183 protein-coding genes, 3 tRNA genes and 9 pseudogenes (2 of these 195 running past the window's edge) are annotated in these 230,686 nt (G+C 65.8%); 114 read left to right on the plus strand and 81 right to left on the minus strand.

Annotated elements, in window-relative coordinates; all coding sequences use genetic code 11:
* Positions 1-1,002: the 5' portion of a WS/DGAT/MGAT family O-acyltransferase gene (locus tag AADZ55_RS06635; protein ID WP_085323478.1), read on the minus strand. The gene continues 471 nt to the left of window position 1, outside the view; the window shows 1,002 of its 1,473 coding nt (coding positions 1-1,002); the start codon lies at positions 1,000-1,002; the stop codon falls past the left edge of the window.
* Positions 1,003-1,117: 115 nt separating this feature from the next.
* Here AADZ55_RS06635 and AADZ55_RS06640 point away from each other — a divergent pair, with 115 nt between their 5' ends.
* Positions 1,118-2,410 carry a PucR family transcriptional regulator gene (locus tag AADZ55_RS06640; protein ID WP_085323388.1) on the plus strand — a complete coding sequence of 431 codons (1,293 nt, stop codon included), beginning with the start codon at positions 1,118-1,120 and terminating at the stop codon, positions 2,408-2,410.
* 13 nt (positions 2,411-2,423) lie between these two features.
* Here AADZ55_RS06640 and AADZ55_RS06645 read toward each other — a convergent pair whose 3' ends face one another.
* On the minus strand, positions 2,424-4,010 hold the full coding sequence (locus AADZ55_RS06645) for an HNH endonuclease signature motif containing protein (RefSeq protein WP_085323389.1): 1,587 nt from the start codon (positions 4,008-4,010) through the stop codon (positions 2,424-2,426).
* Positions 4,011-4,159: 149 nt separating this feature from the next.
* Here AADZ55_RS06645 and AADZ55_RS06650 point away from each other — a divergent pair, with 149 nt between their 5' ends.
* Positions 4,160-5,035: an LLM class F420-dependent oxidoreductase gene (locus AADZ55_RS06650; protein ID WP_085323390.1), complete on the plus strand. Its 876-nt coding sequence runs from the start codon at positions 4,160-4,162 to the stop codon at positions 5,033-5,035.
* On the opposite strand, the gene AADZ55_RS06655 is transcribed toward AADZ55_RS06650, so the two are convergent.
* The 4 genes from AADZ55_RS06655 to AADZ55_RS06670 all read right to left on the minus strand — a co-directional run bounded on the left by AADZ55_RS06655 (position 5,032) and on the right by AADZ55_RS06670 (position 9,867).
* Positions 5,032-6,492 (minus strand): protein adenylyltransferase SelO, encoded by a 1,461-nt coding sequence (locus tag AADZ55_RS06655; RefSeq protein WP_085323479.1) that lies wholly within the window; start codon positions 6,490-6,492, stop codon positions 5,032-5,034. The two genes, AADZ55_RS06650 and AADZ55_RS06655, sit on opposite strands and share 4 nt — an antisense overlap.
* A gap of 57 nt (positions 6,493-6,549) precedes the next feature.
* Positions 6,550-7,107 carry a hemerythrin domain-containing protein gene (locus tag AADZ55_RS06660; RefSeq protein WP_423202390.1) on the minus strand — a complete coding sequence of 186 codons (558 nt, stop codon included), beginning with the start codon at positions 7,105-7,107 and terminating at the stop codon, positions 6,550-6,552.
* A 144-nt stretch (positions 7,108-7,251) separates the two neighbouring features.
* A complete protein-coding gene (locus AADZ55_RS06665; RefSeq protein WP_085323392.1) occupies positions 7,252-8,961 on the minus strand; it encodes a patatin-like phospholipase family protein in 1,710 nt (569 codons plus the stop codon).
* 18 nt (positions 8,962-8,979) lie between these two features.
* Positions 8,980-9,867 (minus strand): SPFH domain-containing protein, encoded by an 888-nt coding sequence (locus tag AADZ55_RS06670; protein WP_085323393.1) that lies wholly within the window; start codon positions 9,865-9,867, stop codon positions 8,980-8,982.
* A gap of 49 nt (positions 9,868-9,916) precedes the next feature.
* Here AADZ55_RS06670 and AADZ55_RS06675 point away from each other — a divergent pair, with 49 nt between their 5' ends.
* Positions 9,917-10,318 (plus strand): DUF4267 domain-containing protein, encoded by a 402-nt coding sequence (locus AADZ55_RS06675; RefSeq protein WP_085323394.1) that lies wholly within the window; start codon positions 9,917-9,919, stop codon positions 10,316-10,318.
* A gap of 23 nt (positions 10,319-10,341) precedes the next feature.
* Here the strand turns inward: AADZ55_RS06675 and AADZ55_RS06680 are convergent, their stop codons facing one another.
* Positions 10,342-10,938: a TetR/AcrR family transcriptional regulator gene (locus tag AADZ55_RS06680; RefSeq protein WP_085323480.1), complete on the minus strand. Its 597-nt coding sequence runs from the start codon at positions 10,936-10,938 to the stop codon at positions 10,342-10,344.
* A 91-nt stretch (positions 10,939-11,029) separates the two neighbouring features.
* On the opposite strand from AADZ55_RS06680, the gene AADZ55_RS06685 reads away from it, so the two are divergent.
* The 3 genes from AADZ55_RS06685 (at position 11,030) to AADZ55_RS06695 (ending at position 13,258) form a co-directional block, all read left to right on the plus strand.
* Positions 11,030-11,899, plus strand: coding sequence for an oxidoreductase (locus AADZ55_RS06685; protein ID WP_085323395.1), 870 nt, complete (start codon positions 11,030-11,032; stop codon positions 11,897-11,899).
* 89 nt (positions 11,900-11,988) lie between these two features.
* Positions 11,989-12,813 carry an LLM class F420-dependent oxidoreductase gene (locus AADZ55_RS06690; RefSeq protein WP_085323481.1) on the plus strand — a complete coding sequence of 275 codons (825 nt, stop codon included), beginning with the start codon at positions 11,989-11,991 and terminating at the stop codon, positions 12,811-12,813.
* Positions 12,814-12,871: 58 nt separating this feature from the next.
* Positions 12,872-13,258: a DUF2750 domain-containing protein gene (locus tag AADZ55_RS06695; protein ID WP_119184869.1), complete on the plus strand. Its 387-nt coding sequence runs from the start codon at positions 12,872-12,874 to the stop codon at positions 13,256-13,258.
* A 14-nt stretch (positions 13,259-13,272) separates the two neighbouring features.
* Here the strand turns inward: AADZ55_RS06695 and AADZ55_RS06700 are convergent, their stop codons facing one another.
* Genes AADZ55_RS06700 through AADZ55_RS06710 form a run of 3 tightly spaced genes read right to left on the minus strand, consistent with a single transcriptional unit; the run spans position 13,273 to position 16,818 of the window.
* Positions 13,273-15,105 carry a sulfatase-like hydrolase/transferase gene (locus AADZ55_RS06700; protein ID WP_085323397.1) on the minus strand — a complete coding sequence of 611 codons (1,833 nt, stop codon included), beginning with the start codon at positions 15,103-15,105 and terminating at the stop codon, positions 13,273-13,275.
* A complete protein-coding gene (locus AADZ55_RS06705; protein ID WP_085323398.1) occupies positions 15,098-15,574 on the minus strand; it encodes an SRPBCC family protein in 477 nt (158 codons plus the stop codon). The genes AADZ55_RS06700 and AADZ55_RS06705 overlap by 8 nt, the downstream gene beginning before the upstream one ends.
* 29 nt (positions 15,575-15,603) lie before the next feature.
* Entirely contained in the window at positions 15,604-16,818 is a 1,215-nt protein-coding gene (locus tag AADZ55_RS06710) for a cytochrome P450 (protein WP_085323399.1), read from the minus strand.
* Between the two features lie 108 nt (positions 16,819-16,926).
* Between AADZ55_RS06710 and AADZ55_RS06715 the strand changes: the two genes are divergently transcribed.
* Positions 16,927-17,556, plus strand: a complete 630-nt coding sequence (locus tag AADZ55_RS06715) for a TetR family transcriptional regulator (protein ID WP_119184870.1) — start codon at positions 16,927-16,929, stop codon at positions 17,554-17,556.
* On the opposite strand, the gene AADZ55_RS06720 is transcribed toward AADZ55_RS06715, so the two are convergent.
* Positions 17,507-18,223, minus strand: coding sequence for a hypothetical protein (locus AADZ55_RS06720; RefSeq protein ID WP_133056394.1), 717 nt, complete (start codon positions 18,221-18,223; stop codon positions 17,507-17,509). The genes AADZ55_RS06715 and AADZ55_RS06720 overlap by 50 nt on opposite strands.
* 177 nt (positions 18,224-18,400) lie before the next feature.
* Here AADZ55_RS06720 and AADZ55_RS06725 point away from each other — a divergent pair, with 177 nt between their 5' ends.
* The 3 genes from AADZ55_RS06725 to AADZ55_RS06735 are packed head-to-tail and all read left to right on the plus strand — an operon-like array spanning position 18,401 to position 20,881.
* Positions 18,401-19,324 (plus strand): HpcH/HpaI aldolase/citrate lyase family protein, encoded by a 924-nt coding sequence (locus tag AADZ55_RS06725; protein ID WP_085323402.1) that lies wholly within the window; start codon positions 18,401-18,403, stop codon positions 19,322-19,324.
* A gap of 38 nt (positions 19,325-19,362) precedes the next feature.
* A complete protein-coding gene (locus AADZ55_RS06730; RefSeq protein WP_085323403.1) occupies positions 19,363-20,229 on the plus strand; it encodes an LLM class F420-dependent oxidoreductase in 867 nt (288 codons plus the stop codon).
* A 25-nt stretch (positions 20,230-20,254) separates the two neighbouring features.
* Positions 20,255-20,881, plus strand: coding sequence for a GNAT family N-acetyltransferase (locus AADZ55_RS06735; RefSeq protein WP_085323404.1), 627 nt, complete (start codon positions 20,255-20,257; stop codon positions 20,879-20,881).
* On the opposite strand, the gene AADZ55_RS06740 is transcribed toward AADZ55_RS06735, so the two are convergent.
* Genes AADZ55_RS06740 through crcB (AADZ55_RS06750) form a run of 3 tightly spaced genes read right to left on the minus strand, consistent with a single transcriptional unit; the run spans position 20,882 to position 22,766 of the window.
* On the minus strand, positions 20,882-21,991 hold the full coding sequence (locus tag AADZ55_RS06740; RefSeq protein ID WP_085323405.1) for a DUF190 domain-containing protein: 1,110 nt from the start codon (positions 21,989-21,991) through the stop codon (positions 20,882-20,884). It abuts the gene before it with no gap.
* A complete protein-coding gene (crcB, locus tag AADZ55_RS06745; RefSeq protein WP_085323406.1) occupies positions 21,988-22,371 on the minus strand; it encodes a fluoride efflux transporter CrcB in 384 nt (127 codons plus the stop codon). Before crcB (AADZ55_RS06745) ends, AADZ55_RS06740 begins: the two co-directional genes overlap by 4 nt.
* Positions 22,368-22,766, minus strand: coding sequence for a fluoride efflux transporter CrcB (crcB, locus tag AADZ55_RS06750; RefSeq protein ID WP_085323407.1), 399 nt, complete (start codon positions 22,764-22,766; stop codon positions 22,368-22,370). Before crcB (AADZ55_RS06750) ends, crcB (AADZ55_RS06745) begins: the two co-directional genes overlap by 4 nt.
* 104 nt (positions 22,767-22,870) lie before the next feature.
* Here crcB (AADZ55_RS06750) and pgm point away from each other — a divergent pair, with 104 nt between their 5' ends.
* Together pgm and AADZ55_RS06760 are read left to right on the plus strand one after the other, a co-directional pair.
* Positions 22,871-24,514, plus strand: a complete 1,644-nt coding sequence (pgm, locus tag AADZ55_RS06755; RefSeq protein ID WP_085323408.1) for a phosphoglucomutase (alpha-D-glucose-1,6-bisphosphate-dependent) — start codon at positions 22,871-22,873, stop codon at positions 24,512-24,514.
* Positions 24,515-24,580: 66 nt separating this feature from the next.
* A tRNA-Ala gene (locus tag AADZ55_RS06760) sits at positions 24,581-24,653 on the plus strand.
* Between the two features lie 35 nt (positions 24,654-24,688).
* On the opposite strand, the gene AADZ55_RS06765 is transcribed toward AADZ55_RS06760, so the two are convergent.
* The 7 genes and pseudogenes from AADZ55_RS06765 to mmr form a co-directional block, all read right to left on the minus strand.
* Positions 24,689-25,501, minus strand: a complete 813-nt coding sequence (locus tag AADZ55_RS06765) for a DUF1906 domain-containing protein (RefSeq protein WP_085323409.1) — start codon at positions 25,499-25,501, stop codon at positions 24,689-24,691.
* 163 nt (positions 25,502-25,664) lie between these two features.
* Positions 25,665-26,408: a PAQR family membrane homeostasis protein TrhA gene (gene trhA / locus AADZ55_RS06770; RefSeq protein ID WP_165759326.1), complete on the minus strand. Its 744-nt coding sequence runs from the start codon at positions 26,406-26,408 to the stop codon at positions 25,665-25,667.
* Positions 26,409-26,720: 312 nt separating this feature from the next.
* A complete protein-coding gene (locus AADZ55_RS06775; protein WP_341286270.1) occupies positions 26,721-28,436 on the minus strand; it encodes a PPE family protein in 1,716 nt (571 codons plus the stop codon).
* 12 nt (positions 28,437-28,448) lie between these two features.
* Positions 28,449-29,006 (minus strand): DUF7676 family protein, encoded by a 558-nt coding sequence (locus tag AADZ55_RS06780; protein ID WP_085326655.1) that lies wholly within the window; start codon positions 29,004-29,006, stop codon positions 28,449-28,451.
* A 71-nt stretch (positions 29,007-29,077) separates the two neighbouring features.
* A complete protein-coding gene (locus AADZ55_RS06785) occupies positions 29,078-29,722 on the minus strand; it encodes a DUF732 domain-containing protein (protein ID WP_207569135.1) in 645 nt (214 codons plus the stop codon).
* A pseudogene (locus AADZ55_RS06790) lies at positions 29,664-30,306 on the minus strand (TetR/AcrR family transcriptional regulator). Before AADZ55_RS06790 ends, AADZ55_RS06785 begins: the two are co-directional and overlap by 59 nt.
* Positions 30,303-30,626, minus strand: coding sequence for a multidrug efflux SMR transporter Mmr (gene mmr / locus AADZ55_RS06795; RefSeq protein WP_085326643.1), 324 nt, complete (start codon positions 30,624-30,626; stop codon positions 30,303-30,305). Before mmr ends, AADZ55_RS06790 begins: the two are co-directional and overlap by 4 nt.
* A 112-nt stretch (positions 30,627-30,738) precedes the next feature.
* Between mmr and AADZ55_RS06800 the strand changes: the two genes are divergently transcribed.
* Positions 30,739-31,173 (plus strand): DoxX family protein, encoded by a 435-nt coding sequence (locus tag AADZ55_RS06800; protein WP_085326642.1) that lies wholly within the window; start codon positions 30,739-30,741, stop codon positions 31,171-31,173.
* A gap of 23 nt (positions 31,174-31,196) precedes the next feature.
* Here AADZ55_RS06800 and AADZ55_RS06805 read toward each other — a convergent pair whose 3' ends face one another.
* Positions 31,197-31,475 (minus strand): hypothetical protein, encoded by a 279-nt coding sequence (locus tag AADZ55_RS06805; RefSeq protein WP_085326641.1) that lies wholly within the window; start codon positions 31,473-31,475, stop codon positions 31,197-31,199.
* Positions 31,476-31,650: 175 nt separating this feature from the next.
* Between AADZ55_RS06805 and AADZ55_RS06810 the strand changes: the two genes are divergently transcribed.
* Positions 31,651-32,346 (plus strand): MspA family porin, encoded by a 696-nt coding sequence (locus AADZ55_RS06810; protein ID WP_085326640.1) that lies wholly within the window; start codon positions 31,651-31,653, stop codon positions 32,344-32,346.
* On the opposite strand, the gene AADZ55_RS06815 is transcribed toward AADZ55_RS06810, so the two are convergent.
* Together AADZ55_RS06815 and AADZ55_RS06820 are read right to left on the minus strand one after the other, a co-directional pair.
* Positions 32,319-34,619 (minus strand): carbon starvation CstA family protein, encoded by a 2,301-nt coding sequence (locus AADZ55_RS06815; RefSeq protein WP_085326639.1) that lies wholly within the window; start codon positions 34,617-34,619, stop codon positions 32,319-32,321. The two genes, AADZ55_RS06810 and AADZ55_RS06815, sit on opposite strands and share 28 nt — an antisense overlap.
* A gap of 38 nt (positions 34,620-34,657) precedes the next feature.
* Positions 34,658-36,190 (minus strand): ATP-dependent DNA ligase, encoded by a 1,533-nt coding sequence (locus AADZ55_RS06820; RefSeq protein ID WP_085326638.1) that lies wholly within the window; start codon positions 36,188-36,190, stop codon positions 34,658-34,660.
* Between the two features lie 91 nt (positions 36,191-36,281).
* Between AADZ55_RS06820 and AADZ55_RS06825 the strand changes: the two genes are divergently transcribed.
* Together AADZ55_RS06825 and AADZ55_RS06830 are read left to right on the plus strand one after the other, a co-directional pair.
* On the plus strand, positions 36,282-37,061 hold the full coding sequence (locus AADZ55_RS06825) for an SDR family NAD(P)-dependent oxidoreductase (protein ID WP_085326637.1): 780 nt from the start codon (positions 36,282-36,284) through the stop codon (positions 37,059-37,061).
* Between the two features lie 92 nt (positions 37,062-37,153).
* Positions 37,154-39,319: an acyl-CoA dehydrogenase gene (locus AADZ55_RS06830; protein WP_085326636.1), complete on the plus strand. Its 2,166-nt coding sequence runs from the start codon at positions 37,154-37,156 to the stop codon at positions 39,317-39,319.
* 74 nt (positions 39,320-39,393) lie between these two features.
* On the opposite strand, the gene AADZ55_RS06835 is transcribed toward AADZ55_RS06830, so the two are convergent.
* Positions 39,394-39,738, minus strand: coding sequence for a Zn-ribbon domain-containing OB-fold protein (locus tag AADZ55_RS06835; RefSeq protein WP_085326635.1), 345 nt, complete (start codon positions 39,736-39,738; stop codon positions 39,394-39,396).
* A 65-nt stretch (positions 39,739-39,803) separates the two neighbouring features.
* Between AADZ55_RS06835 and AADZ55_RS06840 the strand changes: the two genes are divergently transcribed.
* The 3 genes from AADZ55_RS06840 (at position 39,804) to AADZ55_RS06850 (ending at position 43,560) form a co-directional block, all read left to right on the plus strand.
* Positions 39,804-41,000: a thiolase family protein gene (locus AADZ55_RS06840; RefSeq protein ID WP_085326653.1), complete on the plus strand. Its 1,197-nt coding sequence runs from the start codon at positions 39,804-39,806 to the stop codon at positions 40,998-41,000.
* A gap of 10 nt (positions 41,001-41,010) precedes the next feature.
* Positions 41,011-42,462 carry a FadR/GntR family transcriptional regulator gene (locus AADZ55_RS06845; RefSeq protein ID WP_085326634.1) on the plus strand — a complete coding sequence of 484 codons (1,452 nt, stop codon included), beginning with the start codon at positions 41,011-41,013 and terminating at the stop codon, positions 42,460-42,462.
* A 126-nt stretch (positions 42,463-42,588) separates the two neighbouring features.
* Entirely contained in the window at positions 42,589-43,560 is a 972-nt protein-coding gene (locus tag AADZ55_RS06850) for a sensor histidine kinase (protein WP_085326633.1), read from the plus strand.
* 4 nt (positions 43,561-43,564) lie between these two features.
* Here AADZ55_RS06850 and AADZ55_RS06855 read toward each other — a convergent pair whose 3' ends face one another.
* Together AADZ55_RS06855 and AADZ55_RS06860 are read right to left on the minus strand one after the other, a co-directional pair.
* Positions 43,565-43,735 carry a hypothetical protein gene (locus AADZ55_RS06855; RefSeq protein WP_165759440.1) on the minus strand — a complete coding sequence of 57 codons (171 nt, stop codon included), beginning with the start codon at positions 43,733-43,735 and terminating at the stop codon, positions 43,565-43,567.
* 499 nt (positions 43,736-44,234) lie between these two features.
* Positions 44,235-44,387 carry a hypothetical protein gene (locus tag AADZ55_RS06860; RefSeq protein WP_165759439.1) on the minus strand — a complete coding sequence of 51 codons (153 nt, stop codon included), beginning with the start codon at positions 44,385-44,387 and terminating at the stop codon, positions 44,235-44,237.
* A gap of 322 nt (positions 44,388-44,709) precedes the next feature.
* On the opposite strand from AADZ55_RS06860, the gene AADZ55_RS06865 reads away from it, so the two are divergent.
* Positions 44,710-45,237, plus strand: a complete 528-nt coding sequence (locus AADZ55_RS06865; protein WP_085326631.1) for a homocitrate synthase — start codon at positions 44,710-44,712, stop codon at positions 45,235-45,237.
* Between the two features lie 23 nt (positions 45,238-45,260).
* Here AADZ55_RS06865 and AADZ55_RS06870 read toward each other — a convergent pair whose 3' ends face one another.
* The gene (locus AADZ55_RS06870) at positions 45,261-46,739 is read right to left on the minus strand and encodes a cytochrome P450 (RefSeq protein ID WP_085326630.1); all 1,479 of its coding nucleotides are present in this window, start codon (positions 46,737-46,739) and stop codon (positions 45,261-45,263) included.
* 114 nt (positions 46,740-46,853) lie between these two features.
* On the opposite strand from AADZ55_RS06870, the gene AADZ55_RS06875 reads away from it, so the two are divergent.
* Positions 46,854-47,501: a TetR/AcrR family transcriptional regulator gene (locus tag AADZ55_RS06875; RefSeq protein ID WP_085326629.1), complete on the plus strand. Its 648-nt coding sequence runs from the start codon at positions 46,854-46,856 to the stop codon at positions 47,499-47,501.
* 48 nt (positions 47,502-47,549) lie between these two features.
* Complete coding sequence (locus tag AADZ55_RS06880) at positions 47,550-48,413, plus strand: SDR family oxidoreductase (protein WP_085326628.1); 864 nt, start codon at positions 47,550-47,552, stop codon at positions 48,411-48,413.
* Here AADZ55_RS06880 and AADZ55_RS06885 read toward each other — a convergent pair.
* Both AADZ55_RS06885 and AADZ55_RS06890 read right to left on the minus strand, forming a co-directional pair.
* Positions 48,410-49,486 carry a DNA polymerase IV gene (locus tag AADZ55_RS06885; protein ID WP_085326627.1) on the minus strand — a complete coding sequence of 359 codons (1,077 nt, stop codon included), beginning with the start codon at positions 49,484-49,486 and terminating at the stop codon, positions 48,410-48,412. The genes AADZ55_RS06880 and AADZ55_RS06885 overlap by 4 nt on opposite strands.
* Positions 49,487-49,495: 9 nt before the next feature.
* Positions 49,496-50,098, minus strand: a complete 603-nt coding sequence (locus tag AADZ55_RS06890; protein ID WP_085326626.1) for a TetR/AcrR family transcriptional regulator — start codon at positions 50,096-50,098, stop codon at positions 49,496-49,498.
* 91 nt (positions 50,099-50,189) lie between these two features.
* Between AADZ55_RS06890 and AADZ55_RS06895 the strand changes: the two genes are divergently transcribed.
* The 8 genes from AADZ55_RS06895 to AADZ55_RS06930 all read left to right on the plus strand — a co-directional run bounded on the left by AADZ55_RS06895 (position 50,190) and on the right by AADZ55_RS06930 (position 58,200).
* A complete protein-coding gene (locus AADZ55_RS06895; protein WP_085326625.1) occupies positions 50,190-50,744 on the plus strand; it encodes an NAD(P)H-dependent oxidoreductase in 555 nt (184 codons plus the stop codon).
* Positions 50,745-51,200: 456 nt separating this feature from the next.
* The gene (locus AADZ55_RS06900) at positions 51,201-51,440 is read left to right on the plus strand and encodes a redoxin NrdH (protein WP_085326624.1); all 240 of its coding nucleotides are present in this window, start codon (positions 51,201-51,203) and stop codon (positions 51,438-51,440) included.
* 33 nt (positions 51,441-51,473) lie between these two features.
* The gene (gene nrdI / locus AADZ55_RS06905) at positions 51,474-51,926 is read left to right on the plus strand and encodes a class Ib ribonucleoside-diphosphate reductase assembly flavoprotein NrdI (protein ID WP_085326623.1); all 453 of its coding nucleotides are present in this window, start codon (positions 51,474-51,476) and stop codon (positions 51,924-51,926) included.
* Positions 51,896-54,061: a class 1b ribonucleoside-diphosphate reductase subunit alpha gene (gene nrdE / locus AADZ55_RS06910; protein ID WP_085326622.1), complete on the plus strand. Its 2,166-nt coding sequence runs from the start codon at positions 51,896-51,898 to the stop codon at positions 54,059-54,061. Before nrdI ends, nrdE begins: the two co-directional genes overlap by 31 nt.
* Before the next feature lie 116 nt (positions 54,062-54,177).
* Positions 54,178-54,918 carry a TetR/AcrR family transcriptional regulator gene (locus tag AADZ55_RS06915; RefSeq protein WP_085326652.1) on the plus strand — a complete coding sequence of 247 codons (741 nt, stop codon included), beginning with the start codon at positions 54,178-54,180 and terminating at the stop codon, positions 54,916-54,918.
* A 140-nt stretch (positions 54,919-55,058) separates the two neighbouring features.
* Entirely contained in the window at positions 55,059-56,636 is a 1,578-nt protein-coding gene (locus tag AADZ55_RS06920) for a flavin-containing monooxygenase (protein ID WP_085326621.1), read from the plus strand.
* A gap of 120 nt (positions 56,637-56,756) precedes the next feature.
* Positions 56,757-57,731 (plus strand): class 1b ribonucleoside-diphosphate reductase subunit beta, encoded by a 975-nt coding sequence (nrdF, locus tag AADZ55_RS06925; protein ID WP_085326620.1) that lies wholly within the window; start codon positions 56,757-56,759, stop codon positions 57,729-57,731.
* Positions 57,732-57,825: 94 nt separating this feature from the next.
* Positions 57,826-58,200 (plus strand): DUF3349 domain-containing protein, encoded by a 375-nt coding sequence (locus AADZ55_RS06930; protein WP_085326619.1) that lies wholly within the window; start codon positions 57,826-57,828, stop codon positions 58,198-58,200.
* Here AADZ55_RS06930 and AADZ55_RS06935 read toward each other — a convergent pair.
* A complete protein-coding gene (locus tag AADZ55_RS06935) occupies positions 58,189-59,229 on the minus strand; it encodes an NAD(P)-dependent alcohol dehydrogenase (protein ID WP_085326618.1) in 1,041 nt (346 codons plus the stop codon). The genes AADZ55_RS06930 and AADZ55_RS06935 overlap by 12 nt on opposite strands.
* A 68-nt stretch (positions 59,230-59,297) precedes the next feature.
* The gene (locus tag AADZ55_RS06940) at positions 59,298-60,377 is read right to left on the minus strand and encodes an iron-siderophore ABC transporter substrate-binding protein (RefSeq protein WP_085326650.1); all 1,080 of its coding nucleotides are present in this window, start codon (positions 60,375-60,377) and stop codon (positions 59,298-59,300) included.
* Between the two features lie 227 nt (positions 60,378-60,604).
* On the opposite strand from AADZ55_RS06940, the gene ctaD reads away from it, so the two are divergent.
* The 8 genes from ctaD to AADZ55_RS06980 all read left to right on the plus strand — a co-directional run bounded on the left by ctaD (position 60,605) and on the right by AADZ55_RS06980 (position 69,177).
* Positions 60,605-62,326, plus strand: coding sequence for a cytochrome c oxidase subunit I (gene ctaD / locus AADZ55_RS06945; protein ID WP_085326617.1), 1,722 nt, complete (start codon positions 60,605-60,607; stop codon positions 62,324-62,326).
* Positions 62,327-62,357: 31 nt separating this feature from the next.
* A complete protein-coding gene (gene serB / locus AADZ55_RS06950) occupies positions 62,358-63,593 on the plus strand; it encodes a phosphoserine phosphatase SerB (RefSeq protein ID WP_085326616.1) in 1,236 nt (411 codons plus the stop codon).
* Between the two features lie 142 nt (positions 63,594-63,735).
* Complete coding sequence (locus AADZ55_RS06955) at positions 63,736-64,590, plus strand: ABC transporter ATP-binding protein (protein ID WP_085326615.1); 855 nt, start codon at positions 63,736-63,738, stop codon at positions 64,588-64,590.
* Positions 64,587-65,438, plus strand: coding sequence for an NUDIX hydrolase (locus tag AADZ55_RS06960; RefSeq protein WP_085326614.1), 852 nt, complete (start codon positions 64,587-64,589; stop codon positions 65,436-65,438). The genes AADZ55_RS06955 and AADZ55_RS06960 overlap by 4 nt, the downstream gene beginning before the upstream one ends.
* Positions 65,439-65,446: 8 nt before the next feature.
* Positions 65,447-66,223: an enoyl-CoA hydratase gene (locus tag AADZ55_RS06965; RefSeq protein ID WP_085326649.1), complete on the plus strand. Its 777-nt coding sequence runs from the start codon at positions 65,447-65,449 to the stop codon at positions 66,221-66,223.
* Positions 66,224-66,233: 10 nt separating this feature from the next.
* Entirely contained in the window at positions 66,234-67,217 is a 984-nt protein-coding gene (locus AADZ55_RS06970) for a class I SAM-dependent methyltransferase (protein ID WP_085326613.1), read from the plus strand.
* Entirely contained in the window at positions 67,175-68,419 is a 1,245-nt protein-coding gene (locus tag AADZ55_RS06975; RefSeq protein ID WP_242670259.1) for a class I SAM-dependent methyltransferase, read from the plus strand. The genes AADZ55_RS06970 and AADZ55_RS06975 overlap by 43 nt, the downstream gene beginning before the upstream one ends.
* Positions 68,420-68,493: 74 nt before the next feature.
* Positions 68,494-69,177 (plus strand): esterase, encoded by a 684-nt coding sequence (locus AADZ55_RS06980; protein ID WP_085326612.1) that lies wholly within the window; start codon positions 68,494-68,496, stop codon positions 69,175-69,177.
* Positions 69,178-69,181: 4 nt separating this feature from the next.
* Here the strand turns inward: AADZ55_RS06980 and AADZ55_RS06985 are convergent, their stop codons facing one another.
* Entirely contained in the window at positions 69,182-70,474 is a 1,293-nt protein-coding gene (locus AADZ55_RS06985) for a PQQ-binding-like beta-propeller repeat protein (protein ID WP_207569133.1), read from the minus strand.
* Between the two features lie 194 nt (positions 70,475-70,668).
* On the opposite strand from AADZ55_RS06985, the gene AADZ55_RS06990 reads away from it, so the two are divergent.
* Entirely contained in the window at positions 70,669-71,406 is a 738-nt protein-coding gene (locus AADZ55_RS06990; protein ID WP_085326611.1) for an acyltransferase, read from the plus strand.
* 13 nt (positions 71,407-71,419) lie between these two features.
* Here AADZ55_RS06990 and AADZ55_RS06995 read toward each other — a convergent pair whose 3' ends face one another.
* The 5 genes from AADZ55_RS06995 to AADZ55_RS07015 all read right to left on the minus strand — a co-directional run bounded on the left by AADZ55_RS06995 (position 71,420) and on the right by AADZ55_RS07015 (position 76,399).
* Positions 71,420-71,800: a hypothetical protein gene (locus tag AADZ55_RS06995; protein ID WP_133056445.1), complete on the minus strand. Its 381-nt coding sequence runs from the start codon at positions 71,798-71,800 to the stop codon at positions 71,420-71,422.
* A 78-nt stretch (positions 71,801-71,878) separates the two neighbouring features.
* On the minus strand, positions 71,879-72,427 hold the full coding sequence (locus tag AADZ55_RS07000) for a DUF4333 domain-containing protein (RefSeq protein ID WP_085326609.1): 549 nt from the start codon (positions 72,425-72,427) through the stop codon (positions 71,879-71,881).
* Positions 72,428-72,524: 97 nt separating this feature from the next.
* Positions 72,525-73,868, minus strand: a complete 1,344-nt coding sequence (locus tag AADZ55_RS07005; protein WP_085326608.1) for a cryptochrome/photolyase family protein — start codon at positions 73,866-73,868, stop codon at positions 72,525-72,527.
* A gap of 3 nt (positions 73,869-73,871) precedes the next feature.
* On the minus strand, positions 73,872-74,351 hold the full coding sequence (locus AADZ55_RS07010; RefSeq protein WP_085326607.1) for a TspO/MBR family protein: 480 nt from the start codon (positions 74,349-74,351) through the stop codon (positions 73,872-73,874).
* On the minus strand, positions 74,348-76,399 hold the full coding sequence (locus tag AADZ55_RS07015; RefSeq protein ID WP_085326606.1) for an MMPL family transporter: 2,052 nt from the start codon (positions 76,397-76,399) through the stop codon (positions 74,348-74,350). The genes AADZ55_RS07010 and AADZ55_RS07015 overlap by 4 nt, the downstream gene beginning before the upstream one ends.
* 45 nt (positions 76,400-76,444) lie before the next feature.
* On the opposite strand from AADZ55_RS07015, the gene AADZ55_RS07020 reads away from it, so the two are divergent.
* The gene (locus AADZ55_RS07020; protein WP_119185047.1) at positions 76,445-76,966 is read left to right on the plus strand and encodes a MarR family winged helix-turn-helix transcriptional regulator; all 522 of its coding nucleotides are present in this window, start codon (positions 76,445-76,447) and stop codon (positions 76,964-76,966) included.
* A gap of 14 nt (positions 76,967-76,980) precedes the next feature.
* Here the strand turns inward: AADZ55_RS07020 and AADZ55_RS07025 are convergent, their stop codons facing one another.
* Positions 76,981-77,370 carry a hypothetical protein gene (locus AADZ55_RS07025; protein ID WP_085326605.1) on the minus strand — a complete coding sequence of 130 codons (390 nt, stop codon included), beginning with the start codon at positions 77,368-77,370 and terminating at the stop codon, positions 76,981-76,983.
* Positions 77,371-77,441: 71 nt separating this feature from the next.
* Complete coding sequence (locus AADZ55_RS07030; protein WP_085326604.1) at positions 77,442-78,818, minus strand: TIGR01777 family oxidoreductase; 1,377 nt, start codon at positions 78,816-78,818, stop codon at positions 77,442-77,444.
* Between the two features lie 60 nt (positions 78,819-78,878).
* On the opposite strand from AADZ55_RS07030, the gene AADZ55_RS07035 reads away from it, so the two are divergent.
* Positions 78,879-79,844 (plus strand): SDR family NAD(P)-dependent oxidoreductase, encoded by a 966-nt coding sequence (locus AADZ55_RS07035; RefSeq protein ID WP_085326603.1) that lies wholly within the window; start codon positions 78,879-78,881, stop codon positions 79,842-79,844.
* Here AADZ55_RS07035 and AADZ55_RS07040 read toward each other — a convergent pair.
* The 3 genes from AADZ55_RS07040 to AADZ55_RS07050 all read right to left on the minus strand — a co-directional run bounded on the left by AADZ55_RS07040 (position 79,841) and on the right by AADZ55_RS07050 (position 83,575).
* Positions 79,841-81,085, minus strand: coding sequence for a glycogen synthase (locus tag AADZ55_RS07040; RefSeq protein WP_085326602.1), 1,245 nt, complete (start codon positions 81,083-81,085; stop codon positions 79,841-79,843). The genes AADZ55_RS07035 and AADZ55_RS07040 overlap by 4 nt on opposite strands.
* A gap of 88 nt (positions 81,086-81,173) precedes the next feature.
* The gene (locus tag AADZ55_RS07045; protein WP_085326601.1) at positions 81,174-82,769 is read right to left on the minus strand and encodes a glycoside hydrolase family 57 protein; all 1,596 of its coding nucleotides are present in this window, start codon (positions 82,767-82,769) and stop codon (positions 81,174-81,176) included.
* Positions 82,766-83,575 carry a class I SAM-dependent methyltransferase gene (locus AADZ55_RS07050; protein WP_085326600.1) on the minus strand — a complete coding sequence of 270 codons (810 nt, stop codon included), beginning with the start codon at positions 83,573-83,575 and terminating at the stop codon, positions 82,766-82,768. Before AADZ55_RS07050 ends, AADZ55_RS07045 begins: the two co-directional genes overlap by 4 nt.
* 284 nt (positions 83,576-83,859) lie before the next feature.
* Here AADZ55_RS07050 and AADZ55_RS07055 point away from each other — a divergent pair, with 284 nt between their 5' ends.
* The 18 genes and pseudogenes from AADZ55_RS07055 to AADZ55_RS07140 all read left to right on the plus strand — a co-directional run bounded on the left by AADZ55_RS07055 (position 83,860) and on the right by AADZ55_RS07140 (position 97,659).
* On the plus strand, positions 83,860-84,660 hold the full coding sequence (locus AADZ55_RS07055; RefSeq protein ID WP_085326599.1) for an electron transfer flavoprotein subunit beta/FixA family protein: 801 nt from the start codon (positions 83,860-83,862) through the stop codon (positions 84,658-84,660).
* Between the two features lie 35 nt (positions 84,661-84,695).
* The gene (locus AADZ55_RS07060) at positions 84,696-85,652 is read left to right on the plus strand and encodes an electron transfer flavoprotein subunit alpha/FixB family protein (protein ID WP_085326598.1); all 957 of its coding nucleotides are present in this window, start codon (positions 84,696-84,698) and stop codon (positions 85,650-85,652) included.
* Positions 85,653-85,824: 172 nt separating this feature from the next.
* On the plus strand, positions 85,825-86,694 hold the full coding sequence (locus AADZ55_RS07065) for a GNAT family N-acetyltransferase (RefSeq protein ID WP_085326597.1): 870 nt from the start codon (positions 85,825-85,827) through the stop codon (positions 86,692-86,694).
* Positions 86,691-87,560 carry a lysophospholipid acyltransferase family protein gene (locus AADZ55_RS07070; RefSeq protein WP_085326596.1) on the plus strand — a complete coding sequence of 290 codons (870 nt, stop codon included), beginning with the start codon at positions 86,691-86,693 and terminating at the stop codon, positions 87,558-87,560. The genes AADZ55_RS07065 and AADZ55_RS07070 overlap by 4 nt, the downstream gene beginning before the upstream one ends.
* A gap of 89 nt (positions 87,561-87,649) precedes the next feature.
* The gene (locus AADZ55_RS07075; RefSeq protein WP_341286271.1) at positions 87,650-88,828 is read left to right on the plus strand and encodes a cysteine desulfurase family protein; all 1,179 of its coding nucleotides are present in this window, start codon (positions 87,650-87,652) and stop codon (positions 88,826-88,828) included.
* Entirely contained in the window at positions 88,829-89,908 is a 1,080-nt protein-coding gene (gene mnmA, locus AADZ55_RS07080; protein WP_085327635.1) for a tRNA 2-thiouridine(34) synthase MnmA, read from the plus strand. It begins immediately after the preceding gene.
* Positions 89,909-90,197: 289 nt separating this feature from the next.
* The gene (locus tag AADZ55_RS07085) at positions 90,198-90,509 is read left to right on the plus strand and encodes a PE family protein (RefSeq protein ID WP_341286272.1); all 312 of its coding nucleotides are present in this window, start codon (positions 90,198-90,200) and stop codon (positions 90,507-90,509) included.
* Positions 90,506-90,601 (plus strand): annotated as a pseudogene (locus tag AADZ55_RS23480) (PPE domain-containing protein); the annotation flags it as partial. The gene AADZ55_RS07085 and the pseudogene AADZ55_RS23480, both read left to right, overlap by 4 nt.
* A gap of 210 nt (positions 90,602-90,811) precedes the next feature.
* A complete protein-coding gene (locus AADZ55_RS07095) occupies positions 90,812-91,123 on the plus strand; it encodes a PE family protein (protein WP_341286272.1) in 312 nt (103 codons plus the stop codon).
* Complete coding sequence (locus AADZ55_RS07100) at positions 91,120-92,382, plus strand: PPE family protein (RefSeq protein WP_341286273.1); 1,263 nt, start codon at positions 91,120-91,122, stop codon at positions 92,380-92,382. Before AADZ55_RS07095 ends, AADZ55_RS07100 begins: the two co-directional genes overlap by 4 nt.
* Positions 92,383-92,447: 65 nt before the next feature.
* Complete coding sequence (esxG, locus tag AADZ55_RS07105) at positions 92,448-92,741, plus strand: type VII secretion system protein EsxG (RefSeq protein WP_341286274.1); 294 nt, start codon at positions 92,448-92,450, stop codon at positions 92,739-92,741.
* An 11-nt stretch (positions 92,742-92,752) separates the two neighbouring features.
* Positions 92,753-93,043, plus strand: coding sequence for a WXG100 family type VII secretion target (locus tag AADZ55_RS07110; protein WP_341286275.1), 291 nt, complete (start codon positions 92,753-92,755; stop codon positions 93,041-93,043).
* A gap of 413 nt (positions 93,044-93,456) precedes the next feature.
* Positions 93,457-93,585 (plus strand): annotated as a pseudogene (locus tag AADZ55_RS07115) (PE family protein); the annotation flags it as partial.
* The gene (locus AADZ55_RS07120; protein WP_341286276.1) at positions 93,582-94,829 is read left to right on the plus strand and encodes a PPE family protein; all 1,248 of its coding nucleotides are present in this window, start codon (positions 93,582-93,584) and stop codon (positions 94,827-94,829) included. The pseudogene AADZ55_RS07115 and the gene AADZ55_RS07120, both read left to right, overlap by 4 nt.
* 625 nt (positions 94,830-95,454) lie before the next feature.
* The gene (locus AADZ55_RS07125; RefSeq protein ID WP_341286277.1) at positions 95,455-95,766 is read left to right on the plus strand and encodes a PE family protein; all 312 of its coding nucleotides are present in this window, start codon (positions 95,455-95,457) and stop codon (positions 95,764-95,766) included.
* Positions 95,763-96,998 carry a PPE family protein gene (locus AADZ55_RS07130; protein WP_341286278.1) on the plus strand — a complete coding sequence of 412 codons (1,236 nt, stop codon included), beginning with the start codon at positions 95,763-95,765 and terminating at the stop codon, positions 96,996-96,998. The genes AADZ55_RS07125 and AADZ55_RS07130 overlap by 4 nt, the downstream gene beginning before the upstream one ends.
* Positions 96,999-97,063: 65 nt before the next feature.
* Positions 97,064-97,357 carry a type VII secretion system protein EsxG gene (gene esxG / locus AADZ55_RS07135; RefSeq protein ID WP_341286274.1) on the plus strand — a complete coding sequence of 98 codons (294 nt, stop codon included), beginning with the start codon at positions 97,064-97,066 and terminating at the stop codon, positions 97,355-97,357.
* Between the two features lie 11 nt (positions 97,358-97,368).
* Positions 97,369-97,659, plus strand: a complete 291-nt coding sequence (locus AADZ55_RS07140) for a WXG100 family type VII secretion target (protein WP_341286279.1) — start codon at positions 97,369-97,371, stop codon at positions 97,657-97,659.
* Between the two features lie 22 nt (positions 97,660-97,681).
* Here the strand turns inward: AADZ55_RS07140 and AADZ55_RS07145 are convergent, their stop codons facing one another.
* On the minus strand, positions 97,682-98,311 hold the full coding sequence (locus AADZ55_RS07145; RefSeq protein WP_085327603.1) for a sensor domain-containing protein: 630 nt from the start codon (positions 98,309-98,311) through the stop codon (positions 97,682-97,684).
* A gap of 94 nt (positions 98,312-98,405) precedes the next feature.
* Between AADZ55_RS07145 and AADZ55_RS07150 the strand changes: the two genes are divergently transcribed.
* The 3 genes from AADZ55_RS07150 to AADZ55_RS07160 all read left to right on the plus strand — a co-directional run bounded on the left by AADZ55_RS07150 (position 98,406) and on the right by AADZ55_RS07160 (position 102,049).
* Positions 98,406-99,419 carry a methionine synthase gene (locus AADZ55_RS07150; RefSeq protein ID WP_085327606.1) on the plus strand — a complete coding sequence of 338 codons (1,014 nt, stop codon included), beginning with the start codon at positions 98,406-98,408 and terminating at the stop codon, positions 99,417-99,419.
* A gap of 95 nt (positions 99,420-99,514) precedes the next feature.
* Positions 99,515-101,614, plus strand: coding sequence for an NAD-dependent DNA ligase LigA (gene ligA, locus AADZ55_RS07155; protein ID WP_085327602.1), 2,100 nt, complete (start codon positions 99,515-99,517; stop codon positions 101,612-101,614).
* Positions 101,615-101,620: 6 nt separating this feature from the next.
* Positions 101,621-102,049 carry a tautomerase family protein gene (locus tag AADZ55_RS07160; protein WP_085327601.1) on the plus strand — a complete coding sequence of 143 codons (429 nt, stop codon included), beginning with the start codon at positions 101,621-101,623 and terminating at the stop codon, positions 102,047-102,049.
* Between the two features lie 6 nt (positions 102,050-102,055).
* Here the strand turns inward: AADZ55_RS07160 and AADZ55_RS07165 are convergent, their stop codons facing one another.
* Positions 102,056-102,712, minus strand: coding sequence for an amino acid-binding protein (locus tag AADZ55_RS07165; RefSeq protein ID WP_085327605.1), 657 nt, complete (start codon positions 102,710-102,712; stop codon positions 102,056-102,058).
* Positions 102,713-102,825: 113 nt separating this feature from the next.
* Here AADZ55_RS07165 and gatC point away from each other — a divergent pair, with 113 nt between their 5' ends.
* The 5 genes from gatC to AADZ55_RS07190 all read left to right on the plus strand — a co-directional run bounded on the left by gatC (position 102,826) and on the right by AADZ55_RS07190 (position 107,958).
* Positions 102,826-103,125 (plus strand): Asp-tRNA(Asn)/Glu-tRNA(Gln) amidotransferase subunit GatC, encoded by a 300-nt coding sequence (gene gatC / locus AADZ55_RS07170; RefSeq protein WP_085327600.1) that lies wholly within the window; start codon positions 102,826-102,828, stop codon positions 103,123-103,125.
* Positions 103,122-104,603, plus strand: coding sequence for an Asp-tRNA(Asn)/Glu-tRNA(Gln) amidotransferase subunit GatA (gene gatA / locus AADZ55_RS07175; protein WP_085327599.1), 1,482 nt, complete (start codon positions 103,122-103,124; stop codon positions 104,601-104,603). The genes gatC and gatA overlap by 4 nt, the downstream gene beginning before the upstream one ends.
* A 53-nt stretch (positions 104,604-104,656) precedes the next feature.
* Entirely contained in the window at positions 104,657-105,688 is a 1,032-nt protein-coding gene (locus tag AADZ55_RS07180; RefSeq protein WP_085327598.1) for an ATP-dependent 6-phosphofructokinase, read from the plus strand.
* 45 nt (positions 105,689-105,733) lie between these two features.
* Entirely contained in the window at positions 105,734-107,263 is a 1,530-nt protein-coding gene (gatB, locus tag AADZ55_RS07185; protein WP_085327597.1) for an Asp-tRNA(Asn)/Glu-tRNA(Gln) amidotransferase subunit GatB, read from the plus strand.
* A gap of 83 nt (positions 107,264-107,346) precedes the next feature.
* Complete coding sequence (locus AADZ55_RS07190; RefSeq protein WP_119185110.1) at positions 107,347-107,958, plus strand: flavin reductase family protein; 612 nt, start codon at positions 107,347-107,349, stop codon at positions 107,956-107,958.
* A gap of 210 nt (positions 107,959-108,168) precedes the next feature.
* Here the strand turns inward: AADZ55_RS07190 and AADZ55_RS07195 are convergent, their stop codons facing one another.
* On the minus strand, positions 108,169-109,290 hold the full coding sequence (locus AADZ55_RS07195) for a sorbosone dehydrogenase family protein (protein WP_341286280.1): 1,122 nt from the start codon (positions 109,288-109,290) through the stop codon (positions 108,169-108,171).
* A gap of 210 nt (positions 109,291-109,500) precedes the next feature.
* On the opposite strand from AADZ55_RS07195, the gene AADZ55_RS07200 reads away from it, so the two are divergent.
* The gene (locus AADZ55_RS07200; RefSeq protein ID WP_085325462.1) at positions 109,501-110,340 is read left to right on the plus strand and encodes a DoxX family protein; all 840 of its coding nucleotides are present in this window, start codon (positions 109,501-109,503) and stop codon (positions 110,338-110,340) included.
* Between the two features lie 6 nt (positions 110,341-110,346).
* Here AADZ55_RS07200 and AADZ55_RS07205 read toward each other — a convergent pair whose 3' ends face one another.
* Positions 110,347-110,685 (minus strand): PH domain-containing protein, encoded by a 339-nt coding sequence (locus tag AADZ55_RS07205; protein ID WP_085325470.1) that lies wholly within the window; start codon positions 110,683-110,685, stop codon positions 110,347-110,349.
* Between the two features lie 348 nt (positions 110,686-111,033).
* Here AADZ55_RS07205 and AADZ55_RS07210 point away from each other — a divergent pair, with 348 nt between their 5' ends.
* From AADZ55_RS07210 to ilvC, 3 genes are read left to right on the plus strand one after another with little or no spacing between them, the layout of a single operon-like run.
* Positions 111,034-112,926, plus strand: a complete 1,893-nt coding sequence (locus tag AADZ55_RS07210) for an acetolactate synthase large subunit (protein ID WP_085325461.1) — start codon at positions 111,034-111,036, stop codon at positions 112,924-112,926.
* A 25-nt stretch (positions 112,927-112,951) separates the two neighbouring features.
* Positions 112,952-113,464, plus strand: a complete 513-nt coding sequence (gene ilvN, locus AADZ55_RS07215; protein ID WP_085325460.1) for an acetolactate synthase small subunit — start codon at positions 112,952-112,954, stop codon at positions 113,462-113,464.
* Between the two features lie 44 nt (positions 113,465-113,508).
* Complete coding sequence (gene ilvC / locus AADZ55_RS07220) at positions 113,509-114,510, plus strand: ketol-acid reductoisomerase (protein WP_119184982.1); 1,002 nt, start codon at positions 113,509-113,511, stop codon at positions 114,508-114,510.
* A 142-nt stretch (positions 114,511-114,652) separates the two neighbouring features.
* On the opposite strand, the gene AADZ55_RS07225 is transcribed toward ilvC, so the two are convergent.
* From AADZ55_RS07225 to AADZ55_RS07235, 3 genes are all read right to left on the minus strand, one after another.
* A complete protein-coding gene (locus AADZ55_RS07225) occupies positions 114,653-115,192 on the minus strand; it encodes an SHOCT domain-containing protein (protein ID WP_119184981.1) in 540 nt (179 codons plus the stop codon).
* 134 nt (positions 115,193-115,326) lie between these two features.
* Positions 115,327-115,929: an NAD(P)H:quinone oxidoreductase gene (gene wrbA, locus AADZ55_RS07230; RefSeq protein WP_085325458.1), complete on the minus strand. Its 603-nt coding sequence runs from the start codon at positions 115,927-115,929 to the stop codon at positions 115,327-115,329.
* The gene (locus AADZ55_RS07235) at positions 115,926-117,356 is read right to left on the minus strand and encodes a phytoene desaturase family protein (protein WP_085325457.1); all 1,431 of its coding nucleotides are present in this window, start codon (positions 117,354-117,356) and stop codon (positions 115,926-115,928) included. The genes wrbA and AADZ55_RS07235 overlap by 4 nt, the downstream gene beginning before the upstream one ends.
* Before the next feature lie 85 nt (positions 117,357-117,441).
* On the opposite strand from AADZ55_RS07235, the gene serA reads away from it, so the two are divergent.
* Both serA and AADZ55_RS07245 read left to right on the plus strand, forming a co-directional pair.
* The gene (gene serA, locus AADZ55_RS07240; protein WP_085325456.1) at positions 117,442-119,028 is read left to right on the plus strand and encodes a phosphoglycerate dehydrogenase; all 1,587 of its coding nucleotides are present in this window, start codon (positions 117,442-117,444) and stop codon (positions 119,026-119,028) included.
* Positions 119,029-119,077: 49 nt separating this feature from the next.
* Positions 119,078-120,088 carry a 3-isopropylmalate dehydrogenase gene (locus AADZ55_RS07245; protein WP_085325455.1) on the plus strand — a complete coding sequence of 337 codons (1,011 nt, stop codon included), beginning with the start codon at positions 119,078-119,080 and terminating at the stop codon, positions 120,086-120,088.
* Between the two features lie 133 nt (positions 120,089-120,221).
* On the opposite strand, the pseudogene AADZ55_RS07250 reads toward AADZ55_RS07245, so the two are convergent.
* A pseudogene (locus AADZ55_RS07250) lies at positions 120,222-121,292 on the minus strand (MFS transporter); the annotation flags it as partial.
* A 211-nt stretch (positions 121,293-121,503) separates the two neighbouring features.
* Between AADZ55_RS07250 and AADZ55_RS07255 the strand changes: the two are divergent.
* The 5 genes from AADZ55_RS07255 to AADZ55_RS07275 all read left to right on the plus strand — a co-directional run bounded on the left by AADZ55_RS07255 (position 121,504) and on the right by AADZ55_RS07275 (position 125,503).
* A complete protein-coding gene (locus AADZ55_RS07255; RefSeq protein ID WP_085325454.1) occupies positions 121,504-122,334 on the plus strand; it encodes a fumarylacetoacetate hydrolase family protein in 831 nt (276 codons plus the stop codon).
* A complete protein-coding gene (gene gltX / locus AADZ55_RS07260; RefSeq protein ID WP_085325453.1) occupies positions 122,331-123,803 on the plus strand; it encodes a glutamate--tRNA ligase in 1,473 nt (490 codons plus the stop codon). Before AADZ55_RS07255 ends, gltX begins: the two co-directional genes overlap by 4 nt.
* 150 nt (positions 123,804-123,953) lie before the next feature.
* Positions 123,954-124,025 (plus strand) — tRNA-Gln (locus AADZ55_RS07265).
* 72 nt (positions 124,026-124,097) lie between these two features.
* Positions 124,098-124,170: transfer RNA gene (locus AADZ55_RS07270), tRNA-Glu, on the plus strand.
* A 355-nt stretch (positions 124,171-124,525) separates the two neighbouring features.
* Positions 124,526-125,503 (plus strand): alpha/beta fold hydrolase, encoded by a 978-nt coding sequence (locus tag AADZ55_RS07275; RefSeq protein ID WP_119184980.1) that lies wholly within the window; start codon positions 124,526-124,528, stop codon positions 125,501-125,503.
* 123 nt (positions 125,504-125,626) lie between these two features.
* Here the strand turns inward: AADZ55_RS07275 and AADZ55_RS07280 are convergent, their stop codons facing one another.
* Together AADZ55_RS07280 and AADZ55_RS07285 are read right to left on the minus strand one after the other, a co-directional pair.
* Positions 125,627-126,139: a PPOX class F420-dependent oxidoreductase gene (locus AADZ55_RS07280; protein ID WP_085325451.1), complete on the minus strand. Its 513-nt coding sequence runs from the start codon at positions 126,137-126,139 to the stop codon at positions 125,627-125,629.
* 53 nt (positions 126,140-126,192) lie between these two features.
* Positions 126,193-126,894 carry an IclR family transcriptional regulator gene (locus AADZ55_RS07285; protein WP_085325450.1) on the minus strand — a complete coding sequence of 234 codons (702 nt, stop codon included), beginning with the start codon at positions 126,892-126,894 and terminating at the stop codon, positions 126,193-126,195.
* Between the two features lie 83 nt (positions 126,895-126,977).
* Between AADZ55_RS07285 and leuC the strand changes: the two genes are divergently transcribed.
* The 3 genes from leuC to AADZ55_RS07300 all read left to right on the plus strand — a co-directional run bounded on the left by leuC (position 126,978) and on the right by AADZ55_RS07300 (position 129,910).
* Entirely contained in the window at positions 126,978-128,408 is a 1,431-nt protein-coding gene (gene leuC, locus AADZ55_RS07290; RefSeq protein ID WP_085325449.1) for a 3-isopropylmalate dehydratase large subunit, read from the plus strand.
* 19 nt (positions 128,409-128,427) lie between these two features.
* Positions 128,428-129,024: a 3-isopropylmalate dehydratase small subunit gene (leuD, locus tag AADZ55_RS07295; protein WP_085325448.1), complete on the plus strand. Its 597-nt coding sequence runs from the start codon at positions 128,428-128,430 to the stop codon at positions 129,022-129,024.
* A 211-nt stretch (positions 129,025-129,235) separates the two neighbouring features.
* Positions 129,236-129,910, plus strand: a complete 675-nt coding sequence (locus AADZ55_RS07300) for an HU family DNA-binding protein (protein ID WP_085325447.1) — start codon at positions 129,236-129,238, stop codon at positions 129,908-129,910.
* A 57-nt stretch (positions 129,911-129,967) separates the two neighbouring features.
* On the opposite strand, the gene AADZ55_RS07305 is transcribed toward AADZ55_RS07300, so the two are convergent.
* The 3 genes from AADZ55_RS07305 to cofC all read right to left on the minus strand — a co-directional run bounded on the left by AADZ55_RS07305 (position 129,968) and on the right by cofC (position 133,962).
* A complete protein-coding gene (locus AADZ55_RS07305) occupies positions 129,968-130,921 on the minus strand; it encodes an NUDIX hydrolase (protein WP_085325446.1) in 954 nt (317 codons plus the stop codon).
* 83 nt (positions 130,922-131,004) lie between these two features.
* Complete coding sequence (locus tag AADZ55_RS07310) at positions 131,005-133,221, minus strand: RNA degradosome polyphosphate kinase (protein ID WP_085325445.1); 2,217 nt, start codon at positions 133,219-133,221, stop codon at positions 131,005-131,007.
* A gap of 90 nt (positions 133,222-133,311) precedes the next feature.
* A complete protein-coding gene (gene cofC / locus AADZ55_RS07315; RefSeq protein ID WP_085325468.1) occupies positions 133,312-133,962 on the minus strand; it encodes a 2-phospho-L-lactate guanylyltransferase in 651 nt (216 codons plus the stop codon).
* Between the two features lie 156 nt (positions 133,963-134,118).
* On the opposite strand from cofC, the gene AADZ55_RS07320 reads away from it, so the two are divergent.
* Both AADZ55_RS07320 and AADZ55_RS07325 read left to right on the plus strand, forming a co-directional pair.
* Positions 134,119-135,141: an NAD(P)H-dependent glycerol-3-phosphate dehydrogenase gene (locus tag AADZ55_RS07320; RefSeq protein WP_085325444.1), complete on the plus strand. Its 1,023-nt coding sequence runs from the start codon at positions 134,119-134,121 to the stop codon at positions 135,139-135,141.
* A gap of 55 nt (positions 135,142-135,196) precedes the next feature.
* On the plus strand, positions 135,197-136,339 hold the full coding sequence (locus tag AADZ55_RS07325; RefSeq protein ID WP_085325443.1) for a D-alanine--D-alanine ligase family protein: 1,143 nt from the start codon (positions 135,197-135,199) through the stop codon (positions 136,337-136,339).
* 7 nt (positions 136,340-136,346) lie between these two features.
* On the opposite strand, the gene AADZ55_RS07330 is transcribed toward AADZ55_RS07325, so the two are convergent.
* Complete coding sequence (locus tag AADZ55_RS07330) at positions 136,347-136,901, minus strand: DUF3515 domain-containing protein (RefSeq protein WP_341286281.1); 555 nt, start codon at positions 136,899-136,901, stop codon at positions 136,347-136,349.
* A 128-nt stretch (positions 136,902-137,029) separates the two neighbouring features.
* Here AADZ55_RS07330 and AADZ55_RS07335 point away from each other — a divergent pair, with 128 nt between their 5' ends.
* Positions 137,030-137,995, plus strand: a complete 966-nt coding sequence (locus AADZ55_RS07335) for a thiamine-phosphate kinase (protein WP_085325442.1) — start codon at positions 137,030-137,032, stop codon at positions 137,993-137,995.
* A gap of 54 nt (positions 137,996-138,049) precedes the next feature.
* Positions 138,050-138,733 (plus strand): uracil-DNA glycosylase, encoded by a 684-nt coding sequence (locus AADZ55_RS07340; RefSeq protein ID WP_085325441.1) that lies wholly within the window; start codon positions 138,050-138,052, stop codon positions 138,731-138,733.
* A 6-nt stretch (positions 138,734-138,739) separates the two neighbouring features.
* Here the strand turns inward: AADZ55_RS07340 and rpmB are convergent, their stop codons facing one another.
* A complete protein-coding gene (gene rpmB / locus AADZ55_RS07345) occupies positions 138,740-138,934 on the minus strand; it encodes a 50S ribosomal protein L28 (protein ID WP_085325440.1) in 195 nt (64 codons plus the stop codon).
* 248 nt (positions 138,935-139,182) lie between these two features.
* On the opposite strand from rpmB, the gene AADZ55_RS07350 reads away from it, so the two are divergent.
* The 3 genes from AADZ55_RS07350 to AADZ55_RS07360 are packed head-to-tail and all read left to right on the plus strand — an operon-like array spanning position 139,183 to position 143,812.
* Positions 139,183-140,868: a DAK2 domain-containing protein gene (locus tag AADZ55_RS07350; protein ID WP_085325439.1), complete on the plus strand. Its 1,686-nt coding sequence runs from the start codon at positions 139,183-139,185 to the stop codon at positions 140,866-140,868.
* 2 nt (positions 140,869-140,870) lie between these two features.
* The gene (recG, locus tag AADZ55_RS07355) at positions 140,871-143,102 is read left to right on the plus strand and encodes an ATP-dependent DNA helicase RecG (RefSeq protein WP_085325438.1); all 2,232 of its coding nucleotides are present in this window, start codon (positions 140,871-140,873) and stop codon (positions 143,100-143,102) included.
* Positions 143,099-143,812: an HNH endonuclease family protein gene (locus AADZ55_RS07360; protein WP_085325437.1), complete on the plus strand. Its 714-nt coding sequence runs from the start codon at positions 143,099-143,101 to the stop codon at positions 143,810-143,812. Before recG ends, AADZ55_RS07360 begins: the two co-directional genes overlap by 4 nt.
* On the opposite strand, the gene AADZ55_RS07365 is transcribed toward AADZ55_RS07360, so the two are convergent.
* Both AADZ55_RS07365 and AADZ55_RS07370 read right to left on the minus strand, forming a co-directional pair.
* A complete protein-coding gene (locus AADZ55_RS07365; RefSeq protein ID WP_119184979.1) occupies positions 143,782-143,937 on the minus strand; it encodes an MbtH family NRPS accessory protein in 156 nt (51 codons plus the stop codon). The genes AADZ55_RS07360 and AADZ55_RS07365 overlap by 31 nt on opposite strands.
* A 215-nt stretch (positions 143,938-144,152) precedes the next feature.
* Positions 144,153-144,998, minus strand: a complete 846-nt coding sequence (locus tag AADZ55_RS07370; protein ID WP_085325436.1) for an aldo/keto reductase — start codon at positions 144,996-144,998, stop codon at positions 144,153-144,155.
* 396 nt (positions 144,999-145,394) lie between these two features.
* Here AADZ55_RS07370 and AADZ55_RS07380 point away from each other — a divergent pair, with 396 nt between their 5' ends.
* The 6 genes from AADZ55_RS07380 to coaD all read left to right on the plus strand — a co-directional run bounded on the left by AADZ55_RS07380 (position 145,395) and on the right by coaD (position 152,723).
* Complete coding sequence (locus AADZ55_RS07380) at positions 145,395-146,528, plus strand: alpha/beta hydrolase (protein WP_085325435.1); 1,134 nt, start codon at positions 145,395-145,397, stop codon at positions 146,526-146,528.
* A 129-nt stretch (positions 146,529-146,657) separates the two neighbouring features.
* A complete protein-coding gene (locus AADZ55_RS07385; RefSeq protein WP_085325434.1) occupies positions 146,658-147,422 on the plus strand; it encodes a DsbA family protein in 765 nt (254 codons plus the stop codon).
* Positions 147,423-147,427: 5 nt separating this feature from the next.
* Positions 147,428-148,066 (plus strand): vitamin K epoxide reductase family protein, encoded by a 639-nt coding sequence (locus AADZ55_RS07390; protein WP_085325433.1) that lies wholly within the window; start codon positions 147,428-147,430, stop codon positions 148,064-148,066.
* Positions 148,067-148,090: 24 nt separating this feature from the next.
* Positions 148,091-151,486, plus strand: a complete 3,396-nt coding sequence (locus AADZ55_RS07395; RefSeq protein ID WP_085325432.1) for a pyruvate carboxylase — start codon at positions 148,091-148,093, stop codon at positions 151,484-151,486.
* A 48-nt stretch (positions 151,487-151,534) separates the two neighbouring features.
* Positions 151,535-152,089 (plus strand): 16S rRNA (guanine(966)-N(2))-methyltransferase RsmD, encoded by a 555-nt coding sequence (gene rsmD / locus AADZ55_RS07400; RefSeq protein ID WP_085325431.1) that lies wholly within the window; start codon positions 151,535-151,537, stop codon positions 152,087-152,089.
* Between the two features lie 148 nt (positions 152,090-152,237).
* Positions 152,238-152,723: a pantetheine-phosphate adenylyltransferase gene (gene coaD, locus AADZ55_RS07410; RefSeq protein WP_085325430.1), complete on the plus strand. Its 486-nt coding sequence runs from the start codon at positions 152,238-152,240 to the stop codon at positions 152,721-152,723.
* Positions 152,724-152,763: 40 nt separating this feature from the next.
* On the opposite strand, the gene AADZ55_RS07415 is transcribed toward coaD, so the two are convergent.
* Both AADZ55_RS07415 and purU read right to left on the minus strand, forming a co-directional pair.
* Positions 152,764-152,949 carry a hypothetical protein gene (locus tag AADZ55_RS07415; RefSeq protein ID WP_085325429.1) on the minus strand — a complete coding sequence of 62 codons (186 nt, stop codon included), beginning with the start codon at positions 152,947-152,949 and terminating at the stop codon, positions 152,764-152,766.
* Positions 152,950-153,193: 244 nt separating this feature from the next.
* Positions 153,194-154,120, minus strand: a complete 927-nt coding sequence (purU, locus tag AADZ55_RS07420) for a formyltetrahydrofolate deformylase (RefSeq protein ID WP_085325428.1) — start codon at positions 154,118-154,120, stop codon at positions 153,194-153,196.
* 194 nt (positions 154,121-154,314) lie between these two features.
* Between purU and AADZ55_RS07425 the strand changes: the two genes are divergently transcribed.
* Complete coding sequence (locus AADZ55_RS07425) at positions 154,315-155,250, plus strand: CDP-diacylglycerol diphosphatase (protein ID WP_085325427.1); 936 nt, start codon at positions 154,315-154,317, stop codon at positions 155,248-155,250.
* Between the two features lie 38 nt (positions 155,251-155,288).
* On the opposite strand, the gene AADZ55_RS07430 is transcribed toward AADZ55_RS07425, so the two are convergent.
* Positions 155,289-156,521: a permease gene (locus tag AADZ55_RS07430; RefSeq protein ID WP_085325426.1), complete on the minus strand. Its 1,233-nt coding sequence runs from the start codon at positions 156,519-156,521 to the stop codon at positions 155,289-155,291.
* 239 nt (positions 156,522-156,760) lie between these two features.
* On the opposite strand from AADZ55_RS07430, the pseudogene AADZ55_RS07435 reads away from it, so the two are divergent.
* Both AADZ55_RS07435 and AADZ55_RS07440 read left to right on the plus strand, forming a co-directional pair.
* Positions 156,761-158,096: pseudogene (locus tag AADZ55_RS07435) on the plus strand (nucleotide disphospho-sugar-binding domain-containing protein).
* 42 nt (positions 158,097-158,138) lie between these two features.
* A pseudogene (locus AADZ55_RS07440) lies at positions 158,139-159,507 on the plus strand (glycosyltransferase).
* Positions 159,508-159,527: 20 nt separating this feature from the next.
* Here the strand turns inward: AADZ55_RS07440 and AADZ55_RS07445 are convergent.
* Positions 159,528-160,361 carry a glycosyltransferase family 2 protein gene (locus AADZ55_RS07445; protein ID WP_085325423.1) on the minus strand — a complete coding sequence of 278 codons (834 nt, stop codon included), beginning with the start codon at positions 160,359-160,361 and terminating at the stop codon, positions 159,528-159,530.
* A 79-nt stretch (positions 160,362-160,440) separates the two neighbouring features.
* Positions 160,441-161,172 carry an FkbM family methyltransferase gene (locus AADZ55_RS07450; RefSeq protein WP_085325422.1) on the minus strand — a complete coding sequence of 244 codons (732 nt, stop codon included), beginning with the start codon at positions 161,170-161,172 and terminating at the stop codon, positions 160,441-160,443.
* 121 nt (positions 161,173-161,293) lie between these two features.
* Here AADZ55_RS07450 and AADZ55_RS07455 point away from each other — a divergent pair, with 121 nt between their 5' ends.
* The 3 genes from AADZ55_RS07455 to AADZ55_RS07465 are packed head-to-tail and all read left to right on the plus strand — an operon-like array spanning position 161,294 to position 163,186.
* Positions 161,294-162,262, plus strand: coding sequence for a [2-O-methyl-alpha-L-fucopyranosyl-(1->3)-alpha-L-rhamnopyranosyl-(1->3)-2-O-methyl-alpha-L-rhamnopyranosyl] dimycocerosyl phenol-phthiocerol 4'''-O-methyltransferase (locus tag AADZ55_RS07455; protein ID WP_085325421.1), 969 nt, complete (start codon positions 161,294-161,296; stop codon positions 162,260-162,262).
* A 43-nt stretch (positions 162,263-162,305) separates the two neighbouring features.
* On the plus strand, positions 162,306-162,461 hold the full coding sequence (locus tag AADZ55_RS07460) for a hypothetical protein (RefSeq protein WP_165759392.1): 156 nt from the start codon (positions 162,306-162,308) through the stop codon (positions 162,459-162,461).
* Positions 162,461-163,186, plus strand: a complete 726-nt coding sequence (locus AADZ55_RS07465; RefSeq protein WP_085325466.1) for a [2,4-di-O-methyl-alpha-L-fucopyranosyl-(1->3)-alpha-L-rhamnopyranosyl-(1->3)-2-O-methyl-alpha-L-rhamnopyranosyl] dimycocerosyl phenol-phthiocerol 3'''-O-methyltransferase — start codon at positions 162,461-162,463, stop codon at positions 163,184-163,186. The genes AADZ55_RS07460 and AADZ55_RS07465 overlap by 1 nt, the downstream gene beginning before the upstream one ends.
* A 154-nt stretch (positions 163,187-163,340) precedes the next feature.
* On the opposite strand, the gene AADZ55_RS07470 is transcribed toward AADZ55_RS07465, so the two are convergent.
* Together AADZ55_RS07470 and AADZ55_RS07475 are read right to left on the minus strand one after the other, a co-directional pair.
* Positions 163,341-164,597 (minus strand): saccharopine dehydrogenase family protein, encoded by a 1,257-nt coding sequence (locus tag AADZ55_RS07470; RefSeq protein ID WP_085325420.1) that lies wholly within the window; start codon positions 164,595-164,597, stop codon positions 163,341-163,343.
* Between the two features lie 25 nt (positions 164,598-164,622).
* A pseudogene (locus tag AADZ55_RS07475) lies at positions 164,623-164,879 on the minus strand (SAM-dependent methyltransferase); the annotation flags it as partial.
* A 1,103-nt stretch (positions 164,880-165,982) separates the two neighbouring features.
* On the opposite strand from AADZ55_RS07475, the gene AADZ55_RS07485 reads away from it, so the two are divergent.
* The 5 genes from AADZ55_RS07485 (at position 165,983) to AADZ55_RS07505 (ending at position 177,845) form a co-directional block, all read left to right on the plus strand.
* Positions 165,983-167,731, plus strand: a complete 1,749-nt coding sequence (locus AADZ55_RS07485) for an AMP-binding protein (RefSeq protein ID WP_207569096.1) — start codon at positions 165,983-165,985, stop codon at positions 167,729-167,731.
* Entirely contained in the window at positions 167,728-168,381 is a 654-nt protein-coding gene (locus tag AADZ55_RS07490) for a chorismate--pyruvate lyase family protein (RefSeq protein ID WP_085325419.1), read from the plus strand. Before AADZ55_RS07485 ends, AADZ55_RS07490 begins: the two co-directional genes overlap by 4 nt.
* Complete coding sequence (locus tag AADZ55_RS07495; RefSeq protein ID WP_085325418.1) at positions 168,381-170,507, plus strand: p-hydroxybenzoic acid--AMP ligase FadD22; 2,127 nt, start codon at positions 168,381-168,383, stop codon at positions 170,505-170,507. The genes AADZ55_RS07490 and AADZ55_RS07495 overlap by 1 nt, the downstream gene beginning before the upstream one ends.
* Before the next feature lie 16 nt (positions 170,508-170,523).
* On the plus strand, positions 170,524-176,895 hold the full coding sequence (locus tag AADZ55_RS07500) for a type I polyketide synthase (protein WP_119184978.1): 6,372 nt from the start codon (positions 170,524-170,526) through the stop codon (positions 176,893-176,895).
* A gap of 254 nt (positions 176,896-177,149) precedes the next feature.
* The gene (locus AADZ55_RS07505) at positions 177,150-177,845 is read left to right on the plus strand and encodes an LppX_LprAFG lipoprotein (RefSeq protein ID WP_085325416.1); all 696 of its coding nucleotides are present in this window, start codon (positions 177,150-177,152) and stop codon (positions 177,843-177,845) included.
* Between the two features lie 20 nt (positions 177,846-177,865).
* Here the strand turns inward: AADZ55_RS07505 and AADZ55_RS07510 are convergent, their stop codons facing one another.
* Complete coding sequence (locus tag AADZ55_RS07510) at positions 177,866-180,592, minus strand: MMPL family transporter (protein ID WP_278248612.1); 2,727 nt, start codon at positions 180,590-180,592, stop codon at positions 177,866-177,868.
* An 82-nt stretch (positions 180,593-180,674) separates the two neighbouring features.
* The gene (gene fadD28 / locus AADZ55_RS07515; protein ID WP_085325414.1) at positions 180,675-182,414 is read right to left on the minus strand and encodes a fatty-acid--AMP ligase FAAL28/FadD28; all 1,740 of its coding nucleotides are present in this window, start codon (positions 182,412-182,414) and stop codon (positions 180,675-180,677) included.
* Positions 182,415-183,347: 933 nt separating this feature from the next.
* Here fadD28 and pks2 point away from each other — a divergent pair.
* Entirely contained in the window at positions 183,348-189,683 is a 6,336-nt protein-coding gene (gene pks2 / locus AADZ55_RS07520; RefSeq protein WP_085325413.1) for a sulfolipid-1 biosynthesis phthioceranic/hydroxyphthioceranic acid synthase, read from the plus strand.
* 137 nt (positions 189,684-189,820) lie between these two features.
* Positions 189,821-189,949 carry a hypothetical protein gene (locus AADZ55_RS07525; protein ID WP_278248611.1) on the plus strand — a complete coding sequence of 43 codons (129 nt, stop codon included), beginning with the start codon at positions 189,821-189,823 and terminating at the stop codon, positions 189,947-189,949.
* Positions 189,950-189,958: 9 nt separating this feature from the next.
* Here AADZ55_RS07525 and AADZ55_RS07530 read toward each other — a convergent pair whose 3' ends face one another.
* The 11 genes and pseudogenes from AADZ55_RS07530 to AADZ55_RS07585 form a co-directional block, all read right to left on the minus strand.
* Positions 189,959-190,672 carry a rhamnosyl O-methyltransferase gene (locus tag AADZ55_RS07530; RefSeq protein WP_423202391.1) on the minus strand — a complete coding sequence of 238 codons (714 nt, stop codon included), beginning with the start codon at positions 190,670-190,672 and terminating at the stop codon, positions 189,959-189,961.
* Between the two features lie 219 nt (positions 190,673-190,891).
* The gene (locus AADZ55_RS07535) at positions 190,892-192,163 is read right to left on the minus strand and encodes a phthiocerol/phthiodiolone dimycocerosyl transferase (protein ID WP_085325411.1); all 1,272 of its coding nucleotides are present in this window, start codon (positions 192,161-192,163) and stop codon (positions 190,892-190,894) included.
* Between the two features lie 48 nt (positions 192,164-192,211).
* On the minus strand, positions 192,212-193,042 hold the full coding sequence (locus AADZ55_RS07540; RefSeq protein WP_085325410.1) for an ABC transporter permease: 831 nt from the start codon (positions 193,040-193,042) through the stop codon (positions 192,212-192,214).
* Positions 193,039-193,905 carry an ABC transporter permease gene (locus tag AADZ55_RS07545; RefSeq protein WP_085325409.1) on the minus strand — a complete coding sequence of 289 codons (867 nt, stop codon included), beginning with the start codon at positions 193,903-193,905 and terminating at the stop codon, positions 193,039-193,041. The genes AADZ55_RS07540 and AADZ55_RS07545 overlap by 4 nt, the downstream gene beginning before the upstream one ends.
* A complete protein-coding gene (locus AADZ55_RS07550) occupies positions 193,902-194,897 on the minus strand; it encodes an ATP-binding cassette domain-containing protein (protein WP_085325464.1) in 996 nt (331 codons plus the stop codon). The genes AADZ55_RS07545 and AADZ55_RS07550 overlap by 4 nt, the downstream gene beginning before the upstream one ends.
* Positions 194,898-194,907: 10 nt before the next feature.
* Positions 194,908-199,392, minus strand: a complete 4,485-nt coding sequence (locus AADZ55_RS07555; RefSeq protein WP_085325408.1) for a type I polyketide synthase — start codon at positions 199,390-199,392, stop codon at positions 194,908-194,910.
* A complete protein-coding gene (locus tag AADZ55_RS07560) occupies positions 199,389-204,926 on the minus strand; it encodes a type I polyketide synthase (protein ID WP_085325407.1) in 5,538 nt (1,845 codons plus the stop codon). Before AADZ55_RS07560 ends, AADZ55_RS07555 begins: the two co-directional genes overlap by 4 nt.
* A complete protein-coding gene (locus AADZ55_RS07565) occupies positions 204,923-211,558 on the minus strand; it encodes a type I polyketide synthase (RefSeq protein ID WP_085325406.1) in 6,636 nt (2,211 codons plus the stop codon). The genes AADZ55_RS07560 and AADZ55_RS07565 overlap by 4 nt, the downstream gene beginning before the upstream one ends.
* Positions 211,555-221,744: pseudogene (locus AADZ55_RS23485) on the minus strand (SDR family NAD(P)-dependent oxidoreductase). Before AADZ55_RS23485 ends, AADZ55_RS07565 begins: the two are co-directional and overlap by 4 nt.
* Positions 221,741-223,492 (minus strand): long-chain-fatty-acid--AMP ligase FAAL26/FadD26, encoded by a 1,752-nt coding sequence (gene fadD26 / locus AADZ55_RS07580; RefSeq protein ID WP_085323962.1) that lies wholly within the window; start codon positions 223,490-223,492, stop codon positions 221,741-221,743. The pseudogene AADZ55_RS23485 and the gene fadD26 overlap by 4 nt, the downstream one beginning before the upstream one ends.
* Before the next feature lie 680 nt (positions 223,493-224,172).
* Positions 224,173-224,958: a thioesterase II family protein gene (locus tag AADZ55_RS07585; RefSeq protein WP_085323994.1), complete on the minus strand. Its 786-nt coding sequence runs from the start codon at positions 224,956-224,958 to the stop codon at positions 224,173-224,175.
* A 236-nt stretch (positions 224,959-225,194) separates the two neighbouring features.
* Between AADZ55_RS07585 and sepIVA the strand changes: the two genes are divergently transcribed.
* The 4 genes from sepIVA to mutM all read left to right on the plus strand — a co-directional run bounded on the left by sepIVA (position 225,195) and on the right by mutM (position 228,271).
* Positions 225,195-225,932 (plus strand): cell division protein SepIVA, encoded by a 738-nt coding sequence (sepIVA, locus tag AADZ55_RS07590; protein ID WP_085323993.1) that lies wholly within the window; start codon positions 225,195-225,197, stop codon positions 225,930-225,932.
* 86 nt (positions 225,933-226,018) lie between these two features.
* Positions 226,019-226,630, plus strand: a complete 612-nt coding sequence (locus AADZ55_RS07595) for a YceD family protein (protein ID WP_207569030.1) — start codon at positions 226,019-226,021, stop codon at positions 226,628-226,630.
* Entirely contained in the window at positions 226,627-227,349 is a 723-nt protein-coding gene (gene rnc, locus AADZ55_RS07600; protein WP_085323960.1) for a ribonuclease III, read from the plus strand. Before AADZ55_RS07595 ends, rnc begins: the two co-directional genes overlap by 4 nt.
* Before the next feature lie 55 nt (positions 227,350-227,404).
* Positions 227,405-228,271, plus strand: a complete 867-nt coding sequence (mutM, locus tag AADZ55_RS07605) for a DNA-formamidopyrimidine glycosylase (protein WP_085323959.1) — start codon at positions 227,405-227,407, stop codon at positions 228,269-228,271.
* A gap of 89 nt (positions 228,272-228,360) precedes the next feature.
* Here mutM and AADZ55_RS07610 read toward each other — a convergent pair.
* Positions 228,361-229,081, minus strand: a pseudogene (locus AADZ55_RS07610) (IS110 family transposase); the annotation flags it as partial.
* A 288-nt stretch (positions 229,082-229,369) separates the two neighbouring features.
* Between AADZ55_RS07610 and AADZ55_RS07615 the strand changes: the two are divergent.
* The 3 genes in view from AADZ55_RS07615 to smc are tightly spaced (at most 23 nt apart) and all read left to right on the plus strand, a layout consistent with a single transcriptional unit that may run on beyond the window.
* A complete protein-coding gene (locus AADZ55_RS07615; protein ID WP_085323958.1) occupies positions 229,370-229,777 on the plus strand; it encodes an OsmC family protein in 408 nt (135 codons plus the stop codon).
* Positions 229,770-230,063, plus strand: coding sequence for an acylphosphatase (locus AADZ55_RS07620; protein ID WP_085323957.1), 294 nt, complete (start codon positions 229,770-229,772; stop codon positions 230,061-230,063). Before AADZ55_RS07615 ends, AADZ55_RS07620 begins: the two co-directional genes overlap by 8 nt.
* Before the next feature lie 23 nt (positions 230,064-230,086).
* A protein-coding gene (gene smc / locus AADZ55_RS07625) for a chromosome segregation protein SMC (protein ID WP_085323956.1) crosses the window boundary here: on the plus strand, positions 230,087-230,686 show its 5' portion. The gene runs 3,003 nt beyond the window's last position; the window shows 600 of its 3,603 coding nt (coding positions 1-600); the start codon lies at positions 230,087-230,089; its stop codon lies beyond the right edge, outside the window.

Consider the following 230,686-nt stretch of genomic DNA (forward strand, 5'->3'; position numbering starts at 1 on the left):
CGACACCCGATTGCCGAATGTGCCCATCTGTTCGGCAGTTCGGACCGACATCGGGATGAAACCCGCAAGGGGTTCGGTCGGCAGTTCGCCCCGCTCGTCAAGCCAAGCGCGCAAGCCGGCGGTGCAGATCGCAAGGACAACGTCATTCACGGTGCACCCGAACGTGTTCTTGATCGTCTTGACCTCCGCCAGTGACAGCGAACCGAAAGCAACGCGCCGGTGCGGGGACACCCGCGCCTGGAATCGAGTGCGCGGGGCCACGACGTTGCGGCCCCGCACGGCGGCGCCGTTCGACCCGGTCGGCAGCGCTCGCTTGAGCAGCCGGCTGCTGCGGGCGATCGCCTTGACTCCGGGCAGATGTCCAATCGTCGGTACGTCGTCGAGATGCGGCAATGTCGTGGGGCCGGCACGCAGCACCCGCAGCGGCTGGCGCAGCAGGCCGGCCAGACCGCGGCCAAGCATTTCCACCTCGGACGGGAAGGTCTCCGCGGCGACCGTGGGCGTCGAATCCCGTTGCCCTGTGGTGGTGTCATCGAGCAGGATGCTCATCACCTCGGCGCCCGAGACTCCATCGACGGCGGCGTGATGCATTTTCGTCAGAACCGCGACCGCACCGTCGGCAAGACCGTGGATCACGTACACCTCCCAGAGCGGGCGTGCCCGGTCGAGCTGCCGGCCGATGATGCGCGCCACCTGCTCGGCGAGTTGCCGCTGGTCGCCCGGAGAAGGCAACGCGAGCTCCCGGACGTGGTACTCGACGTCGAACGTGCCGTCGTCAACCCAATACGGATAGTCGAGCGCGAACGGCACCTGCGCGAGCCGCCAACGGAAGGTGGGCAACAGATGCAATCGATCGCTGATCAGCTCGCGGACCAGCGCCGCATCCAGCGGCCGTCCCGAAGTGGTCATGGGATCATATGTCCCCAGCACGCTGACGTGCCCTTGGACGCGGGCGTTTTCCATCGCGAGGAACTGGGTGTCGAGGCTGGTGAGTTGTCGCATGCCACGATCGTCCGTCGCGCCCGCCGCCGTGCGCTTGTCTGCAACCGCCAATGCGCTACCCCACCGTTGTCGAATATCCGCACCACTGGGCTAACCACGGCGTTACCGTGCAGACATGGAGCCGGAGTGGAGCGCTGCGCGGGGCGATGACGAGCGGCGGGTTTGGTCGACCGTGCTGCGGCCGGCCGCGGCCGAATTGTCCGAACGCGCCAGTGATATCGCGGCCGCGGTGACCAGTTACACCAGTGAGCGGTTGCCAGACCTGCTGGCCAGCGCGGAGGCGCTCGAAGTAAACCGGGCCAGCACCGAAGCCAGCATTCGCGACTTCGCCGAGGTATTGCTGGCCGGAGCCGACCCATACGAGGCGGCACGCCTTGGCTCACCGACCCTCGCGTACGCGCAAGACGGTGCGCAACAAGGCATACCGCTGACCACCTTGATGCGCAGCTATCGGCTCGCCCACGCCGCAACAGCTCGGCACTTCAACGCGACCTTGGATGTCCACGCACGCAACGCGGACGAGCTAAGACTGGCGTCGGAGCTCGGTTCGGCTTGGATGTTCGCTTATGTGGACGCCGCGCTGTGTTTGGTCGAGGAGGTTTATGCCGCCGAGCGCGACCGATGGCTGCGCAGCGCCGCCGCGAATCAGGCCGAGACGATCCGTACCATCCTTGCCGGACAACCCATCGACGCCGATGTTGCGAGCCGGCGGCTTCGCTACGAGGTTGGCCGGGTACACGTCGCCGCCATAGCCTGGCTCGAATCTCACGAAGAAGGGCGTAACACCCAGGCGATTCTGGAAGCCGCCATCCGCGACGTCGCCGCGATGATCGGCAACCGGAAACCTCTGGTGCATTCCCTTGGTATCCTGTCGGTGGCGGCCTGGATCAGCTCCCACGGCGATGTGCCGTCAAAAGTCCTCGACGAGTTGCGGTTTGCGACCGCGACCGCGCCCGGCGTCCGGGTCGCCATTGGCGAACCCGCGCGCGGCATCGCGGGATTTCGCGCCAGCCACGTCGAGGCGCTCGAGGCGCAACGAGTCGCAGTGCTAGCCGCGCGCCCCGTAGGGGGCGTCACCCGCTACCACAACGCCTCGCTGGGCGCCATCGCCACAGTTGACATCGAACAAGCGCGGACCTTCGTGCGACGGGAATTGGGCCGCTTGGGATCCGACGATGAAACCACCCGCCGCCTCGCCGCGACGTTACGGACCTATCTTGATGAGAACTGTAGCCGTGGGCGAACCGCCAAGCGACTACACGTCCATGAGAACACCGTCGCCTACCGCATCCGTCAAGCAGAGCAGACCTTGGGGAGATCGTTGGAGAAGCGCACTCTCGAGTTACGCGTCGCACTTTCCCTTGTCGATCTCGTCGCCGAGCCAGCCGATGTGGGGGTGTCTCCCTAGGCCCGGAGCAGTGCTAGAACGGTGGTTCGGCCGGGAGGGGTGCCGGGAAGGGTTTGTCGGGCTCCCAGTCTGGGGGTAGTTCTTCGGGTTCGCGGGGATCGTTGATCCAAGCGCAGAACGGGCTGGTGCTGTGTTTGCCTTTGAACAGAAACAGCATGTCGCGCATGTGATTACGGAACCGACGGTCCGCGATCTCCTGCTTGCGGGCTGCCTCCAGCCAGCGCAGCTGCTCGTTGATCGGGCGCTGTTCCCGGTTGTGCTTGCGCTGCTGAGCAATACGGCTAGCACGCTGTTTGGAGCGGCTGCGCCGGTTGGGGATTGGTGGGGCGCACGCCGGCCTGCCGGCACCGGGGAACAGATCCACCCCGGCCGGTGCGGTGCGATAGGTCTGCCCGGTCGGTGAGGTCCAGATCACCGTGCCATCGGCTAGCTGCTGATCGCGCCACCCACCAAACGTTTTCAGCAAATGGTGTTGGCGACAAAGGCATTTCAGGTTCTCAAACACCGTCCACCCACCCGCGGCGGGATCCTGGTGATTGAACGGTACGGTGTGGTCGACATCGCAGCGCATGGCCGGGCGGCCACAGCCGGGAAAGCGGCACGTCAGGTCCCGGCACCGCACCGCGCGTTCCAGAGCCGCGGAGGGCTGATACCGCAAAGCGTCCACCCGGCTGCTGTAGGGATTGATGACATGCTGGGCCGCGGCGGCCACCAACTGGCGCACTTGGTCGGCGTCGATCACCCCGTAGCCCTCCAGATAGCCCGGCGCCGTACTGGTGCCCTCGACGGTGTGCTGGCTGGCGACCACATTGATCACCACCCGCGCACCAACCGGCTCTGCGACGGTGTCGGACTCGGCGGGGCAGTCGGGTTGCCCACACGTACACGCCAAGTTGCGGCCTTGGGCCAGGGCGGCCAATGCGTCAGCGCGGCGCTGATCCATCGTCCGCGGATCGGCCGTGCAGACCTGCGTGGCCAGCTGGGACAACCGTTTGTCGAACGCCGTGGCGGCCGTAGCGGCCACCGTGCCGTAGATTTCGGCCAACCCGTCGGCCAATGCGGTGATGCCGATATAGCGGTTGTTCTCCTGGGTCTTCCGGCGCTCCCGGATCGCGTCGGCGTCGACGGCGCGCACGGCGGCATCCACGGCGTTGCTGATCCGCTGCTTGGACCAGCTGTGCCAACGGCCGATCCGCGCGGCCAGCGACCGATCCAGCGCCGCGATCAGCGCCGCATCGCTCACCAGCTCGGTGCGGGTGATGATCAACCGCACCGTGCGCCAATCGGTGCGCCCCTCAGCCAACAGCGCGGCGATCTCGGGCAGCCGCTTATCGAGGGTCTCGGCATACAGCACCACATAGCTGGCCGCCGTCGGCGACAGGTTCATCGCCGCGGCCACCTCGGCCGCCGTCTGGTCATGCCCATCAAGGGAGGCATAGCCGCGCTCCTGCTCGGCGCGCTGGGCCGCGGCCAACCGATGCCGCAGCAACCCCGCCACCGCCGCCATCCGCCGCGCCACCAGCACCGACTCCGCACGATGGGTCGACTCGACCACCCCCACCAGGGCGGCAGGGTCGAGATGTCTGATAGTATCGAACATATGTTCGATACTATCAGACTCCACTGCCTCGCGCTTGTTGGCAGGGTCGCCGGGTTCAATGGAAGGCGCATGTGGAACGGGCGTGACTGCGATGGCCAGGTCGCGAAATCTTGACGCAAGACATTCTCCGACAGATTGGTACGAACTTGATGCAGATCGGTGTGGTCTTCCCGCAGACCGAGCTCGGCGGTGACGTCGGCGCGGCGCGCGCCTACGCCCAAGGGGTCGAGCAACTCGGCTATGCGCACTTGCTTGCCTATGACCATGTGGTTGGCGCCGATCCGGCGATCCATCGGGGCTGGGCCGGCCCGTACGACATCGATACGACGTTTCACGAACCCTTTGTGCTCTTCGGTTACATCGCCGCGATCACCGCGCTCGAGCTGGTCACCGGCATCATCATTCTTCCGCAGCGTCAGACGGTGTTGGTGGCCAAACAAGCGGCCGAGGTGGATCTGCTCACGAATGGCCGGTTCCGCCTGGGCGTCGGATTGGGTTGGAACCCAGTCGAGTACGAAGCACTGGGCGAGGACTTTTCCAACCGCGGCGCACGAAGCGAAGAGCAGGTCGCACTGATGCGGCGGTTGTGGACCGAACGGACCGTCACCCACGACGGGCCGAGTGAACGAGTGACCGGTGCCGGATTAGCTCCGTTGCCGGTTCAGCGTCCCATCCCGATCTGGTTTGGAGCCGCGTCACCGCGCGCCTTTCGGCGCGCCGGGCGTCTCGGCGACGGATGGTTTCCGATGGTATCGCCGGGCGCGGACCTCGAGGCGGCCAAGGCCATGGTCGACGCCGCGGCGGCGGAAGCCGGACGGGACCCAGCGGCAGTCGGTATGCAGGGTCGAGCGTCCTGCGGCCCGGCGGGCGTGGACGCACTGCTCGACGAGGTCGGGCGGTGGCGGGATGCCGGCGCGACGCACGTGTCGATCAACACGATGCGTGCGGGATTCGCGTCGGTCGATGAGCATCTCGCGGCGTTGGCCGCCGCCGCTGACGGACTGGGTCTGCGCCAGCCGTCTTAAGTGCCGCAGAAGGTTCGGTAGGCGCCGAAATCCGCTGGGGCGGGGCTGGCGTAGCGCGCCAGATCCGCTCGTTCCGCATAGGGGGCGGTGACCGCATCAGTCAGCCGCGTGACCGGATCGAGATCGCCGGCCGTCGCCGCGGTCAGCGCCTCCTCGATCAGGTGATTGCGGGGAATGTAGATCGGGTTGACTCGGTCCATCAATTCGGCGTCCGGACCCAGCTCTCGCCAGCGCGACAGCCAATCATCGAACGGCGCGAGGTCGACGAATCGCTCATCGCCACGGGCCGCTTGACCGAGGCGACGGAAGAACGAGGTGTAGTCGGCGCGGCTGTCCTGCAGCAGCCGGAGCAACTCGTCGATCAGCGGCGTGACGACCTTGTCGGCTAGGTCTACGGACAGACCAAGCTTGGCGCGCATGCCTGATGCCCAGGCGGCCTGGTACTGGCGGAATCCACCAAATGCCTGCTCCGCGAGCGCGATCCCTTCCTGGACATCATCGGAGAACAACGGCAGCAGCGTCTCGGCGAACCGGGCGAGGTTCCACTGGGCAATCGTTGGCTGATTGCCGTAGGCGTAGCGTCCCCAGAAATCGATTGAGCTGAAGACGGTTTCGGGGTGGTAGGCCTCCATGAAGGCGCAGGGCCCATAGTCGATGGTTTCGCCGGAGATCGTCATGTTGTCGGTGTTCATCACCCCGTGTACGAACCCGATCAGCATCCATTCGGCAACCAACGACGCCTGGACGGCAACCACCGCTTCGAACAGTGCCAGATATGGGCGCTCGGACTCGGCGGCGCTGGGATGGTGGCGGGCGATCGCATGGTCGGCGAGGCGGCGTAACAGATCGATATCGCCAGTCGCGGAGGCATATTGGAAGCTCCCCACGCGCAGATGACTGCTCGCGACACGCACCAGCAAGGCGCCGGGCAGTTGCCGTTCCTCCCGCTGAACCGGGCGCCCCGTGCCCAGCACGGCCAGGGAGCGCGTCGTCGGGATGCCCAAAGCGTGCATCGCCTCGCTGACGACGTATTCGCGCAGCATCGGACCCACCACGGCCAGGCCGTCACCACCGCGCGCGAATGGGGTACGCCCGGAACCCTTGAGGTGGATGTCATGAGCGCGTCCCTCGGCGTCGACGAGCTCGCCCAGGAGCAACGCTCGCCCGTCGCCCAACCGCGGGACAAAGCCGCCGAACTGGTGCCCGCTGTAGGCCTGGGCTATCGGAGCGGCACCAGCGGGAAGCAGGTTGCCCGCCAGGAACCGCAGCCCGTCGGCACTGCGCAGCCAGGTAGCGTCGAGGCCGAGCTGCGCGGCCAGCGGCTCGTTGAGCACCAGCAGCTTTGCTTCGGGTGGTACCTCGGCTTGCCAACGCACGCCCAGCTCGGGCAGCTCGCGGGCGAACCGGTCCTGCAATGCGACGGCGATATCCGGTGTCGTATTCGTTGCACGGCTCACCTCACCCACATTACGGAGCGCCGAATTCGGTCAGTCGGCCCAAACCGAGATGCGCTGCTAGCCGATGGCTTTTTGGATCAAATCGCGGGCGCGGTCGAGCATCGAGGCGAACGGTCCAATGGCCAAGTTCAGCTTCGCCGATTCCACACCGGCATGTGGCCGGGTTGGGGCGATCGCCTCAGCGACTCGCACGGCGGTTCCCATCCGCTTGAGGTCGTCGGGCTCGACCTCTTTTTGCAACTTGGGGAACTCCTCGAGCTCCTCATGTTCGGCATGGGTCAGCACCGCTTGGCGCAGGTTGGTTAGTTCGTCGATGAACTGCGGTGAGGTGATGTCGAGCCCCTCGATCCTTGAGAGGTGCTCCTTCGCGGCATGCTCTTCCTGCAAAAAGGAATCAACAATCGCGTCGCCCGCCTTGAACTCGCGACGCACCCGGGGATGCACCAACATTTCTTCGGCTGTTTCGTGTACGGCAAGCAATTGGCGCAACCGGATGAACGGCTTCTCGCGCGCTTGCGGATCGGACGCATACAGCACCTCATCGAACATGTCCTCGATGAGGTTGTGCTGTGCTTTGAGAAATGCGATGACTTCGTCGGGTGATTGAATGATCATTTCGGACACGCCGATACACCTCCTATGGAGGGACTGTTGACATGCGGGCTGTGGGCGCTGCGCCGCTAACGTCGCATACCCCGACCGGGCCGCCCCAAAACGCTCGTGGCAGCGTCCTCGCGACGGCCATTGCCGAAGTTCGGGTCAGGTCAGGTGGCGACTTCGCCATCGGGCGAAGCGGCCCGTCGGCAACTGAATCGCGGCCATCACCGCGCTCATCGAGGATGCCACCGACTTCGCCCGCGCCTTGGGCTCGGCGACCGGAGGGCGATCGCCTTCCCACCACGTCGGCTCCAACAGCGCCGACACCACCGGAATCGCTCGGTCAACGCTGCTGTGCCCCCACTCGCATGCGCGGTCGATCGCCGCGACGGAGGGAGCCAGGTTCGCCGGCGACAGTGTCGGCGCGAAGCGGACGAGGTGGTCGGCGTAGGGCGCGTTGCGTAGCATCTGCAGCTGGATTGCCTGGGTGATCGGGACCAGCCAGAGGTGTCGCGGGTCCCATTGTGGGTGGAAGCAGTCGAACGCCAGATAGCACGCGTTGCGGCTGCCGAGCTTGCCATCGCGGACGCGTTTCCACGCCAGTTCGACCGGGACGTTGCTGGCCGCACCGCCGTCGACGAGCGCCGCGATGTCGTTGTCGTCGCACAGGGCGTCCAGGAGCGGGACCATAGCGGGGTCGCTCGTCTCGTGGTGCAGCACACCGGGGATTGCGGACGAGAATGACACCGCGTCGACCAGATTGAGGTCGCGCGTTGGGTCGTCCCCGCCGAGGACGACCGCCTTGACCACCCGCGAGTCGATAAACGCGGCGGCCTGCCAGAGGCGGGCCGCCACCTGTGGGCCGATGCCGATCGGTAAGTGCGGGATGAACCGCAATCGCAGTGCCGCTAGCTCTTCGCGGCGAAACCTTGAGGGCAAGGCATCAAAAGACCGCTTGCGCACACCGGCGACCACCGCCTCGAAGGGGATGGCCAGGTCCGACATGCGCATCGGTTCCCCGTCCTCGCGACCGAACATGGCATGGGCGAACTGATTGAAGCGCAGCGAGAACATGCCGGCGAGGCCGTGGCGGCGGCGCAGCCGTTCGGGCCCGAGGATGGCTCGGTAGGACACTGTTTTCGCCCAGTCGACGTATTCCTCGATGGGCACCGGCAGGGTGCGGCCGACAACGGCGGCGATGATCCCCCCGAACGACGAACCGAGCATGTAGTCGGGCACCTGGCCAGCCTCTAGCACCCGTTGCATGCCACCGATGTAGACGAAACCCGCACCGCCGCCGCCGCCGAGGACCGTGACGAGTTTCTTGTAGCCGACCTCCGCGTCCAGTTCGGCCGGGGAGAGGTCGTTCCGGTGGCGCTCGATCAGTACCTGGCGTTGCTCGTCTTGATCGTCGACCAGACGCTCCAGCACGTCTCGGGCCGTAGTCAGGGCGGTGACCGGATCTCGCTGCGCGCGCAGTGGTTCGTGCAGGGCATCGGTGACCCTGGATCGCCACGGCGCGATTTCGGCGCCGACCGAGAGGTCCCCGCGCCCGCGGCTCCCGCCCGGACCCGCGGCCCCCGGTTCGAAGTCGGCGAGTCTGGCGAAATTCAGGATGTACCGCAGCCTGCGCAGCTGCTCGCCGCTCAGTAGGTCCGGCGCGGCCAGGTGGTGCCGGACCAGCCGGTTCTCCATTTTTTGCAGCAACAGCGCCGGCTCGGCCGATGGCAGCTCGACCGTGTCGATGGACGCATCGGCGGCTTCGCCGTCGAGAGCCGCATCCTCGAACCCCTCGATTTCCCCGGCGAGGTCGAGCGCGGCCCCGCTGCGCCCGAAGCGGGTGCGCACCGCGTCGGCGAAGGGGATCTGCATGAGGACCAATCTTGGCGGCTACCGCCCAGTCACCGGAACGGTGGGTAGCGCCGAGCTGCCCGGCCAGCAACCCAGCGGGCTGATGCCCTTGTTGATCGCCGCCGTAATGCAGTTCTGCACCACAACGTTCGGGTCGTTGCTGATCGAGCGGGACAGGATCTCGTTGGCCCTGGCCTGGGCCTCGGCGGTCCGCTGGGCCTCAAGCGCGATCGAGGTCTGCGCGCGTTGCTGGTTGAGCTGGTTGATCTTGTCCTCGGTGCTCTGGTCGTACTGGATGGTGGGCACGTTGACGTCGAAGATGTCGACCTGGCCACCCACGTCCTGGCGCAGGATATCGGCGGCGCGCTTGGCGAGCGAAGGTAGCGGGGAGACGTCGAGGTTTCGCGGGTCCAGCGGGTTGAAGCCGGCGAACACCTCGTTGAGCGCCACCGACAGGTTGCGTTCGATCAAGTTGACGCGCACGTTGTCGAACGTCTTGTACTGCTGGAACAGTTCGGGGGCAGCGGCCTGCTTGAGTTGCCAGCGGATGCTCACGTCGGCCAGGGCGGTGGATTGGTTGCCCAGCCGCACGGTGATGCGGTGGTCGCTGTTGCCTTCCTTGACGTACTTGTCGATCTGCACCGCGCCGTCCATTTGGTGGGTCATCTGCCAGGGCCATTTTCCGTGGAAGCCGTTGTTCAGGCTCACTCCGGTGGGGCGGCCGAAGGTGGTCACGATCGCGAACTGGCGGGTGCCGACGATGGTGAAGCAGCCCCAGAAGAAGAACACGGCGGCTGCTGCCAGGGCGGCTATCGTCACCATTTTGCCGCGGCCGCGCGCAGTGTCATCGGAGGTGAGTTGCCAGACCAACGCGGCGACACCGGCGATGATCAAGCACATCACGATAAACACGATCTGCCATGTCATTCCTGGACTCCTTCTGCTGGCTTGTTTAGAGGAAGATTAGGCTGCGGCCATGTCAATCGACCGTGCCGCGCTCGTCGCGGGCAGTGTTCGACTTGCGTCGGGCATCTCGTTTCTCGTCGATCCCGTCCGCGCGAACCGGCTGTGGGGAGGGGACCGGAATGAGTCGTCGGCGACCGCGCGACTGTTGTTGCGGTCCATGGGTTACCGCGACGCACTGATCGGTGGATTGCTTGCGGCGGCGGCGCTGCGCGGCAAGAATACCCGCGGCTGGTTCCTCGCCTCGGCTGGCGCCGATGCGGCCGACCTGCTCGGCGGACTCAGCGTCCACCGCGAGATGCGGCCGTCACAACTCATCGGCCTCGGCGGCGCCGTGATCGGGATCGGCGTTGGACTCTGGGGCGCGGCGCGCCCGACCACCCGAGCGGGCTCGCCGGACCTCGAGGTCGGTTGACGCTCGCGCGCCGAACAACGGCACTACCGCCGTGGCCAGGGGAGCGCTTGGTCGATCAGCGTCTCAGCTGCCGCGTGAGCCCGCGCCCATGGCCATGATTCGGCCATCGACGTGGTTAGTGCGGCCGCACCTTCGTAAAGAACGGCGAGCTGGGTGGCCAGAGAGTGCGGATCGGCCGCGCCGGCCTGCTTGGCCAGTTCGGTGAGTGCATCGATGAAGTTCCGCTTGTTGGCAAGAACGATCTGTTGAATGTTTGGCATGGATCCCGCTGCCTCCACGGCTGCGTTGTGGAACGGGCAGCCCCGCGTTGGCGATCCACCCGCACCAGGAACCTCGAAGAGGGCCAGTAGCCGCTCGCGCGGGGTTTGGTCGGTGACCGGGACCCCGGATTGGATCGGATTCCCGACGCGTTGCTCGATGCTGCGCAGGTACGCCTCCACCACCGCCGCTTTGCTCGGAAAGTGTTGGTAAAGAGTACGTTTGGATACCGAGGATTCGGCTGCAAGTCGTTCAACGCCGGTAGCGTTGATGCCCTCCCGATAGAACAACTCGGCCGCGGCGTCCAGGATGCGCTGGCGGGCACCACGGCCGCCCTTGCCGCTCGTGCGCTGCCTGATCACCACCAAAGTATACCGGCCGGTTTACATCGGGCGTCAAGTGGCGTACCGTCGCCTGTGCAGATGTACACCGTTCGGTTTACTAGGAGTGGACATGAAGCAACGACCGCCCGTGGTAGTGGTTACCGGCGTCTCGTCAGGAATCGGCCGGGCCATTGCGAACACCTTCGCGGCCAGGGGCTTTGAGGTGTTCGGGACCAGCCGCAATCCGCAACGGACGAAACCCATCCCCGGGGTGGAGTTGGTGGCGCTCGATGTGACCGACGCCGCGTCGGTAGCCGAGGCTGTCGCTACGGTCCTGCAACGCGCGGGTCGCATCGACATCCTGGTCAACAACGCCGGAGTCGGGGTCCTCGGTGCCGCCGAGGAGAGTTCGATCACCCAGGCGCGAGGGCTCTTCGACACAAACTTCTTCGGGCTGGTGCGGCTGACCCGCGAGGTGCTGCCGTATCTGCGGGCGCAGCGCAGCGGTCGGATCATCAACATCGGCTCGGTGTTGGGTATCTTGCCGGCGCCGTACGCCGCGTTGTATGCGGCCTCAAAGCATGCGGTCGAGGGCTATTCGGAATCACTGGATCATGAAACCCGCGAATTCGGCGTGCGGGTCTCGGTCGTCGAACCCGCCTACACCAACACCTCTTTCGAAACCAACGCTACCGATGCGGATTCACCGATCGACAGCTACGCGACCACTCGTGAGCGCATTCGACACGTCCTCACCGAGGCGGTGCGCGTTGGGGACGATCCGGAGGTGGTCGCACAGGTCGTCGTCAAGGCGGCGACCAGTCGTGCGCCGAGGTTGCGCTATCCGGCCGGACCACTGGCGCGCCGGCTGTCGCTGCTGCGCAGGTTCGCTCCCTCCGCGCTGGTAGACAAGGGAATTCGCAAAGCCAACAAGTTGACAACGACGTCGAGACCGCTCCATGCCCGTTCATCGGAGGTGGGTTCGGTAGGGGTGTCATGACACCCGCGCCCGCATGCGGTTGACTGTGATCGTCACGTATTGACCTGCCCGGCAGAGTCGGGCTGGCCACAACCGCGATGGGAGGAAGCGTGCGTTTCGGTGTCCTGACGTTTGTTACCGACGAGGGCATTGGCCCAGCCGAACTGGGTGTGGAACTTGAGCAGCGCGGGTTTGAGTCGCTGTTCGTGGCCGAGCACACTCACATCCCGGTAGACACGCAGAGCCCCTTTCCCGGTGGTGGCCCGATTCCGCCGAAGTACTACCGTCCGCTGGATCCGTTCGTGGCGTTGACCGCGGCGGCGGTCGCCACGCAGACACTGATCCTGGGCACCGGTATCGCGTTGATCCCGGAGCGGGATCCCATCGTGACGGCCAAGGAGGTTGCGTCGCTGGATTTGGTGTCAGCCGGACGGTTTCGCTTCGGCGTGGGTGTGGGATGGCTGCGCGAAGAAGTCGCCAACCATGGCGTTGATCCCGCGGTGCGCGGACGGGTGGCTGATGAGCGGCTGCGCGCAATGATCGCGATCTGGACGCAGGAAAAGGCGGAGTTCCACGGGAAATACGTGGACTTTGACCCGATCTATTGCTGGCCGAAGCCGGTGACAAAGCCGTATCCGCCGCTGTACGTGGGCGGGGGACCGGCGAACTTTACCCGCATCAGCCAGCTGGAAGCCGGGTGGATTGCGATCACCTCGTCGCCGGAGTTGCTGTCGGGTCCGCTCGAGCGGCTGCGCGCCGTTGCCGGCCGGAACGTGCCGGTGACGGTCTGCCACTGGGGGGAAGCGACGGTGAGAGGTGTTGAGGGCTACCGGCCGCTGGGGGTGGAGCGGGTCTTGCTGGAGCTGCCGACCGAGCCGCGCGATCAGACGCGGCGGCGACTGGACGAGATAGCGTCCGAGCTAGCGCTCAATTGACGGCATCGACAACGCCGGTGGCCGAAAGTCGTTCGCGTTCTGCGGGTTACATTGGGGCGTGGCCTTTCACTTGAATGCTGACCTCCAGGCGCGCTATCGGCGCTTTGTCGGACGTGTGCGCATGACTAGCGAGATCTGGCTGCTTGTCGGCCCCGACTTGCAGGGAGCGTGGGTCGAGTCGAACGAGTACTGCACAGGAGACGACGAGCCCATTCCCGTGCATCTGGTGTACTCCGCCGCCGCCTATGCGCGGCAGCACGCCACCGCGGAGTGGGCGTTTATGCAGCCGGCTTCGTATGATCTCCGCAAGTTCATCGACGGGCCATTGACGGGCATTCACGAGCGCGGTGATTTGTTGGGTCCGGACTTCAACGCCGACCTGGCTGGCCTTGAGATCGAGCCCATCGACCTAGTCCGTGTCCTCCTCGGCGAGGTGGAGCCATAACTACAGGCGCGCAACTAGCACGATCGTCGCGCCAACCTCCCAAAGACTGCACGCACCACACCGATTGACGCGTCGGCCGGCGGCGGTTGTCGATTGGCGTACGGCCACGGCTGATTGCGTTCCGGCACGGATGCCGCACGCTGCTGTTTGAGCTGCATGCGCAGGTGCTGTCGTAGCTCGTGCAGTTCGGGGTCGGTCCACCGGTTTTCGGCCTCGATGGGGTCGGCGGTCAGGTCGTAGAGCTCCCACTGGTCGTCAAGCGGATCGGTGCGATAGGACTCGCCGCCCATCCCGTTTGTGGCAAGGTGGCGCACACCGGGTTCGGTCCAGGTGGCCGGGTCGTCGAAGGTGCGCACCAGTTTCCACAGGTGCCCCGCCCCGCCGATGGCATCGGAATCGTCGACCCGTGCGACCAGCCCCTCGAAGTTGGCCGCCACGTGGGAGGGCACCTTGATGCGTAGCGGCGCAGGCGGATTGACGGTTCGGCCCAATTGCCGAGCCGCTGCCGATGCTCCGGTGTCGCCTTCGAGCACGTTGTCGCGGGTCATCAGATAGATGGCCCGGCCCGCAACCGACTCGTCGGCCCCATCCCCGGTTACGACCGGCATCAGGTCACGGCCGGGCAGCGGATGCACCTCGGAGAACGATTCGGCCAGGGTTGCCGCCACGACATCTACGTCAATGCCGGCCGCGCCGAGCAGCGTCGGCACCAGGTCGACGTGTGAGGTGGGCGCCGCGACCGTGCGCGGTTGTGTGGCCCGCTTGCCGATGCGGGCAATGACGAACGGCACCCTGGTCGCCTCGTCGTACAGGTTGAACCACTTCTGGTGCAGTCCGCCGTGCGCCCCAAGCAGATCGCCGTGATCGGCGGTACGGACCAGAACGGCATCGTCGGATCCGCCGTCGGTGACGGCGCGTCGCACCCGGTCGATCGGCCCATCGACCTCGGCGTGCAGCCGGTAATAGAGATCGCGGTAGCGCTGCAGGTTGCGTTCGTAGCCGCGCCTGATCGCGCGGGCCGGACCATATCCGGAGTAGTAGGCCTCCCGGAAGGCGATCTGTGCGGCCGGCTTCGTCGACAGGTCCTCGCCGGCGGTGGGCGCCGCCGGCACCGGCGGAGGGTCCAGATGGGACGGCCGTAGTGGGCTGCGCCGCACCCACGCGGGGAACAGCACGATGTCGTGCGGGTTGACGAAGCTGGCCACTAGCAAGAACGGGCGCTTCGCTGCGGCGTCACCGGCGCGACGGCGCGCGTAGCGGTCGATCAGCCAGGCCACGACGCGATCGGCGATGAGCGGGTCGCGACGAAAACCGCTGTTGGCCAACCCCGCTCCATGCGGCTCGGGACCCACCCACCCGGAGAAGCCGTATGGCCCAAGCGGATCGGCGTCGAGGTAGCGCTGCACGGCGGACTGGTCGATGACGCCGTCGTTGTCGTTAGTGGCCAGCGACTTGCCGGTCACCGGGTCCTGCAGGTCGGCGTGCGAGATGTGCCACTTGCCGTCGTAGTGCGTGTCGTACCCGGCCGCGCGAAACCAGTTACCCAACGTCGGCACCTCGCCGGCCCGCAGCCATCGCAGCCGCGAATCGTCGAACCGCTTGCCGATGCCGTCGGTCTGGGTGACGCCGTGCAGATCCGGATAGTGGCCGGTGAAGATCGTCGGGCGGCTGGGCACGCACGCCAGCGAACCGGTGTAGTGCCGGGTGAAACTGACCCCGTGCTCGTCGAACCAGCGGCGACCAGCCAGGGTGCGCTGCCGCCAGGCCAGCACATCGGCCGACTCGTACGGCGGCACCGCGCGCTCCTCGTCGGTCATCACGATGACGATGTCGGGACGGTCAGGCATGCTGGTTCTCCAATCGGTGTGCCAGCCCGGCGAGCAGCGCGTCGGACTGCTTGGCCATGGCGCGGCCGACAACAAGTTCCGCCAGCCGAGCCAGCGGGTGGCCGCCGATTTCGACCGTGCTGGTCAAGGTGACCACGGTCACCGCGTCGGCGGGACCCGCCGGCCGCAGTGTCCAGCGGTTGGTGACCTTGCGCAGCCGGGTGGGTAGGCCCTCGATGCGGTAGGCCAGCGCCGCCGGTGGGTCGAACTCGGTGACGCGCTCCACCAGCGCGTTGCGGCCCACCTGCACGCGCCGAGTGGTGCCCAATTGCCCGCCGTCCGGGCCATGGGTCAACACGCACGAGTGGTCAACGCGCGCGGCCCATGAACTCAGGGCATCGAAGTCGGCCAGGACGTCCCAGATGGCTTGTGGCCGGGACGCTATCGTCCGGCTGCGGCTGATGTCGGACACCACGCCATCCAACACCATGGCCGGGGGTATTGCGGCGAGATTTGGCCTCACGGTAGGACGATGCGCAGCCGCTCCCAGCCGCGAACGGTGGACGTCGGCGCGAGCTGCAGGCTGTCGTAGTCGATGTCCCAGTCCGGCCACCGGTTGAGCAATTCGTCGAGCGCCACCCGGCCTTCCAGGCGGGCCAGATTCGCGCCGAGACAGTAGTGCACACCCTTGCCGAAGGTGAGATGGGAGATGTTGTCGCGATGGATGTTGTATGTGTCGGGATCCGGGTAGCGGGCGGGGTCGCGATTGGCGGCGCCGAAAAGCAGCAACACCGCGCTGCCGGCCGGCACACCGGTGTCGTAGCACTCGAAATCGCGCACGGTGTAACGCGCGACATGCGGGCCGGTCGGCTCGTAGCGCAGCGTTTCGTCGACCGCGCGCGTCAGCAGCGACCGATCTGCCGCGAGTTGGCGGCGCTGGTCGGGATGCTCAGCGAGCACCTTGGCCAGCCAGCCGATGAGTCTGCCGGTCGTTTCGTTTCCCGCGCCGGCGACGACCTGCGTGTAGTGCAGCACCTCTGGGCGGGTGAGCTTTCTGGTCCGGCCCGTCTTGTCCTGGAATTCGACGTTAAGCAGCGCGGTCATCAGGTCGTCGGAGGGGTTGCGGGCACGCCAGTCGATGTAGTCGGCGTAGATGCGGCCATCGGCGATCGCATCGGGGTTGGTCACCCGCATCGGGGTACCGGGCCTGGTGCGCAGGTTCGCGTCGTTGGCGTCGCGGACGCCGATCTGGTCGTGTTCGGGAATGCCGAGCAGCATCCCGATGACGCGCATCGGCATCATCGACGCGAGTTCGGCGATGATGTCGAAACCCGGTGAGCCGATGAGCGGGTCGAGGCAACGGACGCAGTAGCGCCGGATCTGGTCCTCGATCTCGGCCATGCGACGCGGCGTGAAAACGCGCGACATCACCCCGCGCAACATGGTGTGCGTTGGCGGATCTTCGAACATCATCACGCCCGGAGGCATGTCGAACTTGGACTGGACCAGTTCGAGGATGTCACTCCTGCTACTGGAGAAGGTCTCCCAATCGGACAACGCGTTCTCGACGTCGGCGTGGCGCGACAAAGCCCAGAAATCGTGGCGCTCGTTGTAGTAGATCGGCGCCTCGTCGCGGAGGCGGGCGTAGGTGGGATATGGGTTGGCCGCGATGTTGACGTCGTAGGGGTCGTAGTAGACCCCGGTGTGGTGTGGGGTGTCGGGCGCGATCGCCATGCTGGGCCGGTCCTTCCGTACAAGGCAACCCCGCCGGAGACCTGAGTAACCTCGTTACACCCGGTACCGTAACCTTGTTACTCGTCTGACGGCAAGGGTCAGCTGGAAATGGCTAGCGCTGAAGTGATGACCGGCGACGCGAATCGCCGCTACGATCGCATCCTCGACATTGTCGTGGACATGCTGGAAACCGACGGCTACGACGCCGTGCAACTGCGGGAGGTCGCACGGCGCGCCCGGACGTCATTGAGCACCATCTACAAGCGCTATCCGACCCGAGACGAGCTGATCCTGGCGGCGCTGGAGTGCTGGATGGACGTGCACCGGTACGCCGGTTTGGCCGCGCAGACCCACGATCCGGACGAATCCAGCTATGCCGGCCTGATGCGGGTGTTCAGGACGATCTTCGAACCTTGGGAGCGGCACCCGGACATGCTCAGAGCGTATTTTCGCGCCCGGTCAGCCCCCGGTGGTCAGCGGCTGGTGAGCCGGGGTCTAGACGCCGTCGTGCCGGCCGCCATGGCCGTTCTCGGCGACGCTGACGCCGGCCTGGTCGAAGACCTCCCGCCAATCGTGTCGAACCTGGCCTACGGCCTCGTGGCGCGGTTCGCGGCGGGTGAGATTGCCATCACCGAGATCTTGCCGACGCTGGACCGTGCCTTGTTCCGCTTGACGTCGGGCGCGAGCACTAGTCGGGGTACCGAAACACCGGCCGGAAGCTGGTCGCGTCCTCGTTGAGGATGGCCGGGTCGACGCCCTCATCCCAGTCATTCCACGATGCGTTCTCGGCCAGCCGATATGGCGCGCGCATTTGCTCGAGTGCGCCGGCAAGCGACGCGGTATCGGCGGCCCCATAGAGGGTGAGTTGACGGCCCGGCGAACGACCGACGCTCTCGTATCGCCGACAACCGGACCAAAGCGGAACATCTGCGACATTGCGCGGCAGGTAGGTCTGTTCATACCACCGGTCGAACCGTTCCCTCGACTCCGGCTTGGTCTCGACGCTGACCATGAAGAACGGTCCGTCAAAGAAGGTGCCGTGTCGCGGCGTGCGCCGATGTTCGTAGCGTTTGCGGTACAGGCAAGCGGACTCGAGGCCGCGCAACCGGTCTTCCGCCCAAGCCGCCCATTCAATCTTCTCGGCGTCGTCCGCCGCCCGGGTCGCGAACTCGGCCACGCACCGCGCTCCGTCCACGTCCGGCGCCAGCTCATAGAACGTGAGCTGCTGCTTAGTGTAGTAGCGCAGGGTGCCCTCGACATTGTGCTCCACATATCGTCGCGCCGAAACGATCTCCGGGAATCGGGCCAGGAGCCTGGGGAGGTAGCGGTGGTGGTAGAAGCGGGTGAACTCCGCGTCGTCCTCGGGGGCGACGGTGAGGCTGATCACGATCATCTCGTTCGTCATCGACGTGCGGTCCTTCGCTTGAAACGGACGACTGGCTGCCCGCTCGGCGACGAGCAGGCCCAACAGCGTCAATATTGGGCTATGCCGTCGATACGGGGCATCCCGACGATCCGTTTTGTGATGTCGCTACCGTTTAAGGAGCACAATCTCGACATCGACATAGCGAAGAGACGATAGATGACCTCAATGTATGAACAGGTCAACACCAACGAGGCGGATCCGGTGCCCGGCTCCCGTATCGATCCGGTTCTGGCCCGGAGTTGGTTACTGGTCAACGGCGCGCATGGCGACCGGTTCCAGTCCGCGGCGCACTCACCCGCCGACATCGTGGTGCTCGACATCGAGGATGCGGTCGCGCCCAAAGACAAGCACGCCGCCCGGGACAACGTCGTGCGTTGGCTTGGCGATGGAAACGCTGAGTGGGTTCGGATCAACGGCTTCGGCACGCCCTGGTGGGCGGACGATCTAGCGATGCTGGCCGAGAACCCCGTTGGCGGCGTGATGCTGGCGATGGTCGAGTCGGTGGACCATGTCACCGAGACCGCGAAACGACTGCCCAATGTGCCGATCGTCGCGCTGGTCGAAACGGCGCGGGGTCTGGAGCGCATCAACGAGATCGCCGCGGCCAAGGGCACCTTCCGGCTGGCCTTCGGTATCGGCGATTTCCGCCGTGACACCGGCTTCGGAGAAGACTCGGCCACCTTGGCCTATGCGCGGTCACGCTTCACCATCGCGGCACGGGCCGCCGGTCTGCCCAGCGCGATCGACGGGCCGACCATCGGCTCCAACGCGCTCAAGCTCATCGAGGCCACGGCCGTCTCCGCCGAGTTCGGGATGACCGGCAAGATCTGCCTATCGCCGGACCAGTGTTCGGTGGTGAATGAGGGACTATCCCCGTCGCACGACGAAATCGCCTGGGCGAAAGAATTTTTCGCCGAGTTCGCCCGCGACGGGGGAGAGATCCGCAACGGGTCCGACCTGCCGCGCATTGCTCGGGCCACCAAGATCCTCGATCTGGCTCGGGCCTACGGCATCGAAGTGTCCGACTTCGAGGACGAACCGGTTCACATGCCTGCCCCGACGGACACTTATCACTACTGAACCTGGTTCGGCTATGTGCGCCGTGAGACGATCGTGCGGTGCGACTGGGATTGCATGCGTTGGGCATCGGTGCCGGGGCCGACCGGGCCGTAATCGATGCCGTCGCGGCGGCGGCGGACGACTGCGGCTTCGCCACCCTGTGGGTGGGTGAACATGTCGTGATGGTGGACCGGTCCGCGTCGCGTTACCCATACTCCGAGGACGGCGTCATCGCGGTCCCGGCGCAGGCGGATTGGCTTGACCCGATGATCGCGCTGAGCTTCGCGGCCGCCGCCTCGTCCCGGATCGGCGTCGCGACCGGCGTGCTGCTGCTGCCCGAGCACAACCCGGTGATTGTGGCCAAACAAGCGGCGAGTCTGGATCGGTGCAGCGGTGGGCGGCTGACGCTGGGCGTGGGCGTCGGATGGTCGAAGGAGGAGTTCGACGCGCTCGGAGTGCCATTCGAGCGGCGCGGGGCGCGTACCGCCGAACATGTCGACGCGATGCGCACGTTATGGCGCGACGACGTCGCATCGTTCGAGGGGACGTTCGCCGGATTCGACTCGATCCGGGTCAACCCCAAGCCGGTTCGCGATCGTCGTATCCCGGTCGTGGTCGGGGGCAACAGCGATCCGGCAATGCGGCGGGTGGCGGCCTGGGGAGATGGTTGGTACGGGTTCAACCTCGACGGCGTTGCCGCGGTGCGGGAGCGGGTCGACAAGCTGGACCAGCTGTGTGCCGCGTCGGGTCGGGATCGGGCCGAGCTGCGTCTGGCCGTGGCCCTGCGTAGCCCTCAAGTTGGCGACATCGATGCGCTCGCCGAACTGGGCGTTGACGAGTTGGTGTTGGTCGCGGCGCCACCGGACAATGCTGCGGCCGTGGCGGGCTGGGTTTCGGCGCTGGCCGGCAAATGGATGTCCGCGTAGTTGGTTAGGAGGCTGCCCGGTCGAGATGACTGAAGCCGAAGCACTTTTCCCGCGGGAACTGACCGAGCTGGCCGACGAGGTCCGTCGTGTCCCGCCGCCACCCATGCCAGAGGTGCCCGCACCGTACGCATTTCGCCTGGTCGATCCGGATGCTGACGCCGAGTTGATCGCCGAATGGATGAGCCGGCCGCACCTGGTCGAAACGTGGGCGTCCGCATGGCCGGCGTCGCGATGGCAACGGTACCTGCGCGCGCAACTCGATGGCAGCTATTCGCGGCCGTTCGTCGGCAGCGTGAAAGGACAAGATCACGGATACCTCGAGTTATACCGGGCCGCAAAGGATTCCGTCACCAGCCGATATGAATGCCATCCCTACGATCTTGGTATCCGCGCCGCCGCCGCCGATCCGGCCATCGTCGGGCGAGGAACCGCTCAGTTCCTGTTGCCGCATTTCGTGGCCAGCGTGTTCAATGCCGAACCGCAGTGTCGCCGCATCTTTTTCGATCCGGACCACCGCAACAACGGTGCGCGTCGATTCTGTGAGCTCGGTGGTTGCGTCTTTCTCTGCGAATGCGATGTGGCGAATCGACGGTTGGCGCTCTACGTGCTACCCCGCACGCTCGACGACGTGCCTCGCCTTCGCGGGGCCTGATCAGTAGTCGTACTGCGCGAGCGGGGTTTCACCGGTCTTTCGAGTCCCATCGGGTGACCCGGTGAGCGACACCGCGGCCGGGACCATCTCACTGGTTACCAGCCCATGCCGCGTCGTCAGCTCATCGACGATGTCGAAACTGCGCGCGATGGCCTCGGGCGTATCGACGATGATCGTGGTCACCGGAACCCTGCGCGCCAGCTGAAATAGCTTGTCCCCGTGCGGCTTATGGTCGCCGTGAAAGCCCCAGATGCCGCGCAGCGCGGTAGCGCCCCGAGCCGTTTGGGACTGCATCAGTTGTTGGACGAGCGCGCGGTGGATCGGCAGTCCCTCGTGATGGGTTGCCTCGGCGGTATGCACCATCAGCTTCTGCCAGAGGGTGCGTCCCTGGTCATCTGTCTGCGGCAACTGTTGGGGTCGGGCCAGCAGGTCGCCTTCGCGCTTGCACAGCCGCACCCGTTCGACGGTCAGCAGCGGATTGGGCAGCTGTGTGGCGAGTTCCCGCGCGGCATCGGCGACCTGTGCGGGCGTTCCGATCGCGATGATCATCAGCGGAACATCGACGTTGCGGGCAAAGAACCGGGCCCGGCAGCGCCGACCGTAGGCCGTGCCGTCAACGCCGAGCAGCACGGTGGCACCCGCAAATCCACGTCGATGCAACAGCTCGCAGATGGCGTAGTGGGCAGGCGCGCCGGTGACCCGCACCTGGCGGCCGGCGTAGACGGTGAGCTTGGCGGCATCGCCGGTTCGGCTGTCGATGCTACCGACTGTCTCGGCGCCACTGTGTCGGGTGAGAAATCGTGCCCGTTCCAGGGTCACCAGTCCGCGGTCGGTGATCGCGGTGACGTCGTCGACCAGGCGGCGGATCTTCGACTCCACGTCGACGGCGGCGACGGTCACCGGCGGGTCCTCGGACAGGCTCAGCGATTGGTCGCAGCGAAACTCGTGCTTGGGCCCGAAACTGGTGGTCCCGCGCAGCATCACACTGGTGGCGACGTTATGGGAGCCGAACAGATCCAACATCGCGTCGGCCAGAAATCCCCCGGCCGTGCCGACCCCGCGTTGCCGCTCGCCGAAATACGCGGTCAGCTTCAAGCATTGCTCGTTCATATCTGCTCCGCGATCCACTGCCCGAGTAGTGCCGCGGCGAGACCGAGCACAACGCTGACGACGATATTGGCCATCGCCGAAACCAGCTGGCGGTCCTCGGTCAACCGTTGGGTTTCCAGCATCCAGGTGGAAAAGGTGGTGTAGGCGCCGACGAACGCGGTGCCGGCCAGCAAGGCTACGTCTTTCGGCAACGCCAGGCCGGCGAGGAACCCCAGCAGCGCGGCTCCGGTGATGTTCACCGTGAGTGTGCCGTAGGGAAATGCCCGGGCCGCTCGGCGGGCCACCGAGCGATCGATGAGAAAACGCAACACCGACCCAATGCCGCCGATGAGCATCACGCCGATCCAGACTGCGACCGTCATGGCCGTCACCGATGTCATCCGCGTACCCGCACCCGGCGTACCACGATCGTGGCCAGGTGTACCGCCAGCAACCCGAGGGTGATGCTGACGACGGTGTAGGCGGTGGCCAAACCCCAATGGCCGTGTTCGATCATCTTGATGGTCTCGACCTGCATCGTCGAGAAGGTGGTCAGTCCGCCGCACAATCCGGTGCCGAGCAGCGGGCGTCGATAACTCGACAGCGGCAATCGCTCCAACAGCCGGGTGGTGAAGTAACCCACCAGAAAGGCGCCCACGATGTTGACCGTGAAGGTCGGCCAGGGCCAGCGAGCCGGGTCGGATTTGGCGAGCGCGCCCAGCGCCACCCGGGCGAGAGCACCCAACGCTCCGCCGGCGAAAACCGCGGCCAACTCCCGATAGTCGTGGTTCGCCACTCGTCGGTTCCCTTCGCTGTGCCATTGGTGCGCTTTCGCAGCGTAGGGCGAGACCGGCGAGTGGGGGAAGCCGCAGCGGTGGTAGGTGGGCAGAATTGGTAGCCATGGTGGCCAACCCGCGAGCCGGTCAGCCGGCCCAGCCCGAGGACCTCGTCGACCTGCCCCACTTGGTGACCGCGTACTACTCGATCGAACCCGACCCCGACGACGTCGATCATCAGGTGGCTTTCGGCACCTCAGGACACCGGGGTTCGGCGCTGACCGGAGCGTTCAACGAGGCACACATTCTGGCCATCACCCAGGCCATCGTCGAGTACCGCGCCGCTTCGGGCACCACCGGGCCGCTGTTCATCGGCCGTGACACGCATGGCCTTTCCGAACCGGCATGGGTGTCGGCGTTGGAGGTACTCGCCGCCAATCAGGTGGTGGCCGTGGTCGACTCCCGCGATCGCTACACGCCGACGCCGGCGATCAGCCACGCCATCCTGACCCACAACCGCGGCCGGACCGAGGCATTGGCCGACGGGATCGTCGTGACGCCGTCGCACAACCCGCCGTCCGACGGCGGCTTCAAGTACAACCCGCCCAACGGCGGCCCGGCCGACACCACCGCGACCAACGCAATAGCCAAGCGCGCCAACGAGATTCTGCGCAGTGGGTCGGGGGTGAAGCGGGTACCTTTTGCGCGCGCGATGCAGGCGATTCAGCGCCACGACTACCTGGGCAACTATGTCGACGACCTGCCGAACGTGGTCGATGTGGCCGCCATTCGCGAGGCCGGGGTGCGGATCGGCGCCGACCCGCTCGGCGGGGCCAGCGTGGATTACTGGGCCGAGATCGCGCACCGGCATGGCCTGGACCTGAGGGTGGTCAATCCGCTGGTCGACGCCACGTGGCGGTTCATGACGTTGGACACCGACGGCAAAATCCGGATGGACTGCAGCTCACCGGACGCGATGGCTGGGCTCATCCGAACGATGTTCGCCAACCCGGACCACTACCAGATCGCCACCGGCAACGACGCCGACGCCGACCGGCACGGCATCGTCACCCCCGACGCAGGGCTGCTGAACCCGAACCACTATCTGGCCGTGGCCATCGACTATCTCTACACCCACCGCCCGTCCTGGCCGGCCGGCATCGCCGTCGGCAAGACGGCGGTCAGCTCGTCGATCATCGACCGGGTGGTCGCCGGCGCCGGCCGTCCGCTCATCGAGGTGCCGGTCGGGTTCAAATGGTTCGTCGACGGTCTGATCGGTGCCACCCTCGGCTTCGGCGGCGAGGAGTCGGCGGGGGCATCGTTTCTGCGGCGGGATGGATCGGTGTGGACCACCGACAAGGACGGCATCATCATGGCGTTGCTGGCCGCCGAGATCCTGGCCGTCACCGGCAGCACGCCGTCGCAGCGATATCACGCGCTGGCCGGCGAATACGGGGCGCCGGCCTATGCGCGGGTGGACGCGCCCGCCGACCGGGAGCAGAAGGCCCGGCTGGCCAAGCTGTCGGCCGAGCAGGTCAGCGCCACCGAGCTGGCGGGTGAGCCGATCACCGCCAAGCTGACGACCGCGCCCGGTAACGGCGCGCCGCTGGGTGGGCTCAAGGTGACGACGGCCAACGCGTGGTTTGCCGCGCGGCCGTCGGGCACCGAGGATGTCTATAAGATCTATGCAGAGTCCTTCCGCGGACCGCTGCATCTGGCCGAGGTCCAACAAACCGCGCGGGAGTTGGTCAATCAGGTCATCGAGTGAGCGGGCTTGAGCAGGGACTTTGAACGCATCTGGACAGTGGTGTAGCTTCGATGGGCACCACTACATGGGGCTATGGCGCAGCTGGTAGCGCACCACACTGGCAGTGTGGGGGTCAGGGGTTCGAGTCCCCTTAGCTCCACTCGTATAACTGCATTCACCGCATGAATGCACGGCTCATGGATGCAGGCTCCACTGACCGTAATCCTGGGCAAGGACGTCGTTGACGTCGACTTCGTGTCCCCCGACGACTGGGCCTGGATTCGACGCCGTACTCACCACGCGTTGGTAGAGAACTGCGGCGGGGTCGATCCGACCGTGCGACCAGGCCTTGGTCTGCCACGCCCACCGGTGGCCGGGGGTGCGCGAACTTCCGATAACACCGGCGGCGGCCGCCCACTGGCACACATCGATACCGCCGTAGACGCCGGTGCGTTGCACTCCCAACACCGAATTGATTCCGCGAAACCACTTCAACGCCAGGGTGTTCCAGGTCTCGTGGTTTATGTCTTCGTCGATGGTAAAGAAGATTGGGGCACTATGACCGCCACCCGCTGCGGTATGCAACTTCCAGGCGGTGCGAGCGTCGGCGACGCCGCCGTTGAACCCGCGCTTGAAGTCCGATGATGCTGTCCCGCCTGGCTTGCCGTATTGGTAGTTGCTGACGATCATCAGCCCGGCTGCTTTCAGTTGGTCGGCGTAGGGCCGGGTGATCGGTTTGGCGCCAAAGGACGCACCGGGCCGCGACAGCGAGACGTAGTTGATGACGCCGGAATAGCCAGCAGCTCGAATGTGCTCCGCTGGAATTTGGCTCTGGGCGAAGTCGATCAGTTTGGGAGTCGCAGCAGCCGCCGCTGGGGCGGCGGCAGACGCCATAGCCGATGCCGCAGACAACGCTGGCATTGCGGACACAGCGATGGTGTAGCGCAATACGTCACGCCGGGAAATTGGGCGCGACCGCCGGAGGTTTAGACACGCCGACATGTCCATCGCGTGATGTTAACAATGTGACTGCTGTGAAAAGATGGTGTGTTTAAGCTGATATCAAATCGGGTCCGTGTCGTTCACCGGACAGAGTCAGTGGGCTAACTCGCGGACCCAAGGGCTGAGCAAATAGCTCGCGAAGAGTCGGCCTGGCCGTTCGCGACGCCAACTATGGGACGACGAACCAAACCGCGACGTAGTGGCTCACCGCCGCAGCTGCGGTGAAGGCGTGAAAAAACTCGTGATAGCCGAACGTGTGCGGCCACGGGTTCGGCCAGCGAACGCCGTAGAGGATGGCGCCGATGTTATAGAGGACGCCGCCTAGGACGAGCAGGCCGACGACCATCGGGCCCCCGCCGTCGAGCAGGCTGCCGGCGAAGGAGATCGCCACCCAGCCTAGTAAGAGGTACAGCGGTATGCCGACCCATCGCGGGGCGGACGGCCACCACATCTTGAGTGCCACCCCGGCCAGCGCGCCGGACCACACGATCGTCAGCACTTCTGCTCCGGTGCGCTGCGGCATCGCCAAGAGCGCGAAGGGAGTGTAACTGCCGGCAATGAACACGAAGATCGCCGAGTGATCGAGCCGCTTCATCCACTTCAGCGCAACCGGATTGTGCCAGTGCTTGCGGTGATAAATGGCGCTGACGCTGAACATCGCGACAATGGTGACGGTGTAGATCACCGACGCCAGGACCGCTTTCCGCGACGACGCGATCCCTGCAACCGACACCAGTGCCAATCCGCCCATGGTGGCGGTGACCGCCGAACAGAGGTGGATCCAGCCGCGAGCACGTGGCTTCCCGATGAGGTCGGCAACGGTGTCGGCCAGTCCCTGGGGCAGGTCGTCCACGACTGGGGCCACCGGCTCGCGGACCGAAGTAGCTTCCGTCGGGTCTGGCCGGCGGGATATCACTTTGTACTCGTCGCTGATGAGCGCGTTCAACGTGTCTCCCTGTTCGGGCGAGCCGATGACGGCGCGCGACTGAGCGCGACTGAGCCTACCTCCCTCGGCGGGCCGCCCCGGCAGCTCCCAAACCGCTGACCACAGCTCTGACGACAACCCTGACGACAGTCGCTCCCCGCGCTGGGCCGGCGACACCGCCTCATCGGTCCTATTCCGACTGCTCAAAGGGTCCGCCTGGTCCTGGCAGCGTCGGGGTCAGGGGGTTCGAGCCAGCTCCACCAGGCGAGACACGGTCCTGAGCAGCCTATTCTGAGCCGCTTATGGTTCGGAGGACGGCGCGGAGTCGGCGCCCCAGGTCCCCGGCATCATCGGCAGGTGCGGGCCGCCGCCGAATGCATCGTCGGCCAGTGTGGTCAGGCCCGCCGCCGCGGTGGTGGTCTGCTTGCGTGCGGTTCCGGCATAGCCCAGGGTGCGCGCGCCCCGATCCGAGGTGAGGAGTGCGACCCGGTGCTCGTCCGACGAACCGTTCGGGTCTTGGTCGGTATCGGGCTCTAGGTCCGCGTATTCGTAACCGCGGCTGATCATTTTGAGCTTGGTCGCCCGGCGCCGCTGCGATCGGGCTGGTTGCTGGGCCGCCGCCGCGGCCGCCGGGGCCTCGGCGCGATCGGGCTCCGGCGCCTTCTTTCGGGCGCTGGTGCCGGCCGCCTTCCGGGCGGTCGAGGGCAAGCCGCCCGCCAGGTAGGCGTGGCTTTCCATACCCACACCGGTCACCGAGGGTGGTGCGGTGCTCGGCGGCGGTGGTGGCCCGGGGGCGGGGGCCGGCGCGGTCGCGGTCGCGGGAGTCGGCGGCGGAGTTGGGGTGGCGGTGGGGGCCGGGGGCGGGGGCGGAGCAAGCGCCGCGACGGGCGTCGGGACGGGCAGCGCGGGTGGCGGGCCGACCAGGCCCGCCAGCCCCGCCAAGCCCGCGAGGCCGCCAACCGCACCCACGGGGGCGAGGGCCAACGGCACCAACGGGACGGTCAGCAGGGGCAACACGCTCGTGAGCAGCACGATGGTCTGCTCGAGCAGAGTCCTCAGCAGCGCGATGGTGTCGGTGATGATCGTGCCGATGGCTTCGACGGTGGTGAACATCAGCGTGAAAGCGATGGTCGCGGGATTGCCCGTGGCAAACGCCGCGGCCAGGTCCGCCGCGATAAACGCGAAGGTTTGGGACAGGAAAGCGACATAGGAGCCGATGTCCATCGGGTAGCCGAGGGCGAACGCGATGTTGAGCGGGCTAAAGAAGGACAGCGGATTGCCGAGCAGGAGCAGGTACGGATTTATTCCGGAGAACATCGTTTGGAAGAAGGGGATGTTCGCCAGCCAGGTTATGAAGGGTTGGATGACGTTGTTGTAGAAGGCGGTGTACCCGATCTGCTGCAGCCATTGCATGATCTGGTTCTGCCCGTCGGGGATTGGCGGTAACGACCCGTCGGCAGCGGCCGGCAGCGCGTCGGCTTCCACAATCTGCGGCGCCGGCGAGGTCTGCGGTGCGTCGGCCACCGCCGCCATCGAGACCTCTTGGTAGCTGCCCATCACCGTGGCCGCCTCAATCCACATCCGCGTGTAGTCGGACTCGTTGACCGTGATCGGGATGGTGTTGATGCCAAAGAAATTCGTCGCCACCAGCACCACGTGCGTGGCGTGGTTGTCGGCCAGCTCGGCCAGGGTCGGCATGGCCGCCAGTGCGCTGGTGTAGGCGGTGGCCGCGGTGTCCTGTTGGGCGGCCATGGCCGCGCTGTCGGCGCTGGCTTGTATCAGCCACACCAGATACGGCGCATGGGCGGCCACATACGCTTGCGCGCTCGGGCCGTCCCAGGTCCCGCCCCGCACCGCCGCCAACAGCTCGGCGAGTTCCTCGGCCGTCTCGGCGTAGGCGGTGCTCAGCAAGCGCCATGTTGTCCCGGAGGCCAGCAACGGGCCCGGGCCCGGGCCGCTGCTCAGCAGCGCCGAGTGCACCTCCGGTGGTGAGCCCATCCAGATCGGGGCGGTCATCGGCCCACCGCGTCAGCCATGACGAAAACCCTTGCCGGCGCGGTCCAGGGCGTCCGGATCCAGCCCGAGATAGCGGGCCCGCAACCGGTCCCACAGTTCCAGCTGTCCCCAGGCGGGCCGCTCGCGGATCTGTTGATCGTTGGTCAAAAACGGGTTCGGCAGCAGTAGCGTCATCATTTGTTCGTCGCGCCCGTTGTAGAGGCGCACGCCCCACGACGTCGGGCACCCGTCTGCGCCGATCCGGCGGTACAGCTCGGCGCGCGAACATCTGCGGATTCGGCCCAGCTCGGGTCCGCTCAGCTTGTGGTCGCCGATACATAAGTGAAAATGCCAGCGGCCGAAATCGACGGTGGCGTAGCCGTCGTGCATCGAGATGCGCTTGGGCCGGTTTGGTGCCGCCACTTCCCAGGCCGCGCCCTCCACGATGATCCCGAACCAGATCTCGTCCCAGTACTCGTCAAAGCACAGATGGATCAGGTCGAGCAGGCTTCGTTGGTCGGCGGGCAACGGCCAGCAGTGCTCGCGGCCGCCGTCTTCGGTATCGACGATGGCCGGGTTGGTGACGGTCACGGCGCCACCTTTCTGTGCTGGCGGGGCCTTGCGGGACACCCAACGACGCCACGGCGATCCGTTGGCCCCAGTCAGGATCCCGGCGGTAACAGAGCATCGTACGTCGGGCAGTACGTCCGAACCGAGATGGTCACGTAGGCGGTCGTCTTCTCGCCCAGTGCCGGGCTGCTATTCCGCAACGCCTCGACCACCTGCTGCACGGTCATGCCGCTAGAGAGATTGGTGCACACCATCTTGCCGTTGTAGACGGCGGCATCGGGGTTGGTGAACCCGATGCCGCGATCATGCAGGCTGTCAAGAAAGACGCCATCCCGCTCTGGGTTTTGCGAGGTGGACGGCGGCGCAGCGGGGGGCGCCGACTGCGTCGGCGGGACGGCGGAACGGGTCGCCGTGGGCCGCACGGTGGGCGGCGTCGCGGCGTCGGGCTGGTCGGTGTTCCGGTTTGCGAACGCGTACCGCCCCAAGACGATGGCCGCCGCCAACCCGACACCGACCATCAGCAGTGCTGCCGCACTTCCCCACACGGTGAGCCAGGATTGGTATTCGGCGGCTTGCGCGGTTTCGGCTTCCTCGCTTTCGTCGGCCGCGCCAACGTCTGACTCATCGGAGTAGGCAGTCGGAACCTCGGGCGCGGCGAAGGTTTGGTTGCTCGCGGTTTCAGGTTCCACACTGGTTGTCGGAGCCGCTGCGGTCTCGGTCGAGGGTTCGTCCCGCATGGGTAGATTGTCCCATCGCGCTATTGCGGGCCGTCCGCAACCAGTCTGGCGATGGCATCGGCGAGTTCATCGGTGCTCATCGGGGCACCGGTGACAAGCGCGTGCAGCGTGGCGCCGTCGAAAAACACCGTGACGGCGGTGGCGGCGCGTCGACCGATACGCGGTTCCAACAACGCGAGCAGACCGTCCGGCCACAGCCGGGCCAGCCGCTGCAACTCCGGTCGATGGGTGGCCGCCATGTACAACTCGTTGAGCGTGCGGTGCCGATCCGGGTCGGCCAGGTACACGGCGGTGAGCCGGGCCAGCGTGGCGGCCAGGTCGGGGTCTTTGTCGAGGTCGCGGCGCCACTGCTCCAACAGGTCGGCCGAGGCGGTCGCCGCATGTGCGAGCGCGGCTTCCCGCAGCGCGTCGAGGTCGCTGAAGTAGTAGGTGGTCGACCCGACCGGTACATCCGCCTCCGCGGCGACCCGGCGGTGGGTCAGCCCACCGAGGCCTCGGCGGGCGATCACGCGTCCGGCCGCCTCCACGATCGCTAGCCGGCGACCTGCGGGGTCGCGCGGACGGCGGTCCGAGCGTGCGGTCAATGGGCGCCGGCCAGATTCAATGTGACCACGCCGACGACAATCAGGCCGACGCCGACGACCTTGGTCACAGATATCGGCGAGCCGAGGAACAGCACGGCGATGAGCACAATGGCGGCCGTGCCGATCGCCGACCACAGCGCATAGGCCACGTCGGTCTGCATGCCGCGCGATATCGACAGGGCCAGCAGCGCGAAAGCGATGGAATAACCCACCAGACAGCCCACCGTGGGCCACAGCCGAGTGAAGCCTTCCGTGCTCTTGAGCAGGCTGGTCGCCACCACCTCCGCGAAGATCGCGCACAAGAGGTACAGATAGATCAAGACGCCTCCTTTGTGTACAAAAGTACATGTACAAATGTACATGAGCGAGTGTCACCGCAACGCGGCGAGGAAATCAGGCCGAACGGGCGGCTGTCGGCCTTAGCGTTGTGTTGTGATGAAGGATCTCAACCGCCGCCTGGCCCGGCATGCGCCCGCTGTGCTCAGCCTGTTCCGATTGGTCTACGGACTGCTCTTTGCCGGATATGGCTCGATGCTCCTCTTCGGCTGGCCAGTGCCCGCGCAGCGTCCCGTCGAGTTCGCATCCTGGCCAGGCTGGTATGCCGGGGTGATCGAGTTGGTGACGGGTCTGCTGATCGCAACGGGGTTGTACACTCGCGCCGCGGCGTTCGTTGCCTCGGGCGAAATGGCCGTCGCCTACTTCTGGATGCATCAACCGCACGCGCTGTGGCCGATCGGTCCTCCACCGGGTGGCAACGGCGGAACCCCGGCGATACTCTTCTGCTTCGGGTTTTTCCTATTGGTCTTCGCGGGCGGGGGGACCTACTCGATCGACGCCCGGCGCAGGGCTAGCGCTGCAGGCCAATAAGGCCGCTAGGCCGCGGCGAGACGTCAGGGCCCGGTGTCATAGGTTCGTTCGAACCCGTGGATCTGGCAGCGCACAAACTGATTGAGGCAATACATTCCGACATGAGCCGGGTCGGTCGGTGGGCGGTTTCTGTCGCGCGGATCCAGCGTCAGTGCCGGAATGAGCGCAATGAAATCATCGATTATCGGCGGTGCGGTATCTGGGTCTAATGGGTCAGCGCGGGCAACGCCGGTGCCACCCACCAGGGCCAGCACGCCCAGCAAACCGGCAATGAGTCCCGCAGCGAACCTGTGTCGTTTCATTGGTCGCCCTGTTCAGCCGTCTGCCCCGAAGTCATTGCCAGACCTCAAGCCTACTCGGTCGGCACACCCTGCCTCGCACTTGTCGCAAACCAGCTACGAACGCACAACAACTTCAAACGGGGCGACCGGCGAAAGCCGTGAGCCGAGTGCGGCAACGCATACCGTTTGGGCTGTGATGCGGATTTCCGCGGTCGTTCGTCGTGCTGCGGTTCTCGCCTGGTGCCTCGTCATATCGGTGACGGCGCCCTCGGCAAATGCTGAACCCGACGCTGACCCCCCTCCCGGTGCGGCGCCACCGGGCGACGGGCTATTGCCCCCCGGCGCACCGGCGCGGGTGAACACCCCGGACGGCTGGATCCTGGCCCTCGGCGCGAAGGACGAGAGGCAAGTTCCTGTGCCGCCGTTGACCACCGCGGTGTCCTCGCGCGAATACCTCTCAAGCGGAACATTCGTCGGCTCGCTGGCCGGACCGGAAACGCCGCGAGGTGTCCTCGAGGTGGGTTACGAAATCGGCTGCGGAATCGACATGAGCACATCCAACGGCATCATTACGGCGAATAGCGCCGGGGTCAGCCCCACCATCGGCGCCGAGATACCACTGGCCGGTGCGCCACCGGTTCTGCTTCCGCTGGTTTCGGCGCAATACAACGGCGTGGTCAGCGTGGGGCTCAAGCCCGGCCTGATAATCGTGGTGCCGGTGGTCAGGAAACAGTTCAGGGGTGCGGATCCCTGGGTCATGATCAACGACTTCCATGTCAAGATCGACGGGTGCGTGGGGCAGTCGTTCATCCGCTCCTATGCGACGCTGACCCGAGTGACCGATCAATCCGACGTGGTGCTGTCCTACGTCGGCGTCACCAAATCCGTCTGATCGTGGTCTGGCTGATCGGGCGCCGCGACGGAAGCCGAAGCCGGTGCGTCCCATCGTCGTTGCAGCTTTCGCTCTGCGGCTGTTGGAATCAGGCCGGCGGGCGCGAACAACCTCGATGGCACCGGGTCATCCTCCGTCAACGGTATGCCGTTGCCACGAATTGCCTTGAGCGCAACCATGGCTCCGGCGACAACCACGATGACGACGACCATCACAAAGACGATTGACAGGGTGCCCTGGACGAAAGTATTCCTGATGACGTCATTGACCTCATCGGCGTTGGTAGCCGAGCCGAAAACGGTCTTGCCCGCTTGTTTGGCTGCCACGTACTGAGCATGCTGAGTCCAGTAGCCGACGGCGGGATCAGCGGAGAAGATCTTCTGCCACGACGCGGTCAAGGTGACGGCCAGATCCCACAGCAGCGGAATACCCGGTATCCAAGCCCATTTCAGGCGACCCTTCTTGATGACGATGACGGTGATGACCGTCAGAGCGATTCCGGCGAGCAACTGGTTGGCGATGCCGAACAGAGGAAAAAGTGTGTTGATGCCGCCCAGCGGGTCGGTCACACCGAGCAGCAGGATGCCGCCCCACGCCGCGACCACTACCAGGCTGCATGCCCAAACACCTGGACGCCAGCTCGGATTCCGCAGTCTGCGCAGCGCAGGGCCCAAGTTGCCCAGCGCATCGGAGACCATGAAGCGCGCGGCCCTGGTGCCGGCGTCGACGGTGGTGAGGATGAACAGCGCCTCGAACATGATCGCGAAGTGGTACCAGAACGCCTTGAGGCCCGCACCGCCGAACACTCTTTGCAGCATCTCCGACATGCCGAACGCCAGCGTCGGCGCGCCGCCGGTCCGCGACACGATCGTCTGTTCGCCCACGCTGGCGGCGGCCTGGTTGATCTGGTCTGGGGTCACCGGGTCGCCCGTCAAGCCCAGCCCGTTGACATAGGCGGCGGCGGTGGCGGCGGTGTCGTGAGTACGCGCCGACGGCGCGTTGAGGGTGAAGTACAGGTGCTGGTCGAGGATCGCCGCGGTGAGCAGCGCGATTACGGCGACGAACGACTCGGTGATCATGCCGCCGTAGCCGATCAGGCGCATCTGGCCTTCCTTCTCCAGCATCTTCGGCGTCGTTCCCGAGGAGATGAGCGCGTGGAATCCAGACAGCGCCCCACACGCGATGGTGATGAACAGGAATGGAAACAGTGAGCCGGCGAACACCGGCCCGTCGCCGCGGCCGGCGAACGTCGATATCGCGGGCGCCTCGATGATCGGGTGGGCGGCGCACACACCGATCGCCAGCAGCGTGATGGTGCCGACCTTCATGAACGTCGACAGGTAGTCGCGCGGGGCGAGCAACAGCCACACCGGCAGCACCGATGCCGCGAAGCCGTAGCTGATCAGAAGCCAGCACAGTGTCACCGGAGACAGGCTGAACCACGCCGCGCCCCAGGACGTATGGGCGACCCAATCACCGGAGACAACGGCGAGCAGCAGCAGCCCCACCCCGATCAGTGAGACTTCCGACACCCGTCCGGGGCGCAGGAACCGCAGGTAACAGCCCATGAAGAGGGCGATGGGGATGGTCATGGCGATCGAAAACACACCCCATGGGCTTTTTGCCAGGGCCCGCACGACAACGAGCGCCAGTACCGCGATCAGGATTGTGATGATGACCGGGATGCCGATGAGAGCGGCCACTCCGGCGGCCGCGCCGAGTTCGTCGCGAACCATCTGACCCAGGGAGCGGCCACGGCGCCGGGCGGAGATCCACAACACCAGGTAGTCCTGGACGCATCCGGCAAGCACGGCACCGACGACGATCCAGATGCTGCTGGGCAGGTAACCCATCTGGGTGGCCAGGACCGGTCCGACCAGCGGCCCGGCTCCGGCGATCGCGGCGAAGTGGTGGCCGAACACCACCCGCCGGTCGGTCGGCACGTAGTCGGTACCGTCGTCGAGGATTTCAGCCGGGGTGGCGTGATCGTCGCGGGGGCGGACGATCTTCATTTCGATCAGCCGCGCATAGAACCGGAACCCGATGATGTAGGTGCAGCCCGCGGCGACGACGATCCAGACCGCGTTGACCGGCTCTCCGCGGGCGAACGCGACGATCGCCCAAGCGATGGCGCCGACCACCGCGATGGCCGCAAAGAAGATCTTGTGCCGACGGGTGATGGGGGATTGGTCGATGATCGCGACGGGTGGCAGCTCGGCGTCGGTGCGGATATAGCTGACGTCTCCGTCGCGCTCTTGTAGGCGCTCGTGCACGGCGAAAACCCTACGCGAGCTCGAATGTTGGCGACCGATTAGTACAGCGCGCGCACGGCATCGATGGTGTCCGCTTCGGCCGGGCCTTTGTCGTCGCGGTAGCGCACCACCCGGGCGAACCGCAGCGCCAGCCCGCCCGGGTAGCGCGGCGAGGCCTGCACCCCGTCGATGGCCACCTCGACCACCTGCTCGGGTCGCAACCGGACGACATAATCGTCGGTGCTGCCGACGGCAAGCTCACTGAACCGGATGGTCTGCCAGTCCAGCATGGCGTCGGTCATCCCTTTGAAGGTTTTGCCCACCATGACGAATCCGCCGCTGGCCGGATCCCGCGCGCCCAGGTGAATATTGGAGAGTTTTCCGCGCCGGCGCCCCGAGCCCCACTCCACCGCGAGCACCACCAGGTCGAGGGTGTGCACCGGTTTGACCTTCAGCCAGCCCGCTCCGCGGCGACCGGCAAGGTAGGGCGCGGCCGGTGACTTGGCCATCACCCCCTCGTGGCCGGCGGCCAGCGTGGCGTCCAGGAAGCCGGCGGCGGCCGTTGGATCGGACGTAACCAACCGATCCACCCGGTGTTGGGCCGGCACCAGCGCGTCCAGGGCATCCAGTCGCTCGGTGGTCGGCGCGTCGAGCAAGTCGGTGCCGTCACGATGCAGAATGTCGAAGAAGAACACCGAAAGAGGCTCGGCCATCTGGGCCGAAAGGGCCCCGGCAACATCGACCGATCGGCCGAACCGTGATGCGGTGACCTGGAATCGCTGCGGCCGATTGTCCGGGCGCAGCGCGATGGCCTCACCGTCGGCCACCAGGTCTCGCACCGGCAGTGCCAGCGTCGCATCCACCACCTCGGGCAGCCGGGCAGTCACGTCGTCCAGGCTGCGGGTGTAGATCCGGACCCGATCGCCTGCACGGTGGATCTGCACTCGCACCCCGTCTAGTTTGGCCTCGAAAATTGTTGTGCCGCCGTGACGTTCGAGGGCATCGGTGACGCTGGTCGCGGTCTGTGCCAGCATCGGCCCGACCGGCCTGCCTACCCGTAGGGTGAAGGTGTCCAGCGTCGCGCCGGACAGACCGGCGGCCGCCACTGCCGGCAGATCGCCGCCCAGCATCGCGGCGCGTTGGACCGCTGCAGCCGGGAGCCCGGCGGCTTGGGCGACCGCGTCGGCCATGATCCCGCCAAGTGCGCCCTGGCGCAGTTCACCGCCGAGCAGCCGCAGCAGAAAGGTTTGCTCGGCTTCGGTTGCGGCGGAGAACAATTCCGCGACGAGTGTGGCGCGCCGCGCCTGAGACCCTTTGCCCGATGCGGCGCCGATCTGGGAGAAGGTCGCATCGACACCAGCGACGGTCAGCGCCGGATGCGGCGCGGGCGGCGGTAGCGACCGCAATGCCGCCCACCCGACACCGATATGGCGTTGCGGCAGCTCGCCGGAGAGCCACGACACGATGATCGCGACCAGCCGTGTATCGGGCGCGGCGCGGCGTAACAGGTCGGCGATGCGCGCGACCTTGGCCAGCCGGGACGAGGTGGCGGCCACGTCCACAGACGTGGTCGCCACCTCGAGAAGGAGCACGGTTCAGCTTGGCATGGCTCGCCGACATCGTTGGCGACGGGCGCGCTAGCGTGCAAGCAAAGATGGTAGAGGTTGCCAACGGGAGGTCCGAATGGAGATAGGCGGGAAGAAGGTTGTCGTTATCGGCGGCGCGTCGGGGATGGGTCGTGCCACCGCCGAACTGCTGGCCGAACGTGGCGCGCGGGTTGCCGTGCTCGATCGTGAGGGTTCCGACGGCCAGGCCGTCGCCGATGGCCTAAGTGGTGGGGGCGGCGCGTTCTATCCGGTCGACGTCACCGACTTCACCGGCACCGAGGAAGCGTTGCGGACCGCGGTCGAGCACCTCGGTGGTCTACACGTTGCGGTGACCACCGCCGGCGGCGGCATCGCCAAGCGGACGATGACCAAGTCGGGTCCCCACGATCTCGAATCATTCCGATCCGTGGTGGATCTCAATCTCATTGCCACGTTCAACATCAGTCGGCTGGCCGCGGCGCACATGAGCACGAACGAACCCGAGGATCCCGAAACAACGGGCGAGCGGGGCGTCATCATCAACACCGCGTCGATCGCCGCGTTCGAGGGTCAGATCGGGCAGGTCGCCTACACCGCCGCCAAGGCTGGAATCGCGGGCGTGTGCTTGACGATGGCACGCGACCTCGGGTCGCTGGGGATCCGGGTGCTGGCAATCGCCCCGAGCCTCTTCCTGACCGGGCTGACCGCGATGGTGCCCGATGAGATGGCGGCCGCGCTGACCCGCGATGCGGCGTTCCCCAAGCGGATGGGCCGGCCCGTTGAGTACGCCAAGCTGGTGGCGGCCATTGTCGACAACCCGATGCTCAACGGCCAGTGCCTGCGGCTGGACGCGGGACAGCGCTTCGCGCCCAAGTAGCCACCCCCGGGCCGCGCCCGACTCAATTAGTATACTCTTTATGGAGAACGGCCCGGCGACCGTACGGGCTGGCAGCGCGCGAGGAGGCCCTGATGGGTATTGCACTGACCGACGACCATCGTGAACTCGCCGAGGTGGCCCGCGCGTTCTTGACTTCGCAGAAGGCGCGCTGGGCGGCGCGGTCACTGCTCGATGCGTCGGCCGAGGCCCGCCCGCCCTTCTGGCAGAACCTGGTCGAGCTGGGCTGGCTCGGTCTGCACATCGACGAAGAACACGGCGGCTCTGGTTACGGGCTGCCCGAACTCGTGGTGGTGATCGAAGAGCTCGGCCGCGCGGTCGCGCCGGGGCCGTTCGTGCCGACCGTGATCGCTTCTGCGGTGATCGCCAATGAGGCCACCGATGAGCAAAAAGCCCGGCTACTGCCGGGGTTGATCGACGGAACCGTGACGGCCGGCGTCGGCCTGGACGGGCAGGTGCGGGTCACCGACGGGGTCGCCGAGGGTGAGGCGGGAATCGTACTGGGCGCCGAGCTCGCCGAGCTGCTGCTGGTCGCCGCCGGTGACGACGTGCTGATGCTGGAACGCGACCGCGAGGGCGTGTCGGTTGAGGTGCCGAAAAACTTTGATCCGACCCGGCGGTCCGGACGTGTGCTCCTGCACAACGTGCGGGTCACGGCCGACGACATCCTGACCGGTGCGCGCGACTCGGCCTTGGCCCGCGCGCGAACGTTGCTGGCCGCCGAGGCCGTAGGCGGCGCGGCCGACTGCGTCGACACCGCGGTCGCCTATGCCAAGGTGCGCCAGCAGTTCGGCCGCACCATCGCCACTTTCCAAGCGGTGAAACATCATTGCGCGAACATGTTGGTTGCCGCTGAGTCGGCGATTGTCGCGGTCTGGGACGCCTCGCGCGCGGCAACAGAGGATGAGGAGCAGTTCCGGCTGACCGCCGCAGTTGCGGCGGCGCTGGCGTTTCCGGCGTATGCGCGCAATGCCGAGCTGAATATTCAGGTGCACGGCGGTATTGGCTTCACCTGGGAGCACGACGCGCATCTGCATTTGCGCCGCGCGTTGGTGCTCGCGGGATTGTTCGGTGGCGACGCACCGGCCCGAGACGTTTTCGACCGCACCGCGGCCGGTGTTACCCGGGCAAGCAGCCTGGACCTGCCCGCGGAGGCCGAGCAGTTGCGCACTCGCATTCGTTCCGACGCCGCCGAGATCGCCGCCCTGGACGAGGATGCACAGCGCGAGAAGCTGATCGAGACCGGCTACGTGATGCCGCACTGGCCGAAGCCGTGGGGTCGTGCCGCCGACGCGGTGGAGCAGCTAGTGATCGAGGAAGAGTTCCAGGCGGCGGGCATCAAGCGCCCGGACTACGCGATCACCGGGTGGGTGATCCTGACCCTGATCCAGCACGGAACGGCTTGGCAGATTGAGAGATTCGTCGAAAAGGCACTGCGTCAGGAGGAGATCTGGTGCCAGCTGTTCTCCGAACCCGAGGCTGGTTCTGATGCGGCCTCGGTCAAAACCCGCGCCACCCGGGTGGACGGGGGATACAAGATCAACGGGCAGAAGGTGTGGACCAGCATGGCGCAGCATTGCGCGCGTGGCCTGGCCACCGTGCGCACCGACCCGGCTGCCCCCAAGCACGCCGGCATCACCACGGTGATCATCGATATGAAGGCCCCCGGAGTCGAGGTCCGGCCCCTGCGCCAGATCACCGGCAGCTCGGAGTTCAACGAGGTGTTCTTCAACGACGTGTTCGTCCCCGACGAGGACGTCGTCGGAGACCCGAACTCCGGGTGGACGGTGGCTCGGGCGACGCTGGGCAACGAACGGGTCAGCATTGGCGGCAGCGGGTCGTACTACGAGGGAATGGCGGCGACATTGGTGAAGCTGGTGGCTGAGCGGGCAGGCGCAGTGGCGGGTGCCCCAATCCGGGTCGGCGCATATCTCGCCGAGGACCGCGCGCTGCGGTTGCTGAACCTGCGCCGCGCCGCTCGTAGCGTGGAAGGAGCGGGCCCCGGTCCGGAGGGCAATGTCACCAAACTCAAGCTTGCCGAGCACATGATCGAGGGAGCCGCCATCTCGGCGGCACTGCTGGGGCCCGAGATCTCGCTGCGGGACGGACCCGGCGCCCTCGTCGGCCGATTGGTGATGGGCGCGCGTGGCATGGCGATCGCCGGCGGCACCTCGGAGGTGACCCGCAACCAGATTGCCGAGCGGATCCTGGGCATGCCGCGCGACCCTCTGATCAATTAAAGCGGTTGCGCGAGCAGACGCAGAATCGCATCAAAATCTGTGATTTTGGGCGATTCTGCGTCTGCTCGCGCCCACTAGATTGGTGCGAATAGTGGTGCGCCGCCACTGCCCTTCTCGGCTCGGATCTCGACCGGCATCCCACAGGCCACTGAATCAGGTTCGCAGTCAATGATATTGGCAGCCACCCGCAGCCCGCCTTGTTCACTGAGTTCGACGATGGCGATCACATAGGGTGTCGGGACGTCGGGGTGGTATGGGTGGTAGTTGACCGTGTAGGTGAACACCGTGCCGTGTCCGGACACCCGCCGTGCCACCAGCGGGCCCCCGCAGCCGGGGCAGTCGCCGGCCGGGGGATGTACCCAGCGTGCGCAATGATCACAGTGCTCGATGAGCAGCTGGGCTGTCGGCTCGGCTGGCACGAACTAATACAGTACACTCTATTGGTTCGGTGCGTTTCGGCACGTTTGGACTACGGACGGTGCGGGTGAGGTATTTCGAGAAGGGCGCGATCCTGTCCGGCCTCGGCATCTCGCGAATCGGCCGTCGCACCGGCATTCCTGGGCTGGCGCTGACCATGCAGGCGGTGCGGGCCGCCATCGATGACGCCGGCTTGGTCCCCGCCGATATCGACGGCATCGCCACGCTGGGCGACACCCCCGCCGCCGAGGTCAACCGCGCGCTGCAGATCGACGCCGCGGACTGTGGCGCCGGATTCGCCAGCGGCGGGTTGCTGAGTCCGGTGATGTCGGCGTGCCGCGCGGTCGCCGAGCGACGCGCCCGGCATGTAGTGGTCTACCGGACCATCCAAATGCTGGGCGGCACGGTCCCCATATCGCCGCAACCAGAGGATGCGCCCGCCCCACCGCTCGCGCGGATGATGGAAGTGCCTCCGGACGCACCGCGCCCCCCGGTGGGGCCGATGGACGACATCACCGATCTGGTTGCGGCACATGCGTATTCTGCTGCCAACTGGCTGGCGCTGAACTGTCGTCGGCACATGGAGTTGTACGGAACCACTAAGGAGCAGTTAGGCTGGCTGGCCCTCAATGGCCGGCGCAACGCGGCGTTGAATCCCCTTGCGGTATACCGCGAACCGATGACGATGGCCGACTATCTGGGCGCACGGCTGGTGTCGACGCCGTTCGGGCTACTGGATTGCGATGTGCCCGTTGACGGATCGATTGCGGTGGTGGTTTCGGGCGCCCAGTACGCGCGCGACTGTCCACACCGCGCAGTGGCGGTGGAGGCGATCGGCGGGTCCGACGGTGCCGGTGGCTGGTTCCACCGCGATGACTATCCGAAGATGGCGTCGTCGGACGCCGCGGCGCAGATGTGGTCGCGCACCGAATTGAAGCCCGCCGACCTCGACCTCGCCCAGTTGTACGACGGTTTCACGTTCCTTGCCATCGCATGGTTGGAAGCCCTCGGAATATGCGATGACGGCGCGGCCGGCCCGTTCGTCGAGGGTGGTGGGCGGATCGCCCGCGACGGCGAACTGCCACTGAATACCTACGGTGGCCAACTCTCGGCCGGGCGCATGCACGGCTATTGGGCGCTACATGAGGGGTGCCTGCAACTGCGCGGTGAAGCGGGGGAGCGGCAAGTGTCGGACCGCCCGGAGGTCGGTGTGATCTCCGTGGGTGGCGGCCCGGTCGCGGGATGCATGTTGCTTACATGTTGAGGTCCCTCCAATGAGCACCGAGCCGGACACGATCGCGGACAAGCGTGCTTCCAAGATTGCCCGCCGCATCGAGGCTGACATCGTCCGCCGCGGCTGGCGGGTCGGAGAATCGCTGGGTTCGGAGAGTGCCCTGCAACAACGCTTTGGGGTGAGTCGATCGGTGCTGCGCGAGGCCATTCGCCTGGTTGAGCACCATCAGGTGGCCCGAATGCGTCGCGGACCCAACGGTGGGCTGTTTATCTGTGAGCCCGACGCCGGGCCCGCAACCCGCGCCGTCGTCATCTATCTCGAGTATCTGGGCACCACGATCGCTGACCTGCTCAACGCGCGTCTGGTGCTCGAGCCCTTGGCGGCCTCCCTGGCCGCGGAGCATATCGACGAAGCCGGCATCGAAAGGTTGCGAGCCGTTTTGCGCGCCGAGGAGCAGCGGCGCCCCGGTCTGCCGCCACCGCCCGAGGAGTTCCACGTCGTGCTCGCGGAGCAGTCCAAAAACCCTGTGCTACAACTGTTTATCGATGTCGTGATGAGGCTGACCAGGCGCTACGTCGCCGCATCACGGACCGACTCCGCCGATGAAGCGGTCGACCGAGTGCACAACGAACATTCGGATATTGTCGCGGCGGTCACCGCGGGTGATTCCGCGCGGGCCAAAACCCTAACCGAGCGACACGTTGAGGCGGTGACCGCCTGGCTGCAGCAGCACCGGCGCGACGATGCGGCGGCCCGAAGCGGGGGACGGGAGCCGCGCCGGGCGCAACGGCTCATCCTCGACGCGCCTCGCGGCAAGCTCGCTGAGGTGTTGGCCGCCACCATCGGCGACGATATCGCCGCCAGCGGCTGGCAGGTCGGGTCGGTCTTCGGGACGGAGACGGCGCTGCTGGAACGCTATCGAGTGAGCCGCGCGGTGCTTCGAGAAGCGGTGCGGCTGCTCGAGTATCACGCGATCGCGCATATGCGCCGCGGCCCCGGCGGCGGCTTGGTCGTCACCACACCCCAGGCGCAGGCCAGCATTGACACCATCGCGCTTTACCTGCAGTACCGCAAGCCGAGCCGCGAAGATTTGCGGTGCGTCCGGGATGCCATCGAGATCGACAATGTCGCAAAGGTTGTCAAACGCCGCAGCGAACCCGAGGTGGCGGCCTTCCTCGACACGCTGGGTCGGCCGAGGTTCGACGACGCTGCCGACGATGTGCGCACGGCCGCAGTGGAGGAGTTTCGGTTTCACGTTGGGTTGGCGCGACTGGCCGGCAATGCGCTGCTGGACCTGTTCCTCCGGATACTCGTCGAGTTGTTCCGCCGGCACCTGTCTAGCACCGAGCAGGCGCTGCCGACGTGGAGCGACGTCGTCGCCGTCGACCACGCCCACGCGCGGATCCTCGAGGCGATCGGCTCCGGCGACGACAGCCTGGCCCGCTTCCGCACCCGTCGCCATCTGGACGCCGCCGCTTCCTGGTGGCTGTAAGCACCGCATTCGGCATCAATGTTGGGCAATGTGCGCATATCGGGGGCCGGCACGGGGTATGCGGGTACTAACCGCGGCCGGTCCCGTGGCGGTGCCGGCGGAGTGACCAATTGCGGGAGCGGGCAGATGACCACGAGCACGGCAACCGAGCAACGAGACTTCCTACATTCCGCGGTGTTCTATCACTCCCAGCGGGAGTATCGGGACTTCGTGGTGCGCTTCGTGGTCGAGGGCTTGGCGATGGACGAACCGGTGCTGGTCGCGGTACCCGCCGCCAGGCTGGCTTCGCTGCTTGCGGATTTGCGTGACGCGTCCGCGGGGTCTACCGCCGAATTGCGGATGGCCGACATGACCGAGGTCGGCCGAAACCCGAGTCGGTTTCTGGCTATCGAAAGCTCCTTCGTCGCGAAGTACCCCGATCGACGGGTGCGGATTGTCAGCGAACTCGTCTGGCCCGGGCGCACCGCGGATGAGTGTCTGGCCTGCGTGCAGCATGAGGCGTTGGTGAACACGGCGTTGGCAAACCAGAGCGTGAGCGGGTTGTGCCTCTATGACGCAAGCCGGCTGGAGGAGGATGTTCTCGCGGCCGCCCGCAACACTCATCCCTTGTTGTGGAAGTGCGGTTCGGCCTACCGTAACTCGGAGTACGCGCCGGAGGACACGCTGGCGCGGTGCAACCAGCCGTTGCCCCCTAATGCGGGCGCCGTCACGTATACGGTGCGCAACAGCGCGGACCTGCGTCCCGCGCGGTCGTTCGCCGTCGACTACGCCGGCTGGGTTGGTCTATCGCGGGATGGCATCGAGAGTCTGCAGGTGATCGCCAACGAGCTGGCGACCAACAGCTTGCAGTACACCGGTGGCGCCTGCCGGCTGGCCTTTTGGCGGCACGATGATCATCTGGTCTGCGAGGCGCGCGACGGTGGATGCCTCGATGATCCATTGGCCGGACGCCGGCTGCCGGGCGCTGCCGGCAACGCCAGCCGCGGACTCTTTCTGGTCAACGCGATGGCCGATCTGGTACGCAGTCACACCACGGCAAGCGGCACGACCATCCAGGCATACGTTCGGCTTGATCGGTGGCATGGTCCGACCGGGTAGCTGGTCAGCATTCTGTTATGACGCCGCATCCGTCCGGGGGCGGGGGCGGGGGCGGCATCCCCGGGTCGGGCATCCACTCGGTGGCGCAGCCCGCTGCTAGCAGCGCGAATACCGCGGCCAGTACCGCGACCATTGTCTGAAACGCCCGCATTCCCTTGATTTTCGTCGCGCTCATCGATTGCGCCTTTCGTTGCTGGGCACCCGTAGTCGGTGCTTACCACACCGTCAATAGATGCTATCGCCATGGCTGAGTGCGCCGAGGCTTTTTGCACTTTGTGCGGCGAGGACGGCGAATGCGACCCGGTCCAGGTGCGCAGTCGCACGGCCTCGTTTGGACCCGATCGGCATTCCAAGGCCAGGCCTACCGCCTTAACTGCTGCTCCGGGACGGGTGGCGCGGGCATTTGGGTAGAGCAGCCCACCGCTATCAGTGCGAAAGCGGCGACTATTGTCGCGCCCAGCAATTGCACTGCCCGCATCCTTGTGTTGCGTTTCGCGACCATCGGTGCTGCCTTTCTTGCCTATTTGTCTTGCGTTGTTGTTTTTGCAATGACCGGCGTGTGCTGGCGGTATTGCCGTGATCGCGAGCGATGCATCGACTCGCAGCGTTGGACAAGCCCCATGCCGTTGACGCCGATGTGTAGGTCGTGGGAACGCACCGGCGAGGTGGCAGAGCTAACCGACGCTCGCGGGAACCACTGTCAAATCCGGCGGGGTCGACGGCACGTGCTGGGTGGCGCAGCCCGCTGCTAGCACCGCGAACACCGCGGCCAGTACCGCGACCATTGTCTGAAACGCCCGCATTCCCTTGCTATTCGTCGCGCTCATCGATTGCGCCTTTCGTTGCTGGGCACACCCGTAGTCGGTGCTTACCACACCGTCAATAGATGCTATCGCCATGGCCCAGTGCGCCGAGGCCTTTTGCGCTTTGCGCGCGAGGACCCGATCTCGATGAGCGAAGGTGGGTCCTGACCAAAGCGAAACGAACTTGCGCTACCGATCCACGGCGTCTAATGTCACGGCTCGTGCGTCTTCTTGAGCGTGCCGTAGTAGCCAGCACCCGCAGCGGGGTCTGATCCAGACCGACCCCCCGCTGTGGGTCGGAAGCTACTACCGTCGGTCGCTCCACTGACCAAAGAAGACGGGCACAATGACAACTCCCGCTCGGGATCCCTCCCCGAATCTGGAACTGCGCCCCGGCTCGGCGCGCCACTGTATCGCCAACGCGTGGTTCGGAGATCAATTCGGTGCCGCGTTGCCACGCGGTCTGCGCGAGCGGGCCAACGCGATGTCGTGGGAGAGCTTCGTCGCCACCTACGGCCACACCGCCGGCCCAGTGCGGCTGGGGCACTGGGCCTGCACCGACGCGGAGCGGCCTGTCGGGCGATTAGGCCCGCAGGCCCGCAATTTCCGGGCCATGATCGCCGCGGGTGATCACATCAGCACGTCGACCGCCGCCGCTAGCGGGCCGATCGCCGCGCTAACCGCGATGCTGCACGACCGCGGGATCATGGTGGAAACACTGAAGTTCCATCAGTTGCGATCAGGCGGGCGCACGGCCACCTTCATATACGGCACTAACGGATTTCGCGCGGAGTGGGCGATGGGCTGGTCGGCCGATCCCACCCAGTCGGCGTTGCGCGCGGTGATCGCGTGCGCCAACCGGCTGATCGCCTGAATCCGCCGAGCCGAAGCGGGGCGTTATCTGGGGCACAGCAGGATCGGCATCCCGTCCATCGGGACCGGCATGCCGCTGTAGTCCCAGCGGGGCTGGTAGCCGGGACGGGAAAGCTGCAGCCGGTAGCGGCGCAGCAACCGGTGCAGGATCGTCTTGATCTCCAACTGGCCGAACACCATCCCGATGCATTTGTGCGCGCCGCCGCCGAACGGCGTGAACGCGTAGCGGTGCCGCTTGTGCTCATTGCGCGGCTCGGTGAACCGTTCCGGGTCGAAGTTCAGCGGGTCCGTCCAGATTTCCGGTAGGCGATGATTCATCCCGGGATACGCGACGACGTTGGTGCCCTTGGGTAGGTAGTAGCCCAGCAATTCGGTGTCACGCACCGTCTGCCGCATCGCCCACTGCACGGGTGTTGTCAACCGGATCGACTCGTTCATCACCAGGTCCAGCGACTCCAGCCGCTCCAGCGATTCGATGTCCAGCGGGCCGTCGCCGAGGCGGTCCGATTCGTCGCGGCAGCGCTGCTGCCACTGCGGGTGGGCGGCCAGCTGGTAGGCCATCGTGGTGGCCGTCGACGTCGACGTGTCGTGGGCGGCCATCATCAAGAAGATCATGTGATTGACGATGTCGTCGTCGGAGAACCGGTTGCCGTCCTCGTCTTCGGTCTGGCACAACACCGTCAGCAGGTCGTTGCCTTCCTGGCCGCGGCACTCCTTGACCCGGGCGGCGAAGTAGTTCTCCAGCAGTTCTCGTGCCCGCAGTCCTCGCCACCAGGTGAACGGCGGCACCCTGGCGCGGATCACCGCGTTGCCGGCACGGGTGGTGATCGTGAAGGCCTTGTTCACCTTGGTGACCAGCTCGTGGTCGGTGCCGGGCTGGTGGCCCATGAACACCATCGAGGCGATGTCAAGCGTGAGCTCCTTCATTGCCGGATAGAGAAGGAAGCGCGCGTCGTTGATCACCCAGTCGTCGGCGACCACCTGCGACACGACCTTGTCCATCTGCTCCACATAGCCGACCAGCCGGGACCGGACGAACGCCTCTTGCATGATCCGCCGATGGAACATGTGCTCTTCGAAGTCGAGCAACATCAGCCCGCGGCGAAAGAACGGTCCGATCACCGGGACCCAGCCCTGCTGCGAGTAGTCCTTGTTGCGGTTGGAGTAGATGATCTGCGCCGCGTCCGGGCCTAGCGCCGCAACGGCCGGCAGAATCGGCGAGTCCCCGAAGATGACCGGACCCTTGGTCTTGTACAGGAACATCAGATAGTCCGGTCCGCCGCGCAACATCTCGATCATGTGGCCAAGAATCGGCAGCCCTGCGTCACCAACGACCGGCTTCAGCCCACTGCCCGGCGGCGGCTCGGCCAGCTTCCGCTCCGGGAATTCAGTGTTCAGCAGCTTGCGTTCGACAAGACCCATGCCGGGAAAGTTGTTGAACGACGGCGTGAAGCGACGCTTGGCTTGGTCGAACAAATATGCCGGGGGACTGATCGTCGCCATTGACGCTCCTTATAGGTGGCAGCATCACTGCCACCTATCCTTCGGGCAAACTTGACGGCTGTCAAGTTTGTCGTTTTCGGACGCCGTGGTGCAAGGTCAGGGGGTGATCAAAAGGTGAACGGCCAACCCGCAGACGAGAAGCAGGGTGCGCCGCCGATCCGACGGCGTGGTGACAAACAACGACAAGCGATCCTGCAGGCCGTACGTGAACTGGTGCAGGAGCGACCGTTTGCGGAGCTATCGGTCAGCACCATCAGTCTCCGGGCCGGGGTAGCCCGCTCCGGTTTCTACTTCTACTTCGATTCCAAGTACGCGGTGCTCGCCCAGATCCTGGCCGAGGCGGCTGAAGAACTAGAAGAACGCACGCACTATTTCGCCCCCCGTCAGCCGGGTGAGTCGCCGGAGCAGTTCGCCAAGCGGATGGTCGGCAGTGCCGCCGCCGTCTACGCGCACAACGACCCGGTGATGAACGCCTGTAATGCGGCACGCCACAGCGATATTGAGATCCGCGACATTCTCGATCAGCAGTTCGAAGTGGTGCTGCGCCAGATTGTGGGTGTCATCGAGGCCGAAGTGAAGGCCGGAACCGCCCATCCGATCAGCGACGACCTCCCAACGCTGATTCGCACCCTGGCGGCCACCACCGCGTTGGGGCTGACCGGCGACCCCTTGCTTGCCGGCCGTGACAGTGACCTAAAGCGCCGGGTTCGGGTGCTCGAACAAATGTGGCTCAACGCGCTTTGGGGCGGCAAGGCCGAATAACCAGCGCAGCGGGGCCGCCATGTCGCTACCGCCGGTATCGTCACGGCCATGGCGCCGAAGGGATCCGGGCGGTACTTCGCGGGTAAGCGGTGCTTTGTCACCGGTGCGGCCAGCGGCATCGGCCGCGCGACCACCTTGCGCCTTGCCGCGCAAGGTGCCGAGCTCTATCTGACCGACCGGAACTTTGATGGATTGGCGCAAACCGTGTCCGACGCCCGTGCGTTGGGCGCACAGGTGCCCGAGCATCGGGTTCTGGATGTCTCCGATTATGAGGATGTGGCGGCATTCGCGGCTGACATCCACGCCAGCCATCCGAGCATGGATGTCGTACTGAACATCGCCGGTGTGTCGGCCTGGGGCACGGTTGACCAGCTCACGCACGATCAGTGGAGCAGGATAATCGCGATCAATCTCATGGGGCCAATCCACGTCATCGAGACCTTCGTCCCGCCGATGGTTGCGGCCGGCCGGGGTGGGCACCTGGTCAATGTGTCCTCGGCGGCCGGGCTGGTCGGTTTGCCATGGCATGCCGCCTATAGCGCCAGCAAGTACGGATTGCGGGGACTTTCTGAGGTGCTGCGCTTCGATCTGGCCCGGCACCGCATCGGGGTATCCGTCGTGGTGCCCGGCGCGGTCAAGACCCCGCTGGTCAATACCGTCGAGATCGCCGGAGTGGACCGCGACGACCCGAGGGTCAACCGCTGGGTCGACCGGTTCAGCGGTCACGCCGTGTCCCCGGAAATAGCGGCCGAGAAAATTCTGGCCGGGGTCGCAAAAAACAGATACCTGATCTACACGTCGGCTGACATCCGGGCGCTGTACGCGTTCAAGCGGTTTGCGTGGTGGCCATACACCCTGGTGATGCGGCGGGTCAACGTTTTCTTCACGCGCGCGCTTCGGCCCGGGCCCTAGCGGTCGGTGCGCTTAGGACTCGGTGCCAGCTCCAGCCGCACCCCCAGCAGCCGGACGGGCCGATCCAGCTCGAAAAGGTCAAGGACGTGCAGGGCGGCGGCAGTGATGACATCGGGGTCGGTACTGGGAGCTTCCAGCTTTCGGATTTTGGTGCGGGTATAGAACGTCGCGGTGCGCACGGTGACCGCCACTCGGGTGACGATTCGTGACGAAGCCACCACGTCGTCCAGCGTTTGTTGAGCCAATTCCGTTACCGCCGAGTTCATTTCGGATCGGGAGGTCAGGTCGCGTGGAAAGGTCACGACGTGGCTGCGCGAGCGTGGAACCCAAGGTTCGACGCTGACTTCGGCATCGCCTCCGCCCCTGGCGAGCAGCAGCAGCCACAGCGCGGTTCGCGGACCGAACGTCGATATCAATTGCTCGGAATCGGCGTGCGCAAGTTGGTAGACGGTGTTGATCTGAAGGTTTGCAAGCCTTTTCGCAGTCTTAGGCCCCACGCCCCACAGCGCGTCGACCCTACGGTCACCCATCGTGGGCATCCAGTTGGCATTGGTGAGTTGATAGACGCCCGCTGGTTTGGCGAAGCCGGTGGCGACCTTGGCGCGCTGCTTATTGTCGCTGATACCTATCGAGCAAGACAGCCCGGTTCGCGACAGTATGAGGTTGCGGAGCTCTTCGGCGACTTTGATGGGATCGACGGGATGGTCGGCAGGCCCGGCCGCCAGCCCGAGGTAGGCCTCGTCCCAACCCCACACCTCGACCGGGTATCCCTGGTCGCGCAACAACCCCATCACCTCGTCGGACGCCGCGTCGTAGGCGGCTGGGTCCGACGGCAAGAATGTGGCGTCGGGGCATCGTCGGGCGGCGATGCGTAGCGGCATGCCCGCGCGCACGCCGAACTCGCGGGCCTCGTATGACGCGCAGGTGACGACCTTTCGCGGTTCGGTCGGATCGCCACTGCCGCCGACGATGACCGGCAGACCGCCCAGTTCGGGGTGGCGGCGTAGTTCGACCGACGCCAAAAACTGGTCGAGGTCTACGTGCAGGATCCATTGCGGTGCTGGTACCGGCATGGTGGGTGATCACCGTCCGCACAGTTTTCGCGCCAGGCTCTCCCATGCGTCGCCCAAGCTTTGCAGGGTGTGGCCGCCGGTATTGAGTTGGTGCTCGACATAGTCGGCATCGAGCAGCGCTAGCAGGGCGTCCGTCTGGGCATCCAGGTCGCCGGTGGTCTGCGCCGAGGCGAGCAGCATCCGCACATGGGTGCGGTGCACCGATGTCGCCGCGCTGTGCCGGGTCTGCGGATCTCGGTTGGCTTGCGACAGCAGCACGTGATGGGCACGAACGAAGCGCATCCGCTCCCGGCCGAACGCGATCACGCGATCCAGCGGCGGCGCCTCCGGGCCCAGTGGCGGCGGACCGAACAGGAAAGCCTGCTGGCTGGCTCGTTCGTCCTCATCGAGGAGCACCATCATCAGGCCGGCTCGGCTGCCGAAGCGGCGAAACAGGGTGCCTTTGCCGACGCCGGCGGCCGCGGCGACGTCGTCCATGGTGATCGCGTCCGCGCCGCGTCGGGTGACCAGCCGGCGCGCCGCCGCCAATAGCAGTGCGCGATTGCGTGCCGCGTCGCCGCGCTCTTGTCTAGCGGACACCGGCAAGTCACTCAACCGCTCGACCCCGCCCACCCCTGAACTGTAACGTGATCGGAAATAAATCGGACCATGGTCCGGTTGGCTCGTGGGAGGATGTTGACCAACGATCGAAGGGAACTCAGCAGTGTCAGATGGCAAGTCCGACATCAAAGTCTTGGCGTTGGTGGGCAGCCTGCGTGCGGCGTCACTCAATCGCCAGATCGCTGAGCTGGCCGCGACGGTCGCGCCGGACGGTGTCACCGTGGCCGTGTTTGAGGGGCTAGCTGACCTGCCGTTCTACAACGAAGACATCGACACGGCTATCCGCGTGCCGGCATCGGTGACCGCGTTGCGGGAGGCCGCGGCTGACGCGCACGCCACCTTGGTCGTCACGCCGGAGTACAACGGCAGCATTCCCGCGGTGATCAAGAACGCGATCGACTGGCTGTCCAGGCCGTTTGGCAACGGCGCGTTGAAGGATAAGCCGTTGGCCGTTATCGGCGGGGCCGCGGGCCGCTACGGCGGGGTGTGGGCGCACGACGAGACCCGCAAGTCCTTCGGAATCGCCGGCACCCGCGTGGTCGACGCGATCAAGCTCTCGGTGCCGTTCCAAACCCTGGACAAACCGCCCGCGGACGACGCCGAGCTTGCGGCGAACGTTCGTGACGTCGTCGGCAAGCTCGCCGCCGAGGTCAGCTGACCCCGTCGCCCTGGGTCGCCGTTGAAGAGCAACTTTGCTGGTAGTGGGCCGCCGGGTTGCTCAGGCCGAGGTGTCGGTGGTCGGTGATATACCGGGCGAGTGGGTAGGGCGGCGGCGGCATGGTGTGATCTGCGACACGCCGAGATGGCGCCGTCGACAGGGGTGCGACCAGGGAATTTCAAAAATGTGATTCAGAACATCTTGTATCTCTTCTCCTTGTCACCCCCTAGGTGTAGTGTTTCGGGGGCCGGCAGATCCCAGGTTCACCAGCTCCCATCAGATTCATGGGGCCCGATGAATTTCCCGGCATCGGCATCACCAGATCGACGGACCTGGTGGCCGTGTGACGGGAATCTGGGGCCTTGTTGGGACGCGGAACCTATCGAAGATGCACCACCTGAGCCGTTGCCAGATTCTGTAAAAGATTCCCGAATTCCGCAAAGGAGCGGTACGCCCATGACCATCACCGTCTATACCAAGCCCGCATGCGTGCAGTGCAGCGCCACGTCCAAGGCGCTGGACAAGCAGGGCATCACCTACCAGAAGGTCGATATCAGCCTGGATTCCGAAGCGCGGGACTACGTGATGGCATTGGGTTATCTACAGGCACCCGTGGTGGTCGCCGGAAGCGACCATTGGTCGGGCTTCCGGCCCGATCGGATCAAGGCGCTCGCCGGCTCGGCGCTGAGCGCGTAGCGCGGCAGACGTAGGTAAGGAGGTTGCGGTGCCATGGATGTCAGGGGGCGCAGCCTGGTCTATTTCTCTTCCGTGTCGGAGAACACCCACCGCTTCGTGCAGAAGCTGGGTGTTCCCGCCACACGGATACCCTTGCATGGCCGGATCGAGGTCGACGTCCCGTACGTATTGATACTGCCCACCTACGGTGGCGGCCGGGCAACTCCGGATGTCAATGCCGGCGGATATGTCCCCAAACAGGTCATCGCCTTTTTGAATAACGACCACAATCGAGAGTTGCTGCGCGGGGTCATCGCGGCCGGCAACACCAACTTCGGTGCGGAGTTCTGCTACGCCGGCGACGTCGTCGCCCGCAAGTGCGGCGTTCCCTACCTCTACCGCTTCGAACTGATGGGTACCGAGGACGACGTCGCCGCCGTCCGCGTCGGTCTCGCTGAATTCTGGAAGGAACAGACGTGCCACCAACCGTCATTGCAGAGCCTGTAGCCTCCGGCGCGAACGTGTTGCCGGACGAAACGGACTATCACGCGCTGAACGCGATGCTGAACCTGTACGACGCGGACGGCAAGATCCAGTTCGACAAGGATCGGGAAGCCGCCCACCAGTACTTCCTGCAGCACGTCAACCAGAACACGGTCTTCTTTCACAATCAGGACGAGAAGCTCGACTACCTGATCCGCGAAAATTACTACGAGCGTGAGGTTCTCGATCAGTATTCGCGCAACTTCGTCAAGACGCTGACCGACCGTGCCTACGCCAAGAAGTTCCGCTTTCCGACGTTTTTGGGCGCGTTCAAGTACTACACCTCCTACACGCTGAAGACTTTCGACGGCAAGCGGTATCTGGAGCGCTTCGAAGACCGGGTCGTGATGGTGGCGCTTACCCTGGCCGCGGGCGACACCGCACTGGCGGAGAAGCTGGTCGACGAGATCATCGACGGCCGGTTCCAGCCGGCCACTCCGACGTTTTTGAACTCGGGAAAGAAGCAGCGCGGCGAGCCGGTGAGCTGCTTTTTGCTGCGCATTGAGGACAACATGGAGTCGATCGGGCGATCGATCAACTCCGCGCTGCAGCTGTCCAAGCGTGGCGGGGGAGTTGCGTTGCTGCTGAGCAACATTCGCGAGCACGGGGCGCCAATCAAGAACATCGAGAACCAGTCGTCGGGTGTCATCCCGATCATGAAGCTGCTCGAGGACTCGTTCTCCTACGCCAACCAGCTGGGTGCGCGCCAGGGCGCCGGTGCGGTATACCTGAACGCCCATCACCCCGACATCTACCGCTTCCTGGACACCAAGCGGGAGAACGCCGACGAGAAGATCCGGATCAAGACGCTGAGCCTGGGGGTGGTGCTCCCCGACATCACCTTCGAGCTGGCCAAGCGTAACGACGACATGTATCTGTTCTCGCCCTACGATGTTGAACGGGTTTACGGTGTGGCGTTCGCCGATATCTCGGTGACCGAGAAGTACTACGAGATGGTCGACGATGCCCGCATCCGCAAGACCAAGATCAAGGCGCGCGAGTTCTTCCAGACGTTGGCCGAGTTGCAGTTCGAGTCCGGCTATCCCTACATCATGTTCGAGGACACGGTGAACCGGGCCAATCCCATTGAAGGCAAGATCACGCACTCGAACCTCTGCTCGGAGATCCTGCAGGTCTCCACGCCGTCGTTATACAACGACGATTTGTCGTATGCCAAAGTGGGCAAAGACATTTCGTGCAACCTGGGGTCGCTGAACATCGCCAAGACGATGGACTCGCCGGACTTCGCCCAGACGATCGAGGTGGCGATCCGCGCGCTGACCGCAGTGAGCGACCAGACCCAGATCAAGTCGGTGCCCTCGATCGAGCAGGGCAACAACGACTCTCACGCGATCGGGCTGGGGCAGATGAACCTGCACGGCTATCTGGCTCGTGAAAGCGTCTTCTACGGTTCCGAAGAGGGCATCGACTTCACCAACATCTACTTCTATACCGTGCTCTACCACGCATTGCGGGCGTCGAACCGCATTTCGATAGAGAGAGGCACCCGGTTCGTTGGTTTCGAGCGCTCCAAGTACGCGTCGGGGGAGTTCTTCGACAAGTACACCGAGCAGATTTGGGAGCCGAAGACCGAGAAGGTACGTCGGCTTTTCGCCGATGCGGGGATCCGCATCCCGACGCAGGACGACTGGCGGCGGCTCAAGGAATCGGTGCAGGTGCACGGCATCTACAACCAGAACCTGCAGGCGGTGCCGCCGACCGGGTCGATCTCCTACATCAACCATTCGACGTCGTCGATCCACCCCATCGTGTCGAAGGTCGAGATCCGCAAGGAAGGCAAGATCGGACGGGTTTACTACCCGGCGCCCTACATGACCAACGACAACCTGGAGTACTACTCCGACGCCTACGAGATCGGCTACGAGAAGATCATCGACACCTACGCCGCGGCCACTCAGCATGTGGATCAAGGGCTTTCGCTGACGCTGTTCTTCAAGGACACCGCCACCACCCGTGACGTGAACAAGGCGCAGATCTACGCCTGGCGCAAGGGGATCAAGACCCTGTACTACATCCGGCTGCGCCAGATGGCGCTGGAAGGCACCGAAGTCGAGGGCTGTGTGTCCTGCATGCTGTAGATCAAGCGCCGGGCGTGCATCTCACGACGCCCGCCCGGCGGGTCGCGTCGTGAAATTCCCGCTCGGTGAGGACAGTCTAGGCTGGTCAGCGGCGGCAACGCGGTATGGTGCTTGACGTGGTGAGAATCCCGCGAGCCCACCCGAGCGTGAAGCCCGGGGTGAAAGTTGACGCGCGCAGCGAACGTTGGCGCGAACACCGCAAGAAGGTGCGCAACGAGATCGTCGAAGCCGCCTTCCGCGCCATCGACCGCCTGGGGCCTGAGCTAAGTGTGCGGGAGATCGCCGAAGAGGCCGGCACCGCCAAGCCGAAGATCTACCGGCATTTCACCGACAAGTCCGACCTGTTCATTGCGATCGGGGAACGTCTGCGCGACATGTTGTGGGCGGCGATCTTCCCGTCGATCAACCTCGCCACCGACTCGGCCCGCGAGGTTATCCGGCGCAGCGTCGAGGAGTACGTCAACCTCGTCGACCAGCATCCCAATGTGCTGCGGGTCTTTATTCAGGGCCGCTCCGCAAAGCAGTCCGAGGCGACGGTCCGCACCCTCAACGAGGGCCGAGAGATCACCCTGACCTTTGCTGAGATGTTCAACAACGAGCTGCGCGAGATGGACTTGAACGGCGCGGCGATCGAACTTGCCGCATTCGCCGCCTTCGGGGCGGCGGCATCAGCCACCGAATGGTGGTTGGGTCCCGAGCCGGACAGCCCACGCCGCATGTCGCGTGACCAGTTCGTTGCGCATTTGACGACGATCATGATGGGAGTGATCGTCGGCACCGCCGAGCTGCTCGGCATCGCTATGGATCCAGACCAACCGATCCAAGAGGCGGTACCCAGCAACCCGGCAGTGCGCTGAGTCGCCGTTGACATCGTTGCGGTGATCGATAACACTCGTCATATCCGATACCCTGGGTACTGGGTATTTGCGTGAGTTGGGCGCCCACCGCCATGGATGCGCCAGCTAATACGGACCACAACAGGAAAGACCCATTCAACATGACCAATGTCGTGACCCCGGCTACCACAGCAGCCGAGAACGGTCAGGCCGGCAAGCCGCCGACACATACCCGCGCCGTCATCATCGGGACCGGATTCTCCGGTCTGGGGATGGCCATCGCGCTGCAGCGGCAGGGTGTTGACTTCGTGATCCTGGAGAAAGCCGACGACGTCGGCGGCACCTGGCGCGACAACAGCTACCCCGGCTGCGCCTGCGACATCCCGTCGCATCTGTACTCGTTCTCGTTCGAACCCAAGCCGGACTGGAAGCATCTGTTCTCCTATCAGCCCGAGATCTGGGACTACCTCAAAGGGGTCACCGAGAAGTACGGGCTGCGCCGCTATATCAAGTTCAATTCCCTGGTCGATCGCGGCTACTGGGACGATGACGAATGCCGGTGGCACGTGTTCACCACCGATGGTCGCGAATACGTCGCGCAGTTCCTGGTCTCGGGGGCGGGCGCGTTGCACATCCCGGCCTTCCCCGACATCGATGGCCGGGACGAATTTTCCGGTGCCGCTTTCCATTCCGCGCAGTGGGACCACAGCGTCGACCTGACCGGCAAGCGGGTGGCGATCATCGGGACCGGCGCCAGCGCAATCCAGATCGTGCCGGAGATCATCGGGCAGGTCGCCGAACTGCAGCTCTACCAACGCACGCCGCCGTGGGTGGTCCCACGCACCAACGAACAGCTCCCGGTGGCGTTGCGCCGGGCATTGGAGAACGTCCCAGGACTACGGGCACTGCTGCGCCTCGCCATCTATTGGGCGCAAGAGGTGCTGGCCTACGGCATGACCAAGCGGCCCAACCTGCTGAAGGTCATCGAGGCCTATGCGAAGTGGAACATTCGCCGCTCGGTGAAGGATCGCGCGCTGCGTCGCAAGCTGATCCCGCGGTATCGCATCGGCTGCAAACGCATCCTGAACTCCTCCACCTACTACCCGGCCGTGGCGGACCCGAAAACCGACGTGATCACCGAGCCCATCACCCGCATCACGCGCGACGGGATCGTCACCACCGACGGCACCGGCCGTGAGGCCGTGCGCGAAGCGGACGTGATTGTGTACGCGACTGGCTTCCACGTCACCGACTCCTATACCTACGTGCAGATCAAAGGGCAGCAGGGCGAAGACCTGGTCGACCGTTGGAACCGCGAGGGTATCGGTGCTCATCGCGGGATCACCGTCGCCGACGTACCCAACCTGTTCTTCCTGCTGGGCCCCAACACCGGCCTGGGACACAACTCGGTGGTGTTCATGATCGAATCCCAGATCCACTATGTGGCGGACGCGATCGCCAAGTGTGACCGGATGGGTGCGCAGGCGCTGGCTCCCACCCGCGCGGCGCAGGACCGATTCAACGAGGAGCTGCAACGCAAGCTGGCTCACTCGGTGTGGAGCACCGGCGGCTGCAGCAGCTGGTATCTCGACGAGCACGGCAAGAACACGGTGCTGTGGAGCGGCTACACCTGGCAGTACTGGTTGGCCACCCGCTCGGTCAACCCCGCGGAGTACCGGTTCTTCGGGGTCGGCAAGGACTCGTCGCACGACCGCGAGCCGGTTGCTGCGACGAACTAGGTCACCCGGATCCACGACACGCAAACCACAACCCCTTGTGTTGCACCGGCTTGTCGGCCGCTAGGGGTAGTGTTTGAGGTCGAATAAGGCAGCCTATTGTCCGGGTGAAGTGGGGTTCTGGTGAGTGGTAATGCGAAGCTGATCGACCGTGTCTCAGCGATCAACTGGAACCGGCTGCACGATGAGAAGGATGCCGAGGTCTGGGATCGGCTGACCGGAAACTTCTGGCTGCCCGAGAAGGTGCCGGTGTCCAACGACATCCCGTCGTGGGGCACCCTTACCGCCGGCGAGAAGCAACTCACCATGCGGGTCTTCACCGGTCTGACCATGCTGGACACCATTCAGGGCACCGTGGGTGCGGTCAGCCTGATCCCCGACGCGCTGACCCCGCATGAGGAAGCGGTGTACACCAACATCGCGTTCATGGAGTCGGTGCACGCCAAGAGCTACAGCCAGATCTTTTCCACGCTGTGCTCCACGGCCGAGATCGACGACGCGTTCCGCTGGTCGGAGGAGAACCCCAACCTGCAGCGCAAGGCCGAGATCGTGCTCGAGTACTACCGCGGCGACGAACCACTCAAGCGCAAGGTGGCCTCCACGCTGCTGGAGAGCTTCCTGTTCTACTCGGGTTTCTACCTGCCGATGTACTGGTCGAGCCGGGCCAAGCTGACCAACACCGCCGACATGATCCGGCTGATCATCCGCGACGAGGCCGTGCACGGCTACTACATCGGCTACAAGTTCCAGCGCGGCCTGGCGCTGGTCGACGACGCCAAGCGCACCGAACTCAAGGACTACACCTACGAACTGCTTTTCGAGCTGTACGACAACGAGGTCGAGTACACCCAGGATCTTTACGACGAGGTCGGACTGACCGAGGACGTCAAGAAATTCCTGCGCTACAACGCGAACAAGGCGCTGATGAATCTCGGCTATGAGGCGCTGTTCCCCCGCGACGAGACCGACGTGAACCCCGCGATCCTGTCGGCGCTATCACCCAACGCCGACGAGAACCACGACTTCTTCTCCGGCTCCGGATCCAGCTACGTGATCGGCAAGGCGGTCGTCACGCAGGACGACGACTGGGACTTCTAGCACCACGTGTTCAGGCCGTGAACGGCCTATGAATTGTGGGGATACCACAACTTCACACTGGCGCGGGCTTCCCGCCTGCCGCGAAACTGGTGGGGTGACGAAAACTTTCTCGCACCCCCATTTCTTGCGATCAGTGCTGAGCTGGCTGCAGGTCGGCTACCCCGACGGCGTCCCCGGGCCGGACCGAGTGGCGCTGCTGTCGCTGTTGCGCAGCACCCCATTGACCGAGGAGCAGGTCAGGGAGGTGGTGCGCCACCTCACCGAGAAGGGTTCGCCGGCCATCGCCGACGGCGTGATCAACACTGACGAGATCGCCGAGTTCATCTCCGAGGTGACCCACCACGACGCCGGACCGGAGAACGTCCAACGGGTGGCGGGCATCCTGGCCGCCGCGGGATGGCCGTTAGCCGGCGTCGAAGTCAGCGAGGCCGAATCCGAAGGGGGCCACGCAGCCGCCTCACAAGGCTGAGATGTCGATGACGAAGCGGTAGCGCACGTCGCTGGCGAGCACGCGCTCATACGCTTCGTTGATGTAATCCGGTGCGATGAGCTCGATTTCGGGTGTCACGCCGTGTTCGGCGCAGAAGTTCAGCATCTCTTGGGTCTCGGCGATCCCGCCGATGTTGGACCCGGACAGGCTGCGTCGCATCTGCGCCAACGCCATTGCCGGCACCGCCATGGGGTGCTCGGGGATGCCCAGTTCCACGAGGGTGCCGTCCACGTCCAGCAGGTTCAGGTACTGGCCGAGATCCAGGTTCGCCGAGACGGTATTCAGGATCAGATCGAAGCCGCTGCGCAGTTTGCGGAAGGTGTCGGGGTCGGCGGTGGCGTGGTAGCTGCTGGCACCCAGGCGCAGGCCGTCCTCCATCTTCTTGAGCGACTGGGACAGCACCGTCACGTCGGCGCCCAGTGCCGCGCCCAACTTGACGCCCATATGTCCGAGCCCGCCCAGGCCGATCACCGCGACCCGCTTGCCAGGTCCCGCGTCCCAGTGCCGCAGCGGCGAGTAGAGCGTGACGCCCGCGCACAGCAGCGGCGCCGCCGCGTCCAGCGGCAGCGCGTCGGGTATGCGCAACACGTAGCTTTCGTCGACGACGATCGCTTCGCTGTAGCCGCCGTACGTCGGCTGGCCGTCTTTGCCGATCGAGTTGTAGGTGAACGTCGCGCCCGGTTTGCAGTACTGCTCGATGCCGCGTGTGCAGCTGCTGCAATCCCGGCAGGAGTCCACGAAACAGCCCACCCCGACGCGGTCGCCCTCCTGATACTTGGTCACCTCAGAGCCCACGGCGGTGACCACGCCGGCGATCTCGTGGCCGGGGACCACAGGGTAATTCGGTTGGCCCCATTCGGCTTTGACGGTATGGATGTCGGAGTGACAGATTCCGGCGAACTTGATGTCCATCGCCACGTCGTGCGGGCCCGGGTCGCGACGGGGGATCGTGATCTTGGTTAGTGGTTCGGTCGCCGACGTGGCGGCGTATGCGGCAACAGTGCTCATGGCAACCTTCTTCGTTTCTTTGGTTAACTTTTTAGCTGTGGTATCCCAAAGCCTAGCGCTGCGCTCGACTAGTTGATCGGTGCGTTGACCCAGCGCAGGTCGTCGACGATGCCGCGGGCCGCGACGATGCCCTCGCCGGTTTGCCACACCTCGTCGTTGACCATGAAGACCCGGTTGTCGCGGTTGGCGGACAGCTTGCGCCACGAGTCGCTGTCCAAGACGACGGCCGCACGCTGCGTGGCCGCTTCGGACGCGCACGACACGTAGACGATGTCGGCGTCGGCGGCCGAGAGGTTCGGTGATTTCGCCAGGTCGGCGTCGGTGATACCGATCTCGATGTAGGGCTTGTCGGTGAACCGCTGAGACGCCGGCCGGGCCACTCCCACCGCTCGCAGCACGCTGGCCGGGAAGTTGTTGGCCCCGTATACCTGCATGGTGTTGGTGGTCAGCCGGACGATCGACGCCTGGAAGTGGGGCGCGTCATGCTTGGTGCCGACCTGGGTGGCGCGTTGGGCGAACCCGGTGATCAGCGCGTCGGCCGCGGCGCTACGGGCCGTCGCGGCGCCGACACCACGCAGGTTGTCCTCCCAGGCCGCGCCGGGCGCCGCGGTGAACACCGTCGGGGCGATCGCCGCCAATTGCGGATACAACTTCGGTGTCAAACCTTGCGATCCCAGGATCAGATCCGGGTGAGCGGCCGCGATCGCGCCCAGATCAGGGGAGCTGCGAGTACCGACACCGGGCAGGCCGTGCACGGTCTTACCCAGGTAGGAAGGTTGACTCGCGGAACCGTCCGGCAGTGCGGCGGCGACCACCCGAGATTGCAGGCCCAGCGCGCACAGTGCGTCGAGCTGGTCGCCGGAGAGCACCACGACGCGCTGCGCCTCCGCCGGCACCTGGACCACGTCCGGGCTGACTCCGCCCGCGTTGTGCACCGGCCGGGTCGCGGGTCCCGGATCGGCAGCGGCCGCCTCAGGCGCGCACGACTGATCCGGCTTTCTGTCGTTTCCGAGCACCCCGGCCCCGGCGATCTGGGTGGTCGGGGTGACCACCGATCGCGACGCGGTGCGCGACGGCGGATCGGAACCGCAACCGCTGCACGTCGCGAGCACGGCTGCCACTGCGGCGATTGCAACAGTGGGTCGCATCCCGCCGAACAGCACGCGTTCGACGGTAACACCCGGCCAGCCGTCGACCCCGATGCGAGCGGGCCGAAAGCGATGGTCCGCGACGGCCACCGGCGACGGTCAGGCATTTACGACGGTTTGTAGGACCAGACCTGCCGCCGGCCTGATCGCGGGCTAAGATGCCTCTCAATACTGGTTTTGGGACTGGGTTTTGGGCCCCGACGGGGCTGGATGTTTGGAGGAGTGCGTTGACAGCCGAAGCGCCCCCGGTGGGACAACTTGAGGCCATCCGTCCGTATCCGGCGCGTACCGGTCCTAAAGGGAACCTCGTCTACAAGCTGATCACCACCACCGATCACAAGTTGATCGGCATCATGTACTGCGTCGCGTGCATCAGCTTCTTCTTCATCGGTGGCCTGCTGGCGCTGTTAATGCGTACCGAGCTGGCCGCACCCGGGCTGCAGTTCTTGTCGAATGAGCAGTTCAACCAGCTGTTCACCATGCACGGCACGATCATGCTGCTGTTCTACGCCACCCCGATCGTGTTCGGCTTCGCCAACTTGGTGATGCCGCTGCAGATCGGCGCACCCGACGTGGCCTTCCCCCGGCTGAATGCCTTCTCGTTCTGGCTGTTCCTGTTCGGAGCCACGATGGGGGCGGCCGGTTTCATCACGCCGGGCGGGGCCGCCGACTTCGGGTGGACCGCCTACACCCCGTTGACCGACGCCATCCACTCGCCCGGTGCCGGCGGCGACCTGTGGATCATGGGTTTGATCGTCGCGGGTCTGGGCACCATCCTCGGTGCGGTCAACATGATCACCACCGTGGTGTGTATGCGCGCACCCGGGATGACGATGTTTAGGATGCCGATCTTCACCTGGAACATCCTGGTGACGTCCATCCTGGTGTTGATCGCCTTCCCGCTGCTCACCGCGGCGCTGTTCGGGCTGGCCGCCGACCGGCACCTGGGGGCCCACATCTACGACGCCGCCAACGGCGGAGTCCTGTTGTGGCAGCACCTGTTCTGGTTCTTCGGTCACCCCGAGGTCTACATCATCGCGCTGCCGTTCTTCGGGATCGTCTCGGAGATCTTCCCGGTGTTTTCCCGCAAGCCGATCTTCGGTTACACCACGCTGGTCTATGCGACCCTGTCGATCGCCGCGTTGTCGGTCGCGGTGTGGGCGCACCACATGTTCGCTACCGGCGCCGTACTGCTGCCATTCTTCTCCTTCATGACCTACCTGATCGCGGTACCGACCGGGATCAAGTTCTTCAACTGGGTCGGCACCATGTGGAAGGGCCAATTGACCTTTGAAACGCCGATGCTGTTTTCGGTCGGCTTCATGGTCACCTTCCTGCTGGGCGGACTCACCGGTGTGCTGCTGGCCAGCCCGCCGCTGGACTTCCACGTGACCGATAGCTATTTCGTGGTCGCGCACTTCCACTACGTGCTGTTTGGCACGATCGTGTTCGCCACGTTCGCCGGTATCTACTTCTGGTTCCCGAAGATGACCGGTCGGTTGCTCGACGAGCGGCTGGGCAAGCTGCACTTCTGGTTGACGTTCATCGGTTTCCACACCACGTTTTTGGTGCAGCACTGGCTGGGTGACGAGGGCATGCCCCGCCGCTATGCCGACTACCTGCCCACCGACGGCTTCCAGGCGCTGAACGTCGTCTCGACGATCGGCGCGTTCATTCTGGGTGCGTCGATGTTCCCGTTCGTGTGGAACGTCTTCAAGAGCTGGCGCTACGGCGAGGTGGTAACCGTCGACGACCCGTGGGGGTATGGCAATTCGCTGGAGTGGGCGACCAGTTGCCCGCCGCCGCGGCACAACTTCACCGAGCTGCCCCGTATCCGCTCGGAGCGTCCGGCGTTCGAACTGCATTACCCGCACATGGTGGAAAGGCTTCGCGCCGAGGCCCATGTCGGGCGCCATCCCGCCGAGCCCGCCAAGGTGACCGCGAGCTGATGGAGCCGTACCGGTTGGGCGGCACCTGAGGGTGAGCAGGCCACCCAAGGTTTCGGTGCTGATCACGGTCACCGGCATGGATCAGCCCGGCGTGACGTCCGCGCTGTTCGAGGTGCTCGCGCAGCACGGAGTCGAGCTTCTCAACGTCGAACAGGTGGTGATCCGGGGCCGGCTCACGCTGGGTGTGTTGGTGTCCTGCACACAGGAGGTTGCCGACGGTACCCCGTTGCGGGACGGCGTCGAGGCGGCCATCCACGGGGTGGGTCTCGACGTCACGATCGAGCGCAGCGCGGACCTGCCGATCATCCGGGACCCGTCGACCCACACAATTTTCGTGCTGGGTAGGCCGATTACCGCTGGAGCGTTCAGCGCGGTGGCCAGGGAGGTGGCCGCCATGGGCGTCAACATCGACTTCATCCGGGGCATTTCCGACTATCCGGTAACCGGCCTGGAGTTGCGGGTTTCGGTGCCGCCCGGCGTTGGCGATCCGCTGCAGATCGCCCTGACCAAGGTGGCCGTAGAAGAGCATGTCGATGTTGCCGTCGAGGACTACGGCTTGGCTTGGCGAACCAAACGTCTGATCGTCTTCGACGTCGACTCCACGCTGGTCCAAGGCGAGGTCATTGAGATGTTGGCGGCCCGCGCGGGCGCCCAGGGACAGGTCGCGGCGATCACCGAGGCCGCGATGCGCGGCGAGCTGGACTTCGCGGAGTCGCTGCAGCAGCGGGTAGCCACCCTGGCGGGCCTGCCCGCGACGGTGATCGATGACGTCGCCGACCAGCTCGAACTGATGCCCGGTGCCCGGACCACGATCCGCACCCTGCGCCGGCTGGGTTTTCGCTGCGGCGTGGTCTCCGGCGGCTTCCGGCGGATCATCGAACCGCTAGCCCGCGAGTTGATGCTGGATTTCGTCGCCTCCAACGAGTTGGAGATCGTCGACGGCATGCTCACCGGCCGGGTGGTCGGGCCGATCGTCGATCGGCCCGGTAAGGCCAGGGCGCTTCGGGACTTCGCCAGCCAGTACGGAGTGCCGATGGAGCAGACCGTCGCGGTCGGCGACGGCGCCAACGACATCGACATGCTGGGCGCGGCCGGGCTGGGAATCGCGTTCAACGCCAAGCCGGCGTTGCGTGAGGTCGCCGATGCGTCGTTGAGCCATCCCTACCTGGACACGGTGTTGTTCCTGTTGGGCGTGACACGCGGTGAGATCGAAGCCGCCGACGCCGGCGACTGTGGGGTGCGCCGCGTCGAGATTCCCCCCGCATAGGGCCGCGCGCCGCGGGCGCCTCCCGCGAGCAGACGCAGAATCGCGCAATATCACGGATATTGCGCGATTCTGCGTCTGCTGACCGGGCCGGAGGGGATGACCCGGCAGCCGTGGCGGCCTCGCGGTACGGCACGATGGTCGAGTGCTCGAAGCGGGCCCCGAAAACGGTATCGACGCGGCCGACCCCGATCTGCTTATCGACTTGCGAAGTGTTTCGCTACGTCGCGATGGGCGGGTTTTGGTCGGGCCGCTGGATTGGGCGGTCGAACTCGACGAACGCTGGGTGATCATCGGCCCCAACGGGGCCGGCAAGACGTCGTTGCTGCGCATTGCCGCGGCGGCGGAGCATCCGTCGTCGGGCGTGGCCATTGTGCTCGGTGAGCGGCTGGGCCGGGTTGACGTTTCGGAGCTGCGCGCCCGGATCGGGCTGAGTTCCTCGGCGCTGGCGGAGCGGGTGCCCGGCGACGAACTGGTCCGCGATCTCGTCGTCTCCGCCGGCTACGCGGTGTTGGGCCGGTGGCGCGAGCGCTACGAGGACGTCGACTACCACCGCGCGATCGACATGCTGGAGAGCCTGGGAGCCGAGCATCTGGCCGACCGCACCTACGGAACGCTGTCGGAGGGCGAGCGCAAGCGGGTGCTGATTGCCCGGGCCTTGATGACCGATCCAGAGCTGCTGTTGCTCGACGAACCCGCCGCCGGCCTGGACCTGGGCGGCCGGGAGGAATTGGTGGCCCGGCTGGCCGACCTGGCCGCCGACCCCGACGCACCCGCGCTGGTTCTGGTCACCCACCACGTGGAGGAGGTTCCGCCCGGCTTCAGCCATTGCCTGCTGCTGTCGGAGGCGCGGGTGGTCGCCGCGGGCTTGCTGCCCGACGTGCTGACCGCCGAGAACCTGTCCACCGCGTTTGGCCAGGAGATCACTTTGGACCAGGCCGACGGGCGATATTTCGCCCGTCGGGTTCGCACCCGAGCAGCCCACCGGAGGCGGTCATGAATACACCTCGCGAGCCATTGGCACCCCCGCTAGCACCGCGGCCGGCGGCGACGGTGATGCTGGTCCGCGACACCGCGGACAGTTCGGCGGGCCTGGCCGTCTTCCTGATGCGCAGGCACTCCGCGATGGATTTCGCCGCCGGGGTGATGGTGTTTCCCGGCGGGGGAGTCGATGACCGCGACCGCAATGCAGACCTGGGTCGGCTGGGGGCCTGGGCCGGTCCGCCACCGCAGTGGTGGGCGCAGCGGTTCGGCATCGAGCCCGATCTCGCCGAAGCGTTGGTCTGCGCCGCGGCCCGCGAGACGTTCGAGGAATCCGGGGTGCTGTTCGCCGGCCCGGTCGACGACCCGGGCGGCATCGTCGGCGATGCCTCCGTGTACGCCGACGCCCGCCACGCCCTGGCCGACCGCACGCTGTCGTTCGCGGACTTCCTGCAACGGGAAAACCTGGTGCTGCGATCCGACCTGCTACGTCCCTGGGCCAATTGGGTCACCCCGGAGGCCGAACTGACCCGCCGCTACGACACCTATTTCTTTGTGGGGGCGCTACCCGAAGGCCAGCGCGCCGACGGCGAGAACACCGAATCCGACCGCGCCGACTGGATGTTGCCGGCCGACGCCATCGACGACTTCGCGGCGGGGCGCAACTTCCTGCTGCCGCCGACCTGGACGCAGCTGGACGCGCTGGCCGGCCGCACCGTCGCCGATGTGCTGGCCGTCGAGCGCCGGATCGTTGCGGTGCAGCCGCACCTGGCGCGCCACGGCGACAACTGGGAGATCGAGTTCTTCGATTCCGACCGCTACAACCAGGCACGGATATCCGGCGGTTCCACCGGGTGGCCGTTATGACGGCTTCGGTGAGTGAATTCGTCCGCGTCGTGGTTAGTGACGGCTCGCAGGATCCCGGCCTGGCCATGCTGCTCCTGTCGCGACCACCCACCAACGCGATGACCCGCCAGGTGTACCGGGAAATCATCGCTGCGGCCGACGAGCTGGGGCGACGTGACGATGTCGCCGCGGTGATCCTGTTCGGCGGCCACGAAATCTTTTCCGCCGGCGACGACATGCCCGAACTGCGCACCCTGACCCCGCCGGAGGCCGACACCGCTGCCCGGGTCCGGCGCGAGGCCGTTGACGCCGTCGCGGCCATCCCGAAGCCAACCGTGGCCGCCATCACCGGGTACGCGCTGGGTGCTGGCCTCACATTGGCTCTGGCTGCCGACTGGCGGGTCGGCGGCGACAACGTGAAATTCGGTGCGACCGAGATCCTGGCCGGCCTGATCCCCAGCGGCGGCGGAATGGCCCGGCTGACCCGGGCGGCCGGGCCGAGCAGAGCCAAGGAACTGGTGTTCAGCGGGCGCTTCTTCGACGCCGAGGAGGCCTTGGCGCTGGGCCTAATCGACGACATGGTCGCCCCCGACGACGTCTACGATGCCGCGCTGGCGTGGGCGAGACGCTTCCTGGACGCACCGCGGCATGCGCTGGCCGCGGCAAAGGCCGGTATCAACGCCGTTTTCGAAGACGTATCCGAGCTGGAACCGGCCGAGCGCATCGCCGCCGAGCGTCGGCGCTATATCGAAGTGTTCGCCGCTGGTCACGGAGCTGGCGGCGAAGGTGATTGGGCCGGTCGTTAGGCTGCCCTGCATGACGAGGAGTCCGAACATCCCCGCTGACGCCGTTCCCAATCCACACGCCACGGCCGAACAGGTGGCCGCGGCTCGGCATGACAGCAAGCTCGCCCAGGTGCTCTACCACGACTGGGAAGCCGAGAGCTACGACGAGAAGTGGTCGATCTCCTACGACCAGCGTTGCGTCGACTACGCCCGCGGCCGGTTCGACGCAATCGTGCCCGATGAGGTGATCGCCGAGCTGCCCTACGACCGCGCCCTGGAACTGGGCTGTGGAACCGGATTCTTCCTGCTCAACCTGATCCAGGCCGGCGTTGCCCGGCGCGGGTCGGTCACCGATCTTTCACCCGGCATGGTCAAGGTTGCCACCCGCAACGGGCAGTCATTGGGGCTGGACATCGACGGTCGAGTCGCCGATGCCGAGGGCATCCCCTACGACGACAACACTTTCGACCTGGTGGTCGGACATGCGGTTCTGCATCACATTCCGGACGTCGAGTTGTCGCTGCGGGAGGTGATCCGGGTGCTGCGGCCGGGCGGCCGGTTCGTCTTCGCCGGCGAGCCGACCACCGTCGGCAACGGTTATGCGCGCGCGCTGGCGGACCTGACCTGGAACCTCACCATCCGGGCGGTGAAGCTGCCGGGGCTGGGCAGCTGGCGCCGACCGCAGGCCGAGATCGACGAAAACTCGCGGGCGGCGGCACTGGAGTGGGTGGTCGACCTGCATACCTTCTCGCCGCGCGACCTGGAGCGGATGGCCACCAATGCGGGCGCGGTACAGGTTGAGACCGCCAGCGAAGAGTTCACCGCCGCGATGCTTGGCTGGCCGCTTCGCACCTTCGAGTCGACGGTGCCGCCAGGAAAGCTCGGCTGGGGCTGGGCGCGGTTCGCGTTTACCAGCTGGAAGACGCTGGGCTGGGTGGACGCCAACGTGTGGCGTCACGTGGTGCCGAAGGGCTGGTTTTACAACGTGATTGTCACCGGGGTCAAGCCGTCCTGAGTGTCGGCCTCACTTTTACCACCGACGACGTCGGTTATCTGCGCTCGGAATCGGGTGCCGCCGCGCTCGCGGCGGTCGCAGCATTCGAGCTGACGGATGCCACTCGCATCGCCGATATCGCCGCGGTGCGTGCTCGGTTCGGCGATCGGGCGCCGTGGCTGGTGGAGACGACGCTGCTGCGCCGCCGCGCGTCCGGCAAGCTGGGCGAGCTGTGCCCGAACCTTGAGGTGGCGCAGTGGCTGTTCACCGATGAGGCGCTGCAGCAAGCTACCGCGGCGCCGGTTGCCTTGCACCGGGCCGGGCGACTGGCCGGTCGGGTGGTGCACGACGCGACCTGTTCCATCGGCACCGAGATGGCCGCACTGCGCGGCTCGGCGGCCCGAACGATCGGCAGCGATATCGACCCGGTGCGGCTGGCCATGGCGCGGCACAACCTGGGCGCCCTGGGAATGGAAGCCGACCTGTGCCGCGCCGATGCGCTGCATCCGGTGACCCGTGACGCGGCCGTCGTCGTCGACCCCGCGCGTCGCAGCAGCGGGCGACGACGCTTCCGTCCGGCCGATTACCAGCCCGGCCTGGGCCCACTACTGGACTGCTATCGCGGCCGTGATCTGGTCGTCAAGTGCGCGCCAGGAATCGATTTCGAGCAGGTAGGCCGGCTCGGTTTCGATGGCGAGATCGAGGTGGTCTCATACCGCGGTGCGGTTCGGGAAGCGTGTCTGTGGTCGGCCGGGTTGGCCGGGTCGGGTGTGCGCCGTCGGGCCAGCATTCTGGACTCCGGTGAACAAATCAGCGATGCCGAGCCCGACGGCTGCCCGGTGCGGCCCGCCGGGCGCTGGATCGTCGACCCCGATGGCGCCGTCGTGCGGGCCGGCCTGGTCCGCCACTACGGTGCCCGGCACGGGCTGTGGCAGCTCGATCCCGACATCGCCTACCTGTCCGGTGACCGGCTGCCGCCGGCGGTGCGCGGCTTCGAGGTGCTCGAGCAACTGGCCTTCGACGAGCGCAGGCTGCGTCAGGTGCTGGCGGCGCTGGATTGCGGGGCGGCCGAAATTCTGGTGCGCGGCGTAGGAGTCGACCCCGATGTCCTGCGGCGACGGCTCCGGCCGCGGGGCAGCCGGTCGCTGTCGGTGGTTATCACCCGCATCGGTTCCGGGTCATCCAGCCGCGCGACGGCCTATGTGTGTCGGTCGTCGCGGTAGCGACACGGGTACGCTGGCGGCGGTCACCAATTCCCCCGCCCCGCCTTTCTTCGGTCTGCGAGGACGATTAGACGATGCGCTATCTGATAGCGACCGCTGTGCTCAGCGCTGCGGTCCTGGTGGGCTGGCCGGCGTACGCCGCGCCGCCGACATGCGACAGCCTGGGCGGCAGTCTCGAGGCCGCCCAGATCTGCCATATACACGCCTCTGGCCCCAAGTACACGCTGGATATAGCGTTTCCGGTCGACTATCCCGACCAGCAGGCGCTGACCGACTACATCACCCGAAACCGAGACGGGTTCGTCACCGTTGCGAAGGGGTCCCCGCAGCGTGACCAGCCGTACCAAATGGATGCCACCGTTGAACAGCACAGTGCCGGCCAGCCGCCCCACAACACCCGCAGCGTGGTGCTCAAGCTTTTCCAGGACCTCGGTGGGGCCCATCCGTCCACCTGGTACAAGGCCTTCAACTACAACCTCGGCACCAAGCAGCCCATCACCTTCGACACGCTGTTCGCACCCGGGACCACGCCGCTGGACACCATCTACCCGATCGTCCAGCGCGACCTGGAACGTCAGACCGGGTTGGGTATCACGATATTGCCGTCGAGCGGGCTCGACCCGTCCCACTACCAGAACTTTGCCATCACCGACGACAATCTGATCTTCTACTTCGCCCAGGGTGAGCTGCTGCCGTCGTTCGCCGGCGCGTGCCAAGCCCAGGTGCCGCGTAGCGCCATCCCGCCCCTGGCGCTGTGAGCCGCTACGCCGGCGCGAACCCGTAGACCTGGCCGTCGCTGGTGGCGGTCACCACCCGGCGCTCGGTGCCGACCGACACCCCGAGGGGATATCCGGTCGCCCCGGGTAGCGGATAGCTGTTGACCGTGTGGCCGTTGGCCGGATCGAAGATCAGCAACGACAAACCGGGCCCGCCGTCGTGGGGTGGACCGCCGATTACCGTGTAGCCCACGCCTGCGCCGGCCAGACTCGACGTCGACAGCGCGGTGACATCGTCGCGTCGCCAGGCCACCTCGGCGTGATCACCGGCATCCCGGAACGCCGCCAGCCGGGTGTCGGGGCCCCCACCGGACACGATCAGTCCATGTGGGGTGACCGCGGGCGGCGTCTGCGCCAGGAAACCCAGCGGCTGTGACCATTTCACTTTTCCGTCGGCGGCGTTGAGTGCCCACAGCCGTCGGTCGCGGCCATTGACATAGACGGTCGTTCCGTCGGCGGACAGCACCGGGCTGGCCAGCACGCCGTCGCCGACCGCGTCGCTGGTCCACTCGCGGGCCAGCTGCTCCCCGTGGTAGTTCAGCCCGACCAGCTCTGCGGCCGGCGCCCCTGGCTGCCAGACGCCGACCACCAGCGTCCCGTTGACCGCCGAGAAGGCCGGGGCGGCCGCGACCGGGCAGCCCGGCCGGGCCGGCGCGCAGTCGGCCAGCCCGCGCGTCGCATCGGTGGGATCGATACCGCTCACCAGGTCCACCGGGCTGCCGACCACCATGCCGCGGTGGGTGTCGAACACCAGCAGCTGCCCCAGGTGCGTACTCACGAGCAGGTGGCCGTGCCCCAGAAACCGCGGGGTGGAGGGCATCCCGATCACCGGCTGGCGCCAGCGCGTCCACTGGGTCGGCGGAAAGGAGACTATTGCTCCGGGCTGGCCCACGTAGAGGTTGTCGAAGCCGTCGAACAACGGGCCGGCGAAACCGCCGCCCTGAACCAGTCGCACGCACCAACGCTGCCGGCCGTTGTTGTCGTTCTCCCACTCCATCAGCGAACAGCCGGCCGGGGTCTGCCCGTTCAGTGCGAGGTAGCCGCGTGAGCTCAGCGCCGGCCCGGCTGCCAAGCTCCCTTGGACCGAACGCGTCCATTGCAACGTGAGGTTGGTGGCGCCGCTCGTGCCGGTGTAGCTGCTGTTGGCGGCGTCGCCATATTGCGCGGGCCAGCCTGGCGCGGGGGCCGCCTCAACCCATGAGTCGGTATTGCCGCAGCCGCCGAGCCCGACCGTGAGCACAGCTGCCGCAGCGGCGGCAAGGAGACGTCGGGCACGCACCTTATCCTTTCGCAGGGTTCCAAAGTTCCTTCCGCTACGCGGGTTCGCTCATGAGCAGCGATCGAGTACAGGTGAGGGTAACCCGTGCGGCTCGCGGGTTGTTGATTGCCCGACTCTCTCCCGCAAGCGGGCAGCACCCCCAGCGTGGGACGCTGTGCGTCCCACGCTGGGGGTGCACGTTAGGCTTTCGGCCCATGACGACCATGTGGGGTGCTCCGCTCCATCGCCGGTGGCGGGGATCGCGGCTGCGCGACCCACGCCAGGCCAGATTTCTTACGTTGGCATCGCTGAGGTGGGTGCTGGCCAACCGCGCCTACACCCCGTGGTATCTAGTGCGGTACTGGCGACTGCTGAAGTTCAAGCTGTGCAACCCGCACATCATCACGCGCGGCATGGTGTTTCTCGGCAAGGGTGTCGAGATTCACGCGACACCGGAGCTGGCGCAGCTGGAGATCGGCCGCTGGGTGCATATCGGGGACAAGAACACGATCCGCGCCCATGAGGGCTCGCTGCGGTTCGGCGACAAGGTGGTGCTCGGCCGGGACAACGTCATCAACACCTATCTCGACATCGAGATCGGGGATTCGGTGCTGATGGCCGATTGGTGCTACATCTGCGATTTCGACCACCGGATGGACGACATCACGATGCCGATCAAGGACCAGGGCATCGTCAAGAGCCCGGTGCGAATCGGACCCGACACCTGGGTCGGAGTGAAGGTGACTGTGCTGCGTGGCACCTCCATCGGCCGGGGTTGCGTGCTGGGCTCGCATGCGGTGGTCCGCGGCGTTATTCCCGACTATTCGATCGCGGTGGGCGCGCCGGCCAAAGTGATCAAGAACCGGGAGCTTTCTTGGGAGGCGTCGGCCGCACAGCGCGCCGAGCTGGCCGCCGCCCTGGCCGACATCGAACGCAAGAAGGCGGCCCACTAGCGGCGGCTACCGACTATTTCTGTTCGCTTGCGGCGCGGCCGGCCGGCCGGTTCTTTCTCGTCCAGACGTGCGGCAACTTGCGGAGCAACCAGATGATGAAGCACAGCGGGTAGTAGGCGGCCGCCGATAGCACTCCGGCGATCATCCACACCGGGTACACGAGAATCAAGCAGAGCTGCAAGACCTGTTTGATAAGCACCGGGGCACCCTCGGCATGGGACAGAAAGAACCGTGGGCTGGCGATGGCCAGCGGTCTGGTCTGGGTTCGCGTCTCGGCTGCGGCGTGGGCGGCGGTGCCATCGACGGACACCGGGGCGAGGGTGAGCCGGCGCGGCGACGGTGGGGTCGCGCCGGGGCCCGCCGGTCCGGTCACGGACGATTCGTCGGTGCTCATCCGGTGCTCCTCGGGATGTGCGAGTGGGTGCGGCAAGTTCCGGCGTCCGGCTGCCGGGTACCACATTCCAGTGTGGGCCTACTGCGGGTGTTCATCGACCTTGAAATCGAAGTTGACATCGCCGGCGTCGACGGTGGTGACGATCACCGAGATCCCGTACGTTTTGCTGCCGTCGGTCAGTTGACACCGCAGGGTGGCTCCCTCGACGCCCTTCAGGTTGTCGGGGCAGGTCACCGAATCGGGCCTGGCGCCCACCCGCTGGAACAGTTTGTCGCTGATGATGTTGGCAACCTGATTCTTGTCGACGGTCTCTACCATGTCGAACTTGACGTCACTGCCCTCGACACTGGTCACGGTGACGTTGACGTTGAACGTCTGGTCCTTGACCTTCATCTCGCAATTCAGCTCGGCCCCGACCTTCGCCGGCAGATCGCTCGGGCACGCCACCGAATCGGGCTTGTTGCCGGCGGCATCTGTCATCTTGGCAGTGATCTGGCTGGCGACATCGGCCTTGCTCACCGAGTGCGAGCGCGACGTTCCGATTGAACACGAGCAGGCTGTGGCACTGGCGATCAGGGCCGCGGCGGCACCCGAGAACAGCAGCGTGCGAACGATCGAGTAAGCCATGTCGCCCTCCTGGCATCTGCGACTGCGAACTGGCTGATAATTGCATGACAAACAGCTTCGCCGAAAGCGAATCGATAAACAGTGTCGCACCGCACGCTCAGCCGATGCTGCGGTAGCGGCGCAGCGCTTCGGCGCGCTCGGTACGGTGGTCGACCACCGGTGGTGGATATCCCGGCGGCCGCTTGCCTTTTCGCAACCCGGCCTCGTCTACTGCGCGCAGTTCGGGGACCCAGCGCCGAATGTAATCACCTGTGGGGTCGAACTTCTCGCCCTGCTTGGCCGGGTTGAACACCCGGAAGTACGGCGCGGCATCGGTGCCAGTGCCCGCGCACCACTGCCACCCGTGCTGGTTGCTGGCCAGGTCGCCGTCGGTGAGCTGGTCGAGGAACCAGCGAGCTCCCCACTGCCACGGCAGGTGAAGGTCCTTGACCAGAAACGATGCCACGATCATCCGCACCCGGTTATGCATGAAGCCGGTCTCGCGCAGTTGACGCATCCCGGCGTCGACGAACGGAAACCCGGTTTGACCGGTTTTCCAGCATTCGAAGCGGCGTTTCGCGTCCGCATCCGTATCGATCTGAATCCCGTCGAAGTCGGTGTTCCAGTTGCGCCATGCGCTGGCCGGCCAGTGATACAGCACCGCGGCATAGAAATCGCGGAACGCCAACTCCCGCAGATAACTTCGGGCCCCGGCGGGGTTCGGGTCCAGGCTGGCGACCATGGTCCGGGGGTGGATGGTGCCGAATTTCAGGTGCGCTGACATGCGACTGGTGCCGTCGAGATCCGGCCGGTCACGGTCCTGCGAGTAGCGGGCTAGGCCGTCGCCGCAGAACGCCGCCCACTGCGAACGTGCCGCCGCCTCACCCGCCGGGAGGTCAAGTGTGACGCCGGGGTCGGGGATCTCGCACTGTTGGAGAGCCGTCTGAGCCGGGTCGAGCCAACACGCCGAGTCGGCACCTGACTGCGCCGGTGCCCGCCATCCGGTATCCGACCATTTGCGATAGAACGGGGTGAACACCCGGTAGGGGGTGTCGTCGTCCTTGGTGACGCGGCCGGGTGATACCAGATACGGTGACCCGGTCGCCACCAGCGGCACCGAACCCAGCGCGACACGCACCCGTTCGTCGCGCCACCGCCCGAACGGCGCGAAATCCTGCGAGATGTGCACCGACGATGCGCCGATCCTTCGGGCGATGTCGGCAATCCGCTCCTCGGGCCGCCCGCGGACGACTAGCAGCCGGCCACCCAGGTCGCTCTTCAGCTGCCGCAGCGAATCGCCCAGAAACTGCAGGCGCCGCCGGCCCGAGGAAGCTTCGAGGCGCGGATCCAGGACGAAGCAGGCGAGCACGTCGCTGCTACTGGGGTCGCTGGCGGCCGCGGCGGCCAGTGCCGGGTGATCACCCAACCGCAGGTCGCGGCGAAACCACAACAACGCAGGCATCGCTCAGCGGTTGAGCTGCCAGATGTGGGTGGCCAGCAAGGTGGCGAAGCCGCACCACAGCGGGTAGGGAACCAGCGCCGATCCGGCCCGTGGGTCGGCGGCGGCGGCCCGCCGGGCAAGGTCGGCGCTGCTAGCGGTCAATGCCGCGGCGCCCAGCGCGGACGCGCCGAGTTTGTGATAACCGAAGAACAGCCAACTCCATCCGGCGTTGAGCAGCAGGTTAAGGCTCAACGCGCCGACGTAGCGGCGCGCCTTGTCGTGGCGTCCCGTTGCGCGAAATTGGTCGATGGCCGCAGCGGAGGTGGCGGCGATGTCCGCGTAGAGCGCGGTCCAGACCACGGGGAACGCAACGCTGGGTGGCTGATACGGCGGCTTGCGCAACCGCGCGTACCAGACGGGGTTGCGCCGTGGGCTGGCGAGGCTTCCACCGATCGACGCCGCCGCGACGGACAGCGTGGTGGCAGCCAATGTCGATTTGTTCATGTGATCCTCCTGATGGGGTGGGTGGGCCACCAGACGCGGTCGCCGATCAGGACGAACAGCGCCGGAATTACCAGGGTGCGCACGACAAAGGTGTCCAGCAGAATTCCCAGGCCGACGATGATGCCAAGCTGGGTGAGCACGATGAGGGGCAACACACCCAATACGCAGAAGACGGCCGCCAAAACGATTCCCGCGCTGGTGATGACGCCGCCGGTAGCCGATACGGCGCGGATCATGCCGTCGCGCGCGCCGTAGCGCGCAGCCTCCTCACGGGCGCGAGTGACCAGAAAGATGGTGTAGTCCACCCCGAGGGCAGCCAGGAACAGGAAGGCGAACAGTCCAGTGTTGTTGTCCAGGGCTGCGAACCCGAACACGTGGATGCTCGCCCAGCCGCCCACGCCGAGCGCGGCGAGCGCGCCAAGAATCGTGGCGGCCAGCAGGATCGGCGGCGCCAGCAAGGATCGCAGCAGTCCATACAGCACGAGCACGATAACGGCCAGGATCGCCGGGATCAGCACCAGCCGATCGTGCTGCGCCGCGTCACGGACGTCGAGTGCCTGCGCGTCTGGGCCGCCAACCAGGGTGCCGGAGGCGACGGACCGGGTTGACTGGCGTAGCGCCGCAACGATGGTGAATGCTCGTTCCGATGATGGCGGGGCGTCAATCACCACCGACCACATTGTCAGCCCGGTGGCCGATTGGCCGGATTTGGCAGCCGAGACCACACCGGGTGTCGCGGTGATAGCCTGCTGCACCGCAGCCGCCTGCGCGGTGGGCGCAACGACCTGAGTCGGGTTGGCCAGGCCGGCCGGGAAGTGCTGGGCCAGCATCTCGAACCCGGACACCGAATCGGCCTTGACCCGGAATTGCTCGGTCTGCGACAAGCCGATTCGGGTGCCCAGCAGTCCGGCGGCCAGCGTCGCGAGCAATGCGATGGCGACGACCGCGACCAGGGCGGGGCGCCGGGCCACCCGTTCGGCGATGCGGTGCCACGGCCCGGAATCCAGGGGCTCCCCTGCACCGGGGTGCGGTATGACGGGCCAGAACAGCCGGCGGCCGCACAACACCAGCGCCGGTGGCAGCACCACCAACACCGACACCGCCGCGACAACCAGTCCGCACGCCGCCAGCGCACCCAGACTGCGGGTACTGGGAGTCGAGGCGAAGGTCAGCGTCAACAGCGCCAGCACCACGGTGGCATTGCTAGCGACGATCGCCGGTCCGGCCATGCGCACCGCGCGGCGCAATGCGTCGCGGTGGTCGCCGTGTTGCCGAAGTTCCTGCCGATAGCGAGAAATCAGCAGCAGCGCGTAGTTGGTGCCCGCACCGAACACCAGCACGCTGGTGATCCCGGAGGTGGACCCGTCGAAGCTCAGCCCGGTCAGCGACGCGACCGCCGTGCCAATCGAATTCGCGACTCGATCGGCGAACCCGATTACCAAGAGGGGCGCCAACCACAGCACCGGTGAGCGATAGGTGGCGATCAGCAGCAGCGCCACCACCGACGCTGTGACCGCGAGCAGAGCGATGTTGGCGCCGGTGAAAGCGTTGGCGATATCGGCTCCGAACGCGGGTCCGCCTGTCACATGGAGCCCCACGCCAGCAGGCAGGCCGGTACTGGCGGCGGCGCGCAGGGCGCTGACGGTGTCGTTGAGGGCCAAACCCGAAAGATCCGCGCTGATCGGCACCATCGCGACCGACGCCTGGCCGTCTGCCGACAACACCGCCGGTACCGGGGCCGCCCCGGGCTGGGCAATTGCCACCATCCGATCGCGGGCTTGTTCCGCCGTCTGCCTCAGATCCGGCTTGGCGGGGTCGGTAGCGGTGACCACGACGATCACCGAAGCCCTGGCACCGCCGGGGAACTGGCGAGTCAGCGCCTCGACCCTGGCTGAATCCGAGTCGGTGGGGACCGACAGCGGCGCCTGGCTGGCTGCCGTGTTCGCACCGATCAACACCACAAGGGAGATACCCACCAGCACGACGCCCAACCCAAGAAGCCACGAGCGTCGGCCCGCCACGGCCGCAGCGATACCGGCCCACCCCACAACCCCAAGTATTTCAGCTATTTAATAATTAATCAACTGAAGCGTATGGGCCCGGATAAGCTACACATCGCCATGGATCCTGATGAACAACCCGAACGTCTCGCACTGGAATCGCTGATCTCGGCGGACCTGCGTGAGCTGACGGCCGAGTCCGACCAGATCGGCCGGCTATTCGCGGCGCTACACGACGTGCGGCCGACCGATTTCCGCGCCCTGCTGCACATCATGGTCGCCGAAACCGCCGGGCAGCCCATGACATCGGGCGACCTGAGCCATCGGATGGGCCTGTCGGGTGCGGCGATCACCTACCTGGTGGACCGGCTGATCGAATCCGGCCACCTCCGGCGCGACTCCCACCCCGCCGATCGCCGCAAGGTCGTGTTGCGTTACTCCGAACCCGGCCTTGACACCGCGCGGGCGTTCTTCAACCCGCTGGGGGTCCATACCCACACGGCGCTGAGTGATCTACCCGCTGCCGACCTGGCGGCCGCGCATCGGGTCTTCACCGCGCTGATCGTGGCGATGCGGCGGTTCCAGACCGAATTGAGTTCTGCCCCACCCAGATAGGTGCGCTGGGTGAACTAACTCTTCAGCGCGTCGACCAGCCCATCGGGGTCGGCGACGGTCACCGTCAGCGCCGAGTGGTCGCGCAGTCCAATCACACGGTGGATCGGTGGCTCGAAGTGGATGCAGACACCGGCATTTGCGTTGGTTCCGAAGGTGAGTCCGTCATCGACCATCGACAGTCGGGGGCCGACAGCCGTCCACCATCGGTAAGGGCCGGTGATATGGGCGTCGCGCACCCTGGACAAGGGCGCCTCGACACGAAACGGCCCATAGCGTGCGACGAAATGGCCGTCGCGAGTCAGGGTTACGCCCTGCCCGCCCGGCCACCGAAACGGGAGCCACATCGGGGCGAGTCGAAGATCGTAGCGATAGGGGAAATGGCGCCCATCATCCGACGGTTTCATTGCAGAGCTCCGATCTGTCAGGAAAAGGCTACCGGTATCGCATCATTACGCGGCCCACCCCAGCGTGGCGCCTATCCGGTCGCGATGTCCGGTGATCGGGTACGCCCGAACAGGTGGCGCAACGCCGAATCGAGGTCAGGCTGGCGAAACCGGTGGTCCGACTGGCCAAGGCGAGCCGGAGCCACGCGCTGACTGGCGAGTGCGAGTTCGCGGGCGCCCTGTTCGCCGAGCAACAGTCGCGGCGCCAGCGGCGGCACCGGCAACAGCGCGGGCCGACGCAACACCTGAGCGAGGGTGCGGGTGTAGTCGGCATTGCGAACCGGTTGTGGGGCAACGGCGTTCACCGGCCCGCACAGCGCGTTGTCCCACAGCGCCCGGTGGTAGACGTCGACCAGGTCATCGATCCCAATCCAGGACAGCCACTGCCGACCATCGCCGAGCCGGCCACCCAGCCCGGCGCTGAACAGCGGACGCAGTAGCCGAAGCGTGCCGCCGAGCGGCGATTGCACAATGCCGGTGCGCACCCGCACCACCCGCGCACCGCCCCGCTCGGCCGGTGTGGTCGCATCCTCCCACTCGGCGACCACGTCGGCCAGGAATCCGTCACCGCGGTCGCAATCCTCGGTGAGCGTCTCGTCGCCGCGGTCGTAGCCGTAGTACCCGATCGCCGAAGCCGAGATGAATACCGCGGGCCCGTCGGCAGCGCGTGCTACCAGCTCGGCCAGTCGGCGAGTCGGGCCAATTCGGCTGTCGCGGATCGCATTCCGGCGATCGGCAGTGAACCGGCCGGCGATCGAGGCGCCGGCCAGGTGGACTACGGCGTCGACCCCGGTGAGCAGGTCCGGATGAGGGTCGTCCGGGTGCCATTGTCTCTCGTCCGCGGCGTGCGGGGTGCCGCGGACCAGCCGGATCACGCGATGCCCGCCAGCGCTGAGAAATGCGGTCAACGCCGAACCGACCAGTCCCGACGATCCCGTCACGGCGACGGTCGTCGGGGTCAGACCGCGCTCGGCGGCCAGCCGGTGGGCGGCGAGATCGGCGGCCAATTGACGGTGCCGGTAGGCGAACATCGCGCGCAGCGCCCAGCCGGGCACCGTCGTTTCCACCCGGTCGATGACCCGGGTCCGGGTCTCACCGACCGCTTCGAAGTCGTGGGTGTGCCGCCAGCGGCCGACGATCCGCGGGGGCAACGAGGCCAGCCCCTCGGTGCCGATGGTGTCAACGAAACGCCTTGGGGGATCGTAGGAATCGGGCTGATGTTCGGCCACCCAGCGCAGGCCGCCGGGTAGCGCGAGCCGGGAGCGCCCGTCTTTGAGCGAATCGGCCTGGCTGACCACCCGCAGGGGCTGCCACGGCGGCGACAGCCGGAGAAACGCGCCCGGTCGGGTGTGCCAGGCGAACACTTCGGTAGGCGGGGAGTCGACTACGCTCGAGTATTCCAACCCCATTTCTCCACGTTACGACGTGCGCGACGACGTGCCGTCAGCCATCCGAGGATAGTGATTGGTATGCGGGTTCTCGACGAAATGCGATCGCTTCTGGACACCGCCTTGGATCGGGCGGTCGTCCCCGGTTACACCAATGTGGGTTATCGGCTGCGGCAATGGGGTTGGGCGGACGACCCGGCGCCGGGCGCCCTGCGCGGTAGGACCGCGATGGTCACCGGCGCCAATCGTGGCCTCGGCAAGGCGATTGCCGCGGGCCTGGCCCGGCTGGAGGCGACGGTGTTGTTGGCCGTCCGCGACCGAGATCGCGGTGCACTGGCTCGCGAGGAGATCGTGGCCGAATCGGGCGCCGATGTACGGGTGGAGGTGTGCGACGTGTCCGACCTGGCCGCCGTTCGCGCCTTCGCCGCCGAGGTGTCTACCCGGGTGCCCGCGTTGGACGTACTCATCCACAACGCCGGGGTACTGCCGTCGGACCGCACCGAGACCGGCGATGGCCACGAGATCACCTTGACCACCCATGTGCTGGGGCCGGTGCTGATGACCGAGCGTCTCATCCCGATCCTTGCCAAATCCGGCGACCCCCGCGTGATCCTGATGTCCTCGGGCGGGATGTACACCCAGTCACTGCCGACCGAGGACCCCGAATACCGCGTCGGTCGATATCGCGGTGCCGTCGCGTATGCGCGCACCAAGCGAATGCAGGTGGCGTTCACCCCGATCCTGGCCCGACGGTGGGACGACCACCGTATCCGCGTCTACTCGGTGCACCCCGGATGGGCCGACACTCCCGGGGTGGCGGCCGCGTTGCCCGGGTTTCGCTCCCTCACCGGCCCGATGTTGCGCACCGCCGAGCAGGGTGCCGACACCGCGGTCTGGCTTGCCGCAACCAGGCCGGCGCCGCCAACCGGGCGCTTCTGGCACGACCGGCGGCCCCGCCCGGAACACTATCTGCCCTGGACTCGATACAGCGACGACGATCTTGAGCTGCTGTGGCGGTATTGCGCAGACGCGATCGGCATCGGCTAGCGATCAGGAAGAGCGTGCTCGACGATCGGCAGTCGTGGCAGCGCTTGCCGTTCGCCGCGCTTGGCCGCGAGATATACCTGTGCGGTCTCGTTGGCCACCGTCTGCCAATCGAAGTCGGAGGTGAGCCGTTGCCGGGCGGCTTGTGCGCGCCGCTGCGCCGCAGCCGGATCGTCGAGCACGGTGCGCACCGCGGCGGCTAGCCCCGCTACGTCGCGGGGTGCACACGACACCCCCGTCTGTCCGTCGATCACCGCTTCGCCCAGGCCGCCGATGTTCGACGTCACGAGCGGGGTGCCGGCCGCGGCGGCCTCCAGTGCGACCAGCCCGAACGGCTCGTAGTGGCTGGGCAGCACCGCGGCGTCGGCCCGGTGCAGCAACGCCAGTAGCTCGGCCCGGTCGAGATGTCCGACGAACCTGATTGCTTTGAGCACTCGGTGCTTGCGGGCCTGGTCGACGAGCCAATCCTGTTGGGTACCGTCGCCGGCGATGGTCAGCGTGGTACCCGGGTGAGTGCGCCTGATGCGCGGCAGTGCGGCGATGGCGTCGTGTACACCCTTCTCGTACTCCAGCCGCCCCACGTAGAGCAGTTCGGCAGGCCCGATACGCGGGCGGCGGGCGGCGAACGGCCAGCGCGCCGCGTCAATACCGTTGCGGATCACGGTGACTTCGGCCAGCCCGGGCCCGAACAGCTCGGTGATTTCGTCGCTCATCGACACCGAACATGTGATCAGCGAATCGGATTCGCGCACCAGCCACGACTCGACCGCGTGCACCTGACGGCTGAGAGCTCCCGAAACCCAGCCGGAATGCCGACCGGCCTCCGTCGCGTGAATCGTGGAAACCATTGGCACGTCGTAGAACTGGGCAAGGGCGATGGCCGGATGGGCGACCAACCAGTCATGGGCGTGCACGACATCGGGACACCACGAGCGGTCGGTGCCCTGCTTCTTCAACCGCAGCCCGGCGCGGATCATGGCGTGGCCCATCGCCAGGGTCCAGGCCATCATGTCGTCACCGAACGTGAACTCGTGCGGGTCCTGTGCGGCCGCGATCACCCGGACCCGCTCGGTGACCTCATCGGAGGACGGGTGCGTGCTGGGATCGGTGCCCGACGGACACCGGGACAGCACGACGACATCGTGACCGGCTGCTGCCAGCGCGGTCGACAGGTGATGCACGTGCCGGCCGAGCCCGCCGATCACCACCGGCGGGTACTCCCACGACACCATAAGGATTTTCACTAGCGTGGCCCCTTCCGCGAGCGCGCGCAGAATGCCGGTCCAAGCGGCGTGTCGGTGTGCACACACGCGCGCTCGCGGGAAAAGCGGGTCATTTGGGCAGCCTTCTCGCGTCCAGGGCACCGAACAGACCGTCGGCGCGGTTCCACCCCTCGGCGAGCCGCCGTGCGCTGTCGCGCCGGCCGGAGGCCAGCGCACCGGCGATCTCCCGGGTGGCGTGTGCGTGCAGGTGCGCACGATAGCGGGCGTAGTCGGCCGCGGAGTCCTTACTCACCATGAACGGCCAGTCGCTGGACACGGTGAGCAGCGTCTCCCGCAGGATCTGATCGGCAACCTGATCGCGGGGTAGAGGTCCGTCCAGCGACGCCGTCTGGGCCAGCGCCTTGTCGACCGTGGTCAGCGCGGTGTCGACCACTTCGCTATTGAGCTGGACCAGATCGGCGACCTTCTCGCCGTTCCACACCTGCCAGTCCTTACCGGAACCCCAAGAGCTGGGCGGCAATTCGACCGCATCGCCGACGAGCCCGTCGGTTAGTGCGTCGCTCAGCGTGCCCACCCGAACGCCGGCGTCGGGCAAGGCACGCAGCACGCGAGCCAGCCAGGTCGGCCCCTCGTACCACCAGTGGCCGAACAACTCGGTGTCGAAGGCCGCGACCACATGAGCGGGCCGCCCGATCCGCTCGGACTCGGCGAGCAGTCGGTTGCGTACCACGTCGACGAAGTCGGCGACATGGACGTCGATCGCCCGGTCGGCGCGCTGCGGGTCGTAGGGAGCCTTGGCCGCCGAAGCCACATTGCGGCCGGTGACCCGGGCCGGCTTGAGACCGGTGAGGTGGTCGTAGGTGTGGAAGTCGCGGTAGGCGGCGTGCCCCGGGTAACCGGATTTCGGCGACCACACCCGGTAGCTGACCTGCAAGTCGCGCCCGAACGCGACCACGTCGGTCTCGCTCACCGGCCGGCCCAGCGCGGTGTCGCCGTGCAGCGACGGGCCGTCGACCATGAAGTGGCTGACCCCCGCGGCGGCGTAGTCGACCTCCATCCCCGGGGCGTAGGCGCACTCGGGCGCCCAGATCCCCCTCGGGCGGTGCGCCAGCCGCAGCTGAGCATCGGCGAGGCCTTCGCGCAGTGCGAACGCACGCAGCCGCGGTGCCAGCAGTGGCTGGAACGGGTGGGCCAATGGGCCCCCGAGCAATTCCACCGTGCCGGCGTCGACCAAGTCACGCAGCAGCGGGCTACCGCCGTGCCGCCACAGCGTGGCGAAGTCGTCGAGGGCTCGATCCGCATCGGCACACTCGCGAATCCCCAAGGACCGCAAAGCCTCCGGTGTACACGACAGGTAATTCGCCGATTTCGACCGGGGCGCCGACCCCGCGCTGGTGGCTTCGGTCGCGCGCAGCCGCCAGTTGGACAGCCAGTGGTGCATGCCGTCGAGGCAATACGGGTCGTCGAGCTGGGCATTGACTACCGGTGTCATCCCGAGCGTGATCAGCCGGTGCCGGTCCTCGGCGGCCAGCTCGCGCAGCACCCGCAGCAGCGGCAGGTAGGCCGCCGCCCACGACTGGTAGAGCCATTCCTCGCCGACCGGCCAGCGGCCGTGGTGGGCCAGCCAGGGCAGGTGAGTATGCAGAACGAGCGTGAACAGGCCGGGCACCGGGCTTGCGGACGTGGTCTTGGCGAAATCGGTCAATGCCGCACCGCGATCGCTACGAGATCCAGGCTGTCAGCTATGTCACGGCCGTCCCGCTCGATGATGTCGAAGTCGGCGGTGGTGACCGCCGCGACGTCGGCGGCCAGCTCCGGCGGCCACGGTGCGTCAGCCACCGCCCGCGCAATCTGCGCGTCGATGATCGAGCCGCCGTGGCGAGCGTCCATGTCCCGCAGGCGCGGCCCATGAAACAGCCCGTACATGGCCACCTCGGCGAAGCCGGCGTCGTCCAACAGCCCGGCGAGCTCGTCGGCGTTGAGCTCGCGGGTGTGAAAGGGGTTGATCGGGGTATCGCGGCCGGGGGAGAAGGTGATCCGGTTGGGAGTGGACACCATCAGCAATCCCGTGGGACGAAGCACCCGAGCGCACTCGCGAACGAACTGGGCCTGATCCCACAAATGCTCGATGACCTGGAAGTTGACCACGACGTCCACCGACGCGTCGGGCAGTGGCAGCTCGGCCAGGTTCGCCTGCAGCGCTTCCACCCGAGGATAGCGGCCACGGACATGGGCCACGGCGGCCTCGTCGTAGTCCACCGCGATGACCCGGCGGGCGACGTTGGCGATCAGGTCGGCTCCGTATCCTTCGCCACACCCGGCTTCCAGCACGTCGCGGTCCACGCAGCGCGGTGCTAGCCGCTCGTACACCACCTCGTGGCGGCGAAACCAGTAGTTCTCGATGTCCAGATCGGGGATGGTGCGCTCGCCGGTCAGCATCAACACGGCATCCACCGCCGGCGGGTTGTCATCGCGGCAGTCGCGGGGAACGTCGGGGACGAATGCGCTCATTGCTAAGGCAGGCTAACCCGTGCCGTCGGATTCGCGAACCGGGCACCGGGGTGTTCGCGCTCGCGGGCGAGGCACAGGCCCGGGAACGTGGCGCCCGGCGACGATGCGGTCCGCGGTACCGGACGGGGAGGAGCGGGCAATCGGGCCAGTACCACCCGCTATGGTGTGGGGGCGTACCGCACGAAGTTACCGAGTAGTAACATGCCCGTGCGGTTACCAGCCGCGTGACCGAGGTCCCGCAGTCGAGGACTGCGGGCCGCCTTCGAGGAGGACGAACCACTCTCATGACGAACATCGTGGTCCTGATCAAGCAGGTCCCAGACACCTGGTCGGAGCGCAAGCTGACCGACGGCGATTTCACGCTGGACCGCGAGGCCGCCGACGCGGTGCTGGACGAGATCAACGAGCGCGCCGTGGAAGAGGCGCTGCAGATCCGGGAGAAGGAGGCCGCCGACGGCGTCGAGGGATCGGTGACCGTGCTGACCGCGGGCCCCGAGCGCGCCACCGAGGCGATCCGCAAGGCGCTGTCAATGGGTGCCGATAAGGCCGTCCACCTCAAAGACGACGGCCTGCACGGCTCGGACGTCATTCAGACCGGGTGGGCGTTGGCGCGGGCGTTGGGCACGATCGAAGGCACCGAGCTGGTGATCGCCGGCAACGAATCCACCGACGGGGTGGGCGGCGCAGTGCCGGCCATCATCGCCGAATACCTGGGTCTGCCGCAGCTCACCCACCTGCGCAAGGTGTCGGTTGAGGGCGGCAAGATCACCGGTGAGCGGGAGACCGACGAGGGCGTGTTCACCATCGAGGCCGCACTGCCCGCGGTGATCAGCGTCAACGAGAAGATCAACGAGCCGCGCTTCCCGTCTTTCAAAGGGATCATGGCCGCCAAGAAGAAGGAAGTCACCGTGCTGACCCTGCCCGAGATCGGTGTCGAGGGCGACGAGGTCGGGCTGGCCAACGCCGGATCCACGGTGCTGGCGTCGACGCCCAAGCCGCCCAAGACCGCTGGTGAGAAGGTCACCGACGAGGGCGAAGGTGGCAACCAGATCGTGCAGTACCTGGTTGGCCAGAAGATCATCTAAGACCAGCGCACATTTGAGACGGAGCGAAATAACCCATGGCTGAAGCACTGGTGCTCGTTGAGCACGCCGAAGGCGCGTTGAAGAAGGTCAGCGCCGAGTTGATCACCGCAGCCCGCGCGCTGGGCGCGCCGGCTGCCGTCGTGGTCGGTGCGCCCGGCACGGCCGCGCCGCTTCTCGACGGACTGAAAGCGGCCGGTGCCGCCAAGATCTACGTCGCCGAATCCGATGTGGTGGACAAGTACCTGATCACCCCGGTGGTCGACGTACTGGCGGGGCTGGCCGAGTCTTCGGCCCCGGCCGCTGTGCTGGTGGCCGCTACCGCCGACGGCAAGGAGATTGCCGGTCGGCTCGCGGCCCGGATCGGATCCGGTCTGCTGGTCGATGTCGTTGACGTGAAAGAAGGTGGGGTGGGCGTCCATAGCATCTTCGGCGGCGCGTTCACCGTCGAAGCGCGGGCCAACGGCGATACCCCGGTGATCACGGTGCGCGCCGGGGCCATCGAGGCGGAGCCGGCTGACGGTGCGGGCGAGCAGGTCAGCGTGGAAGTGCCGGCTCCGGCGGAGAACGCCGCCAAGATCACCGCCCGTGAGCCCGCGGTCGCCGGCGACCGGCCGGAGCTCACGGAGGCCACCATCGTGGTGGCCGGTGGGCGCGGTGTCGGCAGTGCGGAGAACTTCAGCGTGGTCGAGGCGCTGGCCGACTCGCTGGGTGCGGCGGTCGGAGCATCGCGCGCGGCGGTCGACTCCGGCTACTACCCGGGCCAGTTCCAGGTGGGCCAGACCGGCAAGACGGTGTCGCCCCAGCTCTACGTCGCGCTGGGCATCTCAGGGGCGATCCAGCACCGTGCGGGCATGCAGACCTCGAAGACCATCGTCGCGGTCAACAAGGACGAAGAGGCGCCGATCTTCGAGATCGCCGACTACGGCGTGGTCGGCGATCTCTTCAAGGTCGCTCCGCAGCTCACCGAGGCGGTCAAGGCCCGCAAGGGCTAAGTCAGCACCGGCAAACGCAGCAGCCCCCGACGCTTCGGCGTGTCGGGGGCTGCTGCGTCTGCAGACCGAACGATCGCGGGCCCAATTTGTTGCGACAGTTCGTCATCTGACGTGCACCGACATGTCAGCGCGCCGATGCCGGTTAGCTGAACGATTACGCCACGTTGGTGGCATGAGTATCGCTTCTGTCCTGATACCCAGCGACAAATCGCATGGTTCGGCGACAAGCTCGTCCGCCGGACCGCGGTATTCCCTGTTGCTGTCCACCGATCCCAGCCTCATCGAGGCGGCACAGCGGCTTCGCTATGACGTGTTCACCAGCACGCCCGGCTTCGCGCTGCCGGCCACGCGCGAGGCGCACCGCGGCGGTCTTGACATGGATCGGTTCGACGAATACTGCGACCACCTGCTGGTCCGAGACGACGACAGCGGCGAGCTGGTGGGTTGCTACCGGATGCTGGCTCCGGCGGGTGCCATCGCCGCCGGAGGCCTCTACACTGCAACGGAATTCGACGTACGCGCATTCGATCCGCTGCGGCCGTCGTTGGTGGAGATGGGCCGCGCAGTAGTGCGCGAGGGTCACCGCAACGGTGGGGTAGTGCTGCTGATGTGGGCCGGCATCCTGGCCTACCTGGACCGGTACGGCTACGACTACGTGACCGGATGTGTGTCGGTACCGATCGGCGGGGACGGTGAAACACCGGGCAGCCAGCTCCGCGGCGTACGCGACTTCATCCAGAACCGTCATGCCGCGCCGCCGCAGCGTCGGGTGTACCCCTACCGGCCGGTACGGGTAAACGGCACGGCCATCGATGACATTCCCCCGCCGCGACGGCCGGCACTTCCGCCGCTGATGCGCGGTTATCTGCGGCTGGGCGCGCGGGTATGCGGCGAGCCGGCGCACGACCCGGACTTCGGCGTGGGCGACTTCTGCCTGCTATTGGACAAGGGCGACGCCGATACCCGATACCTGCGCAGACTGCGGTCGGTGTCGGCGGCCGCCGAGATGGCAGATGCGACGGCGGGTGGCGCGGCCCGGTGAACGGCCCGACGCGCGCCCCCGCGGCCACCGGACATTCCTGGCTACCCCGCGCGTCGTGCGACGTCAGCTGTGTGGGTATCGGCGCCACCGCTCGGTCGCGGCGGCCGTGGGTGGCGTTGCGGGTCGCGCTACGCGTCATGTTGGCCCTGGCCTTGGCGCCGGGCGTGCCGCTGCTGGTGGTGCCGCTACCGGGCCGAACGCGGGTGCAACGCATCTATTGCCGGTTGGTACTGCGCTGTTTCGGTGTCCGGATCTCGGTATCGGGCAATCCGATTCGCAACCTGCGCGGGGTCCTCGTTGTCAGCAGCCATATGTCTTGGCTAGACGTGTTCGCCGTCGGGGCGGTGATGCCGGGGTCTTTCGTCGCCCGTGCCGACATGTTCACCGGGGGCGCGGTCGGGCTGGTTGCTCGCATCCTGAAGATCATTCCGATCGAGCGGACGAGTCTGCGGCGGCTGCCCGGTGTGGTGGACACCGTCGCGCGCCGCCTGCGCGCTGGCCAGACGGTGGTGGCCTTCCCGGAGGGCACCACCTGGTGCGGTCTGGCGTGCGGGTCTTTCTATCCGGCAATGTTTCAGGCGGCAATCGATGCCGGGCGCCCGGTGCAGCCGCTCCGGCTGACATATCACCACGCCGACGGCACACTCTCGACCGCTCCGGCCTTTGTGGGCGATGACACCCTGTTGCGCTCGGTTCGCCGGCTGCTCACCGTGCGCCGCACGCTGGCCTGGGTGCGCGTCGAGTCCTTGCAGCTGCCGGGTACCGATCGTCGGGACCTGGCCCGGCGCTGCCAGTCGGCAGTCTTTGCGGGAGCGTCGCGGCGGTCGGGACGGCATCCACATCACCGGCACGTGCTGGTGGCCTGAGCCCTCTGGCCTTAGTCAGATTGCCCAGGGACGTTCCGGCCTGCTCGAAAGTTCTGGGTCGTCGGCGCGACCAGTATCCTGGGTGCGTCATGGCCTACCTGGATCACGCTGCCACCACCCCGATGCACCCCGCCGCCGTCGAGGCGATGACGGCCGTGCTGGGCACCGTCGCCAACGCGTCGTCGCTGCACACCAGCGGGCGTTCGGCGCGTCGGCGGATCGAGGAGTCTCGTGAGCTGATCGCGGACAAACTGGGCGCGCGTCCATCGGAGGTGATCTTCACCGCGGGTGGTACCGAAAGTGACAACCTGGCCGTCAAAGGGATCTATTGGGCCCGCCGCGATGCGGAGCCGAGCCGCCGGCGCATCGTCACCACCGAGGTGGAACACCACGCCGTATTGGACTCGGTGAACTGGCTGGTCGATCATGAAGGCGCCCAGGTGACCTGGTTGCCGACCGCCACCGACGGCTCGGTGTCGGCAGCCGCGCTGCGCGAGGCGCTGCAAAGCCACGACGACGTCGCGTTGGTATCGGTGATGTGGGCCAACAACGAGGTCGGCACCATCATGCCGACCGCCGAACTGGGCGCTGTCGCCGCCGAATTTGGGGTCCCCATGCACAGTGATGCCATTCAGGCGGTGGGGCAGCTTCCGGTTGACTTCGGCGCCAGCGGGCTATCCGCGATGAGCGTGGCCGCGCACAAGTTCGGCGGTCCGCCGGGCGTGGGCGCATTGTTGCTGCGCCGGGAAGTTGCGTGCGTGCCGCTGTTGCATGGTGGAGGGCAGGAGCGCGATATTCGTTCCGGTACTCCCGATGTCGCGGGTGTTGTTGGAATGGCTGCGGCCGCGCGGATCGCGGTGGACGGCCTTCAGGCCAACAGCGCGCGGCTGCGGGTGTTGCGGGATCGTCTGGTCGAGGGTGTGCTGGCCGAGATTGACGATGTCCGGCTCAACGGTGCCGGCGACCCGCTGCGGCTTCCGGGCAACGCGCACTTCACCTTCCGTGGCTGCGAAGGTGATGCGCTGCTGATGCTGTTGGATGCCAACGGAATCGAGTGCTCGACCGGCTCGGCGTGTACTGCCGGTGTCGCGCAGCCGTCGCACGTGTTGGTCGCGATGGGTGCTGACCCCGCCAGCGCGCGCGGGTCGCTGCGACTTTCCTTGGGGCACGACAGTGTTGACGCCGATGTCGATGCGGCGCTGCAGGTGCTGCCGTCGGCGGTGGCTCGCGCCCGGCGGGCCGCCCTGGCCGCTGCGGGGGCGTCCTAGGTGAGAGTTCTTGCCGCGATGAGCGGTGGTGTCGACTCGTCTGTCGCCGCCGCCCGTATGGTCGATGCCGGACACGACGTGGTCGGCGTGCACCTGGCGTTGTCGGAAGCACCCGGCACGCTGCGCACCGGCTCGCGGGGCTGCTGCTCCAAAGAGGACGCTGCAGATGCGCGCCGCGTCGCCGATATACTCGGAATCCCGTTCTATGTATGGGATTTCGCCGAGAAGTTCAAGGAAGACGTGATCGACGACTTCGTGTCGTCGTACGCGCGCGGCGAAACACCCAACCCCTGCGTGCGGTGTAATCAGCAGATCAAGTTTTCCGCCTTGTCGGCACGAGCCATTGCGCTGGGCTTCGACACGGTGGTCACCGGCCACTATGCCCGGCTGTCGGATGGGCGGCTGCGCCGCGCCGTAGACCGGGACAAGGATCAGTCCTACGTGCTGGCCGTGCTGACCGCCGAGCAGCTACGCCACGCCGCGTTCCCGATCGGGGATACTCCCAAGCCGCAGATCCGCGCGGAGGCGGCCCGTCGCGGCCTGGCGGTCGCCGACAAGCCGGACAGCCACGACATCTGCTTCATTCCGTCCGGCAATACCAAGGCATTTTTGGGTGAGCGCATCGGAGTTCGCCGCGGTACCGTCGTCGACACCGATGGCGCGATGCTGGCCACCCATGATGGGGTGCATGGTTTCACCATCGGCCAGCGTAAAGGCCTGGGCATTGCCGGGCCGGGCCCGGATGGTCGGCCGCGCTATGTCACCGCGATCGACGCCGACACCGGCACCGTCCACGTCGGCGACGTGACCGATCTCGATGTGCACACACTGACCGGACGCCAGCCCGTCTTCACCGCTGGAGCCGCGCCGTCAGGTCCCATAGAGTGCGCGGTTCAAGTGCGTGCGCACGGTGAAAACGCCAGGGCGGTAGCCGAATTGATCGGCAGCGAACTATCCGTGCAGTTGTGTTCCCCGTTGCGCGGTGTGGCGCGGGGTCAGACGCTGGTGCTTTACCGCCCCGATCCCGACGGCGACGAAGTACTCGGCAGCGCCACCATCGCCCGCACGGCGACGTTATAGCCCTACCACCGGTCTGAGGGCTTTGCTCGGGACCGATGGTTGGGCAAGGACCGGTCCTACCAGCTGCCCAGGCGGGCGAGATGGTGCCGAAACTTACGTAACCGTCGCCTATACCTACGTAACCGTCGCCTATACCTACGTAACCGTAATGTGTTGCCACCAGCCACATTTGACAACTGCAACAGTCCGTGAGATGTATGGTTTGGAGTATTTGCGTTCTGCTGCTCCGTGATTGGGCATGAGCGTCGGCGGTGCGGATCGGCCAGACGCGTCGGAAGGAGTATCGGTAGTGACGTTGCGCGTGGTTCCGGAGGGTTTGGCGGCGGCGAGTGCGGCGGTGGAGGCGCTGACGGCTCGGTTGGCGGCCGCGCATGCTGCCGCCGCGCCGGTGATTACGGCGGTGGTGGCGCCGGGGGCGGATCCGGTGTCGGTGCAAAGCGCGGTGGGGTTTAGTGCGCTGGGCAGCGAGCGTGCGGCGATCGCGGCTGAAGGGGTTGAGGAGCTGGGTCGGTCGGGGGTGGGTGTGGCGGAGTCCGGTGTCAGTTATGCCGTTGGTGATGCCGTGGCGGCGTCGACGTATGCGGGCTGGGGTGGCTTGTGACGGCGCCGGTGTGGTTTGCCTTGCCGCCGGAGCTGCATTCGGCGTTGCTCAGCGGTGGCCCGGGGCCGGGTTCGTTGCAGGCGGCCGCGGCGCGGGTATCGCTGCGGGCCGTGGCAGGTCAAACCGCACGAGATCGGAGCGAGCATCGCCGAGAACGGCCGCTAAGGCACGCCTGGAGGGAACGGGCGATATATAACCAAGCGATTGATTTATTAACCGGAACGTGCGATGGTTGACCCTAGGTTTGAGCTCGGTCGTGCAGCGCTGCCCGATGAAACACCTCGGAAGAAAGAGTGCGGGCAGTGACGTTGCGCGTGGTTCCGGAGGGTTTGGCGGCGGCGAGTGCGGCGGTGGAGGCGCTGACGGCTCGGTTGGCGGCCGCGCATGCTGCCGCCGCGCCGGTGATTACGGCGGTGGTGGCGCCGGGGGCGGATCCGGTGTCGGTGCAAAGCGCGGTGGGGTTTAGTGCGCTGGGCAGCGAGCGTGCGGCGATCGCGGCTGAAGGGGTTGAGGAGCTGGGTCGGTCGGGGGTGGGTGTGGCGGAGTCCGGTGTCAGTTATGCCGTTGGTGATGCCGTGGCGGCGTCGACGTATGCGGGCTGGGGTGGCTTGTGACGGCGCCGGTGTGGTTTGCCTTGCCGCCGGAGCTGCATTCGGCGTTGCTCAGTGGTGGCCCGGGGCCGGGTTCGTTGCAGGCGGCCGCGGTGGGCTGGGCGTCGTTGAGTGCTCAGTACGCTGCGGCGGCCGAAGAGCTGACCGAGATAGTGGCTGCGGTGCAGGCCGGGGCGTGGTTGGGGCCCAGTGCTGAGTTGTTTGTGGCCGCCTATGTGCCGTATGTGGCGTGGTTGATCCAGGCCAGTGCTGACAGTGCGGCTACGGCGGCTGAGCATGAGGCCACCGCGGCGGCCTATGTCAGTGCGTTGGCGGCGATGCCGACGTTGCCGGAGTTGGCGGCCAATCATGCCGCGCACGCGGTGTTGGTGGGGACGAATTTCTTTGGGATCAACACGATTCCGATCGTGGTCAATGAGGCCGACTATGTGCGGATGTGGATTCAGGCCGCCACCACGATGAGTGTGTATGAGACCGTGGCGGGTGCGGCGTTGGTTTCTGCGCCGCATGCTGGCCCGGCGCCGGTGATCGTCAAGCCCGGTGCCAATGAAGTCAGCAACGCGTTGGCCGCCGCAACCTACATCCCATTCCCATGGCAGGCCATTATGCAGCTATTGACTGATCAACTTGTCATGTTGGGATTGATCGGCAAATACTTGTTAATGGCTATCAAATTGTCCTTTGAGGCACTGAAAGATATGGTCTTGAGTCTTCTGTCTTTGCAGTTTGGACTTTTCATCGAGGCCCTGGAGGCGTTCGTTACCGTACAGACAGCTATTGCAATGCTTTTGTTTCTCGGTCTTCCGATCGCACTTATCGCTTTTCCGGTATTTGTTGCGTTCGAAGTTGTTTTGTGGATCTCTTTTAATGTTCTTGAGTGGATTGTCGGTGGTGGTGCGCTTTTGACGGGTCCGTTGTTGGGGGCGTTGGGCGCCGCTGTTGTTCCGGGTGTGGCTGGGTTGGCCGGTGTGGCGGGTCTGGCCGCTGTGCCGGCGGCGGGTGTGGGCGCCGCGCCGGCGGCGCTGGTTAGCAGCGTGGAGCCGGCCTCGGGTGCGGTGTCGGCGCGGGTGCGGTTGGTGTCGGCGGTGGCTTCGGATCGGGGTGCTGGGTCGTTGGGGTTTGCCGGGACCGCGGGCACGCAGTCCGTTGGGCAGCCCGCGGGGTTGACCGTGTTGGCCGGTGATGAGTTTGGTGGCGGTGATCCGCGGGTGCCGATGCTGCCGGGTAGCTGGGACGCGGGTTTGGTCGGCGCGGTGAGTTAAGGAGGCAGGTGAGCTTCACGCAGTGATGGTCGAGCAGTTGGTAACCCGAATCGAAAGGAATCACGATGAGTTTGTTGGATGCCCATATTCCGCAGTTGATCGCCTCGCACACGGCGTTTGCCGCCAACGCGGGGTTGATGCGGCACACGATTAGTCAGGCCGAGCAGTCGGCGATGTCGGCGCAGGCGTTTCACCAAGGGGAGTCCGCGGCGGCGTTTCAGGCCGCCCATGCCCGGTTTGTGGTCGCGGCCGCCAAGGTGAATGAACTGCTGGAAGTCGCGCAGGCCAACATGGGTGAGGCCGCGGGCACCTATGTGGCCGCCGATGTCGCCGCCGCGTCCAGTTACACGGGTTTCTGAAAGGGTTTGTGATGTCGCAGATTATGTACAACTACCCGGCGATGATGGCCCATGCCGGGGACATGTCGGGTTATGCGGGCACGCTGCAGAGCTTGGGGGCCGATATCGCCAGCGAGCAGGCGGTGCTGTCGGGTGCCTGGCAGGGGGATACCGGGTTGACCTATCAGGGTTGGCAGGCGCAGTGGAATCAGGCGATGGAGGATCTGATGCGGGCCTATCATTCGATGGCCGGCACGCATGAGTCCAACACCATGGCCATGCTGGCCCGCGACGGGGCCGAAGCCGCCAAGTGGGGCGGTTAACCGGCGACGAGGCCTCCCCGGCGGTGGCGTACGTCGTGGTCGTGATAGCCGGGCTGGCTGTGGGTTCGTCCTGGGCTCACGACCTGCCTGCCGATGTAGCGCATGACGTTCAGAGTGGTGAATCTGCCACAGATTTCGCGAGCAGTGGGACATCTTGCACACGTCACATTGAAATGCAGACGATGCGCAGGGCGACATGTTTCAGCTCGTCGCAAAAGTGGGGTGATTTTAGCTCTGGTGGCTTGGTGTGCAGCCGGTCAATATTGCGGCTGAAGCGTCATCCAGCGCCGCCGCGGGACGTGATACCTGACAACTGGTTTCCCGGTCGGTCGCAGTCTGCATCACCGCCCGGCGATAGCCCATATTCGTAGGAGATGCGCGTGGCGCTACGAGTGATTCCTGAAAGTTTGGTGGCGGCGATCGCGGCTGAAGGGGTTGAGGAGCTGGGTCGGTCGGGGGTGGGTGTGGCGGAGTCCGGTGTCAGTTATGCCGTTGGTGATGCCGTGGCGGCGTCGACGTATGCGGGCTGGGGTGGCTTGTGACGGCGCCGGTGTGGTTTGCCTTGCCGCCGGAGCTGCATTCGGCGTTGCTCAGTGGTGGCCCGGGGCCGGGTTCGTTGCAGGCGGCCGCGGTGGGCTGGGCGTCGTTGAGTGCTCAGTACGCTGCGGCGGCCGAAGAGCTGACCGAGATAGTGGCTGCGGTGCAGGCCGGGGCGTGGTTGGGGCCCAGTGCTGAGTTGTTTGTGGCCGCCTATGTGCCGTATGTGGCGTGGTTGATCCAGGCCAGTGCTGACAGTGCGGCTACGGCGGCTGAGCATGAGGCCACCGCGGCGGCCTATGTCAGTGCGTTGGCGGCGATGCCGACGTTGCCGGAGTTGGCGGCCAATCATGCCGCGCACGCGGTGTTGGTGGGGACGAATTTCTTTGGGATCAACACGATTCCGATCGTGGTCAATGAGGCCGACTATGTGCGGATGTGGATTCAGGCCGCCACCACGATGAGTGTGTATGAGACCGTGGCGGGTGCGGCGTTGGTTTCTGCGCCGCATGCTGGCCCGGCGCCGGTGATCGTCAAGCCCGGTGCCAATGAAGTCAGCAACGCGTTGGCCGCCGCAACCCTCACCCCTTTCCCGTGGCAACAAATTATAGCGTTCTTAGAAGGGGTTCTGGCCGAATACCAGCAATTTCTGAACGCGTTGCTTTCCGAGCTCCCTAGCGTGGCTTGGGTTGGGTTGCAGCTGTTTTTGGATATCTTGGGTTTGAACCCTATTGGTCTCATTATTACGTTGGTAACCAATGCTCAACTGCTGATCGATTTTGGTTATAATGTCGCTGTTGTCGTGGGCGGATTATTGTATGCTATGGCTGGTGTTATAGAGATTATCTATAACTGGATTATCGGGAATTTGTTTGGCGCTGTTCCGCTTTTGACGGGTCCGTTGTTGGGGGCGTTGGGCGCCGCTGTTGTTCCGGGTGTGGCTGGGTTGGCCGGTGTGGCGGGTCTGGCCGCTGTGCCGGTGGCGGGTGTGGGCGCCGCGCCGGCGGCGCTGGTTAGCAGCGTGGAGCCGGCCTCGGGTGCGGTGTCGGCGCGGGTGCGGTTGGTGTCGGCGGTGGCTTCGGATCAGGGTGCTGGGTCGTTGGGGTTTGCCGGGACCGCGGGCACGCAGTCCGTTGGGCAGCCCGCGGGGTTGACCGTGTTGGCCGGTGATGAGTTTGGTGGCGGTGATCCGCGGGTGCCGCTGCTGCCGGGTAGCTGGGACGCGGGTTTGGTCGGCGCGGTGAGTTAAAGGGCATCGCGAATCCATCGATGCGCACCTCGCGATCGTGTTCGGCGCTGGCCCGCAGTCACTACATGGAGCACCAAACCGGTTAGAGCATAAAGAAATTCGTCGGTAGGACAACCCGCCGTGCCGGCGGGCGGACCGCACTGCAGCCGCCCCGCTACCCGACGCCCTCCGCGAAGCAATCGCCGATATCGACGGTGATCTTGCACACTAATAGGTCCCAACTCGCGCAATCGGGCGGTTAGGCCCGGCGGCGAGGCCTGGCCCGGGCGGTGAAGTAGGTCGTGGTCGGGATAGCCGGGCTGGCTGTGGATTTCGTCCTGGGCTCACGACCTGCCTGCCGACATGGCGCATGCCATTTAGCTGGTGAACTTGTCACAGTTCTTGGCGGGCCGTGGGACATCTTGTACACGACACATTGAATGCAGACGATGTGTGGGGCGATGTGTTTCAGCTCGTCGCAAAGGTTGGGGTGATTTGACCCTAGTGGCTTGGCGTTGCAGCCGGTGAAAATTGCGGCTGAAGCGTCACCCAGCGCCGCGGGACGTGATACCTGACAACTGGTTTCCCGGTCGGTCGCAGCCTGCATTATCGCCCGGCGATAGCCCTTACTCGTAGGGAGAAGCGCGTGGCGCTCCGGGTGATTCCTGAAGGTTTGGCGGCGGCGAGTGCGGCGGTGGAGGCGCTGACGGCTCGGTTGGCGGCCGCGCATGCTGCCGCCGCGCCGGTGATTACGGCGGTGGTGGCGCCGGGGGCGGATCCGGTGTCGGTGCAAAGCGCGGTGGGGTTTAGTGCGCTGGGCAGCGAGCGTGCGGCGATCGCGGCTGAAGGGGTTGAGGAGCTGGGTCGGTCGGGGGTGGGTGTGGCGGAGTCCGGTGTCAGTTATGCCGTTGGTGATGCCGTGGCGGCGTCGACGTATGCGGGCTGGGGTGGCTTGTGACGGCGCCGGTGTGGTTTGCCTTGCCGCCGGAGCTGCATTCGGCGTTGCTCAGTGGTGGCCCGGGGCCGGGTTCGTTGCAGGCGGCCGCGGTGGGCTGGGCGTCGTTGAGTGCTCAGTACGCTGCGGCGGCCGAAGAGCTGACCGAGATAGTGGCTGCGGTGCAGGCCGGGGCGTGGTTGGGGCCCAGTGCTGAGTTGTTTGTGGCCGCCTATGTGCCGTATGTGGCGTGGTTGATCCAGGCCAGTGCTGACAGTGCGGCTACGGCGGCTGAGCATGAGGCCACCGCGGCGGCCTATGTCAGTGCGTTGGCGGCGATGCCGACGTTGCCGGAGTTGGCGGCCAATCATGCCGCGCACGCGGTGTTGGTGGGGACGAATTTCTTTGGGATCAACACGATTCCGATCGTGGTCAATGAGGCCGACTATGTGCGGATGTGGATTCAGGCCGCCACCACGATGAGTGTGTATGAGACCGTGGCGGGTGCGGCGTTGGTTTCTGCGCCGCATGCTGGCCCGGCGCCGGTGATCGTCAAGCCCGGTGCCAATGAAGTCAGCAACGCGTTGGCCGCCGCAACCTACATCCCATTCCCATGGAAAGTGTTGGAGCCGCTATTACAGGCCTGGTATGAGCTATTTGTAGCTTATCTAGACGCTATCAATATGATTCTCAATGCGTTCGTACAGGCAATTAATGATCTCTTGAATTTGCAATTTGGCGCGTTCCTCATGGAGATGGTAAGGATCGTTCTTGTCGAGGTAATTATGGTTATTTGGTCATTTGTCATTATTCCGGTACTCGCCTTCTTTAGTGTCTCGCTGATTGCATTTACAGTTGTAGTGTGGATTGTGGAGAATGTTATTGGTGGTGCGCTTTTGACGGGTCCGTTGTTGGGGGCGTTGGGCGCCGCTGTTGTTCCGGGTGTGGCTGGGTTGGCCGGTGTGGCGGGTCTGGCCGCTGTGCCGGCGGCGGGTGTGGGCGCCGCGCCGGCGGCGCTGGTTAGCAGCGTGGAGCCGGCCTCGGGTGCGGTGTCGGCGCGGGTGCGGTTGGTGTCGGCGGTGGCTTCGGATCGGGGTGCTGGGTCGTTGGGGTTTGCCGGGACCGCGGGCACGCAGTCCGTTGGGCAGCCCGCGGGGTTGACCGTGTTGGCCGGTGATGAGTTTGGTGGCGGTGATCCGCGGGTGCCGATGCTGCCGGGTAGCTGGGACGCGGGTTTGGTCGGCGCGGTGAGTTAAGGAGGCAGGTGAGCTTCACGCAGTGATGGTCGAGCAGTTGGTAACCCGAATCGAAAGGAATCACGATGAGTTTGTTGGATGCCCATATTCCGCAGTTGATCGCCTCGCACACGGCGTTTGCCGCCAACGCGGGGTTGATGCGGCACACGATTAGTCAGGCCGAGCAGTCGGCGATGTCGGCGCAGGCGTTTCACCAAGGGGAGTCCGCGGCGGCGTTTCAGGCCGCCCATGCCCGGTTTGTGGTCGCGGCCGCCAAGGTGAATGAACTGCTGGAAGTCGCGCAGGCCAACATGGGTGAGGCCGCGGGCACCTATGTGGCCGCCGATGTCGCCGCCGCGTCCAGTTACACGGGTTTCTGAAAGGGTTTGTGATGTCGCAGATTATGTACAACTACCCGGCGATGATGGCCCATGCCGGGGACATGTCGGGTTATGCGGGCACGCTGCAGAGCTTGGGGGCCGATATCGCCAGCGAGCAGGCGGTGCTGTCGGGTGCGTGGCAGGGGGATACCGGGTTGACCTATCAGGGTTGGCAGGCGCAGTGGAATCAGGCGATGGAGGATCTGATGCGGGCCTATCATTCGATGGCCGGCACGCATGAGTCCAACACCATGGCCATGCTGGCCCGCGACGGGGCCGAAGCCGCCAAGTGGGGCGCCTAGCAGCCGGCGGGGGCGAAGTCAGTTAACCCGGAATGTTGGCGGCGATGTTCGTCATCACGATGTCGGACACCGATTCCGGAAAGCCGCAGAAGGTCACCTCGAGCAAGGCCGCCGACAGGACCCGGTAGTCACGGCCGCAGTCGCCCGGCCGGATGTGCAGCGAGTCGCCGTCGGCCTGCCATGTTCTGACGAACAGCCGGCCGGCCGAACTGTTTGCGCATTTTCCGACGGTGTCCACCAGGGCGTCGAAGGCGTGCCGGGCGGTGTCGGCATCGTGATAGGCAGCCGCGGCCTCGGAGATCAGAGCGCTATCCGGCGGGTCCTGGAAGGTGGTCTTGTGGAACGCTTCGACATCGGGCCCGAACGTTGCGGTCTCGGCGAAAAAGAACCGGCATTCCCGCGGTGCGGTGTCGGCGAGGTCGTCGATGTCAATCAGGTACTTGCCATCCATCGTGGGGATGATCGTCAGGTCGTCGCCCGCGCCGGTGATCGCTTGCATCCGCGGCTGGTCCAACAGCAACGCGTCGACGTCGAGCACGCGCGTCGGGGCGGCACCAAATGCTGGCAGCGCTGTGCCATTCACCACCCGTGTGCACGCCGCTGTTAGAAACATCACGCAGAACAACAACAGCGGCCGCAGCAATCCCGCCATCTGCCACCCTTCTGTGCTCGAACCTACCCGTACGGGCCGGCGGTAAACACCCCTGCCGGCCGGCGTGCCGGGTCAGGTCGAATACGGTTGCCGGGTGAGTGTTTTCGCAACGGCCACCGGGATCGGATCGTGGCCCGGCACCCGCGCGCGTGAGGCCGCAGAGGTCGTTGTCGGTGAGTTGGGGGGTGCGCTGGCCCACCTCGTCGAGCTGCCCGCCAGGGGAGTGGGCGCCGACATGCTGGGGAGGGCCGGCGGGTTGCTGGTCGACGTGGCCATCGACACGGTGCCGCGCGGCTACCGGATCGCCGCTCGGCCCGGCGCGGTGACACGCCGGGCCGTCAGTTTGCTCGACGAGGATATGGACGCCCTGGAAGAGGCCTGGGAGACCGCGGGCCTCCGCGGCGGCGGGCGACCGGTCAAGGTGCAGGCGACCGGTCCGGTCTCATTGGCCGCGGGGTTAGAGCTGGCCAATGGCCATCGGGCGATCACCGACCCCGGAGCCGTGCGTGACCTGGCTGCGTCGCTGGCCGAAGGTGTCGCCGCGCACCGCGCGGCGTTGGCGCGTCGACTTGACACACCGGTGGTCGTGCAATTCGATGAGCCGTCGCTGCCGGCGGCGTTGGGCGGACGACTGACCGGCGTGACCGCGCTAAGCCCGGTTGCCCCGCTCGACGAGGCGGTCGCCGGCACGCTGCTCGACACCTGCGTCAAGGCCGTAGACACCGACGTGTTGCTGCACAGCTGCTCTTCGGATTTGCCATGGGATCTGTTGCGGCGCAGCGGTATTAGTGCACTGTCGGTGGATGCCGGCACGTTGCGGGCCGCGGACTTAGACGGTCTCGCGGCGTTCATTGAGGACGGCCGCACCGTTATGCTCGGCGTGGTTGCGGTCAGCGCCCCCGAGCGCCGCCGCTCGACCGAAGAGGCGGCAGCCGCGGTGGTCGCGGTCACCGATCGACTCGGGTTCGGTCGCTCGACACTGCGCGATCGCGTCGGCGTCACCCCCGCTTGCGGTCTCGCGGGCGCGACGCAGCAGTGGGCGCGTGCCGCGATCGGGTTTGTCCGACAAGCCGCAGACGCCTTCGCTCAAGATCCGGACGCGATCTAACGGTGCATACGCAACGATTCGCCGAGATCGCGGCTGGCCCGGGACGACCACTGGGGCAATCTCGGCGTGTCGGTGTCCTCCGTTAGCCTGCCAGGGTGAGCTCCCCAGCGGCCGATCAGACCGCTTCCGAGGTGTTGCGGCAGTGGCGGGACCTGGCCGAGGAGGTACGCGAACACCAGTTCCGCTACTACGTACGTGACGCGCCGATCATCACCGACGCGGAATTCGATGACCTATTGCGCAGACTCCAAGCCCTCGAGGAGCAATACCCCGAGCTGCGCACCCCCGACTCACCCACGCAGCTGGTCGGCGGGGCCGGTTTCGCGACCGAATTCGAGCCGGTTGGTCATCTGGAAAGGATGCTGAGCCTCGACAACGCGTTCAGCGCCGACGAACTCGGCGCCTGGGCTACCCGGATCCACGCCGAGGTCGGCGACTCCAGTGTGCAGCCACATTACCTCTGCGAACTCAAGATCGACGGCGTCGCACTGTCGTTGGTCTACCGGGATGGCCGATTGACCCGGGCGGCTACCCGGGGCGATGGCCGCACCGGCGAGGACGTCACACTCAACGCCCGCACCATCGACGACGTGCCCGAACGGCTCGCGGCCAGCGACGATTACCCGGTGCCCGAGGTTCTCGAGGTCCGCGGCGAGGTGTTTTTTCGACTGGAGGACTTCCAGGCGCTCAATGCCAGCCTCGTCGAAACGGGGAAGGCGCCGTTTGCCAACCCGCGCAACAGTGCGGCGGGTTCGCTGCGCCAGAAGGATCCGGCGGTCACCGCGCGCCGCAAGCTGCGGATGATCTGCCACGGGCTGGGGCACGCCGAAGGTTTCCGCCCGACCAGCCAGCACCACGCATACCTGGCGCTGCGGGCCTGGGGGCTGCCGGTTTCCGAGCACACCACCCTGGTCGACGACATGATCGGCGTTCGCGAGCGCATCGACTACTGGGGCGAGCATCGCCACGAGGTGGACCACGAAATCGACGGCGTGGTCGTCAAAGTCGACGAGGTGGCGCTGCAGCGCAGGCTGGGTTCCACCTCACGCGCCCCGCGGTGGGCCATCGCCTACAAGTACCCGCCCGAGGAAGCGCAGACCAAGCTGCTCGACATCCGGGTGAACGTCGGTCGCACCGGGCGGATCACGCCGTTCGCGTTCATGACGCCGGTGAAGGTCGCCGGCTCGACGGTGGGCCAGGCCACGCTGCACAACGCCGCGGAGGTCAAGCGCAAGGGCGTGCTGATCGGCGACACCGTAGTGATCCGCAAGGCCGGTGACGTGATCCCGGAGGTGCTAGGACCCGTCGTCGATCTGCGCGACGGGTCGCAGCGGGAGTTCGTCATGCCCACGACATGTCCCGAGTGCGGCACTTCGCTGGCGCCGGAGAAGGAAGGCGATGCCGACATCCGTTGCCCCAACGCGCGCGGTTGCCCGGGGCAACTGCGGGAGCGGGTGTTTCACGTCGCGAGCCGAAACGCCCTGGACATCGAGGTGCTGGGTTACGAGGCCGGCGTCGCGCTGCTGCAAGCGGGAGTGATCGCCAGCGAGGGTGATCTGTTCGACCTCACCGAGGAAGAGCTGTTGCGCACCGAGCTGTTTCGGACCAAGGCCGGCGCATTGTCGGCCAACGGCAAACGGCTGCTGGCCAACCTGGACAAGGCCAAGGCCGCGCCCCTGTGGCGAGTGCTGGTGGCATTGTCGATCCGCCATGTCGGGCCGACGGCCGCGCGCGCGCTGGCCACCGAGTTCGGCGGCCTGGACGCGATCGTGGGCGCGACCACCGAGCAGCTGGCCGCGGTAGAGGGCGTGGGAGCGACCATCGCCGCAGCGGTCACCGAGTGGTTCACCGTGGACTGGCATCGCGAGATCGTCGACAAGTGGCGGGCGGCCGGGGTGCGGATGGCCGACGAGCGCGACGCAAGCGTGCCGCGCACGCTGTCCGGGCTGACCATCGTGGTCACCGGCTCGCTGACCGGCTTTTCCCGCGACGAGGCCAAGGAGGCCATCCTGATACGCGGCGGCAAGGCGGCCGGCTCAGTGTCAAAAAAGACCGCCTTCGTCGTCGCCGGTGATTCGCCGGGATCCAAATTCGACAAGGCGGTGGAGCTAGGGGTGCCGATCCTCGACGAGGACGGCTTCCGAGACCTGCTGGCCGAGGGGCCCCCGAAGACCGGGGACGAAGCGGTGACATAGTGGTTAATGCCCTTCTATCAGTGCCTCGTTCCGGCAGGATCGCTCAGCGTGGATACCCGTGCCGCGCTGGCCGAAGCCATCACTGACGTTCATTCCACGGTCACGGGCGCGCCCCGCGGATTCGTCAATGTCTTGTTCGTTGAGTACGACCCGGCGGCTTACTTCACGGCGGGCAAGCCCAACGCGTGTTCGGTGATCAACGGAAACATTCGTGCCGGGCGAGATCGCGAGACCCGGGCGCGGCTGCTCACCGAACTATCGCGGTCGTGGTTGTCGATCACCGGCCAGGACGCTCGCTCTCTGCTGATCGGCCTGAACGATGTCGACCCAACCTCGATCATGGAGGCCGGGTTGATCATGCCGGCTCCCGGTGAGGAGGCCGAGTGGCTCGAGCGAAACCGACACGTGCTCGGGGAACTGCTCTGTAGCCAGTAGGCGTCCTCAGCGCAGCATCGTCGCCACGATTCCGGCCAGATAGCCCAGCCGGGCCACCTCCGACGGCCGGAATTCCGGGCCGGGCCGGCCCAGCACCACCGCGGTATGCGGGTCGCCCAACGGGGCCGCGACCATGGTGGTGTCCATGTCGCGCCAGGCTTGGGGCACCCAATCGGCGCCGCCGTCCAGCGGCGCGGCTCGCTCAATCGGCAGCCAGGGCGCCGAATCCGCCCGGGTTTCCGGCGCACCGGGGCTGCCCGCGAGACGATGCAGCTCACCCCCCGAACCGCGCAACACAGTGCACCAGCTCACCCGCAGCACCCGGGGGGCCTCGTCCACCAGAACCTGCAGCCGCGACGTCGTGCCGTCAGCCGCGGCGACATGATCGAGCAGTTCCAGCTCGCGGTGGGCTTCCAGCAGCCCGGTGTGCGGGCGGACGCTGTCCACCCGGACACCGGAAAGCGACTCGGCGGCGGTAATCAACGTGTCGGGCATCGCTCCCGGGGGCAGTTCGATCACCAGATCGTCGATCGCGTATCCAGCGTTGCGCTCGACGACGTCGAGCGACAGGATGTCGGCACCCACCGAACCGAGCGCGACCGCCAGCGACCCCAGGCTGCCCGGTTGGTCGACTAGCACGATTCGCAGCAGATACGAAGGCACGGCCAACACTGTTGCACAGCGATGTATCCGCGGCATTTCGGCAGGGGCCGGCGTGTTCGGCGCTCGACGGGCCGGGTGGGCCGGCTTCAAGCTCGCGGTTAGGCTTTTCGCTCGTGTCCCAGATCTCCCGCGACGAGGTCGCGCACCTGGCCCGGCTCGCCCGTCTGGCGTTGACCGAGACCGAGCTGGACAGCTTCGCCAGCCAACTCGACGCCATCCTGAACCACGTCAGCCAGATCCAGGCCGTCGACGTCACCGGCGTCGAAGCTACCGACAATCCGCTCAAGGACGTCAACGTCACCCGTGCGGACGAAATCGCGCCCTGCCTCACCCAGCAGGACGCGCTCGCCGCCGCACCCGAAGCCGTCGACGGTCGCTTCGCCGTCCCGCAGATCCTCGGGGAGAGCCAGTGACGGACGTCATCCGGGCCGACGCTGCGACGCTGGCCGCCAAGATCGCTGACAAAGAGTTGTCGTCCACCGAGCTCACCCAGGCCTGCCTGGACCAGATCGAGGCGACCGACGACCGGTATCGCGCCTTCCTGCATGTCGCCGCGGAGCAGGCGCTGCTGGCCGCCGCCGCCGTCGACCGCGCACTGGCCGCCGGTGAACCGTTGCCGTCGGCGCTGGCCGGGGTGCCGCTGGCGTTGAAGGACGTGTTCACCACCGTCGACATGCCCACCACCTGCGGGTCCAAGATCCTCGAGGGCTGGCGGTCCCCGTATGACGCCACCCTGACCGCCCGGCTGCGCGGCGCCGGGATACCGATCCTGGGCAAGACCAACATGGACGAATTCGCGATGGGCAGCTCGACCGAGAACTCCGCCTACGGCCCGACCCGCAACCCGTGGAACCTGGACCGGGTACCCGGCGGCTCCGGCGGCGGCAGCGCGGCGGCGCTGGCCGCGTTTCAGGCACCGCTGGCCGTCGGGTCCGACACCGGCGGGTCGATCCGCCAGCCGGCCGCGCTGACCGCGACCGTCGGCGTCAAACCCACCTACGGCACGGTGTCCCGGTACGGGCTGGTGGCCTGCGCGTCGTCGCTGGATCAGGGGGGCCCATGCGCGCGCACCGTCCTGGACACCGCCCTGTTGCACCAGGTGATCGCCGGGCACGACGCCCGCGACACCACGTCGATCGACGCCGAGGTGCCCGACGTGGTGGGCGCGGCGAAGGCCGGCGCGGCCGGTGATCTGCGCGGCGTGCGGATCGGGGTGGTCAAGCAGTTACGCGGTGAGGGCTACCAGCCGGGCGTGCTGGCGTCGTTTGCGGCCGCGGTCGAGCAGTTGACCGAACTGGGCGCCGAGGTGAGTGAGGTCGACTGCCCGCACTTCGACTACGCGCTGGCCGCCTACTACCTGATCCTGCCGTCGGAGGTGTCGAGCAATCTGGCGCGCTTCGACGCGATGCGCTACGGGCTGCGGGTCGGCGACGACGGTACCCACAGCGCCGAAGAGGTGATGGCATTGACCCGAGCCGCCGGTTTCGGGCCGGAGGTCAAGCGGCGCATCATGATCGGCACCTACGCGCTATCGGCGGGCTACTACGACGCCTACTACAACCAGGCACAGAAGGTGCGCACGCTGATCGCACGCGATCTCGACGAGGCCTACCGATCCGTCGACGTGCTGGTGTCGCCGGCGACTCCGACGACCGCGTTCTGCCTGGGCGAGAAGGTCGACGATCCACTGGCGATGTACCTGTTCGACCTGTGCACACTGCCGCTGAACCTGGCCGGCCATTGCGGCATGTCGGTGCCGTCCGGGTTGTCTCCGGACGACGGGTTGCCGGTGGGGCTGCAGATCATGGCGCCCGCTCTGGCCGACGACCGGCTGTACCGGGTGGGCGCCGCCTACGAGGCCGGCCGCGGACCGCTGCCGTCGGCCATCTGAGATCCGACTACCCGAACACTGCCAGCGCCGTCGCCACAGGGCAAGATGAAGGCATGCGGATTGGAGTTCTTACCGGAGGCGGCGACTGCCCCGGACTTAACGCCGTCATCCGTGCGGTGGTGCGTACCTGTCACTCGAGATACGGCTCGTCGGTGGTCGGGTTTCAGAACGGCTTTCGCGGGCTGTTGGAGAACCGCCGCATCCAGTTGCACAACGACGACCGCAATGACCGGCTGCTGGCTAAGGGCGGCACGACGCTGGGCACCGCCCGGGTTCATCCCGACAAACTTCGGGCTGGGCTGCCACACATCATGCAGACCTTGGACGACAACGGGATCGACGTCCTAATCCCGATCGGAGGTGAGGGCACGCTGACCGCCGCTAGTTGGCTCTCCGAAGAAAACGTGCCAGTCGTCGGCGTGCCCAAGACGATCGACAACGACATCGACTGCACCGACGTGACCTTCGGCCACGACACCGCGCTGACCGTGGCGACCGAGGCCATCGACCGCCTGCACAGCACCGCCGAATCCCATGAGCGGGTGATGCTGGTGGAGGTGATGGGCCGGCATGCGGGCTGGATCGCGCTCAACGCGGGGCTGGCCTCCGGCGCCCACATGACCCTGATTCCCGAGCAGCCCTTCGACATCGAAGAGGTGTGCCGGTTGGTAAAAGGTCGCTTCCAGCGCGGCGACTCGCACTTCATCTGCGTGGTGGCCGAAGGCGCCAAACCGGCTCCGGGGACGATAATGCTGCGGGAGGGTGGCCTCGACGAGTTCGGGCACGAGCGTTTTACCGGCGTCGCGGCGCAGCTGGCGGTCGAGGTCGAGAAGCGCATCAACAAGGACGTCCGGGTGACGGTGTTGGGCCACATCCAGCGGGGTGGCACTCCGACCGCTTATGACCGAGTGCTGGCGACCCGGTTCGGGGTGAACGCCGCCGACGCCGCGCACGCGGGTGAGTACGGTCAAATGGTGACGCTGCGGGGCCAGGACATCGGTCGGGTTCCGCTGGCGGATGCGGTGCGCAAACTCAAGCTGGTGCCGCAGAGTCGCTACGACGACGCCGCCGCTTTCTTCGGCTGACAGCGAGGCGCTGCCGGCCTCGCGATCACCATTAGGATCGCACCCATGACTGTTGCTGCCGGGGCATCTAAGGCCGCAGGGGCCGAACTGTTGGACTACGACGAGGTCGTGGCTCGATTCGATCCAGTACTCGGCCTTGAGGTGCACGTCGAGCTGTCGACCGCGACGAAGATGTTCTGCGGCTGCGCCACCGCCTTCGGCGCCGAACCCAACACGCAAGTGTGCCCCGTGTGTCTGGGCCTGCCCGGGGCGCTGCCAGTGCTCAACCGGACCGCGGTCGAGTCGGCGATCCGCATCGGGCTGGCACTGAACTGCGAAATCGTCGGCTGGTGCCGCTTCGCCCGAAAGAACTATTTTTACCCCGACATGCCGAAGAACTACCAGATTTCGCAGTACGACGAGCCGATCGCCATCAACGGATACCTCGACGCGCCACTGGAAGACGGCACCACTTGGCGGGTGGAGATCGAGCGGGCTCACATGGAGGAAGACACCGGCAAGCTCACCCATATCGGCAGCGAGACCGGCCGGATCGAAGGTGCTACCGGTTCGTTGATCGACTACAACCGCGCTGGCGTGCCACTGATCGAGATCGTCACCAAGCCCATCGAGGGAGCCGGTGCCCGGGCGCCGCAGATTGCCCGGGCCTATGTGACGGCGCTGCGAGATCTGCTACGCGTACTGGATGTATCCGATGTCCGGATGGACCAGGGTTCGATGCGGTGTGACGCCAATGTGTCGCTGAAGCCCACCGGGGCAGCCGAATTCGGCACCCGCACCGAGACCAAAAACGTCAACTCGCTGAAAAGTGTCGAAGTCGCAGTCCGCTACGAGATGCAACGTCAGGGTGCGGTGTTGGTGGCCGGCGGCGAAATCACCCAGGAGACAAGGCACTTTCACGAGGCCGGGTACACCAGCCCGGGCCGCGCCAAGGAGACGGCCCAGGACTATCGGTATTTCCCCGAGCCGGACCTGGAGCCCGTCGCGCCCAGTCGTGAGCTGGTCGAGCGATTGCGCCTGACAATTCCCGAGCTACCGTGGTTGAGCCGCAAGAGGATTCAGCAGGAGTGGGGTATCTCCGACGAGGTGATGCGTGACCTCGTCAACGCCGGCGCCGTCGAATTGGTCACCGCCACCGTTGAACACGGCGCGCCCAGCGAGGCCGCGCGTGCCTGGTGGGGAAACTTCCTGGTGCAAAAGGCCAACGAGGCCGGCGTTGGGCTGGACGAACTGGCCATCACCCCTGCCCAGGTCGCCGCCGTGGTGGCGCTGGTCGACGAGGGCAAGCTGTCCAACAAGCTGGCCCGTCAAGTAGTGGAAGGTGTGCTGGCCGGCGAAGGCGAACCCGAACGGGTGATGGTCGCGCGCGGCCTGGCGCTGGTCCGCGACGACTCGCTGACCCAGGCCGCCGTCGACGAGGCCCTGGCCGCCAATCCTGATGTGGCGGAGAAGATTCGCGGCGGCAAGGTGGCCGCGGCGGGTGCGATCGTCGGTGCGGTGATGAAGGCCACCCGCGGTCAGGCCGATGCGGCCCGAGTGCGCGAACTGGTCTTGGTGGCCTGCGGGCAGGGCTGACGAGGGCGGGCACCACGCTCCGCCGATGGCGGACGGCTGCGCCGTTGCTGCCCGCGGCGCCAATCTCGCCGATTCGCTGGGAAATGGTTTCCGAATGCGTCGTGCGGATCCATGATGTTGGTGTGAACGATGAATCGTTCGATCAGTTAATGGGGTTGCTCGACTACCCGGTGTTCGTGGTAACAACGCAGGCCGACGGCCACCCGTCGGGTTGTCTGGTGAGCTTCACCACTCAAACCAGCATGCAGCCCCCAAGCTTTCTGGTCGGAATGCCCAGAAGCGACCCCACCTGCGGGGTGGTGATCCGATCCGAGTACGTAGCGGTGCACGTGCTGGCGCGAAGCAATCAGGTCCTGGCCAAACTGTTCGGCAACCAAACGGGTGATGAGGACGAGCTGAACAAGTTCGAGCACTGCTCCTGGCGCAGCGGACCTGCGGGTATGCCGATTCTGGATGATGCGGTCGCATGGTTCGTCGGCCGGATGGCGAGTTGGAGCGAAGTCGGTGATCATGTGGCCTTCCTGTTGGAGCCGGTCGCCGTATGGGCTCCCGAGTTCTCCGAGGATCTGCTTTACCTGTCCGACATCGACGACCTCGACCTTGGCCACGAGCCCGACGGCGGGATCGCCGGCAGGAAACTGCGCGACGAGCCGCGCCGATACGGCGTCGTCAGGTTCACGCTCGACGGCTTCTAACCCGGCACGGCCGGCGCGGCCCGCATCGTCGCCCGGCTGGGTTTGATTGCCGGGCTCCTCCTCGGGCCACTGCGCGGCCCGCATCGTCGCCCGGCTGGGTTTGATTGCCGGGCTCCTCCTCGGGCCACTGCGCGGCCCGCATCGTCGCCCGGCTGGGTTTGATTGCCGGGCTCCTCCTCGGGCCACTGCGCGGCCCGCATCGTCGCCCGGCTACGTCTTGTCGTCGTTGTTGCGCGGGAAGCCGCCACCCTGCGGGAACAACGGGAACACGACATCGTCGAGCTTCTCGGCGTCGCCGGCGGTCCTGTTGACGGTCGCCCCCCAAACGTTGCCGTCCGGCGACATCCGCAACGCCCACGCATGCGCATGAGTGTCCTTACGGACGACGTCGGGTTCGCCGGTCACCGCACCGGTCGACGGCGCGAGCCGGACGGCCACCGTCAGCTTGGTGTTGATCAGGTTGACCAGCACGGTGCCGTCCATGGCCGCACACCCGGCCACGCCGGGCTTGTCCGGCCAGGTCCACACCGTGGAGACCTCCGAATTCTTGGTGATGCGCTGCAACCGGTCCGCCGTTGGAGTGCGGTCAACGACATACATCGAGCCATCGACGGGATCGATGCACAAACCGCCCGCGGAGCCGATGCCCGACAGCGCGGTGGTCGGTGGCGCCTGGCCGATGGTGGTGGGCTGTTCAATGCGTAGGACCTTGCCGGCCAGCGATTGGGGATCGGCGGCCAGCGCCGGGTTGCCCGCATCCCCGGTCATCACGACCAGCGTGGTGGGGCTGGTGAAGATCAGCGCCCCGGTGTTACCAACAGCGCCTTTCGGGATCCCGGTCAGGATGTCCTTGGGTATGTCACCGTCGGCCACTCGCACGATCCGGTTGTCGGTGGGCGTGCTGATGTAGGCGTACATCAGCCGGTCTTGTGAGTAGGTGGGCGACAGCACGATGTCCATCAAGCCCCCGTCACCGGACGGATCCACGGGGATCACCGTCTTCACCTTCGGCTCGGCGCTGATGGAGATCTCCTTGACGGCACCGGTGATGCGCTCGGCCACCAGTGCGGTCTTACTGTCGATGCCCATGATCAGGCCGCTGGTGCTCTCCAGGCAGCCTTGCATCACCCCTGGTGCCGGACATTCCTTGGGGAACGGCACCGGGGGCAACGGCGGCGGTGGGGGCGGCGTCGAGCTGGGCGGGGGCCGAAGTTCCGGGTCGGTGGTGAACGGCTGCGACTGGGCGTCGTTGAACCGTGCGCAGCCGCTCGATACCAGCACTGCCGCGCACAGCGCAGCGAGCCCGGCTCGAACCGACCGGTTTGTCCACATGACCGACAGGCTACGGACATAGTGGGCACGGCCGCCACATGCCGTCCCACCGCCTGCCTCGGGTTCTCGGTGTTGTAGCTACGCGCACGGCCGGTCGGGACGGCCAGTTTGGGGCTTTTGGTGGGCATGTCGCGGTCCAAGTGCGGATTGCCTGGCGAAAGCGCCGCTCAAATCCCCAATTCAGGTCTAAATGCCCTTACCCTGACACGGGTGACCAGTTCGCATGACTCACATTGGCAGCGGCCGGACGATTCGGCGGGGCCAAACCCCGGACGGCCCGTCACGGCAAGCCTGGTCGACCCCGAAGACGACCTGACGCCGGCCAAATATTCGGGGGACTTCGGCAGCGGAACCACCACCGTCATCCCGCCCTACGACGCTACCAACTCCGGTGTCGTCAGCTCCGGCTACAACCTGGTCGACGCCGCCGAGCCGTTGCCCTACGTCCAGTCGCAGCCGGGCCGTCAGGTACCGGCGGTACCTGCCGCGATCGATATGGACGACGAGGAGCGGATACGCGCGGCGGGTCGGCGCGGCACCCAGAATCTCGGTCTGCTGATGTTGCGGGTCGGTCTGGGTGCGGTCCTGATCGCCCACGGGCTGCAGAAGTTGTTCGGCTGGTGGGACGGCCAGGGACTGAACGGGTTCAAGAACTCGCTGTCCGACATTGGTTACCAACACGCCGAGATCCTCGCGTATGTGGGCGCCGGTGGCGAGATCGTCGCGGGGGTGCTGCTGGTGTTGGGGCTGTTCACTCCGCTGGCCGCCGCTGGTGCGCTGGCCTTTCTGATCAACGGCCTACTCGCCGGTATCTCAGCACAGCATTCGCGGCCGTTCGCGTACTTCCTGCAGGACGGGCATGAATACCAGATCGCCCTGCTCGTGATGGCCGCCGCCGTCATTTTGAGCGGTCCCGGCCGCTACGGCCTGGACGCGGGCCGTGGCTGGGCCCAACGGCCGTTCATCGGGTCATTCGTAGCGCTGCTGGGGGGCATCGCGGCCGGCATAGCGATATGGGTGCTGCTCAATGGTGTGAATCCGCTAGCCTGAGCGAGCTCATCGGTACGGGTTGGGAACTCGCCCCGAACTGGCTTCGGTCAGCTGTGGCAAGGTCGCGAACGTCACCGCGGGCAGGCGCAGTTCTGCGCCGTTCTTGAGCCGGGCGCGTGCCCAGGAACCTCTGTTGAACCGCAGCCCGTCGATGTCCTCCCAGCGCACCGCTTGGCTACCCAGCAGCGTCCGTACGGTCACGCCTCGGTCGTCGGCGACGGTGCGTAGCCGGATGATCAAGGCCGACAACACCCCGGGAATGGCGAGCAGCGGAGCGCTCGCCGGCCAGGTCAGCACCGGCACCAGCAGGCACAGGATGAGGAATCCAACGGCGAAATGCGCCATCGGCGACACCTTGACCACTACCGGCGATCTCGCGGGAGTGGGGGCAGCAGACCCAGTAGCCACCCAAGCATCATTTCACCTTCGCGCCCGGGCGCAGATCTCGCGCGGCCGCGCGGGCGGGTGTGTGTTCCTGGCCACGGCCCCGCAACCGGCATCGGATTTGACGGCTGACCTGTGCGAAGGCTACCGTCGGACGCTATGGATACCGCCGGAAAGCCCGGAATGCTCGTAGTAATTAGTCGGCGCGTTGGTGCCTGACTAGCCCAATCGAGCACCAACGCGACCCTCGTGCAGCAGCTGAGCTGACGGGGGTTTTTTGTTGCCCACCAGCGAGACTAAGAGGACACAGTGAGCGCACCCACCAAGCCACCCGCCGAGTCACCGGGGCCGGCGTCCGCGCCGGGGCCGCACGACGCGGCCAACGGCGCGCCAGAAGCCGCGAAGCCCGCCGCGAAAGCACCTGGGGGCCACCCGAAGCGGGTTGCACCACAGCAACTTACCGGCGCGCAGTCGGTAATCCGGTCGTTGGAGGAACTCGACGTCGACGTCATCTTCGGAATCCCGGGCGGTGCCGTTCTGCCCGTGTATGACCCGCTGTTCGATTCGCAACAGCTGCGCCACGTGCTGGTCCGCCACGAGCAGGGGGCCGGTCACGCCGCCAGCGGCTACGCGCATGCCACCGGCCGGGTCGGAGTGTGCATGGCGACGTCGGGTCCCGGAGCGACCAACCTGGTGACGCCGCTGGCCGACGCGCAGATGGACTCGATTCCGGTGGTCGCGATCACCGGTCAGGTCGGGCGTGGACTGATCGGGACCGATGCCTTCCAGGAGGCCGACATCTCGGGTATCACCATGCCGATCACCAAACACAACTTCCTGGTCCGCTCCGGCGACGAAATTCCCCGGGTGCTGGCCGAGGCCTTCCATATCGCGGCTTCGGGGCGCCCGGGTGCGGTGCTGGTCGATATCCCCAAGGACGTGCTTCAGGGCCAGTGCACGTTCAGCTGGCCGCCGCGAATGGACCTGCCCGGTTACAAGCCGAACACCAAGCCGCACAGCCGGCAGGTCCGCGAGGCCGCCAAGATGATCGCGGCCGCGCGCAAGCCGGTGTTGTACGTCGGCGGCGGCGTCATTCGCGGCGAGGCGACCGAGCAGCTCCGGGAGTTGGCCGAGCTGACCGGCATCCCGGTGGTCACCACGCTGATGGCCCGGGGGGCGTTTCCGGACAGCCACCGGCAGAACTTGGGCATGCCCGGCATGCACGGCACGGTGGCCGCCGTGGCGGCGCTGCAGCGCAGCGACTTGCTGATCGCGCTCGGCACCCGCTTTGACGACCGGGTGACCGGAAAGCTGGACTCATTCGCTCCTGAAGCCAAGGTCATCCACGCCGACATCGACCCGGCCGAGATCGGTAAGAACCGGCACGCCGATGTGCCGATCGTCGGCGACGTCCAGGCTGTGATCATCGAACTGATCGCGATGCTGCGCCACTACGAGATTCCCGGCAATATCGACATGGCTGACTGGTGGGGGTATCTGGACGGCGTTCGAGCCACGTATCCGCTGAGTTACGGGCCGCAAAGCGATGGCAGCCTGGGCCCGGAGTACGTGATCGAGAAACTGGGTGAGATCGCCGGCCCGGACGCCATCTACGTCGCCGGTGTCGGCCAGCATCAGATGTGGGCGGCGCAGTTCATCACCTACGACAAGCCGCGCAGCTGGCTGAATTCCGGCGGGCTGGGCACCATGGGGTTCGCCATCCCGGCGGCGATGGGCGCCAAGGTCGCCCGCCCGGATGCCGAGGTCTGGGCGATCGACGGCGATGGTTGCTTCCAGATGACCAACCAAGAGCTGGCCACCTGTGCGATCGAGGGCATACCGATCAAGGTGGCGCTGATCAACAACGGCAACCTGGGCATGGTGCGGCAGTGGCAGAGCCTGTTCTACCAAGAGCGCTACTCGCAGACGGACCTGGCCACTCACTCGCACCGCATCCCCGATTTCGTGAAGCTGGCCGAGGCGCTAGGTTGCGTCGGATTGCGGTGCGAGCGTGAAGAGGACGTTGTCGACGTGATCAACCAGGCCAGGGCGATCAACGACCGCCCGGTGGTGATCGACTTCATCGTCGGCGCCGACGCACAGGTGTGGCCGATGGTGGCCGCCGGCACCAGCAATGACGAGATCCAGGCCGCCCGCGGCATTCGCCCATTGTTCGACGACGAAAGTGAAGGGCACGCCTGATGCGCGACGAGGAGGAGCGGCGCATATGAGTGGATCGCCGACCACACACACTTTGTCGGTGCTGGTCGAAGACAAACCCGGTGTGCTCGCGCGGGTCGCGGCGTTGTTCTCCCGGCGCGGTTTCAACATCGAGTCGCTTGCCGTGGGCGCCACCGAGCAGAAGCACATGTCGCGTATGACCATCGTGGTCTCCGCCGAGGAGACTCCGCTCGAACAGGTCACCAAGCAGCTCAACAAGTTGATCAACGTCATCAAAATCGTTGAGCAGGACGACGAAAACTCGGTGGCCCGGGAGTTGGCGCTGATCAAGGTGCGGGCCGACGCGGGTACCCGCAGCCAGGTCATCGAAGCGGTGAACCTGTTCCGCGCTAAGGTGATTGACGTATCCCCGGAGTCGCTGACCGTTGAGGCCACCGGCAACCACGGCAAGCTCGAGGCGCTGTTGCGCGTACTGGAGCCGTTCGGTATCCGCGAAATCGCCCAGTCCGGAATGGTGTCGCTGTCGCGCAGCCCACGCGGTATGGGTACCGCAAAGTAACAGACCCGAAAAGAAGAAGGAGAAGTTCAACCGTGGCATTAGAGATGTTCTACGACGACGACGCAGACCTCGCGATCATCGGAGGCCGCAAGGTCGGCGTAATCGGTTACGGAAGCCAGGGGCACGCGCATTCGCTGAGCCTGCGCGACTCCGGTGTGCAGGTGCGCGTCGGGCTAAAGGAGGGTTCGAAGTCCCGGCCCAAGGTCGAAGAGCAGGGCCTGGACGTCGACACGCCGGCGCGAGTGGCCGCCTGGGCTGATGTGATCATGCTGCTGGCCCCCGACACGGCCCAGGCGGAGATCTTCACCAGCGACATCGAGCCGAACCTGAAGCCCGGTGACGCGTTGTTCTTCGGTCACGGACTCAACATCCACTTCGGCTTGATCAAGCCGCCCGCCGATGTCACCGTCGCGATGGTGGCCCCGAAGGGGCCCGGCCACCTGGTGCGTCGCCAGTTCGTCGACGGCAAGGGCGTGCCTTGCCTGATCGCCGTCGACCAGGACCCGACCGGCAAGGGCGAGGCGCTGACGCTGTCCTACGCCAAGGCAATCGGCGGCACCCGGGCCGGAGTCATCAAGACCACCTTCAAGGACGAGACCGAAACCGACCTCTTCGGTGAGCAGGCCGTCTTGTGCGGTGGCACCGAGGAATTGGTGAAGGCCGGTTTCGAGGTGATGGTCGAGGCGGGCTATCCGCCCGAGATGGCGTACTTCGAGGTGCTGCACGAGCTCAAACTGATCGTCGACCTGATGTATGAGGGTGGCATCGCCCGGATGAACTACTCGGTGTCCGACACCGCGGAGTTCGGCGGATATCTCTCGGGTCCGCGCGTAATCGATGCCCGCACCAAGGAGCGGATGCGCGACATCCTGCGGGAAATCCAGGACGGTACCTTCGTCAAGAAGCTGGTCGCCAACGTCGAGGGTGGCAACCAGCAGCTCGAGGAGTTGCGCAAGCAAAACGCCGAGCATTCCATCGAGGTCACCGGCAAGAAGCTGCGTGATCTGATGAGCTGGGTCGACCGTCCCATCACCGAGACCGCGTAGCGGGGGCCATCGCGAAACTGTGGTTACCGAGAGAGTTTTCGGCGTGTCGCGTTCGCAGGTCGGATCACGCGGCGGCTCGTAGCACGAGGACAGTTGTCGGTTTTGCTGAGACCGCAGCGGCGGCGATGATCCTGGGTCGTGGTCAAAGACCCAGGATTTGTCGCTTCTTTGCCGAGAACTCCTCCTCGGTGAGAATTCCGGAATCGCGCAGATCGGCAAGTTTTCTGATCTCGTCGGCCTGCGACGGTGGGGCGTGAAGTGTGGTTGCCGCAGAGAGCCGAGCCAGATCCGATTGAATCGCCGCGATGATCGGAGCTACCCGGGTCGGCTTGATTTGATGAAAATCCGTAGTGATGCCACCCGCGCCGGTCACCTCGATGGTGCCCTGTCCCCAGGTCGTGCGTTGAACTAGGCCAGAGATGTTGGTGAGCAGTATCTGCTCAGTCGCCGTAGTGAAACCGCGAGCGTGGACGAATAGTAGGCGCTGATCGCTGACAATCAGTACGCCCCAGTCATTGTTTCTCCCTTGAACGCGCCGTGTCTGCGTCGCGGCGATCACGCGCTCGTCGGGCCGAAGCATGTCATTGGCGGTTTGCCAGCTTTTCTTGTATCCGAACGTCAGGTCTTCTTGTGCGACCGCCCTTGCGAGGTCAGCTCTCAGGTCATCAGGAATCTTGGACAACGTGGCTCCTTGATTTCATCGCCGCCAACAGGATAGCCAGGTGAGCGCTGGTGTCTCGACCAAGTGTCTCGGTGCGCGCATTCGGCCCCGAAACTGTAGTTACCGAGGCCGCTTTCGGCGTGTCGTCACGGTAACTACAGTGTCGCGGTGCGTTCGGCGACTTTCACCACCCGGCGGGCCAGGTGGTCGAGGGCATTGGCGGTGGCCGAGTCGATCTCGGTGATGTTGTCGCGGTTGGCGACCAGGCCAACCCCGTAGGGGTTGCCGTCGATGAACTTGAGTGGATCGGTGTACCCGGGCGGCACCAGAATTCCTCCCCAGTGCATCAGCGAGAGATAGAGGCTGACGAGGGTGGTCTCCTGGCCGCCGTGCGGGGATTCCGACGACGTCCACGCCGCGTAGACCTTGTCGGCCAGCTTGCCCTGCGCCCACAAACCGCCGAGCGAGTCCATGAATGTCTGGAATTGCGATGTCGTGGAACCGAAGCGGGTAGGAGAGCCGAATATCACCGCATCGGCCCAGACGATGTCCTCACCGGTGGCCGCGGGTAGATCCTTGGTTGCTTCGTAGTTTGCCGTCCACGCGGGGTTCTGCGCGAACGACGCTGGGTCGCGGGTTTCGGCGACATGGCGTACCCGGACGTCGGCGCCTGCGGATTCGGCCGCCGCGGCGACATGCTTGGCCATCGTGGTGCCGTGACCGGTGGCCGAGTAGTAGATGACCGCGAGTTTCGTCATGGCGCCAGCTTAGGCATCTCAGTGATCCCGAATTCTCGGCGCAACAATGTCCGGGCGGCGTAGTAGCCGGACATGCCGTGCACTCCAGCGCCGGGCGGGGTGGCCGCTGAACACAGGTACACCTTGGGTATCGGTGTGCGCCAAGGGTTTAGCCGCGGGGTCGGGCCGGCGATCGAACGCCACACCGAATTGGCGCCCACCGTGATGTCGCCGCCGACGTAGTTGGCATTGTGCTCGGCCATACGCGCGGCGGGCACGCTGCGGGCCGCCACCACGATATCGCGGAAACCCGGCGCAAACCGTTCGACGACGGCGGTCACCACTTCCGTCGCATCGAGGGCGGACCCTGACGGCACATGTGCATAGGTCCAAAACGGGCGGCGACCGCCGGGATCGATGCGGCCGCGATCGGCAAGATGCGGAACGGCGGCCAGCACCATGGGCCACTGCGCGTGGCGCCCGGCCGCGACGTCCGCCTCGGCTCTTGCCATCTGCGCACGGGTGCCCCCGAGATGAAGGGTCGGCGCCTGCGCGAGCCGGGGGTCCGACCACGGGATCTCGTCACTGAGCACAAAGTCCACCTTGGCTACGCCAGATCCAAATCGGTAGCGGCGCAAGGCGCTAGCGTATCGATGCGGAATCGTCTCGCCGTATATCCGCAGCAGCGCGGTCGGGGCCGTGTCGAAGACGACGACACCGCTGGGTGGCTCGGTGATATCAAGGCCGGCGGTGAGTTCACCACCGTGCGCGCGCAGGTCGGCGACCAACGCGTCGACGATCGCCTGGCTGCCGCCCAACGGAATCGGCCAGCCGACCGTATGGGCGAGGGTGGCCAGCATCAGCCCGGCGCCCGCTGACGCCAATGATGGCAACGGCGAAATCGCGTGGGCGGCAACGCCGGTGAACAGCGCACGAGCGTCCTCGCCAACCAGCGACCGCCACGCTGGGGTGCCTTGCGCCAGCACCCGAGATCCCAGCCGCATGACAGGGAGTATCGAGGCGGGAACAGAACGCTTATCGCCGAGCAGAAATGCCACGACCGCGCCGGAATCCGCCACCAGTGGACCGAGCAGGCGCCGCCACGACGCGCCCCTGTCCAACTCGGAGCAGGTGCGCAGCAAATCGCGGTAGGCGATCGCTGCGGGTCGGCCCGGCAGCGGGTTGGCGTAGGCGATCTCTGGTACCGCCAGTGTTACGCCGCGTGCGGGCAGGTCGAATTCGGCGAAGAACGGTGATGCCAGTGCCAGTGGGTGAACCGCCGCGCAGACGTCGTGCAAAACGTCGGGGTATTCGAAATCGGGCGCGGTGCGAGCGCCGCCGCCGAAGGTCGGCTGGGCCTCGACGACCTGCACTTTCAGGCCCGCGCGGGCGCAGATAACGGCCGTCGAGAGCCCGTTGGGTCCGCTGCCGACGACGGTGACCTGCACTCGTCCATTACAGCCGATCTAGCCGATAGCGGCGATCGGCTGCGCCCGGCTTCGCCGCCCTGGCGATCACCGCTACGCTGGCCGCGTGAGCCTGCCTGTTGTGTTAATCGCCGACAAACTTGCCCAATCAACGGTCGCCGCCCTGGGAGACCAGGTCGAGGTGCGTTGGGTTGACGGTCCCGACCGGGAGAAGCTGCTGGCTGCGGTGCCCGAGGCCGATGCGCTACTGGTGCGGTCGGCCACCACGGTGGACGCCGAGGTGCTGGCCGCGGCCACGAAGCTGAAGATCGTTGCGCGTGCCGGCGTCGGGCTGGACAACGTCGACGTGGACGCCGCCACCGCCCGCGGCGTGCTGGTGGTCAACGCGCCGACGTCCAACATTCACAGCGCGGCCGAGCATGCGGTGGCGTTGCTGCTGGCCGCCTCCCGGCAGATTCCGGCCGCCGACGCTTCGCTGCGCGAGCGCACCTGGAAACGCTCGTCATTTTCCGGCACCGAGATCTTCGGCAAAACCGTTGGCGTGGTGGGGCTGGGCCGGATCGGGCAGCTGGTCGCCCAGCGGCTCGCGTCCTTCGGCGCCCACGTTGTCGCCTACGACCCGTACGTCTCGCCGGCCCGGGCCGCGCAACTGGGCATCGAACTACTGTCGCTGGACGAACTGTTGGCCCGGGCCGATTTCATCTCGGTGCACCTGCCCAAGACACCCGAGACGGCGGGCTTGATCGACAAGGACGCGCTGGCAAAGACCAAGCCCGGCGTCATCATCGTCAACGCCGCGCGTGGTGGCCTGGTTGACGAGGCCGCGCTGGCCGACGCGATCACCAGCGGACACGTTCGGGCGGCCGGCCTTGATGTGTTCGCCACCGAACCCTGCACCGACAGCCCACTGTTCGAGCTTGCGCAGGTGGTGGTCACACCGCATCTGGGTGCGTCCACCGCGGAGGCGCAGGACCGCGCGGGCACCGACGTCGCCGAGAGTGTGCGGCTGGCCCTGGCGGGCGAGTTCGTGCCCGACGCGGTCAACGTCGGTGGCGGGGTGGTCAACGAGGAGGTGGCGCCGTGGCTGGATTTGGTGCGCAAGCTTGGCGTGCTGGTCGCCGCGCTGTCCGACGAATTGCCGGTGTCGGTGTCGGTGCAGGTGCGCGGTGAGCTCGCTGCCGAAGAGGTCGAGGTGCTGCGTCTTTCGGCGCTGCGCGGACTGTTCTCGGCGGTTATCGAGGACGCGGTGACGTTTGTCAACGCGCCGGCGCTGGCCGTCGAACGAGGGGTTTCCGCCGAGATCACCAAGGCCTCGGAGAGCCCCAACCATCGCAGCGTCGTCGACGTTCGTGGCGTCGGCGCGGACGGTTCGGTTGTGACCGTCTCGGGCACGCTGTACGGACCGCAGCTGACGGAAAAGATCGTGCAGATCAACGGCCGCCACTTTGACCTGCGAGCCGAAGGCATCAACCTGGTAATCAATTACGTCGACCAGCCGGGGGCACTGGGCAAAATCGGTACCTTGCTGGGCGCCGCCGGCGTGAACATTCACGCCGCACAGCTCTCCGAGGACGTCGAGGGCCCAGGAGCGACCGTCCTGCTGCGGCTGGACCGGGATGTGCCCGACGAGGTGCGGTCGACGATCGCGGCGGCGGTGGGCGCCAACAAGCTCAAGGTGGTCGATCTGTCATGAAGCGCGCGAGGACGGCACGCCGGCCCGAATGGCGGGGAGAGTGGCGCCGATGAAGCTGGCGATCGTCGGCGGCGACGGGATCGGCCCGGAGGTGGTGGCCGAAGCGGTCAAAGTGCTCGACGCGGTGTGGCCGGGCGTCCAAAAAACCAGCTACGACCTCGGTGCGCGACGTTTTCACGCTACTGGCGAGGTGCTGCCGGACTCGGTGCTCGCCGAACTGCGCGAGCACGACGCCATCTTGCTCGGGGCGATCGGTGATCCGTCCGTCCCCAGCGGTGTGCTCGAACGAGGTCTGTTGCTGAGACTGCGTTTCGAGCTGGATCATCACATCAATCTGCGGCCGGCCCGGCTGTATCCGGGGGTGAGCAGTCCGCTATCCGGCAACCCCGATATCGACTTCGTGGTGGTCCGCGAGGGCACCGAGGGCCCCTACACCGGCAACGGCGGCGCGATTCGCGTCGGCACGCTCAACGAAGTGGCCACCGAGGTCAGCGTGAACACCGCGTTCGGCGTGCGCCGGGTGGTCGCCGACGCGTTCGAACGCGCTCGGCAACGTCGCAAGCACCTGACGCTGGTCCACAAGAACAATGTGCTGACCTTCGCCGGGGCGCTGTGGTGGCGGACCGTGCAGGAGGTTGGCGAAAAATACCCCGACGTCGAGGTGGGCTACCAACACGTCGATGCGGCCACCATCCACATGATCACCGATCCGGGCCGGTTCGACGTGATCGTCACCGACAACCTGTTCGGCGACATCATTACCGATTTGGCGGCGGCGGTGTGCGGCGGCATCGGCCTGGCCGCCAGTGGAAACATCGACGCCACCCGGACCAATCCCTCCATGTTCGAGCCGGTGCATGGCAGCGCGCCGGACATTGCCGGACAGGGCATCGCCGATCCGACCGCGGCGATCATGTCGGTGGCGCTGTTGCTGTCCCACCTCGGCGAGGACGACGCCGCTGCCCGCGTGGACCGGGCCGTCGAGTCGTACTTGGCAACTCGCGGGAACGAACGGCTTGCCACACTCGATGTCGGCGAACGGATTGTGTCCGCGCTCTAGTCTCCAAGCCGGGCGGCAGTAGGCGGGCCGGCACCAAGGGCACCGCGGCCAGCGGGAACAAACCGCACAGAAGCCACGCGGACGGATAGGCGGCCGCGGTGATCAGCGCACCGAACAGCGGCGGTCCGGCGGCCGCCATCAGCCGCTGTGTGGTGTTCTGGGTGCCCAGCGCGCGTCCGCTCCAGTACGGCCCGGCGAACTCGGTGATCGCGGTGGCTTCCAAACCATTGTCGAGCACCGCGATTACCGAGATGGTGACCATCAGCAACACGTCGTATCGGGACCCCTGGTTGTCGACGAGCGCGAGCAGGAACAGGGCCGCGGCGGCGGCGATGGCGATGGTGCGGACCGGCCGCATGCGTGAGCCGACGCGGTCGGACCAGCGGCCCACCGCGATGCGGCCCAGCGCACCCAGCAACTGTGAGACGGTCACCAAGACTCCGGCCTCCGCAACCGACCAACCGTGGTGATTCATCAGCCAGACCAGCATGAACGTCACCGTCACCGTCTGCGGCATCATCAGCAGTGCCGAGGCCGCGTGGATTCGCCACAACGTGAGCGACCCCCGATACGGGCTGGCTAGCTCTTCGACAGTGGCTACGTTCCGGGACTTCCGGGGCGGATCCACGACGCCGATGAGGCTGGCCACTGCCGCCAACGTGCATACCACGGCGGGAAACATCAACCCGGCGTGTATGCCAAGTTCGGCCAGCTCGGGAATCACCAACGCGCCCAAGGCGATTCCCAGCGGTTGCGCGGTCTGGCGGATTCCCATCGCCAGGCCGCGTTGGTGCGGGGGAAACCAGCCCGATACCAACCGGCCGCCGGCGCTGTTGCAGCTGGCGGCCGCCATGCCGCCGAGGAAAAGATAGATCCCCATCAACATCAGCGAATGCACAGATGCCGCGGCGTAGGCCGCGACAGCGGTGAATGCCGATCCCACCGTCATCACGATCCGCTCGCCGCAGCGGTCCAGCGCGTAGCCCCAGGCAACCAGCGTGACAACCATGCCCCAGCTCGGCATCGACGCCAATAGACCGGCCTGGACCAGCGGGATTCCGCGCGCGGCTTCCAACCGGGGGATTAAGAAGGCGATGCCGTTGATAAAGAGGAAAGAGCTTGCAGTCACGCCCAGCGATATGAGTGTGATCGACCATCGCGCGCCCGCGCTCAAGGTGGCCGTGCGAGTCGGGTCCTGTGACATCGGCCCATGCTCGCACACCCACGCGATGGCTGCCGGCTAAGAACGATGGCCGGCCGGGCGCTGCGACTGCGTGCCGGAAGGACGGGCTTTGCACCGGAGCCGGCGAACGGATCGCCGCTGTATCCGGTGAACGGCAGCCAGCCGAAACAACCGTCCGCGCCGCTCGACCCGCCCCGCTAGCCGGTGCCCGGCGGTTACTAGGCTCATCCGAATGCGCCTCGGTCGAATCGCCAGCCCCGACGGCCCCTCCGGTCGATCCGCGTTCGTCACCATCGAGGGCGAGCTGGGGAATCCCGGCGGGATGACTGCTCGTGAGATAGCGGAGCACCCGTTCGGCACGCCGACCTTCACCGGCCGCTCATGGCCGCTGGCCGACCTCCGGCTGCTGGCTCCGATACTGGCCAGCAAGGTGGTCTGCGTCGGTAAGAACTATGCCGACCACATCGCCGAGATGAGCGCCCAAATGGGCGGCGCAACGGGCCCAGCGCCGGCGGATCCGGTGATATTCCTCAAGCCCAGCACCGCGATCATCGGACCGAACGTTCCGATTCGATTGCCCGCAAGCGCCGCACCGGTGCACTTCGAAGGTGAGTTGGCGATAGTGATTGGCCGGCCGTGCAAGGACGTTCCGGCCGGCCAGGCCGCCGACAACATCCTCGGCTACACCATCGGCAACGACGTGTCGGCCCGCGATCAGCAGCAAGCCGATGGCCAGTGGACGCGGGCCAAGGGCCACGACACCTTCTGCCCGGTCGGGCCGTGGATCGTCACCGACCTAGATCCCCTTGACCCGGCCGATCTCGAGCTCCGCACCGAGGTCAACGGTCAGGTCAAGCAGCACAGCCGCACCTCGCAAATGATTCACGACGTCGGCGCCATCGTGGAATGGATCTCGGCGGTGATGACCCTGCTGCCGGGTGATCTCATCCTCACCGGAACACCGGCAGGAGTCGGTCCCCTTGAGCATGGTGACACCGTCTCGATCACCATTGAAGGAATCGGCAGCCTCACCAATCCCGTAGTCCGCAAAGGAAAGTCGTGACTGCAGCAGCCCCGGAAGCAACTCCCGTACGGGTCCGATTCTGCCCGTCGCCCACCGGCACCCCGCACGTCGGCCTGGTCCGCACCGCGCTGTTCAACTGGGCATATGCTCGCCACACCGGTGGCACCTTCGTGTTCCGCATAGAGGACACCGACGCCGAGCGCAACAGCGAGGAAAGCTATCTCGCGCTGCTCGACGCGTTGCGCTGGCTCGGCCTCGACTGGGACGAGGGACCGGAGGTGGGCGGGCGGTACGGCCCGTACCGGCAGTCCCAGCGCACCGACATCTACCGTGACGTGGTAGCCCAGTTGCTTGCGGCCGGGGAGGCCTACTATGCCTTCTCGACCCCCCAGGAGGTGGAGGCCCGACACGTCGCCGCCGGCCGCAATCCTAAGCTGGGTTACGACAACTTCGACCGCCAGCTCACCGACGCGCAACGCGCGGCGCACTTGGCGGAGGGTCGCAAACCGGTGGTGCGGCTGCGGATGCCCGACGAAGATCTCACCTGGACTGACCTGGTGCGCGGACCTACCACATTCCCGGCCGGTAGCGTGCCCGATTTCGCGTTGACTCGCGCAAGCGGAGATCCGTTGTACACCTTGGTCAACCCGTGTGACGACGCGCTGATGAGGGTCACACATGTGCTGCGTGGTGAGGACCTGCTGTCGTCCACGCCGCGACAGATCGCGCTGTATCAGGCGTTGATCCGGATCGGCGTTGCCGAGTGGATTCCGGAATTCGCTCACCTCCCAACGGTATTGGGAGATGGCACCAAGAAACTGTCGAAGCGTGATCCGCAGTCGAACCTGTTCGCTCACCGCGACCGAGGTTTCATCCCCGAAGGTCTGCTGAATTATCTTGCGCTGCTTGGCTGGTCGATCGCCGACGATCGCGACCTGTTCAGCCTCGCCGAAATGGTGGTCGCGTTCGACGTTGCTGACGTCAACTCCAACCCGGCCCGGTTCGACCAGAAGAAGGCGGACGCGCTCAACGCCGAACACATCCGACTGCTGGACGCCGGCGATTTCACCGACCGATTGCGCGAGTACTTGCGCGCGCACGGCCAGCACATCGAGTTGGATGAGGCGGGTTTTGCCGCGGCCGCCGAGCTGGTGCAGACCCGCATCGTGGTGCTGGGTGACGCGTGGGACCTGCTGAAGTTCCTCAACGACGACGAGTACGCGATCGACCCCAAGGCCGCCGCCAAGGAGCTTGGGCCAGACGGCGGTCCGGTGCTTGACGCCGCCCTGGTTGCGTTGGAAGGCGTGCCGGACTGGACCGCGGGGCGAATCGAGGACGCCCTCAAGGCCGCGCTGATCGAGGGGCTGTCGCTCAAGCCGCGTAAGGCATTCGGCCCGATCCGGGTCGCCGCCACCGGGACGTCGGTCAGCCCGCCGTTGTTTGAATCGCTGGAGCTGCTCGGCCGCGACCGCAGCCTGCAGCGGCTGCGTTCGGCGCGAGCGGGGTAGGCGCGGGAGGACGGGTGTGCGGATTGCGCACCGATTCTTTGGTAGTCTGCACGTCGGCCGACAACGGCTGGCGGCGGCGTTCTCACGATGCTTGCGGACCCGGGTAGTGGTTCGTGGAATGCGCTCTGACCAGCGGTTTTAGGCAGCTGATGGGGTATGGTGTAATTGGCAACACAGCTGATTCTGGTTCAGCCATTCTAGGTTCGAGTCCTGGTACCCCAGCAATGTCCCGCCGGTGCAAGCGATTAGGTGGGTATACCGGGGTGAGCTATGCTGACAGCTCGGATCGGTTCCGGCCCCGTCGTCTAGCGGCCTAGGACGCCGCCCTCTCACGGCGGTAGCGTGGGTTCGAATCCCATCGGGGCTACTCTTTGATGAGTCGAGACATCGCGGACGGATGTCTCGACTCGTGGCTTTGGGCAGTGCATGTGCCCCGCTCGCCTACGCCCGGCGGGTGCGCAACTAAGCAGAATGCGCAAAAGTTCGAAATCGTCTGTTACGCGGCTTGTGCACACAAGCGAGTCAGCATCACCGCCAATCCGTAACTTCGATCGCGTCAGGTGTCGGGAATCGTCCGACATCGGCGCGCGAAGGAGGCCACGATGCCCGCTCTGCCAACTACGTCTTCTCGGGCATCTGCCGACTATCGGCCGGCGTTCGTGCCAGTGACCGGCGCCGGTGGTCTCCCTAGCTCGCCGGCGTGCCGGCAAGGATTGGACACGATGCGGGATGGCTATGTCGAGCGAACGGTTACTACGAGCGACGGTGTACGGCTGGGGGTCCGAGACTACGGCGGCGCCGGGGCTGGCATCCACACCCTCGTTCTGCTGCACGGTCTGTGCTTGACACAGGAAAGCTGGGAACTCCCAATTCGCCAGCTTGTGCGGCGGTGGGACAACACCGTACGAATCATTACCTACGACCACCGCGGCCACGGCCGGTCTAGCAGCGCCCCAATGCACAGTTACCGGATCGACCGACTAGCTGCCGACCTCGCGGAGGTCCTCGCCGCTCTGCGCATCACCGGTCCGCTCACTCTGGCGGGACACTCCATGGGTGGCATGACGGCGCTGGCCTACCTCGGCCGTCCCGCCGTCCACCGACCGGTAGAACCGCACGGCCTCGTCCTGATCGCGACGGCGGCAGGCCGGCTCGCCGAGCGAGGACTCGGCCGTTTGCTCGCCACACCCGCCACAAAGATTCTGTTTGAAGTCGTCCAGCGCATGCCCCAAGGCAGTACGGACCGGGCAATCAGGGCTCTCGTGCGGCCGGTCGGCGACGCGGTGATCAGATATCGAGGCCAGCGCAGCTGCCACCGCAGCGCGCTCGCTGCGGTGGCGGCATCGGCCATCCGCACAACGTCGTTGCGGACCGCGGCCGGCTTCCTGCCCAGCCTGCGGCGATACGACCAAAACCACGCGCTTGCGTCCATCGCGGCCAATACCATCGTCGTGAGCGGCGGAGCGGACGTGCTGACCCCAGCCTCCCACGCACGCGACCTACACGCCGCCATCCCGGGCGCTGCCCATCTGCACCGACCCAACGCCGGGCACATGCTCCTTCAAGACGAACCACATTGCATCAGTGAAGCCATCAACTGCGCGATGATGGGCATGCAACATCGACCCGGCCGCGCGGCCAACGTGTGGGCGTCGCGCGACAGCTCCGCGGCCCCGCAGCTCGACGCTGCCGCATCCTAGTCGCACCGAAAACCATAATCGGGCAGGCGAATTGGTGACCCGCCAAACACAGAGACGCCGACCTGGTTCCGGTCGCTGCCCCCGCGATGTTTGCAAAGCCTGCAGCACAAGCTGTTTCGGCCGCTATTGACCGGTCCCCAGCGCGGCCGGCGCAGTTGAGCCGCCCACCGGTAGGTGGGGCAGCCCTAGCTTGCGGTGGTCCCACGAGCGGGTCCGGTGGCTGATGATGCGCACGCCGACGCGCTTGTTCATCATCTGGTCGACCATGGGCTTCACCTCGTCGGTGTAGGGGCCGGTGTAACGCTCCCACACGCTGACCCCGACCCGGAACAGGGCGTCGGGATCGTCGACGATCTCACCAACGCCTTCAAAGGACACCCCGCGCAACGTGTCATAGGTATTGCCGCCCTCGAGCAGAAAGCTCAGTCGCGGATCCCGCCGGAGGTTGACGGCCTTTTGTGACTTGGCCTTGGTTTCCAGCCAGATTTCGCCGTCAACCACGGCATACCACATCGCGGTCAAGTGCGGGTGTCCGTCGGCACCGATGGTGGCCAGCGTGCCGGTGCGGCTGTGGGTGATGAAGTCGACGATTTCAGCCTCGGACATGACGATCTGCGCGCGCTGATTGGTTCCCATGGCGTCAGTCTGTCAGGTGGAATGCGCTGGGTGTGCACCGGCGGCGGCCAGAGCTAGAGCCGCCGCGTGAGTTCCTCTGCCGCGGCTAGAAGGTCTGCGGCCCAACGCGCGCCCGGGCGCCGGCCCATCCGGTCGATCGGACCCGAGACCGATATGGCAGCGACCACGACACCGCGGCCATCGCGCACCGGCGCCGAAACGCTGGCCACCCCTGGCTCCCGCTCGGCCACGCTTTGTGCCCAACCGCGCCGGCGCACTTCGGCCAGCGCCCGCTCGGTGAACTTCGCGGTGGGTAGCACGGCCGCCTGCGTGGCGGCATCACTGTGGGCCAGCAATACCTTGGCGCCCGAACCCGCCGTCATCGGCAACCGTGTCCCGACCGGAACCGTATCGCGGAGGCCCGCAGGCGGTTCCAGTGCGGCCACGCACACCCGCGACCTGCCCTCACGGCGATACAGCTGCACGCTTTCGCCGGTGCTCTGCCGCAACCCAGGCAGCACCACCTTGCTCGCGGCCAGCAGCGGGTCGTTGACGTTCGCGGCGAGTTCGGTGATCGCGGGACCCAGCCGCCAACGGCCGTCCGCATCGCGCCCCAGTAGGCGATGCACCTCCAGCGCGGCCGCCAGGCGGTAGGTGGTGGCCCTGGGCAAGCCGGTCCGATCACACAGTTCGGCTAGCCCGCACGGAGATTCCGCGATCGCCTGCAGCACGCCCATGGCTTTGTCGAGGACGCCGATACCGCTATGCTGTCTCACAGAGAGATCGTAGCGTCTCGCATTCTGAGATAACAGCCCAGTTGATCGGCGAGTCGCGCATGAGTGAATCGAGGCACTTCGAGATGGCATTGCAGACCCGCAAGCCGCGCACGCTGGCCGAGAAGGTTTGGGAAGACCACGTTGTGGTAGCCGGCTCGTCCGCTGAAGGCGGTGGACCCGACTTGATCTACATCGACTTGCATCTCGTGCACGAGGTCACCAGCCCGCAGGCTTTCGACGGTCTACGCCTGGCTGGGCGCCAGGTGCGGCGGCCCGATCTCACACTCGCGACCGAGGATCACAACGTGCCCACCCTCGACATCGACGAGCCGATTGCCGACCCGGTGTCTCGCACCCAGGTGGAGACGTTGCGCCGCAACTGTGCCGAATTCGGTATCCGGCTGCATCCGATGGGTGATATCGAGCAGGGCATCGTGCACGTCGTCGGACCGCAGCTGGGCCTGACCCAACCGGGGATGACGATCGTCTGCGGCGACAGCCACACCTCTACCCATGGCGCGTTCGGCGCCCTGGCGATGGGCATCGGCACCTCGGAGGTGGAGCATGTGCTCGCCACCCAGACGCTGCCGTTGCGGCCATTCAAGACGATGGCGGTCAATGTCGACGGGCAGTTGTCGGCGGGCGTGACGGCCAAGGACATCATCCTCGCGTTGATCGCCAAGATCGGCACTGGCGGCGGGCAGGGTCATGTCATCGAATATCGGGGCAGTGCCATCGAATCACTGTCCATGGAGGGCCGGATGACGATTTGCAACATGAGCATCGAAGCCGGGGCCCGCGCGGGCATGATTGCTCCCGACGAGACCACCTACGAGTTCTTGCGCACCCGGCCGCACGCGCCCAGCGGTGCCAACTGGGACGCCGCGGTCGGCTACTGGCGACAATTGCGCACCGACCCCGGCGCGGTGTTCGACACCGAGGTGTATCTCGACGCCGCCTCATTGAGCCCCTTCGTAACCTGGGGCACCAATCCGGGCCAGGGGGTGCCGCTGGCAGCCGCCGTGCCGGATCCCCAACTGATGACCGACGACGCCCAGCGGCAGGCCGCCGAGAAAGCGTTGGCGTACATGGACCTTCGACCCGGCATTGCGATGCGCGATATTCAGGTCGATGCGGTGTTCGTCGGGTCGTGCACCAATGGTCGCATCGAAGATCTGCGGGTGGTGGCCGAGGTGTTGCGTGGCCGCAAGGTCGCCGACGGCGTCCGGATGTTGATCGTGCCGGGCTCGATGAGGGTGCGCGCCCAGGCTGAGGCCGAGGGACTCGGAGAGATCTTCACCAAGGCGGGCGCGGAATGGCGGCAAGCGGGATGTTCTATGTGCCTAGGTATGAACCCCGATCAGCTCGCGCCCGGGGAGCGCTGCGCCGCGACATCCAACCGCAACTTCGAGGGGCGGCAGGGCAAGGGTGGCCGCACACATTTGGTGTCCCCAGCCGTCGCCGCCGCCACCGCGGTTCGCGGCACGCTGTCCGCACCGGCCGACTTGAACTGAAATACGAGTAGGAATCAGCATGGAAACCTTTCACACCCACACTGGGATCGGCGTGCCCCTGCGGCGGTCCAATGTCGACACCGATCAGATCATCCCCGCGGTCTTTCTGAAGCGCGTCACCCGAACCGGATTCGAGGACGGCCTGTTCGCGAGCTGGCGCTCGGATCCTTCATTCGTGCTAAACCTCAGCCCCTTTGACCGGGGTTCGGTCTTGGTCGCCGGGCCCGATTTCGGCACCGGATCTTCGCGAGAGCATGCGGTCTGGGCGCTCATGGACTACGGATTCCGGGTGGTTATCTCGTCCCGGTTCGGAGACATCTTTCGGGGCAACGCGGGCAAGGCGGGGCTGCTGGCTGCCGAAGTCGCCCAAGATGATGTGGAGCTCCTTTGGAAGCTCATCGAGCAGAGTCCGGGCTTGGAAATCACTGCCAATCTTCAAGATCGAAATATTACTGCGGGAACAGTGGTGCTGCCGTTCAAGATTGACGACCACACGGCGTGGCGACTGCTAGAAGGTCTTGACGATATAGCCCTTACGCTGCGAAAACTCGACGAAATCGAGGCCTTCGAAGCTGCGTATCCGCTCTGGAAGCCGCGCACTCTACCCACCCCCTGACGAGTCGGCCACACGAAATATCGGCGCCGCCCTTCGGGGCAACATCGGCCATTTTGGGGCCGCCCACCGGTCAAGGGCGGCAACCGGATTGCGAAAAACCGGGTCGTTGGTTCGGTGAAATTGCGCGTGGCTCTTGGAAATCAGCTGGGTAAGGGTTTACCGTGTCCACTAGTCGGTTCCAAACGAGGACCACTGGTTTCGGAGGGTTGGGATGAACAAAGCAGAGCTCATTGACGTGCTCACACAGAAATTGGGCTCGGACCGTCGGCAGGCGACCGCCGCCGTCGAGAATGTCGTCGACACGATTGTGCGTGCGGTACACAAGGGTGACAGCGTCACCATTACCGGCTTCGGTGTGTTCGAACAGCGTCGCCGCGCGGCTCGCGTGGCCCGCAATCCGCGTACCGGCGAGACCGTGAAGGTGAGGCCGACGTCGGTTCCGGCGTTCCGTCCGGGCGCGCAATTCAAAGCGGTTGTGTCTGGCGCACAGCGTCTCCCGTCAGAAGGGCCCGCTGTGAAACGTGGAGTGGCCACCAGCGCGGCCAAGAAGGCGGCGAAGAAGGCGCCTGCTAGGAAGGCGACCAAGGCCACTACGTCTACGTCGCGGGCCAAGAAGGCGGTGACCAAGGCGCCCGCCAGGAAAGCGGCGACCAAGGCGCCCGCCAAAAAGACGGTGACCAAGGCGCCCGCCAAGAAGGCGGTGACCAAGGCCACGAAGGCGCCCGCCAAGAAGGTGACCAAAGTGGTCAAGAAGGCCACTACTGCTAGGGCCAAGGCACCGGTGCGCAAGGCGGCGACCAAGGCGCCGGCGAAGAAGGCAGCAACGAAGCGGCCGGCCAGCAAGGCTCCTGCCAAGAAGGCAACGGCACGGCGCGGTCGCAAGTAGGCCAGTGCACGCGGATACCCTTCGGACGGCAGCGCTACGACGAAGGGTATCCGCGTGTTAGGCCCGCACGTTGGCGGCCAGCGCTCCGCCGATATGGTCGGCTGTCACGACCCTGCCGGCTGACAATGACAGCACCCACGTACTGCCTTTGTGATTGCGGGATTTGTCCGGTTGGACTCCGTCGCGCTCGCACCACCATGCGATCAGATCGGGAATGACCTTTCCCTGTGTGCAGATCACCGGTGTGCCTGCCTGAGCCGCGAGCCGCAGGACGCGGCGCCGGCCGCGTTTAGGGTTCTTGGCGTAAGCCTCCTCGGTCAGAGCTGGCTCGCTACTAATAGCCACACCCAGCTCTGCGGCGAGCGGTTCCATCGTCTGGTGGCAGCGCACCCGGTCGGCCGCATAAACGTCGGTGGCACCGAACGCCAGCAGCTGTGGCACCAACGCCTCCGCCTGCGCGCGTCCTTTCTTGTCCAACGGTCGCTTGGTGTCGTCCCCGGAGAAGCGTGCCTTGCTACCCGCGGTGCCGTGCCGCACCACCAGCACCGTCTTCGTGTCCGCCGGGTGTTTGGCGAACCGGCGCAAGACCTTTCGGTCCAGGGCGTAGTCTAGTTTGTTCATCGCGTCGGGAACCGATAGCCAGACCAGCTCATCGACTTCACTTCCGGGGGAGAATTCCCCGCCGGTGCTGCGCGCTGCCCAATAGTGCACCTTCTTGACGCTTCGGGCGGGTGAGTCGATCGGGTAACTCACCGCGAGGATCCGCCTGCCCAGGCTGGCGTGGTGACCGGTCTCCTCGAGTATCTCTCGCACGGCACCCACTGGTGCGGTCTCGCCCGGATCCACTTTGCCCTTGGGCAGGGACCAGTCGTCGTAGCGGGGGCGGTGGATCACAGCTATCTCGACCGTCTCGCCCGAACTGGCAGCACGGGGTCGCCAGAGCACCGCACCGGCGGCATACACGGTCCCGCCCGACGAACGCCCGCGGGCGGATGAGTTCTGGATCGACACCTCAACTCCTGCAGGTCAATTCGGCCAGAGCCGCTCGCGGTCGTGGATGTGGTCGGTGTAGTGGTCGGAATCGGCACGCAGTGTCAGGGGCTGCGGTGCCGCTCCATCCGCGATTCCTGGTGGTCGCGCACGCTATGGCCTTCCTGCGGCGACGCGGTCCACTGCCCGTCGGGCCCGAGCACCCAGCACCGGGTGGACGGGTCCAGCGTGGACTCGAACAATTCGTCCAGCTGCGCGGTCAGCCGCGGGTCTTTGACATGAGCCATAACTTCGACTCGCCGGTCCAGATTGCGGTGCATCATGTCGGCGCTACCGATCCAGAACTCGTCGATAGCGCGGAAATGCAGAATTCGAGAGTGCTCCAGGAAGCGGCCGAGAATCGAGCGCACGATGATGTTTTCGGATAGGCCCTCCGCGCCTGGGCGTAGCGCGCAGATGCCGCGCACCACCACCTCTACCCGCACACCTGCCCGCGACGCGCGGTACAGCGCATCGATGACCTGTTCGTCGACAAGTGCGTTCATTTTCAGCCGGATGCGGCCCATACCCCGGTCACGGTGCGCAGCGACCTCTCGCTCGACGCGGTCAATGATGCCGGTGCGGATTCCGTGCGGGGCCACCAACAAGTTGCGGTAGGACAGCTTGCGTGAGTAGCCGGTGAGCGAATTGAACAAATCGGTCAGGTCGGCGCCGATATCGGGCGCGGCCGTCAGCAGCCCGACGTCCTCGTAGAGTCGCGCCGTCTTGCTGTTGTAGTTGCCGGTCCCGATATGGCAGTACCGCCGGATCGTGGGACCTTCGCGGCGCACCACCATCGCGGTCTTGCAGTGCGTCTTGAGCCCGACGAGCCCGTAGGCCACATGCACGCCCGCTTGCTCGAGTGCACGTGCCCAGGCGATGTTGGCTTGTTCGTCGAAGCGTGCCTTGATCTCGACCAGTGCCACCACTTGCTTTCCGGCTTCGGCGGCGTCGATCAACGCCCGGACGATCGGCGAATCGCCGGAGGTGCGGTACAGCGTCTGCTTGATCGCCAGTACGTTGGGGTCGGCGGCGGCCTGCTCGATGAAACGCTGCACGCTGGTGGAGAACGAGTCATACGGATGGTGCACCAGCACATCGCCTTCGCGCAGCGTCGCGAAGATGCTCTTGGGTGTTTCCCGCTCGGCGAAGGCGGGGTGGGTGGCTGGAACGAATGTCCGATCCTTGAGCGCGGGCCGGTCCACGGCGTAGACCTGCCACAACGACGACAGGTCCAACAGCCCGGGCACTTCGATGACATCGCCGGGATGCACGTCGAGTTCGCGTAGCAGCAGCTCCAGCATGCTCTCGGTCATGTCGTCCGCGATCTCAAGCCGCACCGGCGAACCGAACCGCCGCCGGGCCAGTTCTCGCTCGAGCGCCTGCAGCAGATCCTCGTCGCGGTCCTCCTCAACCTCGAAGTCGGCATTGCGGGTGATGCGAAACGCGTGATGCTCGACGATCTCCATGCCCGGGAACAGCACCGGAAGGAAGGCCGCGATCAGCTCCTCCATCGGCAGGAACCGGAGCACGGTTCGGCCTTCGGTCCCCACAGCTTCGTCGCCGCCCTCGGGTGCTGCGAGTTCGACGAAGCGGTCGACGTTGTCGGGCACCTTGACCCGTGCGAAATGCTGGGTGCCGTCCTCAGGTTGGCGCACCGTGACCGCCAGGTTCAGGCTCAACCCGCTGACAAAGGGGAAGGGGTGGGCGGGATCGACGGCCAGCGGCGTCAGGACGGGGAAGACTTGCTCATTGAAATAGGTCGACAGATGGTTGCGCTCAGCCTGATCCAAATCGGCCCAGGTGACGATGTAGATGCCCTCCTCGCCGAGCGCGGGTCGCACCGAATCCAGGAATACACGTGCGTGCCGGCTGGCGAGTTGCTGCGTCTGCTCGCCGATCCGGCCCAGTTGTTCGCGCGGTGTCAGACCGTCGGCGGAGCGAACCGACAACCCCATCTCGTCGCGGCGTTTGAGGCCGGCCACCCGGACCATGTAGAACTCATCGAGATTGGACGCGAAGATCGCCAGAAACTTGGCGCGCTCCAGCAATGGCAGTGAGTTGTCGGCGGCCAGGGCAAGCACGCGCGCGTTGAAGTCCAGCCAACTCAGCTCCCTGTTCAGGTAGCGGTCGGAGGGTAGCTGGTCGCTTATCGCGGCGGGGGTCGCAGCGGGCGGCGCTGCCAGGGCCGCGTCGCCTGGACGCCGCGCATTCTCCTCGGGCCGCACATCTGTGACGGGAGTGGTTTCGATTTCGGTCACCCTGCGATCATTGCCTATCACCCGGTGGCGTTGCCAGCACTGCGCGGGCAGAGGTTCGCGGTTGGTCTGCCGTTTACCCGCTGGATGCCTCGCCGCGTGGCCGCGTCCCCGTCAACGACGTGCGACGGCTCGCGCGGTCGCGGGCCCCACCCCGAGCTGCCGGGCGGCGGTCAGGTCGGCGGGCGTGTCGACGTCGCAGCGCAGGCCGGGCCAGGCGCCCGTCAGCTCGATCGCGCCCGAACGGCGGTGCCGCCCGGATGAATCCGGCCCGAACTGCGGATCGAGCGCGGTTCCGAACGCGCACAGTACCGCTGTGCCGGTCCCCAGCCGGTCGGCGACAAAGCTGCGCCGATGGTGGCGCGCCGCCGAGATCGCCTCGGCGAGTTCCTGAGTCTGCAATGCCGGCAAATCACCTTGCAGCACAACGATATTGGAGAAGGAACCGGCGACCACTCGTTCGGCGGCGGCGATGGCGTTGTTCAGTGGGTCGGCATCGTCTTCGGGAGTCGGGTCGGCCAGCACGTCGGCTCCGAGTTCGGCTGCCGCAGCCGCCGCGGCTTTGTCGGGTGTGATGACCGTGATCGAGCTCAGGGAGCCGACACCGGCTGCGGCGGTCAATGTGTCGGCGAGCATGGCCAGCACCACGTGCTCCCGAGTTCGCGCCGAGAACACCGGAGCCAACCGGGTCTTGGCGGCGGCCAACCGCTTGACGGCGATGATCAGCGCGACATCACCTTTGCCGTCGGCCCGTCTGCCGCTCATGAAGGTCATCCTGCCAGCGCTGATCCGCGCGTCGTCCGCGAGTGTCACGCTAGCGTGGTCCTGACAGCCGAACGTCGCGCTAGCGTGATGACGACTCGCCGGTGGGTCTAGGGTGTAGCGGCGCAATGCCGAATTGACGACACACGGGGGTGGTGGATGGTCGGTACGGGAAGCACAGTGGCGGTGATGGGCGCCGGTGCATGGGGCACGGTCCTGGCCAAGGTGCTCGTCGACGCCGGCGGTGAGGTCATCCTGTGGGCGCGGCGAGCCGAGGTCGCCGACCAGATCAATTCCACCCGCTACAACCCCGACTATTTGCCCGGCACGCTGTTGCCGCCGGGCATCCGGGCGACCGCGGATGCGGGGGAAGCACTCGCGGGCGTGACGACGGTGCTGCTGGGAGTGCCGGCGCAGACCATGCGGGCCAATCTCGAGCAGTGGGCCGGTTTATTCTGCGACGGCGCGACCCTGGTCAGCCTGGCCAAGGGCATTGAACTCGGCACGCTGATGCGGATGAGCCAGGTCATCCTGTCTGTGACCGGGGTGGACCCCAGCCAGGTCGCGGTGATTTCGGGACCCAACCTGGCCAGCGAGATCGCCCAATGCCAGCCCGCCGCCACCGTCGTCGCATGCAGTGACTCCGGCCGCGCGGTCGCCTTGCAGCGCATGCTGAACAGCGGGTACTTCCGGCCGTACACCAACGCCGATGTCGTCGGCACCGAGATCGGCGGGGCATGCAAGAACGTCATCGCGCTTGCGTGCGGGATGGCGGTCGGCGTCGGGCTGGGCGAGAACACCGCTGCGGCGATCATTACCCGGGGGCTGGCGGAGATCATCCGGCTCGGGACGGCACTCGGCGCCAACGGCGCGACGCTGGCCGGTCTGGCGGGGGTGGGTGATCTGGTCGCCACCTGCACCTCACCACGTTCGCGCAACCGGTCGTTCGGCGAACGCCTGGGTCGGGGCGAGACGATGCAGTCAGCACTGCACGGCTCTCCCGACGGCCGAGATGGCCACGTCGTCGAGGGGGTTACGTCGTGCGAGTCCGTGCTCGCGCTGGCGTCCAGCTACGACGTTGAAATGCCACTCACCGACGCGGTACACCGGGTCTGTCACCGGGCACTGTCGGTGGACGAGGCAATAGCGCGGCTGTTGGGGCGTCGCACCAAGCCCGAATGAGCCCGACCCAGCAAGTCCGACCCGGGCGCGACGCAACCGGTAGCCTCTTTAGGTTGTGAGTGCCAACGATCGGTCCCTGGGGCCACGGCCGTCACCCGATGGCCGTGTCCGCGTGGCCGTCGTGTTCGGTGGGCGCAGCAACGAGCACGCCATCTCATGCGTGTCCGCCGGCAGCATCCTGCGCAACCTGGATCCACGGCGGTTCGACGTGATCGCGGTCGGCATCACCCCGGAAGGTTCGTGGGTGCTCACCGATCCCAACCCGGACGCCCTGGCGATTGCAAACCGGGTGTTACCGCAGGTCCACGCCGGATCGGGGACCGAGCTGGCGCTGCCCGCCGATCCGCGGCGCGGTGGCCAGTTGGTGTCGCTGCCACCCGGCGCCGGTGACGTTCTGGCTTCGGTCGACGTGGTGTTTCCCGTGCTGCACGGCCCCTACGGTGAGGACGGGACGATCCAGGGACTGCTCGAACTCGCCGAGGTCCCCTACGTGGGCGCCGGTGTGCTGGCCAGTGCCGTGGGCCTGGACAAAGAATTCACCAAGAAGCTGCTCGCTGCCGATGGGCTTCCGGTGGGCGCCCACGCGGTGCTGCGGCCGTCGCGGCCGACGCTGCATCGGCAGGAGTGCGAGCGGCTGGGTTTGCCGGTGTTCGTCAAACCCGCCCGAGGCGGCTCGTCGATCGGAGTCAGCCGGGTGACGAGTTGGGATCAGCTGCCCGCCGCGATTGCGCAGGCCCGCCGGCATGACCCGAAGGTGATTGTCGAGGCCGCGATCAACGGCCGCGAGCTGGAATGCGGTGTGCTGGAAATGCCCGACGGCACGGTGGAAGCGAGCACGTTGGGGGAGATCCGGGTGGCCGGGGTGCGGGGGCGTGAGGATTCCTTTTACGACTTCGCGACCAAATATCTCGACGACGCGGCCGAATTGGACGTGCCCGCAAAGGTCGATGACGACGTCGCCGACGCGGTTCGTCAGCTGGCGATCCGGGCGTTCACGGCCATCGACTGCCAGGGGCTGGCCAGAGTGGACTTTTTCCTCACCGACGACGGGCCGGTGATCAACGAGCTCAACACGATGCCAGGATTCACCACGATCTCCATGTATCCGCGGATGTGGGCGGCCAGCGGTGTCGACTATCCGACCCTGCTGGCGACGATGGTGGAAACCGCGTTGGCGCGGGGTGTGGGCCTGCGCTGACCCCGCGCTATCGAGCTGGCGCCGGGTCGATCGGCACCGCGGCGATAGTGTGGTCGATCACATCTGACAACTCCTGGATTGGGGTGGGCCCCGATCCCGAGGGAAGGGTCAGCGCCACATACACCGGCCGGTCCACGGTGTACCAGGTGGACCGGCCCGGCTCGCCGGCGGATTCTGCGGTCACCCGAAACCACTGCACCCGGTCGACAACCTGTACGGGTGAACCCACCACGAACTCGGCGGGTCGGTCGAGTCCACAGCGCATAATCACCGGCGCGCCGTCCGGGGGCGCCCGCCAGGCTGTCGCACCCTCGGGCGCTGGCGAAGTGACGGGTGCGCGCTGATACTCGCCGAGTTGCTGCGGCAGCGCCGCCACCAGTGCTTTGCAGGCGGGACTGGCGGCCTGCGGGGCGGGCACGGCCGGAATGGCCAGGGGTTTTGGGGGGTGCTGCGGCGCTTGGCGGTTCGCCGCGACAACCAGGATTACCCCGATCGTCACCACCGCCAGCGCCACCGCGGCGATCATCAGCGCGCGCGGTGGCCCGTCGGACTCGGCTGTCACCTGCGGGGCCACCTCTCGACTCTCATACACTGGCGCGGTCCGCTCGCGCCGGCAGGGACCCAACTTACCGCAGGTCGGGCGAGGTGCTCGGGGGCCCGTCAGGGCCGCACAACGCCGGAGGAGGTGGCGTGCGCGATGACGCATCGGGGGAGTCCCCGACGCTGCAACAGCTAGGTGAGTTCACCGTGATCGACCGGTTGGTGCGCGGGCGTCGACAGCCCGCCACGGTGATGCTCGGGCCCGGCGACGACGCCGCGGTGGTGTCGGCTGGCGATGGCCGCACGGTGGTGTCGACGGACATGCTCGTGCAGGACAGGCACTTCCGGTTGGACTGGTCGACACCGCAGGACGTCGGCCGCAAGGCGATCGCTTCGAACGCCGCCGACATCGAGGCGATGGGCGCGCGAGTCACCGCGTTCGTGGTCGGCTTCGGAGCACCGCCCGATACGCCGGCGGCGCAGGTGAGCGCGCTGGTCGATGGAATGTGGGAGGAAGCGGGACGCCTCGGCACCGGTATCGCCGGCGGCGATCTGGTCAGCTGCGGCCGCTGGGTGGTGTCGGTCACCGCGCTTGGCGACCTCGACGGTCGCGCGCCGGTGCTGCGTTCCGGGGCGAAAGCTCCCTCGGTGCTTGCCATCGCCGGTGAGCCGGGCCGCTCGTCCGCCGGTTATGCCCTGTGGCGCAACGGGATTGAAGGCTTCACCGAATTGCGCCGCCGCCATCTGGTGCCGGAGCCGCCCTACGGCCAGGGCGTAGCGGCCGCCGCAGCCGGGGCTCAGGCGATGATCGACGTCTCCGACGGTCTGATCGCCGACCTGCGGCACGTCGCCGAGGCATCCGGGGTGAGCATCGACCTGTCTACCGCCGCGCTTGCCGCGGACCACGCTGCGCTGACCGCGGCCGCCGCCGCCGTGGGCGCTGATCCATGGTCGTGGGTGCTGGGCGGCGGTGAAGACCACGCCCTGCTGGCCTGCTTCGCCGGTGCGGCGCCGGCCGGGTGGCGCGTCATTGGCCGGGTACTGAACGGGCCCGCCCGGGTGCTTGTCGACGGCGTGCAGTGGCGTGGGTACGCGGGCTGGCAGTCGTTCGAGTAGTCGGGCAATCGACTAGGGTGACGCGGTGGCCCGTCCGCGCGCGAAAGGGGTGTAGTGACCGCACGGCCGTTGAGTGAACTCGTGGAGCGGGGGTGGGCTGGCGCGCTGGAGCCGGTGGCCGACCAGGTGGCTCAGCTGGGGCAGTTCTTGCGGGCCGAGATCGCGGCCGGGCGCAGGTACCTGCCAGCTGGACCGAATGTGTTGCGCGCCTTCACTTTCCCGTTCGACAATGTCCGGGTCCTGATCGTCGGGCAAGACCCATATCCGACCCCGGGGCATGCCGTGGGTCTGAGCTTCTCGGTGGCCCCCGAGGTACGCCCGCTGCCGCGCAGTCTGGCCAACATCTTCGACGAGTACACCGCGGATTTGGGCTATCCGCTGCCCTCGTGCGGCGATCTGACGCCCTGGGCGCAACGCGGTGTGCTGCTGCTGAACAGGGTGTTGACGGTGCGGCCGAGCAACCCGGCGTCGCACCGGGGCAAGGGCTGGGAAGCGGTGACGGAGTGCGCGATTCGGGCCCTGGCGGCGCGCGCACAGCCGCTGGTGGCGATCCTGTGGGGCCGCGACGCGTCGACCCTGAAGCCGATGCTGGCCGCGGGCGACTGCGTTGCGATTGAGTCGCCGCATCCCTCGCCGCTGTCGGCGGCGCGTGGGTTCTTCGGTTCCCGGCCGTTCAGTCGCGCCAACGAACTGCTCGTCGGGATGGGGGCCGAGCCGATCGATTGGCGGTTACCGTGACCGAGATTAGCCGCGGGTGACCTTGCCGGCCTTGATGCAGGACGTGCAGACGTTGAGTCGCTTTCTATTGCCGCCGGGACGGGTCACGGCGTGCACGGTCTGGACATTCGGGTCCCACCGGCGGCTGGTGCGGCGGTGGGAGTGCGACACCGACTTGCCGAAGCCGGGGCCTTTCCCGCAGATATCGCACACAGCGGCCATGCTTAAGCTCCTCAAATCTTCTTAGGTCCGGCGACCTGGCCGGAACCGCCCAGGCGTAGCGCGGGGCTAGCACAGGATAGCCACTGTTGCCGGCAACCACCAAACGATCAACTGCTCGGGACACGTCACAACCTGGCTGTCGTCGCGTCTGGCTAGGCTCGACGCGCCGGCTCTGTCATCGCTGTCCACATTGGGGCCGGGCTACGCTGGCGCCCACCGAGGGCTGGCGCGGAGGAGGTGGGTCAAGGGTGCGCACGCCGGATCGGCTGTTGGACGCCTCGGCCCTGCGGGACTGGGCGCACGCGGTCGTCAGCGACCTGATCATCCACATCGACGAGATCAACCGACTCAATGTATTCCCGGTCGCCGACTCCGATACCGGCGCCAACATGCTGTTCACCATGCGCGCCGCGGTTGCCGAGGCTGATTCGGCGGCGAGCGCGGGCGCTGGCGCGGAAGATGTCGCCCGGGTCGCGGCCGCCCTGTCGAGTGGCGCCCTGACCGGAGCGCGCGGCAACTCCGGTGTGATCCTGTCCCAGATCTTGCGGGGGATCGCCGACGTGACCGCGAGCGCGGCCGCCTCCGGCGGGACATTGTCCGCGGTCGACGCCAACGTGCTGGGGGCCGCGTTGTGGCGTGGCGTCGAGCTGGTCGTCGCTTCGATGGGGGGTGTGGAGATCGGGGGAACCATAGTCTCGGTGCTGCGCGCCGCCGCCGGAGCCGTTGAACAGTGCGCAGACGAGGGGCTGGCCAGTGCGGTCATCGCCGCCGGTGACGCGGCTGTCGTCGCCCTGGAGAAGACGCCCGAGCAGCTTGACGTGCTGGCGGACGCGGGTGCGGTCGACGCCGGCGGTCGGGGCCTGCTGGTTCTATTGGACGCGTTGCGTTCGACGATCACCGGGCAAGCGCCCACCCGAGCGGTTTACCAGCCGTCGCCGCGCCCGTTGCCGGCCGACGCGGCGACTGACCGCCCCGTCCCGCAATTCGAGGTGATGTATCTGCTGGCTGGCTGCGATGCGGTAGCGGCGGACGAGCTAAGGGATCGGCTCGAGGAGTTGGGTGATTCGGTGGCCATCGCCGCTGCCGCGTCCGACAGCCACTCCGTGCATGTCCACACCGACGACGCCGGCGCCGCCGTTGAGGCCGGTTTGGCGGTGGGACGGCTGAGCCGGATCGTGATCTCGGCGCTGAGTTCGGGTGCCACCGGATTGCCGGCAGGCAGCTGGAGTCGGGGACGTGCCGTACTCGCGGTCGTCGACGGCGACGGTGCCGCGGAGTTGTTCGCAGCAGAGGGCGCCTGCGTGCTGCGGCCCGGTCCGAACGCCCTAGGTCCCGGCCCCGCACCCGGCGCCGACATCAGCGCCCACCAGCTGGTGCGTGCCGTGGTCGACACCGGCGCCGCGCAAGTGATGGTGCTGCCCAACGGCTATGTGGCCGTTGAAGAACTGGTGGCGGGTTGTGCCGCGGCCATCGGCTGGGGTGTCGACGTGGTGCCGGTGCCGACCGGATCGATGGTGCAGGGGCTGGCCGCGCTGGCTGTGCACGACCCGGGACGCCCGGCCGTCGACGATGGCTACACCATGGCCCGCGCCGCCGGCACCGTCCGGCACGGATCGGTGCGGATCGCCACGCAGAAGGCGTTGACCTGGGCCGGTACCTGCAAGCCGGGCGACGGCTTGGGTATCGCCGGCGATGAGGTGCTGATCGTCGCCCATGACGTCGCCGCGGCCGCGATCGGTCTGGTAGACCTGCTGTTGGCATCGGGAGGTGACCTGCTCACCGTGTTGGTCGGCGCCGGCCTCGACGACGATACGGCCGATGCCGAGATGGGTGGCATCCTGGAAAAGCATGTGCACGACCATCATCCGGGCACCGAGCTGGTGACCTACCGCACCGGCCATCGTGGTGACGCGCTGTTGATCGGGGTCGAGTAGCCATGGTGTCCCTGAGCGACCGGCTGGATTTCATCGTGGGCGCCAAGGCCGCTGACAACCTCGATGAAATCTTTGGCATCCGAACCGTGGACGATCTGCTGCGCCACTACCCACGCGGCTACACCGAGGGTGCATCGGTGCGCAGCACCGAGGAGAGCGGGGACGAGCGGCCACCGGCGGGTGAGCACATCACCGTCGTCGACGTCATCACGGAAACGGCGACGTTCCCCATGAAGAAGGACAGGAAGAAAAAGTGTCACCGCATCACCGTCGGCTCCGGCCGCAACAAGGTGACCGCCACGTTCTTCAACGCGAACTACATCAGCAAGGATCTCACCAAACACACGCGGGTGATGCTTTCCGGGGAAGTCGGGTTCTATAACGGCGTCATGCAGCTGACGCACCCCGCGTTCCTCATCCTCGACTCGCCGGACGGAAAACAGCACGGCACCAGGTCACTGAAAAGCATCGCGGTCGCCTCGCAGCGAACCAGGGGCGAGCTCGCGATAGAGGACTTCGAGCGTCGCTTCTTTCCTATTTATCCGGCCAGCACCAAAATGCAGAGCTGGGACATCTTCGCCTGCGTGCGCCAGGTGCTCGATGTACTTGATCCGGTGGCTGATCCGTTGCCTGCGGAGCTGCGCGACGAGCTGGGCCTCATCTGCGAAGATGAAGCGCTGCGCGCCATCCATACCTCCGAAAGCGAGGCCGAACGTCGGCGCGCCCTTGACCGTCTGACCTTCGACGAAGCCATCGGTCTGCAGTGGGCGCTGGTCACGCGGCGGTACGGTGAGCTCTCGGAGACGGGGCCGGTGGCGCAGCCACGGTCCGATGGTCTGGCGGCCCAACTGTTGGGACGGCTGCCGTTCGAGCTAACCGGGGGACAGCGTGAGGTGCTGGGCGTACTGTCCGACGGGCTTGCGGCGGCCCGCCCGATGAACCGCCTGCTGCAAGGTGAGGTCGGGTCGGGCAAGACGATTCTCGCGGTGCTGGCGATGCTGCAAATGGTCGACGCAGGTTACCAGTGCGCGCTGCTGGCTCCGACAGAAGTCCTTGCCGCACAACATCTTCAGTCAATCCGAGAGGTCCTCGGCCCGTTGGCGATGGGCGGTCAGCTGGGTGGTGCGGATAACGCCACCCGGGTGGCGCTGCTCTCCGGCTCGATGACGGCGGCGCAGAAGAAGCAGGTCCGTGCCGAGATTGGCAGCGGCCAGGTGGGCATCGTTATCGGCACTCACGCGCTGTTGCAGGACACGGTGGAGTTCGACAACCTGGGCATGGTGGTGGTCGACGAGCAGCACCGGTTCGGCGTCGAGCAGCGAGACCAATTGCGCGCCAAGGCTCAAGCCGGCATCACCCCGCACCTGCTGGTGATGACCGCGACGCCGATACCCCGCACCGTCGCGCTTACCGTCTACGGCGACCTGGAGACCTCGACACTGCGCGAACTCCCAGGCGGACGTCAGCCGATCACCACCAACGTCATCTTCGTACGGGACAAGCCCGCCTGGCTTCAACGCGCATGGCAGCGCATCGTCGAGGAGGTAGCGGCGGGCCGTCAGGTCTATGTGGTGACGCCCCGGATCGACGAGACCGATGACTTCGAAGCCGACCAGGGCGCCCGGCCTGCAGAGACCGCCGTGGGTCTGTTCGCCCGATTGCGTTCCAACGAGCTGGCGAGCCTGCGGCTGGCGCTCATGCACGGGAGGTTGTCGGCCGACGACAAAGACGCCGCGATGAACGCATTTCGCGCGGGTGACATCGATGTGTTGGTGTGCACCACCGTCATCGAGGTAGGCGTCGACGTCGCCAACGCCACGGTCATGCTGGTAATGGACGCCGACCGTTTCGGCATCAGCCAGTTGCATCAGCTGCGTGGCCGCATCGGGCGCGGCGAGCATCCGAGCCTATGTCTGCTGGCCAGCTGGGTGTCACCGGGATCGGCGGCCGGTCGGCGGTTGCGTGCCGTCGCCGAGACAATGGACGGGTTCGCCCTTGCCGACCTGGACCTTAAGGAGCGCCGGGAAGGAGATGTGCTGGGCCGCAACCAATCCGGCAAGGCGATAACCCTACGGTTGCTGTCGCTGGCCGATCACCGGGAGTTCATCGAGGCCGCCCGGGATTTCTGCACCCGTGCCTATGCAGATGCGGCCGTGACCGCGCACTCCGGATTGGCGCTGCTGGCAGCGCGATTCACCAACACCGATCGCATCGAATACCTGGATAAGTCGTGAACCGCAAAATGCTGCTGTGGCTGTCGGCGGTCGCGGTGCTGGCCTTGGTGGTCGCGTACCAGACGCTGGGATCGTCGGCGGCCAAGCACGCTGACGAGTTCGCCGCACGCACCGACGTCCCGACGGTGCAACCCGGTGCCGACGTGCTCGAGGGCATTGCCGCGCTACCCAGGCGGATCCACCGCTACGACTACCGACGAGCGGCGTTCGGCGACCCCTGGGACGACAACAATGACGCGCCGGGCGGGCACAACGGGTGCGATACCCGCGACGACATCCTCGACCGAGATCTGATCGACAAAACGTATGTGTCGACCAAGCGGTGTCCGAATGCCGTGGCCACCGGCACCCTGCACGACCCGTACACCAACACCACCGTCGCCTTTCAACGAGGCGCAAAGGTCGGCCAATCGGTGCAGATCGACCACATCGTCCCGCTGTCGTACGCCTGGGACATGGGGGCCTACGGGTGGTCGGACCGCGAGCGGCTGCGTTTCGCCAACGATCCGGCCAACTTGCTCGCCGTGCAGGGGCAGGCAAATCAGGACAAGGGCGATTCGGCGCCGGCCCAATGGATGCCGCCGAACACCGCGTTCGCCTGTCAGTACGCGATGCAGTTCATCGCGGTGCTGCGCGGCTACTCGTTGCTGGTAGACGAGGCGTCGACGGGCGTGCTGCGTCAGGCCGCGGCGACCTGCCCGACCGGGTAGTGGTCGGCGGAGATATCGATCCCGTTCCGCTCGGTGTATTCCAGGCACGCGGCCGCACGGTCTTCGCCGTAAGTCACCCGGCAGCCGGCCGGAACAGTCGCGAACGCCGGCCGCGTCCACGTCATCAAACGGATTGGTACTCAACGGCTCTCCTGAGCAACGGCCGCTGGTGCGGGGGATGCCCATGTGCAAGATGAAGCCATCGACGCCAATGGACCGTGCACAGTGCACTGTTGGGTCACTACCGGCGAGGACAAGACGAGATCGCCCTGCGCGTTCGGTATTGGATCCGGAGCGCAACAGCTGGCGCGGGTTCAGATTTGGCCCCGAACCCCAGCTATCAGGTGCCGGCGTAGGTCAGCGGATCCTCGCGCACTCGGGTACCGTCGTTGAGCCCGTTCAATGCATCCAGGTGTTCGGCAGCCAACTCGAAGCCGAAGACGTCAAAGTTGCTGGCGATGCGCTCGGGTCTGGCTGACCGGAAGACCACCGCATTGCCCAGTTGCAGGTTCCAGCGCAGCAGCACCTGTGCGGGCGTCTTGCCGTAGTCAGCGGCGATCGATGTCACGGTTGGGTTGTCGATCAGCCTGCCGAGCGCAAAGGGGCCGTAGGACTGGGTGACGACGGTGTGCTGGGCGTTGGCCTTGCGTAGCTCGGCCTGGTTGAGCAGCGGGTGCAGCTCGATCTGGTTGACCGACGGCGTGACGAATGTGAGGTCGATAAGGTTCTCGATGTGCTCCGCGGTGAAGTTGGATACGCCGATCGATCGGGCATGGCCCTCGCCGCGGGATTGAATCATGCCGCCCCAGGCGTCCACGTACTTGCCCACCGGCGGCGCGGGCCAGTGAATCAGGTAGAGGTCGACGTAATCCAGGCCTAGTCGTTCCAGACTGGCCTTGCACGCTTCCTGGGAGACGGTGAAACCCTGGTCGGGGGTGGCCAGCTTGGTCGTGACGAACAGCTCTTCGCGGGGAATCCCGGAGGCCGCGATCGCTCGGCCGACCGCAGCCTCGTTGCCGTAGACCGCGGCGGTGTCGATGAGCCGGCAGCCGATTTCTAGCGCCGCCGACACGGCGCGTTCGGTCTCGTCGTCGGACAGTTCCGCGACGCCGAGACCCAGCACTGGCATCGTGTGCTCGTCGTTGAGGGTTACTGAGGGTACGGCGGCGCCCGACTCGCCAGTCACGTCATCTCACCTGCCTGTGAAATTGAAGGTTCTCGGATTGGGATCAAGCCGGGTTCCGTCATCGAGCGAGGGACTTCGGCGCCGAGTTCGAGGCGCTGGGCTTCGAAATCGAACACGTCGAACTCGCTCGCAATCCGGATTGGGTTCACCGACTCTGAGACCACGATATTACGGAGTTGGATATGCTACCTAATCAACACCTGGGTAAGTGTTCGTCACGGCCTTCGGCGCCGGCGTGCCAGCAAAGACAATTTGGTCACCACGTAGAGTTGGTCGCGGGGGCACGCCGGAATCGCGGCACCTACCGCCGGCTCGATCCGGAGGACCCGCCGAGTCCGACGGCGGGGATCGAATTGCGGTCGGTTCGACCGTGGCAGAGTTTCTAGGGGGCAGCCCATGACCAGTAGTCTGCCTGGCGCGGCAGACCTCCATCTCGGAGCGAACCGCCCGCCCATCAGGTGGACACGGCGCGTGCAGAGCAGCGTCGTCAATGTCGGCGTCAAAGTCATTCCGTGGATCCCGACGCCGGCCAAACGGATCCTGTCGGCCGGCCGATCGGTCACCATCGACGGCAATACGCTTGACCCGACACTGCAGCTGATGTTGGCGACTTCGCGGGTCTTCGGGGTGGACGGCCTGGCCGTCGACGACGACGTCATGGCCTCGCGCGCGCACATGCGCGCGATATGCGAGGCGATGCCCGGTCCGCAGATTCACGTCGACGTGACCGACCTGTCGATACCCGGACCGGCCGGTGAGATCCCGGCGCGGCACTACCGCCCGACCGGCGGTGTGGCTGCACCGTTGCTGGTCTTCTACCACGGCGGTGGCTGGACGGTCGGCGATCTGGATACCCATGACGCACTGTGCCGGTTGACCTGCCGCGATGGCGACATCCACGTACTGTCGATCGACTACCGGTTGGCTCCCGAGAATCCGGCTCCGGCCGCGGTTGAGGACGCTTATGCGGCTTTTGTATGGGTCTATGAGCACGCCTGCGATGAGTTCGGCGCGCTCCCCGGGCGGGTCGCGGTGGGCGGGGACAGCGCGGGCGGCAACCTGGCGGCCGTGGTGTGTCAGCTGGCACGCGACAAGGCTCGCCACGAGGGCGGCCCCACCCCGGTGCTGCAGTGGCTCCTGTATCCAAGGACCGACTTCACCGCGCAGACCCGGTCGATGGGCCTGTTCGCCAATGGTTTTCTGCTGACCAAGCGGGACATCGATTGGTTCCACGCGCAATACCTCAGGGATTCCGATGTCGATCCGGCGGATTCGCGGCTGTCGCCGTTGCTGGCCGAATCGTTGTCCGGGCTGGCGCCGGCGCTCATTGCGGTCGCGGGTTTCGACCCCTTGCGTGACGAAGGCGAAAGCTACGCGTCGGCGCTGCGGGCCGCGGGGACCGCGGTGGACTTGCGCTACCTGGGTTCGCTGACGCATGGCTTCCTCAACCTGTTTCAGCTTGGGGGAGGCAGTGCTGCCGGGACCAACGAGCTGATCTCGGCGCTGCGTGCGCACCTCAGCCGGGTCTGAGTCGCTGTCAACGCCGGCCTACCCGGCGGCGGGCTGACCCGTTGGTGCCCGCCGGTACGCTAGAGGCGCCGTCGCCCGACTGTGGTCGGGGCAAGCCGACCAATCGAGCAGGTAAGGACCAGCGAAACTGTGGCCGACAAACCCAAACGCCCGCGATTCGATCTGAAGTCCGCCGACGGCAACTTCGGTCGGCTAATCCAAATCGGTGGCACCGCCATCGTCGTCATTTTCGCCGTTGCCCTGGTCTTCTACATCGTGACGTCGCAACACGACAAAAAGGGTGGTGTCGCGGGCCCGGGCGATGCGGTACGGGTGGCGTCCAGCAAGCTGGTCACTCAGCCCGGAAGTAGTAACCCCAAGGCCGTGCTGTCCTTCTACGAGGATTTCCTGTGCCCCGCGTGCGGCATCTTCGAGCGCGGTTTCGGGCCAACCGTCTCAAAGCTGATCGACATCGGCGCCGTCGCGGCCGATTACACGATGGTGGCCATCCTCGATAGCCCAAGCAACCAGCACTATTCGTCGCGAGCGGCGGCGGCGGCCTATTGCGTCGCCGACGAATCTATCGAGGCGTTCCGCCGCTTCCATTCCGCCCTGTTCAGCAAGGAAATCCAACCTCCCGAGATCGGCAAGGACTTCCCCAACAACGCGCGGTTGATCGAACTCGCTCGCGAATCCGGGGTAGTGGGTAAGGTGCCCGACTGCATCAACAGTGGCAAGTACATCGAAAAGGTGGACGGGCTGGCGGCGGCCACAAACGTGCACGCGACCCCGACGGTCCGGATCAATGGCACCGAGTACGAGTGGTCGACACCGGACGCGCTGGTCGCCAAGATCAAAGAAATCGTGGGCAATGTGCCGGGCATTGACTCGGCTGCAGCTACCGCGACATCCTGACCATTGTGGTCCCAGCTCAACCTGCCGAGCGATCCGGCGACAGGGCCCCGGCCGCTGTGGGTGAAGTTCGGGTGCCGGTGTCGAGCGCGTGGTGGGTGCTGATCGGTGGTGTGATCGGGCTGCTTGCCTCGACGGCGCTGATGGTGGAGAAGATCAGGATTCTGCTCGACCCGGCCTATGTGCCGTTGTGCAATGTCAACCCAATAGTGTCGTGCGGCTCGGTGATGACCACACCGCAGGCGTCGCTGCTGGGGTTTCCCAACCCGCTGGTCGGCGTTGCGGGTTTCACCGTGGTGGTGGTCACCGGTGTGTTGGCGGTGGCGAAAGTGCCGCTGCCCCGGTGGTATTGGATGGGTTTAGCGGCCGGGATCCTGGCGGGCGTGGCGTTCGTGCATTGGCTGGCATTTCAGAGCCTGTACCGAATCGGGGCATTGTGCCCATATTGCATGGTGGTCTGGGCGGCCATCGTCACACTGCTGGTCGTGGTCGCGTCCATCCTTTTCGGTCCGGCGGCCCAAAACCGGGAACGCGCTGCGGCGCGGCTGCTCTACCAATGGCGTTGGTCACTGGCCACGCTCTGGTTCACGACGATATTTCTGCTCATCATGGTCCGCTTCTGGGACTATTGGTCGACGCTCATCTGAGCTGTCCTGGTAAGGGAGCCACGTGTGATTTCTAAGGTGCTCGTCGCCAATCGCGGGGAGATCGCGATCCGGGCCTTCCGGGCCGCCTACGAACTGGGTGTCGGCACAGTGGCCGTGTATGCGTACGAGGATCGCAATTCGCAGCATCGTCTCAAGGCGGACGAGTCTTACCAGATCGGCGACATCGGTCATCCGGTGCGCGCGTACCTGTCGGTTGACGAGATCGTCGCGACGGCCCTTCGGGCCGGTGCCGATGCCGTCTATCCCGGCTACGGGTTTCTGTCGGAGAACCCGGACCTGGCTGCGGCGTGCGCGGCCGCGGGCATCACATTCGTCGGGCCCAGCGCGGAAGTGCTTGAGCTGACTGGAAATAAGTCTCGCGCGATCGCCGCGGCTCGCGAAGCGGGGCTGCCCGTGCTCACGTCTTCAGCGCCGTCGGCCTCGGTCGACGAACTGGTGGCGGGCCTAACGTCCGGACGGACCGGGATGTCGTTTCCGTTGTTCGTCAAGGCGGTTGCGGGTGGTGGCGGCCGTGGCATGCGCCGTGTCGACGATATCGCGGCGCTACCTGAGGCGATCGAAGCCGCCAGCCGGGAAGCCGAGTCGGCGTTCGGGGACCCGACGGTCTATCTCGAACAGGCGGTGATCAACCCACGCCATATCGAGGTGCAGATTCTGGCGGACAACCTCGGCGACGTGATCCATCTCTACGAGCGCGACTGCAGCGTTCAGCGTCGCCATCAGAAGGTCATCGAACTGGCGCCCGCGCCGGACCTGGACGCCGAGTTGCGGTACAAGATGTGCGTCGATGCGGTCGCCTTCGCCCGCCATATCGGCTACGGTTGCGCGGGCACCGTCGAGTTTCTGCTGGACGAGCGCGGTGAGTACGTCTTCATCGAGATGAATCCACGGATTCAGGTGGAGCACACGGTCACCGAGGAGATCACCGACGTCGACCTGGTCGCCAGCCAGCTGCGTATCGCCGCCGGGGAGACGCTCGAGCAGCTGGGCCTGCGGCAGGAGGCCATCCGGCCGCACGGCGCCGCACTGCAGTGCCGGATCACCACCGAGGATCCGGCCAACGGCTTCCGGCCGGACACCGGCCGGATCAGCGCGCTTCGCACCCCCGGCGGTGCCGGTATCCGCTTGGACGGCAGCACCAACCTGGGCGCGGAGATCAGTGCGCACTTCGACTCGATGCTGGTCAAGCTGACCTGCCGGGGCCGTGACTTTCCGACGGCGGTCAACCGTGCGCGCCGGGCGATCGCGGAGTTTCGGATTCGCGGGGTGTCGACGAATATCCCGTTCCTGCAAGCGGTCCTGGATGACCCGGACTTCCAGACAGGTCGGATCAACACGTCGTTCATCGACCAACGACCGCAGCTGCTGACCGCACGCGCCTCAGCCGACCGCGGCACCAAAATCCTCAACTACCTGGCCGATATCACCGTCAACCAACCGCACGGCTCGCGTCCGTCAAAGGTATACCCACACGACAAGCTGCCCGATGTCGATCTGCAGGCCGCACCCCCGCCCGGTTCTAAACAGCGACTAGTTGAGTTGGGGCCGGAGGGCTTTGCGCGTTGGCTGCGGGAGTCGACGGCGGTGCGGGTCACGGATACGACGTTCCGGGATGCACACCAGTCGCTGCTGGCGACCCGAGTACGCACCAGCGGACTGTCGCGGGTGGCACCGTATCTCGCGCGGACCATGCCGCAACTGCTGTCTGTGGAGTGTTGGGGCGGTGCGACCTACGATGTAGCGCTGCGCTTCCTCAAGGAAGATCCCTGGGAACGGCTGGCCACGCTGCGTGCGGCGATGCCCAATATCTGCCTGCAGATGCTGCTGCGCGGCCGCAATACCGTGGGGTACACGCCGTACCCGGAAATGGTCACATCGGCGTTCGTCCAAGAGGCAACGGCAACCGGTATCGACATCTTTCGTATCTTCGATGCACTCAACAACCTTGAGTCGATGCGCCCGGCGATCGACGCAGTACGCGAAACAGGTTCTGCAATAGCAGAAGTCGCGATGTGCTACACGGGCGATCTATCTGACCCGGGTGAGCAACTATATACACTGGACTACTACCTGAAATTGGCTGAACAAATCGTGGACGCCGGCGCCCATGTGCTGGCCATCAAGGATATGGCCGGGCTGTTGCGCGCCCCGGCCGCGCGCCAGCTGGTTGGCGCGCTGCGCAGCCGGTTCGACCTGCCCGTTCACGTGCACACCCATGACACACCGGGTGGCCAGCTGGCCAGCTATGTGGCTGCTTGGCGCGCCGGGGCCGACGCCGTGGACGGCGCCGCCGCGCCGCTGGCGGGAACCACTAGCCAGCCCGCGCTGAGTTCGATCGTCGCCGCCGCTGCACACACTGAGTACGACACCGGGTTGTCGCTTTCGGCGGTATGCGCCCTGGAGCCGTACTGGGAGGCATTGCGAAAAGTGTATGGGCCGTTCGAATCCGGGCTTCCGGGGCCGACGGGGCGCGTCTACCATCACGAGATTCCAGGCGGTCAATTGTCCAACTTGCGACAGCAGGCGATCGCGCTGGGGCTGGGAGATCGATTCGAAGAAATCGAAGAAGCCTATGCCGGCGCCAACCGAGTGTTGGGCCGGGTGGTCAAGGTCACGCCGACGTCCAAGGTGGTCGGCGATCTGGCGCTGGCGCTGGTCGGCGCGGGTGTCAGTGCCGACGAATTCGCCTCCGAACCAGCGCGATTCGACATTCCGGATTCGGTGCTCGGATTCCTGCGGGGCGAGCTGGGTGATCCGCCGGGTGGGTGGCCCGAACCGCTACGCACCGCGGCGTTGGCCGGTCGCGGGGCGGCTAGGCCCACTGAGCAATTGACGGCGGAGGACGAAATTGCCCTGTCGTCGGCCGGGCCAAAGCGTCAGGCCACTCTGAACAGGCTGTTATTTCCCGGTCCGACAAAAGAATTCGAGGAGCACCGGGAAGTCTACGGCGACACGTCGCAATTGTCGGCCAACCAGTTCTTCTATGGTCTGCGTCAGGGTGAAGAGCACCGGGTGATGCTGGAGCGTGGGGTGGAGCTGTTGATCGGGCTGGAGGCGATCTCCGAGCCCGACGAACGCGGCATGCGAACGGTGATGTGCATCATCAACGGGCAGCTGCGGCCGGTGTTGGTGCGCGACCGCAGCATTGCCAGCGCGGTTCCCGCCGCCGAGAAGGCCGACCGCGGCAATCCGGGACACATCGCCGCACCGTTTGCCGGAGTTGTCACGGTCGGCGTGTCCGTCGGCGACCAGGTCAGCGCCGGGCAAACCATCGCCACCATTGAGGCGATGAAGATGGAAGCCCCGATCACCGCACCCAACGATGGCACCGTGGAGCGGGTGGCGGTGTCGGACACCGCCCAGGTGGAGGGGGGAGACCTGCTGGTGGTGGTGAGCTGAGGGCGCCGGCGACGATGCAAAGCGAAGCGATGGGGAGGAGCGGCGCACTTGACCCGGATCATCGGCGGCGTCGCCGGCGGTCGGCGCATTGCCGTGGCGTCGCGGGGCACTAGACCGACCACGGATCGGGTGCGCGAGTCGCTGTTCAACATTGTGACCGCGCGGCGGGATCTGACCGGGCTGGCGGTGTTGGACCTCTATGCGGGTTCCGGTGCTCTCGGGCTGGAAGCGCTGTCACGTGGGGCGGCGTCCGCGCTGTTCGTCGAGTCCGACCAGCGCAGCGCGGCCGTCATTGCCCGCAACATCGCGGCCTTGGGTCTGGCCGGTGCGACACTGCGCCGGGGCGCGGTGGCGGCCGTCATCGCGGCCGGGACCCCGTCCCCGGTGGACCTGGTGCTGGCCGACCCGCCCTACGACGTCGACTCCGCCGACGTTGACGCCATTCTGGCCGCGCTGGGCACCCACGGCTGGACGCGCGCGGCAACAGTGGCGGTCGTGGAGCGTGCGGTCACCAGCGCGCCGTTGACCTGGCCGGCGGGCTGGCGCCGATGGCGGCCTCGCGTGTACGGCGACACCCGGCTGGAGATGGCCGAACAGGACTGAGCCGCCCTGCTACCGTCATCGGTCATGACCGCCGGCGACGATGCAGAGCGAAGCGATGAGGAGGAGCGGCGCACATGACCGCCGGCGACGATGCAGAGCGAAGCGATGAGGCGGGGGTACCACCCGCTTGCGGGGGAGAGCGGCGCACATGACCGGCGCGGTGTGCCCGGGGTCATTTGACCCGGTGACGTTGGGCCACGTCGATGTTTTCGAACGCGCCGCGGCCCAGTTCGACGAGGTGGTGGTGGCCATCCTGGTCAACCCCGCCAAGAAGGGCATGTTCGACCTCGATGAGCGGATCGCGATGATCAAAGAGTCGACGACGCACCTGCCCAACTTGCGTGTTGAGGCCGGACAAGGCCTGGTGGTCGATTTCGTCAGATCCCGCGGGATGACCGCGATCGTGAAAGGGCTGCGCACCGGCACCGACTTCGAGTACGAGCTGCAGATGGCGCAGATGAACAAGCACATCGCCGGTGTGGACACCTTTTTCGTCGCGACCGCGCCGCGGTATTCGTTCGTGTCGTCATCGTTGGCCAAGGAAGTCGCGATGCTGGGTGGTGATGTGTCGGAGCTGCTGCCCGAACCGGTGAACCGCCGGTTGCGCGACAAGCTAGCAGCCGAGCGGACCTAGTCCTGCTTCGGGACTAGGTCCGGTTGGGGGGTTGCGGCGACTAGCTGGGGTCGAAGCACTCGTAGAACGTCTGTGTTGCGTAGTCGTAGCAGGTGTAGGTGCCGTACTCGGGCTGGTGGGTCGGGGCGGCGCTGGCGGTGCCAGCAGCGGCTCCGAAAGCCGCCAGTCCGATCGCCGAGGCCAGCAGGGACATGCCGGCGAGGGCGCGGATACGGGCAGTGATCATTGGGTACCTCTCTTTCGCATCGTTGCTGCTTGTTGGTTTGCGGCGGTGGCCGACGAGTCAAGATTGACCTCGGCCACTTGGCGGATCCTTGCCAAGTTCTTGGTCCTGGGGACTCCGCCAACGACATTTCGAACCGAACACCAACTGATGTGTGCACAAACTCGTGGACCACGCGCTGACCGCCGGCCGATTCACCTACCGCCGACTTCCGCACGTCCCCTAGCCACCCGCGCAGCGGCCGGTGTCAGAACACGATGGTCTGGTTGTGGTGCACGATGACGCGGTCCTGGCAGTGCCATAGCACGGCGCGGGAAAGCACTGCGCGCTCGACGTCGGCACCGACCCGAACTAGATCGTCGACGGTGTGATTGTGGTCGACACGAACGACGTCTTGCTCGATGATCGGCCCTTCGTCGAGCGCTTCGGTCACGTAGTGGGCGGTGGCACCGATTAGTTTGACGCCGCGCTCTCGGGCGCGTTTGTAGGGGGACGCGCCGGTGAAGGCGGGGAGGAACGAATGATGAATATTGATCAGCGGGCAGCCGATTGCGTCGAGGAAGGCCGGGCTGAGTATCTGCATGTAGCGAGCCAGCACCACCAAATCCACGTTGCCGCTTAGCAACTGAAGCTGACGCTGTTCGGCTTCCGCGCGAGTGTCACGGGTGGCCGGGATGTGTATGAACGGCACCCCGAAGGGGCGTACATGCGCGGCTAGGTCGGGATGGTTGGCGATCACCATGACAATCGACATTTCCAGCTCGCCGCGACGGTTGCGCCACAACAAATCTAGTAAACAGTGGTCGTCCTTGGATGCCATGATTGCGACCCGCTTGGGCCTGGCGGCCTCGGTAAACCGGTAGTCGATGCCGAATTTGTCGGCCACGGTGCTGCCGAAGTCGCGTTGCAGCTCGTCGATGGCGGCCGTCAGGCCGGGCAGGTGAAAGATCGCGCGCTGTAAGAATGTTCCGCCCTCCGGCGCGGTGGAGTGCTGGTCCAGGGAAATGATGTTGGCACCGGCGCGGGCCAGGAAGGCGCTCACCGCGGCGATGATCCCCGGGCGGTCATGGCAGCGAAGCAGTAGCCGACCGATATCTGCCGGCGGCGGTGGACCGCCCGGCGGGACCGGATAGTCCGGCGCGTTCGGCGTCGGCCCCGGGGAGTGCGCGATCATGGCCCCCTTTGCCCACGGGTGGAATATCCGCAGGCCAGGATACCGCCGCCGGCAGCATCGTGAACTCTCAGGAGACTCCCAGCAGCCAACACGGACCGAGTGTTCCGCCTAACGAGCCAAGCGCAGATAATTCGCGTTGCACCGTGCCGCGGTGGACGCCGCGAGCGTCCGCCGCGACGGGTCAACCAGTCATCTTGAGCGACAAACGCGCCAACCAACCCGACCCAGACGACTACGAGCTCAGGAGCCCCACCACGATCGACCATCGCTCGACGGATCGCGGCGTCATCCGCGGCCGGTTCGCCATTGCCTACCGCGGGGTGAGCACCCTACTAGCCTGCTGTGCAGTGGTTGCGGGTGGCGTGCTGGCGGTAGGCGCATCGCCGCAGGCGGCTGCCAATCCGATGCTTCCACCGCAGCCCGGCAATCCGCGGGGGCCGGCTACCGCGGTGTGGCCATTGCCGGCGTGCGGTTCGCCGCAAGATGATGACCCGCTGTGGAAGCTTGTCGAAGATGTCACACCGCAGCAGCCGGGCACCAATGTGAAGGTCGTTTTTCCCAGTAACGACCGAACAATGGGATATGCCATACATAGGGAGAGCAGTGTCAACTTTCTGCTCATGCCTGCCATCCGCGAACTGGGAATCGAATGCCCGAACCTCTTGGATCCCGCCGCTCCCCAATACTTCCTCGATGCGTTTAACGAGTTGGGCTTGCTTGCGGGCTACGACTGGGCGTTGGGTATCAACTCCGTAAAAGGCCGCACGCAGAACCAATTGCATATCCATCTGGCCACGTTGCAGGAGGCGGCCAGAAACGACATAGACGACGCGGTGACAAATGGGCAGGTCCCGACCGACCAGAGCAGCTGGGCCAGTGCCGTTATCAGCGTAATGTGCCGTGGCTTCCGCGCGTGGAATCCGGCTAGCTTCCCGGAAAGCTGGGGGAGCAACCTATTCGCCGCCCTGGATAACGAGATCGTGACGCCGTCGAACGGTGATATGGGAAACGAGGTGCTGCTAGTCACCGCAAATCACGTCGGCTCCGGGTACATCGTCCTCAACAGTGACGAAGTCAGTCGACTCAACCCTTCGGGTGTCGACTACGTCGACTTGCTGCTGAACATCTAGGACCTAAGTCCGATAAGGCGATTGACGACGCGGTAGCGCTAGTGGCCGTGGTGATCGTCATGGTCATGAGAATCGTGCGGCGCATCCGGCGAGCCGCCCATCATGCGCAGCATCGGGATTCCGCCCGACGTGATGAATCGGACCACCAGTGCCGCCGCGACCACCAGAAAGACAAGGTTGAGCCAAGTGGTGTAGTTCCACGAAATTTCCGCGGTCATGACCGTGGCGTTGCGCTGGCTAGGAATGAGTTTCGCTGCACCGAAAAGAACTTCGATGAGATACCCGGCGGCAACCATCGAGGCGTAGAAGGTGCCGAGCAGCGTCAGCATCATCTTGGTGCCGTAGTACTTCCGGTAGATGTTCAAGATCGGCAGAATCAGCAGGTCGGCGAAGATGAACGCGATGACACCGCCGAAGCTGATGCCGCCGTTCCACAACACCGCGGCAAGTGGCACATTTCCGATCGAGCAGACGAATGAAACGATGGCCACGATCGGTCCCACAATCGGCCCCCACACCGCCGACCAACCCGGATGATCGGCCAAAAAGAAGCTCTGCCAGAACGATTCGGGCACCCATGCCGCAATGGCACCGGCGATCAACAAGCCCAAAATCAGGTCGCGCAGAATCGCCAGCCATTCCATTACGAACACATGCGAGACGGAGGTAAAGCCGGGCGGGGAAAAGAGTCGCCGCCAAAATGAGCCTTCCCCCTTGATGGACATGTCCATGGCGGCGTGGCCTTCCATTGAGCCTGCGATTCCCCGTTCGGCCTGTTCCCGGGCGGCGTCGATGAGCCGGGAACGTAGGAACAGCCGGAACAAGACGGCCAGCACGATGATCATCACCGGCCCGCCGACGAACTCGGCGGCGGTGAACTGCCAGCCCATCAACAAGGCCAGAATGATGCCCAACTCCACCACCAGGTTGGTCGAACCGATCTCGAACGCCATCGCGGCGGTGAAGTTGGCGCCTTTGCGGAATAGTGACCGTGCCAAAGCCACCGCCGCATATGAACACGACGACGACGCCGCTCCCAGTCCGGTGGCGATAGCCAGGGTGCGCGGCCGGTCGTCGCCCATCAGTGTCACGATCGTGGAGCGGCGCACCACGGCCTGCACCACCGCCGACAACGCGAAGCCCAGGATCAGCGCCCACAGAATCTCCCACGTCATCGACCCGGTCAACGCCAACGCATGCCCGATCGCTCCTAGCACTGTGCCCGCCACTCGATCCTCCGCTTCGGTTGGATACTCCGGCGTATCACCCATGGCTGTAGGTGGCGCCCGCCCAAAAAACCATATACCACCTAGGGGTATGGCCACAGGGTTTCCGAGTCGAGCAACGGCCGCGCCCTGGTGCCGGACACGAGGGGGAAGGACGCCGGGTGTCTCGCCGTGCGGTGGTCATCGCGGGACGGGACGACTAACCCTCGGCACTTTCAACCCATCCCGCACCCACTTTTCCCGCACCCACTTTCGCCGAGATTTCGCGAGCGCACGGGTCCTGCGTGTACGCTACGGCGTCGAGGTGGGGCGCAACGATTGACGGTCGCCAGCGACGTGAGAAAGGACGCGGGCATGAGCAGCGCACCGAACGCACCCGAGCCCCCCGCCCGCAGGCAGCGGATCCTATTTGTCGCGGAAGCAGTGACTTTGGCCCACGTCGTTCGGCCGTACGTCCTGGCGCGGTCGCTCGACCCGAGCCGTTACGAGGTCCACTTCGCCTGCGACCCGCGGTACAACAAGCTCCTGGGCCCGCTGCCCTTCGCCTCCCACCCAATCCGCACCATCCCCAGCGAGCGGTTTCTTGGCAACTTGGGTCAGGGCCGGTTCTACACCGCACGGACGCTGCGGGAGTACGTCGAGGCGGACCGGAGGCTGTTGGCCGAGATCGCACCGGACCTGGTCGTCGGCGATCTTCGCATTTCGCTGTCCGCCAGCGCCCGACTGGCCGGCATCCCCTATGTCGCCATCGCGAACGCCTACTGGAGTCCGTACGCCCGCCGTCGCTTTCCGCTGCCGGATGTGATCTGGACCCGCTTGTTCGGCGTCAGACTGGTCAAACTCCTGTACCCCCTGGAACGCCGGTTGTTATTCGCCCTCCAGTGCCTGCCGCTCAACTGGGTCCGCCGCAGGCACGGGTTGCCGAGTCTGGGCTGGAACCTGTGCCGCATTTTCACCGACGGTGACCACACGCTCTATGCCGACGTGCCGGAGCTGCTGCCGACCTACAACCTGCCGGCCAGCCACCGGTATTTGGGCCCGGTCCTGTGGTCGCCCGCCGGTGAGCCGCCGCCGTGGTGGGACTCGCTGCCGACGGATCGGCCGATCGTGTACGCGACGCTGGGCACGTCGGGCGGGACGAACCTGTTGCAGGTGGTGTTGAACGCGCTGGCTGACCTGCCGGTGACGGTGATCGCGGCCACCGCGGGCCGTAGCGACTTGAACAACGTGCCGGCCAACGCGTTCGTGGCGGACTACCTGCCGGGCGAGGCGGCCGCGGCCCGCTCGGCCGTGGTGGTGTGCAACGGCGGCAGCCTGACGACGCAGCAGGCCTTGGTAGCCGGGGTGCCGGTGGTCGGGATCGCCAGTAATCTGGACCAACACCTAAACATGGAAGCCATCGAGCGGGCCGGCGCGGGCGTGCTGCTGCGCACCGAGCGGCTCAAGAGTCGGCGTGTGGCAGAAGCGGTAAACCAGGTGCTCAGTGGGGGCGAGTACGAACACGCCGCCCGGCGGCTCGCCGAGGCTTTCGGACGAGACTTTGCTGCATTCTCACAGCATGTGGAGAGTGCATTGCGCCTGGTCTCGGAGCACGTGCCCGCAACGTCGCTGGCCAGTTAGCAGAAGGCACCGCAGATTGGCCCGCGCCAGGGTTGCCCGGCGATGGCCTACCGGACCCGCAGTGACCGATTATCCCGAGTCCGGCTGTCGTGTGTGTACGCTACGGCGTCGGGGTGGTTGGCAGCGACGTGAGAAGAGAGGCATGAGCATCGCACCGAACCCACCGGGGCCTGCAGCCGGCAGGCGGCGGATCCTGTTTATCGCAGAAGCGGCGACCCTGGCGCATGTCGTTCGACCGTTTGTCCTGGCGCGGTCGCTCGACCCGAGCCGTTACGAGGTCCACTTCGCCTGCGACCCGCGGTTCAACAAGCTCCTGGGCCCGCTGCCGTTCCCCCACCACCCGATCCACACCATCCCCAGCGAGCGGGTTCTCGCAAAAATTGCTCAGGGCCGATTTTTCTACAACACGCGGACGTTGCGGGACTACGTCAAGGCGGACACGAAGGTGTTGGCCGAGATCGCGCCGGACCTAGTCGTCGGCGACAACCGTCTTTCGCTGTCCGCCAGCGCCCGACTGGCCGGCATCCCCTACATCGCCATCGCGAACGCCTACTGGAGTCCCTACGCCCGGCGCCGGTTTCCGCTGCCGGATGTGCCCTGGACCCACGTGCTCGGCGTCAGGCTGGTCAAGCTCCTGTACCGGCTATACCGTCCGTTGATCTTCGCCCTCTATTGCCTGCCGCTCAACTGGATCCGCCGCAGGAATGGGTTACCGGGTCTGGGCTGGAACCTGTGCCGCATTTTCACCGACGGTGACCACACGCTCTATGCCGACGTGCCGGAGCTGACGCCGACCTACAACCTGCCGGCCAGCCACCGGTATTTGGGCCCGGTCCTGTGGTCGCCCGCCGGCGAGCCGCCGCCGTGGTGGGACTCGCTGCCGACGGATCGGCCGATCGTGTACGCGACGCTGGGCACGTCGGGCAGGACGAACCTGTTGCAGGTGGTGTTGAACGCGCTGGCTGACCTGCCGGTGACGGTGATCGCGGCCACCGCGGACCGCTGCGACTTGAACAACGTGCCGGCCAACGCGTTCGTGGCGGACTACCTGCCGGGCGAGGCGGCCGCGGCCCGCTCGGCCGTGGTGGTGTGCAACGGCGGCAGCCTGACGACGCAGCAGGCCTTGGCGGCCGGGGTGCCGGTGGTCGGGCTCGCCAGCAACATGGATCAGCACCTGAACATGGAGGCCGTCGAGCGGGCCGGCGCGGGCGTGCTGCTGCGCACCGAGCGGCTCAGCAGTCGGCGTGTGGCAGAAGCGGTAAACCGGGTGCTCAGTGGGGGCGAGTACCGACACGCCACCTGGCGGCTCGCTGAGGCTTTCGGACGGGACTTCGCTGCATTCCCGCAGCACGTGGAGAGTGCGTTGCGTTTCGGGGCTGAGAACATATCCGCGACATCGCCGATCGGCTAGGCCAACTAGCGATTGCCGAGTCAGGGAGCAACGCCGCGAAACTGTCTCAACGGTCTAGACACGTTCGGCCAACGGTCGATCATCTTGAGCCACAAGCGCACGACGATGGTGAAAATTCTTATGCCAACTCTCGTGGACTTCGGCAGGCGCTTCAGAAATTCTTTGTCGATGACGGTATTGCTGAGCCCGCCCAAGTCGTTGAAGTATGAAACGACCAGGGGCATGTAGCGGGTGACGAGCGCTGGGTTGGAAAAGCAGCGAATATTGAAGTCCCAGTCGGCCAGGACCCGATAGCGGAGGTTGTACGGGCCGATGGTGCCGAAGAGTCCGCGGCGGTAGAAGATCGCCTGATGGCAGATGTTGCGCTTGAATAGCAGGCGGTCGAGGTCGAAGACGCCACCCCAGCGGAATTTGGTTGAGCGCATGATCACGTCGCCATATACCAGATCGCTGGGCTCGTGTTCGCCGATGAAGGCGGCCACCCGGGCCAGGGTGTCCGCCTCGTACAGGCTGTCGTCGGCGCCCAAAAAGAGCAACCACGTTCCGGTGGCCAGGCCCACGCCGCGGTTCATCGCGTCGTAGACGCCCTGGTCGGTGTCGCAATGGATGATCAACCGCCCAGCGAGGTTGGCGGCGAAACTGTTCGCGATGTCGAGGGTTTCGTCGGTCGAGCCGCCGTCGACCAGGACCAGCTCGAAGTCGCCGTAGCTCTGATGGGCGATGCTGTCGAGGCAAGCAGGCAATACCGCCGCCACGTTCAAGGTGGGGATGATGATCGAGAACATTGGTGCGGCCATGGCGACTTTCTTTGTGCTAGCGGCGGTCAAGCCGGCGTATCGCTTCGTCTGCACCATGTTCGACCCAAGCGATCAGCTTGGCCCTCTGGTGCTCCGGTGATTTGGTCTGGTGAAGGGCCTCGCGAAGCGATTCCAATCAATCGTCCTCGCGGAAAAAGGTGCCGTCGGCCTGCAGCATTCGACCATTGTTTGCATCAATGAAACAAGGCAGCAATCCCGTCAACGTAAAGCCCAAGGAATACACGAGATCGAGGGCTTCCGGAATGAGCATGCCACCTTCGTATAACGGCAGGAAGGACAGTTCGAGTTGCATGCCGACGCAATGGTCATCGATGGTTGATTTGCTACCAGCGAGCACCTGTTTCTCAAACCCTTGCACGTCGATCTTGAGAAAAGCGACACCGTCCGGACCCAGAAATTCTGGAGCTACGGAATCAAGTCGATGTATCGACGCCTCTTGGGTATCAACATAGTTTGCCGGGGGAAAAGCGTTCTGATGACTTTTCAGCATGGGCAAGACGGAGCTGCTCTGACCGGCGTTTCCTGCGACATTGATCAAAACCGTTCCATCAGCATCACCTAACGCATACGGCCGACAATCCCATAGTGGATCCGTTGACGCTTTTCTTTCCAAAATCGAAAACGGTCCGGATAGCGGTTCGAACGAGACAATGCGGCCCTTATATCCCGCTCGGCGGAGGCCGGCGGCGTATTGCCCCGAGTTGGCGCCGACGTCGAAAACGACATCCACCCGACGTGATTTGAGTTGCTTCACAAACTGGTGCTTCAGGTCTCGCTCAGAATAGCGGCGCGAAACCTCGAAAGCAGCGCTACGCGCGATGAAACGAGCGAGTTTCAACGAATTCACTGTGCAACACTAACACGCAAAATACTCCGCCCCGGGGATAGTTTGGGTCGCACAACATCGTAGTGGGTCTGCGGACCCGAGGTCGGGTTACAACCTCGGGTGCCACTGACGATCGGACCCGGTGGAGGTCCAAGAGGTGCGCTTCATGCAGGTGGTAGCGCGCAGCGGGCTCGGACCGGGGGAGGGTCAGCGGCGTTGGCGCCCTTTGGATCTGGGCACCACGGGTTGGTTCGAGAACACCGGAACAGCTCGATGGCCGACCTGCCGGATGCGGGTGGTCCGGATGTTAGAGTGCGCCATGCCAAACCGCCTCGTTCGCAGCCTGCAACGCTGGCGGCCGTTTGGCTTGCCTCCCCAACGGTGGCGGCTGGCCCCCTGGCATTGGCGCGGCCACCAGGTCACCCTTGAGCCGGGGTCGGCCATCGCTTGGATCGTGCGGTTGACCGGCGGGTTCGAGGAGACCGAGATCGACATCGCGGCGGCGCTCTATTCCGCGCTCTACCCGGGCCGCTGCATCCTCGACGTCGGAGCCAACGTCGGTCTGCACAGCCTGGCCTGGGCGAGGCTAGCCCCAGTGGTAGCGCTGGAGCCGGCGCCGGGCACGTATTCGCGACTGGAGGCCAACGTGGCCGCCAACGGCCTGCAAGACCGCATCCGCACGCTGCGAACCGCCGCCGGGGACGCGGTTGGCGAGGTCGACTTCTTCGTGGCTGCGGACAGCGCCTTCAGTTCGCTGAACGACACCGGGCGAATTCGCATTCGCGAGCGGATACGGGTGCCGTGCACCACGCTGGACGCGCTCGCGGCGGAGCTGCCACTGACGGTGGGTCTGCTGAAGATCGACGTTGAGGGGCTCGAGCGTGCGGTCATCGCGGGCGCGACGGAGCTCCTGCGCCGCGATCGTCCGGTCCTGCTAGTGGAGATCTACGGGGGCGCCGCCTCTAACCCGGACCCGGAACGGACCATTGCGGAGATCCGCGCGTGCGGGTACGAGCCGTTCGTCTACGCCGACGATGTGGGGCTGCAGCCCTACCAGCGGCACCGCGACGACCGGTACTGCTACTTCTTTATTCCGAGTAGGAATGGATAGCCGGCGCCGGGCTGGGGCTCCCTACTCCCAACCGAGCGAGTGCTTGCCCCGAGTGTTTGCACTGCTGGGTGGCGGTGGCGTCCAGGGCGAAGCGGGCGTGGCCATCGAGGAGGTGGATTCGCTGGCGGCGCAGACGTTCAGCAGCTCGGTAGCCATCGGCCAGCGCTTCTCCCCGGCAAGGTGCGCTATCCTCGCCTGATGCGACTCCCCGGCATGTTTCGCCCGACTGCGGAACGGCATTTTCACAGCATCTTTTACCTTCGGCACAACGCCCGCCGTCAGGAGCACCTGGCCACGCTAGGGCTCGATCTCGGCAATAAGAGCGTGCTGGAGGTTGGTGCCGGGATCGGCGATCACACGAAGTTCTTCCTCGACCGCGGGTGCAAGGTGCTCTGCACCGAGCCTCGGGGGGAGAATCTGGATGTCATCCGCCAACGCTTCGGGTCCAATCCCAATGTCACGGTCGACCACCTAGATCTCGACGGCGATCTCCCAGTGGAAGCGCACCGATACGACGTGGTGTACTGCTATGGCGTGCTCTACCACCTCTCCCGTCCCGCCGAGGCGCTGGCGTGGATGTGTGACCGCGCAGCCGACCTTCTGCTGCTGGAGACGTGCGTGAGCTATTCCGGCGAAGACGAGCCCTTTCTGGTTAACGAGAGGGCTTCCTCGGCCAGTCAGGCGATAACCGGCACGGGGTGTCGGCCTTCGCGCGTGTGGGTGATGAACCGACTGAGGGAGAAGATGCCGCACGTATATGTGACCGCTACGCAGCCCCGGCACCGGCAGTTTCCACTGAATTGGACGGCGAAGGGACCGATGGCCTCCACAGGTTTGGCTCGTGCGGTCTTTGTCGCCTCGCGGGCTCCGCTGAACCTGCCGACCCTGGTCGAGGAGCTTCCGATGGTGCAGCGCCGGTGCTGAAGCCCACCGGTGAACGTGGGTTGTCGTCCGGAGTTTGATCCTCGGCGGCAGCAGCCACAGATCTGGGAGGACCGAGTCTCAGGTGAGCGCATGAATGCTGATCTGGCTAATGCGCCCACGGGCTAGCTAACTTGCTGGCGACCGGGTGCCGGTGTTAGCTCAGCCTGGTCGTCCCGATGGACACGCCGGCGCCGGGGAGGCGCGCCAACAACGCATCGCCCATTGCGGCCGCGGGAGTGAGCACACCCCGCACCTCGGAGAGCCGATCGCGATCCAGTGCCAGCGCCAGGCCACTCTGCGCGAGCAACACCGCCGTCGACTTGTACGCGTCAACGTTGTGTGCGAAAGTCGCCAGGTAGCGGGCGCCGGTCGTGGTAGTGGTGTACGTCTCGAATGTGTAATATCCGCGCTCCTGGGTTTTTCGGCTCGGACCGGTGCCTGGTTTCGGCGTGACGCGCTCCACCAGCCGGCGCGGTAATCGGTTGAAGTATCTGTTCCCCAGCCCGATGGCGGCCGCCACAGCACCGGTGACGGCCGCGGAGGCGACCGGCGCCGCCAGCGACTTTCCCAGACTCATCGTCTCTGAGTAGCGGAACCGCCTGCCGTAGGCCCAGTCCTGTAATGCGTTGCTACGCCGAACGATTCGAGTGTTAAACGGAGCCAGCACAAACCCGCCGGTCCAGAAGCCGTCAAGCTCGGGTGCCAGGTCACGTCCCCGACGCCAGGCAAAATCCGGCTGCGGACCGAGTTCGGGCTCGGCGCCTCGGTCCGTGGTCAGCGTGTACGGGTCGGTGACCAGCCGAAGGGCCTCCGGGTCGCCGGATGCAGTGCGCATCGCTTCGGGATACGAGGCAAACGTGCCGCCGGAGCCCCAGCGCTGAGAGAACGAGCGGAGCACCAGGTTGGTGTCGCAGAGTTCACCGGTGCCGTCCTGCATCGCCCGGCGATGCAGCTGATAGACGCTCAGATCCGAAGGGACGGAATCGAATCCGCACGCGAGGATTATCCGGGCGCCGGTGTCGGCGGCTTGTTTGTGGTACAGATCAATACTGTTTCGGCAGAACATCAACTCGCCGGTCAGGTCGGCATAGTCCGTTCCAGCCTCCGCGCAGGCCGCCACCAGCGGCAGGCCGTACCGCGTGTAGGGGCCAACAGTCGTCAGTACCACCCGGGCCCGCGCGGCCATCGCTTCGAGCGTCGATGGTTGTGACGCGTCGGCCACGATCAGCGGCCAGTCTTGTGCGGTTGGGCCCAACATCACCCGCACGGCCCGCAACCGTTCGCTGGAGCGACCGGCCAGTGCGATCCGTGCTGTTGACCCGCTGTGGGCGAGGTGTTCGGCGGTCAGCTTGCCGGAGAAGCCGGTGGCGCCATATAGAACGATGTCGAACTCGCGGCCAGCTGGGCTCATCCGGGCGACACTACCCGAAACTGGCTCAGTCCTTGGCAAAGCAGTACGTCCGGTAGGAGAGCTGCCCACCTTCCAAGTAGCGCGACGGCCGCGGGCCTTGCGCGCCGATGAATTCGCGGCCAGTGAAGTGCGGCAAGGCCGGAAGATGACGATCGATCAGGTCCCGTGACCGCCGCGAATTGTTCGCGATGCCGCGTAGCACCTCGGCATTAATCCTTCTGGGAAAGTTGCCGCAGCGACATTGACGAGATCGGCCTCCCATTCGGCGATCCCGTTGCTTGGGGCGCAAGGCCATCCTCGGTATTTGTGTGGTGAACGTGAAGGCAACGAGCCCTCGGGGCCTGACGCGCGCGCTGGAAGCCGTACGCACCGCGGCGTCCAACGCCGGACGTGGCCCCGTGTCGATGACCCCTCGGCAATGCGCGGCGTGATCACCGGCTGGAATCGCGACGACGCGGAAGAGCGCCGAACTCTGTCATCAGGCCTGGGCGCGCCACGGCGTTGAGCACCGATGGGAGCCGACTTCTCGGGTGTGCAGCACATTGGTCCGCAAACCATGGACAAGGAGACGGTCCTGTCATACCCGGCCGTAGTCCCGCCTGCGTTAATAAAAGAAGTCGTCGTTAGTGGGTAAGCCGGCCCGTCACCACACGGCCCGCGGCCGGGAATTAGCTGAGAATCTGGTAGGCCCGGCACACGCCGTCCGAGGTGGTGGCTGGCCTTTGGCGGTGGCGATTTCACAGGCTTGGCCGTCAATGCCGGCGGCTGCTCTCCCCTCGGAATCATCGTGCGCGAAATTGAGACCCTCGAACTTGGCGCGAACCACGGCGCCTGGACCACATGATCCGCACCGCGACCGCCCCCGGAAGCGGTCGTCACCGCGCGCAGCCAGGCCACCGCAGCTCACTACGAGCGTAAAATTAGCGAACCGAATTCCGACCAAACCACCAGCAAAGTCACAGATCAGCGGCCTGCTGCGAAGGCCAGCGCCAAATCGATGCACTAAAGGTCAGGTTCTGGGCAGACACTCGACTGCACAACCTGCACTACCCTCTCGCCGCCACGCGCGGCACAGCCAGCGCCGACGCCGCCAACAATGAGCCGATTAGTTCGAATCGGCGGGCAGCATGTGCGCGTACCTGCTATGGTCGGGAGACCTCATCGATTCGCGTCGCTAGCCCGGACAAGGTACAAACGCTATGCGCCGACTCGGTTTCGAGCGACACGGCAGCGAAGCCGTCCGTTTTTCTGCTGTCAACAGCCGAAGGATAATCATGGAAACGAGCTTGTCACTTCATGCTGCGTGCGAGGTGGCGACGCAACACCCAAGGGGCACGGGTGGGCAAGCGCCACATCCACTGAACGGGACCGCACCACGATTCGCGATGAGCGAGACGTCACTCACCGATTTACTGCAGAAGGCGGCCAGCGAGTACCCCAATCGTGCGGCGTACAAGTTCATTGACTATGAGACGGATCCGGCGGGCTTTACCGAAACGGTCACCTGGTGGCAGGTTTACCGGCAATCTATGACTGTGGCGGAGGAGCTTTGGGCACACGCGTCGAGTGGCGACCGGGTCGCCATATTGGCTCCGCAGGGGCTTGAATACATCATTGCCTTTTTTGGCGTACTACAGGCCGGTCTTATCGCTGTGCCTCTTCCCGTGCCGCAGTTCGGCATTCACGACGAACGAATATCTGCAGCGTTGCAGGATGCTCAGCCGTCCGTCATTCTTACGACCTCGTCGGTTATTGACGAGGTCGTAAAATATGCGTCACACGCGTGTCGCGCCCACGGCCAACCTGCACCGATTGTTGTGGCCTTGGACGCGCTGGACCTGGACTCCCCGGGAGCGCTCGATGCGACTCGGTACGAGCGCCCGAGCACCGCATATCTGCAGTACACGTCGGGGTCGACGCGCGCGCCGGCGGGTGTTGTCCTCTCGCACAAGAACGTCATCACCAACTGCGCACAGCTGATGACCGGCTACTTCGGGGATACCGAAACGGTTCCGTCAATCGCTGTGTCGTGGCTGCCGTTCTATCACGACATGGGGTTGGTGCTGGGCATCATCCTCCCGATGGTCCTTCAGGACACCGCGGTGTTGTTGAGTCCGATGGCATTTTTGCAACGGCCGGCCCGCTGGATGCAATTGTTGGCGAAACATCGTGGACAGGTTTCCAGTGCGCCGAATTTCGGTTTCGAATTGGCAGTGCGCAGGACATCGGACGACGATATGGCCGGACTTGATCTCGGGCATGTGCGGGCGATCGTCACTGGTGCCGAACGCGTAAGTGCGGCGACGCTGCAGCGTTTCACCGAGCGGTTCGCCCGCTTCAACCTCAGCGAGACGGCAATCCGACCGTCATACGGGCTCGCGGAGGCGACGGTGTACGTGGCTACCGCCGGACCGGGCCGCCCACCGAAGAGTGTCTGCTTTGACTACCAGGACTTGTCGGCCGGTCAGGCGAAGCGCACCGAGAGCGCGAGCGACGGCGCCAACCTGGTCAGTTACGGCGCGCCGGCTGCCTCAACGATGCGGATCGTCGACCCCGATACCAGGATGGAGAGTCCGGAGGGGGCGGTCGGCGAAATCTGGGTCCAGGGGGACAACGTCGCGTTGGGCTACTGGCGGAACCCCCGACATACGGAGGAGACGTTCGGCGGAAAGCTTGTCAATCCCTCGCCCGGCACATCAGCGGGTCCGTGGCTGCGGACCGGAGACCTTGGCGTCATTTTCGAAGGCGAACTGTTCATCACGGGCCGCATCAAGGATCTCTTGGTCGTGGATGGATCCAATCACTATCCGGATGACATCGAGGCGACGATCCGCGAAATCACCGACGGCCGGGTCGTGGCGATAGCCGTGCCGGATGACCACAGTGAAAAGCTGGTCACCATCATCGAACTGATGAAGCGAGGTCGAACAGATGAGGAGAAGATGGATCGGCTCCGCACCGTCAAACGCGAAGTCACCTCCGCGATTTCTAGATCGCACCGACTGCGGGTTGCCGATGTCGTGATGGTGGCGCCGGGCTCCATTCCGGTCACCACAAGTGGCAAGGTTCGACGTTCGGCCTGCGTCGAGCGATACTTGGGCAACGATTTCATCCGCTTGGACGTAGCAGCATGACGGCGCACGTACGGGGGTTGGGTACTTTACCCGAGAAATGCGATACGGCAGACTGCGCTCTGTCCGATGAAGCAATCCAAGGTCTCGATCGTGACCTGCGGTTGCTCATTGCAACCAATGGCACCCTTACTCGGATTCTCAACGTCCTCGCTAACGATGAGATCGTCGTGCAAATTATCAATCAACAGGTTCACGGTGTCGCGCCGAGAATGCCCGAGCTGGACCAATCATCGGTCGGCAGGGTTCTGCAACGCAACATTCTGCTTAAGGGCCAGAATTCGGGGGATGTATTCGTAGCCGCCGAGTCGGTGGTTGCCATCGACCTGCTCCCCCGTGAAATCGTGACGAGCCTGACGCGGACGGATCGTCCTATCGGTGAGGTTATGGCGGCCAGTCACGTCGAGACGTTCAAGGAGGAGGCCAAAGTCTGGGTAGGCGAGTTGCCCGGGTGGCTTGCATTTGGCGGATACCAGAATTCGCGGAGGAAAGCCATCGGACGCCGGTACCGTGTTATTGCCGGAGGTCAACCGGTACTTATTATCACCGAGTATTTTCTTCGAACTGAATTCCAAGATGCTCCGCGTGAAGAAACCGATCGTTGGCAGCTATCAAGGCCATCTCTGCGGCACGCCAGGGCGGCCTTCCAGTAATGCGGAATGGCAACCTCGCAAGATTCCTGGCTGAGCGAGCGTCCGAAGCGGGCTGGTATGACCAGCCCGCATATTATACGCCGGACGTCGTAACTCATGGCCAAATGCATGACGGTAGCGCGCGTCTGGCCGAAGTGCTGAAAAGTCGTGGCATCTCCGTAGGAGATCGCGTCCTGTTGTGTCTCCCGGATTCGCCGGACCTAGTGCAGCTATTGCTGGCGTGCCTGGCTCGTGGTGCCGTAGCGTTCTTGGCCAATCCGGAGCTGCATCGCGAAGACCACGCATTTGTTGAGCGCGACACGGAGCCGGCGCTGGTCGTCACAACTGGTTCTCTTCTGGGTCGGTTTAAGCCGTCGGGCGTGGTGGATGTCGCAGAGCTCATGTCCGAGTCGACCCGAGTCGACCCGGGAGACTATGCGTCGGTCGAGAGTGACGCCCATGCATACGCGACTTACACCTCTGGTACGACGGGTCCGCCGAAAGCGGCGATCCATCGGCACGCCGACCCGTTCACATTTGTTGACGCCATGTGTCGCAAAGCGTTGCGGCTCACGCCCCAAGACATCGGGCTCAGTAGCGCACGCATGTATTTTGCCTACGGTCTGGGTAATTCGGTCTGGTTCCCACTCGCGACGGGCGGTTCCGCGGTTATCAATCCCATGCCGGTGAGTGCGGAGGTGGGGGCCACGCTCTGCGAGAGATTTGAGCCATCGGTTCTTTACGGTGTGCCAACATTCTTTGCGCGAGTGGTCGACGAATGTTCCCCCGATTCGTTCCAATCGCTCCGATGCCTGGTATCAGCGGGAGAGGCTCTTGACGTCGCACTCGGCCAGCGCCTCATGGAATTCTTTGGCGGTATCCCTATCCTTGACGGAATTGGATCTACGGAAGTTGGACAGACTTTCGTATCGAATAGCGTCGATGAATGGCGGCTAGGGACTGTTGGACAGGTTCTTCCACCTTATGAGATTCGCGTTGTAACGCCGGCTGGCACGAGCGTCGAACCCGGGGTTGAGGGGGACCTATGGGTCCGCGGATCATCGCTCGCGCCGGTGTATTGGAACTGGCCCCTTCCCCTGGAGGAGGGCGGTTGGCTCAACACGCGCGATAGGGTGTGCATCGACGGTGATGGCTGGGTTACCTACCGTTGCCGCGCGGACGATACGGAAATCGTCGGAGCGGTCAACGTTAATCCGCGGGAGGTCGAGCGACTCATCGTCGAGCACGACGCTGTCACGGAGGCCGCGGTTGTCGGCGTAAGGGAAGCCACGGGTGCGTCGGCGCTGCAGGCTTTTCTAGTCCCGGCGAGCGGTGCATTCATCGATGAGTCAATTATGCGAGATATCCACCTGCGATTGCTTAACCGGCTGTCTGCATTCAAGGTACCGCACAGGTTTGCCATTGTTGATTCACTCCCTCGAACCCCGAACGGGAAATTGATCCGTCACACGCTTCGCGCCCAGAGCCCAACGAAACCGATTTGGGAACTCCCGTTGCGTGAGCTCGAGTCCGACGCGGCGACGCCGAGCGCCGGCCAACCGGCATCCAACAGGCAGAATGTTGGAGCAAACGCCGCCGGGGTGACACTTAACGAGCGGTTGGCCGCTTTGCAGCAAGAACGTCACCGGCTGGTTGTGGAGGCGGTCAGCACAGAGGCCGCGATGATGCTAGGCGAATCGGATCCTCGGTCGGTGAATCGGGATCTGGCCTTTGCGGAGCTGGGTTTCGACTCGCTCATGACGGTGGAACTTTGTAAGCGATTGGGGGCAGCTACCGGCCTGCGGCTGCCCGAGACGGTCGGCTGGGACTGCGGCTCGATATCAGGATTGGCCCACTATGTGGACACCGCGCTGTCCGCATCAGCCAGCGGCGTGGCCCCACACTCTTCGGCGCTTGTCGGCGCGACGGGACGCTCACCACTCGACGAGGAGCTGACCAAGCTCGAAACGATGGTGGTGGCGATCGGGGCCAGCGAGAGGCAGCTCGTGGCCGATCGTTTGCGCGCCCTCCTCGGTGCCGTCACCGACGGCGAGGACCGCTTGGGCGAGCGGATACAGGCGGCCTCGACTCCTGACGAGATTTTCCAATTGATCGATTCTGAGTTTGGCGAGTCATCAGAGGCATGAAGAGGAGCAACTGACTGTGACAACGAGCGCTGAAGGGGCCGACCAGCAGAGTGAAAAGCTCTTCCGTTACCTAAAGAAGGTTGCTGTAGAGCTCGATGAGGCACGGGCACGGCTGCGGGAATATGAACAGCGCGCGACAGAGCCGATCGCGGTGGTGGGGATCGGGTGCCGGTTTCCGGGCGGGGTGGATACTCCGGACGAGTTGTGGGAGGTCGTATCGGAAGGCCGGGATCTGGTGTCGGAGTTTCCGACGGATCGCGGTTGGGATGTGGAAGGGTTGTATGACCCGGATCCCGACGCGGAGGGCAAGACCTATACGCGGCACGGTGCGTTTCTAGAGGACGCGACCGGCTTTGACGCCGGATTTTTTGGGATCGCCCCCAGCGAAGTGCTGGCGATGGACCCTCAGCAGCGGTTGATCCTGGAGGTTTCCTGGGAGGCGTTGGAGCACGCCGGGATTGACCCGCTGTCGTTGCGGGGGTCGGCGACCGGGGTGTTTACCGGAATCTTCGCGGCGAGCTACGGCAACAGGGACACCGGGGGGTTGCAAGGGTACGGCTTGACCGGCACGTCAATCAGCGTGGCCTCGGGGCGGGTGTCCTATGTGTTGGGGCTGGAGGGTCCGGCGGTGTCGGTGGACACGGCGTGCTCCTCGTCGTTGGTGGCGATCCACTATGCGATGGGGGCGTTGCGGTCGGGGGAGTGTGATCTCGCGTTAGCCGGTGGGGTGACCGTGATGGGGTTGCCGTCGATATTTGTGGGGTTCAGCCGGCAGCGCGGCCTGGCGCCCGATGGGCGGTGTAAGGCGTTTGCCGGGGCGGCCGATGGGACCGGCTGGGGTGAGGGTGCCGGAGTGGTGGTGCTGGAGCGGCTATCGGACGCGCGGCGGTTAGGGCATTCGGTGTTGGCGGTGGTGCGCGGTAGCGCCATCAACCAGGATGGTGCGTCGAACGGCTTGACCGCACCCAGCGGACCTGCCCAGCAGCGGGTGATTCGCGCGGCGTTGGCCAATGCGGGGTTGGCCTCGGCCGATGTGGACGTGGTTGAGGCGCACGGGACGGCCACCACGTTGGGTGACCCCATCGAAGCGCAGGCGCTATTGGCCACCTATGGGCAAGGCCGTCCGTCCGAGCGGCCGCTGTGGTTGGGTTCGATCAAATCGAACATGGGTCATACCCAGGCCGCGGCGGGCGTGGCCGGGGTGATCAAGGTGATTCAGGCGATGCGCCATGAGGTGATGCCGGCGACGCTGCATGTCGATGAGCCGTCCCCGCGGGTGGATTGGGAAAGCGGCGCGGTGTCGTTGCTCACCGAGGCCCGGGACTGGCCGGCGCAGGGGCGTCCGCGCCGCGCGGGGGTGTCCTCGTTTGGGATCAGCGGCACCAACGCGCACGTGATCCTGGAGCAGGCTCCCGTGCCGGCCCCGGTTGAGGTGGGCGAAAGCGTTACCGGCGAATCGGGTGAGTCGGGTTTGTCGGTGTTGCCGTGGGTGATATCGGCGAGATCGGCTGAGGCATTGACGGCGCAGGCGGGTCGATTGTTGGCCCATGTTCAGGCTGACCCGCAACTGGATCCGGTCGATGTTGGGTACTCGTTGGCGCGCCGGTCGGTGTTTGACCACCGGGCGGTGGTGGTGGGTGCCGACCGGCAGGCGTTGCTCACGGGGTTGGCGGGGGTGAGCAACGGTGACCCGGGCGCAGGTGTGGTGATCGGTCAAGCGGGGTCGGTCGACAAGACGGTGGTGGTGTTTCCCGGGCAGGGCTCGCAGCGCCTCGGGATGGGCCGCGAGTTGTATGCCCAGCTGCCCGCGTTTGCTGAGGCATTTGATGCGGTGGCCGACGAGTTGGATCGGCATCTGCGGTTGCCGCTGCGCGAGGTGCTATGGGGTGCTGATAAGGATCTGCTGGATAGCACCGAGTTTGCTCAGCCGGCGCTGTTCGCGGTTGAGGTGGCGTTGTTCGCGGTGTTGCGACGCTGGGGCGTGCAACCGGATTTCGTCATGGGCCATTCGGTGGGGGAGTTGTCCGCGGCGCATGTGGCCGGCGTGTTGACGCTGGCGGATGCGGCGATGCTGGTGGCGGCGCGAGGCCGGTTGATGCAGGCCCTGCCCGCGGGCGGGGCGATGGTCGCGATAGCCGCCGCTGAAGAAGAGGTGTTGCCGTCGCTGGGTGAAGGGGTGGGGATCGCCGCGATCAATGCCCCCAAATCGGTGGTGGTCTCTGGTGCGCGGGTCGCGGTGAGCGCGATTGCGGATCGGTTCGCGGCGCAGGGCCGGCGGACGCATCAGTTGGCGGTTTCGCATGCGTTTCATTCACCGTTGATGGAGCCGATGCTCAAAGAGTTTGCGCAGATCGCGGACCGAGTGCAGACGCGCGAGCCCCAGATTGGGCTGGTTTCGAACGTGACGGGCGAATTGGCCGGCGCCGACACTGATTTCGGATCGGCGCAGTACTGGGTGGAGCATGTTCGCCGGCCGGTGCGTTTTTCCGACAGTATCCGTCACCTGGAGACACTTGGGGCATCGCACTTCGTCGAGGTCGGTCCCGGTAGTGGTTTAACGGGCTCCATCGAGCAGTCGTTATCCCCGGCCGAGGCGGTGGTGGTGTCGATGCTGGGTAAGGACCGTCCGGAGGTCCCCTCGGCGCTGGGTGCGGCCGGTCAGTTGTTTGCCACTGGTGTCGGGGTGGATTGGTCGGCGGTGTTTGCCGGCTCGGGTGGGCGACGGGTGGAGTTGCCCACGTACGCGTTTCAGCGACGGCGTTTTTGGGAGATTCCGGGCGGGGATGGGCCCGCCGATGCGGCCGGCCTGGGTCTGGGTGCGACCGAGCATGCGTTGTTGGGTGCGGTGCTCGAGCGGCCCGATTCTGGTGGCGTGGTGTTGACGGGCCGGTTGTCGCTGTCGGATCAGCCGTGGTTGGCCGACCACGTGGTGAGCGGCGTCGTGCTGTTTCCGGGGGCGGGCTTTGTGGAGCTGGTCATCCGCGCCGGCGATGAGGTTGGGTGCGGGGTCGTCGAAGAGTTGGTGTTGGCTGCGCCGCTGGTGCTGCACCCGGGGGTAGGGGTGCAGGTGCAGGTGGTGGTGGGGGCCGCTGACGAGGCGGGGAGCCGGGCGGTGTCGGTGTATTCCCGGGGCGATCAGTCCGACGGGGACTGGCTGCTGCATGCCATGGGCACGCTGGGAGTCAACGCCCCAGAAGCCAGGGCGGCCTCGACGGACTTGTCGGTGTGGCCGCCCGAGGGCGCGGAGAGCATCGACATCTCGGATGGCTATGAGCGGTTGGCCGCGCGAGGATATGCCTACGGCAAGGCATTTCAGGGGCTGGTGTCGGCATGGAAGCGTGAGTCGGAGCTATTCGCCGAGGTGGTCGCTCCCGTTGAGGCCGGTGTGGTGGTCGACGGGATGGGGATGCACCCGGCCGTGCTGGACGCGGTGCTGCATGCTCTGGGCCTGGCCTTGGAAAACACCGAGGCGGCCACGCAGACGATGTTGCCGTTCTGCTGGCGGGGAGTGTCGCTGCATGCCGGCGGGGCCGGGCGGTTGCGGGCTCGCCTCGCCTCGGCAGGGGCGGATGCGATCTTGGTCGAGGTGGCCGATGCCGAGGGGTTGCCGGTGTTGACTGTCGACGCGCTGGTAACCCGCGCGATGAGCGCCGAGCAGCTGCGCGCGGCGGTGAACGCGGCGGGCCGTGGATCCGAACAGGGACCGCTGGAAGTGGTCTGGTCACCAATACCGTTGAACGATAACAGCATTGATCCATCTGATCAGCCCGCGGTGCTGTCCTGGCAGGAGTTTTGCGACGCAAATGATGCCGCCGGTGCGCGCGTCAACGGTAACGGTGCGTCGGCCGACGATGCTGCTGTGGTGGTCTGGGAGTGCGACGCGGCCCGCGAGGACGTGGTGGGCTCGGCCTATGCGGCCACGCATGCCGCCCTGCAGGTGTTGCAGTCCTGGCTGGGCAGCGATCGGGCGGGCACGCTGGTGGTGCTGACCCACGGTGGCGTGGCGTTGGCCGGTGAGGATGTCAGCGATCTGGGCGCCGCGGCGGTGTGGGGTCTGGTGCGTTCGGCGCAGGCCGAACAACCCGGCCGGATCGTGTTGATCGACACCGACGCGACGGTGGATGTGGCGGCGCTGGCCGGTGTCGGGGAAGCCCAATTGCTGGTGCGCCGTGGTGTCGTGCATAACGCCCGGCTGGCCCCGGCACCGCCGATGCTGGCGTTGCCCGCCGACGCGTCCGCGTGGCGGTTGGCCGCCGGTGGTGGCGGAACCCTGGAGGATTTGGTGCTCCAGCCCTGCCCCGAGGCAAAGGCACCACTGCAGGCCGGCCAGGTGCGGGTGGCAGTGGCGGCGGTCGGGGTGAATTTCCGCGATGTGGTGGCCGCGTTGGGGATGTATCCCGGCCAGGCGCCGGCGCTGGGTGCCGAAGGCGCCGGGACGGTGCTCGAGATCGGTCCGGAAGTGACCGGTGTCGCCGTTGGTGATGCGGTGATGGGATTCCTGGGTGGTGCGGGTCCGCTGGCTGTGGTGGACCAGCAACTGGTTGCCAAGGTGCCGCACGGGTGGTCGTTTGCCCAGGCCGCGGCCGTGCCGGTGGTGTTCTTGACGGCCCTGTTTGGGTTGGCGGATTTGGCCGCGATCAAGGCCGGGGAATCGGTGCTGATCCATGCCGGCACCGGCGGGGTGGGCATGGCGGCGGTGCAGCTGGCTCGACACTGGGGAGTGGAGGTTTTTGTCACCGCCAGCCGCGGTAAGTGGGACACGCTGCGCGCCATGGGGTTTGACGACGACCACATCGGTGATTCCCGCACACTGGACTTCGAGGAGAAGTTCTTGGCGGTCACCGAAGGCCGCGGGGTCGATGTGGTGCTCGACTCGCTGGCCGGTGAGTTCGTGGACGCGTCGCTGCGCTTGCTGGTACGCGGCGGGCGTTTTCTCGAGATGGGCAAGACCGATATCCGCGATGCGCAAAAGATCGCCGCCAACTATCCCGGTGTGTGGTATCGGGCGTTCGACCTGTCCGAGGCCGGCCCGGTACGCATGCAGGAGATGCTGGACGAGGTAAGGGAGCTGTTCGACACCCAGGTGCTGCATCGGCTGCCGGTCACCACGTGGGATGTGCGCTGCGCTCCGGCGGCCTTCCGGTTCATGAGCCAGGCCCGCCATATCGGCAAGGTGGTCTTGACCATGCCTTCGGCGCTAGCCGACGGCCTTGCCGACGGCACCGTGTTGATCACCGGTGCCACGGGGATGGTCGGTGCGGTGCTGGCCCGCCATATGGTCAACGCCTATCGCGTGCGGCATGTGGTGTTGGCCAGTCGGCGCGGCGATCGCGCGGAGGGGGCCGCTGAGCTGGCGGCCGAGTTGATGGACGCGGGCGCCAAGGTGCAGGTGGTGGCTTGCGATGTTGCCGATCGTGATGCGGTAGTGGGGTTGTTTGCCCAGCTGGCGCGGGAGTGGCCGCCGGTGCGCGGGGTGATCCACGCCGCCGGGGTGGTCGACGACGCGGTGATCGCCTCGTTGACAGCGGATCGGGTCGACACGGTGTTGCGGGCCAAGGTGGACGCCGCGTGGAACCTGCACGAGGCCACCCGTGATCTGGATTTGTCGATGTTCGCGCTTTGCTCCTCGATTGCGGCCACGGTGGGCTCCCCGGGGCAGGGCAACTATTCGGCGGCGAACGCGTTTCTGGACGGCTTGGCCGCTCACCGGCAGGCCGCGGGGTTGGCCGGCGTATCGCTGGCGTGGGGGTTGTGGGAACAAACCAGCACCATAACCGCTCATTTGAGTGAGCGTGATCTGGCCCGCATGAGCCGTAGTGGCCTGGCCGGTATGAGCGCCGAGCAGGCGCTGGAATTGTTTGACGCCGCGCTAACCGTCGACCACGCACTGATGGTCGCTACTCGCCTGGACCGGGCCGCCCTCGACGCCCGGGCTCAAGCTGGCGGTTTGCCGGCGTTGTTTAGCGGGCTGGTGCGCCGCACGCGGCGACGCAAAATCGACGACACCGGTGATGCCGCCCAGTCGAAGTCGGCGCTCGCCCAACGCCTACAAGGGCTGACGTCCGACGAGCAGCACGTCCTGCTGGTAGGGATCGTGTGTGCGCAGGCCGCGGCGGTGCTGGGCCGGTCTGCAGCCGAGGACGTCGACTCCGATACGGCATTCCAAGACCTCGGATTCGACTCGCTGACCGCCGTGGAACTACGTAACCGTCTCAAGAACGCCACCGGGCTGACTTTGCCGCCGACCGTGATCTTGGATCACCCGACCCCAACCGCGGTTGCCAGCCACATAGCCCAGCAAATCTCTGAGAGCAACAATCGCGAATCCGATGAAGAAAAGGGGCGGCTTCCCGAACCCGACGAAGATAAAGTGTCGGTGCATTCTTGAAATGGTTAGCCGTTTCGCCGACCTTGACGAGACGGGTATCTGGTTATTCGCCAGCGAACGTCGGACATGCCTACGGTAGCCATGCCGGCCACACGATACGATCATGAACGCCAGCAAGCTCATGATGTTCGGGCCCGAAGCGGACGCGCCGAATCTTTGTTGGCCGGGTTGATCGACGACACGCGGCCGTGCGCTGAGTCCGGTGCTGCCCGCGCTGCGAGCGGTCCGCGTGAACATCATCGAGAGGATGAGCAATGAACGATCGTAAACCGGCGGTGATTTCCGCCCTGCTGATAGCGCTGGGTGCCTGCCTAGCGCTGTGGCTGTCCGGATGCGCCTCAGACAACAGCGAACCCGAGGCACAAATTACGTCCAGCGTGCGGGCCGACCCCGCGCTCGTGGCCGAGATCCAGCAATCGCTGGAGGCGACCAAGGCCTTGACCAGCGTGCACCTGACGGTCCGAACAACCGGAAAGATCGACAGCATGCTCGGTATCACCAGTGCCGACGTCGATGTCCAGGCCAATCCGCTCGCCGCAAAGGGCGTGTGCACCTATCAGGGCCAGGCGGACGTCCCGTTCCGGACCAAGGACGACAACATCTCGGTGAAATTGTTCGAGGACTGGACCAATCTCGGCTCCATCTCCGAGCTGTCCACCTCACGCGTTATCGACCCAACCAATGGTGTCGGGAAGATACTGTCGGGCATCACCAACCTGCAATCGCAAGGTAGCGAAGTGATCGACGGAGTTCCCACCAACAAGATCACCGGCACGCTCCCGACGGAGACAGTCAAGATGTTGGATCCCGCCGCCCGACGGCCGAGGCCGGCGACCGTGTGGGTTGCTACGGATGGTTCGCATCACCTGGTTCGGGCAAGCATTGATCTCGGGTCCGGGACGATCGAGCTCACGCTGTCCAAGTGGAACCAACCCGTGAACGTCGGTTAGCGGCGCAGCGGGGCGTCGTTTCAATCCTTCGTTGCGGGCGACTCGGCGACGGCCGGTTGCCCAGTCCGGTCTCTCGCCGTCAATGCCGGGATGCACACGCGTGCCGTCGCGGTCAACGCGCCCAGCCCGATCACGAGAACGGTGCCGAGCTGACTAAGAGCGCTGAAGGAACCTCCCGAAACCAACAGCAACCCGCCGCCAAATACCGCGCCGAGCGCCGCGATCGGCGCAACGGCGCCCCGGACGGACACGGTGCCCGCGGAGCGTGTCCCGTCGGTGGCGTCGGTGGCGAGAACAGTGGCGATGAGATAGGGGACGCCGAACGCGGCCAGAAGGGCGAACGAGACCAGCGGCACCGCGGCCTGCAGCTCGCTGTCCAGTAGGTGTTGCCAGAGCATCACCGAGACCCCCAGCGCGGCCAGGTACGAGGCCAGCACCCCGAGGCCGACCGTGACCCCGATGAGGGCGCGGCGCCACACGCCGACCAGGGTCACCGCCGCGAGCATGGTGACGGCCAGCAGCACGACATCGTGGGTGAGGGCAGCGCGCACTGCGGTGGCTACTTGCGCGGCCCCGTTCACCGTGATCTGGGCGTCGACGAGGCTTCCATACTTCATCGCCTTGCCCGCCGCGATTTCGAGCTGTTGGGTGCGTGCCGCGGCATCCAGGTCTTGGTTGTCCCCGTGCGAATAGACGAACAGGCGGGTCGCCGTGCCGTCTGAAGAGAACATCGATTCCCGCACGTGGCGGTAGGACGGATCCGCCAGGTCCTTCCTGGATAGGTGGAAGCCGCCCTCGCCGGTATCAGCGAAATCGGCACTGAGATTCTTTAGCATCGCCGACGCTTGCGCCACTTGCGGCATGACGTCCTGGATGGTCGTTTCCATTTGGGGTACGAAGGAGCGCACCTGCTCCAGTGCCGACCGCATTTGCGCCACCAGGCGCGGTGCCGAGTTCAAGGCGTTCATTGTTTGCGCCGATATCGCGGAGATGCGGCTGGCGCCATTGGACAGCTCGTTCATGCCGGCGACCACTACGTCGTAGGGCTCCATGACCTTGCGCATGGCCGCGCACAGTTCGTTGTTGGGACAGTTTGTGAAGCCGACGATCCAGTTGCGGATCGTATCCAGGTATCCCGAAACCTCAGCGGTCTTGTTCTTGAGGTTCTGCGCGGCGGCGAGCATCGGGTCGAGGTATCGCTGGGCTTGGTGCGCCCCGGCCACACTCACGTTGACGGTGCTTTCCAGTTGGTCGACCGCGCCGCCCATCTGATCGACTATGGACTTCATGGACTTGATCGCATTCACTACCGGAAAGAACGACCCGGCTTGCTGATTCAGCTGATCCGCGAGCCTGCCCGCAGCGGAGGTTAGCGAGGCGTCGGTCCATGGGATACCGGCCGGCCATGCCGCCGACTCCACCTTGCGCACACCGGGAATCTCCATCAGCCGATGGCTGATCTGGTCGATGGCGATGAGCCCCGCCGGGTCGAGAAGATCCCGGGTGGATTTGACCACCACCACATCGGGTAGCTGATCCCCGGGAAGGAACCGTGCGCTGCTTACCCTGGCCAGGTTTTCGGCAACGCCGCTGCGCATCCCGATGACGGGTAGCGCGCAGATCGCCAGCACCACCGCGGTGACGACAACCGGACTGAGGAAGCTGGGTATCGGCAGCCGGCGGGCCCACGCGGCACCGCCGGTTCGCGGCGATGACCGCACCCAAGGCCCCGCGAGCCCGGTCAAGGCAGGCAAGAGCGTCAACGAAGCTATAAGTGCGACAACGACACCCAGTGCGGCGGTGCCAACGCTGTGCAGCGCCGGGGTTTGGGCTAGCAGCAGCGGGCCGGTGAGCAGCGCGACGCACGCCCCGGGCAGCGCCAATGCGGGCAGCATGTCGCGGTATGCGTGCCGGTCTGGGGCCGAATCGGTTCCCTCCGGCCTGACCCGCGCAACCAGCATGGTGGATGCCGTGATCGTGCCGATTGTCAGGACCGCGGCCAGGGTGCCGGAGAACACCGCAAAGGCCGATGCCTTGCCCGCATCGTGTCCCCCCACCAGCGCGACGACCGGCCACGCCACCGCACGCGACAGCCCGGCGGTCAGCAGCGCGATCCCCACGGAAATCGCGGAGTGCCCCGCCCTCAGCAGCAACGCGACGGCGATCAGCGCCGCGGCAATCACGATCGCCGCGCCCTGCCACGCGGACATATGCAGGGGCATGCCGGTGGTGGTGGCCGGGGCAATGATGCGGATGCGCAGCCCTGAACTCGGCGGTAGCTTGCCCACCACCGATCGGGCAGCATCGAGGGATTCTTGGGCCCGGGCGCTCCCCGCCTCGCCGCGCAGCCACACCATGGCACTACCGGACCGGCCGTCGGCGCTGGTTGCCAGCGCGGCGGTGAGGGGATCGGACGACCAGTCGAGGACGGATCCCACGTGGTCGGAGTCGGCGCGCAGGGCGCTGACGGCAGCGTCAAAGTATTGCTCGTCGGCCGGCTCCAGTGTGTCGCTGCCCTCCACCACCAGGTAGGCGATGGCGTTGGTACCGGTGTCTGGGAACGCCTGCGCAATCCGGCCGTTGGCGGCCGTGGTTGTGGCGTGCCGGGGCAGCAGCGCCGAGGCTGAACTCGGCTCGCTCGCCTTCGCATGCGCCAGCGCGAGAATCACGTTTGCAGTCACCGCTACCGCAGCCCAGACGGCCACGACAAGGAGCTTGGCGAGCCGAGATGGCCCGTCGGCTGACACATCCGCGATCGTAGCGACACCGTCGTCCGCGGACGACGTTTTCAAACGGCCGTACCAAATCCGCGTAAGCCGGCGGACCGGATTAAGCGTCCAAGCGGGCAAACTGATCTTGCCGATACTGCTCGACACACGCCGCTCGCCTGACCTTGCCGCTGGTGGTAATCGGGATCGAGCCAGGTGCTACCAGAACCAGATCTGCGACGCTGAGACCATGCGAACTCGATAAAGCCGACGTGACTTCACGTTTAATGACGCCCAGCGCGTCCATCGCATCCTGGTCTGAGTCGCCGCGTTTCTTGAGTTCGATAATGGCGACCAGCTTTTCGGTGCGATCACTGGCAACCGATATCGCCGCGCAGCGCCCCCGAGTGATCTCTTGGATCGTCGCCTCGATGTCGTCGGGGGAGTGGTTACGCCCATACACGATCAAGAGATCTTTGATTCGGCCGATGATGAACACTTCGCCGCCGGTGACAAAGCCCGAGTCTCCGGTTCTTAGCCAAGGGCCTTCGGGTGTGCCCGCTGACGGGCTGACAATCTTCGCGCCGAAAGTGCGCTCAGTCTCTTCGGGCTTTTGCCAATAGCCGGAAGCGACATTGTCGCCGTGCACCCAAATCTCACCGACCGTTCCCTCGGGGCGCTCGGTACCGGTCTCGGGATCGACGATCCGCAGGATCGGTGATTGCGGCAAAACGTAGCCGACCAACTGTGTGCCGTCTCCGCTGTCGCACGGCTTCGCTTCGCCGTCGGACAATTTGTCAGCCTCGAAATCGACGAACTTTGGTGGATGACCAGGTCTGCTGGTGGCCACGTACACCGTCGCTTCTGCGAGCCCATACGAGGGGCGGATCACCTTCTCCTGCAGATTGAAGCGAGCAAAGCGGTCGGCGAAGCGCTTAATCGTCGCGGGGTGTACCCGCTCGCTACCGCTGAGGATGGTGAGCACGTTGCCGAGATCATGCCCGGCCATGTCGTCGTCCGAGACCCTTTTTGTCGCCAGTTCGAAGGCGAAATTCGGCGCTGCCGAAAATGGGTAAACATTGCTCGCCAGCATGTGCAACCACCGAGCCGGACGCGCCAAGAACGAGACCGGGCTGGTGAGCACCGAGGGATATCCCCCCAGAATTGGTGCACAAACTCCCAGCACCAAACCCATGTCGTGATAAAACGGCAGCCAGGAAACAATCGTTGCACCTGGCGGGGGGATTCCATCGGAATCCGCAAAATAGCCAGACATCAGTTGTTCGAAGTTGGTACGAAGGTTCTGATGGGACATCACCACGCCAGCCGGGGTGCGGGTCGACCCGGAGGTGTATTGCAAATACGCGATTGACGGGTAGCTCTCGTCTCCGGCGCTGGATCCGTTGGAAGAATCCAGATCTAGCAAATCAATCTCGACGACTGAAGGTGTGGATTCACCGGGCTGCGCCTTAACATGCTGAACGACATCGTCTACGACTGACGATGTCGTGAGAATGGCGGTTGGTGACGCATCGCGGAACACCGAATCAACACGTTCATCGAGGGCCCCGCCCTGGGGAACCGAGAGCGGAACCGCGACAATTCCGGCCTGCAAAGCCCCAAGAAAAGCCGCGATGTAGTCGAGTCCCTGAGGAGCCAATATCACCGCGCGATCACCCGTTGCAGCGCAAAGCTTCAGCTCTCGGGCAACGTTAAGCGTTCGCCGATACAGCTGCGACCACGTCAGGGTTTCTGCAACGCCGGCCCAGTCCTGTTCATAGTCGATATACGTGAACGCTGGGTCATTTGGCTGCAAACGGGCACACGCGCGCAGCGCAGCGGGCAGGGAACGCACACTCATGGGCGATCACATTACCGGGCCAGCCTGCGTCTCAACTGAGAGTGGGCCCGCACTGGGTGTGATCGAAGTCATATTTCGCCAGCTCGACAGTTGTTTGATGAGGCAGTTCTGCCAACGGCGCGACGCTAGCGAAACAACTGCTCCCGCATGATTCAGGTGGCCCAAGACGCATGGCGCGGTGCGGGTTGCCGCGCTCCGCGCTGTGGCCGGCGGCCGATCCCCCCGGGGCAGTGATCTGCGCGACCTCGGCATTGGTTGTCGGCGGCGCACTGTGCCCTCTAGCTGGTGATGTCAGCAGGACGTCGGCGCGATGCACGGCAGCATCGGCATCGGGCGAGCCGGCGCCGACACCGGGTGGCTGTCGATGTAGCGGTAGCGGCGAGTCCGGGTGGAGCAGGTGATCCCCGCTATAAAATCCATTGGAGCGCAATGAATTCCATATCCACCGACCCATCCACCGATGTTCCGTTGTTGGGCTCGCAGCGGTCTGCAACAGTGGCCGGCCATGGGTGGCGTCGTTGACACGGACCAGGTTCGTGTCGAGTTGGTCCGGCATTTCTTGAGCCGTGGGGGTCGGGATCTTTCAGCTCAATCGCGTGCTAGCGGCGGCGCCGGGCCCCTAGCGGTTGGCCAGACCGCATCCGATGCTGGGTCGCGCCCACCGCATTCTGGACCCGCGCGGCGGTCACCTATCCCGTTTGCCCAGCTCAACCGGCTCAGACCCGGCCGAAACGAGGGGAATTCGAATTTGGGTCCGCGCGGAGCCCAAAAGAGCGTCTAAGCTTAGGACGCCAAGTCCTACCTTTGGTGTCGAGATCCAGGTTGGCTTGGGTTAGGGAAAGAGACAACGGCACAGTGGCCGTTCGTTGCCCTGTGAAAAATTCGGTCATGTCGTCGGGTAGCACGGTTGAACTGAGACGAGGTTGAAGAGCGATGGAAACACGTGTCACTCCCATTGCGGTCATCGGAATGGGATGTCGGCTTCCCGGGGGGATCGACTCGCCCGACAAGCTATGGGAGTCGCTGGTGCGCGGCGACAACTTGGTCACCGAGGTTCCAGCCGACCGCTGGGACGCTGACGACTACTACGACCCTGAGCCAGGGGTCCCCGGGCGGTCGGTGTCGCGATGGGGTGGGTTCCTCGACGACGTCGCCGGGTTCGATGCTGAGTTCTTTGGGGTTAGTGAGCGGGAGGCCACCTCGATCGATCCGCAGCAGCGGTTGTTGCTGGAAACCTCATGGGAGGCGATCGAGCACGCCGGCCTGGACCCAGCGTCGTTGGCCGGGTCCTCGACCGCTGTCTTTACTGGCCTTACTCACGAGGACTACCTCGTACTCACGACCGCTGCGGGCGGATTGGCGAGCCCGTACGTGGTTACCGGTCTTAATAACAGTGTGGCGTCCGGGCGGATCGCCCACGCATTGGGCCTGCACGGTCCCGCGATGACGTTTGACACCGCGTGCTCTTCGGGCCTGATGGCGGTACACCTGGCCTGCCGTAGCCTGCACGACGGCGAAAGCGACCTCGCGTTAGCGGGTGGCTGCGCGGTGCTGTTGGAGCCGCACGCCAGCGTGGCGGCGTCCGCGCAGGGCATGCTTTCCTCAAGCGGTCGGTGCCAGTCATTCGACGCCGACGCGGACGGGTTTGTGCGTTCCGAAGGCGCCGCGATGGTGTTGCTCAAGCGACTGCCGGATGCGCTGCGTGACGGTAACCGGATCTTCGCCGTGGTGCGCGGTACGGCCGCCAACCAGGACGGCGGCACCGAGACACTCATGATGCCGTCCGAGGACGCCCAGGTCGCTGTGTATCGTGCGGCGTTGGCGACGGCGGGTGTGGCGCCCGAAACGGTCGGTGTAGTGGAGGCGCACGGCACGGGCACACCGATCGGTGACCCGATTGAGTACCGCGGCCTGGCGCAGGTATATGGAGCGGGCACGCCGTGCGCGCTTGGCTCGGCCAAGAGCAACATGGGGCACAGCACGGCATCGGCAGGGACAGTTGGGCTGATCAAGGCGATTCTGTCGCTACGGCACGGGGTGGTGCCGCCGCTGCTGCACTTCAAGAAGCTGCCCGATGAGCTTGCCGACATTGAGACGGGACTCTTTGTGCCGCAGGCGGTTACGCCATGGCCCAACGGCGACGAGCACACGCCGAAGCGAGTCGCGGTGTCCTCGTTCGGGATGTCGGGGACAAACGTGCACGCCATCGTCGAAGAAGCCCCCGCAGAAGCTTCCGCACCCGAAACGTCAACCGGCGACGCGACAGCGGGCCGGCGGCTGTTCATGGTGTCCTCCACGTCCAGCGATGCACTGCGGCAGACCGCACGCCGGCTCGCCACCTGGGTGGAAGACCGCCAGGACTCGGTGACGCCTTCGGATCTGGCCTACACACTGGCGCGAGGCCGCGCGCACCGGCCGGTGCGCACCGCGGTGGTTGCCGCCGACCTGCCGGAGCTCATCGAGGGTTTGCGCGAGGTGGCCGACGGTGACGCCCTGTATGACGCCGCGGTGGGACAAGGCGATCGGGGACCGGTGTGGGTTTTCTCCGGGCAAGGGTCGCAATGGGCCGCGATGGGCGAGCAATTGCTGGCCAGCGAACCAGTGTTCGCGGCCACCATCGCCAAGCTAGAGCCGGTGATCGCCGCGGAATCGGGATTCTCGGTGACCGAGGCGATTACCGCGTCGGAGACGGTGACCGGGATCGACAAGGTACAGCCGGCGGTGTTTGCCGTGCAGGTCGCACTGGCCGCCACCATGGAGCAAACCTACGCGGTGCGGCCGGGCGCGGTCATCGGACACTCGATGGGTGAGTCGGCCGCCGCCGTCGTCGCGGGGGCGCTGTCGCTGGAAGACGCGGCGCGTGTCATCTGCCGCCGCTCGAAGCTGATGACCCGTATCGCCGGTGGCGGCGCCATGGGTTCGGTGGAATTGCCTGCCAAGCAAGTGAATTCCGAGCTCATGGCCCGCGGCATTGAGGATGTCGTGGTCTCGGTGGTGGCTTCGCCGCAGTCCACCGTGATCGGCGGCGCCACCGACACCGTGCGCGACCTGATCGCGCGGTGGGAGCAACGGGACGTGATGGCGCGCGAGGTGGCCGTCGACGTGGCATCGCATTCACCTCAAGTCGACCCGATCCTCGACGAGCTGGCCGCGGCGCTGGCCGACATAGCCCCGATGACACCCAAGGTTGCGTACTACTCGGCGACCCTGTTCGACCCGCGCGAGCGGCCGGTGTGCAATGCAACTTATTGGGTGGAGAACCTGCGCAACACCGTGCAGTTCGCCGCGGCGGTGCAGGCCGCGATGGAGGACGGCTACCGGGTCTTCGCGGAGTTGTCGCCGCACCCGCTGCTGACCCACGCCGTCGAGCAGACCGCCCGCGGCCTCGACATGTCGGTTGCCGCCCTGGCCGGCATGCGGCGGGAGCAGCCGCTGCCGCACGGGCTGCGTGGCTTGCTGACGGACCTGCATAGCGCCGGCGCCGGATTGGACTATTCGGCGCTGTACCCCGCTGGCCGGCTGCTGGATGCGCCGCTGCCGGTGTGGACTCACGCCCACTTGTTCATCGACACCGACGGGCAAGAACAGCGGGCACAAGGTGCCTGCACCGTCACCGTGCACCCGCTGCTGGGCTCGCATGTGCGGCTGCTGGAGGAACCCGAACGCCACATTTGGCAGGGCGATGTCGGTACCTCGGCACTGTCCTGGCTCGCCGACCACCAGGTGCATAACGTCGCAGCCCTGCCCGGCGCCGCCTATTGCGAAATGGCATTGGCCGCGGCCGTAGAGGTGTTCGGCGAAGCGGCCGAAGTCCGCGACATTGCCTTTGAGCAGATGCTGTTGCTTGACGAGGCGACCCCGATCGACGCCATCGCGTCGGTGGATGCGCCTGGTGTCGTCAACTTCATGGTGCAGGCGAACTCCGACGGTGAAAAGACGCGCAACGCCACCGCAACGCTGCACGCCGCCGCGGATGACGATTGCCCACCGCCGGCGTATGACATCGCTGCCCTGTTGGAAGCCCATCCGTCCAGCGTGAACGGGACCGACATGCGCGAATCGTTCGCGCAGCGTGGTGTTGCGCTGGGTCCGGCGTTCGCCGGTCTGGCTACCGCGCGCACCCCCGAGGAGGAAGCCGGCACGGTGCTGGCCGAGGTCGCGCTGCCCGCTTCGATCCGCTTCCAGCAGAGCGCCTATCACATCCACCCGGCGCTGCTGGACGCCTGCTTCCAATCCGTCGGCGCCGGCGTCGATGCGGCCAAGGCCGCCGGCAAGGGGGGCCTGCTGTTGCCGCTGGGTGTGGGCCGCCTGCGGGTCTACGGACCTACCCGCAATGCGCGCTATTGCTACACGCGGTTGACCAAGGTCGGGGCCACCGGGGGCGAGGCTGACCTCGACGTGCTGGACGAGCATGGGACCGTCCTGTTGGCGGTGCGCGGGCTACATATGGGAACTGGGACCTCCGAAAGCGGCGAGCGCGACCGCCAGTTCAGTGAGCGGCTGCTGACGCTCGGATGGCAGCAGCGAACGCTGCCCGAGGTCAGCCACGCCGAGGCCGGATCATGGCTGTTGATCGACGCGTCCAACGCCGCGGACACCCCCGATATGTTGGCTTCCGCGTTGACGGATGCCTTGAAATCCCATGGTCCCCAAGGCACCGAATGCGCCAGCCTGTCCTGGTCGATCCAGGACGCCCCGCCGAACAATCCCACTGGCCTCGAGAAGCTCGGCAGCCAGCTGCGTGGCCGCGATGGTGTGGTGATCCTGTTTGGGCCACGCGGCGGCGACCCCGATGAGCAAGGTCTGTTGGCCGGTCGCGAACAGGTCCGCCATCTGGTTCGGATCACCCGGGAGCTGGCTGAATTGGAGGGCGAGCTGCCGCGTCTGTTCGTCGTGACCAGACAAGCCCAGGTAGTGAAGTCGCACGACTCGGGAGAAAGAGCCAACCTGGAGCAGGCCGGGCTGCGTGGTCTGCTACGGGTGATCAGTAGCGAGCATCCAATGCTGCGCACCACCCTGGTCGACGTGGACGAGCACACGGACGTTGAACGGGTGGCTCAACAACTGCTGAGCGGATCCGAAGAGGACGAGACCGCCTGGCGGAATGGCGACTGGTACGTGGCCCGGCTGACTCCCAGTCCGCTCGGCCATGAGGAGCGGCGAACCGCGGTGTTGGATCCCGAGCAGGACGGTATGCGGCTGCACGTCCGCAGGCCGGGTGACTTGCAAACGCTGGAATTCGTCGCGAGTGACCGGGTTCCGCCCGGCCCCGGACAGCTCGAGGTCGCGGTCAGCATGTCCAGCATCAACTTCGCCGACGTTCTGATCGCGTTCGGCAGATTCCCCATCATCGACGACCGCGAGCCGCAGTTGGGTATGGACTTCGTCGGTGTGGTGACTGCGGTCGGGGAGGGCGTCACCGGTCACCAGGTCGGTGACCGTGTTGGCGGGTTCTCCGAAGGCGGCTGCTGGCGGACGTTCCTCACCTGTGACGCCAACCTGGCGGCCACCCTTCCGCCCGGCTTGACCGATGAGCAAGCGATCGCGGCGGCCACCGCGCACGCCACCGCCTGGTATGGGCTGAACGACCTGGCTCAGATCAAGGCCGGTGACAAGGTGTTGATTCACTCCGCGACCGGCGGCGTGGGGCAGGCGGCCATTTCAATCGCCCGCGCCAAGGGAGCCGAGATCTTCGCGACCGCCGGCAACCCGGCGAAGCGAGCGATGCTGCACGACATGGGTATCGAGCACGTCTACGACTCGCGCAGCGTCGAATTCGCCGAGCAGATCCGCAACGACACCGACGGGTACGGCGTGGATATCGTGCTGAACTCGCTGACCGGTGCCGCGCAACGTGCCGGGCTGGAGCTGTTGGCCTTCGGCGGACGCTTCGTCGAAATCGGCAAAGCCGACGTTTACGGCAACACCCGGCTGGGGCTGTTCCCGTTCCGTCGCGGCCTGACCTTCTACTACTTGGACCTCGCGCTGATGTCGGTCACCCAGCCGGACCGGGTCCGGGAGTTGCTCACCACGGTGTACAAGCTCACCGCAGACGGCGTGCTGACCGCACCGGAATGCACGCACTATCCGCTGGCCGATGCGGCCAACGCCATCCGTGCAATGAGCAACGCCGAGCACACCGGCAAACTCGTGCTCGACATACCGCGCAGTGGCAGTAGAAGCGTCGTGGTGCCGCCGGAGCAAGCTCCGGTCTACCGGCGCGACGGCTCCTACATCATCACCGGTGGCTTGGGTGGCCTCGGTCTGTTCTTCGCCTCGAAGCTGGCCGAGGGGGGCTGTGGCCGGATCGTGCTGACCGCGCGCTCACAACCCAACCCCAAAGCCCGCCAGACCATCGAGCGTCTGCGCGCGGCTGGGGCGGACATCGTGGTGGAGTGCGGCAACATCGCCGAACCCGACACCGCGCAGCGCCTGGTGAGCGCTGCGACCGCCACCGGGCTTCCGCTGCGCGGCGTGCTGCATTCGGCGGCGGTGGTGGAGGACGCCACACTGACCAACATCACCGACGAGCTCATCGACCGGGACTGGTCGCCCAAGGTCTACGGATCCTGGAACCTACACCGCGCCACGATCGGGCAGCCGCTGGACTGGTTCTGCTTGTTCTCCTCGGGCGCGGCACTGTTGGGCTCACCAGGTCAGGGCGCTTACGCGGCGGCCAACAACTGGGTCGACGTCTTCGCCCACTGGCGCCGCGCTCAGGGCCTACCGGTCACCGCGATTGCGTGGGGTGCGTGGGGAGAGGTCGGCCGCGCCACGTTCTTGGCCGAAGGGGGCGAAATCATGATCACCCCCGACGAAGGCGCGTATGCCTTCGAGACGCTGGTGCGCCATGACCGCGCCTACAGCGGTTATATTCCGATCCTCGGGGCGCCATGGCTGGCCGATCTCGTCCGCCGCAGCCCGTGGGGTGAGATGTTCGCATCCACTGGGCAAGGCTCAAGGGGCCCAAGCAAATTCCGCATGGAGCTAGTTGCGCTACCCCAAGATGAATGGGCCGGCCGGCTGCGGCGTCTGCTAGTTGAGCAGGCCAGTGTGATCCTGCGTCGCACGATCGACGCCGACCGATCATTCATCGAGTACGGCCTGGACTCCCTGGGCATGCTCGAGATGCGGACCCACGTTGAAACCGAGACCGGGATACGCTTGACCCCCAAGGTAATCGCCACAAACAACACCGCGCGCGCCTTGGCCCAGCATTTGGCGGACACGCTGGCCGAGGAGGAGGCGGCGGCACCGGCGGCATCATAGGAGCCGAATTCGGCTGTACCGCAAGGGTTCTTCGTGCGCTCAAATTGGCACGCTGCGGTTCGTCGTGTCTTGGCTAGCAGCGATATGCTCCGTTGAAACGGCCTTGGTGGCCGTTTCGCGGGGTTATCCGCAGTCGCATGCGGCGGATCACGGTGTGCACGTTGGGTGACGCGCTACATGCGCACGGCGACACCAGCCGGTTCGCGGCGCTGGAAGTCGCCGTCCGGCGCATCACCGCCGATTTTGTGTCAAACGCAAATCAATAGCGCGAGCCGCTAGTTGCGGATCAGGAATCCGTAGGGCGCACATGTCCAGCCGAATTTGTTCTCCCGTGCCACGTCATGCTTGTAGTCGTGTGGGAATTCATGTTCGTATGCCTCAATGGCTTCATACGGGCCGGGGCCGAACCCGGGAAGGACGGGATGTCCGTTGATGTTGGAGTCTTCCACTATCACGTAGTCGCCGACGGAGAGTAACGGCCGCAGTAGCTTCATCTCGGCCAGTACGTGGTTCATCGAGTGGTCGCTATCCAGGATGGCGAAGATCTTGCCAGGGTATTCGCCTTTGAGGCGCTGGATGTGCTCGGCAACGGCTGGGATGGTGGATGGCGATTCAAGGAACATGATGTCTGGATCGCGCCGGGCTGCCGGATCGAGAGCCTTCTGGGAGATGTCCACGGAAAGTACTTTGAATGGTTGACCAGTATGTCTCATGACGTTGGCGAAAAATAGCGCCGAGCCGCCGTAGCGGCTGCCGAACTCGATGATCAGGGATGGTTTTAAGTCGATCAGGATCTCCTGGTAATTCCACATGTCGCTGACCGATTTCCAACATTTGATCCCCATCCAAGTGGTCTTATTCCACACCAAGTTGCTGTAGTACCACTTGTGGTATTCCTCAGTTGCCGAGTCACTCGGTCGGTAAACCAATTGAGCCACCGCACTCGCCAGTTTTCTCACTATTTCGGCCAGCCGCATGAATAGGCCCATCACGTCCATACTGTCATCTCCTCACTAGCCAGTCCGTGGTCACTGGAATATTGGTTGCTCGGCCAGTCTCTCTACGAGAACCGATAGCGTCAGCGCTGACTCAAATATGGCCGCGGAAATTCGAATGTCCGCATTCCTGTCCACACTAGTTGACTCTCTGGGTGGCCGCGGCTATGGGGATGAGACGCAAGCCGATCCGCGCCGGGTGGTCCTTCAGGCTCACTCCATGACCCAGCCGTACTCCGAGGGAACAGTGCACAGCAGGGAACGGATCGCCTCGAGGGACTTTCCCGGTTCCTCGATGTGTCCGTGATGCTCGATGATCAATTGCCCTTCATAGACGCCACAGGAGTAGAGATCGAGGGGGACACTGATGGAGCAATAGAATCGGCCCTGAATATCTTCGATCTTGAGATCCGGCGGAGTGCGCATAGCCGGGAACGCAGTGGCGTCAGTGCAGAAGACCAGCGGTGGCAGCCCGGGGGGAGTTCCTTCGAATGCCGTACCGAAATGGAGCCCCGACTGTTGAATCACGCCATCTGCCAAGTCAGTCCGAAGTGTGGCAACGATATCGGTTGCCAGATCGACGATGTCGGTGTCCGGCCCGATCTCGGCGAGGTAGGAGGCCGCCCCGAGTAGGTTGGTAGCTTCGGTCGGACCCACCGGGGGAGCAAGAACAAATCGCAAGTCGACGGGATAGACGTAGGGAATTGGGACGTGTGGGGTTTCGCGGAGTTGCCACTCGGTCAGCAGGATTGCCGCCGCCACCACGGCGTTGATGCTGAGGCGATGCTCACGGCCGAACGCCATGAGGTCCGATGTCTCCAGTTTGGTAAGCCAGAGTCTGGTGACCGGAACAGCTTGGGGCGATCCGGGATGCGCGAGGACGTCCGGCGTCGCGGTGGCTGGGATCTCATAGGCATACATCACCGGCATGAAGCGCTCGGCTCCCGACAGCCCTTGCTTCTTCACACCCCGCTGTTCCAGCGCGGCCTCCATCGACAGCGGCGTGGGCTGCGGGGTTATCGGACCGGGGTCACCGGTAGCCACCGCGTCGGTGTAGCGGGAGAACAGCTCATCGACGAGAACGGCCCCATGGTGACCGTCGGCCATGCTGTGGTGGATATAGAGTGTCAGCTCGGCCCCTCCCTCGCGGAGCGTGAGCCGCAGATGCAGCAGGGACAGGCTCTGATCGAGCCGAATTCCGGCGGGTGTCTCACCAACGCCCGACGGTGCCCCGTTGTTGCCGTCGACAACACTTATCCCGGCGTGGAGCAGGTCGTCGGCAACGAGGTTCCAACCACCATCGGGGTTTGGCTCAATGTGACTGGCCAACACCGGGTGGGCTTCTACGAGCGCGTCGAAGGCGTCCGACAGCGCATCGACATCGACAACACCGCGCAGCTGGATCGTCATGGAAGTGAAAACTTCGTATTGCGCGAAGACTTCCTCGCTGTGTGACAGCTTTCGGATCACCGATCCAGGAAACACCTCAAGACTCCCAACTGGTCACTGCATGCCGGGCCACCGCATGCTGGGTCAATGCGTGCTGGCCCGTCGATAGCCAATGGCCAGGGGTACGGCGCATGCGGCGCAAATGCCCGCGGTCCACAGCAGCATCCCGATCATCGGAGATAGCACCGGACCGCCCATCGCATATCCGCGCATCGCCGCGATGGCGTAGCTCACCGGCTGGTGGGCGACGAACGGCTGAATCCAGCCTGGATATGAGTCCAGCGGTACCAGACCGGTGGAGAAGAAGATCGCGATTGCTTGCACCAGCTCAACGCCTTCCACCACAACCGTTTGCGCCGTATAGAGCGCCACGGTGGTGACGATCGCTGCGATTGCGATGCCAAGTATCACCGGAACACACAGCCACATCAGGCTCGCGACCAAGCCCTGCCGGAACCGGAAACCCAGTACCACCCCGGTACCCAGCATCACGAGCGTGGTGAAAAGTGTCCGAATCGCGTTTGCGAGTATTCGAGAGATCAGGCCCGATGCCCGGTGCACGGGCAGCACCCACAGTCGGGAAAGCAGGCCCATGGAGCGCTCACGCATCAGGTCGATAGCCACGAACGTTGATCCGGTGATCGCGGCGCCGAGCGCGATCAGCGGAACGATGCTGTAGAGCCCGCTGTCGTGGGTTACGACGTAGGCCAGGTTACCGAGCACGATGTTCAGCACCACCATGAAAAGAATCGGTAGCACGACAGCTCCGGTAACGGTGACATAGTCACGCGCCCACCGGGTGAGTAGCCGCTTAGTCTGCAACAGAGTCTGGGTAACCAGCGGTCGAATCGAGTTGTCCGGGTAATGCCCACGCACGGGTGCAAACCCGACTTGCTGAGTTGTCATAGGGATCACTGCCGTCTGGAGAGAACGAGGATGGATGCGGCCACCAGGACCACCAGGAAACCGAACAGCCACGCCAACGTCGGGGCCATGACAGGCCAGGTCACCGGTAACGCTGACTTGGTCGTATCCCCGGCCAATGCGCGCAGCGCCTCCACGAACTGCGAGATTGGTTGGTTGCGGACAAAGGGATGGATCCAATGCGGGAACAACTTTAGTGGCATCAGACCGACAGACAGCAGCCCGAAGATCAGAACTGGCAAGGTCAGCAGCGGCAGCATGGCGTCCGGGTTCCCGCTAGCGGTGCCCACCAGGTCAGCGCCGAAAGACAGCAACGCCCCGATCACGATCACCAGTACACAAAAGCCGACAATATAGAGGGTTCCGCGATGGAAGCGGAATCCGATCACGTGGCCGCAGATCAGCGAGACCACCAAACACGTGGTGCATCGGTCCACGGCGACCCACACGCGGGCAAGCGGCGGCGTCAACTGGGCGATCGGCATAGACCTGAACCGTCGATTGATGCCCAGCTGAGAATCGGTTGCGGCTCGGAACGCCGACCCGATCGCGGCGAACGTCACGGCCTGCAGGGCGACCAGCGGCGTGATGTATTGCCCAATGTTGCTGGCGACGCCCGAGCTGCCCACGAACTGGTTCCACGGCAGGTGAAACGGTATGTAGAAACCCACCATGAAAACTATCGGCGCGCCGACGGTGGTGATTCGTTCACCGTTGCGCAGACCCGGCGCGACGAAACGCCGATAGAGCACCCACAACTGCAGGTGCGCGGACGGGCGACGTGGGCTCGCCGTACCCGCGCTCAGCCGCTTGAAGGTCGGGGCCGGCGTCGGGTTTAGGGCGGGGGCGCTCATCGCATCGCCGCCGACGCCAGATGGCTCAGAGATTCGCTGGGATCCGCTGTCATGGAAAGGAATACGTCGTCGAGCGATGGCCGGCGGAGCGCAATATCGGCCAGTTCGATATTCGCCTCGTCGATCCGGCGCGCGGCCTCGATGAGCGTGCGGGTGCCGTCTGGCGCCGGCATCGTAACCCGGTCCGATTCGGGTGTCAGTATGGCCCTGCTTTGTTCGGGCAACAGCGAACCAAGCGCCGCGACGATAGCGTCCAGATCCTTCAGATCCTTCGGCACGATTTCGCAGAATGTGCTACCGGCGCGGTGCTTGAGCTCATTGGCGGTGCCGTCCGCGATGATCTTGCCGTGATCGATCAAGATGATCCGGTCGCTGAGCGCATCCGCTTCCTCGAGATACTGCGTGGTCAACAGCGTCGCGATGCCGAGCTTCTTGAAGCTGGCAACCAGATCCCAAATGGCTTGCCGGCTCCTCGGATCCAGCCCGGTGGTGGGCTCATCCAAGAACGCCACCTGGGGTTGGACCACCAATCCGCACGCGATGTCTATCCGTCGACGCATCCCGCCGGAGTAGGTGCTCACCGCCCGCTTCCCGGCGTGCGCCAGGCTGAATTGCTCGAGCAGTTCAGCCGCGCGTTTGCGCGCCGCAGACTTGCTCAGCCCGTACAGGCGGGCGAACAACACCAGGTTCTGCTCGCCGGAAAGCGCGTCGTCGACGGCCACCTGCTGTCCGGTGACCATGATCGAACGGCGCACACCGGCCGGCTCGGCAACGACGTCGTAGCCGGCGACGGTCGCCGAGCCTCGATCCGGCCGGGTCAGCGTCGACAAGATGTCGACCATGGTGGTCTTGCCGGCCCCGTTCGGGCCAAGCAAACCGATCACTTCGCCGCGTCCAACGTCGAAGCTGACGTCGTCCAGGGCCACAATCTTGCCCTTGCCGTAGGTTTTGCGAACCCCGCGAACCACCACAGCCATGTCGTTGTTGTGCATCCGATCCTCCTCAGCCCGCATCCAGGCTCGACAGGTCCACCAGAGCGCCCTCTTCGGGCTCCCCGACCACTTCGCTCTCGTCGTGCTCGGCCGCGATGGCCTCCTGGATTAGCTCGCGCAGGGCCAGCGGGAAGGTCCGCGCCAGCTCGTCCGCGGTGGCGGCCGGGATCCGGCGGGTGTCATACCACCAATCGAGATGCAGCGAGCCGCCGGACCGATACGCCCGAAGTTCGATGGCGTGGCCCATCCCGGGGATCGGTTCTCGCACCGGAATCGTCATGTCGGAGTCGAACTGTACCGGCGCGTCCACGGACGGCACCTCGGGGATCACGCCCGCATACCGGAAGTGGATGTCGGGTGTGCGCTGCGCGCCCAGGACACGTCCGGTCGGTGCGTACAGGTACCGCAGCAGCCCGTAACCAATTCCGTAGTGCGGAACGGATCTAAGGGTGTTGTGGACGGCGTCGAGCTGCTGAATCGCCGCCGCGCCCGGACCGGTCGCACATGCCAGCGGAACCGGGTAGTACGTCGTGAACCAGCCGACCGTCCGGCCCAGGTCGACGTCCGGCCGCAGCACCGAGCGGCCCTCGCCCTCGAGCCCTACGGCGATGACACCGTCACCGATCGTCTGGGCTATTGTCCGGCCCAGCGCGGCCAGCACGATCACCTGAATCGACCGTCGGAACCTGCGCCGGGCGTCGTCCAACTCCGATGTCTGCTCGGCGGTTAGCGTGCTCGACAACCTGGTCAGCTCGTCGGCGGTGGGCGGTTGCGTGACATCCGCGTCGGGTGCGTCGGACTGGCCGTCGGCGAGCCGCAAGGTCACCTTGCTGGCATTCTCGATCCAGAAGGAGCGGGTGTCGAGCGCCGCGGGATGCGTCGCGAGGGCCGCGCAGCGCAGTGACCATTCCCGCCACCCGGTGGTGACCGGTTCCAGCGTGATCTCCTCGCCTGCCAGCCGTTGCCCGAACGCGGTGATGAGGTCGGTCCCCAGGATCTGGCGCGATGCGTCGTCGGTCACCGTCTGGTGCACGGCCAGGCCGAGGTACTGCGGACCGCCATGACCGGCAGTGATATGCACGGCGGCCAGCGGCGCGTTCGCAGAGTCCCGATCGGCGATGAGTTCGGCCAGGATATTGGACACCGCGGCCCGCTCCTCCGGGCTTCCGGCAGCCACATCATCGGGAAGAGACCGGGTCGAGAGGCCGCTGAATTCTGCAGGTGGCGCGATGTGCTGCTCGGCCATTCCGGCCCCCAATTCGGTGGGGTCGACAAGGTGCAGACGCAAGGCTTCGTGGTGATTGGCCACCGCGGTGAGCACCGCTTGACTGTCCTCGAGCCCTACCTTGGCGTCCAGGCGCAGGATCAGCGGGACCCGCCACCGCCCAGGATCGCGCAGCCCCAGGTCGAGGAAGTGCGCGGTGTTCGGCAGAACCGCCAGACGCGCCGCGGCGTCAGCGGGTTTCGCCAACCCGCTCACCGCGAACGAGGCATCGACGGCGGCCGTCAGGGAGGCCAAGGTCGGGTATTCGTACATATCCTGCGGGGTGATGGTCAGACCCTCGTTGGCCGCCGCCATCGCGATGCTGATCGCCATCAGCGAATCGCCGCCGAGGTCAAAGAAATTGGCGCTCCGATCGACCGAGTCGATGCCCAGGCACTGTGACCAGATGCGGTGCAACGTGGCCTCGGTCTGCGACTCCCCGTTGCGGGCCACATCCACGGCGCCGGCATCGGCCCTGGAACCAGCCGGAGAACCGTTGCTCGCGGCGGGACCCTGAACCCACGCATTGTGCTTGGCTTCGACCCAATGCCGTTGGCGGACAAAAGGATAACCGGGTAGTGAAACGAGGTGGGGCGCAGTCGGGCGCTGCGGCGTCCAGTCGACCTCGATTCCGGCCGACCAGAGTTCACCCAGTGCGCGCAGGAAAGTGTCGCGGTCATCGGCGTTCTGAATCGGGTGGCGCATGAGCCGAACCGTGCGGTGCTCGCTGGACCACTTCGGGTGCCGGATCGCCGAACCGGTCAGGCTGCCGCCGGGACCGACCTCGACCAGGATTCGACCCGGCTGCGAGAGCACTACGTCGAGTTCGTCGGCGAACCTGATCGTGGAGCTGATCTGACGCGTCCAGCTGGCCGGGTCCCTCACCTGCTGCTCGGACATCCACGTTCCGGTGAGGTTGCTCAGCAGTGGTGTGTGCGGAGCGCGCAACTCCTGCTGGGACAGGAAGTCCTGGAATTCGGGAAGCATGGGATCCATCGAGCTGGAATGGAACGCGTGGGTCGCGCGGACCCGCCGAACGGGTATCCCGGCCTCGCCCAGGCGTTGGCTGAACGCGCGAATCTGGTCCTTCGGCCCGGCGACCACGCAGTTGCCGGGATCATTCACCGCGGACAGCTCGACCCCCGGCGAAAGGTACTGCTCGACGTCATCGGGGCCCAGCGCCACCGCGACCATGGCGCCCGGCGGCGACTCATGCATCAAACGGGCACGCAACGCTACCGTCTTGATCGCCGTCTCGAGGTCGAATACCCCGGCCAGGGTCGCCGCGATGTATTCGCCGGTGCTGTAGCCGATGTAGGCCCCCGCGCGCACGCCGTAGGTGTCGACCAACTTCGCGAGCGCGTATTCCACCGTGAACAGCGCGGGCTGCGAACGGTCAATGCGCTCCAGATCCGCCGCGGTCCCGTCGAATATCGCGGAGTGCAAGTCTAGGTCCAGTTCGGGACCCATCTCTTCGCGGAACCCCGCGGCGCAGGTGTCGAAGTGCTGGGCGAAGACGGGTTCGGTGTCGTAGAGCCCCTTGGCCATTCCGATGTGCTGAGCGCCCTGCCCGGGAAACAGGAAGACGACGCGGTCCGAGGTGGGAGCGCTGGCATCACCGCGCTCACCATCGGGGGCGGACTCGCCGATAAACACATTGTCGTGCTCGGCCGCCCGCAGCACCGTGGCCGCATGCTCGCGGTCGTGCACGACGGCCGCCATCGTGACGTTGTGCTTGCGGCGCCGGACGAGCGTATAGGCGACGTCGGACAGCTCCGGGCCGTCTGTCCCTTCTAGCGCGGTGGCCAGGGCGGACCGCGCCTGGCCAAGCGCCGCCTCGGTTTTTGCCGACAGCAGCAGCACCTGGGGGCGGGCCGGCTCGGTATGCGCCGGAACCGCCGGTTCCGGCGCCGGCGCCTCTTCCAGGACGACGTGCGCGTTGGTACCGCCGACTCCGAAGGAGCTCACCCCGGCCCGACGCACACCGTCGGACTCCCATGGGCCGTAGCGGCTTTGCACGACGAATGGACTCTGGTCCAGCCGCAGTTCCGGGTTCGGACTGGTGTAGTGCAGCGTCGCCGGGATCGCCTGGTGCTTCAGGCACAGGATCGTTTTGATCAGGCCCGCGATTCCGGCGGCGACTTCCAGGTGACCGATGTTCGACTTGACCGACCCCAGCACGCAAGGGGTTGTACGGGTCGTTTGAGACACCTCGAACGCTGTTTTCAGCCCTTGGATTTCGATGGGGTCACCGAGCGGGGTGCCGGTTCCGTGGGTCTCGACATAGCTCACGGTCGACGAATCGATGCCGGCCACCGCATGGGCTTCCGCGATGACGTCGGCTTGGGCGGCCGGATTGGGCGCCGCATAGCCCATCTTCGCCGATCCGTCGTTGTTGATCGCCGATCCGCGGATGACGGCGTGGATGCGGTCCCCGGCGTCGATGGCGGCCTGCAACGGTTTGAGGGCAACCATCGCGACGCCGCTGCCGAACACCGTGCCGTCGGCTCGCACGTCGAAGGGCCGGCAGTGGCCGACCGCCGACACCATCGATCCCGGTGAGGTGAAATATCCGACGCGGTGCGGGATGCACAGCGACGACCCACCGGCCAGCGCCATGTCGCATTCACCGGACAGCAGGCTTAGGCAGGCCAGGTGAACCGCGACCAGCGACGACGAGCACGCGGTTTGGACCGCGATGCTCGGGCCCCGCAGGTTGAATGCGTGCGATATCCGCGTTGCCAGAAAGTCCTTGTCGTTCTGCAGGAACAGGCTGAACTGGTCGAAGTTGAGTCCCTCGGCCAAAACGGCGTTCGGGTCGCGGTGCGACAGCAGGTTGTGCAGGAGATAGCCGCTGGGAGAGCTGGTTCCGTATACGCCGATCGAGCCGTCGAACCGCGCGGGGTCACAGCCCGCGTCCTCGAGCGCATGCCACGCGCACTGCAGGAACAACCGGTGTTGTGGGTCCAGCACCTGCGCGGCCAGCGGCGGGAACCCGAAGAAGTCGGCGTCGAACTCGTCGATCCCGTCGAGCAGCGGTGCACGACGCACATACGCCGGATCAGCCAGTGTCTTCTCGCTGACCCCGGCGTCGCGCAGCTCCTCTTCGGACAGGGTGACGATCGACTCCTTGCCGCGCCGAAGATTGCTCCAGAACGCCGACACATCGTTGGCGCCCGGGAACTTGCCGGCCATGCCGACCACCGCGATCGCGTTGTCGGGGGTGCTCACAGGTCTTGTCCTCCCTGTACTCCAGGTTTTCCTCGCCGCCGCATCGCGGCTCCATGTCGTGCCGCCGCGCGTTGCTGCGCCCGGTCGCGAACAATTTCAGTGTTTTCGACCGCCTCATCGGGGCTCGAGAGCCCGAGTTGGCGCATCAGGTCGGCTGTCAGGTCGTGCAGGGACGCGCCCTGCAATATGAGTGCCACCGGCGGCTCCACGCCAAAGTCCGCTCGCGCGCCATTGCGGATCCGCACCGCCATCAAGGAGTCCAGCCCGAGCTCGGTCAGGGGCTTATCCAAGGGCACCGCGGTATCGACAGTCGATCGGTCAGTGTAGCCCATCACCGCCGCGATGCGTGCACACATCCGCTCGGTCACCGCGCGCCGAGCCTCCGCCGGATCGAGGTCGGCAAGCGCGTCCGGACCGCCCCAATCGCCGAGGTCGCCCACCGTGTCAAGCTCGTCGACCACCCGGGTGAAATAGCCGATGCCGCGGATCTCCGGGAATGCGACCAGCGCCCGGTCGGCGCGCAGCCGGGCGACACCGGTGCTGCATCGGCCCGCGGCCAGCAGCGAGTCGAGAGCTTCGATGCCCTCCGCGGGAGTGATCGTGTCGAGAACACTGCCCACCAGGGCCTGGGCGACGCCCACCTCCGACCACGGCCCCCAGTTGATCGCCGCTGCCGGCAGACCGGACGCCCTGCGCCACGCCACCAAGCCATCGAGCCACCCGCTGGCGCATGCATACGCCGCTTGCCCGGGGGAGCCCAATAATGAAGCGACAGAGGAGAATCCGAGCCACCAGTCGAGCTCGCAGTTGGCGCTGGCGTGGTGCATGCGCAGCGCTCCGGCGGCCTTGGGAGCCCACACCCGCTCCAGATTTTCTCTGGTCATGGTGAACACCAGGCTGTCTTCGATGACTGCCGCGGCGTGGACGACACCGCGCAACTCGCGGCCCCCAAGGCCGGCCGCCTCGATGAGGCTTTCGGCCACGCCCGGCGATGCCACATCGCCGCGGACAACCACGATTTCGGCGCGGGCTTCCAATTCGGTCAGGACTTTGCGCTGCTCGTCGGTGGGCTCGCTGCGGCCGCCCAGTACCACGCGGCCGGCTCCGCGGTCCACCAGCCAGCGGGCGACGACCAGTCCGAGACCGCCGAGACCACCGGTGACGACGTACGACGCGCCCTTGCGCACCACCGGATGTTCCTTGCGCACATCGAGAGTGGCCCGAGACAGCCGTTCGACGAATCTGCGTTCACCCCGCCGCGCGATCACGTCATCGCCACCGGACCCAGCAGAGCCATTGTGCAATTCCGCGGTCAGCGCGGTCAGCGGGTCTTGCGTGACATCCAGATCGAGCAGGGTGGCGCGCAGGTCCGGATGCTCGAACGCCAGGACTCGCACCAGGCCCTTCAAGGCGGCCGTCGCGGGGGACACGGGCTCGTCATCGTGAACGGAAAGGCCGCCCCGGGTGACCAGCCACAGCCGTGGCGATCGACCGTGCCAGGTGCCGACGACGGCACGGATGACGGTCGTGATCGACCACACGGTCTCGCGCGCCGCCACCAGTCCGTCGTCCAGGCCGGTCGAGGCGTCGCCGACGAAGACGACCACGCCAGCGGGTGGGTGCTCCGGATCGCCCGCCGTTTCCGCGAATGCGGCGAGCACCGCCGATTCGTCGTCGAGATTGGCGGTGTGCACCCGTCGCATCGGCGAGCGCCACCGTTCGACGAATTCGTCCGCCATGGATTTGGCCTGGGCCCCGGCCGGCGCAGCCACAGCCGCGCCGGCAAGTATCAGCCAACTTCCCCGCGCCGCGTCGGTGGCCGGCTCCGAAGCCGCGTCGGTCGCGATCGGGCTTTCGGTCCATTCGGTATCGAAGATCTTCTGCGCCAGCGGCAGTGGCACCGCACGGCGTTCGACGCGTCGCAGGTAGATGCCATCCACCTCGGCGGCTACCTGCCCGGCATCGTCGATCAGGGCGATCCTGCCCAGCTTGCCGGCGCCGCCGTCGAGGTTGGTCAGGTGCGCGCGACACCTGACGTGTCGACCGATGTCGCGGTACACCCGGATCTTTCCGAACGACACCGGAAGGTAGCTGACTTCCGCTGACGCCGCGACCTCGTCATCTGGTATGGCGGCACCGACGCTCTGCAGCGCCGCGTCCAGCACGACAGGGTGAAGTCGGTACCGCCGATGCCGGGGAGCCTCGTCGGGAACGGTGATCTCGGTTTCCGCCCAACCGTCGGGTAGCCGCGTAATTCGGGTCAACGCCGCGAACGCGGGACCGTGGTGTTGACCGGTCTGGCGTAGCACGGCGTAGAAATCGGCCGGCGATACGGTTGCGTCCGCGCAACCAACCGCCTCGGCGTACGTGCGTGCACCATCGCGCGGTGCTTGTTCCACCTCGGCGGTAGCGTGCCGAGTGAAGTGACCGCTCGACGAGCGGGAATAGATCTCGACCCGAATCTTGCTGTCGCCGTTGCGAATCAACTGTGTCGTCAGCCGGGTGTGGTCGTCGAGGGGAAGCATCTGCTCCACTTCGAACTGATTGATCGCGATGTCGGCCTTAGCGGCGTCAGCGGGTTGGCCGAGCGCTTCGCTGGCCGCCGCCAAAGCGATCTCGGCAAACCCCGCCGCCGGCATGATGGGCTGACCGAACACCTTGTGGTCGGCGAGCCAGGGGCATACGTCGGTTCCGACATCGGCCTGCCAGACATGGTTCCCGCCGGACGGCATCTCGATGTGCGCACCAAGCAGCGGGTGGCTAGCCGCCAGGTCCGCCATCGCCGACCGATCCGCGACCCAGAATCCCCGACGGTGCCACGGTGTGGGTGGCAGGTCCACGAGGCGACCGTTGGAGGTGTCCGGAGTGGTCGCCCCGACCGCGGCCAGTTGGGTGTGGAAGTACAGGGTCTGGTCGTGGTCGCGGTTCATCGCCGCCGTGACGATGGGGGTGGCGTGCTGGCTGCCGTCCGGATCCAGGCTGTCCGTGATGGCGTGGGTGAGCACCGGATGCGGGCTGATCTCAATGAAGGCGTGGGGGGCGTGGCCACCGGCGCCGCTCATGGCATGAGCGACGGCCTGGCGGAAGCGCACCGGGTTGCGCAGGTTGGCCGCCCAGTAGTCGGCATCCATCACCGGCCGCGGGTGCTCTTCGGTGTGGGGTTCAGTGGTGGTGATGATCGGGATGCTCGGCGGTTGCGGCGTCAAATCCGCCAGCGCGCTACGCAATTCGGGCAGAACGGGATCGATGATCGGATGATGCGACGCCACGTCGACGTCGACGCGCCGCGCCAACCGATTCTGCGCCGCCACCACCGAGATGACCGCGTCCACCGCCTCCGGCGGCCCGGCAATCACCGACTGACGCGGCGACGCGTACACCGCCAACGTCACCTGCGGGTAGTCGGCGATCAGCGACTCGACGGCATCGGCGTCCATCTCGAGCAGCGCCATCGCGCCCTGCCCGGATAGCCGGGCCATCAGCCGCGACCGGGTGGCGATCACCCGCAAGCCCTGCTCGGGCGTCAATGCGCCGGCCACCACGGCCGCAGCAACCTCACCCATCGAATGCCCGATCACGGCATCCGGTGTCACGCCGTAGGAGCGCCACAACTCGGTCAGCGCCAACTGCATCCCAACCAGCATGGGCTGGATGCGGTCGATGCCCACCACCTCGTCGCCGTCGAGAAGTGTCTGTTGCAGCGAATAGCCAACCTGGGCGACGAATATCGGCTCCAGCTCGGCAACCGCCTTGGCGAACGCCGGCTCATCGGCCAGCAACTGTCGGCCCATCCCGGCCCACTGCGAGCCCTGACCCGAATACACAAATACCCGGCCCGGCCCACCGGCGTGCTGATCGCAAGCCACCACCCCGACGCATGGCTGGCCCGCCGCCAGCGCCCGCAAACCCGTGACCGCCTCCGCACGGTCACGCGCGACGACGGTGGCGAACGTCGCGTGCCGGGCCCGGTGCCGGTTCAACGTGTGTGCCACATCGGCGAGCGGCGCGGCCGCGCCCGGCCCCGCCATCCAATCGGCCAACACCCCAGCCAGCGACGCCACCCGCTCGGCCGTCTTGCCCGACACAACGAGGGCCGAAACGTGCGGCGTCCCAATGGGCCTCGGCACGCCCTTATCTCCGGTGTCCGGCGCCTGCTCGATCACCACATGCGCGTTGGTCCCACTGAGCCCGAACGACGACACCGCCGCTCTGCGCGGGCCGGCGGCCGCAGGCCACGGGCCGCTCTCGGTGGGCACGAACAGACGGGTGGCCGATGCGTCGATGGCTGGGTTCCACCGGGTGAAGTGCAGATTGCGCGGGATGTCTCCCCGCTCGACCGCCAGCACCGCCTTGATGAATCCGGCCACACCCGCGGCCGCCTCCAAGTGGCCGATATTGGTCTTGACCGACCCCAAAGCGCACGAGCCTTCGCTCTCGCCTTTACTAAGGCCGTATGTCGCCGCCAGTGACTCGAACTCGATGGGGTCGCCCAATATCGTTCCAGTGCCGTGTGTTTCGACATAGTTCACGGTGTCCGGGGTGACATCTGCGAGCCGTAGGGCGGTGGTGATCACGTCGCGCTGGGCTAGCGCGTTGGGTGCGGTCATACCGTTGGACCGACCGTCTTGGTTGGCCGCCGAGCCCCGGACCACCGCGAGTACCCGATCGTTGTCGCGGAGCGCGTCGGCCAATCGCTTGAGCACCACCACTCCGGCGCCCTCGCCACGCACGAATCCATCCGCGTTGGCGTCGAAGCTATTGCATCGCCCCGTCGGCGACAGCGCCGACCACTTGGACAGCGCGATGGCGGTGAATGGCGACAAGGTGAGCTGCACACCGCCGGCCAGTGCCACGTCGGTCTCCCGCAGCCGTAGGCTCTGGCACGCCAGGTGGATCGCTACCAACGACGACGAACACGCGGTGTCCACGGCGACGGCCGGACCACGCAGCCCCAACAGATACGAGATCCGTCCCACCGCCGCGCAGTGTGGGGTTCCGGTGCTCAGATACGCGTCGACGTCGGCTCTACGCTCAATGTTGACGATCGTGTAGTCCCACGACGAAAGCCCCATCATCACGCCGGTTCGGGTGCCGCTCAAGGAATCCGGTGGAATGCCGGCGTGTTCTAGCGCTTCCCAGGCAACTTCGAGCAGCATCCGGTGCTGCGGATCCATCGCCACGGCTTCGCGCGGCGTGATTCCGAAGAAGTCAGCGTCGAATGCGTCGACGTCGGGGACGAAACCGCCCCATTTCGTTGTCATCCGCCCGGAGGCCGACGGGTCGGGGTCGTAGTACGCGTCGGCGTCCCACCGATCCGGCGGCACCTCGCCGATCGTGTCCACGCCGTCAACCAGCACCTGCCAAAAGCTGTCCGGCCCAGTCACATTCCCCGGGAAACGGCAACCGATGCCCACCACCGCCACCGGCTCCGCGATATCGGTCGGGAAGGCCGTGCCCGCACGGACCAGCTCGCGCGCCAGGGCCGCTCGCGCGTTCGGCGATAGTTGCGCCGCGCGCTCTGCCAGACTTGTCATGACTCGCCTCTCGTCGCGGCTTCCAGCTCGCTGGCGTCGACGAGATCGGAGAGCAGGTCCATTTCCTCGTCTGACAATTCGGGTTCCGCGTCGGAAGGCTCCTGCTCAGCGGCCGGCAGCGGATAGTCCATTCGTTCGCACAGGGCTAGCGCGAGATCGCTGATCGTTGGGTACGCCCAGACCAGCGCGACCGGCAGCGTGATGCCCAGGCTCGTCTCCAGTCGGTTTCGCAACTCGAGGCCCATCAGCGAGTCGAGGCCAAGCGTTTCCAGCGGCCGGTTGTGATCGATGGGGTCGCTCGAGCGCAGCACCGCGCGGATCTCGTCGGCGATCGCGGACGCGAGGCGGCCCGGGCGTTCGGCCGGGTCGAGGGCGTCCAGCTGCGCTCGAATCGCGCCGCCCCCGCGCCGCTCCCCGGCATCGCGGGCCGCCGCATCGTGCAGCTTCGCGAACAGCGAGGATCCCGCCACAGCTGGGAACGATTGGAACCACTGCCGAGCGTCCAGGCTGAAGACACCGGTGCGCCCGCGATCGGCGGCGAGCACCGTCTGCATCGCGGCCAGCCCCTGCTCGGCGGTGATCATCTCGACGCCGAGATCTTTGAAGAACTGGGCACGTCCGACCTCGGCCCAAGGGCCCCAGTTGATCCCGACCGCGGGAAGTCCGGCCGAGCGCCGATAGGCGACGAGGCCGTCGACCCATGAGTTGGCGGCGGCGTACGCGCCTTGCCCGGGCGTGCCGAGAAGTGCTGCGGCCGAGGAGAAGGTCAGCCACCAGTCGACGTCTCGCGCGGCGGTGGCCTGATGAAGCCGCCAGCTGCCGGTGACCTTCGGGGCGAACACCCGCCTGGCGGCGGAATCCGTCATATTCAGCACGATCTCGTCGGCGAGAACCATGGCGCTGTGTAGGACCCCGGCCAGCCGGAAGCCGGCGTCTTCGACCGCCTGCACCAGCCGCTCGGCGGTATCTGGCTCAGTGATGTCGCCGGTAATCACGTCGATCCGGCTGCCCGAGGCATTCAGCTCCGCGATAGCGGCTGCAACTTCGTGGCTGGGAGCCGAACGTCCGTTGAGGACAATCAATCCCGCGCCTTGTTCGGCCAGCCACTTCGCGGCGACGAAACCGAGACCGCCCATGCCGCCGACGATGAGGTAGCCACCGTCGCTGGTGACCAGTGGACGCGGGGGCGGAGCCGCGATCGCCTCGATGCTGGTGTGCGCGGCCCCAGCGGCCGGTATCGAGATGACGATCTTGCCGGTGTGCTTACCGGAGGCCATGAGCCGGAATGCGTCGGCCGCGTCGTGCAGGCTGAACTCGGTGACGGGGAGGACCTCTACTTTGCCATCCGCTACCTGCTGCAGGATGTGTTGCAGGAGTTGGCGGTACTTCGCCGGCTGCAGTTTGAGATTCAGGTCGAGGTCGACGACGGAGAAGGACGCGCTCTTCGCCAGCGCGGCCAATCCCAAGCTGGCATCGGCGTAAACGTCCTTCTTACCCAGTTCGATGAACCGGCCGCCGGGCGCCAGGATCTGCACGCCGCGCTGAATCGCTTCGCCCGCCAGTGAATTGAGAATGACGTCCACACCGTAGCCGTCCGTCAGCTCGAGGATCTCGTCGGCGAAGTCGACACTTCGGGAATCGCCGACGTACTCGACACCGAGTCCGGACAGCATTTCCCGTTTGGCATCCGATCCGGCCGTTGTGTAGATCCGGGCGCCGACCATCTTCGCGATCGAAACCGCCGCCATTCCAACACCGCCGGTGGCGGAATGGATAAGCACGCGTTCGCCGGGGGACAGGCGACCGACCTCGCACAGCGAGTGCCAGGCGGTGAGATACGCGACGCCGAACGTGGCCGCCTCGTGATCGGGCAGCGCGTCGGGGATGGGGACGACGAGATCGGCGATGGTGCCCAAGTGCGTCCCGAATGTGCCGGGACCGAAGGCGATAACGCGCTGGCCGACCTCGACGCTGTCAACCTCGTCGCCGATGGCGGTCACATAGCCGACACACTCCCCGCCGATCACCGGCGCGGCACCGTCCAGTCCCGGATAGACCCCCATCGCCTTGAGCACGTCACTGAAGTTGAGGCCCGCGGCGACGACACGAACCTCGACCTGATCGCCCTGCGGTTTGCCCCGTTTCACCTCGTGGATGGTTAGGGCGTCCAGTCGTCCAGGTTGATCGATCTGCAGTTGGACAGCTGCCCCGAGCGAAACGCCCGAGTCGTCCAGGTTCACCACCTTGCGGCGGGATTCGGCGGCGAGTTCACCCTTCGGTGTCGTAGGTGCGGGCACCAACCGGTCGACATAGCGTTGTCCGTCGCGGTAGGCGACCTCGTCGGCGTCCGAACCGGCGAGCAGCTCCTCGGTCAGCGCGGCAAGTGAGCGGGTGCCCTCGGGTTCGATGTCGACGAGCGTGGCCCTCAGTTCCGAGTGCTCGAACGTCAGCACCCTTGCGATTCCACGTAACCCGGTCTGTGCCAACGTGACTGATTCAGTGGGATCGAGCTGCTGAGCGCCACGGGTGACGATCCACAGCCGCGGGCTCTTCCGGGCGCCCATTCGAGTCACCGTCTCGACCACGCCGGCGATCAGCAGCGTGCGCGCCTGCGCCAACTCCAGTTGCGTCTGTTCCGGCAACGCTTCATCGCTCGCGCGAGGCGGGCAGACCACGACGATGCCGTCCCAGCCGACGCGGGTGATCGCCGCGCGCAGCTTCGCTTCGTCATGCGCAGAGACCACTTCGACTTCGGCTTCAGTTTCGCTCAGGCGGGCGCGCAGCGACGACTCCAAAGCGGACGGCAGCGGGTCGCCAGCGGCGAGGTCACCGACCAACAACAGGCCACCAGCGGCGTCGGCCACCTTGTCCAGCGGCGCCGGCTCCCACTCCAACGTGAATAGGCGACTGGTGAGTTCGGTTGCGCCGCCGCCGGACCCGAGCACTGCCATCTCGACCTCATCGATGACCAGCAGCGGCTGACCATCCGGATCGGTCAGAACGACTTCGCCGACCAGCCGGTCGTCGGTTGCGGTCAGCGAGCCGACGGCACAGACACCGCGGGTGATATCGCCGTGCACGTGCACGCCCGCGTAACGCACTGGCACCACGATCGTCGAACGCGAAGATGTCTGCCCGCCGGCCAGGTCGGTCGCCATCCGGGTGGCACCCAATGTCTGCAACGCGATATCCATCATCACCGGGTGCAGTAGGAAGTCGCGGGAACCCGTCCGGGCCGAAGACGGTAGCTTCACGTCGGCGCGGGCAGCGCCGGATTGCGTGACGGCGAGCCCGACGATGCCCTGAAACGCCGGTCCGTGCTGCTGGCCGGCGCCGCGCAGCCGCTGGTACAGGTCGTCGGGGTCCAATTCGTCCGCGAGGTCGGCCGGGGTCACCTCGGGCCCCTGGGGGTGCGGTGCCTCGTGCTCCGGCAGCTGATCTGAAGTCTGTGCGCGCGCAACGGTGGCGGTGGCGTGGGTGGTCCATCCCGAACTTCCGCTGCGGGTGCGTATTTCCACCTGGCATCGCTGCTCGTCGCCGGTGAGCGTGGTGACAAGAATGGTGCCTTCGGTCACGTGCAATATCTGACGAAGGTCAAGCTCGCTGATCATCCAGGGGTGATCCTGCTCGCCTCGCTCGACGGGGCGGAACGCGTCCGTCGCCGCCGCCAGCGCGATCTCGGCGTAGGCCGCACCGGGCAGAACGCAGAGATCGTCGATGACGTGATCGGAGAGCCACAGCAAATCCGGGGCGAGCTCGCTTTCCCACACCCGGGTGCCATTGGTGGGGTCGGTGACACCGACGCCGAGCAGCGGGTGGGTGTCCGCCCTGTGGTACGCGGCCGACGTGGCGCTGATCCAGTGGCGGGTGTGCTGCCACGGGGTGGTGGGCAGCACGGAGTGTGGTTCGGGCGGATGGGGGGTTTGCGGTGGGCGGGTGGTGTGCGTCGTGTTGAGGTTCGTGTGGAAGGTAAGGGTGTCGTGAGCGTCGCGCTGCAGGGTGCCGATGCTCAAAAAGTCTTCGGTGTCGTGGGTGCTGCGCAGGGTGTCGCTGATCGAGTGGGTCAACAGCGGGTGCGCGCTGATCTCGATAAAGGTGTGGTAGTCGCCGCCGGCGCCGCTACCGGCGTGCGCGATGGCCTGCTGGAAGCGCACCGGGTTGCGCATGTTGGTGGCCCAGTGCTCGGCGTCGAAAGCCGGGCGAGTGGCCAGGTTTTCGTAGGTGGTGGAGATGATCGGGATGGTCGGTGGCCGCGGGGTGAGATCGGCCAATTCCGAACGCATTAGAGGTTGCAATGCATCCATGGCCGGGTTATGCGGGGCCACCTCGATGTTGACGCGGTTGGCGAAGCCGTTCTGCTGGCGCACCTTGTCGATGAGCTCTTCGATCTGCTGGGTGGGCCCGGCGATCACGGTTTGGCGAGGAGAGGCATAGATCCCCAGGGTCACCTGCGGGTACTCGGCGATCAACGCCTCGGTGGCGGCGGCGTCGAGTTCGAGCAACGCCATCGTGCCCTGCCCGGACAACGGCGCCATCAGCCTCGACCGGGTCGCGGTCACCCGCAGTCCCTGGGCAGGGGTCAGCGCTCCGGAAACGACCGCGGCGGCCACTTCGCCCATCGAGTGGCCTATCACCGCGTCGGGTGTCACGCCGTAGGAACGCCACAACGCGGTCAGCGCCAGTTGCATCCCGATCAGGCCCAGCTGGATCTGTTCGATGCCGACGAGCTCCTTGCCGCCCGCGATCACGTCGTGCAGCGAAAAGCCGGCTTCAGCAACGAAATCCGGCTCCAGTTCGGCGATGGCTTCAGCGAACGCCGGCTCGTCGGCCAGCAGTTGGCGACCCATTCCGGCCCACTGTGATCCGCGTCCCGAGTAGACGAACACCGTGCCCGCGCCGATGGCGCCTTCCCGGGGGGCCACCACGCCGGGTGCGGATTGACCAGTGGCCAGCGCGCGCAACCCCGCCACCGCTTGGCTCCGGTCGACTGCCGCCACCGTGCCGAACCTGGTCTGCCGGGCGCGGTGATGGTTGAGGGTGTGCGCGACCTCGGCCAGCGGCACCTGGGCGCCCGGGCCTTCCATCCAATCGGCCAGCACCGATGCCGTCGCCGTCACCCGCTGCGGCGTCTTGCCGAACACCACCAGCGTGGACACCGGCTCCCGCTCGCGAGCAGACGCGGAATCGCATTCCGCGGCCCCGCCGCGTGCGATTCCGCGTCTGCTCGCGAGGGTTTGGTCGGGTGCCTGCTCGATCACCACATGAGCATTCGTCCCACTGACGCCGAACGACGACACCCCGGCCCGGCGAGGCCGGCCGGTGCTCGGCCAGGCCATACCTTCGGCCGCTATGGTCAGCCGGGATGCGGCCTCACTTGCATGCGTTGTCAACTGGTGGAAGTTGAGGTGCCGCGGAATGTAGCCGTTCCGCACGGCGAGCACGGCCTTCATCAGCCCGGCGACACCCGCCGCCGCTTCCAGGTGACCGAGATTGGTCTTCACCGACCCGATCACCAACGAAGGCGAGCTCTCCCGGTCGCTGAAAACCTTGCTCAGGGAATCGAGTTCGATCGGGTCGCCCAGCGGAGTACCCGTCCCGTGGGCCTCGACATAGTCGATATCGGCGGCCGCCAATTTCGACGACGTCAACGCGTTGCGTAGCAACGCCTGCTGCGCCGGCCCGTTGGGAACGGTCACGCCGCTGCTGGCACCGTCCTGGTTGACCGCCGAACCGCGCACCACGGCAAGGATGCGGTTGCCATCGCGCACCGCGTCGTCCAACCGCTTGAGCACCACGACGCCGGCGCCCTCGCCGCGCACATACCCATCGGCGGACACATCGAAGGTCTTGCACTGCCCCTCCGGCGACAACATTCCCCAACGCGAGCACGCGATGCTCGGTCCCGGGCTGAGCAGCAGGTTGGTGCCACCGACCAACGCCGTGTCGCTTTCCCGCTGGCGCAGGCTCTGACATGCCAGGTGCACCGCCACCAACGACGACGAGCAGGCCGTATCGATGACCACTGCGGGGCCGCGAGCCCCGAGGATGTAGGCCAGCCGTCCCGCGGCGAAGTTCGCCGAGTTTCCGGTGGGGATGTAGGCATCGAGGTCTTCGGGTCGCAACCGGCCCGCCAGCGTGAGCATGTAGTCGTAGGCGGTGACGCCGACGAATACCGAGGTTTGGGTACCGCCAATGGTGTGCGGCTGCACACCCGCGTCCTCTAGCGCTTCCCAGGCAACTTCGATCAACAACCGCTGTTGCGGGTCCATCGCCGCTGCCTCGCGCGGGGAGATCGAGAAGAACTCGGCGTCGAACTCGTCCGGCTGCCAGCCGGTGAGAAAGCCGCCTTCGGTGCTGCATATGGTGCCGGGCACGGTGTGATCGTCCGTGTAGTAGGCGTCGGCATCCCACCGTTGGGGGGGAACCCGGACTATGCCGCTTCGGCCGGCGCACAACAAATCCCAGAACTGTTCCGGGTTGTTGACCTCGCCCGGGAACCGGCACCCCATGCCGATCACGGCGATCGGTTCGGTGCTGGACTTTTCGGCGATTTCCAGGCGCGCCGTGAGGTCATCGATCTTGTGCAGCGCCTCGGTGATGATCGCCCGGCGATCCGGTGTCGCGGCGGTCATTGCGTCCCTCTTAGCCTTTCCGAAAGTTGTTCCAACAATTCGGCTTCGGTGAGTTCGTCGTAGCCATCGATGGATTCTGTTGTGTCTCTTGTTGCCTCGGAGAGCTCGGGCAGGGTGGTGGCTAGGTAGTCGGTGAGGCTGTAAACGGTCGGGTAGTCGAAGACCACAGACGCCGGGAGGTGCTCGCCGAGGCTTTCCGACAACGCCCGCTGCAGCGTCACACTCATCAGCGAGTCCATCCCGAGTTGGAAGAAGCCGGCCGACGGATCGAGCGTGTTGGTAGCGGGTATTCCCATCACCTTGGCGGCTAGGGCGCCGACCTGGTCGAACAACATGTCGTGGCGTCGTTCCGGCTGGCACTCGCGCAGCGCCTTGCGGAACTCACTTTCGGGCATCGGTGCGTCGCCCGGCGCGGGCAGCAGGTCGTCGACGATGCGAAGTGCCCCGCGGGTCCGGTATGCGGCGGCCAGCAGTTGCCAATCCGCTGCCACCACAACAGAGTGCACGGCGTCCCGACTCATTGCCGATGGCAATGCGCTGATTGCTACTTCGTCAGCCATGGGTTGGAGTCCGGATTCGGCGCTCACCTGGCTGGCATCCTGCTGCGTGTCGGCCAGGGACTTCCACAATCCCCAGGCGACGACGGTGGCCGGCAGCCCCATCAGCCGCCGGGCGTAGCCCAGGGTGTCCAGGAAGGCGCTGGTCGCCGTGTAGTGAGCCAGCCACCGCGAACCGACCAGACCCGAGATCGAGGAGAACGAAACAAAGTGCTGCACCGGGTGTTTCAGCGACAACCGGTGCAGCAGCGCTGCCGCGTCCAGTTTCGGCCGGAACATCGCGGTCACGTCATCGTCGGTCATGTCCCTGAGTAACACCGGCTGGCCGGCAAAGGCCGCCAAGTAGATTCCCTCCAGCGGTGGCAGGTCCACCCCGAACCGGTCGAACAGCGCGGTCATCGCAACCGGGTCGGTCGCATCCGCGGCAACCTGGATGAGGTTCGTCCCCGTTGCCTCGAGGCTTTCGGCCAGCTCCGCCAGCCGCGTCCCGGGAGTGCGGGACACCGTGACGATCGTCTTTGCCCCAATATCGGCGAGTTGACGGATCAGATGCGGTCCGATATTTCCGGTGGCCCCGATGACGAGGTGGCTGGTGTCACCACTGAGCGTGACCGGCGGCGGCGCAGGTGCGGTCCATCTCTGCAGCCGGGGCGCACGGCGCACACCCGAGCGGTAGATGACCTGGTCTTCCCCGTCTGTGCTGGCGGCCTCGCTCAGCACGTACCGTGCGGCCAGCGCGGCGGGCATCGATTCGTCGAGATCGAGCACCCCACCCCAGATTTCAGGATGTTCTAGGGCCAGTGAGCGACCCAGTCCCCACAACACCGCGTGGCTGGGGTTGGCTCGATCCCCTTCCGTAACGGGTTGGGCATTTCGCGTTAGCACGAACAGCTTCCGCGGTGCACCGCTCGCGACCATCGCGGCAGCAAGCCTGCGCAACGCATGGAATACCTGGTAGGACGCGCCGACATCGAGGAGATCGGCGCAGGCGGGCGGTGCGTAGAGCACCGTATCCACATCGGGCAGCGCGTCGAGCAGCGCGGCCGGATCGTCGTCCTCGACGAGTGCCGTCGGTGCGAGGCGGCTTACCCGAGCATCCGCGACTCGGTCCATTTCGTCGGCGAGTTCGGCGTCTGCCACCACCAACCACGTGGCGGTGCTTGGTGTGTCGGCGCTGGGCGCCGGGCGGATCGGCCACGCCAGCTGATAGCACCAGTCGTCGAGGGCATCCCCGCCGTGCTCGGATCTCGATTGGCCGCGCACCGCAACCCCGTTGCGGCCCGGATATTCCAGCGCCGCGGCGCTCGCATGCGCGGTGCTGATCCAGTGCTGGGCGTGCTGCCAGGGGGTGCTGGGGATGGTGGGGTGTGGCTCGGGCGGGTGGGGGGTCTGCGGTGGGCGGGTGGTGCCGGCGGTGTACAGGTTGGTGCGGAAGGTGATGGTGTCGTCGGTATCGCGTTGCAGGGTGCCAATACTCAAGTACTTGCTGTCGTGGTGCGCGCTCTCCAGGGTGTCGGTAATGGCCTGGGTCAACAGCGGGTGTGCGCTGATCTCGACGAAGGTGTGGTGATCGGCTCCGGCGGCGCTGATGGCCTGCTGGAAACGCACCGGGTTGCGCATGTTGGTGGCCCAGTGTTCGGCATCGAAAACCGGGCGAATGTCCGGGCTTTCGTAGGTGGTGGAGATAATCGGAATCGTCGGTGGCCGCGGGGTCAGATCGGCCAGCTCCGAGCGCATCGCCGGCTGCAGCGCATCCATGGCCGGATTATGCGGTGCCACTTCGATATTGACCCGGCTGGCAAAGCGGTTCTGGGCACGAACCTGATCGATAAGGGCGTCGATCTGCTGGGTCGGTCCGGCGATCACGGTTTGCCGCGGCGAGTTGTATATCCCCAACGTGACCTGCGGATAATCGGCGATCAGCGCCTCGGTGGCCGCCACGTCGAGGCCTAGCAGGGCCATGCCGCCCTGTCCGGACAGCGGGGCCATCAGCCGCGAGCGGGTGGCGGTCACGCGCAATCCCTCGGCGGGGGTAAGCGCTCCGGCGACGACGGCCGCGGCCACCTCACCCATGGAATGGCCGATCACCAAATCGGGCTGCACCCCGTAGGAACGCCACAATTCGGTGAGCACCAGCTGCATGCCGATCAGGCCCAGCTGGATCTGTTCGATGCCGACGAGCTCCGTGCCACCGGCGATCACGTCGTGCAGCGAGAACCCGGCCTGTTCAACAAACACCGGCTCAAGTTCGGCGATGGCATGGGCGAAGGCGGGTTCGTCGGCCAACAGCTGGCGGCCCATGCCCGCCCACTGTGATCCGCGCCCGGAGTAGACGAACACCGTGCCCGGGCCCGGAGGGCCGTCCTGGCCGGCCACCACGCCGTGGGCGTGCTGGCCGGCGGCCAGGGCACGTAAACCCGCCACCGCCTGGGTGCTTTCCCGTGCCACCACCGTGGCGAATCTGTTGTGTCGGGCGCGGTGATGGTTGACGGTGTGGGCGACGTCGGCCAGGGCCACCTCGGCGCCGGGGCCCGCCATCCAATCGGCCAGCACCGCGGCCGTCGCGGCCACCCGCTGCGGAGTCTTGCCTGTCAGCACCAACGGCGATACCTCGGTGGCCCCATGAGGGTCCGAGTCGGTTGGGGACTTAGGTGCCAGCTCGGGCCCCTGTTCGATGATGACGTGCGCGTTGGTCCCGCCCAATCCGAACGAAGACACCGCCGCCCGACGCGGTCCTGCCGTGGTTGGCCACTGCGAGGTTTCGGTGGGAACGAAAAATCGCGTCGCCGCCGCGTCGATCGCCGGATTCCACTGCGAGAAATGCAAATTCGGCGGAAGATGGCCGTGCTGCACCGCCAGCGCCGCCTTGATGAATCCCGCGATCCCCGCCGCCGCCTCCAGGTGACCAATGTTGGTCTTCACGGCCCCCAGTGCGCATGCGCCCTCGCCGCGGCCATACGTGGCCGCGAGCGCCTCGAACTCGATGGGATCCCCCAACACCGTGCCGGTGCCATGGGTCTCTACATAGTTCACGCTGCCGGGCGCCACATCACTGGATCGCAAGGCATCGGCGATCACATCGCACTGGGCTTCCGTATTCGGCGCAGTTACACCATTGGAGCGGCCGTCCTGGTTGACCGCGGAACCGCGCACCACGGCCAGCACCGGATCCCCGTCGCGCACCGCGTCGGTCAACCGCTTGAGCACCACCACACCGGCGCCCTCACCGCGCACGAACCCGTCCGCCGCCGCGTCGAACGTGGCGCAACGGCCCTGCGGGGACAGCAATCCCCATGCAGAAATGGCGATTTGGGTCTCCGGGCGAAGGGTGATGCTCACTCCGCCGGCCAGGGCTAGATCGGTTTCCCGCAGCCGCAAACTCTGGCAGGCGAGGTGGACCGCCACCAGCGACGACGAACATGCAGTGTCCACCGCCACCGATGGACCGCGCAGGCCCAATAGGTAAGAGATCCGGCCAACGGTGATGCTGTGGGCGTTTCCGGTTCCGGTGTAGGCGTCCACGTTCTCCGCGCTCGCGGCCAGCATGGACTGATATTCGTTGAAGTAGACACCCATCATGACGCCGGTTCGGCTGCCGGACAGGGAATCCGGTGGGATGCCGGCATGTTCGAGGGCTTCCCAGGCAACCTCGAGCAGCATCCGTTGCTGAGGGTCCATCGCCGCGGCTTCACGCGGGGTGATGCCGAAGAACTCGGCGTCGAATCCGGCGATGTCGGGAACGAAGCCGCCCCACTTCGTCGTCATCCGCCCTGGCATCAACGGGTCAGGGTGGTAGAACGCATCCGCGTCCCAACGATCGGCCGGTATCCGCGAGATCGCATCGCGGCCGTCGGCCAGTAAGTCCCAGAAACCTTCGGGACCCGAGACGTCCCCCGGAAAACGGCAGCCAATCCCCACCACCGCAACCGGTTCTGCCACAGAGATGCGAGATACCTTGTCGAACTCGTCGGCAAGTGCGGCGCGCTGCTGCGCGGTCATGCCGGAAATCCGGCTGAAGGCCGTATGCATCAGTCAGACCTTTCGCCCTGGGGCGGCGTCGATTCGATGCGGTCGAATAGGCTGTCCAGTACGCTTCCTGCCGATGCGGATAGCGCGGCCATTTCGTCGTTTTGCTCAGCATCGTGCGGCGCAACACGTTTGGCAAGGTAGCCGGCCAGTGTTTTGACCGTTGGGTGGTTGAACAACATTGTGGCGGACAACTCGATGCCCACAAACTGCTCAGCCTCGCGCCGAATCGCCATTGCCATAAGGGAGTTAAGACCCAATTCGGCGAACGGCCGGTCTGTGTCCAGCTCTGTCTCGGATAGCCGCAGTTCGGCTGCGATGATGCGGCGTAGCCCGTCTTCGAGCTCGGATCGAACCTCGGTTGCTGGCATCGCTGACCAGTCCCGCGCCGGCGATAGGTAGGTGTGGGCACCGCCGGATCCATCGGTGCCTGCCGGCGCGGGCAACGGCACCACAACCACCTGCGCGACGTCGTATGCATCGACGTGCTCCCACGCGGCGAATGCCTCCGCCGGCGTGATGTCACGCGAACCCAATCGCTGTAACTCTGCGCCGACGATTTGGGCGTCAGCAGCCAGGCCGAGCCCCCGCCAGGCTACCCAGTCGAGGCTCATGGTGTGGCAGCCCTGTTGTCGGCGTGCCCGGGCCAACGCGTCCAAGTAAGAGTTGGCGGCAGCGTAGGAACCCTGCCCCGGGATACCGAAAATCCCTGCAGCCGAGGCGGTCAAGTAAAAGAAGTCCACGCTGCCGGGCGGAAATGCCTCATGTAACACCTGGCTGCCGCCGATCTTGGGTGACATAACCTGTCGGACCGCGTCGTCGGTCATGCTCATCACCAGTTGGTCGTTGGTGACGCCAGCCGCATGGATGATCCCGCGAATCGGTGCGGCTCCGTCGCGATCGCGCTTGGCCAACAGGGCCCGCACATCGTCGCGGCATCCGACGTCGGCGGCGACGGCTTCGACTGTCACACCCCGCATTTCCAGGGTGCGGATCGCGTCGATCTTCTGGCGCAGTTCAGCGTCGAGGGTATCGAGTTTCCAGTCCCGCCTTGGCGGCAATGCCCTACGGCCGGTCAACACCAGTCGACGAGCACCGTGGTCGGCCAGCCACCCGGCCATCAGCAGACCAAGTGCGCCCATGCCGCCGGTGATGAGGTAGGCCGCATCGGGTTTGCAGTGAAAGGACTCGCGCGCCGGCTTGCCACCGACCGGTGCCAACGTTGGGGCGAGCACCACGCCGTCGCGGAGTACCAGGACCGACTTGCTTGGTCTTGCAAGCAGATCGGCAAGTGTCGGACCGGATTCGTGGAGGTTGTCGTCGGCCGCGAGATCGACCAGTCCGCCCCATAGCTCGGGATGCTCCGCGGCGATGACGCCCGCGAAACCCCACAGGAAGCTCTGGCGCAGCGCGGACGGGACGGCCGATTCGTGGACTCCGCGCGTGACGATCCACAGGGAGGCGGGCTGGTCCGCATCCCGCTCCGAAAGAGTTCGCACCAGATCGGTGATCTCGGCGGAGACCCGGACCGCGAAGTCGACGTCGGTCTCGGTGGCGTTCGCCGGCTGGGAATCCGCGACGTAAACGACGTAGCGGGCCTTGGACGCCCCATCGGACACGGCGTCCAGCGAGCAGCCAGCCTGCTCGAGGCGCGTCCTCAACGGGGCGCCATCATCGCCGATTACCGCGACGGGCCCGGGACCGGCCACCGGATGCGCATCATCCGGATCGGTGCGCGGCTGCCAGTCGATCGTGTGCACGAAGTTCCTGGCGTTGGAAGGGGATTCGACGGCCGGCTGCGGGTGGCCGAAGTCCAGCGCCCGATACCGAAGCGATCGCATCGACGCCCACGGCACCCCGTCGCCGGCCGCCAGGGTGACATCGACGGTGATCCCGTCGTCGTCACGAGCGGTGTGGTTCAGCGTCACCGAGCCACGCGGTGCGGCGACAGCGTCGCCGAGCCACACCTGCTCGATACTTGCTGGCACATACAGCCGGGAATCAGTGACGTCCGCAAGCGCGGCGACGTGCACCGCGGCGTCCAGTAGCGGTGCTGTCGATCCCTCGGGCAGGGCTTCGGGGAGATCGATCGTAGCGGCGAGGCCAGTCGAGGTAGGGGTCCATGAACCCACGGACCAGGTGAAGGGTAGGCCGTCGACCCCACGCAGCGCGAGCAGTGCGGCCAGGTCGGGAATCGAGTCTTCAATCGCGTCGCGGCCACGATTCTGGTGCCCGTTGTCCTGACGAGGGTCGGTCGATCCGATGGCGGACTTCGGCGGTGACGACGAAAGTTGTGCGGTCACATGCCGCGTCCACCGGTCTGAGGGCGCTTCGCCGGCCGGACTCGATGCCAGGCTGATCGACCGGTTGTCGGCGACAACCTGAATCAGGCGTGGCTGGTCGGCGAAAACGGGTTGCTCAAATCGGACCTCGGATAGCGCGGGGTAGCCCAATTCTGCTGCAGCGGAAAGGATTGTGTGCAGCACGATGGACGCTGGGACCACCTCGACCCCGTGGAATCGATGACGGCCCTGATATGACTTGGCGTCCGGCGCCAGCGTTGCTTGCCAGAGGTGGGAGGGCGGGCTTGCCGAGACGGTGGCGACCGTGCTGTGTTGGCCGAGCAACGTGCCCGGCAGGGGGGCCGATCCAGCCGAGCTAGCCGGACGTTTGGTGGTGATCCAGTGGTGGGTGTGTTGCCAGGGGGTGGTGGGGATCTGGGGGTGTGGTTCGGCGGGATGGGGGGTGTGTGGTGGGTGGGTGGTGTGCGCCTTGTTGAGGTTGGTGTGGAAGGTGACGGTGTCGTCGGTGTCGCGGTGCAGGGTGCCGATGCTTGTGTATCTGGTTCCGTGCTGGGCGTTGTGCAGAGTGTCGATGATCGCCTGGGTCAGTAGCGGGTGTGGGCTGATTTCGATGAAGGTGTGGTAGGCGCCGAGGGCGCCGCTACCAGCTTGCGTGATGGCCTGCTGAAAATGCACCGGGTTGCGCATGTTGGTGGCCCAGTGTTCGGCGTCGAACGCCCGTTGGGTGTCCAGGTCTTCGTAGGTGGTCGAGATAATTTGGGTCATCGGCGTTCGTGGGGTCAGATCGGCCAGCTCCGAACGCATCTGGGGCTGTAGGGCGTCCATTGCCGGATTATGCGGGGCAACTTCGATATTGACCCTGCTGGCGAATCGGTCCTTGGCGCGAACGCGAGTGATCAACTCGTCGATCTGCTCGGTGGGACCGGCGATCACGGTCTGACGCGGCGAGTTGTAAATGCCCAACGTCACCTGCGGGTAATCGGCGATCAACTCCTCGGTGGCGGCCGCGTCCAGTTCGAGCAGGGCCATTCCGCCGCGACCCGACAACGGCGCCATCAGCTTCGACCGGGTCGCGGTCACCCGCAACCCCTCGGCCGGGGTCAATGCCCCGGCCACCACCGCGGCTGCCACCTCGCCCATCGAGTGCCCGATCACCACATCGGGGTCCACCCCGTAGGAACGCCATAGCTCCGTCAGGGCCAGCTGTATACCGATCAACCCGAGCTGGATCTGCTCGATACCGACCAGTTCCTTGCCGGTTGCCAGCACGTCGTGCAGCGAGAAGCCGGCCTGCTCGACAAATACCGGCTCCAGTTCGGCGACCGCAGCCGCGAAAGCCGGCTCGTCGGCCAGCAATTGGCGGCCCATGCCGGCCCACTGTGAACCGCGGCCGGAGTAGACGAACACCGTGCCCGGCCCGGGCGAGCCCTCCTCGGGGTTGACCACGCCGGGGGCGTGCTGCCCAGCCGCCAGCGCGCGCAATCCGGCCACCGCCTGGTCGCGGTCACGGGCCACCACCGTGCCGAACTTGGTTTGCCGCGACCGGTGATGATTGAGGGTGTGGGCCACATCGGCCAAGGCCACGTTGGCGCCGGGTCCAGCCATCCAATCGGCCAGCACGTTAGCCGTCGCGGCCACCCGCTGCGTGGTCTTACCCGCCACCACCAGGGTCGACACCGCAGGACCCAAGCCCTGCCCAGGCGCCGGGGGCACGTCCTGGCCCTGTTCGATCACGACGTGCGCGTTCGTGCCACCGAATCCGAACGAGGACACGCCGGCCCGCCGCGGATGTTCCGTGCTCGGCCATTCCGTCTGTGTATCAACGACTTTCATCCGCAAGTCGACAAAAGGAATGTGCGGGTTCGGGCTTTCGAAGCGGTGATTTGGCGGAATCTGGCCGCGTTGAACCGCCAGCACCGCCTTGATGAAGCCCGCGATTCCAGCCGCCGCCTCGGTGTGACCGAGGTTGGTCTTGACGGAGCCGATGAGCAGGGGGGACTCCTCGGGACGGCCGCGCCCCAGCACCGTGCCGAGAGCGCGCGCTTCGATCGGATCGCCCAACAGCGTTCCGGTCCCATGCGCTTCGATGAAGTCGACCTCGCTGGGTTGCATCCCCGCGTTGGTGTAGGCGGCGCGCAGCACGGCCATCTGGGCCGCCGGGTTGGGTGCCATCAGCCCGTTGGACCGGCCATCCTGGTTGATCGCAGAACCGCAGATGACCGCAAGCACCCGATCCCCGTCCCGCTGCGCGTCGGTCAACCGTTTGAGCACCACCACCCCGGCGCCCTCACCGCGTACGAAACCGTCGGCGGCCGCATCGAACGCCCGGCAGTGACCCGTCGGTGACAGGGCGCCGACTTGGTCGAAGCCGCGAAATACCGCCGGAGACAACAACAAGTTCACGCCGGCTGCGATCGCCAGGTGGGAGTCTTGCGTTCGAAGGCTCTGGCAAGCCAGGTGGATCGCTACCAACGACGACGAGCATGCGGTATCCACCGCCACGGAGGGGCCGCGCAAGTCAAGGAAGTACGAGAGACGGTTGGCGATGATGCTCATCGCGCCACCGGTATTGCTCCAACCGTCGACCCGCGACAAATCGGTGGATGAAATCGCGCCGTATTCGCTCAGGCATGCCCCGGCGAACACGCCGGTCTGCGAGCGGCGCAGCGCGCTGGGAGGAATTCCGGCGTGCTCCAATGCTTCCCAAGCCACTTCCAGCAGCAGGCGCTGCTGGGGGTCCATCTTGTCAGCTTCGCTGGGGGAGATCTCGAAGAAATCCGCGTCGAATGCGTCAATGTTGGGCAGAAACGAGCCCCACCGCGTGGTGCGCGCCAGCGCGGCCGCTACCTCGGGTGACCCGCCTTCGAACGGCTCCCATCGTTCGGGCGGGACCTGTCCGATCGAGGAACGGCGTTCACAGAGAAACTCCCACAATGCGTCTGGGCCCGATATCCCGCCGGGGAAGCGACACCCCATGCCGATGACGGCGATCGGCTCGTCGAGTGAGCCCCTAACACCGCGCCTGAGTGCGGCGTCCGATTCGGGGTCCGGCTCGGGTGCGGTGAGATATGCGGCCAGTGCGTTGATCGTCGGGTGCTCCCAGAAGTCAATCGGGGATACGGTCTTGCCCAACAGCTCTGACAGTTCGCCGGACAGTACGACCGCGTCGCGGGAACCGACACCGAGGTCGGCAAGCGACAGATTCGGGTCCACCTCGTCGGGTGGGCAGCCGATATTGGTTACCAGGTAGTCGACTAGCCAGTGTCGAAGGTCGGCTTCATTGCTAATGCCCGCCGTCATACCGCGATGTCCAGCCGCTTGAATCCATCGCTTCGATAACGCTCGACACAGGCTGACCGTCGGATCTTGCCACTCGTGGTGATGGGAATCGAACCGGGTGACACCAGAACTAGATCGGCCACCCGCAGGCTGTGTGACCTCGATATCGCGGAGGTGACTTCATGCTTCACCGAGCGGAGTTTAAGCATGACCTCTTCGGCGGAAGCACCGCGTCTCTTCCATTCGACGATTGCTACCAGTTGTTCGGTGATGTCGTCGGGCACGGCGATCGCCGCGACCCGGCCACCGGTGATCTCTTGGATCGTTGCCTCGATGTCGTCGGGATAGTGATTGCGCCCGTCGACGATGAGCAGGTCTTTGATGCGGCCCATGATGAACAGTTCACCGGCGGACATGACGCCCAGGTCGCCGGTCCGCAGCCAGGGCCCGTCGGGTGTTCCCGGTGCGGGATCGACCAACTCGGCGTTGAAGACCTGCGCCGTCTGCTCCGGCTTCTGCCAGTATCCCAGTGCCACGTGATCACCATGCACCCAGATCTCACCGACCGCTCCGGGCGGATTCTCAACCTTGGTCTCCGGGTTGACGATTCGCACCGACGATGGGTCGGGCGAACCGTAGCTGATCAGCTCGGTGCAGACGGACCCGGCGGTTTCGCAGGGCGTGGCCCGACCGGCCGTCAGATTCTCGTAGTCGAAACGGACCGTCCTGGGTGCGGTGCCGGGTTCGGGAGCCGCCACGTACAGGGTCGCTTCCGCGAGCCCGTACGAGGGGCGAATCGCCGTGCGGCTGAGATTGTAGGGGGCGAACCGCTCGGTGAAGCGCTTGACGGTTGCGACATGGATTCGCTCGCTGCCACTGACGATTCCGAGCACGTCGCCCAGGTCAAGCCCGGACATGTCGGTGTCGGATGTTCTCCGCACGGCCAATTCAAAGGCGAAATTCGGTGCCGCAGAAAAGGCCCGCTCGCTGGTGGCAAGCAGTTGTATCCAGCTTGCCGGACGGCGCAAGAACGACATTGGGCTCATCAACACCGCGGTTCGACCGGCCACCATTGGGGCACAAATTCCGAGAATCAAGCCCATGTCGTGATATAGGGGTAGCCACGATACCACGGTCCCGTTCGGAATCTTTGCGAGGTCACCAAAATAGCCGTACAGGCTTTGCCGCACGTTGGCGATGACGTTCTTGTGCGACACAATGACTCCGGCTGGCGTGCGTGTCGATCCAGACGTGTATTGGAGATAAGCCGCTCCGGTTGGCAGCCGAGCGAAAGCCGGCAGCTGGCGTGGCGAGTCCAAGTCCAGCAGATCAACCTCAATGACGAACGGGGCCGGCTGCCCGTCCTGTGCACACGCGTATTTCGTTACGTCGCCTACTACGGACGAAGTCGTGAGAATGACGACCGGCTTGCAATCCCGTAACACCGCGGAAACGCGGTCATCATGAATGCCATGTTGTGGCGTTGACAGCGGAACCGCGATGAATCCAGCCTGAAGCGCCCCAAGGAATGCGATGACATATTCCATTCCCTGTGGTGCCAGAATTGCCACTCGGTCACCGGGCAGCCCGCACAGCTTGAGCTCTTCAGCAACGATGCAAGCCCGTCGGTAGACCTGCGACCATGTCAGGCTCTCAGCAAAGCCCTTGGGGTCTAGCCCGTAGTCAACATACGTATACGCAGTGATGTCAGCTTGCTGATCGGCCCGCTCCTTTAGCAAAGAGGGGATCGAACGGTCGGTCACCGGCATCGCGTTACACTCCCATTCGCTGTCTGGCGTCTCAATTATTTGTAGCGGACTCTGTGAACCGCCTGGCAGATCGCACAGCGGGACTTCCTACCGCTCTGTTACCTGCCGGTCTGAGCTGACCAAGCCATCTGACGATCACGCAGCTGTCCTGCCGGAGCAGGTCTACGTAGCGCCAGTTGATCTCCCGTAAGACTAAAGCCCCTTTTGCCCAACTACCTAGATGCAGTATGTAAGGTAATCACCTGTCGGGACGAGCGCGGCATTATTCACGGATCGACCAATTTCTATAGCCATGGCCGGCGTCATTGCCTGGGCTCGGAGGCGGTACCAGTCGAGTCTAACGTCCCGTCCGCGTTGGCAGTGGCAGACTTTCGCAGCCGGTGTGACATTTGCGACGTCGGTGACGGATGTCAAGTCGATGGACATTCGAGGTCAGAGTGCTCGGCGGGCGTTGCCTCCGTATTGGAATCCGCGTCCCACTGTGACGAGGCTAACAATGCGCCTCGGCCGCACCCGGCACGGTATGCGCCGGGCCGGGCCGGCCGACCGGTTCGCTGTCCGGCCGCCGGGTCCGTCAGGGCTTGTCCGCGCCGGTCCTGTGTTCTCTTGCGGCGAACTTCGAGCGATGGCCTACCCGCATGATAACCGTCGTGTTCTGGCCCATCGGATCTGCTGTGCAGCTAAGTCTGATCACACCACTGCAGTGTTTTGTCTTCTATGTCTCCGACAAGCTCTGGCAAATTGTTGTTGAGGTAGAAGTGATCGCCGGGAAAGACCCGGATCGAGAACTCTTCCGTCGTTCGATCGCGCCATGGTGCCATGTCTTCTTGGGTCGCGATCCAGTCCTTATCTCCGATATACGCGTAGAGGGGGCACCTCAGCGTCGTCTCTGGCGGGCAGGAATAGCCGGCGATGGCTCGGACGGCTTTCAGTGCAGGCAGCACCCCGACCAGAAACTCCTCGTCGGTGAAGAAGTCTGGATTCATGCCAGTCATTCGGGCGATCATGTCCAACATCTCGCGGTCCGATAGACCCTTGAGTTGCTTGTATCTAACGTGACCCGGGGCTGAGCAAGCCGACACAAAGAAGGCGAGGACGCGATGTCCTGCCGATTGGAATCTCAACGCCACTTCGAATGCGAGCATCCCGCCCATACTGTGACCAAAGAAGGCGACCGGATCGTCGGTCCGCGTCGGCGGCTTCATCATCGCAAAGATTTCGTCGGCGAGGGTGGGAATACTCTCCAGGGGGGGTAGACCGTAGCGATCGTGCTGCCCGGGATACTGAACAGCGATGCGCTTCACATTGGCGGAAAATTCCCGGGAAAACGGGACATAGTCTTTCGCGGTTCCACCGGCGTGCGGGAAAATATACAATGTGGGTGCGGCTGGCTTTTCATCGCTGTTACTGCCGTTCGAGCGCCCGTTCACCGAGCCACCATACCGCGGCCCGTAGTAGACCTGCACCGGCACCTCGTGCGTCAGCGAGTCCGGGCAAGAGTGTCAGATGGCCGCGAGGTGGCTTTGACGAGCTTGCGCATGAGTGCGGTGCGTCGTCGCGGGCCAACGTGGTCCGGGGCGTCGACGGTCCCGCCGAATATGAAATTACAGCCCGACACACCGGCGCCACCAGCGCCATCACAGCCGTAACACCAGGCACACTGGTAACAACAGGGATTTTGCGATGCCAGGAGGGTATGGCCGTGTACCGAGTCTTTGAAGCGTTGGACGAATTGGGTGCCATTGTCGAGGAAGCCCGAGGGGTGCCGATGACGGCGGGATGCGTCGTGCCTCGCGGTGATGTGCTGGAGTTGATCGACGACATCAAAGATGCGATCCCTGGCGAGCTGGATGACGCGCAGGATGTGCTCGATGCCCGCGATTCGATGCTGCAGGACGCCAAGGCGCACGCCGATTCCATGGTGTCCTCGGCGACCACCGAGTCGGAATCGATGCTCAACCATGCCCGCGCGGAGGCTGACCGGATCCTGTCTGACGCCAAGGCGCAGGCCGATCGGATGGTCAGCGAGGCGCGCCAACACAGCGAGCGGATGGTCGGGGAGGCCCGCGAGGAGGCGATTCGCATCGCCGCCGCGGCGAAACGCGAGTACGAGGCCAGCGTCAGCCGCGCCCAAGCCGAATGCGACCGGCTGATCGAAAACGGCAACATCTCCTACGAGAAGGCCGTGCAAGAGGGCATCAAAGAACAGCAGCGCCTGGTGTCGCAGAACGAGGTGGTTCAGGCGGCCAACGCGGAATCGACCCGCCTCATCGACACGGCGCACGCCGAGGCGGACCGACTCCGCGGCGAATGCGATATCTATGTCGACAACAAGCTTGCCGAGTTCGAGGAATTCCTCAACGGCACCCTGCGGTCCGTCGGCCGTGGTCGCCACCAGCTCCGCACGGCGGCCGGCACGCACGACTACGCGGTGCGCTAACGCAATTCGCCCCGCGGAAGGATCAACGGGCGGCGAACGCCCAACGCGGCATGGATCTGGGCGACGCGCGCCGTAGGATTTCACCTATGGCCAGGCAACACAGCCCGGCGGCGCGGCGACATGTGGCGTCGCCGATGACCGTCGACATCGCACGGCTGGGGCGACGTCCGGGAGCCATGTTCACACTGCATGACACCGTGGATAGCCCCGCGCGCATCGGACTGCAGCTGATCGCGATTGCCCCGGGTGCCCCCCTGGACCTGGATCTGCGGGTCGAGTCCGTGTCCGAAGGCGTGTTGGTGACCGGGACGGTAGCCGCGCCCACCGTCGGCGAGTGTTCCCGCTGCCTGAGCCCGGTCCGGGGTCGCGTTCAGGTCGCGCTGACCGAATTGTTTGCCTATCCGGACAGCGCCACCGACGAGACCACCGACATGGACGAGGTCGGACGCGTCGTCGACGAAACCATCGACCTCGAGCAGCCGATCATCGATGCGGTCGGTCTGGAATTGCCGTTTTCGCCGGTGTGCCAGCCGGACTGCCCGGGACTTTGCCCGCAATGTGGTGTCGCGCTGGCCGCCGAGCCCGGTCACCACCATGATCAGATCGATCCGCGGTGGGCGAAGTTGGCCGAGGTGTTTGCGCCGGAGCACCCCGAGACACCTACGTCGGACGAGTCCTCACCACGAGGTGAGCGGTGACCCGGTCACGACAACCCTTGCTCGACGCGCTCGGTGTCGACCTGCCCGATGAGCTGCTCTCATTGTCATTGACGCACCGGAGCTACGCGTACGAGAACGGCGGGTTGCCGACCAACGAGCGGTTGGAGTTCCTCGGCGACGCCGTGCTGGGGCTGACCATCACTGACGAGTTGTTCCATCGCCATCCTGATCGGTCGGAAGGGGATCTGGCCAAACTGCGGGCCAGCGTGGTCAACACCCAGGCACTGGCCGACGTCGCGCGCAACCTTTCCGAGGAGGGCCTCGGCGTGCACGTGCTGTTGGGGCGCGGTGAGGCGAATACCGGTGGGGCCGACAAATCCAGCATTCTGGCCGACAGTATGGAATCGCTGCTGGGCGCGATCTACCTGCAACACGGCATTGAGAAGGCCCGGGAGGTGATCCTGCGGCTGTTCGGCCCGCTGCTGGACGCCGCGCCGACGCTGGGCGCGGGATTGGATTGGAAGACCAGCTTGCAGGAACTGACCGCGTCGCGCGGGCTGGGGGCGCCGTCATACCTGGTCACCTCCACCGGACCGGACCACGATAAGGAATTCACCGCGGTGGTCGTCTTGATGGACACCGAATACGGGTCGGGTGTGGGCCGGTCCAAAAAGGAAGCCGAGCAAAAGGCCGCGGCGGCCGCCTGGAAGGCGCTGGACATGCTCGACGGCGCAATGCCGGGCAAGACCTCCGCATAGCCGGACGGTGCTGACCCGCTGCGCGCGGCTTCGCCGCGCTTGCGATCATCACAAGATGCCCGAGCTGCCCGAAGTCGAGGTGGTGCGGCGCGGCCTGCAGGCCCACGTGGTCGGCCGGACGATCACCGCGGTTCGGGTGCATCACCCCCGCGCGGTGCGTCGCCATGAGGCGGGGCCCGCGGATCTGACGGCGCGGCTGCTGGGAGCGCGCATCAACGGAACCGATCGGCGCGGCAAGTATCTGTGGTTGACGCTGGACTCGGGCGAGGGGAACGACCCGGACACAGCACTCGTCGTGCACCTGGGCATGAGCGGCCAGATGCTGCTCGGAAAGGTCCCGCGCGCCGACCACGTCCGGATCTCCGCGCTGCTCGACGACGGGACGGTGCTGAGCTTCGCCGACCAGCGGACCTTCGGCGGGTGGCTGCTTGCTGATCTGGTGACGGTGGATGGCAGTGTGGTGCCGGTGCCGGTCGCCCACCTGGCACGCGACCCGCTTGACCCGCGGTTCAATACCGACGCCGTGGTCAAAGTGTTGCGGCGCAAGCATTCCGAACTCAAGCGCCAGCTACTGGACCAGCAGGTGGTATCGGGGATCGGCAACATCTACGCCGATGAGGCGCTGTGGCGGGCCAAGGTGAATGGTGCGCGCGTGGCTGCCACCCTAACGAGTCGGCAGCTGGGAGCGGTTCTGAATGCCGCCGCCCACGTAATGAGCGAAGCGCTGGCGCAAGGTGGGACCTCGTTCGACTCGCTGTATGTCAACGTCAACGGCGAGTCGGGCTACTTCGACCGGTCATTGGATGCCTATGGCCGCGAAGGCGAAAGCTGCCGGCGCTGCGGTGCGGTGATACGCCGGGACAAGTTCATGAACCGCTCGTCGTTCTACTGCCCGCGATGCCAGCCGCGGCCTCGAAAATAGGGAGGGCATTAATGTCATCTGCGCGAGCGCGCACTGCTCCTATGTCAAGCGGCCGTGGGTTGGTGGTCTTGGTGAGGGGTTGCGTAGTCGGCGTTGAGTTGACGGTCGCCCGATCGGGTCAGTCGGACGCGGCCGGCGGTATTGCCCGACCAGACCGGGATGGGTGCGACCCCGCTGTGGCGGGCGAAGGCGGCTTGGCTCTTGAACCGGGTCACTCCGGCGGGTTCGGCGAAAAGCTTGGCCGCGGTCAGTTCCCCGCAACCGGGAAGTGCGAGCGGGGCAGGGGTGGCCCGGTGGACTCGGTCGCCGATGCGTGCGGCCAAGGCGTCGATGGTCTCGGTGAGCCGGGTGATCTCAGTGAGCTCGTCACCGGCCAGCTCGGCCAGCAGTCCGCGCTGGGTGTCCAGCCATTGGCGCAGCTGTGCGCGGGGCCATTCTCGGTGCAGCGAAGCCGGTTTGGGTTCGGCGGCGGGGTCGAGTTCGTGGACGCGTTGGCGCAGCCGGTTGATCGTCGAAGTACGTTGGGTGACCAGGTCTTCGCGGCGATCCACCAGCAGCTTGAGCTCTCGGGAGGTCTCGTCGTGGGCGGCGACCGGCAGATCGGGGTAACGCAACACGGCATGAGCGACGGCCAGCGCGTCGATGGGATCGGATTTGCCGCGCCCACCACAGTGCTTTGAGGTGGCCAGCCGTGGTGGCCGCCACCACTTTCTCGCCCAGCTTGCGGCCGACCTCGTCGACCGCGACGAAGGTGTGACTGCGCTTGTGTACATCAGTGCCAACGACAACCATGGTGGTCGCCTCCTTCATTCGAAGAGGGGTGATGAAGGTTGGGCCGGCCGGTGGACACATCTCAGTCGGGGCGGTGCCACGCTCCTATCAAGTCACGCCGGTCGGTCCATCCCGCCTGGTGCCGACACGACGCGCGAAAACCAACCCGAAGCCAGCAGTGTCTGTAAGAGCCAGACACCAGGTGAGAAGACCCAACCACCGCGAATGCGGCACTGCCACCCTGACGCTGAGTGTCTGTGCGGAGACACGCCGCTGCATACGGCATTCTGCGGACGCTCGCGTCCCGACGACCGGTAGAAAGTAGCCATGACGGAACTGTGGATCGAGCGCACCGGATCGCGGCGCTACACGGGATATAGCTCGCGGGGCGCGCAGGTACTCGTCGGCTCCGAGGACGTCGACGGGGTGTTCACCCCGGGCGAGCTGCTCAAGATCGCACTCGCCGCATGCAGCGGGATGGCCAGCGACCAGCCGCTGGCCCGTCGGCTCGGCGAGGACTACCGGGCGGTGGTCAGGGTGTCCGGTGCGGCCGACCGCGACCAGGAGCGCTATCCGCTGCTTGAGGAGACCATGGAACTCGACCTGTCGGGTTTGAGTGAGGACGACAGGAAGCGTCTGCTGGTGGTTGTCGACCGCGCCGTCGACCTGGTGTGCACCGTAGGACGCACTCTCAAGTCGGGTACCACCGTCACCTTCGAGGTCGCCAGTGTCTGATCTTGGGTCGGATCCTGACGTGCGGCTCACCGCCTGGGTGCACGGGTGGGTGCAGGGAGTGGGCTTCCGCTGGTGGACCCGGTCTCGAGCGTTGGAGTTGGGGCTTAGCGGCTACGCGGCCAACCACGCCGACGGGCGCGTACTAGTGGTCGCGCAGGGCCGGCACGAGGCGTGCGAGAAATTGCTGCAGCTGCTGCAGGGCGGAGCCACACCGGGCCGCGTGCACCAGGTCGTCGCCGACTGGTCGCAGCCGACGGAGCCCATCGTCGGATTCAGCGAGCGCTAACAGCGCCGGTAGTCTGACACGCCGTGTACCTCAAGAGTCTGACGCTGAAGGGCTTCAAGTCCTTCGCCGCGCCGACGACTCTGCGTTTCGAGCCGGGGATCACCGCCGTCGTCGGGCCCAACGGTTCCGGCAAATCCAACGTGGTCGATGCCCTGGCCTGGGTGATGGGGGAGCAGGGGGCAAAGACGCTGCGTGGCGGCAAGATGGAAGACGTCATCTTCGCCGGCACCTCCTCGCGCGCCCCGCTGGGCCGCGCCGAAGTCACCGTCACCATCGACAACTCCGACAACGCGCTGCCGATCGACTACACCGAGGTTTCGATTACCCGCCGGATGTTCCGCGATGGTGCCAGTGAATACGAAATCAACGGCAGCAGTTGCCGTTTGATGGATGTCCAGGAGCTGCTGTCCGACTCCGGAATCGGCCGTGAGATGCACGTGATCGTCGGGCAAGGAAAGCTCGAGGAGATCCTGCAGTCGCGGCCCGAAGACCGGCGGGCGTTCATCGAGGAAGCCGCCGGGGTGCTCAAGCACCGCAAACGCAAGGAAAAAGCTCTGCGCAAACTCGACGCGATGGCGGCGAACCTGGCCCGGCTTGCCGATCTGACCACCGAGCTCCGGCGC

This window comes from Mycobacterium decipiens, from assembly GCF_963853665.1.
Lineage (GTDB): Bacteria > Actinomycetota > Actinomycetes > Mycobacteriales > Mycobacteriaceae > Mycobacterium > Mycobacterium decipiens.

Bases quoted from the DNA above. Each gene is read 5' to 3' on its own strand.
- nrdI (WP_085326623.1), top strand. From the start codon at position 51,474: ATGGATGTCAGGGGGCGCAGCCTGGTCTATTTCTCTTCCGTGTCGGAG.
- AADZ55_RS07145 (WP_085327603.1), bottom strand. From the start codon at position 98,311: ATGGCGGGATTGCTGCGGCCGCTGTTGTTGTTCTGCGTGATGTTTCTA.
- AADZ55_RS07055 (WP_085326599.1), top strand. From the start codon at position 83,860: ATGACGAACATCGTGGTCCTGATCAAGCAGGTCCCAGACACCTGGTCG.
- AADZ55_RS07255 (WP_085325454.1), top strand. From the start codon at position 121,504: ATGCGCCTCGGTCGAATCGCCAGCCCCGACGGCCCCTCCGGTCGATCC.
- AADZ55_RS06970 (WP_085326613.1), top strand. From the start codon at position 66,234: ATGACGAGGAGTCCGAACATCCCCGCTGACGCCGTTCCCAATCCACAC.
- AADZ55_RS06785 (WP_207569135.1), bottom strand. From the start codon at position 29,722: ATGCGGGACGAACCCTCGACCGAGACCGCAGCGGCTCCGACAACCAGT.
- recG (WP_085325438.1), top strand. From the start codon at position 140,871: ATGGTGTCCCTGAGCGACCGGCTGGATTTCATCGTGGGCGCCAAGGCC.
- leuC (WP_085325449.1), top strand. From the start codon at position 126,978: ATGGCATTGCAGACCCGCAAGCCGCGCACGCTGGCCGAGAAGGTTTGG.
- purU (WP_085325428.1), bottom strand. From the start codon at position 154,120: ATGATCGCGCACTCCCCGGGGCCGACGCCGAACGCGCCGGACTATCCG.
- AADZ55_RS06670 (WP_085323393.1), bottom strand. From the start codon at position 9,867: ATGACATGGCAGATCGTGTTTATCGTGATGTGCTTGATCATCGCCGGT.
- AADZ55_RS06940 (WP_085326650.1), bottom strand. From the start codon at position 60,377: ATGCGACCCACTGTTGCAATCGCCGCAGTGGCAGCCGTGCTCGCGACG.
- AADZ55_RS06650 (WP_085323390.1), top strand. From the start codon at position 4,160: ATGCAGATCGGTGTGGTCTTCCCGCAGACCGAGCTCGGCGGTGACGTC.
- esxG (WP_341286274.1), top strand. From the start codon at position 92,448: ATGAGTTTGTTGGATGCCCATATTCCGCAGTTGATCGCCTCGCACACG.
- AADZ55_RS07415 (WP_085325429.1), bottom strand. From the start codon at position 152,949: ATGATCACTGCCCGTATCCGCGCCCTCGCCGGCATGTCCCTGCTGGCC.
- AADZ55_RS07550 (WP_085325464.1), bottom strand. From the start codon at position 194,897: ATGCACAACAACGACATGGCTGTGGTGGTTCGCGGGGTTCGCAAAACC.
- AADZ55_RS07035 (WP_085326603.1), top strand. From the start codon at position 78,879: ATGCGGGTTCTCGACGAAATGCGATCGCTTCTGGACACCGCCTTGGAT.
- AADZ55_RS07050 (WP_085326600.1), bottom strand. From the start codon at position 83,575: ATGAGCGCATTCGTCCCCGACGTTCCCCGCGACTGCCGCGATGACAAC.
- AADZ55_RS06825 (WP_085326637.1), top strand. From the start codon at position 36,282: ATGGAGATAGGCGGGAAGAAGGTTGTCGTTATCGGCGGCGCGTCGGGG.
- ilvN (WP_085325460.1), top strand. From the start codon at position 112,952: ATGAGTGGATCGCCGACCACACACACTTTGTCGGTGCTGGTCGAAGAC.
- AADZ55_RS06960 (WP_085326614.1), top strand. From the start codon at position 64,587: ATGAATACACCTCGCGAGCCATTGGCACCCCCGCTAGCACCGCGGCCG.
- AADZ55_RS06860 (WP_165759439.1), bottom strand. From the start codon at position 44,387: ATGAGCGCGACGAATAGCAAGGGAATGCGGGCGTTTCAGACAATGGTC.
- AADZ55_RS07380 (WP_085325435.1), top strand. From the start codon at position 145,395: ATGACCAGTAGTCTGCCTGGCGCGGCAGACCTCCATCTCGGAGCGAAC.
- AADZ55_RS06855 (WP_165759440.1), bottom strand. From the start codon at position 43,735: ATGAGCGCGACGAAAATCAAGGGAATGCGGGCGTTTCAGACAATGGTC.
- AADZ55_RS07300 (WP_085325447.1), top strand. From the start codon at position 129,236: ATGAACAAAGCAGAGCTCATTGACGTGCTCACACAGAAATTGGGCTCG.
- AADZ55_RS07595 (WP_207569030.1), top strand. From the start codon at position 226,019: ATGGCCAGGCAACACAGCCCGGCGGCGCGGCGACATGTGGCGTCGCCG.
- AADZ55_RS07430 (WP_085325426.1), bottom strand. From the start codon at position 156,521: ATGGGTGATACGCCGGAGTATCCAACCGAAGCGGAGGATCGAGTGGCG.
- AADZ55_RS06740 (WP_085323405.1), bottom strand. From the start codon at position 21,991: ATGAACGAGCAATGCTTGAAGCTGACCGCGTATTTCGGCGAGCGGCAA.
- gatB (WP_085327597.1), top strand. From the start codon at position 105,734: ATGACTGTTGCTGCCGGGGCATCTAAGGCCGCAGGGGCCGAACTGTTG.
- AADZ55_RS07180 (WP_085327598.1), top strand. From the start codon at position 104,657: ATGCGGATTGGAGTTCTTACCGGAGGCGGCGACTGCCCCGGACTTAAC.
- AADZ55_RS06685 (WP_085323395.1), top strand. From the start codon at position 11,030: ATGAAGCAACGACCGCCCGTGGTAGTGGTTACCGGCGTCTCGTCAGGA.
- AADZ55_RS07530 (WP_423202391.1), bottom strand. From the start codon at position 190,672: ATGGGCCTATTCATGCGGCTGGCCGAAATAGTGAGAAAACTGGCGAGT.
- AADZ55_RS06990 (WP_085326611.1), top strand. From the start codon at position 70,669: ATGACGACCATGTGGGGTGCTCCGCTCCATCGCCGGTGGCGGGGATCG.
- AADZ55_RS07020 (WP_119185047.1), top strand. From the start codon at position 76,445: ATGGGCCCGGATAAGCTACACATCGCCATGGATCCTGATGAACAACCC.
- AADZ55_RS07465 (WP_085325466.1), top strand. From the start codon at position 162,461: ATGCGACTCCCCGGCATGTTTCGCCCGACTGCGGAACGGCATTTTCAC.
- AADZ55_RS06775 (WP_341286270.1), bottom strand. From the start codon at position 28,436: ATGACCGCCCCGATCTGGATGGGCTCACCACCGGAGGTGCACTCGGCG.
- AADZ55_RS07195 (WP_341286280.1), bottom strand. From the start codon at position 109,290: ATGTGGACAAACCGGTCGGTTCGAGCCGGGCTCGCTGCGCTGTGCGCG.
- AADZ55_RS06880 (WP_085326628.1), top strand. From the start codon at position 47,550: ATGGCGCCGAAGGGATCCGGGCGGTACTTCGCGGGTAAGCGGTGCTTT.
- AADZ55_RS06660 (WP_423202390.1), bottom strand. From the start codon at position 7,107: ATGATCATTCAATCACCCGACGAAGTCATCGCATTTCTCAAAGCACAG.
- AADZ55_RS07030 (WP_085326604.1), bottom strand. From the start codon at position 78,818: ATGGGGTTGGAATACTCGAGCGTAGTCGACTCCCCGCCTACCGAAGTG.
- AADZ55_RS07545 (WP_085325409.1), bottom strand. From the start codon at position 193,905: ATGAGCGCCCCCGCCCTAAACCCGACGCCGGCCCCGACCTTCAAGCGG.
- AADZ55_RS07065 (WP_085326597.1), top strand. From the start codon at position 85,825: ATGAGTATCGCTTCTGTCCTGATACCCAGCGACAAATCGCATGGTTCG.
- AADZ55_RS07470 (WP_085325420.1), bottom strand. From the start codon at position 164,597: ATGAGCCCAGCTGGCCGCGAGTTCGACATCGTTCTATATGGCGCCACC.
- AADZ55_RS06805 (WP_085326641.1), bottom strand. From the start codon at position 31,475: ATGAAACGACACAGGTTCGCTGCGGGACTCATTGCCGGTTTGCTGGGC.
- AADZ55_RS07615 (WP_085323958.1), top strand. From the start codon at position 229,370: ATGACGGAACTGTGGATCGAGCGCACCGGATCGCGGCGCTACACGGGA.
- AADZ55_RS07190 (WP_119185110.1), top strand. From the start codon at position 107,347: ATGGTTTCCGAATGCGTCGTGCGGATCCATGATGTTGGTGTGAACGAT.
- pgm (WP_085323408.1), top strand. From the start codon at position 22,871: ATGGTGGCCAACCCGCGAGCCGGTCAGCCGGCCCAGCCCGAGGACCTC.
- AADZ55_RS07005 (WP_085326608.1), bottom strand. From the start codon at position 73,868: ATGCCTGCGTTGTTGTGGTTTCGCCGCGACCTGCGGTTGGGTGATCAC.
- fadD26 (WP_085323962.1), bottom strand. From the start codon at position 223,492: ATGCCGGTGACCGACCGTTCGATCCCCTCTTTGCTAAAGGAGCGGGCC.
- AADZ55_RS06705 (WP_085323398.1), bottom strand. From the start codon at position 15,574: ATGGTGTTGGATGGCGTGGTGTCCGACATCAGCCGCAGCCGGACGATA.
- AADZ55_RS07060 (WP_085326598.1), top strand. From the start codon at position 84,696: ATGGCTGAAGCACTGGTGCTCGTTGAGCACGCCGAAGGCGCGTTGAAG.
- AADZ55_RS07205 (WP_085325470.1), bottom strand. From the start codon at position 110,685: ATGGCGCATTTCGCCGTTGGATTCCTCATCCTGTGCCTGCTGGTGCCG.
- crcB (WP_085323406.1), bottom strand. From the start codon at position 22,371: ATGACATCGGTGACGGCCATGACGGTCGCAGTCTGGATCGGCGTGATG.
- AADZ55_RS07365 (WP_119184979.1), bottom strand. From the start codon at position 143,937: ATGACGTGGACGCGGCCGGCGTTCGCGACTGTTCCGGCCGGCTGCCGG.
- AADZ55_RS06980 (WP_085326612.1), top strand. From the start codon at position 68,494: ATGCGCTATCTGATAGCGACCGCTGTGCTCAGCGCTGCGGTCCTGGTG.
- AADZ55_RS06865 (WP_085326631.1), top strand. From the start codon at position 44,710: ATGACAACTCCCGCTCGGGATCCCTCCCCGAATCTGGAACTGCGCCCC.
- AADZ55_RS06720 (WP_133056394.1), bottom strand. From the start codon at position 18,223: ATGACGAACGAGATGATCGTGATCAGCCTCACCGTCGCCCCCGAGGAC.
- AADZ55_RS06675 (WP_085323394.1), top strand. From the start codon at position 9,917: ATGTCAATCGACCGTGCCGCGCTCGTCGCGGGCAGTGTTCGACTTGCG.
- AADZ55_RS07505 (WP_085325416.1), top strand. From the start codon at position 177,150: ATGAACGATCGTAAACCGGCGGTGATTTCCGCCCTGCTGATAGCGCTG.
- AADZ55_RS06885 (WP_085326627.1), bottom strand. From the start codon at position 49,486: ATGCCGGTACCAGCACCGCAATGGATCCTGCACGTAGACCTCGACCAG.
- AADZ55_RS07280 (WP_085325451.1), bottom strand. From the start codon at position 126,139: ATGGGAACCAATCAGCGCGCGCAGATCGTCATGTCCGAGGCTGAAATC.
- AADZ55_RS06665 (WP_085323392.1), bottom strand. From the start codon at position 8,961: ATGCAGATCCCCTTCGCCGACGCGGTGCGCACCCGCTTCGGGCGCAGC.
- mutM (WP_085323959.1), top strand. From the start codon at position 227,405: ATGCCCGAGCTGCCCGAAGTCGAGGTGGTGCGGCGCGGCCTGCAGGCC.
- rpmB (WP_085325440.1), bottom strand. From the start codon at position 138,934: ATGGCCGCTGTGTGCGATATCTGCGGGAAAGGCCCCGGCTTCGGCAAG.
- AADZ55_RS06830 (WP_085326636.1), top strand. From the start codon at position 37,154: ATGGGTATTGCACTGACCGACGACCATCGTGAACTCGCCGAGGTGGCC.
- AADZ55_RS06920 (WP_085326621.1), top strand. From the start codon at position 55,059: ATGACCAATGTCGTGACCCCGGCTACCACAGCAGCCGAGAACGGTCAG.
- AADZ55_RS06725 (WP_085323402.1), top strand. From the start codon at position 18,401: ATGACCTCAATGTATGAACAGGTCAACACCAACGAGGCGGATCCGGTG.
- AADZ55_RS07485 (WP_207569096.1), top strand. From the start codon at position 165,983: ATGAGCGAGACGTCACTCACCGATTTACTGCAGAAGGCGGCCAGCGAG.
- AADZ55_RS07490 (WP_085325419.1), top strand. From the start codon at position 167,728: ATGACGGCGCACGTACGGGGGTTGGGTACTTTACCCGAGAAATGCGAT.
- leuD (WP_085325448.1), top strand. From the start codon at position 128,428: ATGGAAACCTTTCACACCCACACTGGGATCGGCGTGCCCCTGCGGCGG.
- ilvC (WP_119184982.1), top strand. From the start codon at position 113,509: ATGTTCTACGACGACGACGCAGACCTCGCGATCATCGGAGGCCGCAAG.
- pks2 (WP_085325413.1), top strand. From the start codon at position 183,348: ATGGAAACACGTGTCACTCCCATTGCGGTCATCGGAATGGGATGTCGG.
- AADZ55_RS06700 (WP_085323397.1), bottom strand. From the start codon at position 15,105: ATGCCTGACCGTCCCGACATCGTCATCGTGATGACCGACGAGGAGCGC.
- AADZ55_RS07160 (WP_085327601.1), top strand. From the start codon at position 101,621: ATGCCCTTCTATCAGTGCCTCGTTCCGGCAGGATCGCTCAGCGTGGAT.
- AADZ55_RS06735 (WP_085323404.1), top strand. From the start codon at position 20,255: ATGACTGAAGCCGAAGCACTTTTCCCGCGGGAACTGACCGAGCTGGCC.
- AADZ55_RS07075 (WP_341286271.1), top strand. From the start codon at position 87,650: ATGGCCTACCTGGATCACGCTGCCACCACCCCGATGCACCCCGCCGCC.
- AADZ55_RS06870 (WP_085326630.1), bottom strand. From the start codon at position 46,739: ATGGCGACGATCAGTCCCCCGGCATATTTGTTCGACCAAGCCAAGCGT.
- AADZ55_RS07495 (WP_085325418.1), top strand. From the start codon at position 168,381: ATGCGGAATGGCAACCTCGCAAGATTCCTGGCTGAGCGAGCGTCCGAA.
- coaD (WP_085325430.1), top strand. From the start codon at position 152,238: ATGACCGGCGCGGTGTGCCCGGGGTCATTTGACCCGGTGACGTTGGGC.
- AADZ55_RS07025 (WP_085326605.1), bottom strand. From the start codon at position 77,370: ATGAAACCGTCGGATGATGGGCGCCATTTCCCCTATCGCTACGATCTT.
- wrbA (WP_085325458.1), bottom strand. From the start codon at position 115,929: ATGACGAAACTCGCGGTCATCTACTACTCGGCCACCGGTCACGGCACC.
- AADZ55_RS06810 (WP_085326640.1), top strand. From the start codon at position 31,651: ATGCGGATTTCCGCGGTCGTTCGTCGTGCTGCGGTTCTCGCCTGGTGC.
- AADZ55_RS07000 (WP_085326609.1), bottom strand. From the start codon at position 72,427: ATGGCTTACTCGATCGTTCGCACGCTGCTGTTCTCGGGTGCCGCCGCG.
- AADZ55_RS07245 (WP_085325455.1), top strand. From the start codon at position 119,078: ATGAAGCTGGCGATCGTCGGCGGCGACGGGATCGGCCCGGAGGTGGTG.
- AADZ55_RS07560 (WP_085325407.1), bottom strand. From the start codon at position 204,926: ATGACAAGTCTGGCAGAGCGCGCGGCGCAACTATCGCCGAACGCGCGA.
- cofC (WP_085325468.1), bottom strand. From the start codon at position 133,962: ATGAGCGGCAGACGGGCCGACGGCAAAGGTGATGTCGCGCTGATCATC.
- AADZ55_RS07525 (WP_278248611.1), top strand. From the start codon at position 189,821: ATGCGGCGGATCACGGTGTGCACGTTGGGTGACGCGCTACATGCGCAC.
- AADZ55_RS06710 (WP_085323399.1), bottom strand. From the start codon at position 16,818: ATGGCGATCGCGCCCGACACCCCACACCACACCGGGGTCTACTACGAC.
- AADZ55_RS06645 (WP_085323389.1), bottom strand. From the start codon at position 4,010: ATGTTCGATACTATCAGACATCTCGACCCTGCCGCCCTGGTGGGGGTG.
- AADZ55_RS06850 (WP_085326633.1), top strand. From the start codon at position 42,589: ATGACCACGAGCACGGCAACCGAGCAACGAGACTTCCTACATTCCGCG.
- fadD28 (WP_085325414.1), bottom strand. From the start codon at position 182,414: ATGAGTGTGCGTTCCCTGCCCGCTGCGCTGCGCGCGTGTGCCCGTTTG.
- AADZ55_RS07140 (WP_341286279.1), top strand. From the start codon at position 97,369: ATGTCGCAGATTATGTACAACTACCCGGCGATGATGGCCCATGCCGGG.
- AADZ55_RS06765 (WP_085323409.1), bottom strand. From the start codon at position 25,501: ATGGACATGTCGGCGTGTCTAAACCTCCGGCGGTCGCGCCCAATTTCC.
- AADZ55_RS06715 (WP_119184870.1), top strand. From the start codon at position 16,927: ATGGCTAGCGCTGAAGTGATGACCGGCGACGCGAATCGCCGCTACGAT.
- AADZ55_RS07565 (WP_085325406.1), bottom strand. From the start codon at position 211,558: ATGACCGCCGCGACACCGGATCGCCGGGCGATCATCACCGAGGCGCTG.
- AADZ55_RS07320 (WP_085325444.1), top strand. From the start codon at position 134,119: ATGGTCGGTACGGGAAGCACAGTGGCGGTGATGGGCGCCGGTGCATGG.
- AADZ55_RS06995 (WP_133056445.1), bottom strand. From the start codon at position 71,800: ATGAGCACCGACGAATCGTCCGTGACCGGACCGGCGGGCCCCGGCGCG.
- esxG (WP_341286274.1), top strand. From the start codon at position 97,064: ATGAGTTTGTTGGATGCCCATATTCCGCAGTTGATCGCCTCGCACACG.
- AADZ55_RS07445 (WP_085325423.1), bottom strand. From the start codon at position 160,361: ATGGTGCAGACGAAGCGATACGCCGGCTTGACCGCCGCTAGCACAAAG.
- AADZ55_RS07275 (WP_119184980.1), top strand. From the start codon at position 124,526: ATGCGGGATGGCTATGTCGAGCGAACGGTTACTACGAGCGACGGTGTA.
- AADZ55_RS06845 (WP_085326634.1), top strand. From the start codon at position 41,011: ATGAGCACCGAGCCGGACACGATCGCGGACAAGCGTGCTTCCAAGATT.
- AADZ55_RS06640 (WP_085323388.1), top strand. From the start codon at position 1,118: ATGGAGCCGGAGTGGAGCGCTGCGCGGGGCGATGACGAGCGGCGGGTT.
- AADZ55_RS07010 (WP_085326607.1), bottom strand. From the start codon at position 74,351: ATGAACAAATCGACATTGGCTGCCACCACGCTGTCCGTCGCGGCGGCG.
- AADZ55_RS06935 (WP_085326618.1), bottom strand. From the start codon at position 59,229: ATGAGCACTGTTGCCGCATACGCCGCCACGTCGGCGACCGAACCACTA.
- AADZ55_RS06900 (WP_085326624.1), top strand. From the start codon at position 51,201: ATGACCATCACCGTCTATACCAAGCCCGCATGCGTGCAGTGCAGCGCC.
- AADZ55_RS07110 (WP_341286275.1), top strand. From the start codon at position 92,753: ATGTCGCAGATTATGTACAACTACCCGGCGATGATGGCCCATGCCGGG.